The 166,652-nt window shown below is 70.9% G+C and carries 129 protein-coding genes, 1 tRNA gene and 2 pseudogenes; 73 read left to right on the top strand and 59 right to left on the bottom strand.

Annotated elements, in window-relative coordinates:
• Positions 1–271 precede the first annotated feature (271 nt).
• Positions 272–1,354 carry a Gfo/Idh/MocA family protein gene (locus ACWEFB_RS22545; protein ID WP_452288277.1) on the top strand — a complete coding sequence of 361 codons (1,083 nt, stop codon included), beginning with the start codon at positions 272–274 and terminating at the stop codon, positions 1,352–1,354.
• Complete coding sequence (locus tag ACWEFB_RS22540; protein WP_452288275.1) at positions 1,351–1,851, top strand: hypothetical protein; 501 nt, start codon at positions 1,351–1,353, stop codon at positions 1,849–1,851. Before ACWEFB_RS22545 ends, ACWEFB_RS22540 begins: the two co-directional genes overlap by 4 nt.
• Positions 1,852–1,955: 104 nt before the next feature.
• Here ACWEFB_RS22540 and ACWEFB_RS22535 read toward each other — a convergent pair whose 3' ends face one another.
• A complete protein-coding gene (locus ACWEFB_RS22535; protein WP_452288273.1) occupies positions 1,956–2,642 on the bottom strand; it encodes a TMEM175 family protein in 687 nt (228 codons plus the stop codon).
• Between the two features lie 188 nt (positions 2,643–2,830).
• Between ACWEFB_RS22535 and ACWEFB_RS22530 the strand changes: the two genes are divergently transcribed.
• Positions 2,831–3,412 (top strand): type 1 glutamine amidotransferase domain-containing protein, encoded by a 582-nt coding sequence (locus ACWEFB_RS22530; RefSeq protein WP_452288271.1) that lies wholly within the window; start codon positions 2,831–2,833, stop codon positions 3,410–3,412.
• A 102-nt stretch (positions 3,413–3,514) separates the two neighbouring features.
• Complete coding sequence (locus ACWEFB_RS22525; RefSeq protein WP_452288269.1) at positions 3,515–5,065, top strand: glycosyltransferase family 39 protein; 1,551 nt, start codon at positions 3,515–3,517, stop codon at positions 5,063–5,065.
• Between the two features lie 15 nt (positions 5,066–5,080).
• Here ACWEFB_RS22525 and ACWEFB_RS22520 read toward each other — a convergent pair whose 3' ends face one another.
• The 3 genes from ACWEFB_RS22520 to ACWEFB_RS22510 all read right to left on the bottom strand — a co-directional run bounded on the left by ACWEFB_RS22520 (position 5,081) and on the right by ACWEFB_RS22510 (position 7,997).
• Entirely contained in the window at positions 5,081–5,776 is a 696-nt protein-coding gene (locus ACWEFB_RS22520; RefSeq protein ID WP_452288267.1) for a DUF305 domain-containing protein, read from the bottom strand.
• Positions 5,777–5,906: 130 nt separating this feature from the next.
• Entirely contained in the window at positions 5,907–7,166 is a 1,260-nt protein-coding gene (locus tag ACWEFB_RS22515; RefSeq protein ID WP_452288265.1) for a copper amine oxidase, read from the bottom strand.
• An 18-nt stretch (positions 7,167–7,184) separates the two neighbouring features.
• The gene (locus tag ACWEFB_RS22510; RefSeq protein ID WP_452288263.1) at positions 7,185–7,997 is read right to left on the bottom strand and encodes a hypothetical protein; all 813 of its coding nucleotides are present in this window, start codon (positions 7,995–7,997) and stop codon (positions 7,185–7,187) included.
• Positions 7,998–8,311: 314 nt separating this feature from the next.
• On the opposite strand from ACWEFB_RS22510, the gene ACWEFB_RS22505 reads away from it, so the two are divergent.
• The 4 genes from ACWEFB_RS22505 (at position 8,312) to ACWEFB_RS22490 (ending at position 11,787) form a co-directional block, all read left to right on the top strand.
• Positions 8,312–9,802: an APC family permease gene (locus ACWEFB_RS22505; RefSeq protein WP_452288261.1), complete on the top strand. Its 1,491-nt coding sequence runs from the start codon at positions 8,312–8,314 to the stop codon at positions 9,800–9,802.
• Between the two features lie 9 nt (positions 9,803–9,811).
• Positions 9,812–10,579 carry an IclR family transcriptional regulator gene (locus tag ACWEFB_RS22500; protein WP_452288259.1) on the top strand — a complete coding sequence of 256 codons (768 nt, stop codon included), beginning with the start codon at positions 9,812–9,814 and terminating at the stop codon, positions 10,577–10,579.
• Between the two features lie 73 nt (positions 10,580–10,652).
• On the top strand, positions 10,653–11,408 hold the full coding sequence (locus tag ACWEFB_RS22495) for a DUF72 domain-containing protein (protein ID WP_452288256.1): 756 nt from the start codon (positions 10,653–10,655) through the stop codon (positions 11,406–11,408).
• 73 nt (positions 11,409–11,481) lie between these two features.
• On the top strand, positions 11,482–11,787 hold the full coding sequence (locus ACWEFB_RS22490; RefSeq protein ID WP_452288254.1) for a hypothetical protein: 306 nt from the start codon (positions 11,482–11,484) through the stop codon (positions 11,785–11,787).
• Positions 11,788–11,801: 14 nt separating this feature from the next.
• On the opposite strand, the gene ACWEFB_RS22485 is transcribed toward ACWEFB_RS22490, so the two are convergent.
• A complete protein-coding gene (locus tag ACWEFB_RS22485; RefSeq protein WP_452288252.1) occupies positions 11,802–12,455 on the bottom strand; it encodes a DUF1345 domain-containing protein in 654 nt (217 codons plus the stop codon).
• A gap of 345 nt (positions 12,456–12,800) precedes the next feature.
• Between ACWEFB_RS22485 and ACWEFB_RS22480 the strand changes: the two genes are divergently transcribed.
• Positions 12,801–13,139: a hypothetical protein gene (locus ACWEFB_RS22480; RefSeq protein WP_452288250.1), complete on the top strand. Its 339-nt coding sequence runs from the start codon at positions 12,801–12,803 to the stop codon at positions 13,137–13,139.
• Positions 13,140–13,215: 76 nt separating this feature from the next.
• Here the strand turns inward: ACWEFB_RS22480 and ACWEFB_RS22475 are convergent, their stop codons facing one another.
• Together ACWEFB_RS22475 and ACWEFB_RS22470 are read right to left on the bottom strand one after the other, a co-directional pair.
• Positions 13,216–14,439 (bottom strand): hypothetical protein, encoded by a 1,224-nt coding sequence (locus ACWEFB_RS22475; protein WP_452288248.1) that lies wholly within the window; start codon positions 14,437–14,439, stop codon positions 13,216–13,218.
• 198 nt (positions 14,440–14,637) lie between these two features.
• On the bottom strand, positions 14,638–15,291 hold the full coding sequence (locus ACWEFB_RS22470; protein WP_452288246.1) for a TetR/AcrR family transcriptional regulator: 654 nt from the start codon (positions 15,289–15,291) through the stop codon (positions 14,638–14,640).
• 125 nt (positions 15,292–15,416) lie between these two features.
• Between ACWEFB_RS22470 and ACWEFB_RS22465 the strand changes: the two genes are divergently transcribed.
• Positions 15,417–16,934, top strand: coding sequence for an MFS transporter (locus ACWEFB_RS22465; RefSeq protein ID WP_452288244.1), 1,518 nt, complete (start codon positions 15,417–15,419; stop codon positions 16,932–16,934).
• 50 nt (positions 16,935–16,984) lie between these two features.
• On the opposite strand, the gene ACWEFB_RS22460 is transcribed toward ACWEFB_RS22465, so the two are convergent.
• From ACWEFB_RS22460 to ACWEFB_RS22450, 3 genes are read right to left on the bottom strand one after another with little or no spacing between them, the layout of a single operon-like run.
• Positions 16,985–17,599 carry a response regulator transcription factor gene (locus tag ACWEFB_RS22460; RefSeq protein WP_326557667.1) on the bottom strand — a complete coding sequence of 205 codons (615 nt, stop codon included), beginning with the start codon at positions 17,597–17,599 and terminating at the stop codon, positions 16,985–16,987.
• Positions 17,599–18,741, bottom strand: coding sequence for a sensor histidine kinase (locus ACWEFB_RS22455; RefSeq protein ID WP_452288241.1), 1,143 nt, complete (start codon positions 18,739–18,741; stop codon positions 17,599–17,601). The genes ACWEFB_RS22460 and ACWEFB_RS22455 overlap by 1 nt, the downstream gene beginning before the upstream one ends.
• Positions 18,742–18,753: 12 nt before the next feature.
• Positions 18,754–19,173, bottom strand: a complete 420-nt coding sequence (locus ACWEFB_RS22450) for a DUF6069 family protein (RefSeq protein ID WP_452288239.1) — start codon at positions 19,171–19,173, stop codon at positions 18,754–18,756.
• 235 nt (positions 19,174–19,408) lie between these two features.
• Here ACWEFB_RS22450 and ACWEFB_RS22445 point away from each other — a divergent pair, with 235 nt between their 5' ends.
• Together ACWEFB_RS22445 and ACWEFB_RS22440 are read left to right on the top strand one after the other, a co-directional pair.
• A complete protein-coding gene (locus tag ACWEFB_RS22445) occupies positions 19,409–20,314 on the top strand; it encodes a bile acid:sodium symporter family protein (RefSeq protein ID WP_452288237.1) in 906 nt (301 codons plus the stop codon).
• A gap of 196 nt (positions 20,315–20,510) precedes the next feature.
• Positions 20,511–21,779, top strand: coding sequence for a glycosyltransferase 87 family protein (locus ACWEFB_RS22440; protein ID WP_452288235.1), 1,269 nt, complete (start codon positions 20,511–20,513; stop codon positions 21,777–21,779).
• 45 nt (positions 21,780–21,824) lie between these two features.
• On the opposite strand, the gene ACWEFB_RS22435 is transcribed toward ACWEFB_RS22440, so the two are convergent.
• The 3 genes from ACWEFB_RS22435 to ACWEFB_RS22425 form a co-directional block, all read right to left on the bottom strand.
• Positions 21,825–25,799: a CARDB domain-containing protein gene (locus ACWEFB_RS22435; RefSeq protein WP_452288233.1), complete on the bottom strand. Its 3,975-nt coding sequence runs from the start codon at positions 25,797–25,799 to the stop codon at positions 21,825–21,827.
• Between the two features lie 347 nt (positions 25,800–26,146).
• Positions 26,147–29,191, bottom strand: coding sequence for a BTAD domain-containing putative transcriptional regulator (locus tag ACWEFB_RS22430; protein ID WP_452288231.1), 3,045 nt, complete (start codon positions 29,189–29,191; stop codon positions 26,147–26,149).
• Between the two features lie 69 nt (positions 29,192–29,260).
• Positions 29,261–29,908 (bottom strand): M15 family metallopeptidase, encoded by a 648-nt coding sequence (locus ACWEFB_RS22425; protein WP_452288229.1) that lies wholly within the window; start codon positions 29,906–29,908, stop codon positions 29,261–29,263.
• 254 nt (positions 29,909–30,162) lie between these two features.
• On the opposite strand from ACWEFB_RS22425, the gene ACWEFB_RS22420 reads away from it, so the two are divergent.
• The 3 genes from ACWEFB_RS22420 to ACWEFB_RS22410 are packed head-to-tail and all read left to right on the top strand — an operon-like array spanning position 30,163 to position 31,972.
• On the top strand, positions 30,163–30,903 hold the full coding sequence (locus ACWEFB_RS22420) for a 3-oxoacyl-ACP reductase family protein (RefSeq protein ID WP_452288227.1): 741 nt from the start codon (positions 30,163–30,165) through the stop codon (positions 30,901–30,903).
• A gap of 30 nt (positions 30,904–30,933) precedes the next feature.
• The gene (gene sugE / locus ACWEFB_RS22415; RefSeq protein ID WP_452288225.1) at positions 30,934–31,251 is read left to right on the top strand and encodes a quaternary ammonium compound efflux SMR transporter SugE; all 318 of its coding nucleotides are present in this window, start codon (positions 30,934–30,936) and stop codon (positions 31,249–31,251) included.
• Between the two features lie 43 nt (positions 31,252–31,294).
• Positions 31,295–31,972 carry a TetR/AcrR family transcriptional regulator gene (locus tag ACWEFB_RS22410; protein WP_452288223.1) on the top strand — a complete coding sequence of 226 codons (678 nt, stop codon included), beginning with the start codon at positions 31,295–31,297 and terminating at the stop codon, positions 31,970–31,972.
• A 10-nt stretch (positions 31,973–31,982) separates the two neighbouring features.
• Here the strand turns inward: ACWEFB_RS22410 and ACWEFB_RS22405 are convergent.
• Both ACWEFB_RS22405 and ACWEFB_RS22400 read right to left on the bottom strand, forming a co-directional pair.
• Positions 31,983–32,054, bottom strand: a tRNA-Cys gene (locus ACWEFB_RS22405).
• Positions 32,055–32,215: 161 nt separating this feature from the next.
• On the bottom strand, positions 32,216–32,623 hold the full coding sequence (locus ACWEFB_RS22400; RefSeq protein WP_452288221.1) for a BlaI/MecI/CopY family transcriptional regulator: 408 nt from the start codon (positions 32,621–32,623) through the stop codon (positions 32,216–32,218).
• 111 nt (positions 32,624–32,734) lie between these two features.
• On the opposite strand from ACWEFB_RS22400, the gene ACWEFB_RS22395 reads away from it, so the two are divergent.
• Positions 32,735–33,622, top strand: a complete 888-nt coding sequence (locus tag ACWEFB_RS22395) for a M56 family metallopeptidase (protein WP_452288219.1) — start codon at positions 32,735–32,737, stop codon at positions 33,620–33,622.
• A gap of 55 nt (positions 33,623–33,677) precedes the next feature.
• Here ACWEFB_RS22395 and ACWEFB_RS22390 read toward each other — a convergent pair whose 3' ends face one another.
• Positions 33,678–34,874 carry a glycoside hydrolase family 3 N-terminal domain-containing protein gene (locus ACWEFB_RS22390; RefSeq protein ID WP_452288218.1) on the bottom strand — a complete coding sequence of 399 codons (1,197 nt, stop codon included), beginning with the start codon at positions 34,872–34,874 and terminating at the stop codon, positions 33,678–33,680.
• Positions 34,875–35,073: 199 nt separating this feature from the next.
• Here ACWEFB_RS22390 and ACWEFB_RS22385 point away from each other — a divergent pair, with 199 nt between their 5' ends.
• Positions 35,074–35,679, top strand: a complete 606-nt coding sequence (locus tag ACWEFB_RS22385) for a hypothetical protein (RefSeq protein ID WP_452288216.1) — start codon at positions 35,074–35,076, stop codon at positions 35,677–35,679.
• Between the two features lie 100 nt (positions 35,680–35,779).
• On the opposite strand, the gene ACWEFB_RS22380 is transcribed toward ACWEFB_RS22385, so the two are convergent.
• A complete protein-coding gene (locus ACWEFB_RS22380) occupies positions 35,780–36,322 on the bottom strand; it encodes a serine acetyltransferase (RefSeq protein WP_452288214.1) in 543 nt (180 codons plus the stop codon).
• 132 nt (positions 36,323–36,454) lie between these two features.
• Positions 36,455–36,829 (bottom strand): hypothetical protein, encoded by a 375-nt coding sequence (locus tag ACWEFB_RS22375; RefSeq protein ID WP_452288212.1) that lies wholly within the window; start codon positions 36,827–36,829, stop codon positions 36,455–36,457.
• 164 nt (positions 36,830–36,993) lie between these two features.
• Here ACWEFB_RS22375 and ACWEFB_RS22370 point away from each other — a divergent pair, with 164 nt between their 5' ends.
• Positions 36,994–37,932, top strand: a complete 939-nt coding sequence (locus tag ACWEFB_RS22370) for a hypothetical protein (protein WP_452288210.1) — start codon at positions 36,994–36,996, stop codon at positions 37,930–37,932.
• 159 nt (positions 37,933–38,091) lie between these two features.
• On the top strand, positions 38,092–39,534 hold the full coding sequence (locus ACWEFB_RS22365; RefSeq protein WP_452288208.1) for a neutral zinc metallopeptidase: 1,443 nt from the start codon (positions 38,092–38,094) through the stop codon (positions 39,532–39,534).
• 64 nt (positions 39,535–39,598) lie between these two features.
• On the opposite strand, the gene ACWEFB_RS22360 is transcribed toward ACWEFB_RS22365, so the two are convergent.
• The 6 genes from ACWEFB_RS22360 to ACWEFB_RS22335 all read right to left on the bottom strand — a co-directional run bounded on the left by ACWEFB_RS22360 (position 39,599) and on the right by ACWEFB_RS22335 (position 48,410).
• Complete coding sequence (locus tag ACWEFB_RS22360) at positions 39,599–40,327, bottom strand: anti-sigma factor family protein (protein ID WP_452288206.1); 729 nt, start codon at positions 40,325–40,327, stop codon at positions 39,599–39,601.
• Positions 40,324–40,875, bottom strand: coding sequence for a sigma-70 family RNA polymerase sigma factor (locus ACWEFB_RS22355; protein WP_452288204.1), 552 nt, complete (start codon positions 40,873–40,875; stop codon positions 40,324–40,326). Before ACWEFB_RS22355 ends, ACWEFB_RS22360 begins: the two co-directional genes overlap by 4 nt.
• A 127-nt stretch (positions 40,876–41,002) precedes the next feature.
• A complete protein-coding gene (locus ACWEFB_RS22350) occupies positions 41,003–41,548 on the bottom strand; it encodes a hypothetical protein (RefSeq protein WP_452288202.1) in 546 nt (181 codons plus the stop codon).
• A 40-nt stretch (positions 41,549–41,588) separates the two neighbouring features.
• Positions 41,589–42,959, bottom strand: a complete 1,371-nt coding sequence (locus tag ACWEFB_RS22345; protein ID WP_452288200.1) for a hypothetical protein — start codon at positions 42,957–42,959, stop codon at positions 41,589–41,591.
• A 128-nt stretch (positions 42,960–43,087) separates the two neighbouring features.
• Positions 43,088–43,639, bottom strand: a complete 552-nt coding sequence (locus ACWEFB_RS22340; RefSeq protein WP_452288198.1) for a type VII secretion system-associated protein — start codon at positions 43,637–43,639, stop codon at positions 43,088–43,090.
• A 55-nt stretch (positions 43,640–43,694) separates the two neighbouring features.
• Positions 43,695–48,410, bottom strand: coding sequence for a DUF6531 domain-containing protein (locus tag ACWEFB_RS22335; RefSeq protein WP_452288196.1), 4,716 nt, complete (start codon positions 48,408–48,410; stop codon positions 43,695–43,697).
• Positions 48,411–48,631: 221 nt separating this feature from the next.
• Here ACWEFB_RS22335 and ACWEFB_RS22330 point away from each other — a divergent pair, with 221 nt between their 5' ends.
• Together ACWEFB_RS22330 and ACWEFB_RS22325 are read left to right on the top strand one after the other, a co-directional pair.
• Complete coding sequence (locus ACWEFB_RS22330; protein ID WP_452288194.1) at positions 48,632–48,952, top strand: hypothetical protein; 321 nt, start codon at positions 48,632–48,634, stop codon at positions 48,950–48,952.
• A 4-nt stretch (positions 48,953–48,956) separates the two neighbouring features.
• Complete coding sequence (locus ACWEFB_RS22325; protein ID WP_452288192.1) at positions 48,957–49,571, top strand: hypothetical protein; 615 nt, start codon at positions 48,957–48,959, stop codon at positions 49,569–49,571.
• A gap of 59 nt (positions 49,572–49,630) precedes the next feature.
• On the opposite strand, the gene ACWEFB_RS22320 is transcribed toward ACWEFB_RS22325, so the two are convergent.
• Both ACWEFB_RS22320 and ACWEFB_RS22315 read right to left on the bottom strand, forming a co-directional pair.
• On the bottom strand, positions 49,631–54,040 hold the full coding sequence (locus ACWEFB_RS22320) for an FtsK/SpoIIIE domain-containing protein (RefSeq protein ID WP_452288190.1): 4,410 nt from the start codon (positions 54,038–54,040) through the stop codon (positions 49,631–49,633).
• Between the two features lie 99 nt (positions 54,041–54,139).
• On the bottom strand, positions 54,140–54,433 hold the full coding sequence (locus ACWEFB_RS22315; protein WP_170208458.1) for a WXG100 family type VII secretion target: 294 nt from the start codon (positions 54,431–54,433) through the stop codon (positions 54,140–54,142).
• Between the two features lie 255 nt (positions 54,434–54,688).
• On the opposite strand from ACWEFB_RS22315, the gene ACWEFB_RS22310 reads away from it, so the two are divergent.
• Together ACWEFB_RS22310 and ACWEFB_RS22305 are read left to right on the top strand one after the other, a co-directional pair.
• On the top strand, positions 54,689–55,387 hold the full coding sequence (locus tag ACWEFB_RS22310) for a hypothetical protein (protein ID WP_452288187.1): 699 nt from the start codon (positions 54,689–54,691) through the stop codon (positions 55,385–55,387).
• Between the two features lie 27 nt (positions 55,388–55,414).
• Positions 55,415–55,936 carry a DUF4333 domain-containing protein gene (locus tag ACWEFB_RS22305; protein ID WP_452288185.1) on the top strand — a complete coding sequence of 174 codons (522 nt, stop codon included), beginning with the start codon at positions 55,415–55,417 and terminating at the stop codon, positions 55,934–55,936.
• A gap of 88 nt (positions 55,937–56,024) precedes the next feature.
• Here ACWEFB_RS22305 and ACWEFB_RS22300 read toward each other — a convergent pair whose 3' ends face one another.
• Complete coding sequence (locus ACWEFB_RS22300; protein ID WP_452288183.1) at positions 56,025–57,053, bottom strand: DUF1996 domain-containing protein; 1,029 nt, start codon at positions 57,051–57,053, stop codon at positions 56,025–56,027.
• A 271-nt stretch (positions 57,054–57,324) separates the two neighbouring features.
• On the opposite strand from ACWEFB_RS22300, the gene ACWEFB_RS22295 reads away from it, so the two are divergent.
• The 4 genes and pseudogenes from ACWEFB_RS22295 (at position 57,325) to ACWEFB_RS22280 (ending at position 61,568) form a co-directional block, all read left to right on the top strand.
• Positions 57,325–58,404, top strand: a complete 1,080-nt coding sequence (locus ACWEFB_RS22295) for an alpha/beta hydrolase (protein WP_452288181.1) — start codon at positions 57,325–57,327, stop codon at positions 58,402–58,404.
• Between the two features lie 98 nt (positions 58,405–58,502).
• A pseudogene (locus ACWEFB_RS22290) lies at positions 58,503–60,053 on the top strand (FAD-dependent oxidoreductase); the annotation flags it as partial.
• Positions 60,027–60,515, top strand: coding sequence for a golvesin C-terminal-like domain-containing protein (locus ACWEFB_RS22285; protein ID WP_452288283.1), 489 nt, complete (start codon positions 60,027–60,029; stop codon positions 60,513–60,515). The pseudogene ACWEFB_RS22290 and the gene ACWEFB_RS22285, both read left to right, overlap by 27 nt.
• A 222-nt stretch (positions 60,516–60,737) precedes the next feature.
• Complete coding sequence (locus tag ACWEFB_RS22280) at positions 60,738–61,568, top strand: NmrA family NAD(P)-binding protein (protein WP_452288179.1); 831 nt, start codon at positions 60,738–60,740, stop codon at positions 61,566–61,568.
• A 41-nt stretch (positions 61,569–61,609) separates the two neighbouring features.
• On the opposite strand, the gene ACWEFB_RS22275 is transcribed toward ACWEFB_RS22280, so the two are convergent.
• Positions 61,610–62,254: a TetR/AcrR family transcriptional regulator gene (locus ACWEFB_RS22275; protein ID WP_326557688.1), complete on the bottom strand. Its 645-nt coding sequence runs from the start codon at positions 62,252–62,254 to the stop codon at positions 61,610–61,612.
• Between the two features lie 60 nt (positions 62,255–62,314).
• Positions 62,315–62,899: a TetR/AcrR family transcriptional regulator gene (locus tag ACWEFB_RS22270; protein ID WP_452288176.1), complete on the bottom strand. Its 585-nt coding sequence runs from the start codon at positions 62,897–62,899 to the stop codon at positions 62,315–62,317.
• A gap of 195 nt (positions 62,900–63,094) precedes the next feature.
• On the opposite strand from ACWEFB_RS22270, the gene ACWEFB_RS22265 reads away from it, so the two are divergent.
• A complete protein-coding gene (locus tag ACWEFB_RS22265; protein ID WP_452288174.1) occupies positions 63,095–64,744 on the top strand; it encodes an MDR family MFS transporter in 1,650 nt (549 codons plus the stop codon).
• Between the two features lie 84 nt (positions 64,745–64,828).
• Here ACWEFB_RS22265 and ACWEFB_RS22260 read toward each other — a convergent pair whose 3' ends face one another.
• Positions 64,829–65,548 (bottom strand): SDR family oxidoreductase, encoded by a 720-nt coding sequence (locus ACWEFB_RS22260; protein ID WP_452288172.1) that lies wholly within the window; start codon positions 65,546–65,548, stop codon positions 64,829–64,831.
• 165 nt (positions 65,549–65,713) lie between these two features.
• Here ACWEFB_RS22260 and ACWEFB_RS22255 point away from each other — a divergent pair, with 165 nt between their 5' ends.
• A complete protein-coding gene (locus ACWEFB_RS22255) occupies positions 65,714–66,700 on the top strand; it encodes a LysR family transcriptional regulator (RefSeq protein WP_452288170.1) in 987 nt (328 codons plus the stop codon).
• On the opposite strand, the gene ACWEFB_RS22250 is transcribed toward ACWEFB_RS22255, so the two are convergent.
• From ACWEFB_RS22250 to ACWEFB_RS22240, 3 genes are all read right to left on the bottom strand, one after another.
• Entirely contained in the window at positions 66,604–67,854 is a 1,251-nt protein-coding gene (locus ACWEFB_RS22250; RefSeq protein WP_452288168.1) for a DUF1501 domain-containing protein, read from the bottom strand. The genes ACWEFB_RS22255 and ACWEFB_RS22250 overlap by 97 nt on opposite strands.
• Before the next feature lie 13 nt (positions 67,855–67,867).
• Complete coding sequence (locus ACWEFB_RS22245) at positions 67,868–69,163, bottom strand: DUF1800 domain-containing protein (RefSeq protein WP_452288166.1); 1,296 nt, start codon at positions 69,161–69,163, stop codon at positions 67,868–67,870.
• Between the two features lie 97 nt (positions 69,164–69,260).
• The gene (locus ACWEFB_RS22240) at positions 69,261–70,340 is read right to left on the bottom strand and encodes a WD40/YVTN/BNR-like repeat-containing protein (protein WP_452288164.1); all 1,080 of its coding nucleotides are present in this window, start codon (positions 70,338–70,340) and stop codon (positions 69,261–69,263) included.
• A gap of 186 nt (positions 70,341–70,526) precedes the next feature.
• On the opposite strand from ACWEFB_RS22240, the gene ACWEFB_RS22235 reads away from it, so the two are divergent.
• Positions 70,527–71,885 (top strand): carbohydrate-binding domain-containing protein, encoded by a 1,359-nt coding sequence (locus tag ACWEFB_RS22235; RefSeq protein ID WP_452288162.1) that lies wholly within the window; start codon positions 70,527–70,529, stop codon positions 71,883–71,885.
• Positions 71,886–71,897: 12 nt separating this feature from the next.
• Here the strand turns inward: ACWEFB_RS22235 and ACWEFB_RS22230 are convergent, their stop codons facing one another.
• Positions 71,898–74,045 (bottom strand): MMPL family transporter, encoded by a 2,148-nt coding sequence (locus tag ACWEFB_RS22230; protein ID WP_452288160.1) that lies wholly within the window; start codon positions 74,043–74,045, stop codon positions 71,898–71,900.
• A gap of 144 nt (positions 74,046–74,189) precedes the next feature.
• Positions 74,190–76,163, bottom strand: a complete 1,974-nt coding sequence (locus ACWEFB_RS22225) for a BTAD domain-containing putative transcriptional regulator (RefSeq protein ID WP_452288158.1) — start codon at positions 76,161–76,163, stop codon at positions 74,190–74,192.
• A gap of 258 nt (positions 76,164–76,421) precedes the next feature.
• Here ACWEFB_RS22225 and ACWEFB_RS22220 point away from each other — a divergent pair, with 258 nt between their 5' ends.
• Positions 76,422–77,804 (top strand): FAD-binding oxidoreductase, encoded by a 1,383-nt coding sequence (locus ACWEFB_RS22220; protein WP_452288156.1) that lies wholly within the window; start codon positions 76,422–76,424, stop codon positions 77,802–77,804.
• A 77-nt stretch (positions 77,805–77,881) separates the two neighbouring features.
• On the opposite strand, the gene ACWEFB_RS22215 is transcribed toward ACWEFB_RS22220, so the two are convergent.
• The 4 genes from ACWEFB_RS22215 to ACWEFB_RS22200 form a co-directional block, all read right to left on the bottom strand.
• Positions 77,882–78,964 carry a Gfo/Idh/MocA family protein gene (locus ACWEFB_RS22215; RefSeq protein ID WP_452288154.1) on the bottom strand — a complete coding sequence of 361 codons (1,083 nt, stop codon included), beginning with the start codon at positions 78,962–78,964 and terminating at the stop codon, positions 77,882–77,884.
• A gap of 41 nt (positions 78,965–79,005) precedes the next feature.
• Positions 79,006–80,829 carry a gamma-glutamyltransferase gene (ggt, locus tag ACWEFB_RS22210; protein ID WP_452288152.1) on the bottom strand — a complete coding sequence of 608 codons (1,824 nt, stop codon included), beginning with the start codon at positions 80,827–80,829 and terminating at the stop codon, positions 79,006–79,008.
• 104 nt (positions 80,830–80,933) lie between these two features.
• On the bottom strand, positions 80,934–81,572 hold the full coding sequence (locus tag ACWEFB_RS22205) for a M23 family metallopeptidase (RefSeq protein ID WP_452288149.1): 639 nt from the start codon (positions 81,570–81,572) through the stop codon (positions 80,934–80,936).
• Between the two features lie 41 nt (positions 81,573–81,613).
• A complete protein-coding gene (locus tag ACWEFB_RS22200) occupies positions 81,614–82,639 on the bottom strand; it encodes a GlxA family transcriptional regulator (RefSeq protein WP_452288147.1) in 1,026 nt (341 codons plus the stop codon).
• 162 nt (positions 82,640–82,801) lie between these two features.
• Between ACWEFB_RS22200 and ACWEFB_RS22195 the strand changes: the two genes are divergently transcribed.
• The 6 genes from ACWEFB_RS22195 to ACWEFB_RS22170 all read left to right on the top strand — a co-directional run bounded on the left by ACWEFB_RS22195 (position 82,802) and on the right by ACWEFB_RS22170 (position 89,036).
• Complete coding sequence (locus ACWEFB_RS22195) at positions 82,802–83,440, top strand: HD domain-containing protein (RefSeq protein ID WP_452288145.1); 639 nt, start codon at positions 82,802–82,804, stop codon at positions 83,438–83,440.
• Between the two features lie 212 nt (positions 83,441–83,652).
• The gene (locus ACWEFB_RS22190) at positions 83,653–84,936 is read left to right on the top strand and encodes an ABC transporter substrate-binding protein (RefSeq protein ID WP_452288143.1); all 1,284 of its coding nucleotides are present in this window, start codon (positions 83,653–83,655) and stop codon (positions 84,934–84,936) included.
• A complete protein-coding gene (locus tag ACWEFB_RS22185) occupies positions 84,933–85,922 on the top strand; it encodes an ABC transporter permease subunit (protein ID WP_442792001.1) in 990 nt (329 codons plus the stop codon). Before ACWEFB_RS22190 ends, ACWEFB_RS22185 begins: the two co-directional genes overlap by 4 nt.
• Positions 85,922–86,761: a carbohydrate ABC transporter permease gene (locus tag ACWEFB_RS22180; RefSeq protein WP_363599454.1), complete on the top strand. Its 840-nt coding sequence runs from the start codon at positions 85,922–85,924 to the stop codon at positions 86,759–86,761. The genes ACWEFB_RS22185 and ACWEFB_RS22180 overlap by 1 nt, the downstream gene beginning before the upstream one ends.
• Positions 86,762–86,767: 6 nt before the next feature.
• Complete coding sequence (locus tag ACWEFB_RS22175) at positions 86,768–87,976, top strand: ABC transporter ATP-binding protein (protein WP_452288140.1); 1,209 nt, start codon at positions 86,768–86,770, stop codon at positions 87,974–87,976.
• Positions 87,977–88,151: 175 nt separating this feature from the next.
• Positions 88,152–89,036 (top strand): DMT family transporter, encoded by an 885-nt coding sequence (locus ACWEFB_RS22170; protein ID WP_452288138.1) that lies wholly within the window; start codon positions 88,152–88,154, stop codon positions 89,034–89,036.
• Positions 89,037–89,126: 90 nt separating this feature from the next.
• On the opposite strand, the gene ACWEFB_RS22165 is transcribed toward ACWEFB_RS22170, so the two are convergent.
• Complete coding sequence (locus ACWEFB_RS22165) at positions 89,127–89,588, bottom strand: Hsp20/alpha crystallin family protein (protein ID WP_452288136.1); 462 nt, start codon at positions 89,586–89,588, stop codon at positions 89,127–89,129.
• A gap of 441 nt (positions 89,589–90,029) precedes the next feature.
• On the opposite strand from ACWEFB_RS22165, the gene ACWEFB_RS22160 reads away from it, so the two are divergent.
• The 4 genes from ACWEFB_RS22160 to ACWEFB_RS22145 all read left to right on the top strand — a co-directional run bounded on the left by ACWEFB_RS22160 (position 90,030) and on the right by ACWEFB_RS22145 (position 97,152).
• Positions 90,030–91,580, top strand: a complete 1,551-nt coding sequence (locus ACWEFB_RS22160) for a glycosyltransferase family 39 protein (RefSeq protein ID WP_452288134.1) — start codon at positions 90,030–90,032, stop codon at positions 91,578–91,580.
• Between the two features lie 171 nt (positions 91,581–91,751).
• The gene (locus ACWEFB_RS22155; RefSeq protein WP_452288132.1) at positions 91,752–93,794 is read left to right on the top strand and encodes a glycosyltransferase family 2 protein; all 2,043 of its coding nucleotides are present in this window, start codon (positions 91,752–91,754) and stop codon (positions 93,792–93,794) included.
• A gap of 10 nt (positions 93,795–93,804) precedes the next feature.
• Positions 93,805–94,947, top strand: coding sequence for a glycoside hydrolase family 26 protein (locus tag ACWEFB_RS22150; RefSeq protein WP_452288130.1), 1,143 nt, complete (start codon positions 93,805–93,807; stop codon positions 94,945–94,947).
• A gap of 45 nt (positions 94,948–94,992) precedes the next feature.
• Entirely contained in the window at positions 94,993–97,152 is a 2,160-nt protein-coding gene (locus ACWEFB_RS22145) for a hypothetical protein (protein ID WP_452288128.1), read from the top strand.
• Here ACWEFB_RS22145 and ACWEFB_RS22140 read toward each other — a convergent pair.
• Positions 97,126–98,304 carry a cobalamin biosynthesis protein CobQ gene (locus tag ACWEFB_RS22140; RefSeq protein WP_452288126.1) on the bottom strand — a complete coding sequence of 393 codons (1,179 nt, stop codon included), beginning with the start codon at positions 98,302–98,304 and terminating at the stop codon, positions 97,126–97,128. The two genes, ACWEFB_RS22145 and ACWEFB_RS22140, sit on opposite strands and share 27 nt — an antisense overlap.
• A 258-nt stretch (positions 98,305–98,562) precedes the next feature.
• Here ACWEFB_RS22140 and ACWEFB_RS22135 point away from each other — a divergent pair, with 258 nt between their 5' ends.
• The 5 genes from ACWEFB_RS22135 to ACWEFB_RS22115 all read left to right on the top strand — a co-directional run bounded on the left by ACWEFB_RS22135 (position 98,563) and on the right by ACWEFB_RS22115 (position 103,813).
• Positions 98,563–99,702 (top strand): hypothetical protein, encoded by a 1,140-nt coding sequence (locus ACWEFB_RS22135; protein WP_452288124.1) that lies wholly within the window; start codon positions 98,563–98,565, stop codon positions 99,700–99,702.
• A gap of 17 nt (positions 99,703–99,719) precedes the next feature.
• Entirely contained in the window at positions 99,720–100,352 is a 633-nt protein-coding gene (locus tag ACWEFB_RS22130; RefSeq protein WP_452288122.1) for an alpha-ketoglutarate-dependent dioxygenase AlkB, read from the top strand.
• Between the two features lie 154 nt (positions 100,353–100,506).
• A complete protein-coding gene (locus ACWEFB_RS22125; RefSeq protein WP_452288120.1) occupies positions 100,507–102,648 on the top strand; it encodes a M14 family zinc carboxypeptidase in 2,142 nt (713 codons plus the stop codon).
• Positions 102,649–102,752: 104 nt separating this feature from the next.
• Positions 102,753–103,448, top strand: a complete 696-nt coding sequence (locus ACWEFB_RS22120; protein WP_452288118.1) for a fasciclin domain-containing protein — start codon at positions 102,753–102,755, stop codon at positions 103,446–103,448.
• Between the two features lie 59 nt (positions 103,449–103,507).
• The gene (locus ACWEFB_RS22115; RefSeq protein ID WP_326557717.1) at positions 103,508–103,813 is read left to right on the top strand and encodes a DUF6582 domain-containing protein; all 306 of its coding nucleotides are present in this window, start codon (positions 103,508–103,510) and stop codon (positions 103,811–103,813) included.
• Positions 103,814–103,901: 88 nt separating this feature from the next.
• Here ACWEFB_RS22115 and ACWEFB_RS22110 read toward each other — a convergent pair whose 3' ends face one another.
• Both ACWEFB_RS22110 and ACWEFB_RS22105 read right to left on the bottom strand, forming a co-directional pair.
• The gene (locus tag ACWEFB_RS22110; RefSeq protein WP_452288116.1) at positions 103,902–104,690 is read right to left on the bottom strand and encodes a CbtA family protein; all 789 of its coding nucleotides are present in this window, start codon (positions 104,688–104,690) and stop codon (positions 103,902–103,904) included.
• A 17-nt stretch (positions 104,691–104,707) separates the two neighbouring features.
• On the bottom strand, positions 104,708–104,935 hold the full coding sequence (locus tag ACWEFB_RS22105; protein WP_404515928.1) for a CbtB domain-containing protein: 228 nt from the start codon (positions 104,933–104,935) through the stop codon (positions 104,708–104,710).
• Between the two features lie 244 nt (positions 104,936–105,179).
• On the opposite strand from ACWEFB_RS22105, the gene ACWEFB_RS22100 reads away from it, so the two are divergent.
• A complete protein-coding gene (locus ACWEFB_RS22100) occupies positions 105,180–105,749 on the top strand; it encodes a histidine phosphatase family protein (protein ID WP_452288113.1) in 570 nt (189 codons plus the stop codon).
• A 9-nt stretch (positions 105,750–105,758) separates the two neighbouring features.
• On the opposite strand, the gene recQ is transcribed toward ACWEFB_RS22100, so the two are convergent.
• The 6 genes from recQ to ACWEFB_RS22070 all read right to left on the bottom strand — a co-directional run bounded on the left by recQ (position 105,759) and on the right by ACWEFB_RS22070 (position 116,830).
• The gene (recQ, locus tag ACWEFB_RS22095; protein ID WP_452288111.1) at positions 105,759–107,594 is read right to left on the bottom strand and encodes a DNA helicase RecQ; all 1,836 of its coding nucleotides are present in this window, start codon (positions 107,592–107,594) and stop codon (positions 105,759–105,761) included.
• 9 nt (positions 107,595–107,603) lie between these two features.
• On the bottom strand, positions 107,604–109,253 hold the full coding sequence (locus tag ACWEFB_RS22090; RefSeq protein WP_326557722.1) for a RecQ family ATP-dependent DNA helicase: 1,650 nt from the start codon (positions 109,251–109,253) through the stop codon (positions 107,604–107,606).
• A 171-nt stretch (positions 109,254–109,424) separates the two neighbouring features.
• Positions 109,425–110,975, bottom strand: coding sequence for an alpha/beta fold hydrolase (locus ACWEFB_RS22085; RefSeq protein ID WP_452288108.1), 1,551 nt, complete (start codon positions 110,973–110,975; stop codon positions 109,425–109,427).
• Between the two features lie 150 nt (positions 110,976–111,125).
• Positions 111,126–112,376, bottom strand: a complete 1,251-nt coding sequence (locus ACWEFB_RS22080) for a hypothetical protein (RefSeq protein WP_452288106.1) — start codon at positions 112,374–112,376, stop codon at positions 111,126–111,128.
• 17 nt (positions 112,377–112,393) lie between these two features.
• Complete coding sequence (locus tag ACWEFB_RS22075) at positions 112,394–113,920, bottom strand: alkaline phosphatase D family protein (RefSeq protein ID WP_452288104.1); 1,527 nt, start codon at positions 113,918–113,920, stop codon at positions 112,394–112,396.
• Between the two features lie 123 nt (positions 113,921–114,043).
• Positions 114,044–116,830 carry an ATP-binding protein gene (locus ACWEFB_RS22070; RefSeq protein ID WP_452288102.1) on the bottom strand — a complete coding sequence of 929 codons (2,787 nt, stop codon included), beginning with the start codon at positions 116,828–116,830 and terminating at the stop codon, positions 114,044–114,046.
• Positions 116,831–117,109: 279 nt separating this feature from the next.
• On the opposite strand from ACWEFB_RS22070, the gene ACWEFB_RS22065 reads away from it, so the two are divergent.
• From ACWEFB_RS22065 to ACWEFB_RS22055, 3 genes are all read left to right on the top strand, one after another.
• Positions 117,110–117,964 carry an alpha/beta hydrolase gene (locus tag ACWEFB_RS22065; RefSeq protein ID WP_452288100.1) on the top strand — a complete coding sequence of 285 codons (855 nt, stop codon included), beginning with the start codon at positions 117,110–117,112 and terminating at the stop codon, positions 117,962–117,964.
• 80 nt (positions 117,965–118,044) lie between these two features.
• The gene (locus ACWEFB_RS22060) at positions 118,045–118,596 is read left to right on the top strand and encodes a hypothetical protein (RefSeq protein WP_452288098.1); all 552 of its coding nucleotides are present in this window, start codon (positions 118,045–118,047) and stop codon (positions 118,594–118,596) included.
• Positions 118,597–118,667: 71 nt separating this feature from the next.
• Complete coding sequence (locus ACWEFB_RS22055) at positions 118,668–119,837, top strand: winged helix DNA-binding domain-containing protein (RefSeq protein ID WP_452288096.1); 1,170 nt, start codon at positions 118,668–118,670, stop codon at positions 119,835–119,837.
• A 38-nt stretch (positions 119,838–119,875) separates the two neighbouring features.
• On the opposite strand, the gene ACWEFB_RS22050 is transcribed toward ACWEFB_RS22055, so the two are convergent.
• Entirely contained in the window at positions 119,876–121,021 is a 1,146-nt protein-coding gene (locus ACWEFB_RS22050) for an FAD-dependent oxidoreductase (RefSeq protein WP_452288094.1), read from the bottom strand.
• A gap of 108 nt (positions 121,022–121,129) precedes the next feature.
• Here ACWEFB_RS22050 and ACWEFB_RS22045 point away from each other — a divergent pair, with 108 nt between their 5' ends.
• Positions 121,130–121,798, top strand: a complete 669-nt coding sequence (locus ACWEFB_RS22045) for a TetR/AcrR family transcriptional regulator (RefSeq protein ID WP_452288092.1) — start codon at positions 121,130–121,132, stop codon at positions 121,796–121,798.
• Positions 121,799–121,963: 165 nt separating this feature from the next.
• Here ACWEFB_RS22045 and ACWEFB_RS22040 read toward each other — a convergent pair.
• Positions 121,964–122,668: pseudogene (locus tag ACWEFB_RS22040) on the bottom strand (LLM class F420-dependent oxidoreductase); the annotation flags it as partial.
• Positions 122,669–122,880: 212 nt separating this feature from the next.
• Here ACWEFB_RS22040 and ACWEFB_RS22035 point away from each other — a divergent pair.
• A complete protein-coding gene (locus tag ACWEFB_RS22035; RefSeq protein WP_452288090.1) occupies positions 122,881–123,978 on the top strand; it encodes a hypothetical protein in 1,098 nt (365 codons plus the stop codon).
• 22 nt (positions 123,979–124,000) lie between these two features.
• Here ACWEFB_RS22035 and ACWEFB_RS22030 read toward each other — a convergent pair whose 3' ends face one another.
• Entirely contained in the window at positions 124,001–125,329 is a 1,329-nt protein-coding gene (locus ACWEFB_RS22030; RefSeq protein ID WP_452288088.1) for a hemolysin family protein, read from the bottom strand.
• A 202-nt stretch (positions 125,330–125,531) separates the two neighbouring features.
• Between ACWEFB_RS22030 and ACWEFB_RS22025 the strand changes: the two genes are divergently transcribed.
• Positions 125,532–125,801: a GlsB/YeaQ/YmgE family stress response membrane protein gene (locus tag ACWEFB_RS22025; protein WP_326557734.1), complete on the top strand. Its 270-nt coding sequence runs from the start codon at positions 125,532–125,534 to the stop codon at positions 125,799–125,801.
• 96 nt (positions 125,802–125,897) lie between these two features.
• Here ACWEFB_RS22025 and ACWEFB_RS22020 read toward each other — a convergent pair whose 3' ends face one another.
• Positions 125,898–127,313, bottom strand: a complete 1,416-nt coding sequence (locus ACWEFB_RS22020; RefSeq protein ID WP_452288085.1) for an FAD-dependent oxidoreductase — start codon at positions 127,311–127,313, stop codon at positions 125,898–125,900.
• Positions 127,314–127,470: 157 nt separating this feature from the next.
• Here ACWEFB_RS22020 and ACWEFB_RS22015 point away from each other — a divergent pair, with 157 nt between their 5' ends.
• From ACWEFB_RS22015 to ACWEFB_RS21995, 5 genes are all read left to right on the top strand, one after another.
• Positions 127,471–127,878 (top strand): cell division protein SepF, encoded by a 408-nt coding sequence (locus ACWEFB_RS22015; protein WP_452288083.1) that lies wholly within the window; start codon positions 127,471–127,473, stop codon positions 127,876–127,878.
• Positions 127,879–127,888: 10 nt separating this feature from the next.
• A complete protein-coding gene (locus ACWEFB_RS22010) occupies positions 127,889–128,245 on the top strand; it encodes a nuclear transport factor 2 family protein (protein ID WP_452288081.1) in 357 nt (118 codons plus the stop codon).
• A gap of 388 nt (positions 128,246–128,633) precedes the next feature.
• The gene (locus ACWEFB_RS22005; protein ID WP_326557738.1) at positions 128,634–129,938 is read left to right on the top strand and encodes a D-alanyl-D-alanine carboxypeptidase family protein; all 1,305 of its coding nucleotides are present in this window, start codon (positions 128,634–128,636) and stop codon (positions 129,936–129,938) included.
• A gap of 79 nt (positions 129,939–130,017) precedes the next feature.
• Positions 130,018–131,292: a cytochrome P450 gene (locus ACWEFB_RS22000; protein WP_452288079.1), complete on the top strand. Its 1,275-nt coding sequence runs from the start codon at positions 130,018–130,020 to the stop codon at positions 131,290–131,292.
• A gap of 63 nt (positions 131,293–131,355) precedes the next feature.
• Entirely contained in the window at positions 131,356–131,841 is a 486-nt protein-coding gene (locus ACWEFB_RS21995; protein ID WP_452288077.1) for an N-acetyltransferase family protein, read from the top strand.
• Between the two features lie 11 nt (positions 131,842–131,852).
• On the opposite strand, the gene ACWEFB_RS21990 is transcribed toward ACWEFB_RS21995, so the two are convergent.
• Positions 131,853–132,566: an HAD family hydrolase gene (locus tag ACWEFB_RS21990; protein ID WP_452288075.1), complete on the bottom strand. Its 714-nt coding sequence runs from the start codon at positions 132,564–132,566 to the stop codon at positions 131,853–131,855.
• A gap of 178 nt (positions 132,567–132,744) precedes the next feature.
• On the opposite strand from ACWEFB_RS21990, the gene ACWEFB_RS21985 reads away from it, so the two are divergent.
• A complete protein-coding gene (locus tag ACWEFB_RS21985; RefSeq protein ID WP_452288073.1) occupies positions 132,745–133,662 on the top strand; it encodes a pentapeptide repeat-containing protein in 918 nt (305 codons plus the stop codon).
• Positions 133,663–133,723: 61 nt separating this feature from the next.
• On the opposite strand, the gene fmdA is transcribed toward ACWEFB_RS21985, so the two are convergent.
• Together fmdA and ACWEFB_RS21975 are read right to left on the bottom strand one after the other, a co-directional pair.
• Positions 133,724–134,980 carry a formamidase gene (fmdA, locus tag ACWEFB_RS21980; protein WP_452288071.1) on the bottom strand — a complete coding sequence of 419 codons (1,257 nt, stop codon included), beginning with the start codon at positions 134,978–134,980 and terminating at the stop codon, positions 133,724–133,726.
• 73 nt (positions 134,981–135,053) lie between these two features.
• Positions 135,054–135,353, bottom strand: a complete 300-nt coding sequence (locus ACWEFB_RS21975; RefSeq protein WP_452288069.1) for a zinc ribbon domain-containing protein — start codon at positions 135,351–135,353, stop codon at positions 135,054–135,056.
• Positions 135,354–135,723: 370 nt separating this feature from the next.
• Between ACWEFB_RS21975 and ACWEFB_RS21970 the strand changes: the two genes are divergently transcribed.
• The gene (locus ACWEFB_RS21970) at positions 135,724–141,693 is read left to right on the top strand and encodes a ThuA domain-containing protein (protein ID WP_452288067.1); all 5,970 of its coding nucleotides are present in this window, start codon (positions 135,724–135,726) and stop codon (positions 141,691–141,693) included.
• Between the two features lie 276 nt (positions 141,694–141,969).
• A complete protein-coding gene (locus ACWEFB_RS21965; RefSeq protein WP_452288065.1) occupies positions 141,970–142,875 on the top strand; it encodes a class I SAM-dependent methyltransferase in 906 nt (301 codons plus the stop codon).
• A gap of 157 nt (positions 142,876–143,032) precedes the next feature.
• Here the strand turns inward: ACWEFB_RS21965 and ACWEFB_RS21960 are convergent, their stop codons facing one another.
• Complete coding sequence (locus ACWEFB_RS21960) at positions 143,033–145,804, bottom strand: alpha-amylase family glycosyl hydrolase (protein WP_452288063.1); 2,772 nt, start codon at positions 145,802–145,804, stop codon at positions 143,033–143,035.
• Positions 145,805–146,078: 274 nt separating this feature from the next.
• Here ACWEFB_RS21960 and ACWEFB_RS21955 point away from each other — a divergent pair, with 274 nt between their 5' ends.
• The 7 genes from ACWEFB_RS21955 to ACWEFB_RS21925 all read left to right on the top strand — a co-directional run bounded on the left by ACWEFB_RS21955 (position 146,079) and on the right by ACWEFB_RS21925 (position 154,946).
• Complete coding sequence (locus ACWEFB_RS21955) at positions 146,079–146,372, top strand: hypothetical protein (protein WP_452288061.1); 294 nt, start codon at positions 146,079–146,081, stop codon at positions 146,370–146,372.
• A gap of 113 nt (positions 146,373–146,485) precedes the next feature.
• Entirely contained in the window at positions 146,486–149,728 is a 3,243-nt protein-coding gene (gene fdh / locus ACWEFB_RS21950) for a formate dehydrogenase (protein WP_452288281.1), read from the top strand.
• A gap of 4 nt (positions 149,729–149,732) precedes the next feature.
• Entirely contained in the window at positions 149,733–150,722 is a 990-nt protein-coding gene (locus ACWEFB_RS21945) for a 4Fe-4S dicluster domain-containing protein (RefSeq protein WP_452288059.1), read from the top strand.
• Positions 150,723–150,753: 31 nt separating this feature from the next.
• Entirely contained in the window at positions 150,754–151,809 is a 1,056-nt protein-coding gene (gene nrfD, locus ACWEFB_RS21940; RefSeq protein ID WP_452288057.1) for an NrfD/PsrC family molybdoenzyme membrane anchor subunit, read from the top strand.
• Positions 151,806–151,979: a hypothetical protein gene (locus ACWEFB_RS21935; protein WP_452288055.1), complete on the top strand. Its 174-nt coding sequence runs from the start codon at positions 151,806–151,808 to the stop codon at positions 151,977–151,979. The genes nrfD and ACWEFB_RS21935 overlap by 4 nt, the downstream gene beginning before the upstream one ends.
• A gap of 261 nt (positions 151,980–152,240) precedes the next feature.
• Positions 152,241–153,764 (top strand): M28 family peptidase, encoded by a 1,524-nt coding sequence (locus ACWEFB_RS21930; RefSeq protein WP_452288053.1) that lies wholly within the window; start codon positions 152,241–152,243, stop codon positions 153,762–153,764.
• 222 nt (positions 153,765–153,986) lie between these two features.
• Positions 153,987–154,946 carry a DUF559 domain-containing protein gene (locus tag ACWEFB_RS21925; protein ID WP_452288051.1) on the top strand — a complete coding sequence of 320 codons (960 nt, stop codon included), beginning with the start codon at positions 153,987–153,989 and terminating at the stop codon, positions 154,944–154,946.
• Between the two features lie 141 nt (positions 154,947–155,087).
• Here the strand turns inward: ACWEFB_RS21925 and ACWEFB_RS21920 are convergent, their stop codons facing one another.
• Complete coding sequence (locus ACWEFB_RS21920) at positions 155,088–156,029, bottom strand: NmrA/HSCARG family protein (RefSeq protein WP_452288049.1); 942 nt, start codon at positions 156,027–156,029, stop codon at positions 155,088–155,090.
• 334 nt (positions 156,030–156,363) lie between these two features.
• Between ACWEFB_RS21920 and ACWEFB_RS21915 the strand changes: the two genes are divergently transcribed.
• The 3 genes from ACWEFB_RS21915 (at position 156,364) to ACWEFB_RS21905 (ending at position 161,653) form a co-directional block, all read left to right on the top strand.
• Positions 156,364–160,086 carry a M12 family metallo-peptidase gene (locus tag ACWEFB_RS21915; RefSeq protein ID WP_452288047.1) on the top strand — a complete coding sequence of 1,241 codons (3,723 nt, stop codon included), beginning with the start codon at positions 156,364–156,366 and terminating at the stop codon, positions 160,084–160,086.
• A 242-nt stretch (positions 160,087–160,328) separates the two neighbouring features.
• The gene (locus ACWEFB_RS21910; protein ID WP_452288045.1) at positions 160,329–161,123 is read left to right on the top strand and encodes a hypothetical protein; all 795 of its coding nucleotides are present in this window, start codon (positions 160,329–160,331) and stop codon (positions 161,121–161,123) included.
• Complete coding sequence (locus tag ACWEFB_RS21905; protein WP_452288043.1) at positions 161,120–161,653, top strand: rhodanese-like domain-containing protein; 534 nt, start codon at positions 161,120–161,122, stop codon at positions 161,651–161,653. Before ACWEFB_RS21910 ends, ACWEFB_RS21905 begins: the two co-directional genes overlap by 4 nt.
• A 222-nt stretch (positions 161,654–161,875) precedes the next feature.
• On the opposite strand, the gene ACWEFB_RS21900 is transcribed toward ACWEFB_RS21905, so the two are convergent.
• The gene (locus ACWEFB_RS21900) at positions 161,876–162,937 is read right to left on the bottom strand and encodes a winged helix DNA-binding domain-containing protein (protein WP_452288041.1); all 1,062 of its coding nucleotides are present in this window, start codon (positions 162,935–162,937) and stop codon (positions 161,876–161,878) included.
• Positions 162,938–163,252: 315 nt separating this feature from the next.
• On the opposite strand from ACWEFB_RS21900, the gene ACWEFB_RS21895 reads away from it, so the two are divergent.
• Positions 163,253–164,746: a condensation domain-containing protein gene (locus ACWEFB_RS21895; protein ID WP_452288039.1), complete on the top strand. Its 1,494-nt coding sequence runs from the start codon at positions 163,253–163,255 to the stop codon at positions 164,744–164,746.
• A gap of 70 nt (positions 164,747–164,816) precedes the next feature.
• Positions 164,817–166,652: condensation domain-containing protein (locus ACWEFB_RS21890; RefSeq protein ID WP_452288279.1), on the top strand; the 1,836-nt coding region annotated here is incomplete at its 3' end.

Genomic DNA, 166,652 nt, shown 5'->3' with positions numbered 1-166,652 from the left:
TGGACCGCGCCGCAGCGTTGCAGGGCGTCGTCGACCATGTCGAACGGCACAAGCTGGGTCAGCTCACCCAGATGGCCCGGCGCGAACCGGCCCGCTGCGACGGTCCTGGTATGGGTTATGGCAATCTGATCAGGCAGCGGAGCTCCCGGTGTCAAGGGCGTCTTAGAGTGACCACCCTCTATACCGGGGCTCCGCTGTTTTCATGCCTATGACACGCCTTGACGATCGCCCGTACCGCCTAACTGAACGGCGTTGGATCTAGGGTGGCCGGATGACGGGCCGGATGTCGTTCGTGTTGGTCGGTTTCGGTTACCGGGCGGAGGCGTTCTGGCGGCTGTCCACCGCACTGCCCGACGTGACCTGTGTCGGCGCGGTGGTCCGTACGCCCAGGACACTGCCGGTGCCGGCCTTCGGCTCGCTCGCCGACTGCCTGGAGTCGGTCCGGCCGGACTTCGTGGTGACCGCCCTGCCACGGTCCGCGAACCCGGGGATCCTGGTCGAGGCGGTCGCCCGTGGGGTGCCGGTGCTGACCGAGACGCCGCCCGCCCCGGACCTGCCGGGTCTGCGTGCCCTGTGGGACGCCGTCGGCGGGTCCGGGCTGGTGCAGGTCGCCGAGCAGTACCTGCTGATGCCCGCGCACGCGGCGCGGCTGGCGGCGGTCCGTTCCGGGATCATCGGTACGCCCACCCAGGTGCAGGTGTCCTCGACCCAGCAGTACCACGCGGTCTCCCTGATCCGGGGTCTGCTCGACGCCGGTCACGCACCGGCGACGGTGCGTGCCTCCCGGACCACCGCACCGTTGCTCGATCCGCAGAACCGGGCCGGCTGGACCGACGACGCGGTACCGAAGCCCGCCACCACCACCATCGCCACCGTGGACTTCGGCGGTGGGCGTTCCGGTCTGTACGACTTCACCGACAACCAGACGCGCAACCAGTTGCGGTTCCGGCGCATCCTGGTTCGCGGGACCCATGGCGAGCTGCGTGACGACGAGGTTGTGCACCTGCCGGCGCCGCGTACGATCGTCCGCTCGCCCCTGGTGCGGCGGCAGACCGGGCACGATCTGGACCTCGACGGCTTCGACACCGGGACGATCACGCTCGGCTCCGAGGTGCTGTACCGCAACCCGTATCCGGGGCACCGGTGGAACGACGACGAGATCGCCACCGCCACGATGCTCCGGGCGATGGCCGCCTGGGTACGCGGCGAGGGACCACCGCCGTACCCGCTGGCCGAGGGGGCGCAGGATCACCTGATCGCACTCGCGATCGAGCAGGCCGCCGACACCGACCGTACGGTCACCACGACCACGCAGGCGTGGACCTCGTCGATCAGCGGCATCATTCCCGGATGACCGCCCCGACCTTCGTTTTTGTCCACGGTGCCGCCAGCAACTCGTTCACCTGGGCGCCCATGCAGCGGGAGCTGGCCCTGCACGGGCATCGTTCGTTGGTCTACATCTCGGCGTGGTGCTGTGTCGACGACACCCCGGCCGGCTACCAGACTTCGGCGGAGGACGCGTCGACCGCGTTGTCCGGCGTCGGTGGCCTGATCGCCGCGAATCCGGCGGAACTCGGTGCGTTGCGTTTCAACTGGCGTACCGCCGATCCCGAGCTGCTCGCGACGCTCCGGGAGGCGACGCTGGCCGACGGCACCGACCACGAGTTTTACGGGTATCTGAACACCCTGGAGCCGGACGAGGGTCTGGACGCCGGTGAGGAGCGGGTCGACGCCGGGACCTGGGGCCGGATTCCGCGTACGTACGTACGTGCGGCTCACCGCCGACCGGTCGGTGCCGATCGCGCTCCAGGACCGGTTCATCGCCGAGGCGGACGCGCTGACTCCCGGTAACCGGTTCGATGTCCGGTCGCTCGACGTCAGCCACGCCGCCGTGCTGGTCCGCCCGAGGGAGGCCGCGGCCCTGCTCTCCTCCCTGGTTCAGGGCTGACCGGCCGCTAGTCGTCCGGTGAGGGCGGCCGGTTGACGAGCCGGCGGGCGAACGGTGGCGCGTAGTACAGGCCCGCGCTGGTGACGCCGTAGAACACGGGCAGCAGCAGGAAGATCCCCAGGCCGGCGATTGGCGCGACCAGATAGCCGAGGAGGCCGGCGATGACGTACAGGATGATCCCGATCAGGGCCCGGAGCCGTTCGGCGGGGTACAGCCGATCATGTACGCCGTCCTCGAGCAGTTCACGGTGTCGGGTCAGGTAATGGAAGAACACCAGCCAACTCGCGCAGACCAGCGCGCCGACCAGGGCGTAGAAGGCGACGGCCACGCGTTGGTCCTGCTGGTTGTGCTCCTGAAGCGCGTGTGACACGACGGCGGTCGGGAACGGCAGCAGTGCCGTGGTGAACAGGACGAACAGGTTCGCCCAGTGCAGACCCCGATCGGCGGTCCGGATGCGGTTGAACGTCGCCTTGTGGTTCAGCCAGACAACCGCCACGTACACGTACGACGCGAAGTACGCCCCGTATGCCGGCCACTGCGCCAGTAGTCCGGATAGCAGGTGACCGGACTCGACCTGCGGTACCCGCAGGTCGAGGACGAGCAGCGTGATGATGATCGCGAGGACCCCGTCGCTGAAACCCTCGGCGCGCGTGGTGTCCGACCGGACACCGGCGTCGTCGACTGGTCTGCTCACCGGGTGCTGGTACCCGCGGGAGCATCCCGCAACCTGTACGGCGCACGGCATCCCGTCGCCGGCTGATCCGCGCCGGATTGTCCCCCGCCGGCAGCTTCGACGGGGCGGTTTGCCCGTCCCGGCACCGGGAAAGCAAGAGGAGACACCATGCGCCGTCGATCGGGCGGCGCCGCAAAGGAGGCCGCACCATGGCCAAGGGCCATCAGCCGTTGCAGGGCAAACGAGTCGCTTTCCTCGCCGCCGACGGGATGGAGGAGGTCGAGTACACCCAGCCCCGTGCCGCCGCCGAACAGGCAGGCGCGGAGGTCCACCTGATCTCCCTCGCCTCCGGTGAGGTCCAGTCCATGAACCAGGACATCGTCCCGGCGAACCGGTACCCCGTGGACCGTACGGTCGACCAGGTCGATCCGGCCGACTACGACGCTCTGGTGCTGCCCGGCGGAACGGTCAACCCGGACCGGCTGCGGATGAACCCCGCGGCGATGGACTTCGTCCGGGCGTTCTTTCAGCAGGACAAGCCGATCGCCGCGATCTGTCACGGCCCGTGGTCGCTGGTCGAGACCGGGATCGTCAACGGCCGGACGGTGACCTCGTACCCGAGCCTGCGTACCGATATCCACAACGCGGGCGGCAACTGGGTCGACCAACAGGTCCAGGTCGACAACGGGCTGATCACCAGCCGTAGTCCCAAGGACCTTCCGGCGTTCTGCGACAGGATGGTGGAAGAGTTCGCCGAGGGAAGACACACCCACCCGCTGGCGACCGCCTGACCCCGTAGGTGTCCGGACCGGGCCCGCCGGCCCGGTCCGGTTCCGTTTGCAGGTTTACGCAGCCTGGTTCCGACGTCTCGCAGCCGTCGATACGCTGCCGGAATGACCAGCGTTTCCGGGTCCGCCACGTCCCGCACCGTGCCGACGGCCGACGGGACGGCATCCGGGTCCCCGCCGAACGTCGCCTGGCCCGCGCTGGCTGCCGTGGCCGGTACGGCCGGCGCGCTGATGCTCGCGTTCAGCGGGCGGTACGGCTACCACCGCGACGAGCTGTACTTCCTCGTCGCCGGGCGGCATCCCGCATGGGGGTACGACGACCAGCCGCCGCTGGTTCCACTGCTCGCCCGGCTGATGGACACCGTTTCCGGCGGTTCACTGGTCGTCCTGCGACTGCCGAGCACGATCGCCGTCGCGCTGGGCGTGCTGCTGGTCGGTCTGCTCGCCCGTGAGTTCGGCGGCGGACGGGCGGCGCAACTGCTGGCGGCCGTCGGCTGGGCCGCCGTACCGGTGGTGATGATCTCCGGTCACCTGCTCAACACCACACCGTTGGACCTGCTCGGCTGGACCACCGTCGGTTGGCTGGTGACCCGCTGGGTACGCACCCGCGACGACCGGCTGCTGCTGGCCCTGGGGCCGGTAGTCGGCCTCGGGTTGCAGGTCAAGAGCCTGCCACTGATCCTCGTCGCGGCCCTGCTCGGCGGGGTGCTGGTCAGCGGGCCGAGGGCGGTGCTTCGCCACCCGGCACTGTGGATCGCGGCGGTGGTGGCACTGGCGCTCTGGGCGCCGAATCTCTGGTGGCAGGCGACCCACGGTTGGCCCCAGCTCACCATGACCGGGGTGATCCGCGAGGACGCGGACTTCGGTGGCCGGGCCGGGCTCGTACCCGCCCAGTTGCTGATGCTGGGTCCGCTGCTGACCCCGATCTGGGTCGCCGGACTGTGGCGGCTGCTGCGCTCCACCGACGCGCGGCCGTACCGTTTCCTCGGTTGGACGTACCTGCTGGTCCTGGTGGTGGTGCTGGCGACGGGCGGGCGGGAGTACTACCCGATCGGGGCGTACCCCGCGCTGGTCGCGGCCGGTGCGGTGGCCACGGTCGGCTGGTTGCGTCGCGGGGTACGCCCACGGCTGCGCCGTACGGGGGTGGTGGTCCTGCTGGCCGTGCACGCGGTGACGACCGTCGGGCTGGCGTTGCCGGTCTACCCGATCCGGTGGCTGCCGGACACTCCACAGGCGGAGGTCAACTACGACGCGGGGGAGACGGTCGGCTGGCCGGAACTCGCCGCCACGGTGGCCGGGGTCCACCGGGAACTGCCGCCGGAGGAGCGGGCCGACGCGGTCGTGCTGACCCGTAACTACGGCGAGGCGGGTGCGCTCGACCGGTACGGGCGCCCGCTCGGACTGCCCACCCCGTACAGCGGGCACGTGAACTACTGGCGCTGGGGTCCACCGCCGGACAGCGCCCAGGGTCCGGTGATCATCGTCGGCCGGTGGAACGCCGAGGAACTGGACTCCTACTGCGGTACGGTCACCCTCGCCGCCCGCCACGACAACGGGTACGGCCTGGAGAACGAGGAGCAGGGCGTACCGGTATGGGTCTGTCGTGATCTGACGATGCCCTGGTCGCAGCTCTGGCCCCGACTCCGCCGCTTCTGACCCAGCCGGACAAGCTCAGGCGTCGATCAGCCGGCGCATGGCCTCGTTCTCCGCACCCTGCTCGTTGACGACGTGTTTGGCCAAGTAGCGCACGTACGCGTTCCGTCCCGCCGAGACCGCACCCTTCGCCATCGCGATCGCGCCGAGATGATGCTCGATCATCCGGGTCAGGTACAGGCGGTCGGCGGCCGGTCCCTGCGCGGCGGCCAGTTCGGCGAGCTGCGCCTCGGTGAGCATGCCGTGCCCCTCGCCGGCGTGCACCCTCGCCGTCGCCGGATCGGCCGGGTCGACCCGCGGCTGATCCCAGCTCTCCAACCAGGCGTTCATCTCGTCGACCTCGCGCTGCTGGTCGCGGGCGATGAACTCGGCGATCGCGACCACCCTCGGCGACACCCCGGACTTGGTCAGGAGGTCCCGGCTCATCCGTACGGCCTGCGCGTGGTGCGGGATCATCATCCGGGCGAAGAGGAGATCCACCCCGTTGGGCGGGCTCGCCGAAGCCCCGCTCCCGGCACCCGCCGAGGAACCTCCGGCCAGCGCCGGGTCGGGCGAAGCCGGCGCGGGCCCGGACGGGGACACCGCCGGGTCGGGCAGCGCCACCGCCGCCGGGGACGGCGCGACCCGGTCCGGATCCGTGCCCCGACCACAACCACCGACCACCATGACCAGACCGGCCAGGGCGAGGGCCAGCATCCCGGTTGCCTTGCGCATGCTTCCTCCACGGTCCGCTCGGTTCGAAGCTTGTCCCGACGGGTTCCCGACCACCCGGCGGGGCGGCCGGTGGTCCCGCCCGCACGGTCGGCGCGAGCGGGACCACCGGGTCACTCGGTTCCGGGTACGGTCACGGCCGGCCGTTGACGTCCAGGCGGGACGCCGGGCCGATCGGGTTCGTCGCGGTGTAGTCACGGGGCAGCAGGTCGAAGCCCTGCCAGTGCACCGGCATCGGGCTCTGGTCCTCGTCGCGGGGCACGTGGTGGTAGCCGACCCGGACCCACATCACCGGGTCGGTCAGCGACTCGCCGTCGGAGTAGTCGAGGATGCCCCGCCCCGGGCACTCCGGGTCGAGGTTGAACGTGGCGAACTTCTCGCACGGCTTGTACTGGGTGAACGTGACGTCCGGTTGGGTTTCCGGGTGCGCCTCGTACGCGTCGCTGGCACCCAGTTCCAGCTCGTACGACCGGTTGTGGCCGTCGGAGTTCTTGCTGGTCGGGCTGACCACCCGCCACCAGCGGCGCAACGCGGTGTTGAGCGGTGCCTCGGTGGCGACGGCGGTTTTCGTGGTGTGGTAGATCGCGGCGCGGGTGCCGTTCTCACCGGTCGGGGCGGTGTCGTACTGCTCGACCTTCTCCTGCCCCCGTCCGCCGATGTTGAAGTCGACCTTCCAGAAGGCGCTGTGGTAGTGGTTGGTGGCGAAGTCCGTCTGCCCCGCACCGAGCGGCCAACCGTCGTCGACGGTGGTGTAGTCGCGGGGTGCCAGGTCACCGGTCGCGCCGAGCCGGACCGCGATCGCCCCGTCGTCCTGCAACCGGTACTCGGTGATGTACTCGTACCAGCCGACCTTCGCGATGGTCCGCAGAACCACGTCCTGGCCCTGTTTGGCGATCGGCTGCTCGGGCGTTTCGCCCTGCAACCGGTACGCCAGCCCGGTGTCCTCGACCTTCACGCACATCACCTTGGTCTCGGACTGGCCGTCCTCGGTCCAGACGCCTCGACGCGACCCGCCCTTGCAGTCCACCGCGGACATCTGCTGCAGGTAGCGCCCGCCGAACCCGTACGAGGTGATGTCGTTCCACTCGTTCGCGCCGGAGTCGTACGGGACGTTGAGCTGGGCGATGGTGACCTGGTTGAGTACCGTGATCGGGTTGGCGTCCCGCTTGCCCTGGTAGGCGACCCGTTCCAGGACCAGTCCGGTACGGTCGTCCATCCGCCAGCAGAGCTGCCACAGCGAACCGTTCGGCAGCTCCTGCTTGACCATCGCGTCGGCGTCGCAGTACGTCCAGCGTTCGTCGGCGGCCGTCGCCGGTGCCGCCGCGGCGAGTGCGCCGAGCAGGGTGACCGTGGTCGCGGCGCCGAGCAGCGCCGTCAGTTTCCTGTTTCGCATCTGGGGAGAGCCCTCCACTTACTTCAGGCGGGCGACGACGCGCCCGGAGAGGTCGACGACGATGTCGGAGATGTCGATGAACACGCCACCGGGCACCTGCGGTACGAGTTGCACGCAGCGGTGCTTCCCGCACTGCTGCGCACCCTGGTCCGCCGGTGCGGCGACGTAGCTGGGCGTACTGAGCAGGACCTGCTTCACGTCGGTGATGTCGGTGCCGGTGGCCTTGCGGAACCGGGACTTGAAGTCGGCGCTCAGGTCGCTGGCCAGGAAGATGCGGAATGCCTCGGTGCTCTCCCGAACGCTTGTCGGAGGTTGGATCCCCGGTGCGGCGAAGCTGTTCTCCAGCTTGCCCGTCTTCAGGTTGACCACCTGCTTGACCAGGGAGTTGTCGGAGTAGTTGTAGAAGTAGAAGGCGGCCCGTCGGGCACCGTCGGAGCGTTCGTCGACCAGTTCGGTGGAGAGGTACTCCGGACCGGCCGCACCGGTCACACCGGTGCCGGCGGCCAACGCACCGGCGGCCACCTCGCGGGCGGCGGCGCGTTCGTTCGGGGTGAGGGGATCGCGACCGGTGCCCTGCGCCGGTGCCGGTCCGGGGGTCGGGTCGTCGATGGTGACCGGTCCGCTGTCCGTCTCGACCCGGGTCTGCCCGGCCACCGGCCCGGCGGTTGCCGGTGGGGGAGTCGGTGCGGTCGCGGCGGCGCTGAGGGAGACCGCGACGGTGGCTACCACCGCGGTCGTGACGGCAATGCCCAGGCCCCATCTGAGCCGTTGCGCTCGGTTCCGCCAGGGCGATCCGGGCGTCGCCGGATCCGTGGGTTCGACACGCTGCATAGACACTCCTGCGGGAAGCGTGGTTTCGATCTGCTGCGCCGGGGTCGGGCTCCGCGTCGAGCCCGGCCTCCGTGACCAGGCGATCGCCGACCCGGTACGTCGTTCACCCTGCGGGGATCAAGCCGGGTACGGGTTGCGCGTCCATCAATTCGCGGCAATATGCCGGGACGCGGTGAACGCGAACGGGGCCGGATCGTTTCTCATTCGGTTCGCTCAGGCCGGTACAGCCCGGTAACAACGGAGAAACGAGGCGTATCTATTTTCAAGATCTCTGTAGGGGCGGCCGAGCCCACCGGGACGTGAACGGGGATACGGTGAGCGCTCTCGACGACGCCATTGCCGGCGCGCTGGCCCGCCCGGCCCGTCCGGTCGGCCCGCCGCCGTCGGGGACCGGGCTGGACCGGCGCCGCCTGTCGGCGCTGCCGGTGGCAGCCCAGGCCGTGGCGAACGTCGCCCCGTCACCGGGGATGATGGCGGCCAGCGGGATGGTTGCCTGGCTCGGTGTGGCGGTTGTGCCGGTGTACCTGCTGGCCACGCTCGCCATGGTGCTGGTCGGATCCTGTGTCGCCCAGTTCGCCCGGCGGATGGCGGCGGCCGGCTCGCTCTACACCTTCGTCGCCAAGGGACTGTCACCCCGTACGGCGTTCCTGACCGGTTGCGCGTTGCTGTTGGCGTACCTGTCGCTGGTTGGTATGTGCCTGCTGGGGTCCTCCCGGCGGCTGGCGACGCTGCTCGCCGACGCGGGCCTGATCTCCGTCGCCGAGCAGGAGCGGACGGTGCTGCTGGTGACCGTGCTGCTCGGCACGATCCTGGCCACCTGCGTGGTACGCGGCATCCAGATCTCCGCGATGGTCACGCTGACGCTGGAGGCGGCCTCGGTCTGCGTGGTGCTCACCGCGCTCGCGGTCACCGCCTACCGGGGGGTGGGGATCGCCGACACCCTGGCCGCACCGGACCTGACCGCCAGCGCGGTCACCGGTGCACTGATGATCGCGATCACCGGGTTGGTCGGTTTCGAGAGCGGCTGTGCGTTGAGCGTCGAGGCCCGGCGGCCGTACGCGGTCGTTCCCCGGGTGGTGCTCTGGACCCCGGCCGTCTGCGGTGCGCTCATGGTGGCCGCCGCCGGGCTGCACATCTACGGTTTCAGTCGGCACCGGGGCGGGTCCGCCGTGGACGGTTCCGCGCTGGCCGGACGGGCCGTCGCCGAGGCCACCCCGCTGCTGCCGGTTCTGCTTCAACTGGGGCTCGTCTCGTCGCTGTTCGCCTGCGCGATGGCGTCGGCGAACGCCGCCGTCCGGGTGCTCTTCTCGATGGGCCGCGAGCAGGTCACCCCGCCGGTGTTCGGGCGTACCCACCCGCGCTACCGGACGCCGTACGTCGCGGCCGTGACGGTGATCCCGGCTGCCGTACTCACGCCGGGCGTGCTCTGGCTGAGCGGTCTGCCGATCCGGTCGATCTCGAACGCCCTGTCCGTCCTCGCCACCCAGGGTTTCCTGCTCACGTACGTGCTGGTCTGCCTGGCCATGCCGGTGTTCCTGCGCCGGATCGGCGAGCACACCCGGTGGGCCAGCGTCGCCGGACTGCTCGCTGCGGTGCTGCTCGGAGCCGTCTTCACCGGGTTCTGGGTGGAGACCGTACGCGACGGCAGAGCCGTGCTGGTTGCCGTCTTCGCCGGTCTGCTCGCGCTCGGCCTGCTCTGGTTCGGCCGAGTACGCAGGCGGGTGCCGGACGTCGCCGTCGGTTTCTTCGACGAGGCCACCGTCGAGGACATCCTGCCCGGCGCCTCGCCGGTCGGCCGGCGCTAGGCCGGCCGGATGACCAAGCCGCCCCGCCACGCACCGGCCGAGTTGGCGGGACGCCAGCCGGCCGCCGTGGTCTCCGCGCTGACCGTGCTGGAGGAGGTCGCGCGGGCGGGTCCCGGGGTGACCGCGAAGGAGATCTCGACCGCGCTGGGTCTGCCGCCGGCCACCACGTACCGGCTGGTGAACCTGCTGGTCGCGGAGGAGTACCTGGTCCGGCTGGCCGACCTGCGCGGGTTCGCGCTCGGCCGGAAGGTGATCGAGCTGGCCGGGGCCGCCGCCCGGGAGGCGCTGCCGCCGGGTGTGCCGGAGGTGGTGACCGCCCTGCGCACCCGCGTACGCCTCGCCGTGCACCTGGTCCGCTACCGGGACGGCCGGCTGCGGCTGGTCGACCCGGACCCGGACCATCCGCCGTCGCCGGAGGCGCTGCTGGCCCGGCACCTGCACGCCTCGGCCGTGGGCAAGCTGCTGCTCGCCGAGCGGCGGGATCTGTTGCCGGTGTCGCTGGTCCGGCTCACCCCGGCCACCATCACCCGTCCGGACCTGCTCGACCTGGAACTGGCCGGGGTACGCAGCGAGCAGACGGCCCGCCAGCTCGGCGAGTTGCGCCGGGACCGGGGTTGTCTGGCGTTCCCGGTCCGTGGCCGGGCCGGTCACCTGCTTGCCGGTCTGGCCGTGAGCACCAGCCCGGACCGGGTCGGCCGGTTGGACCGGGCGGTCCTGCGGCTGGTCGGCCGGTGTGTCGACGAGTTGGCCGACCTGCTGGCGCCCGACCCGACCTGACCCGCCCGCTTTCCGGCCGGCGCGCCCGCGCTCGCCGTCCGCGGGGGCGTCACGGGGTGCATGATGGGCGGAGATGATTCTCGTCGGCACGTCCGGGTGGCAGTACCGTGACTGGCGCGACCGGTTCTACCCGGCCGGGCTGCCGCAGCGGCGCTGGCTGGAGCACTACGCGGAACGGTTCGCCACGGTCGAGGTGAACAACGCGTTCTACCGGTTGCCCGAGCGGGACACCTTCGCCCAGTGGCGCGGACGCACCCCCGACGACTTCTGCGTCGCGGTGAAGATGAGCCGCTACCTGACCCACATCAAGCGTCTCCGGGAGCCGGAAGAGCCGGTGACCCGGTTCTTCGACCGGGCCACCGCGCTCGGGGACCGGCTCGGCCCGGTGCTGCTCCAACTGCCGCCGAACCTGCGGGTCGACGTGACCGCCCTGGACCGCACCCTGGCCCGGTTCCCCGAGGGCGTACGGGTGGCGGTGGAGCCGCGACATCCGTCGTGGTGGACCGCGGAGACCCGGCGGGTTCTGGAGGTACGAGGTGCCGCGCTGTGCTGGGCCGACCGGCGCAGCCGACCGGTCACCCCGCTGTGGCGTACGGCGGACTTCGGTTATCTGCGGCTGCACGAGGGCAGGGCCAGGCCGTGGCCGCGCTACGGGCGGGTCGCCCTCGGTTCCTGGCTGGACCGGATCGAGGGCACCTACGGGGACCCGGACCCGGTGTACGTCTACTTCAACAACGATCCGGGCGGGGCGGCCATCGTCGACGCGAGCGCCCTGGCCATGATCGCGCGTCGGCGGAACCTGCTGGTCACCCGTACGCCGGGCGCCTGAAACGGTGCGCGGGCGGGGGATTGGCCACGGGGCTGACGGGAAACCGGAGGTCACCGGCGACGCGGAGGTGGTGGTGACGATGGCCCGTACGGCGAAGACCAGCGGACCGACCGGACGGCTCAGCAGGGCACGGAACAGCACAAAACGCCGACGGATAGCGTTCGCCCAGCGCGCCGAGGAGCTTGCCGCCCAGGTGGGGGTCATGCTGGGACGCAAGGCCACGAAGGCGGGCCGCAAACGCCCGTTGAAGACCGAGCGGGGCGGCATGAGCACGACCCGCAGCGTGGGGGCGGACACCCGGGGAATCAAGGGCGCCAAGATCAGACGGCGGCAGGGTCGGAAGATCGGACTCGGTCGCAAGCGGGTCCGGCCGAGCTGAGACGCGAACCATGGTTACGGATGGGCGAGGCCGGCGACCAGGTTGATGGCGGCGCCGATGATCACCGCTCCGAACAGGTAGGCCAGTAGCGCGTGCCGCAGCGCGGTGCTGCGCATCTCGGTGGTCGTGAGGTCGGTGTCCGACACCTGGAAGGTCAGGCCGATGGTGAACGCCACGTACGCGAAGTCGGCGTACCGGGGCGGCGGCGTCTGGTGGAACTCGATCCCACCGTCGGGTCCGGTGTAGTAGATCCGGGCGTACCGGGCGGTGAAGACGGTGTGCACGACGCTCCAGGACAGCACGATGCTCACCACGGCCGCGCCGACCCGGATGGGCTTGGCGAGGTCGGGCGGGTTCCCCTCGGCCAGCACGAAGCCGATCGCGACCAGGCTCACCAGACACGCGCCCAGTAGGAGCAGGTCACGCACCGTCCGGTTGGGATCCTGCCGCACCGCGAGATGCGCGGTCTGCTCCGAGTCCATCGGCCAGATGATCACCCAGACCCAGATCAGGTAGGCGAGAGCGGCAGCGTCCCACCCGGCCAGCGGGCCGAGGATCGGCGAGTAGAGGACGCTCACCGGCACCCCGACGCAGATGCCGATGATCCCGACCGCGGCCAGTTCCACCCCGGAGTGCACCCGCTGGGCCGACGCCGGAAGTCTGCTCAACTGAAGCGTCCGTACATCCACACCACCTCTTCCGGCCGTCCACGTCCACGCTCGGCCAGCCCCGCACGCTGCTCCTCAGGCCCTAACGAGGCAGGCCCGACTTTGTCAACGCGCGGCAGCCGTCGACGCGGGCGCAGGCGTTGGGCGGTCAGTCGAGAATTTCCATCTTTCGATTTAGATATTGCAGTGCATTGTTCGACAACTTACGATCACAGCGTCGCCATCGATCCACTACCGCCGATGCGGCTACCCGGCCGAGGCAGCCGTGGGTCGGTACGCGGGGCGCCGGGCCACTCGGGCAACCGCGCGGGCGATCCCATCCGCTCCCACCCGCGAAGGACCACCGTGAGAATCGTCAAGCTGTTCGCCGCGGCGGCCGTCACCGCCGCCGCCGTCCTCGTACCGGCCGCCGCCGCGCAGGCCGCGCCCTGTCAGGGGATCTACTCGATCGCGAACTACGCCGGCAAGGTCGAGGTCACCGGCGGCTTCGCCTGCGACAACGGCTGGCAGCCCGCGTACCTGGTGCTGCTGCGCAGCCAGAACGGCGGAGCACCGCAGTACGTCGCGAGCGGCATGGGCGTGGCCACCTACGTCTGCCGTACGTCCGACATCTGGACGTACCAGCTCGGTGGTCAGGTGGTCGGCAGCGGGGGTTACACGCTGACCGACGTCCACTGCGGCTGAACCCGACCGGGCCGTGCCCGTACCGCAATGGGTACGGGACGCGGCCCTCGTCTCCCGACTGTGGCCGATCCGCCGTTCAGCGCCGGGTGTGGTCGCCGTCGAGCGCCTGCTGCTCCGGCTGCGTGTTCTCGTCGCCGGCCGGCTCGACGTGCTCAGGGACGGTCCGGTTGGCGCCGGGCGGGACCGCCACCATCCGGTACTCACCGGTCTCGGCGCTGATCGCGGCGGCAGCCATCACCGCGGCGGCGGCCCGGTCGGCCACCCGCTTCGCCTCGCGCTGCACTCTGGCCCGTACCTCCATGGCGTGCCGCTCGGCGGAGTCGGCGGCCTGCCGGGCGTCGTCCAGACGGGTGAGTTCGGCGGTCATGTCCTGGCGGACCTCGCCGAGACGTTGCTGTAGCTGGATGACGTCGCGTTCCGTGCTGGCCCGCTCCTGACGCGACTGCGCGAGCCGCTGCTGCGCGGTTTCCTGCGCGGCCTGGAGCTGGGCCAGCGCCTGCTGCCGGGCCTCGATCTCCTTCTGGGCGACGGAGAGTTGCTGTTCGAGGGCGGCGGCCTGCTCGTCGGCCCGACGGTGCAGGTCGGCGGAGTACTGCTGCGCCTCCGCCTGGAGCGCCGCGTTCTTCTGCTCGGCCAGCGAACGCCACCGCGTCAGTTCGGCCTCGGCCGCCGCCTGCCGCTCGGTGACCTCCCGCTCCACGTGCGCCTTCCACTGGCCCAGCTCGTGCTGGGTCTGGGTGCGCGCCGCCTCGACCTCCTGCTGGAGCTGGGCGCGGGCCGCCTCGATCATCGACTCGGCCTCGGACCGGGCCTGCTCGACCTGCTGCCGGCTCTGCTCGTTGATCCGGTCCGCTTCCTGTATCGCCTGTTCCTGCGCGGCCTCGCCCTCGGCGATCAGCTTGTCCGCGTGCTCGCGGGCCTCGGTGAGGACCCGTTCCGCTTCGGCCTGATAGTCGGCCGCCTGCTGTGCGGCGGTGTTGACGATCGCCTCGGCCTGCATCTCGGACAGCGCCAGGATCTGCTCGACCATCGGTCCGAGCTGCCGGAACGACGCCCGGTCGGTCTGCGGTGGCCGCTGGTGCAGTTCGGCGATCTCCGCCTGGAGCTGCTGGATCTGCACGGTCAGACCGCGGACCTGGCCGTACGCGGACTCGCGTTCGGACGTCAGCTTCGACATGTCGCTGGTCGTCTGCGACACGTACTGGTCCACCTGCCGCTTGTCGTAACCGCGCAGCGCGGACTCGAAGCCCGGCCGCGAGGTGCCCTCGCGTAGGTCGAACAGCTCCGCGCTCTGGGACATGCGCCATCCTCCATACGATCGGAGCCCGGCCCGGGCGTACGACACGCCGCCGGGACACGGCTCAACCGCCGGACTATACCGCCCGCCCGAGTCAACGCAAGGCCACCGTTGTGACAGCGGGGGTCACCGTCCATCCCGGTCGCCGGGGCGCTGTTCCTCCGGCTGCCGGTCGGGCCGGACCCGCTGCGAGGGCGTTGTTCAGACGGTCGCCGGGAGTGGTTCGCCGACCGCCGTCGAGCGGGCCGGCAGGGTTCCGTAGAGCAGGCGCAGGGTGGCGTCGGTCAGCGAATCCAACAGGTCGTCGTCGGTCTGCTCGTCGGGGTTGGTGAAGGCGTGCGCGAACATCGTCAGCCTCAGCTTCACCACCATCAGGGCCAGCAGGGTGGGGTCGCCCACGACGGTGACACCGGCCCGGATGTCCCGCTCGACGCGCCGGGTGATCGCCGTGCACCCGTTGGCGGTGACGCGTTCCCGGATCTCGACGATCTCCGGGCCCGGGAACGGGTTGACGAACGCCTCGCACAACCAGCGACCGTCGATCCGCCACCTTTTGAGGGAGCGCACCAGCCCGCGTCGCAGCGCCTCCCGGTCGAAGCCGTCCGACTCGACCCACTCGGCCAGCTCCTGCTCGCTCTCGCCGAGCACCGTCTCGCAGAGCGCGGCGAGCAGGGCCTGCTTGGACTCGAAGTAGAAGTAGAAGCCCGAGCGGGCGATCCCGGCCGCCGCCGCGAGCTCGTCGATCGTCACCTGCGCGAGCGGCTTGCGCCGCAGCACCGTACGCGCGGCGTGGATCAGGGCGCGCTCACGTTGATCACCCTTGGTCGGCCCGCGACGGCTCCCGGAAGCTGGCATGCGGCCACTATACCCGCCGTCGTCGGTGATCGACGTCACGACGAGATTTATCGACACCGTGTTGAAAAATGGGCGCTCGCGGTTCTACGTTCGGTGCTTCAACCAGGCGAAAAGAGAGCCCGAACATGCTGACCACCTCCGACGGGCCGCGCGTTCCCCGTCTCGTGCTACCCGTCGTCGCGTACGGCGTGCTGCTGGTCGCCGCCCTGCAGTCCCTCGTCGTACCGGTCCTCGGGTCCATCGCCGGGTCGTTGCACTCCAGCGCCAACGCCACCAGTTGGGTGGTGACCGCCAACCTGCTGGCCGCCGCCGTGCTGACGCCGATCCTGGGGCGCCTCGGCGACCTGCGCGGTCGCCGGCCGGTCATGCTCGGGGTGCTGATCGTGGTGCTCCTCGGCGGAGTGCTCGCCGCCACCACCGACAACCTGCCGCTGCTGCTGCTCGCCCGCGTCCTGCAGGGCTCGTCCTTCGCGCTCTTCCCGCTGGGCATCGGCGTGCTGCGCGACGAGTTGCCACGGGAACGGCTCACCGGCGCGATGGCGATGGTCAGCGGCACACTCGCCATCGGTGCCGGGATCGGGCTCGTCGCCACCGGGCTGCTCACCCGCGACGGGGCCGACTACCACCGGGTCTTCTGGCTCGGCACCGCACTCAGCGCGCTCGGACTCGCCGCCGCCTGGTACGTCGTACCGCGACGGGAGCCCACGGCGGTCGGCCGTACCGACTGGGCGGGCGCGGGCATCCTCGGCCTCGCCCTGGTCCTCCTGCTCATGCCCCTCGCACAGGCCAACAACTGGGGCTGGGGTTCGAACCGCGTGATCGGTTCGTTCGTCGGGGCCGTCGTCGCATTCACCGTCTTCGTGCTGGTCGAACGTCGTCTCACCCACCCGCTGGTGAGCATCCGGATGCTCACCCACCGGCCACTGATCGTCGCGAACGTCGCCGGCCTGTTCCTCGGCGTGTCCCTGTTCGTCGTCTTCCTCACCGTGGCCTCGTTCGTCCAGGCACCGCCCGCCCTCGCCGGCTACGGATTCAGCTCGACCGTGCTCGCCGCGAGCGTCGTCTACCTGCTGCCCGGTGCCGCCGCGGGTGTGGTCACCGCCCCGCTGGGCGGGCGACTCGTCTCCCGGTACGGCGCCCGCTCCACCCTGGTCATAGCACTGCTGCTCGCGGCGCTCGGATACCTCTCCCTCGCCGTGCTGCACACCACGACCTGGCAGGTGATCGTCGGCTCCTTCGCCGTGAACACCGCCGTCACCTTCGGCTACGCCGCCCTGCCGGCCCTGCTGGTCGAGCACGTCGGGCCGGCCGAGACCGGGATCGCCAACAGCGTGAACTCGATCGCCCGCTCGATCGGCAGCTCACTGGCCAGCGCCCTGGTGGTGACCATGTTGACCCGCAACCTGATCGAGGGGTCGCCGGTACCGCTGCCGCACGAGTCGCAGTACGTCGTCATCTTCGCCATCGCGGCGGCCGGTGCCACCGCCGGTGCCGTCCTCGTCGCCCTCGGGCTGTCCCGCAGCCCGCGTGGTGTGCTCACCACCGCACAGGCCGAAGCCGAGGAGGTGCTCGGCGCGGCGGGGCTGGACATTCCCTCCGAGTTGCGTCCCGCGGGCTCGTCCGTGGCCGACTCCCGCCGCTGACGCCCGTACCGGCCGGGTTGGTGCGCCGTCGCCGCCCGGCCGGGGTGCGGTCACAGCCAACCTCGGTCGCGGGCCAGGCTCAGCGCCTCACCCCGGTTGCGGGCGTTGGTCTTGCCGATCGCCGACGACAGGTAGTTGCGTACGGTGCTCGCCGACAGGTGCAACCCGGCTGCGATGTCGGCGATCGTCGCGCCGCCCGAGGACGCGTTGAGCACCTGCCGTTCCCGGTCCGACAGCGGGTTCGGGCTGGCGCCGAGCGCCTGCGCGGCCAGCCGTGGGTTGACCGCGATCTCACCGGCGAGGACCCGGCGGATGGCGGCGGCGAGTTCCTCGACCGGGTCGTCCTTCACCAGGAAGCCCTTCGCCCCGGACTCCAGTGCGCGTTTGAGGTAGCCGGGGCGGCCGAAGGTGGTGACGACGATGACAACGCAGCCGGGCAGCGCCCCGATCACCTCGCCGATCACGTCGAGGCCGCTGCGCCCCGGCAGTTCGATGTCGAGCAGCACCACATCCGGACGCTCCCGGAGCACCGTGGCCACCACCTCGTCGCCGCGCGCGACGGTCGCCACCACGCTCATGTCCTCCTCGAGGTTGAGCAGGCTCGCGAGCGCAGAGCGCATCATGCCCTGGTCCTCGGCGATCAGGATCCGCGTCGGGTCCGACATCAGCCCTGCCCGGACAGCACGGGTACGGGCACGGACGCCGCCAGCCGGAAACCGGTCGCGCCGGTGGTCACGGTCAGCTCGCCACCGAGGTCCTCCACCCGTTCCCGCAGGCCGCGCAGGCCGCTGCCGGCTCCCGCCGTACCGCCGTGTCCATCGTCGACGAGTTCCACGCTGGCGACCCTGCCATCCACTCGCACCTCGATCCGGCAACTGCCGGCCCCGGCGTGCCGCAGCACGTTTGTCGTCCCCTCCCGTACCACCCAGCCGAGCAGCGAGTCGACCCGCGGGTCCAGCTCGACCGCCGGCGACGTCACGTCGACCCGGACGTTCGCGGCGGCCAGCGCGGTCCGTGCGTTCGTCAACTCCTCGACCAGGCGTACGGTCCGGTACCCGCTCACCGCCTCGCGTACCTCGGTCAGGGCCTGCCGGCCGATCGTCTCGATGTCACGGGCGTGCTCGACGGCCGAGTCCGGGTCCCGGCCGAGCAGCCGCCTGACCGCCTCCGCCTTCACCACCACCAGCGACAGCGTGTGCCCGAGCAGGTCGTGCAGGTCGCGGGAGAACCGCAGTCGCTCCTCGGCGACGGCGGCCCGGGCGAGCTGTTCGCGGGTCCGGGTGAGTTCGCCGACCACACCGACGAGGTACTGCACCAGGAAGGTCGCCGCACCGGCGAAGAACGTCGCGAACCCGAGCGACAGGGCGAGCTCCACCGACCCGCTCTCCAGACCGGGGACCAGCGCCCCGCTGATGGTGAGCGACGCGATCAGGCTCAACGCCCACCGCTGCCGTACGGCGACGGCGGCGGCGATTGCGAGCAGCGGGAAGATGAACTCCCGATCCGTACGCCAGCCCACGAGGTATCCGGTGCACAACACCGTGAGGAGTACGAGGGCCACCTCGGCGCCGCGTCGGGTACGCGTACCGGGTCGGAACGGGAGCCGGACCGTCACCGCGTATGCCGCGCCGAGCACCACCAGGTAGGTCGCCCGCAGCGCCTGTCCCTCCACCAGCGCGTCGATGAGCGGCGCCACCAGGAGTACGGGCGCCCAGATCAGGGCGAACCAGGGGCCGGGATGGCGGGTGACCCACGCCAGGACCGGCTCGGTCTCGACACAGTCGGTCGTGCGGTCGTCAGTTCTCATCGCCACATCCATTCAACGAGCCGACGCCGGCGCGAGCCCGACGATCAGCGTCACACCGACCAGCACGTGCATGCCGAGCAGCGCGGCGAGTACGCCGCCGGAGGCCCCGGAGGTGACCGGTCCGAGCAGTGACAACACCAGCACCGCCCAGGCGGTGATCAGCCAGGCTCGGCGACCGCCGCGAAAGCGGCCTTCGAGGAACGCCAGCAGTGCCCACCCGGCGCCACCCACCAGCAGCGGGACGGCCACCACCGACGCGGGGGTGACCGTCTGTTGCTCCGTACCCGACCCGAGGGTGAGGTCGAGCCCGGCCAGTGGAACGCTGACCACCCAGACGGCGAGGGCGACCGCCGCCGCCACCAGGAGCGTGACCGTACGGCGCAGGCGGGGCCGACGTACGGTCGGCGGTTCGAGGTTGGTCGTCTCCGGCATCACAGCATCTCCCTTTCGCGATTTCGACAACGCAGACGCTACGGAGACGGGACAGTGCGGCGGCAGGCTGAGACGTCCCGTGATCCGTAGGACGAATGTCCTGCGTGCCGGTTGCCGGTGACCGTTCGCGGCGCGTACCGGTGGCGGTTTTCCGCACGTCGCGAGATGCGTGCCGGGCGGCGGCGGTGTGAGGATCCGGGGATATCTCGCAGGCCGCATCGGAAGGCGGGTCGTCATGGGTTCCGGGTTGTCGCTCGTGCTCTTCCCCGTCGCGCTGGGCATCGTCATGCTCGGGCTCGGGCTCACCCTGACCGTCGAGGACTTCCGCCGGGTGGTGCGGTACCCCCGGGTGGTGGTGATCTCCCTGGTCTGCCAGATGCTGATCCTGCCGGCGATCTGTCTGGGCCTGGTGGTCGCCTTCGACCTGGCCCCCGAACTGGCCGTGGGCATGATGTTGCTGGCCGCCTCACCGGGCGGCAGCACGGCCAGCCTCTACAGCCACCTCTTCCGGGGCAACGTCGCGCTCAACGTGTCGCTGACCGCGATCAACTCGGTGCTGGCGCTGTTCACCCTGCCGCTGATCGTCAACCTGTCGGTGGCCGGTTTTGTCGGCTCGGACAGCTCGATCGGCCTCCAGTTCGACAAGGTCGTCCAGGTCTTCGCCATGGTCCTGATCCCGATCGCGATCGGGATGGCCGTCCGGGCCCGGTTCACCGACTTCGCCCTGTGGATGGAACGCACGGTCAAGATCCTGTCCGTCGTGGTCCTGGTCGTGATGATCACCGGTGCGCTCACCGGCATCAAGGACGACATCGCCGCGACCATCGGCGAGGTCATCGTCATCGTCCTGGTTTTCAACCTGGTCAGCCTGGCGATCGGGTACGCCGCACCGCGTACGCTGCGCGTCGCGCACCGGGAGTCGGTCGCCTCCTCGTTCGAGATCGGGCTGCACAACGCCACCCTGGCCATCACCATCGGGATGAGTCCGGCGCTGCTCGACAACACCCGGATGGCGATGCCGTCGGTGATCTACGGAACCGTCATGTTCTTCACCGCCGCCGCCTTCGGTCTGGTCGCCGCCCGCCGGGTGCCGGCCGGAACCGAGCACACCGACCGGGCGGCCGACCCGACAACCGTGTGAACCCGGAGCGACCCGTCACCACCACTGCTTGACGGCCACCTGCGCACCACCACCGTTGTCGCCGAGGAAATGACTTCGGAAACAATTGTCTGTCTACAATGCACCCGCCGACTGCGGGTCCACGGAAACGCCTGGCCCCGTGCCGACGACCGAAACACGAGGGTGGGTAATGGGCCTGGGCGTACGGCGCTGGTCAATGGCTGCTGTGCTCGCGGTATGGATCTTCACCAGGACCGCATTCGTGCTGGTCTACACGAAGGTCGTCAAGGCTCCCGATTTCGGCGGCGTCTTCGCCGACGTGGAGCTGTACCACCGCTGGAGCGACGCGCTGCTCGACTGGCAGGTCCCCGTCGGCGACCCGATGTGGCAGTATCCGCCGGGCGCCGCCGTGGTCTTCGTAACCCTGCGCCACCTCGGGGGCGACTCCGTCGGCGGGTACGAGGCCACGTTCTTCGTCGCGGCACTCCTGGCCGACCTGCTGATCCTGCTCGCCCTGCTCCGGCTGGGCAGGGGGAACGGGCTGCTGCTCGGTGCCGCCGCCTGGGCCGTGGTCGTACCGTGTCTGAATCTCCTGACCTATGCCCGGTACGACATCTTCGTCACGGCCTCGGCCGTGGTCGCGCTCGCCGCCACCGTCCGTCGCCCGGTCGTCGCGGGCGGGGTCATGGCTATCGGGGGACTGGTCAAGGTCTGGCCCGTCCTGCTGCTGATCAGCGCCAGACCGTTGCGCGGACTCCGCCCGGTGCTGACCGGCTTTGTCGCCACGCTCGCCGTGCTGGGTGGTGCCCTGACGCTCGCCTTCGCCGGTGGCTGGTCCGGGTTCACGAACAACCAGTCCGACCGGGGTTTGCAGATCGAGTCGATCGGTGCGTCCCCGCTGGTGCTGGCCCGGCTCTGGGACGGAACCATCACCGTCGTCTACGTCTACGGGGCGATGGAGTTCCAGCACCCGTACGTGCGCGCGGCAACGGTCGTGCTGCCCGTGCTGACCGTTGCCGGCCTGGGTCTGCTCGCCCTCTGGTGGCTGGTACGGGGTCGCCGGCTCGCCTGGACCGCCACGCTCGGGTTCGACGTGGCGCTGCTGGCGGTCCTCGTGTCGGTGCTGACCAGCCGCGTCTTCTCGCCCCAGTACATGCTCTGGCTGGTCGGGGTGGCGGCGGTCTGCCTGACCCGTCGGGACACGACACAACGGGTCGCCGCCGTCCTGATCCTGGTCGCCACCGGGGTGACCAGCGTGCTCTTTCCGTGGTTCTACGAACACGTCTCGGCGGACCCGTACTGGCAGGGCACGGCCCTTCTGCTCGTCCGCAACGCGCTGGTGGTGGTCGCCCTCGGCGTCGGGTTCGCCGCGTTGTCGCGGGCTGCCGGGAAGGCTGCCACCGACAGCGGTAGAACCACGAACACCGGCACCGGCGTGGATGACGCCGGTGCCGGTGTGCCGTCGGTGAGCGTGCTCCCGAGCTGATCTCACCCTCGGGAGCACGCCACCTTTGCCGGGATAGCCGGAGGGCTAACCGCCGTTGATCACGAAGCTCGATCCCGGTTCCCGGACGATGTTGCCGTCGGCCGAGTTGGTGATGGTGACGTTCGTGAGTGTGGCGTCACCTCGGGCGCCGCCCATGGCCAGGATCCCGGCACCGTTGTTGGACTTGTCGATCCGTACGTTGCTGATCACGACGCCGGGCATGTTGCCGCCGCCGTTCTTGAACTGGATGCCGTCATAGGTCGAGTCGTGGATCTCGGTGTCACGGATGGTGACGCCGGTGATGTCCAGAGTCGCCGGGAACAGCGTGATCGCACCGAACTCCTGATCCTCGTTCCAGAAGGCGCCACCGGTGCGGTAGAGCCCGTTGTTGGCGATCAGGGTGGTCCCGGAGAAGGGCAGGGGACTGTGGTCGGTCGCCAGCATGATGCCCGGGTAGTTCATGGTGTCGTAGATCAGGTTGTTCTCGATCGAGTTGTCGTAGCCGCCGTAGATCGCGATGCCGTTCGCCCGCCAGGGCAACTGGATGGTGTTGTTGACGAAGTGGTTGTTGTGCGTGTTGTCGGCGACCCGGTCCCGCACGGCCGTGTTGGCCCAGACCGCCAGGGCGTCGTCACCGTTGGTACGGAACGAGGAGTTGAACACCCTCGAGTTGCTCGTGCCGTTGGTGAAGTTGATGCCGTCGGCGTAGGTGTTGCGGACGCGCATGCCGCTGAATTCGAGGCCGTCGCCGGGTCCCCACAGGGCGGGGATGTTGTCGTAGTCGCGACCGACCCAGGCACCCACGTTGGCGTGCTCGATCCACACGTTGGTGATCTTGGTGTTGTCGCCGAACCGCCCGTTCAGGCCCACGCCACCCTCGTCGTTGCCGTCCCCGCCACGGATCCGGCCGGAGCCGAAGATGGCGATGTCGGAGATCTGGGTGTTGTTGTCGATGTCGAAGCCGAAGTTGCCCTCGTGCGGGTGGTTGATGCCGCCCACCACGTCCTGCGGCTCGGTCAGCGTGTAGAACTGCGAGTGCCACATCCCCGCGCCACGGATCGTGACGTTGCTGATGCCCACCTGGTTCCACTGACCCCGGTTCAGCGGGTCGTCGGTGAGGATCTTCTGCTCCTGCCGCCACTGTCCGGCCGGGATCCACACGCAGCCGATGACACCGTTCTGGTCGTCGGTGACCGCCCGCTGGATCGCGGTCGTGTCGTCGAGCCCGTCGTTGGCCACCGCGCCGTACGCCGTGATCGAGGTGCAACCGGCCGGTTGGCTCAACGGTGCCGCGACCTGCTCCAGGTCGATCAGGTCGATGATGTAGAACGAGGCGGTGTCGGTCGCATCGCGCTGCAACTTGAACCTGGTGCCGGCCGGGTAGGACTGCGACAGCAGCGCGTGCGACTCGTCGAACAACCGCCGGGCGTCGCCCTGGGGGGTGTTCGTCAGTCCCTCGGGCTGGTCGGTGTTCCCGTAGAGCCAGCTGTGGCGTGACGAGAGCGTCAGCTTCTGGACGAAGGTGTCGTTGGCGTACAGGCTGATGCTGGCCTCGATGCCGCCGCCACCCGGTGCGTCCGGGATGGAGTTGCGGACCACTATCGAGTTGGACGCGTTGGTCGAGGTGAACTCGACGAACTGCCCGGTGCTGTTCAGGCGTACCGACTTGCGGCCCGAGGACTCGGTGGCGAAGTTGGTGTGCCCGAAGGTGCGCAGCGGGTCCGTTTCCAGCAGGGCACCCTGGTAACGGCCGGCCTCGGCCTCGTACGACACCCACGGGACCGCCGCGCCACGGCCGACCACGATCGACTGCGTGAACACGTTGTTGGACTCGTTGGTCTCGGCGACCACACCGGTCGCGTCGGCGGTCGCGGTGATGGTGGCGCCACCGCTGGTGGCGGTCCAGCTACCGGTGATGGCGACGTTGGCCGTCGTACCGGCCGCGATCGACGGGGTGTTGGTGTTGAGCGTGGTGCCACCGACGGCCAGCCGGGTGACCGTGGTCGCGCCGGTCGCGGTCGTACCGCGGTTGTTCACCGCGACGGTGAAGGTGACCGCCGCACCGACCGCCGGGTTCGGCGGGTTGGAGCTGATGCTCAGCACCTGCAGGTCCGGACCGGGGGCCTGGCTCACCACCAGTTGCGAGGGTGCGGTGAAGCTGTTGTTGCCGTTGTTCTGCTCGATGATGGTGTTGGTCGGGTCGACCACCGAGGTCACGCCGTAGCTGCCCAGCGGCCGGTTACCGGCGTTGAACGAGACCGTGGTCGAGGCACCCGCGTTGAGGGCACCCACCGGCGCGCTGCCGACGACCGCGCCACCCAGGCTGAAGTTGACCGTGGTCGCACCGGCCGCCGCCGAGCCGATGTTCTGGACCGTGGCGGTGAGGGTGACCGGGGTGGCCTCGGTCGGCGCCGAGGGTGTCCAGGTCGTGTTGCTGACGATCAGGTCGGCGTTGGGTGCCGGCGTACCGCACACCTCGAACTCGGCCACCTGGCCGGACGGGGCGCCGGTGTTGGAGTTGAACCGTAGTTGCACGTCAGCGGTGGTCGCGCCGACCGGGACGCTCACCACGTTGTTGCCCTGGACGAACTGGTAGTTCGCCGCCGACACCAGGTTGGTGTAGGCGGTCGCGGCCTGGTCGCGGCCGAGGATCTGGAAGTTCTGGGTACGGGTGCCCCAGGCCGGATCCGGGTTCAGCTTCACGTTCACCGAGGTGATGACGTGGTTCGCACCGAGGACCGCGGTCAGGCTCTGCGGGTAGCCCGCCGCGCCCTCCCAGTAGCTGGTCAGCGATCCGTCGTTCGCCTTCTCCGGGGTGAAGCTGAAGGTGGAGCCGGTCGCGGTCATGGTCTTGCCGAGCGCGACGTTGGTGCAGCCGGGAGGCTGGGTGCCGGTCCGGGTGACGGTGTTGCTGTTGCCGGACAGGTTGCCCGCCCCGTCGCGCGCCCGCACGTAGTAGGAGACCGTCGCCGTGGTCGGCTGGGTGTCCTGGTACGTCAGCACGGTGCCCAACGTCGCGATCAGGCTCCCGCCCCGGTAGACGTTGTACCCGGCCAGGCCGCTGCCGCCGGAGTCGGTGGAGGCGCCCCAGTTGAGGGTGATGACGGTGCCCGAGGTGCTGTGCGACAGCGTGCCGGGCACGCTCGGGGCGGTGGTGTCACCGCTGCCGGGGCGGGTCACGGTGTTGCTGTTGCCCGACAGGTTGCCGGCGACGTCCCGGGCCCGCACGTAGTACGACACGGTGGCCGTGGTCGGCTGGGTGTCGCTGAACGTGGTCACGTTGCCGACGGACTGCAGGTACGCGCCGTTGCGGTAGACGTCGTACCCGGCCATCCCGCTGCCGCCGGCGTTGTCGGTCGACGCGCCCCAGTTGAGGGTGATCGTCGTACCGGACTGGGTGTGGGACAGGGTGCCCGGAACGCTCGGCGCGGTCGTGTCGGCGGCGGTGTCCGGGCCGTAGACCTCGAGCTCGGAGAGCTGCCCGGCCGGCCAACCGCTGTTGGCGGTGATGTTGATCCGCAGGTAGCGGGTGGTGGCCTGGCCGAAGTTGATGGTGACCGAGTTGGCGTTCACCGCCGGGTTGAAGGTGTACGTCTGCGACCCGACCAGGTCGCTGAAGGACGACCCGTTGGTGCTGCCCTGCACGCTCAACGCCTGCGTACGGGTGCCCCAACCGGAGGTCGGCAGCTTCAGTACGACCCGGTTGACGGCGACCGACGAGCCGAGGTCGACCTGTATCCACTCCGGGAAGGAGTTGTTGGCGCTCTCCCAGTAGCTGCCCTGGTTGCCGTCGACCGCGCGGGCCGAGTCGTAGACGTCGGCGTGGCCGCTCTCCTGGGTGGGGCGGCCCTGGGCGAGGTTGACGACGGCGTTCGGGGCGATGACCGCGTTCGCGGCGGTCTGGCCGAGGGAGGGGTCGGGTTGGGCGGCCGCGTTCGCGACGGCCGTCCACCCCACGGTGGCGATCATGGCGGCGGCGACCGTGGTCGCCACCAACCTGACCGGATTGGTTCGTCTCATCTGCTGTCCTTGTCGCGTGGAGGGACGTTTGCGCGTGTGGTGGATCCCCATGGGCGTGGGGTCGGGCGTGGATCGACAGGTGACCGGTCGAGCCCGTGGGCTACGGGCGGGCCGGTCGGTAGGGGTGGGGGGAAGCGAGAGCGACGGCACCACCGGGCCTCTCCGGGACGGGGGAGAAACACCGCAGGGAGCGGCCCCACTGGAAATTGCAGATGCAAGCGGCAAAACAAGCAGGTCTTTGTCGTAATCTTGCAGCGCTTTGGCCGAATGTTACCGACGTGCTACGGGCACGTCAACACTGGAATCGATGCCGTGCATCGATTCCCGGAAATGCGGGTGGGTGGCCCTCAGTGGAGTGTCGGACCGGCCGAAGCCGGTGCTGGCGCCGCGCTCAGCTCGACGTACTCGCGGGAGTTGCGGTCGTGGAAGACCCGGTGGGCGTTCGCGTACGCCCGGTCCGCCGCGTCGAGGTCACCCCGTGCGCGGTACACCAGGGAGAGGACGTACTCCGTACGCGCCCGCCAGAGCGGGGCCTGAACGGTGTCCCACAGCGACATCGCCGAGTCGAGCAGATCCTCCGCCAGGTCGAGCCGCCCCTCGGCGAGGTGGAGCTGCCCGAGTACCCGGAGCGCGACGCCCTGCCCCCAACGGTCCCGGGCGTCGCGGGCCACCGACAGCACCCACTCCAACCGGGGCAGCGCCTCGTCGACCAGACCCATCCGCAACTGGGTGGTGGCATGGGCGCGTACGGCGTACGAGTGCATCAGGTCGTTGCCGAGTTCGGCGAAGATCTCGGCGGCCTCGGCACACACCCGCAGCGCCTCGTGGTACTCGCCCCGGGCGCGGTGGTAGAGCCCGAGACTGCGCAGCGTGTACGCGACCCCCCGCTGGCTGCCGGTACGCCGGTACGCCGACATGGACAGTTCCAGGTCGGCGAGCGCCGCCGGAAAGTTGCCCTGCTCCAGCAGGACCGAACCGCGTACCCGGTGCACGTAGCCGAGGCCGACGGCGTCGTCCAGGGTACGCAGCAGCTCCGCCGACTGGTTGAGGAAGTGCAGCGCCTCGGCCAGGTGACCGGGCTCCCGGCAGGCCAGACCAAGCCCGGCCAGCGCCGAGGCCTGCCCCCGTACGTTCCCCAGGGCCCGGAACCTGCTCAGCGCCTCACCGAAGTGCTGCCGGGACTCGCTGTAGCGGTCCTCGGCGTAGCGCAGGTGGGCCAGCTCCGTCAGCATGTCCGCCTCGCCGTGCAGGTTGCCGGCCAGCACGCTCGCCTCCAACGCGGCGTTCACGATCCGGGACCGGAACTCGAAGCGGTTCGCGCCCTCCAACTCCAGTGCCATCCGCGCCGACACGAAGTCACAGGCCAGCTCGTCCAGGCCGATCGCCGCCGCCCGTTCGAGCCCGATCGCCAGCACCGACTCCTCGCGCTGCAACCAGCCCGCCGCGTCGCCGAGCACCCGCCTCGCCAGCTCGTCCGGCACCGGGAAGCGCGGCCCGGACGGCTTGTGCCAGACCACCTCGGCCGGCGGGAAGGTGGTGGTGATGTGGTCGATGACGGCCCGCCAACCGGTGACCGCCCGGACCACCGCGTCCCGCAGCGCCTCGGCCGGTTCGTCGGCCTCCGCCCGCTCGCGCGCGTAGAGGCGGACCAGGTCGTGCAGTCGGTAACGCAGCGCGCCCGTCGGGTCGACCCCGGTGAACTCCACCAGGTGCGCGTCCACCAGCAGCTCCAGCAGCCGCTCCGCGGCCGGCTCGGACGTGTCCAGCAGCCGGCCGAGCATCCAGGCGTCGAACTCGGGGATGCCGAAGAAACCGAGCCGACGCAGTGCCACGGCGGCCTGCTCGTCCAGGGCCCGGTAGCTCAGGGTGATGCTGGACCGTACGGCGAGGTCACCGGCGGCGAGTTCGTCGAGGCGCTGACGCTCGTCGGCCAGACGAACGGCGAGTACGCCGAGCGGCAGGTGCCGGCGGGTGGCCAGCCGGGCACCCGCGATCCGGATCGCCAGCGGCAGGTTCTCGCAGCCGGCCAGGATGCCCCGGGCCGAGGCGACGTCCCCGGCGGCCCGCTCCGCGCCGATGATCCGGCAGAGCAACGCCCACGCCTCGTCGTCGGTGAGCACCCCGATCTCGGTCAGCCTCGCCCCGGCCAGCCCGGCCAGCCGGTCCCGCGAGGTGATCAGCGCCGCGCACTGCGGTCCGGCCGGCAGCAGGGGCCGGACCTGCCGTTCGTTCGCGGCGTCGTCGAACAGCACCAGAACCCGTCGCCCGGCGACCAGGCTGCGGTACAACTCGGTCCGCTCGCGGGAGGAATCGGGGATGTGCGCCAGGCCGACGCCGAGCGAGCGGAGGAATCCGGCGAGCACCTCGTCCTGTGTCGCCGGGGAGTCGGTCATCCCGCGCAGGTCGGCGTAGAGCAGACCGTCCGGGAACGACTCCCGCACCTGCTGGGCCACCCGGGCGGCCAGCGCCGACTTGCCACTGCCACCCTGGCCGGCCAGCACGTGCGTACCCGGTGTGCTGGCCCGTAACGCTGCGACCAGCGCGTCGCGTTCCGCCTCGCGTCCGGTGAAGTCCGACGGGGCGAGCGGGACCTGCACCGGTACCACCAGGGGCGGCCCCGGATCCGGCTCGGACCGGCCGCCGTGCAGCACCTCGCCGTCACCGCGCAGGATCGCGTTGTGCAGCTCCCGCAGGTGCGGGCCCGGCTCCACGCCCAACTCCTCGACCAGCGCCGACCGGCCCTCCCGATAACAGGCCAGTGCGTCGGTCTGCCGCCCCAGCCGGTACAGGGTCACCATGAGCTGCCCGCGCAGCCGTTCGTTGGTCGGATGACGGTTCACCAGCCCGGTCAGCTCGGCGAGGTGGTCGAGGCGACCCTGGTTCAGCTCGGCCGCGACCCGCTCGCCCTGCGCCACCAGGAGCAGTTCGTCGAGCCGTCGGGCCTCGGCGGCCAGTGGCGACTTCCCCAGACCCGACAGGGCCGGTCCGCGACTCAGCGCGATCGCCTCGCGCAGCAGGTCCGCCGCGCCGCCGTGGTCACCCAGTCCGGCCTGCTCCCTCGCCTCGTCGACGAGTCCGGCGAGGACGTCGGCGTCCACCGTCGCGTCGTCGAGTCGCGCCAGGTAGCCGGGCGGGTGGGTGCCGATGACGTCCGGGTGGCCGTGCCGGGCGAACGCCTTGCGCAGGGTGGAGACGTACGTCTGGATCAGCGCTCGGGCGCTCTCCGGCGGCCCGTCCGGCCAGATCACGTCGACCAGGCGGCTGGCCGGTACGACCCGTCCCCGCTCCAGGACCAGGGCCGCGAACAGTGCCCGTGGTTTGCTCCCACCCAGCGGGATCGGCCCGTCCGAGGACTGGGCCGTGACCGGACCGAGAAGTCGGACCTGTAGCAAATCGACCTCCAGCCGCCACCCGGGTTCCTGGTTGGATGCTAGTGGTGTTGCTTTGGCCGTTCTGTCGGGTCAGGAACTGATCGGGCCGTAGGGGGCATGGCTGGATTCGCTCGTGTACGCCCAGTAACGGTCGCCGTACGACCAGTGCCACCATTCGCTCGGATAGTTCACCAGGCCGGCGCCCCGCATGGCATCGCAGAGCAGCTTCCGGTTGGCCCGTGCCTCGGCACCGATGTCGGCCGAGTCGGTGTGGCACGCGGTGGTGTCGGTGTCGTTCACCGCCGTACCCATCCAGAGTTCCTCGCCGTCGACACTGCACAGGGTCAGGTCCACCGCCGCCCCGGCCACGTGCGGCGCCACCGACGGCGGGGAGATGTACCGGCTGGCGTGGCGACGCAGCGCCGACTCCTCGGCCTCCGGCGTACGCTCGCGCAACCGCTGGACGTGTGCCTCGAAGTACTGCTCCTGCAGCGCCAACGGCCGGTACCCCTCGATGACCAGGAGCCGGATCCCGGACGGGAGCAGGGTCTGCGCGGTGACCAGACGGTCGACCACGCCCACCCGCAGCCGGGCGTACGCGCCGTCGGAGTCGGCGAGCCGGTGGTCGAGCCGCAACGCCTCAACGTCGCGCAGGTCGACCAACGGCTCACCGCACTCGCGTACCAGCGTCGCCGTCACGGCCGGGTCGGACAGCAGCACCATGCCCACGTTCAGCACCCATCTTCACCAACGATGCTCCGTCCCGCCCAGCTCAGGCGGCGACCCCCCGATGCGCCCAGGGTGCCGGACGCCGCTTCAATTTCTCTTCAAGTGCGGAGGGTCGGTCCGCCGAACCGGTCGGCGGCACGGGTGGAGCCCGCCGCTCGTGACCGTCGGAACGCGGCCCGGTACCCAAGGTCCACAGAAGCAGGTATGGTTCTCTATATTGTGCCGATCGACACAGAAGTGCTGACGCGGAGATGGAGAGCGGTGTGGCCGGACTTGGTGGCAAGGTCGCCCTGGTGACCGGGGGCAGTCGGGGTATTGGTGCGGCCGTCGTGGAGCGACTCGCCCGCGACGGTGCCGATGTGGCGTTCACCTACGTCAACGCGGATGACAGGGCCAAGGCTCTGGTGGCCGACGTCGAGACACTGGGACGCAGCGCGGTGGCCATACCGGCCGACAGCGCGAGCGCCCGGGGAGTGGTCGACGCGGTCGCGCGTACGGTCGCCGAGTTGGGCCGGCTCGACATCCTCGTCAACAACGCCGGGGTGTTCCCGTACGGCCCGATCGAGGACGTCAGTCTCGCGGAGCTGGACCGGACCCTCGGCATCCACGTACGCGGTGTCTTCCTGGCCACCCAGGCGGCGGTCAGGCACATGGGTACGGGCGGTCGCGTGATCAGCATCGGCAGTTGCTTCGCCGAGCGGGTCCCGTACGCCGGTGTGACCCTCTACGCCATGAGCAAGAGCGCACTCGTCGGCCTGACCAAGGGCCTTGCCCGCGATCTCGGCGAGCGCGGGATCACGGTCAACGTGGTGCATCCGGGTTCCACCGACACCGACATGAACCCGGCGGACGGCGAGGGCGCCGACCACGAACGGACGTTCATCGCACTCGGACACTACGCGGAGCCGACCGACATCGCCGCCACCGTCAGCCACCTGGCCGGTGACGGCGGGCGCTACATCACCGGTGCATCCATCTCGGTCGACGGCGGCTTCGCCGCCTGACCGCCGTTCGAGACGAAGAAGGTTCCCGTCATGGCATGGCTCGTCCTTGTTGCCGCCGGCCTGCTGGAAATCGTCTGGGCGATCGCGCTCCGGCAGTCCGAGGGCTTCACCCGGTTGTGGCCGTCCACCCTGGCGATCTCCACCGCACTGCTCAGCTTCGTCCTGCTGGCCTGGGCGTTGAGGTCCCTGCCGGTCGGCACCGCGTACGCGGTCTGGGTCGGGATCGGGGCGGTGGGGGTCGCGATCGCCGGCATCGTCGCGTTGAACGAGAGTGCCGCACCCGCGCGGCTCGCCTTCCTCGGGCTCATCGTGGTCGGCATCGCCGGGCTGAAGGCGGTGGAGGGGTGAGGCGACGAACGACGGTCGTTCGGCGGAATATCCTCCTGAGGGAATGGAGGAGCGGATGCCGGGACGGGGACGACCACGTACGTTCGATCGAACGGTCGCGCTCGGGCGCGCAATGGAGGTGTTCTGGCAACACGGCTACGAGGGTGCCTCGATGACCGAACTCACCGCCGCGATGGGCATCGCCTCGCCGAGCCTCTATGCCGCCTTCGGTAGCAAGGAAGCGCTGTTCCGCGAGGCCGTCGCGCACTACAACGCGACCGAGGGCGCGGCACCGCAGGCTGCACTCGAGGAAGGTGACACCGCGCGGGCGGGCATCGAGGCGATGCTGCGACACAACGCTCGGTCGCACGTTGATCCGTCGCGCCCGTTGGGCTGCATGGTCGTACTGGCTGCCACCACAGGTCCGGCCGGAAACGACGAAGTCCGCCGGTTTCTCGCCGAGTGCCGCAACAACGACATCACCGGGCTCCGCGTACGGATCGAACGGGGCGTGGCCGACGGCGACGTGCCACCGACGGTCGACACCGGAATGGTCGCCCGCTTCTTCGGTGCCGTACAGCAGGGGATGTCGATCCAGGCCCGCGACGGCGCGAGCCGCGAAGCGCTCGACGAGATCGTCACCTGTGCGATGACCGCGTGGGACCAACTGGTGCCCCCTCCCGCCGCTCGACGGCCCGCCGGCAGAAGCGGGAACTCCGCCGGGCCACCGGGTCAGCGGTAGACGCTCGCGGTGGGACCGGCCGGATTCGAACCGGCGTCCTTCCGATGTGCAGTCGGACGCGACGACCTCTGCGCTACGGTCCACCGCCGACGATTGTAGGAGTCGGCCCCGGCGGATCACGACCCTGGGACCGTCCACGTTCAGCACCAGCGCCTGCGTGCGACGGTTCCGGTAGCGTCTGCCCGGGTTGCGGCGGCCAGGACCGGAGCCGGTTGGTCGCCGGGCGTCCTCAACCGGCCAATCTCACGAGTCGGTGTCCTCGGCGAGCAGAGCGCGCAGGATCCGTTCGTCGCGGTCGTCGAGTGCGCTGACGAACCGTCGCAGTACCGAGGTGCGATCGGGCTCGGCGGTCAGTAGTCGGCGCATCCGCTCGGCTACCAGGCCGGCGGCGTCGCGTACGGCACCGTAGCGGTAGGCCCGACCGTCCCGCTCCCGGCTGACGGCACCCTTGTCGAACAGCCGGCTGAGCGTGGTCACCACCGTGCTGTAGGACAGCGGGCCACCCGGATCGAGCCGATCACGGACCTCACCGGGGGTCAACGGGGCGCCGGCCTCGACGAGGATGGTGACCACCTGGGCTTCGAGCTGGCCGGAGCGCCGACGTCCGTTCTCGGACGGTTCGGCCGCGGGAGAGGGCGGTGTCGTACTCATCGCGGTCGACTCTATCGGCTCGCTCCCACCGCCTCCGTCGGGTCCTCCCGGCCTCGTGGCACACTCGACCGGTCCGGACGGAGGGGCATGTTCGATCATCTCGTTTGGTCGGTGGTTGTGGTTCCGCCACTGATCGTGGTGGCGATCCGGCTGCTGGCCGATCGGCTGCCACCGTCGATCGCGGCGGTCATCGTGGCCTGGTCGACCGTTGCCGTCGGCGCGGCCAGCATGATCAACCTCGGCGTGTTCGCACTGGTGGCGATCGCCGAGGTGCCGGCCGTCGGCCGGACGTTCGGCTGGTCGTCCCCGGTGGTCGCGGCCGACACCGCGTACGTGGCCTGGGCGCCGTGGCTGAGCGCCGCACTGTTGGTGATCGGCGTGGTATCGGTCGCCCGGCGCTGGCGCCGGCAGCGTCGAGCACTCGACCTCGGTCAGGTCGGGCTGCCCGCCGGTGGCCCGCTCGTGGTCCTGTCCGACGAGTCGCCCCAGGCGTTCGCCGTCCCGGGCCACCCCGGTCACGTCGTGGTCACCACCGGCATGCGCCGGCTGCTCACCGACCGGCAGTTCGACGCGTTGCTCGCCCACGAGCACGCGCACCTGGCCGCGGGTCACCACCGGCTCCTCCGGCTGGCCGAACTCGCCGCCGCCACCCACCCGGCGCTGTGGTGGGTGCCCCGCCACGTCGACTACCTCGTGGAACGGGCCGCCGACGAGCAGGCCGCGGTCGAGGTTGGCAGTCGCCGTACGGTCGCCCACGCCATCGGCGTGGCCGCCCTGGCCGCCACCGGGAGGCAGGACCTCCCGCACGGCCTGCACGCCGCAGCGCCCGGCGGGGTTGTCCCGCGCCGCGTGGCGGAGTTGTTGCACCCCCATCCGCCCGTCCGCTCGCGCGCGTTGCGGGCACTGCCGGTGTCACTGGCGGTGGCCTCGCTGCTCTGGACCGGCGAGGCGGTCTGGGATTTCTTCGAGCTGCTCAGCGCGGCCCGACTCGGCCGGTAGGTCGCCACGTCCGGGAGGGGCGCCGCAACAGGGGGCCGCCGGTCGGGCGCAGCCGTCAGCCCTTCGGGCGCAGGGCGTTGACGCGCTCCACCGACTGGTCGATCCGCGCCTCGGTGAGGCGCCCGGTGCGTACCAGGTTGACGACGTTGTCGAGCGTCTCGTCGACGATCTTCGTGTCGTACACCTGCTGGTTTCCGAAGACGAGCAGGTCGAGGCCGGCTTCGAGCGCCAGCGCGACGGACTCGTCCCGGCCGAACTTGCTCGTGATCGCGACGGCCTGCATGTCGTCGCTGACCACGGGACCCTGCCAGCCGAGCTGCCCGCGGAGCAGGTCGGTGACGACCGCCGGGGACAGGGATGCGGGGCGGCTCGGGTCGAGTTGCTTGATGAGCAGGTGCGCGACCAGCACGGAGTCGACGGTTCCGCTGTCGATCAGCCGCTGGAAGGGTACGAGTTCGCTCCTGCTCCAGGTCTTGCTGACGTCGACGACGGCGAAGTCGGTGTTCCCGGTCGCGCTGCCGAAGCCCGGGAAGTGCTTGATGCTCGTCCTGACCCCGGCCGCCCGGTGGACCTGGATCTCCTCGGTGGCGTTCCTGACCACCACGTCCGGGTTGGCGGAGAAACTGCGGGCGAGTTTGCCGATCGCGGGATTGTTCGGGTTCAGGTCCAGGTCGACCACGGGCGCGTAGTTGAGGTTGACCCCGATCGAGGTGAGGTCGTGCACCAGGCCCTGCGCCCAGGTCCGGGTGGTGGACGGGGAGTTGGCGGCGCCGATCTCGGCTTCCGACTTCGTGGCGGGGAAGCCGTTGCCCGGGTTGAGCCGGGCCACCTTGCCGCCCTCCTGGTCGATCGAGACGATCAGTCGCCCCGGAGAGGCTTGCCGGAGGCTCTTGACGAGGGCGGTGACCTGGCCCGGTGAGGTGATGTTGCGGGCGGCGTCGGTCTCCAGGTCGCGGTCGAACAGGATGACCCCACCGAGGCCGTTCCTGATCGCCTTCACGATCCAGTCGTTGGTGCCGACCGTCTCGCCGCGGAAGCCGACCACGAGCAGACTCGCGATCTTCCGGCGGAGCGCGGCCTCGTCGAACGTCGCCGACGTGGCCGGCCGACCGGTGGAGGCCCGGGGTGAGGCAGCCACCTGACGCGTCGGCGTTTTCGCCGTGGACGACCCGCAGCCGGCCAGACCCGCCGCCACCGCGGCTGAGCCGATGCCCGTGAGCAGCAGCCTGCGGGTCACGTGAGCATCGTTCACGTTGTCCACGCTACGGCGGGTGGCCGGCTCCCGAGGGAATATCGCACCTCTTCGACCCACGACCTGCGGCCGGGGGTGGTTGTGCGGGGTTGATTGTCCGCGAACCGCCCCCGAAGCCGGACAACGATCCGCCGACTAGACATCTGGTCAGCGGGGTGCCACAGGGCTCCCCACCAGCCAGATCACGAGGTGATCAGTAATGCGAACCATCATCTACCCGGGTTCGGTCCGGCAGTCGTCCACCCGGACGCCGCAGGGCACACCCCGGTCGCGTACACCGCGTCGGGCGGCGGTCATGGCGGCCCTGCTCGGCCTGACGGCGGCACTGATCGGGATGACCGCGTCGCCGGCCAGCGCCTCGATCATCACCGTCCAGGACGGCTTCGAGGGGACCCAGGCGGCCAACTGGAGCTTCACCCACGTCGGCGACGGGACGGGCGGCGTCAGCCTCTCGCAGCCGCACAACGGGATCCGCTCCGGATTCGTCTCGATGCGCGGTGCGGGGTTCTCCTCGGTCAGCCGCCGGGTCTCGCTGCCGCCGACGACCAGTTGCACGGCCGGGATCCACGTCAATCCGGCCCTGGCCGCCCAACAGGTCAACTTCGAGATCATCAACCCGGTCAACTTCACGTACGTGGCGATCAGGACGGTGGTGCTCAGCGGCGACGCCCCGTACACGTTCGTATCGACCGAGTGGAAACACGGCCCGACCGACGTACTCGTCCGGGTCTCGCTGATCGGCAACGCCAGCGGTACGACGTTGGCCGCGTGGGTCGACGACCTCGGCATCCTCTGCCAGACCTAGGTCGGCCCCGATCGGCGTGGCGGTGGTGGTCCCCGGTGGACGACCGCCGTCACGCCGATCGGCGGGCCCGGAACGGAGCACCTACCGGCGCTCGCCGCCCTCAGGAGGCGTTGGCGCCTTCCGGCGCTGGTTGGGTACGGCTCGCGGGGCGGATCGTGGCGCGGGGGCCGAGGGCCGTTCCGCCCGCAGGCACGTCGTCCAGTACGACGGCGTTGGCGCCCACCCGAGCACCGGTGCCGAGACGTACCGGGCCGAGGATGCGGGCGCCCACCCCCACCATGACGCCGTCCTCGAGGATCGGCTCGCCGGTGTTGTCGCGCTGGCCGATCGCGACATCGTGGAAGAGGGTGATGTCGGCGCCCAGGACCGCCCGCCGGTGGATGGCGACACCTCGTCCGGCGTGGTGCAGGCGTAACCCCGGCCCGCAGGTCGTCTGCGCGGGTAGGTCGCACCCGACCGCGAGCCGGAGCAGGAGCAGGTTGGCGACCTTGTGCGGCAGTGCGAGGAGGAGCCTGGTGGCGCCGCTGCGCCGGCTCGCCCACTGCCCGTAGCGGAAGACGAGCAGAACCGCGCGGGTGAGCCAGTCCCGGTTGCGCGCGAAGTCCCGCCTCAGGGCCTCACGCAGGGCGAACTCTGCCGACACAGGGTGCTCCAGAGGGGCGTCGGGGCAGGGGTGAAGAGTCCATGCAAGGTCGATAATTATGCCGGCACGGTGAAGCGGCACACCAGCAAAGGTGACGAACTGGTGTGCGATCGGGCTTGCCGGCGGCTGTGCCTAGAGGAGCAGCAGCGCGACGACTGCGGTGTATGCCAGGAACGTCCCCGCGAGAACCAGGAGCATGAAAATCGCCTTCACGGCGGTCGACTGCGAACCGCGCGCGATGCCGAAGTTCGCCACCAGACCGGCCGCCGCGATCACCCCGCCGAGCAGTCCGCCCGCGATCACGAGGACAAACGGGAGCAGCGCCAGGATCCGCAGCCCGAGCGGGATTCCGGGCCCGGTGCGGTACCTGACACCCGCGATCTCGATCGTGGGGTACGGATCCAGCAGGCTGGCCCGCAACCTGGCCGCCACGGTCTGCCCGTCGGCGGTCGGAAGGGTGTAGTGACCCCGGCGGGTACCCACCGTCGGTTGCCCTCCGACGGTCATCGAGGCACCCCGTTCCGTGCCGGCCGCGACCACCCCCGGCGGTGCTCCACCGCATGCTCCGCCCGCTGGCCCGGAGACCGACTGAACCGATTTCGCGCCGGCCCCGTGTGGATGCCGAACGGCTTCCGGATGTGCTGGAGCCGGGTAGACACTGGAGAACTCAGATGTTGCGCAAGCGTTTCGTGCCACTCGCAGTCCTGCTGGCCGCCGGTGTGGCGATGCTGTCGGCGTGCGACTCCAACGAGAGCGCCCCGGCAGCGCAGCCTCCCGCCGTACCGGCCACCACCCAGGCCACCGGTCAGGGTGACGGCACCGGGGCGTCGGACCTGTCGCTGCTCTCGGGCACCGCCAAGTCGAACAACTCCCCGGCCGGCACCGGCGACTGGGCGGTCCCCAATGGGGGCACCGCCACCGGTGCGGCCATTCCCGCCGCGCAGAAGTGGGTGCAGCTCACCGCAGGCAGGGCAGGTGACCTCGATCCGGTCGTGGTCAACGGTGCGGGCCTGACCCTCTACCGGTTCGACAAGGACACCGCCAAGCCGTCCAAGTCGAACTGCAACGACGCCTGCGCGGTGACCTGGCCACCGGTCACGGTCGCACCGGGCGGCAAGATCTTCATCGCCGGCATCAAGAAGTCCGCGGTCGGCACGGTCAAGCGCGCCGACGGTACCCGCCAGGTCACCATCGGGGGATGGCCGGTCTACCGCTTCGCCAAGGACACCAAGCCCGGTGACACCCTCGGCAACGGCGTCGGCGGCACCTGGTTCGGCGTGACGCCTACCGGGACGAAGGCCGGCGTACCGGCCGGCGGCGACACCGCCCCGGACGCCAACCCGGGCAACCCGCAGGCCGCGCCCGCCACCAGCGCCGTCCTCTTCGACGACGCCAACTTCAGCGACAACGGCGCCTCCCAGGGCGTCGGCGGCACCGGCTGCCAGAACCTCAGCCGGCCGGGCGTGACCTCCTCGTTGGCGGCCCCCGGATCGCTGAAGATCTGGTCCGAGGCCAACTGCAAGGGCCGTTCGACGGTCATCGACGGGGACGTCACCGACCTGTCCACGATCGGCTTCGACAACGCCGTGGCCTCGGTTTTCCTAGGCTGATCCAGCACCGCCCCGGGTGTGCCGGACTGGCTCCACACCAGCCCGGCACACCCGTCTTCGTACGTGCCCGGACCCGTGGGCCCGGCCTCGGTCGGAGCCGGCCGGCGCAACCGGGACGCGTACCCCCGCAGACGACGGATTCGGAGATGGTGCATGAACATGACGAGGTCCACCCGTCCACTCAGGCGGGTGCCGGTGCTGCTGGCGGCGACCCTGCTGGCAGCCTGTACGCAGTCCGTCGCCGGCACCGGTGGCGTCGAACGCTGGAGCGCGACCAAGGTCGCCGGACTCGACATCACCACCGGCGACAGCGGCCCCCGGCCGGACGTGACCGGCTCGCGGCTGACCGCCGAAGGCGGCGACGGCGGACGGATCGACCGGCTGGCGCTCGACGCCGTCGACGACGTGCAGAAATACTGGACCGAGGCGCTGCCGGCGAACTTCGGCAGGCGGTTCGAGCCGGTCACCCGGCTCATCTCCTACGACTCCGGTGGTGCCGGGGTCGAGGTGTGCGGGACCGGCACGGCGGGACTGGTCAACGCCTTCTACTGCGCGGCCGACGACACCGTCGCCTGGGACCGGGGTCAGCTCCTGCCGACCCTGGACGACTCGTTCGGTCCGATGTCGGTGGTGGCGGTGCTGGCACACGAGCTGGGTCACGCCGTACAGTTCCGGCTCGGCGCCACCGGCGGCATCGGTCCGCAGACCGCCTCGATCGTCAAGGAACAGCAGGCCGACTGCTACGCGGGCAGCTTCTTCCGGTGGGTGGCGGAGGGGAACGCCCCGCACTTCCAGCTCTCCACCGGACCCGGTCTGAACCAGATCATGTCCACCCTGTTTTTCATCCGCGACTCCGCAGGCACCGGATTCGACGCGCAGGGTGCGCACGGCAACGCGTTCGACCGGGTGTCCGCCTTCCAGTTCGGCTTCGGCGACGGGCCCCGGCGGTGCGCGCAGATTGACGACGCCGAGGTACGCCGGCGGATCACCCAGCAGGCAACCGCCGACCAGGTACGGGACGACGGTGCCGGTGACCTGCCGGTGGACGATCCGGATGGGCTGCGGGCACTGCTGACCACCCTGCGCAACGCGTACGCGCAGACCGGGGCCGAGCCGCCGACGGTGGGTGCGGTGGTGAACGGGTGTCCGGATGCCGCCCCGACCGCACCCGCGGCCTACTGCCCCGCAACGGACACCATCGGGCTCGACCTCGACGCCCTGGTCCGCATCGGATCCACGCCCCAACAGGGTCGCAGGGGAGGGGGCATCGGTGACTTCGCCGCCTTCGCCGAGGTCGCCTCGCGGTACGCGCTGTCCCTCCAACGGGCGGCCGGCTACCCGTTGCGCGGGCTCGCCGCCGGGCAGCGTACGGCGTGCCTCACCGGCGTCTGGGCCGGCAGCATCGTGGCGGGCCGGGGTGCGGCGTTGCAGCTCTCTCCCGGCGACCTGGACGAGGCGGTGGCCGAGATGCTGACCGCCGACAGCCTGATCGCCGCGGACGTCGACGGTGCCAGTGTTCCGTCCGGGTTCGCCCGGGTCGAGGCGTTCCGGGACGCCTTCTCCGCTCCCGGAGTTGCCACCTGCGCCGCCAAGTACCGGTAGGTCCCCGTGACGACGATGCCCACGCCGGCCGGCGTGGGCATCGTCGTCGTGCGGGGTACGGATATCAGAGCTGCAGGCTGGTGAACTTCTTTCCACTGGTGTTCTCCACCTCGACGCTGGCCACCTGGGTCAGGTCGATCAACGCGGTGCCGTCGAGCGTCGTTCCCTCGTCCTCGCCCTTCTGCGACACCACCCAACTGCCGGCCAGGATCTTCGTGCCGTCCTTCCCGACGATCACCAGCCGGCAGAGTTCACCGGCCGGGATGCCGGAGACCGCGGCGTTGAGCCGTACCCAGCCGGGCAGGGGGGAGACCGCAACGGTGATCCTGGCCCCGGTGGTGGCGTCGGTGGCGGTGGCGAACCTGGTTCCGGGCGCGGCGGTGGAGACCGTCGGAGCCGGGGGAGCCTGGCCCTCGAGTGACGGCTGGTCGTTGGTCACCCGGCCGACCACCACACCGGCCGAGATCGCGGCGGCCACGACCACCACGGCGGCCGAGCTCACCCACGCGCTGCGCCGGTTGCGCCGGCCCGAGGATTCCGTACGGATCTGGCGCAGGGTTCGTTGCAGCAACAGGTCGCCGCCTTCGGGCGGTCCGTCCAGCAACATCGCATCGGGTACGGCCCCGAGCGCCTTCTCCCACTCGCGCAGCGACTCGACCTCGGCGCGGCACTCCGCGCAGCCCGCGAGGTGCTCCTCGACCTCCCGGACCTGTTCCGGCTCGAGGGACTCCGTCAGGTAGCCGCCGATGTCCACATGGTCATCGGCTGGGTGCAAGCTGTCCGGAGTTTTCATGAGGCAGACCGTTCCATCCCGGCAGGGCGCTCCGAGTGAATTTCGCGTAAAGCCCGGAGTGCATAAAAGGAGCGTGACTTGACCGTCCCCGGCGGGATACCCAATGCCTTGGCGGCTTCGGCAACTGTACTCCCGAGTAGGTAAACCCGTTCGAGTACCTCTCGGTGCTCCGGGGAGAGCTGATTGAGCGCGTCGACGACCACCATCGAATTGACCACATGGTCGGCGTGGTCCCGTTCCACCGCGACGTCCACCGGTGTCTCCGGGACCTCAGTCGGCCGGGCGTTGCGCGCCCGGATGGTGTCGGTCACGATGTTGCGGACCACCGTCAGCAGCCAGCCGCGTACTGATCCCTTGCCGTTGACCAGGCTGTCCGGGTGCCGCCAGGCGCGTACCAGAGCCTCCTGGACCACGTCCTCGGCCGCGGCCCGGTCCCTGGTGAGCTGCGTCGCGTAGGCCAGCATGGCCCGCCCGTGTTCCTGGAACAGGGATCGGACCAATGCCTCGTCGGCCACCTCCTGGCGACGATGAGTCCTTAACCCCGCCATTTTCCCCCACCCTCCGAGGCCCCCACCTGGCCCGTTTCTGCCAATGCCGGACCAAACAATGAAGCAGCGGTCTCCGCGAAGTTCGTACGCGGACGACTTGTGTGCCGGTGATCACGCCGTGCCCTCCTCAACTCCCGATCGGTGCTCCCTGCGGAGCCGCCTTGCCGCCGTCGGGTGACACCACGAACCAGACGCCCTGGGCGCCCTGGCCGAGGATCTGTCCGGGAACCTTGTCGTCGGCGAAGCGGTAGACCGGAAAGCCGCCGACGGTGACCTGCTGGGTGCCGTCCTGACGGTTCACCGCACCGAGCACCGCCGAGTCGAGGTTCTGGAAGGTGATCTTCTCGCTGACCAGCACCGGAGGCCACCGGGTCGAGCACTCGTCGACGCAGGTGGACTCCGACGGTGAGCTGTTGTCCTGGTCGAACCGGTAGAGGGTGAAGCCCTGGCCGTCGAGCACCACCGGACCCAGTTCCGGGTTCTGTCCGAGCTGCACCGACCTGGGCCAGTAGCCGCCCTCCGGGCTGCGCCGACCGAGATCGTTCTGCGGGGTGCCGGTCTCCGGCTGCGGTGCCCCGACCGGGCTGGTCACCGTGGTCGTGCACCCGGTGGCGAGCAGCGCCACGACCAGCGCCAGCGGGCCGAGCAGTGTGCGTGGGCCGAGAGGCTTCATCACCAACACCTTCCTTACCGGTTAACGAGGAGGACCGGGATCAGCCCCGGCTGCCGTACGTGAGCGCGCCGCGGCTGCGCGGTGTCCGGGGCGGGTCGAGCCGCAGGCCGAGTACGCCGACGTCGAGCGAACCGTCGGCGCCGGCCTCGAACCGCCAGGCGGCGTTCGGTACGTCCCCGACGACCAGCACGGCGGCGGTGTCGTCCGACAGCGTGGCCATCGCACCGAGCCGCTCCACCGCGACCGAGCCGATCGGCGCGGTGACCACCACCAACTGCCCGTGCAGCGCAGGTGGCGGCACCGGTCCGGAGCCGTCCGGCCGAGATCCGACCCGACCCGCCGCGAGCAGGTCGGTGATCCCGTCCGGGTCCGGTGCGATCCGCAGACGTCCCGCCGGCAGCCGGGTGCCGGGCTCCGGGCCGAGGACGGTGATGAGCACCGACGCGGCGGCGGGATCGGAACCGATCTCGTCCAGAAAGGCGCCGAGTACGGCCATCGAGATCGCCGGGTCGCCGGTGAGCGCGACCACGCCCGGTGCGCGTCCCAGGTTCACCACGGTCAGCTCGCCACCGATCGTGCCGACGGTGGCGAGCAGCGGTAGCCCGGTCGGGCCGCCGGGCGCGGAGCCGTCGTCGAGTTGCCAGTTGGGTGCCTCCCACACCGAGCCCTGCTCGCGTGGCTGCCACGGTGACGGCGCCTCGGGTACCGCCGGGGCCAGCCGCAGCGACACCCGGTCCGGACCGACCACGGCCGCGTACACCCGGGGTTGGGGCGGGCGGGTGGCGAGCTGGCGCAGGGCTCGGTCCAGCACGGCACGGTAACCGGTCGCGACCGGCGCAGGCGCTGCCGGCCGGTTACCCCGGCGGCGCAGCGCCGGCACCGCGGCGACCAGGGCACCGGCGAGCGCCAACACGCCCAGGGCGGTCAGGATCGCCGACGTGGGGGAGAGGCCGAGGATCCGGAGCTGGTCGGTGTCGCCGGGACCGGTCGCCAGCGGTGCCGGAGGCAAAGTGTCCGGCAGGTCGGCGGCCGGCTGGCCCGTACCCGGAGGTGGGCCGATCCGGATCTCACCGGAACTCGCGTTCTCCGGCAGGACCAGGACCCAGCCCGCGCGCAACTCGGCCGGGTCGGTCAGGGTCAGCCCGTCGGGCTGGGAGCGGCCCTGGTTCAGCTCGAGGATCTCCGGCCAACGCCGGCTGTCGCCGAGCAGCCGGTCCGCGACGCCGGGCAGGGTCAGGTCGCTGACCGTACCCGACTCGCCGGGCACCACCCAGTAGGGCACCACCGGTTCGGCGGCCCGCGCGGGGGTCAACGGGAACAGCAGGATCAGCACGATGGCGATCAGGCAGGCCAACCAGCCCGGCAGGGTGGTGGAACCGCTGCTACCGGCGATCGGGACCAGCCTGGGCATGACTACCTCACTCACAGAGTTGTCGCTGCTCCGGCGGGCCGGTGGACCGCCGGGATGAAACGAACACGTACGCCCGGCCGGAGCGGTTCACCGCCACGGCTGCCAACCCCGGCGGGTACGGCCGGATCTCAGTCCAGGTCCCGGCCCGGTAGCCGCAGTTCCAGTTCACTGTCGGGGTTGAGCAGCAGGTAGCGCCCGCCCAGCGCCTCGGCCAGGTCCCGAACCGGCAGGCGTTCCCAGTGCCGCCAGGTGACCGGTTCCGGCAGGTAGCGCTCCGAGGTGAAGGCGTGCACCACCCGCTGGTCCAGCCCCGCGTCCAGCCCGGCCACCCCGTCCGTCCCGGACAGGTGCGGTACGAACACGGTCGCCTCCAGCAGGGCCGCTCGGACCTCGTTGTCGTCGGCGTGACCGGTGACCGCCCGCTGCAACGCGCCCTCCAACTCGTTCGCCGGTGGCGGAAAACCCAGGGCGGCCGGGGTGGGCCGGTAGTTCGGGTTGGGCCGCAACTCGTCCACCACCTCGCCCCGCTCGTCCACCCGGTACGCGCCGACCACCGCCCAGCCGGGGACCTCCGGTGCGTCCTCGAATCCGGGATCGACGACGTAGATCCAGCTCTCCGGGTTCTGCCTCGCTCGTTCCCGCAACTGCGGGGTGACCGTCGGGTCCTGCACCTCGGTCATCGTTGCCTCCATGTGGTGTCCGTCCGTGTGGGTGGGTGGTTGATCGCGAGCCCGGCTACCCCCGCCTCTGCGGGGCTCCCGGGCCCTCGACGCCGCTCATCTTCAGCCCGTACTTGGAACTGCTCGGTGTATCGATCTTGATCTGTTTGATCTTCTCGCCCGGGTTGGCCGGGTCGGGGACCTCGAAGGCGTCCACGTTGTAGTAGCCGTCCACCTTGGTCGCCTGGACGATCCGGTCCGGTGAGATGTGGTCCAGGGCGGCGTACTCGTCCTGGTAGTTCAGGTGGCTCATGCCCGGGATCCGCTGCGACGGCAGGTGGATGTACGGATCCTTCGACGGGTCGATCGCGTAGATCCACCCCTCCCGCCGGGAGAAGGCCTTGCCGCCCGCGTCGACCTTCGTGCCGTCGGAGCGGACGAACTGCATCGCCACCTGGAGGTCCCCGGTGGTGGAGACGAAGCCGCTGCCCTTGCCGTTGTGCATGTGCTGCTTGATGTTGTAGTGCGGCACCGTCCCGGCCTGCTCCGCCCGCGACTTCAGACCCTGCGCGAACACGACCTCCGGCGGCTCGCTGGAGCCGTGGTAGACATAGCCCGGCCTCGGCTGGCCCATGCCCTGCACCGAGTCCGTGATCGCCGGGTGGTTCGCCGGGCCCTGCACGGGTGCGTCGACCGGTTCCGGCGAGCCCGGCCGGGAGCCCGAACTGCCGACCCCGTCCAGGTGCGCCGCGTCGCTGCCGCCGCCCGGTGTGACCGGGGCGTTGCTCGCCGCCCCGGCCGTGCACGACGGTTTCGGGGCCAGACCCAACGGATCGGCCGCGCTGTACGGGTTCGCCACGTAACCGGCCGGATCGGGGGCGGGGGCCAGGCCGAGCGGGTCCTGGCTCACGTACCGGGCGGTGGCGGGGTCGTAGTAGCGGTAGACGTTGTAGTGCAGGCCCGTCTCGTGGTCGAGATACTGGCCCGGGAAGCGCAACGGCATCACCGGGTCCGGGTCGGCGTCACCACCGGCCGGGCCGCCCCAGAGTGTCCCGTCGCCCTGCCAGGCCAGCTCGCCGTCCGTGCCGACCAGGTCGGTGGGGGTACCGACCAGGTCGGTGACGATCGCGTAGAACCGCGCGTCGACCCGGTCCTGGCCGGTGCGTACGGACTGGCCCACCGGGTGCTGCCCGTCCGGGTGGTGGTCCCAGGTGGTGACCCGGACCCGTCCCCGCGGGTCGGTGTGGACCTGCTCCACCAGCAGCGCCCCGTCCCAGACGAAGTCGACCTGCTCCACCAGCAGGCGCGGGTCGATCGGAAATCGCAGACTCGCCGGGTCCTGCGCCTCGGCCGCCGAGTAGCGCCGCTTCCCGATCCGCCGCCCGAGCGGGTCGTAGAGGTAACGCCAGCGGTCACCGGTCGGGGTCAGCACCCCGACCAGTCGATCCTGGCCCTCCCACAGGAAATGCCAGCTCTGCTCGCCGGCCACCGGGTCGACCACGGTACGGGTGATCATCCGTCCCTGCCGGTCGTAGCGGTACCGGACCGTCCCCGCCTCGGCGACGAGACTGCCGTGGTAACGAAGCTCGCCCGAGTGGTGCGCCCCGGCCAGGGAGACGGAGGTGAGCTGACCGGCGGCGTCGTACCGGTAGTCCTCGTCGCGGTCCGGCCCGTGAACACCGCGTACCCGACCCACCGGGTCGAGCGCGAACTCGGTCCGCCCGGTGCGGTTGTCGTCGATCCCGGTGAGCTGGCCGTCGGCCCGGTAGACGAAGCGCCGCTGCCGTCGGCCGGGCACCACCTGCGCGGCCAGTCGCCGGTCGTCGCCGTACGACTGCTCCAGGACCACCCGGCCGTCGACCGTACGCCGCAGTTCCCGGCCCGACCCGTCCTGCCGGAAGCCGACCCGGTGCCCCGCCGTGACCAGCGAGGCCACGTTGCCGAACGGGTCGTACGACCAGACGCTGTCCGCCCCGGACGGGGTGAGGCGGTGCCGGCTGCGGTCGGCGTCGTCGTAACGGAAGGAGAGGGTACGGCCGTTGGTCGTCGACGCGGTCACCCGACCCAGGTCGTCGCGCTGGATCACCATGATCGCGTCCTCGTTCACCGCCCGGACCAGGCGACCGACCGGATCGTAGGTGTAGGCGGTGGTCCCCGACAGGCAACGCCGCTCGACCACGTTCCCGAGCGGGTCGTGCTCGTACTCGGTGACCTCACCGAGGCCGTTGGTCGACCGGACGAGCTGACCGGCGGCGTCGTACCCGAACCGCAGGACCCGGCCGTTGAAGTCGGTCTCCTCGATCGTCCGCCCGCACCGGTCGTAGGTGTAGGACCAGGTCAGGCCGAGCGGGTTGGTGACCCGGGTCAGTCGGAGTTCGGTGTCGTACTCGTACCCGGTACGGGCACCGGTCGCGTCCACCGTCGCCAGGACCAGGCCGAACGGTCCGTACTCGGTGCGCGTGACGTGGCCGTCGCCGTCGAGACGTTCGACCGGGTTGCCCTCGTTGTCGTAGCGAACCTGTTCGGTGCCGCCGTGGCGACCCGGACGGGAGACCTGCCGGCCCGCGACGGCGGCGTCCGGCCGTACCCGGTCCTCGGAACGGAGGCTGTCGTAGTCGAACACCCCGGCGACCCCGAGCTGTTCGGTCGCCGGATCCGGTGCCTCGTCGTAGCGCCGGGTGAAGGCCCGCGCACCCGCCCGTACGTCGATCGTCATCGCGCCGCCGTCGACCGCGGTACGCACCGTGCTGCCGTCGGGGCGGACCACGGCGGTGAGACGGCCGGCGGTGTCGTAGTCGTACCGGGTGGTCCGCCCCAGCGGGTCGGTACGGCTGAGCAGCTGGTTGTAGCGGCCCCAGACGAATCGGGTGGTGTTACCGAGCGGATCGGTACGGCTCGACAGGTGACCCGCCCCGTCGAGCTGGTACGTGGTGCTGGCCCCGAGCGAGTCGGTGTAGACCGTCACCCGCCGTACGGGGTCGTAGGCGAGGCTGGCGCTGAGGTAACCCGAGTCGCCCTCGGTGCGTACGCACCGCCCCTCCTCGTCGTACGTGTAGTGGTAACCGACACCGTTGCGGTCCCGCCAGTCGGTGACCCGGCCGTTGTCGTCGTAGCCGAACCGCATCGGCTGGCCGGACGCGTTGACCACCTCGATCAGCCGCTGCCGCTCGTCGTAGCCGTAGCCGCCGACCAGGGCGGCGGGTCGACCGTCGGCGTCGACCAGGTGCATCGCGGTGATCCGGCCCGCCTCGGTGGTCAGCGCGATCCGCTGCCCGGACGGATGCGTGATCGTGGTCGGCGTGCCGTCGTCGTCCCGTACGACCTCCAGCCGGGTGCCGTCACCGGCCGTGACCGCCGAGATCAGCCCGACCGGCCCGGAGAGCGCGAAGTGGGTGGTCCGGTCCAGGACCGGGTCGGTGAGCCGGGCGGTGCCGTCGTCGCCGACGGTCAACGGCCACCGCGGCCCCTCCACCGGCAGGACCGGCTCGCCGGCCGGGGCCGGCGGGTAGACCAGGATCATCCCGTCCGGGGCGAAGTAGCAGACACCCTCTCCGTCGAACTCGAGCCGCTGGTCGAGGGTGGACGCCCAGGACGGCCCGAACCAGCCACCGGCCCGGTACGACGAGACATGGGTCCGCCCGACCGCCAGTGCCAGCGGGGCGGGCAACTCCAGGTCGGTCTGGGCGAGCACCATCTCGCCGGTGGCGACGTCGACGGGGTCGGTGACGCACTCGCGGATGTCGACCGAGACCGAGGTGTCCTTCGGCACCGGCGGCCGGTTCGCGCCCACCCCGGCCCCGGCCTTACCGGGCAGTGCGCCGCCGATCTGCCGGCCGCCGCCGTCCAAACCCCTGGTCCCGGCCTTGATCCCGTCGGAGACCGTGCCGGGCAGCAGCTTGCCGCCCTTGGCGGCGAACTTCATCACCCGCCCGACCAGCCGGCCACCGGGCACCAGGCCGAGCGCGATCCCGCCCGCCGCCATCGCGATCTCACCCGCGTTACCGCCGGCCAGCGCGCTGGCGAAGTCGATCGCGCCGGAGAGGAAGCCGATCGCCGAACCGAGCGGGGGGAAGATGAACGACGCGATCGCGGAGAGGACGTCCAGGACGGTCGTGATCCACTCGATCACGGTGCTGCGCAGGAAGTCCACGAACGCCTGGAACGCCTCCGCGATCTTCTCCCACAGCGACCGCTGCGGCGCGTCCTTGGCCAACTGCCGGATCACCTGCGCCGCCGTACGGGCCGCCTGGTCGCGCAGCGCGGTGGCCTGCCCCAGCAGCGCCTTTGCCTGGTCCAACGCCTGGTCGGCCTGGGCCTGGCGGTTACGCGCGGCGTTCACGTCGTCGGTGGCGGTGTCCTTCGCGGCGGCCTCGGCGTCCGGGTTCGCACCCAGCGCGATCATCACCGCCTGCGCCGCCGCGAGCGCGACCTCGGACGAGCCCTGGTCCTGGCTCGCCTGCCGGGCCTCCTCCAGCGCCCGCAGCGACATCGCCTGCGCCTCCTGCAACGACGGCAGATACCGCAGGTACGCGTCGGCCGCCTGACCGTACGAGTGCGCCATGGTGTCCAGGCGGCCCGGCAGCTTGCCGATCAGGTCCCGGAACGCCTCCATCGCCTTGCCCTGGCCGATGTCGACCTGGCCGCCGGAGGCCAACAGGTCGTGCGCCTCCTGGGTGGTCCTGGCCAGTTCCTGGTAGGCGCGGGTGATCTCCTCGAAGGACTCGGGATCACCGGGCACCGGATCGGAGTCGAGTTGCAGCACCGACCACTCGGCCGTCCCTGGACGCGTCATGACCGAACTCCCCCATCACGCCGTTACTGGTTTCCGTCGTCCGGGCGGTCCGCCGGGACGCTGGTCCCGGGGCTCATCCACCGGGACGCGACTCGAACACGTAGCGCAGCCCGGACCGGTTCAGTCCGGAAAATCTCGCTTCCGCCGCAGGCCCTGCTGAACCGGTACGCCCGGCGGTCCGTGTATCGCGCAGAGTTGCTGCGACACCCGGAGGAATCCGCATGAGCGTGATCGACGTTCCCGGTGCCGAACTGGAGCGGGTGCATGACCTGCTCCAGCGCACCAAAGACCTGATGGACAGCTCACCGATCAGAGCCATGGGCCAACTGGTCGACACGCTCGGCCAGCACGACCTCGAGTCGGCCGCGCACGAGTTCGAGAAGCGGTGGGGTGACGGCCGGCACGTGCTGGCCAAGGACCTGGAGGGGGTACGCGACGCCGCCAAGGCGGTCGCGGACGCCTTCCGGGAGACCGACGAACAGACAGCCGCCGCGCTCACCGAGCCGCCGGCCGACGGCGCAGCGCCGCAGGCGAAGGAGTAGTGCAGTGACCGACCCGACATCCACGGCCGCCCCGGCCCCGACCGGTTTCCGGCTGCGTACGCCAGACGACTGGGTCGACTTCTCCCTCGCCGACGAGGCCAGCGAGAACCGGATCGCGCTCGACGTGTGGACCCGGGCCCGGGAGGCCGGGCTCACCGAGAGCCAGGCCGGCGAGTTCACCGAGTCCGTACGCCGGTCGGTGCGGCAGGCCCGGCGCTCCGGTGCCGTACATGCCGCCGGCACGTTCCAGGTCTACGAGGACGGCCCGCTCACCGCGACCGTACTGGTGTCGGTGGTCACCCCACCGGCGACCGGTGACGTGCTGGGTGCCCTGACCGCCGTGCAGCATCCGACGCAGGCGGACGGCACCTGGCGGCGGGTGAGCACGGCACAGATCGACGGCATCGGTACGGTCGGGCGGGTGCACGGCATCCAGCACGTCACCCTGGACGAGGCGACCGTACGGTCCGCCGTCATGCACACCGTCGTACCGCTGCCGGGCTCCACGGACGTGCTCGTGGTGACCGGCACCAGCCCGAACGTCGCCGAGGCCGACGAGCTGTTCGAACTCTTCGACACGATCACCGGCACCCTGCGCCTCACCGCCCAGTGGTCGTAGCAGCACGGGTACGGATCAGGGGGACACCGTTGCGGTGTCCCCCTGATCGTTCGTGTGGTTCAGGAGCGGGCGGCGGACTCGCGTACCGAGGTCCGGACCGCGTCGAGGTCGGCGCGGGGGACCTGCACCGTACGGACCACACCGTCACCGAAGTGCGCCAGCGCCCGGCCCGGCCGCCCACCGCCGAGCTGACCACGGGACAGCTTGGCGCCCAGCAACTCGCCGTCACCGAGCCCCTGCGGACTGAGCAGGGCGCCCTGCCGGTTGCGGCGGGCGTCGACGTGCCAGCCGCCGAAGCCACCGGAGAGCCCGTCGATGGTGCCCGCCATGATCAGCGCCCGGCCGGTCTCCGTACCCGTCCGGGCGATCTCGCCCAGGTCGCTGCCGGCGTCGCACTTGAGCAGCAGTTCGGCGTCGTCCAGTACGACCACCGCCGGACCCTCGTGCCCGCCGAGCGCGGCCGCCAGCCGGGCCGAGGTGAACTCGTCCCCGGCGACCAGGTCCAGTACACCCGGCAACCCGGCCAGGTCCCGCAGCGGTGACCGGCGTGGCGCCGCGACGACCACCGGCGTACCCCGCTCCAGCAGTGACGAGACCATCGTCATCAGCACCGTGCTCCGCCCCGAGCGGGGCGGTCCGGCCACCACGAAGCTGGAGATGGTGGCCAGGTCCGGCCCCACCCCGGCGAGGCGGTCACCGCCGACACCGAGCATCGCCCAGAGCGGCCCGGCCGGGCGGACCAGGGTCCGCGCCCGGTCGAGGGTGACCTCGTCGGGCAGCACGTCGATCCGGAACGGACGAGCCGACTCGGGCAGGTCCCGGTCGCGCGACCCGGCCGTCTCGCCGATCTCGGCCAGCATCCGGGCCTGGCCCTGCCCCGAACCGTCGACCGCCACCGGTTCCCCGCCGGGGCGCCGGACCGGGGCCAGGAGGGCGATCTGCGCCTCCGCACCGTCGACCGCCCGCAACGCCCGCCCGGCCCCGATCTCGTCGGGGAGCTGGCGGTAGTTGATGCCGACCATGCCGTAGTCGCTGCGCTCGCTAAGCCGGAGCACCAGCTTGTCCTCCGTGGTCGCCGAGACCCGGGTGGAGAACATGCTCCGGTCACCGGCCAGGACCAGGTGGATACCCACGCCCGCCCCCTCGCGCAGCAGCGTGAGCAGCGCCGCCATCAGGGTGCCGTTGTCGAAGTCGGCGAACGTCTTGTCGAAGACCTCCCACCGGTCCAGCAGCACCAGGATGTGCGGCGGACGCTCCGACCCGCTCGTCCCGGACCGGAACTCCACCAGGCTCGCCGAACCGGTCGAGGCGAGCAACTGCTGGCGGCGACCCATCTCGGCGGTCAGCCGGGAGAGCAGGCGGCCGAGCCGCTCGGCCTCCGTACGCTGCACCACCGCACCGCAGTGCGGCAACTCGTTCAGGGCGAGCAGCGCCCCGTTGCCGCAGTCGATCCCGTACAGGTGGACGTCGGCGGACGAGTGGGCGCGGGCGAGTGCGCCGGCGAGCGTACGCAGGGTCTGTGACCGTCCACTGCGCGACGAGCCGATGACGTGCAGGTGCCCCAGGGTGGCCAGGTCCACCTCCAGCGGCACCTGGTCCTGCTGGGCGGGCAGGTCGACCAGCCCGTACGCCACCGGCGGCAGGTGGTAACCGTTGGCGCGCGGCGCCGGCAGGTCGTCCACGGTCAGCGTCGTGGGCAGCGCCGGCAGCCAGGGGCTGTGCTGGGGCGCGATGGCGAGCCGCTCGCTGGCTCCGCGTACCGCCTGGACCAGGACCGCGAGGTCGGTCAGTTCGGCCGACGGTGCCGTACCGCCGGGCCGGGTCGGCGCCGGCCGGCCCAGGTCGGTCCAGTCCAGTGGCACCAGCCACGGTGCCGGCCGCTCGGTGGCGACGCTGCCGGGGCGGAACCCGCCGACCCGGCCCGCCTGGAACGGCACCAGCGAGGACTGGGCCAGCCGGACGTACGCCCGACCCGGTGTTGACTTGGAGATCGAGGCCGCGTCCGGCGCGTTGAGTACGTCCTGGCTCTCGCTGCTGTCGGTGACCCGCAGGGCGATCCGCAGGTTGGTGTTCGCCCTGATCTCCGGCGAGACCACGCCACCCGGACGCTGGGTGGCCAGCACCAGGTGGATGCCGAGGGACCGGCCCCGCTGCGCGATGTTGACCAGCCCGGTGACGAAGTCCGGCAGGTCCCGGACCATCGAGGCGAACTCGTCGATGACGATCAGCAGTCGGGGCATCGGGATCCGGGTCGGCTCGCGGCGCAGCAGGTCCACGTAGTCGTCGATGTCCTTCGCGCCGGCCTCGGCGAGGATGTGCTCCCGGCGACGCAACTCGGCCGAAAGCGAGGTCAGGGCGCGGCTCACCAGGTGGGTGTCCAGGTCGGTCACCATGCCGACGGTGTGTGGCAGCAGGACGCAGTCCTTGAACGCGCTGCCGCCCTTGTAGTCGACCAGCACGAACGTCATCGCGTCCGGCCGGTTGGCGACCGCGAGCGAGGCGACCAGGGTCTGCAACAGCTCGGACTTGCCCGAACCGGTGGTGCCGGCGATGAGCGCGTGCGGGCCGTCGCGTTTCAGGTCGAGGGCGAACGGGCCGTCCAGCGACATGCCGAGCACCGCCTCGGTCGTACGCCCACCGGTGGCCCAGCGCGCCGCGACCGCGTCCGGCTCCGGCGGTTCCATCGCCAGTACGTCCAGCAGCCGGCTGGCGTCCGGCAGCGCACCACCGTCGTCGGTCCCGCCGGTGTCCCGCAGCGGCGCCAGCGCCCGAGCCATGCCGCGCAGCCACGGCCCCGCCACCAGGTCGGCATGCACACCGGGAACCGGGTCGGCCAGCGTACGGGTGACCAGCAGGGTGCCGTCGGGTTGCTGGGCGACGACCGCCTGGCACTCCTCGGGCAGCAGCTTCTCCTCCGCGTCGAGGCAGATCGCGAAGACCCCGACCGCCGGACCCTCGCGCAGGATCTGGGTCACGCCCGGCAGCGAGCGGAGCTTGCGAGCGCCGTCGAGCACGACCAGGACGTCCCGGAACGCGCCGTCCGACCTCGACTCGGCCGCGCGGGCGGAGATCAGCGCCACCAGTTCCGCCACCCGGCGGGCCAGGGTCTGGGTGTCGGCGCCGACGGTGACCAGGGTGTCCTGACCGTCGCGCGGAGACAGGTGCGGCAACCAGCGCGTCCACGCCCACCCGTCGTGGTCGCCGGCGCCGGAGAGCAGGTAGAGCTGCAGGTCCTCGGGGCTGTGTAGGGCCGCGGCCTGGGCCAGCATCCACCGGGCCGTGGTCCGGGCCAACTCACCGCCCGCGACACCGACAACCCCGTGCCGGCGTACGGCGACCGTCGCCGGTACGTCCAGCGCGCTCCACCGGACCTCGCGCCGGTGCTCGTCCTGGGCCGGATCGGTGAGCACCACCTCGGACGGCAGGTCGGCTGTACCGGCCCGCAACTCCAGGAAGTCCGGATCGGACCGCCGCCGTTCCCACAGCCGCCGCTGAGGACCGAGGCAGATCAGCAGCACGGCGGCCGGGTCGGGGGAGCCGTACCGGCGGGCCAGCCGTTCGGCGGCCAGCGCCTCCTGGGCCTCGGCGGCGACCCGGCTCTTCTTCGCCTCGTACTCGGCGACCCGGCCTCGGTAGGAGGCGCGGCCCTGGCGGCGGCTGCTGACCTGGTTGGCGATCAGCGCGATCGGGGACAGCAGGGCGAAGAGCAGGGTGGCCGGGTTGTGCGTGATGAAGTACGCCGCACCCGAGACCACCAGCGGCGCGAGGATCGCGATCAGCGCGAGCGGTCGCCGCTCCGGTGGGACCGGCGGGCCGGGCAGGGTGAACCGGGTGGTCTTCGCGGCGGGCAGCAGCCGGGGCGGCCGGTTGTAGTCGAACCCGGTCCGGTCCTCGGAGAGCTGCAGCGCCGCGTCGGCCCGTTCCGGCGTACGCAGCTCCAACAGGGACGAGCCGACGGCAAGTTGTGCGCCGGGGGTCCAGACCCGCTCGGTGTCGACCTCGGTCCGGTCGAGCAGGAGGCCACCGCCCACGGGAAGGAGGTGGCAGTGGCCGTCGGGGGTGATCCGTACCCGGGCCATCACGGCGGCCAGGGCGGGGTCGGAGAGGCGTACCCGGCAGGTGCTGGCCGCACCGATGGCGTGTTCGCCCATGTCGAGCGGGTAGACCCCGCCGGCATCGCTGCCGCCGACCACCCGTACCTCGACCAGACCCCGTGGTGGCGCGGTCGTCTCCTCGGCGGGCCGGCCCAGTCCCAGCACCGAACCCTGCCGCAGCGGCGCCTCGGACAGGGGCAGCCGGGGGTCCAGTGGCGCACCGGCGACGAAGATCGGGGGCGGGTCGGCGCCCGGCTCCGGCCGCCGGGCGGCCAACGCCTCGGCGAGTTCGTGGACGGTGGTCTCCGGTACGACGTCCACCTGGTAGTCGGTGGCCACCGAAAGCGGATCCACAACGGTGAGCAAGAGGCGCACGGCAAACTCCAGATCGGTTGTTCCGGTCGGTTGTTCCGGGGTGGGAAATGGTCAAGGCCGCGCGGTGACACAGCACCGCGCGGCCTTGTTCTCCCCGATTCAGCCGAGGCTGTTCCCGGTCTGGGTGTCGGTGTCCTCGAATGCCGTACCGACCTGCTGGAGGTACTGGCTGATGCCCTCCATGCCCTGCAGCGTCTGGTCCACACTCGACTTGTACTCGTCGAAGTACGGGCCGAACTTCGCCTGCGCGGCCGGGGTGTTGTAACCGCCCTGGATCAGGGTGTCGATCTTGCTCTTGGCCTGGTTCATCCCGTCGAGCAGCGTCTGCATGTTCTGCTGCAGCCAGCTCGCCGACTCCTGCATGTCCTCGGTCTGGATGTGGTAGGTGGCCATGACGATTCCCGCTCTCTGTCGATGTGAGAAGTGCTGGCGACCGGGGGCTCGGTAGGTCCCGAGTTGAGGTCCCGTCGCTGTTGCCACCACCCACACGCATCCCCGCCGGAATCGGTTCAGCGGAATTTTCCGCCGACCCGGATCCGGTGATTTCCGCGTACCGGTGAACCACTTCGCGACCCACTCCGTGTGGATGCCGAACCGGGTCGCCGATCGGGCGGACCCGGACCCGACGAGCCACGAGGTGGACCAGTCATGAAGCTGCACCGCAGGATCGCGTACGCCACGATCGCCCTCTCCGGCCTGGCGGCCCTGGCCGCGTGCGGCGACTCCGGCGCCGCCACGACCGCCGCCCCGGCCGGCGCGGTGTCGACGCCGACGCCGGCCGCCGAGCCGACCACCGAGGCGACGCCCGAGGTGATCGCGGACACGCCCACCGCCGCCCCGACCGCCAAACCGGTGGTGGCGAAGACCCAGCGGCGGGTGCAGATCTACAGCGGCCCGTCCGACGTGCCGCTCTCGCCGGCCCCGGACACCGGCAAGGGCAGCAACATCGTCCAGCTTAACAGCACCGCCTCGGCCCAGATCGGCGCCTACGTCGCCGACGGCCGAGGCAGGACGCTCTACCGCTTCGACAAGGACACGGCCAAGCCGTCGAAGTCCAACTGCAACGGTGACTGCGCCAAAACCTGGCCCCCGCTGCTGATCAAGTCGCCCGGCGCGATCTACCCCAGCGGGGTCGACCCGCAGCTCGTCGGCTACGTCGAGCGCGCCGACGGCACCTGCCAGGTCACCATCAACGGCTGGCCGGTGTACTACTTCGCCAAGGACGCCAAGCCCGACGACATCCTGGGCCAGAGCGTCGGCGGCACCTGGTTCGCGATCAGCCCGGCCGGTGGCAGGACGAAGGCCGCCCCGCAGGCCGTCTCGGCACCCACCACGGCCGGCTACTGAGCGGGCCCCGGAACTCGGGAGGCGATGATGACCAGCCCGTACGGACCCTTCGGCAGCAACGACCCGCAGCCCTGGGGTCGGCCGAGCGCGGGTACGGCCGTTCCTGCCCCGCAGTGGGGTTCGGTGCCACCGCCGCAGTGGGGACCGGCACCAGCACCGCAGTGGGGACCCGCCTCGGAGTCCCAGCCGACCCAGGCGCCGGGACAGCCCGATCGGCGGAGACTGCGACCGGGTGGGCCGGGCAGGCTCGCGCTCGTGATCGGTGGACCGGTGGTGGCGCTGGCCGCCCTGGTGGCCGTACTCGGGCTGACCTGGCCCGGTTTCCTGAACGAGAAGGTGTTCGACGACGGGGCGTTGCAGGTCGGGGTGACCGGTGTGCTCCGGGACAGCTACCAGCTCGACGTCACCGGCGTCGACTGCCCGCCCGAGCAGCCGGTACGGGTCGACGAGCGATTCCCGTGCTCGGTGGTGGTGGATGGTGAGCAGCGAACCGTCACCGTTGTTGTCACCTCCGGTGACGGCCGGTTCGAGGTCGGCCGCCCGCAGTGACCGGGCCACGGGTGGCGCCGATCACGACCCGCTGCCGTCGACTGCTCGACCCGTTCGACGGTCCGGTGGCCGCGTGGTCACCGGACCGTCACCGGCCCGACCCGGCGTGGTCGGTGCACATCTCGCCGTCGTTGAGGCAGCGCACCACCTGTGCCATCACCGGTTCGGGCATCAGGTTGACGAAGAAGGCGTGATCGGTGAGGGGGCTGTTGTGCTGTCCGTCGAACGCGTCGATCTGGTAGCGGGTGCCCGGGGGCAGGTCGTAGGTGGCGACCAGGCGCAGTCGCGGCACCGCGAACGTGGCCACCGGGCAGCCGCCGCCCACGGTCGGGAAGGTCAGGTGCTGCCGGTGGTCGGCGCTGTCCACCTGCCGCCCGTCCCAGCAACTGGGGAAGTCGAACACCCGCACCACCCGCTGGCCGGGGTCGCAGACCGGATACCGGGTGGTACGCCGGTCCGGGGTGTTCGAACAGGTCCAGGTCGCCTGCGCCCGTGCCCCACCGTTGGTGATCGCCACGGCGTCGCCCATGGTGGCCCGCAGCAGCGACGGCATCGGGATGACCGGGGTACGCGGATTGCCGTGGAAGGTGAGCGTCAGCGAGACCGGAAGCTGGATCTCACCGGCGTGCTCGGTGACCGGCGAACCGGTCTTGTCCGGCTGCCCGCCGGTGTGCTCCGCGTGTACGGCCGACAGCGTACGGAGCACCGGCCAGTAGTAGGTTGACTCGTCGCCATTGGCGCAGGTCGTCCCGCCGCCGGCGAGGCTGTCGACGGTGGAGCTGACATCGGTGGAGCGATTTCCGACGTAGTCGTGGACGTGGTGCACCGGACCGGGCATGCCCGGCACCACCACCACGTTCGCGGTGTTCCGATGCCCGATCTCGTTCCGGCCGCAGTCCCAGGTGTAGGTGCCGGTGGCGGCCCCCGGGACCGGAGCCGGATCGGCGCCGCCGCCACGGACCGTATCGATGTCGACGTAGTCGGGTCCGAGCAGCGCGGCGGCCGACGGTGCCGGCGACCCGGCGTCCGCCACCCGTACGCCGAAGACCACCCCGATCACGACCAGGGCCAGCGCCAGGGCGAGGGCGCCCCGGCGAGCTGCGACAGCTTTCGTCATGCCCCCTACCCTAGGTAGCCGCGAATACCGCCCCCATTCCGCCCGTACCCCAGCATCGCCCCTTCCGGGCTGCGGAAACAGGTCTCCCGGCGGACCGTCGGAGATCCGACTCTCGGTGAGATTGTGATGCTTTTCAACCGCCGACGGGCCGGGCGGACGGGTCGGCGGTGGTCCGGACATGATCCCGACCACAGCTACGCGCCAGTAGGTGAACTACCTAACTACCGTTTCCGGTACGGATCAGCTCGGCTCCGGTGACGGCAGGTGAATCTTGGACTCCACCTCGAACAGCGCCTGGGACTACTCGGCGGCGCACCTCGGCGGCGACGCCCTGCCCTGGGTCGTGATCGTGCTCGGGGTGCTGGTTCTGCTGCTGCTCGTCCCGGTGCTCGTCGTGTACGCGTGGCCGCTGCGCAACGGGCGGCTGCGGCATGCGCTGGTCGAGTCGCTGGACCACGACGCCGCCGTCGCCCGAGCCACGGAGATCGTCACTGCCGACCGGGACGACCCGGACGTGGCACCGGAGGCCGGGAGCATGCTGCTCACCCACGGCACGCGCACCGCGAAGGCGGTGCTGATGCTGCACGGCTACACCGTCTCACCGGCCCAGTACGCGAACCTGGCCCGGTTCTACTTCGACCACGGTTACAACGTCTACGTGCCCCGTGCCCCCGGACACGGCCTGGTCGACCGGCGGGCGGAGGGACACCTGCGCGCGATCGAGCTGGTCGGGTACGCGAACGAGTCGATCAACATCACGGCCGGACTGGGGGAGGAGGTCGGCGTCGTCGGCATCTCCGGCGGCGCGGTGCTCGGCACCTGGTTGGCCCAGTACCGCTCCGACGCGGTCCGCCGGCTGCTCGTACTCGCCCCGTTCTACCGGGTGAACCCGGCGAAGGCGCCCGGTTACCTGATCAAGCCGCTGACCGTACTGTTCGGGTTCCGCATCCTGCCGGACCGCCAGGTCACCGCGACCGGGTTCTGGATCTCCGCCCTGTCCCAGTACCTGCGGATCACGATCAACCTGAAGGCCCTGCCGGGCCGCAGTGACCTGCGCACCGTGGCCGTGGCGTTCTCCGAGAACGACGAGTCGATCGACCAGCGGGCGGCCGTCGAGCTGCCGCGCAGGCTGGCCGACGCGAACGACCTGCCGCTGCGCGTACACCGGTTGGCCCGGGAGCTGGGGCTGGGGCACGACATCGTCCGGCCGGAGCGGGTCAACGAACTGGCCGACGAGTTGGACCAGCTCTATCTCGACCTCTACGAGGGCCGTGCCGGCCTGGCCGACGTCCCGGAGCAGGGACGGGGTGCCGACGATCCCGAGCGGACACGGGTCACCCGTACCGGATAGACGACCTTGACAACGTCGGACGGCGGCGTGAGAGTCGTGGGTGATTCGAGGGATGCGGCGGCGCGCTCCCGAGTCCACTACCGGAGGAGTCGCGCGCCATGCCCTACCCGATCAACCGCCGTACGCTGCTGCGGATCGGCGGCGCCACCGTTGTCGTCGCCGGTGTCCCGGCGCTGTCGACCGCCGCACTCGCCGCCGCCGTCGTCCCGGCCGACCTGGTGGTCTACGGCGCCACCTCCGCCGGCATCGTCGCCGCCGTGCAGGCGCGCCGGATGGGCCGTACCGCCGTGGTCCTCGAACCCGGCACCCACCTCGGCGGCCTGACCACCGGCGGCCTCGGCATGACCGACAGCGGCACCCAGTCCGCGATCAAGGGAATCGCCGGGGAGTTCTACCGCCGGGTGCACGCCAAGTACGCCGGCACCCCGGTCACCCCGACCTCGCCGGCCCGGTTCACCTTCGAGCCGCACGTCGCCCGTGCCGTCTTCGACGACCTGCTCGCCGAGTCGGGCGTGCCGATCTACTACGGCACCCGGCTGTCCACCGTCACCATGGCCGGCAACCGGATCACCGAGATCGTCGCCGACAACGGCCAGGTGTTCCGGGGACCGATGTTCGTCGACGCCAGCTACGAGGGAGACCTGATGCACCGGGCCGGGGTGACCTGGACGGTGGGCCGGGAGAGCAACAGCACGTACGGCGAGACCATCAACGGGGTGCAACTGCGCACCGGGCACCAGTTCAACTTCCCGGTCGACCCGTACGTCGTGCCGGGCAACCCGGCCTCCGGGCTGCTGCCCGGCATCTCGGCCACACCGGTGGCGCCCAACGGCACCGGCGACGGCCTGATCCAGGCGTACAACTACCGGATGTGCCTGACCCAGGCGGCCAACCGGATCCCGTTCCCGCGCCCGGCCGGTTACGACGCCGCCGACTACGAACTCCTGCTGCGCTACGTCCAGGCAGGCTGGACCGGCCCGTTCTTCACCACCCACGGGGTGGGCAACGGCAAGACCGACTCGAACAACAACGGGGCGTTCTCGACCGACTTCATCGGCGCGAACTACGCGTAACCGACCGCGAGCTACGCCGTACGGGACAGCATCGCGGCCGAGCACCGGGCGTACCAGCAGGGACTGATGTGGTTCCTGGCCAACGATCCCCGGCTGCCGGCGTCGATCAGGTCGGCGACCGCGTCGTGGGGACTGGCCGCCGACGAGTTCACCGGCACCGGCGGGTGGCCGCCGCAGCTCTACGTCCGGGAGGCCCGGCGGATGGTCTCGGCGTACGTGATGACCGAGCGGAACTGTCGGGGCCAGGAGACGGTCACCGACCCGGTGGGTCTGGCCAGCTACACGATGGACTCGCACAACTGCCAGCGGGTGGTGGTCGGTGGCCGGGTGCGCAACGAGGGGGACGTACAGATCGGGGTGTCGGCGCCGTACTCGATCAGCTACCGGTCGATCGTGCCGACCCGGGGCCAGTGCGCCAACCTCACCGTGCCGGTCTGCCTGGCCGCGAGCCACATCGCGTACGGGTCGATCCGGATGGAGCCGGTGTTCATGATCCTCGGCCAGTCGGCCGCCACCGCCGCGATGTTGGCGGTCGACAGCGGCGCGGCCGTGCAGGACGTGGACTACCCGACGCTGCGGACCCGGCTGCTCGCCGACGGTCAGCTCCTGGTCTGGCCGCCGCCGGTCGCCGGTGAGGTGATCCTCGACAGCCGGGCCGCCACCGGCGTGACCCGGGCCGGCACCTGGCTGGGGAGCACCTCCATCGGCGGCTACCACGGCCCCGACTACGAGCATGACAACAACACCGGCAAGGGCGTCAACCGGATGCGGTTCACCCCGAACCTGCCGACCGCCGGCACGTACACCGTCTATCTACGGTGGACCGCGCACGAGAACCGGGCCGCCAACGTACCGGTGGACATCGTCCACAGTGGTGGCATTGCCACCCGTACCGTCGACCAGCGAACTTCGGGCGGCCAGTGGGTCTCCCTGGGCAGCTTCCCCTTCACCGCCGGCTCCGCCGGCAGCGTCCTGATCAGAACCGAGAACACCACCGGCTACGTCGTAGCCGACGCCACCCGCTTCCTCGCCCCCTGACACCCTCCCTCACCCCGTACCCCACCCCCGTACGCGTTGATCTTGCAGTTGTGGCTCCTGGTATGCCGGGTTCGAGGTGCTTTGTGAGCGACCACAACTGCAAGATCGGCGCGGAGGGGGAGGGGAGGGGGAGGGGGGACGGGGTTCGGGTGTGAGATCGAGCGACTTGACATCAAGTCGAGTTGAGGTTTTAGCGTCGTCGGCAACGAAGGGAGTTCGACTGTGACGACGCTGGTTACGGGTGCCACCGGGAATACTGGCCGGCATGTTGTGGCTGAGCTGGTCCGCCGAGGAGACCGCGTTCGGGCACTGACGCGGAATCCGGCTGTGGCCGCGGAAAGGCTTCCGGCCGGGGTGGAGTTGGTGGCCGGCACGCACACGGCACCGGAGAGGTTGGACGCCGCCCTCGATGGCGTCAGCCGGTTGCACATCACGGTGACGGCGGGGCTGGCCGAGGCCGGGCCCGAGTTGGTGCGGCGGGCGGTTGATGCAGGTGTGCGGCGCATCACCGTGGTGTGGGGCGGTTGGGTGGGACCGGTCGAGCAGGCTGTGGCGGATTCGGGTGTGGAGTGGACACGTCTGGAACCGCAGGAGTTCATGTCCAACACGTTGACGTGGATCGACTCGGTTCGGGCCGAGGGGATCGTGCGCGAGCCGTACGACTTTCCCAGCGCGCTCGTTCACGAGGCCGATATAGGGGCGGTGGCGGCCGTCGCGCTGCTCGACGACGGCCATGCGGGGCGCGCCTACAACCTCACCGGGCCCGATTCGCTGACCCCGCGTGACAGGATCGCGATCCTGTCCCGGGCGATCGGCCGTGACATCGTTTTCGTCCCGATCACGCACCAACAGGCCGTCGACAGGCTGATGGCCACCGGCGTGTCACGGGAGGACGCCGAATATGTCGTCGGTTGGTACGCCGCTCCCGGCGATGCCTCCACGACCGTCGTCGACACCGTCGAGCAGGTGACCGGTCGCCCGGCGCGGACGTTCGCACAGTGGGTGGCCGAGCACGCAGAACGCTTCCACGCCCCCCAGGTCATGCCTGGTTAGGCCCGATGCCAGGACCGACGCTTGTCTTCCTGGCATCGGGCTCAGGCGGGGTGGTGGTCGGCGTTCTGCATGATCTGGAGGGCTACTTCGAGGGTGGCTTGGCGGCGTTCCTCGTCGGTGCCGCGGTCGCGCAGGATCTGCCAGCCGGCGTGGATCGAGAAGATGGCCATCACCCGGCACAACTGCTGGGTGAGCGGTTCGTCCGGCTCGGCGAGCAGCTCGAAGACCCGGATCATCTGCTCGCGCAGCAGTGTGCCGGCCCGCAGGGTGTTGACCAGGGTCTTGTTCTGCTCGAAGAAGAGCAGTACGTCCTCGTGCCGGTGCACGTCGTGCAGCCCGGCCGCGTACCGCCGAACAAACTCCGGTCGCATCAGCTCGGGATCGGGCTGCTGCCGGGCCCATGCGATCAGCTCCTCGACGGCGGCGATCCGCTTCTCGACCAGGCTGCTGACGATGTCTTCCTTGGTGGGGAAGTGGTAGTAGAGGGCTGCCTTGGTCACCCCGAGCTGTTCGGCGATCTCCCGTAGGGAGGTCTTGTCGTAGCCCTTCTCGATGAACAACCCGAGCGCGATCCGTTGGATGTGGGCGCGTACCTGCCCGGCGTCGCCGGGACTCGGTGAGTCCGCGCCGGTCCGGATCCGGTTGCGGCCGCCCGCCGTACGGGTGACGGTCTTGTTCTGGTCCATGTGCCCGCGCTCCAACGTCACTGTCCGCCGCTCGGTCTCGAATGTGGTGGGCGGGCCGGGTCAGCCGTCCCTGGCGTACGTCAGCGCCACCCGTACGACCTCCGCGAGCGGCCGGTCCGGGCGGTCGATCCAGTGCTGGATGGCGGCCCGGACCGCGTTGAGGAACGCGGCGGCGAGCACCCGCGCCCGCAGAGCCGTGTCGGTCCCCTCGGGCAGTCGCCGGAGAATCTCCGTGGTCAGGTCGCGTTCGGCGGCACCGTAGACCGCGACGAGTTGGGCCGCGAGGCTCGGGTGGCCCCGGATCAGCCGACGCTGGGCCAACCACAGCGGGTCCAGGTCGTCCCCCTCCGCGATCAGTTGCTCGGCTGCCCGCTCCAGCGCGGTCCAGGGGCGTTCGGCCGCCGGCCGGGCCCGGACCAGTTCGGTCAGGCGACGGCTGCGGACCAGGTCGGCGTGGAAGAGCGCCTCCTCCTTGCTGGAGAAGTAGTTCGAGAACGTACGCCGGGAGACGTCCGCGGCGTCCGCGATCGCCTCGACGGTGAGCCGGTCGAGGCCCTCTTCGGCGGCGAGCCGGATGGCGGCCTCGTGCAGGGCCCGGCGCGTTGCGGCCTTTTTCCGTTCCCGCCGTCCCGGCGTCGTGTCCACTCCGAAAGGCTACGCTGTCGTGACTCTTTTCTCAATGGGAAAACTTGCACAACAGGCAAATATCCATGAAGCTGGGACAAGGCAGCGCGTCGGCACCCGGACACGGATGTGACGAGATGGCGCGCCGGGGTGGCACCGGAGCCTCGGTCAAACCCCGGATCCGAGACACTTCCATGACTGCTGGAGGCCCGCGCGATGAGCGCACCCACTACCACCACGGCGACCGCCACCGGCACCGCCGGCGCGGAGCCGATGACCCATCGGCAGACCCTCGAAGCACTCAGCGGCCTGCTGCTGGTGCTCTTCGTCGCGATGCTCAGCGGTACGGTCGTGTCGACCGCGTTGCCGCAGATCATCGGTGCCCTCGACGGCTCGCAGAGCCAGTACACCTGGGTGGTGACGGCCACCCTGCTCACCGCGACCGCCACCACCCCGATCTGGGGCAAGCTCGCCGACCTGTTCAACAAGAAGTCGCTGGTCCAGGTCGCCATCGTCATCTTCGTCCTGGGTTCGATCGTGAGCGGTTTCGCGCAGAGCGCCGGCCAGCTCATCGCCGCCCGTGCTTTTCAGGGCATCGGCGTCGGTGGCCTGCAGGCCCTGGTCCAGGTCGTGATCGCGGCGATGATCCCGCCCCGCGAGCGGGGTCGCTACAACGGCTACCTCGGCGGCGTCATGGCCGTCGCCACCGTCGGCGGGCCACTGCTCGGCGGCCTCATCGTCGACACGTCCTGGCTGGGCTGGCGCTGGTGCTTCTTCGTCGGCGTACCGGTCGCGATCATCGCCCTGGTGGTCCTCCAGGCCACCCTGCGGTTGACGACCGTACGGCGTGAGAACGTGAAGATCGACTACCTGGGCGCCGGGCTCATCGCGGCCGGGGTCAGCCTGCTGCTGATCTGGATCTCGTTCGTCGACGGGTCCTTCGCCTGGATCTCCTGGCAGACCGCGGCCATGGTGGGCGGATCGCTGGTCCTGTTCGCGCTCACCGTGTTCGTCGAGTCCCGTGCCGCCGAACCGGTCGTGCCGCTGGACATCGTGCGGCGGCGTACGACCGCCCTGTCCATCGTCGCCAGTCTGGCGGTCGGGATGGCCATGTTCGGCGGGGCGGTCTTCCTCGGCCAGTACTTCCAGATCGGCCGGGGCTACAGCCCGACCGAGGCCGGCCTGCTCACCATCCCGATGATGGCCGGAGTCCTCGGCTCCTCGATCGTGGCCGGCCGCCTCATCACCAAGACCGGCCGGATCAAGCCCTACATCGTCGGCGGTGCGATCGTCCTGGTGGCCGGCTTCGTCATGCTCGGCACGATCGACCACCAGACGTCGCTGTTCTTCGTGGCCGCGGCGATGCTGCTGGTCGGCATCGGTGTCGGCATGACCATGCAGAACCTGGTCCTGGCGGTGCAGAACACCGTCCCGCTGCGCGACATCGGGGCGGCCAGCTCCACGGTGGCGTTCTTCCGGTCGCTCGGCGGCACCATCGGCGTCTCGGTCCTCGGCGCGGTCCTCGCCCGTCGGGTCACCGACCAGATCACCCACGACCTGGCCGCTGCGGGCGTACCGGCCTCGGCGTCCGGCAGCGCCGGTGGCAGCCTCAACCTCAACGGGTTGCCCGACGCCGTGGCGCACATCGTGCGCAACGCGTACGGCGACGCGACCGGGCACATCTTCCTCATCTCGGCCGCGATCGCGGTGGTCGGTGTCATCGCCGCCGCCCTGCTCAAGCCGATCACCCTGCGTACCAGCCTGGACCTGCCGGAGGCCGTCGCCACCGGTGCGTCCGTGGTGGACGCGGCGCCCGGATCGGCAGGCGTCACCGGGACGGGGGAGACCGACCGGCGTACGAGCTGAGCCGAGCACGTCACGCCCGGTGCCGTACCGCGGCACCGGGCGTCGTCGTGTGCGGGCGGAGACGGAGGCCCCGGATCGGTACGCTCAGGCGAGCAGGGTCCCGCCGTCGACGGTCACGATCGTTCCGGTGGTGTAGGTCGCCCGGAGCAGGAACAGGAACGCCTCGGCGACCTCCTCGGGTTCACCCACCCGGCCCAGGGGCAGCGTCTCGCCGAGTTGGCGGTACATCTGCTCGCGGTCGGCGTCCGGCATCGAGTCCCACAGTGGCGAGCGGATCACGCCGGGGGCGACCGCGTTGACGCGTACCGGGGCCAGCTCGACGGCCAGGGCGCGGACCAGCGCGTCCACGGCGCCGCAGATGCTGGCCGCGACCGACCAACCCGGCCCGGGCCGGTCCTTCGCGGAGCCGGTGGTGAGGGCGACGGATCCACCCGGCCGCAGGTACGGCACCGCCGCGCTGACCGCCGACAGGGCGGAGAAGTACCGCAGCTCGAAGAACCGGCGGGCGGTGTCGAGGTGGAGCGCGTCGAGTGACATCAGGGAGAGCGGCTCGCCGGCGGTGTAGACCAGGTGGTCGAACGGCCCCGTCCGGTCGAACAGCGAACCGACGTCGGCCGGGTCGGTGAGGTCGACGGTGTAGCCGGCGGCGCCGGCCGGCAGGCTCGCCAGGGCCCGGTCCACGCTGCCCTGGCTGCTGGAGGCGACCACGACCTGGGCGCCGTCGCGAGCCGCCAGGGCCGCGGTGGCCAGGCCGAGCCCGGAGGTTCCGCCGAGTACGACCACCCGCTGGTCGGTGAGAGCCATGATCTTGCTTCCTTTCGATCATCCGTGCCGTGGTGCTGACGGTGTCTACCCTGCGTCGGGCCGGTGAGTCCCGTCCAAGACCTGTTCCTGCGTCTGTGATGCTCGACGGGTATCAGTGGCATTCATACCCCACGGGTATCATGGATCACCAGAAAGGGGGATGGGATGGACATCGATCTTCGTAAGCTGCGCTACTTCGTCGCGGTCGCCGAGCTGCTCCACTTCGGCCGCGCCGCCCAGCGGCTGCACATCGCCCAACCCGTCCTCTCCCGGCAGATCCGGGCACTGGAGCAGGAACTACGCGTCCAGTTGTTCGTCCGGGACCGGCGGTCGACCGTACTGACCGAGGCCGGGCGGCAGTTGCTGGCGGACGCCGTACCGCTGCTCGCCTCGGCGGAGGCGCTGCACCGCCGGGTACGCCGGGCGGCCCACGACCGGCCGGCGTTCACCATTGGCTTCATGCCCGGCATCACCGTCACCGCCGAGGCCCGCGCCATCGCCGCCCGGCACCCCGACCTGACGGTGGACGTCGTACGCACCTCCTGGCACGACCAGGTCGAGGCGGTGCACGACGGGCGGGTCGACGTCAGCTACGTCCGGCTTCCCGTCAACCAACGCGGCCTTCGGCTGCGCCCACTGTTCGGTGAGCCCCGGGTCGCGGTCCTGCCGACCAACCACCGGCTGGCCGGCAAGGAGTCGGTCGTGCTCGCCGAACTCGCCGCGGAACGGCTGGTCCAGGACCCGGACGCGGTGCCGGAGTGGCGGGACCTGCCGAACCGACCGGCCGAACAGGACACCAGGGCCCGGCCCGACCTCTCCTCGGTCGAGGAGAAGCTCGAACACGTGGCGACGTACGGCGGGGTGGTGATCCTGCCCTACTCGACCGCGACGTTCTACACCCGCGGCGACGTCACGCACACTCTCGTCGACGACCTCCCGGACACCCAGGTCTGTCTGGCCTGGAGCGACGGCAACCGGTCACCGCTGGTGGCGGAGTTCGTCGAGCTGGCAACCGCGCACCACCGCAGCGCCGACTCCGGGTCGGTCACGGAACCTCAGGCCGAGGCGAACGGTTCGTCGAGCCGGCCGGACCAGCCACCGAGCACCGAGCCCGGGTCACCGCCCAGCACCCGTTCCAACAGCGTGGCGTAGACATCGCGGAAGTCGACGGTGAATTTGAGGTCGCCGTCGTCCAGGTCGGTCAGGCGCGGCTGCTCGCCGTAGAGACCGCCGCGTACCCCGGCGCCGAGCAGGAAGATGTTCGAGGCGGTGCCGTGGTCGGTGCCGTCGGAGGCGTTGGCGCGTACCCGCCGGCCGAACTCGGAGTAGACCGCGACCGCCACCTTCCGGCCCGCCTCGGTGCGGCCCATCCGTTCGGCGAAACCGGTGAGGGCCCGGTCGACCTGCCCCAGCAGCACCGCCTGCAACTGCTTCTCGTCGGCGTGGCTGTCGAACCCGCCGAGCGAGACCGAGAAGACCCGGGTGGAGACGCCCGCCTCCACGCACCGGGCCACCAGGTCGAGCTGGGCTTCGAGCGACGTACGCGCGCCTCCGGTGGCGGTCGCCGCCGGCCGGTCGGCGTCGTCACCGGCGTCGGCCTCCTCGGCCGCGTCGCGTACCTCGGTGATCATCGCATTGACCGAGCGCAGGTCCGCGAAACAGGCGGCCGCGCGGGCCTGCGCCGGGGACTCGCCGGGACTGCCGGCGCCGAACGCGGCCAACGTCCGGTCCGGCAGGCCGCCGCGTCCACCACGCCCGGCCACCGGTACGGACGCACCCGCGCTCCGCTCGCCCGCCAGCAGTGGCGGCACCGCCGACTCGAACGACACCGCGAGACGGGGGTCACCGCCGGCACCGTCGAGCCACCGCCCGATCCACCCGGTCACGCCGGGCCGGTCCGGGGTTGCGGTCTGCCAGATGTCCATCGAGCGGAAGTGGCTGCGGTCCGGTTTCGGGTAACCGACGCCGCGTACGACCGCCAGCCGCCCCTGCCCGAACAGCCCGTGCAGCCCGGCCAGGGCCGGGTTCAGCGCGAAGTGGTCGTCGAGCCGCTTGACCTCCTCCGCCGAGTAGGCGATTTCGGGGCGGGCGTCGTGGTACGCCGGATCCGCGTACGGGATGACGGTGTTGAGCCCGTCGTTGCCGCCGTAGAGCGTGACCAGGACGAGGGTGCGGCTGTCCGGATCCCGCTCTCCGGCGGTTTCGAACAGGTCGGAGAGCGCGTACGTGCTCGCGCCCGCGGCCAGCGCACCCGCGCCCACCACGCCGCTGGCGATCAGGAACCTGCGCCGGGTAAGGATGTCCACGTGTCGCCTCCGGTCAGCTGACGGTGTATTCGGGGCTCACCAGTGCGGCCGCGACGAGCCGTACCGGATCGGTGGCCATCGGGGTCAGGGCGGCTCGGGTCCGGTCGGTCCAGGCGTCCACCACGAGCAGCCGGGCCAGCGCGTCGAGCCGACCCGCCTCCGGTGCCGCGGTGATCCGCTGGACCGCCACCGGGCCGGCCGCCCCGGCGAACAGGTCGGCGAGCCGCATCCGGGCCTGGAGGGACGAGGTGGTGAGCCAGGCGGCGCCGGCCGGCCAGCCGCCGACGCTGGGTGGGCGCAGCGGCACCTGGTCCATCCCGGACAGCCCGGACTGCACCTGTCTGCGCTGTTGCTCGGACAGGGCCGAGGGCCGGATGTGGAGCTGGCGCATCGCGCCCACCGCCCACTCCACCGGCTGTTTGACCAGGTGTCCACGGGTCTGGGCGAAGGCGGGGTCGGTGAACATCGCACGCAGCATCGCGGTGACGTCGGTGGGTACGGTACCGCCGGTGGCGGGTGTGCCGCCGGTGAACCGGAACCAGAGCCGGCCGGAGACGAACTCGGCGGCCCGGGGTTGCCCGGCGAGCAACCGGGCGTACGAGTCGGCGTCGAAGGTGTCGGTCCGGCCGAGGATGGTCTTGGGTCCGGTGTCGTGTCGCTTCGGCTCGAACCGGGCGGTGTCCGACCCCCGGGCGACGGTCCACCCGGTCAGCGCCTTCGCGCCGGCCTTCACGTCGTCCTCGGTGTAGTGGCCGATGCCGAGAGTGAACAGCTCCATCAGCTCGCGGGCCAGGTTCTCGTTCGGCGCCCTGCGGGTGTTCTTCTCCCCGTCGAGCCAGAGGATCATCGCGGGGTCGCGCACCATCGCGGCCACCAGGGGACCGAACTCGCCCCGGCCGTACTGCCGGAAGGTGTCCAGTTGACCCAGCATGAGTTGTGCCGACTTCACCTTCTGCACGCTGGTGGCCCAGTGTCCGTGCCAGAAGAAGATCAGCTTCTCGGTGAGCTGGTGGTCGGCCCCGACCATCCGGTCCAGCCACCACCGCTGCACCTGCTGGACCTGCTCGGTGCGCTCCTTGTTGGCCTGCTGCCGCTGCTCCCGGCCCGCACCCTTGGCGAGCGCGGCGTACGGGTCGGGCCCGAGTCGTGGCGCCGGGGTGGCCGCCGCGCCCGCGTCGGTGCCGGACGGGGCGAGCAGCCGGTCGAGGGTGCTCTCGAACCCGGCGCGTACGGCTGCTTCGACCTCTTCGGCGGTGGGGCCGAACGTCGCGCGGCGCAGCAGGTGGGCTATCGCGTCCGAGGAGGCCATACCGGGACCCTAGGCCGACAACGTACGAATCCGGTAAATGTCCGGTACGAGGCAGGTCCGGCGGGTGGGTGTACCCGCCGGACCTGCCGGATCGGGCTCAGTGCCAGCGGAGCGAGGCGATCCGGCCCTGTACGCCGGAGGCCCAGCAGGCCCCGCCGGTCGTGCAGTCGACCGAGTCGAAGCTGCCGGTGTCGAACCGTTGCCACCGGGTCCCGCCGTCGAGGCTGAGGTCGCTGCCGGTCGGGCCGACCGCGAGCGCCAGCCACCCGGCACGGTGCACCCAGGCCGATCCCGACCGGTACTCGCCCGGCTGGTTCCGTGCCACCGTCCAGTCGCGACCGCCGTCGCGGCTGGTCGCTGCGCCGTCGGGGGCGCTCGCCGGGGTGTTGTAGTCGCCGCCGAGCGCGATGCCGTGCCGTGAGTCGCGGAACGCCAGGGAGTAGATGCCGGCGGACGGCCCACTCGGCACCGGGGTGGAGGTCACCCGCCAGGTCCGGCCCCGGTCGTCGGTGCGGAAGACCCGTGCGGTGGCCCCACCCCCGGTGGCGAACCACGCCTGGTCGTCACCCCGACCGGAGCTTCGGCCAGGGCTTTGGTGGGCGGCGGTGACCAGGCAGGTGCCGCTGGCGGCGAACGCGAACTCGCCCTCCAACGCCGGTGGCATACCGGTGGTGGGCAGCGGGCGCCAGGTCCGGCCACCGTCCGAGGTGGAGAGGATGCGGAACCGGCCGTCGACCGGGTCGGACAGGGCCAGCCCGTGGTGGCGGTCGAAGAACGCCAGACAGTCGTAGAAGGCCCGTTCGTCGGTGTTGCGGAAGGTCTCGGTCCAGGTCCGACCGCCGTTGTCGGTCCGGTAGACCCGCGACTGCTCACCCGGACCGATCGACAGCGCCACCGCGTGGTCGGCGTCGAACGCCTCGATGTCGCGCAGTTCGAGACTCGCGTCGGCCGGTCCGACCTGCTGCCAGTGGCGACCTCCGTCGACGGTACGCAGGACGGTGCCGGCGGTGCCGCTGGCCCAGGCGACCCGTTCGCTGACCGCGGCGAGCCCGCGCAGTCGTACGGTGGCCCCGGTGTCGTGCAGCCGCCATTCCGGCTCCGGCCGCGTGGTGAAGCCGGCGGTGGTGGTCAGCACGACAGCGCCGGCGAGCAGAGTGGAGATCATTCGTAGCCGCATGGGTCAGCAACGTACCTGACATCGCTCGACATGGATATCCTGCCGGACCCGGTCGGTGGTCACGTGTGCGAAACGTGGCGTACAGCCGAGGTTTCTGTGGTGTGTGTCAGGGATTTGCATAGATCGTACCGATCTTGTTTATCGTCCATGTGTCCGAATGGTCGGCATAACGTGCATGGAGGATTGATGCGCATCAGGGGAGCCGGATCCGTGGTCGCGGCGCTGGTCGCGGGTACGGTGGTGGCCGGCGGAATCGCCTTTGCCACCGGGGCGAGCGCGGCGGAGAGTTCGCAGTTCAGCGTGGTGAACGGAGCCATCCGTACGGCGACCGGCACCCCGGTGCCGGCATCGGGCACGCACGCGTCGCTGTGGGGCAACAACAGCTACGCCACCACCGCGATCACCGGGTCGGGTCGGGTGCTGGTCGGTGCGATCGGGGACAACTGCCAGGGCTGGCCGACCATCCGGGTGACGGTGGACGGCACCGCCGTCGGCACCAGCACGATCGTCAGCGCCACCAGCTACGGCACCTATCCGATCGGCACGGCCGTCGGCGCCGGACAGCACAACGTGAAGATCGAGTTGGTCAACGACTTCCAGTCGACGACCTGCGACCGCAACGTCCACCTCGCGTACGCGCGGATGGAGACGCCCGGCTCCACCGTCGATACCAGGTTCAGCTTCGCCGTCATGCCCGACACCCAGCAGGAGGTGCTGAACGCCTCCGACACCCGGTTCCGCCAGCGCACCGACTGGCTGGTCAGCAACCGGTCCGCGCTGGACCTGCGGTTCGTGACCCACTCCGGCGACGTGGTCAACTGGGACACCCCCGACCACTCGCAGTACACGATCGCCCGCAACGCCATGCGGTCGCTGGAGACCGCGGGCATTCCGTACTCGCTGGCGCTCGGCAACCACGACACCCAGGCGACCGGGGTCGGCGGCTCGGCCCGGGACCCCGCCCGCACCCGTGAGCTGGTCCGGGACACCACCGTTTTCAACCAGTACTTCACCGCCGCCCAGTACGGCGCCGTGCAGGGGCAGTTCGAGGCCGGCAAGGTGGACAACTCGTTCTCCACGTACGAGGCCGGTGGCCTGCAGTGGCTGGTGCTGACCCTGGAGCTGTGGCCGCGTACGGCGGCGGTCACCTGGGCGAAGAGCGTCGTCGCGGCGCACCCCCGGCACAACGTCATCGTGGTCACCCACGACTACATCGACGGCAACGGCAACATCGAGCAGAGCGCCGGGTACGGGGCCACCAGCCCGCAGTACCTGTTCGACAACCTGATCAAGCAGTACGCGAACATCAGGTTCGTCTTCTCCGGCCACGTCGGGATCGCGGGCAACCGGGTGGACACCGGGGTCAACGGGAACAAGATCTACACGTTCCTGCAGACGTTCCACTCCAACACCACCAACCCGGTCCGGCTGGTGGAGATCGACACGGCGGCCAACTCGGTGCGTACCTGGGTCTACGGACCCTTCAACAACCAGTCGTTCACCGAGTACGACCGGTCGTTCACCGGCCTCGCCCTGGTCCGCTGAACCCCGCGACGATCAGGCCGAATGGCGACCGTGGGGCTCGATCGGGGCCCTGCGGTCGCTGTCGTCGGCCACGTCCGCGTGTCCGGGCCACCAGGCCACGTGCCCGAGCAGCGCGGTGATGGCCGGGGTGAGGAACAGCGACATCACGAACGCGACGATCACGATGCCGGCGGAGATGGCGAAGCCCATCTGGGTGAGCGTGCTGTTGCCGGCCAGCATGAGCGAGGCGAACGTACCGGCGAGGATGAGGCCGGCGGCGGCGACCGTGGGTCCGGCGTGCCGGATCGCCATCGAGGCGGCGTCGCGCGGACTGCGCCCCTCGCGCGCCTCCTCCCGGAGCCGGGCGATCATGAGGATGTTGTAGTCGGTCCCGAGGGCGACCACGAACAGATACATGATCACCGGCAGGATGAAGATCAGACCGGGCTCACCGAGGCCGTGCTGGAAGATCAGCACGGTGGCGCCCAGGGTCGCGGCGAAGCCGAGGCCCACCGAGAGCATCAGGTACCAGGGCGCTACCACGCTGCGCAGCAGCAACCCCAGGATGACCATGATGAGTACGGCCGCGACCGGGAACACCACCGCGTAGTCACGGTTGACGGCCGCCTGGATGTCGACGAAGACCGCGGTGATGCCACCGACGAACGCGGTCGTCCCGTCCGGTGCCGCCGAGTGCGCGGTGCTGCGCAGCGGCCCCTTGACGGTGTGCAGCGCGGCCGAGGACTGCGGGGTGTTCGCCAGGGTCACCTGGAAGTCCGCGACCCGGCCGTCCGGTGACAGGGTCGGCTGCCCGACCTGCCCGACGCCGGGCACCTTGGCCAGCGCGTCCCGGTACGCGCCGAGCCGGTCGGTCGGCAACGGACCACCGGTGTCCGAACGCAGGAACACGTTGGAGGGTTCGGTCGCGCCCGCCGGCAGGCCCCTGAGCAGTTCCTTGCTCCAGACGTTCGACTCCGACTCGGTCGAGGTCGATCCGCTGCTCAGGTCGAAGTTCGGATGGAAACCGAGGGCGAAGACGGCGAGCACGATCAGTCCGGCGCCCGAGACCGCCGCGTACACCGCCGGCCGGCGGGCCAGGGAACGGCCGATCGCGGCGAACCGGGCGCCACGCGGTTCGCGCCGCCACGCGTTCGAGGGCCAGAACACCTTCGTCCCGAGCAGCGAGACCACCGCCGGGATGAGGGTGAGCCCGGCGACCAGGGTGGTGGCGACCGCGATGGCCAGGGCCGGCCCCAGGGACCTGAACAGGCCGAGCGTCGACAGGGTGAGGGCCAGGAAGGCGACGATGACCGCACCCGCCGCCGAGGCGATCGCCTCGCCGGCTCGGGCGACCGCGCTGACCATCGCCGTCTTCGGATCCTCGCCCAGGCGCAGCCGTTCCCGGAAACGGAACATCAGAAACAGGATGTAGTCGGTGCCGACGCCGAACAGCACCACGATCAGCATCGCGCTCACCGAGCTGTCGGTCTTCAGGTCGAACGCCTGGTTGGCCCAGGCGATCAGTCCGGTCGCGATCTGCGACACCAGGCCGATCACGATCACCGGCAGCAGGGCGATGATCGGACTCCGGAAGATGATCAACAGCAGGATGATGATCAGGCCGATGGTGGCGATCCCGATGATCGCGTTCGCCCGGTCCCCGGAATCTTGGGCATCCAGGTTCTGCGCGGCCGTACCGGTGATGCCGGACTTGAGGTCGGTGTTCGCGACCTGGTCCTGCAATGCGGCCCGGAGCGCCTTCACCGCGTCGGGCTGGGCCTGGTCGGCCGGACCGCGCTGCGGCGTCATCTCGACCGCGATGATCTGGATCAACCGGTTGGGCGAGGGTGGCGTCGGCGTGAGCGCGATGACGTCGGGGAAGTGGCGATCGGTCAGAGCCTGCCCGATCGCGACGACCTTCGCCGCGTCGGCGTCGGTCAGCGGTGCGCCGTCCCGGCGCTCGAACACGATGATCGCCGACGGCGTGGCCGCCCGGGGGAAGGCCTGCTGCTGCACCTCCGCCGCCCGGATCGACTCGTAGTGCGACGGCAGGAACGACGCCTCGTCGGTGGTCGCGGTGAGCGTCGGCGCGAAGCCGATCACCCCTACCGCGGCAGCCACCCAGGCCACGATCACCCAGACGGGGTGGCGGACCACGAACCGCCCGACAGCAGCGAACACCCGCGGCACCTCTTCGTGATCGACGGCCTCCGTTCCGTGATCAACCTAAACGCTCACCCCCGCCCGGGTACGGGAAATGGCCCGGCTCCACCCCTTCGGTGGCCGCACCGGTGTCAGCCCGCCCCGACACCGCCGACGTGTCGCTCAGCGGATGGCGGGCACGCGTCCGGCCGCCCAGCGGTCCGCCGGTGCGATCGAGGGAAGATCCGCGTACGCGGAAAGCGTTCGAGCCGCATTCACCGCCGTGGTCCGGTGGAAGCGGGCCAGCCGTGCCAGCGCCTCCTCGCGTTGGGCCGACCCGCACACCAGCAACGCCTTGCGGCGGGCGAACCACCTGACCACGCTCTGGTAGCGGTAACGCTGGTACGGCCCGGTCTCGACCAGGTGGACGTCGGCGAGCGACTCCATGACCCGTTCGGCCTCGTACGGCGGGAGGTCGAGCAGGCTCGCGACGGCGGCGAGGTCGAGGTCCGGCCCGTCCGGCAGCGCGGCGAGGCAGAACGCCGTCGCCTGTCGGGGGTCGAGCTGCCCGTACGCGCGCTCGAACGGCACCTCGACCGCTATGCAGTCCTCGTGCAGCGCCACGGGCTGGCGGATCTCGACCCGCAGTCGATCCTCGATCGCCGCCACGCTCCACTCGGGTCGGGCGGCCAGCCGGGCGGCGGCGAGCCGTACGGCCAGCGGAAGGTGCGAGCAGATCTCGGCGTAACGGCGGGCCGGCTCGGGTTCGGCGCGTACCCGGTCGGCACCGGCGACCCGTTCCATCAGGGCCAACGACTCGTCCGGCCGGAACGCGTCGACCGTCGACCACCGCGCGGCGGGCACCCCCGCCATCCGGCGGTCGGCGGTGACGATGACCGCGCTGCCCGGACTCGCCGGCAGCAGGTGCCGCAGTTGCTCGGCGTCCCGCGCGTGGTCGAGCACCACCAGCACCCGTCGGCCGTCGAGGACCGTACGCCACAGCGCCGCCCGCTCGGCCAACGAATCGGGCTGGCTGTCCGGGCCGATCCCGTACGCCCGCAGGAACGCGCCCAGCGCCTGCCGCGCCTCGACCGGTTCCCCGTCGGGGCCGCGCAGGTCGAGGTAGAGCTGCCCGTCCGGGAACCGGTCCCGGACCGCGTGCGCGGCGTGGACGGCGAGCGTGCTCGTGCCCACCCCGGCCAAGCCGACGAGGCCGACGACCGGGGCGCGGTCGACAGCCGACAGTGCGGTGGTGACGGTGCGCATGATCTCGACGCGTCCGGTGAAGTCGGCGAGGTCGGCCGGTAGCTGCGCCGGGACCGCCGGGACCGGTGGCCGGGCGGGCACTGGCGCGGCCGACGCCGGGGGGCGCCGGTCGGCCGGTACGAGCAGCGTCGGGTCACCGGTCAGGATGCGCTGGTGCAGGTCCTGCAACGCCCGTCCGGGGTCCAGTCCGAGTTCGTCGCCGAGCAGCCGCCGGACCTCCCGGTAGCTGGCCAGGGCGTCGGCCTTGCGGCCGGACCGGTAGAGCGCGAGGATCAGCAGCTGTCGCAGGCGTTCGCAGAGGGGTTCGTCGGCCACCAGGGCGGACAGCTCGGTTACCGCCTCGGAGTGTCGGCCCAGGTCGAGATCGATCGCCAGCCGGTCCTCGATCGCGGCCCGCCGCAGGCTTTCCAGCCGGATGCCCTGACTCTGCGCGTAGGGGCCGGGCACACCGGCGAGGGCCGAACCCTGCCACAGCGCTTCCGCCGAGCGCAGCGATGCCGCCGCACCCGCCAGGTCGCCGTCGGCGCGGTCGGCTGCCGCCCCGGCGACCAACTCCCGGAACCGGCGGTAGTCGAGGTCCTCCGGGCCGACCCGCAGCGTGTAACCGCCACCGACGGACTCGATCACGTCCGCCGGGTCCGAGGCCCCGGTCGCCAGGACCCGGCGCAGCCGGTACAGGTAGGTGCGTACGGTGCCGCTGGCTGCCCGGGGCGGGTCGACGTCCCACAGCGCGTCGATGAGTTCGGTGATCGTGGCCTGGCTGCCCTCCCGCAGCAGGAGCGCGGCGAGCACCGCCCGCTGCTGTGGCGAGCCGAGATCCAGCTCGACGTCGCCGCGCCAGGCCCGGACCGGGCCCAGCACCGAGAACCGTGGCTGGTGCGTCATCGCCATCCCATCACCGGTCGAGTACGTGGCGCGGTCGAGCCTATCCGGTCCGGCAACGGCCGATGATCATCGTTGATCGCCGGTCGCCCCGGTTCCGGTGCCGTCGACAGAACGTCGACCGGACGTCGACACCCGCTGAACTGCAATGGGTGGGCAGCCCGGCGTCGGTCGGGCCGGCAACGACCGTTCAGAAGGGCCGTACCTCCCGTGACTTCGACAACTTCCCCTGTCAACCATCCGACCCCTGCTGCCGGACCGCAGCCCGTGCCGCTGGACGCGAACGCGGTCGACCGGTTGCGCGCCCGCGTCGCCGGACCGGTGCTCCTGCCCGGCGACGACAACCTCGCCGACGAGTTGGCCACGTACAACCTGACCGTGGTGCACCGGCCGGCGGTGGTCGTCGGCGCGACCGGACCCGAGGACGTACGGGCGGCGGTCCGGTTCGCGACCGACCACGGCCTTCCGGTGGCGGTCCTCGCCGCCGGTCACGGCAGTTCCGTACCCTCCGACGGCTCGGTCCTGATCACCGTCCGGCGGATGCGGGCGCTCACCGTCGACGCCACCGCCCGTACCGCGCGGGTGGAGGCGGGCGTCCGCTGGGCCGAGGTGATCGAGCAGGCCGGCAGGTTCGGGCTGGCCCCGCTGAACGGCTCCTCACCGACGGTGTCGGTGATCGGCTACACCCTGGGCGGCGGCCTCGGCCCGATGGGCCGCGCCCACGGCTACGCCGCCGACCACGTACGCAGCCTCGACGTGGTCACCGCCGACGGTGAACTCCGGCACGTCACCGCCGAGACCGAACCCGACCTGTTCTGGGCGCTGCGCGGCGCGAAGGGCAACTTCGGTGTGGTGACCGCGATCGAGTTCGACCTGTTCCCGGTCGCCTGCCTCTACGGCGGTGGCCTGTTCTTCCCCGGCGAGCAGGCCGCCGAGGTGCTGCACCGGTACGCGGACTGGACCGCGGACCTGCCCGAGGAGATGACCTCCTCGATCGGCCTGCTGCACCTGCCGCCGCTGCCGTTCGTGCCCGAGCCGCTGCGGGACCGGCTCGTCGTCCACGTCCGGATCGCCTACCTCGGCACCGCCGCCGACGGGGAGCTGCTGGTCGCCCCGCTACGCGAGCTCGGTCCCCGGATCATCGACACCGTGGCCGAGATGCCGTACACCGAGATCGCGTCCGTACACGCGGACCCGGTGGACCCGCTGCCGCTGTACGAGAGCGGGACGCTGCTGCGGGAACTGACCCCGGAGACGATCGACACCATCCTCGCCTTCGCCGGCCCGGAGGCCGCTTCACCGCTGGTCCTGGCCGAGTTGCGGCACCTCGGGGGTGCGCTCGCCCGCCCGCCCGCGCAGCCGAACGCGGTCGGCAACCGGGACGCCGCGTACTCGTTCTTCGCCGTCGCGGCCGGCGGCCCGCCGCAGGCGCAGGCCCTGGTCGACTACCAGCGCGACTTCGTCGAACACCTGACGCCGTGGACCACCGGCCGGCGCTACCTGAACTTCATGTTCGCCCACGACACCACCCCGGACCAGGTACGGCACGCGTTCGACCCGGAGACCTACCGCCGGCTCGGCGAGCTGAAGAACCGGTACGACCCGGCCAACACCTTCCGGATCAACCACAACATCCCGCCGGCCGGCTGAGCCCCGACACACCGACGACAAATCCGCGGCCCCGGTCCCGACCCGTTCGGGAGCGGGGCCGCCGCGGTCCGGGACGGCTACCGGGCCCACGCCTCCTCGGCGGTGACCACCGGGCGGCCGGTGCGTACGGACTCCTCGATGGCGAGGCTGAGCAGGTGGTCCTGGCAGGCTTCGGCGAGCGGGTACGGCGCCGCCGCCTCATCCCGCGCCCACGCACCGGTACGGGCCACGATGTCGGCCACCGCGAGATCGTCGTCGGAGAGTCCGCTGCCCACGAACGGGTTCCGGTAGACCACGCGCCCGTCGAAGCTGATGTGCTTCAGGTCGCGTCCCTCCAGGTTGAGGTCGACCCCGGTCTGGCGGCGTACCAGCGGAGACTCCACCGGAGTGGTCGGGTCGACCAACCGGACGACCTGGTCGTCGACGATCTCGCCGAGCGAGCCACGAATCGTCAGCCGCCGGGCCCGCAGCGGGTTCCACCACTGGTTGTCGGTGAAGTCGTACAGCCCCATCCGGCCACCGAAGTCGATGGTCGCCAGGGTGGTGGACAACTGCCGGGGAGTGTCGTCACCGCTCCAACCGTCCGGGGACAGGGGGTCGGCCAGCGGCGCGACGAAGGCCCGCGCGCTGACCTCGGCCGGGTCGTACCCGACGCCGAGCAGGCCGCGGATGAGCGAAACCGCGTGATAGAGGTGGGTCGACGAGATCTGTACGGAGGTCGGCACGCCGATCACCCCGGCCCGGACCAGTTCGAGCCGGGCGGCGTGTCCCGGCATCAGCAGGTACTGCTCGGCGACCTGGACCAGCCCGCTCGCGCCCACGTCCGACCAGAGCGAGCGCAGCCCGTCCAGGTCCGGCGCCGGCGGGGTCTCGGCGAGTACGGGCACACCGGCGGTGACCAGCTCACGGGTCGCCTCCGGGGTCACCGCCCAGGGCACCGACACGATGACGAAGTCCGGCCGCCCGTGTGCGAGCAGGTCGGCGGTGGAGCGGAACGTCGGCACGCCCCACTCCGCCGTCACCTCGTCGCCCCGTTGCCCGGTACGGGTGACCACACCGGTGACCCGCAACCGGTCGGGCAGCAGCCGGGCCAGCCGCAGGAAGAACAGCGACCGCCAGCCACTACCGACCAAACCGAACCGGGTCTGCGTCACTGCCATTCGGACTCCCCACTCGGCGGGCTGATCTTGGCAGTCACACCCTAGCGGCCGGGCTGGACGACCGCCGCGGCCCCGCCGCCGCGCCGTACCGGTTCCGCCGACGCCACGAAGCCGTGTCGGCCGGTGAACTCGACCGCGGTGGCGGCGCCCAGTTCGGCCGTGCTCGTGAACGGCGGATGCCCGTACGCGGTGAGCGCCGCCCCGTACCCGGTGATGAAGGCCGGCTCCGCCTGCGGTGCCGCACTGTTGCGCTGGGAGGCGCGTGGCGCGGCCATCGCCTCGGGCAGGGACAAACCCAGGTCGATCCGGTTGACCAGCATCTGCAGCACGGTGGTGATGATCGTGGCGCCACCGGGGGTGCCGAGGGCGAGGAACGGGCGGCCGTCGTCGAGCACGATCGTCGGCGACATCGAGCTGCGCGGGCGCTTGCCCGGCGCGGGCAGGTTCGGGTCCGGGGCGGCGCCCGGCGTCTGGGCGAACGTGAAGTCGGTCAGCTCGTTGTTGAGCAGGAAACCGCGTCCGGGCACCACCATCGCGTTCCCGCCGGTCTGCTCGATCGTCAGGGTGTACTCGACCACGTTGCCCCAACGGTCGGCCACGGTCAGGTTCGTGGTGCTCTGGCCGGGGTGACCCTCGGCACCGGTGGTGGCGGTCGCGCAGCCGTCGTACCGGCCGTCGGGGTCACCGGGCAGGACCGGCTTCTGGGCGGCCCGGGTGGGGTCGATCCGGCAGGCCCGCTCGGCCGCGTACCGATCGCTGAGCAGTTCCCGCAGCACCCGCTGCGACGTGTCGTCGCCGACGTACCGGTTGCGGTCGGCGTACGTGAGCGCGCTCGCCTCCAGGTAGTGGTGCAGCGCCTCGGGCACCGTCATCGTGGACAGGTCGAACCGTTCCAGGATGTTGAGCGCCTCACCGACGGCGACACCACCACTGGACGGCGTCGACATGCCGTACACGTCATACCCCCGGTAGTCGGACCGGGTCGGTGCGGGGAACCGGACGTCGTACCGGGCCAGGTCGGCCCGGGTCATGCCGCCCGGTCGGATCGGGAACTGCCACGGCGCGGTCGGGTTGCCGGCCACCGGCGGACGCTGCACGGTCGCCACCAGGTCCGCGCCGATCGGGCCCTCGTAGAACACGTCGACACCGCGCCGGGAGATCTGCCGGTAGGTGTCGGCCAGGTCGCGGTTGCGCTGCGTCGAACCGACCGCCGGTGGCTGCCCGCCCGGCAGGTAGAGCTTGCGGGTCGCGTCGAACTGGGCAAACGCCGCCGCGTTGTCGGCCACCTGCTGGCGGAACGTCGCGTCGACGGTGAACCCGCGTTCGGCAACCTCGGCGGCGGGGGCGAGCGCCGTGGACAGCGACCGGGTGCCCCACTTGCGCAGCGCCTCGTGCCAGGTCAGGAGCGTCCCGGGTACGCCGACCGAAAGCCCGCTCACCCGGGCTTCCTGGAAGTTGTAGGGCGCACCGGTGGCCGGGTCGACGAACGAGTTCTCCCGCATCGAGGCGGGAGCCGACTCCCGCCCGTCGATGGTGTGCACCCGCTTGGTACGCGCGTCGTAGTAGAGGAGGAACCCGCCACCGCCGATGCCGGCCGAGAACGGTTCGGTGACGCCGAGCGTGGCGGCGGCGGCCACGGCCGCGTCGACCGCGTTTCCGCCGCGTCGCAGGACGTCGATGCCAACCGCGGTCGCGGTCGGGTCGACGGTGGACACCGCGCCGCCGTACCCCTGCGCGGTCGGCGTCTTCGTCGGTTCCCCGGTGGTGCCCGGTGCGGCACCCGCCGGCACCGGGGCGGCCTGCCAGGCGACCACGGTGACGGCGGCGACCGCCACCCGGACCAGTGTCGTCACCGTGCGCGTCATTGACCCTCCACGAATCGGCCTGCGTCTCTTCGACAGGGTAGTGACGGTCGACCGGTTACCGCATCCTCTGCGGCGGCACGACCTGTTGTCGACGGTGGCCCGCGTCAGCCGCAGTTGTTGCTCGTACGCCTGACCGTGTACTCGGCGTCGTCGCTGGTGATGCCGGACGGCGATCCGTCGAAGTGGGTCTCCACCTTCTCCCAGCCCCGGCGCTGCTCGTAGTGCAGGTGCGGTGCGCCGGAGTTGCCGGTGCTGCCGACCCGCCCGATCTGCTCGCCCTGCGCCACCCGCTGGCCGACCTCGACCGACGGCGGTTCGAGCAGGTGGAGGTACTGCGTCTCCCACTTGCCACCGTGGTCGATCTTCACCCAGTAACCGCCGCCCCGGCCGCGCGGACCGTCCGGGTTGTCGGGCGTACGCCCACCCAGCGACCCGTTGATCCCGGCCTCGGTGACCGTGCCCGCGTACGAGGCGAGCACCGGTTGTCCCCATGCCTCGCCCTCGGTCGGGAACAGGTCGACGTCGTAGTCGTCGTGTCCGGGATAGGTGCCGAGCTGCCAGGTCTCGCCGCAGGCGACGGGGAGTTGGAAGAGCGGGCGCGGCCCCGCCGGCCGCAGCATCGGCACGACGACCAGGGCGATGATGAGGATGGCCGCGACGGCGCCGAGGGCGAGAACCACGCGGGTGGCGCGGCCGGGGATGCGGCGTCTGGTCGGGTCGCCGGTCGTCACCGCTCCGAGCATGGCAGACGCGGACAAGGCACGGGCGCGGGCACGGGTGGCGGTCAGGAGTCCGGCGACAGGGGATCCGTCTGCCGGATGGGGGGAGTCCCGTCGGGTGCCCGGACGGTGGTGGCGAAGCGGCGCCGGTACGTCGCCGGTGGTACACCGAGGTGCTGGACGAACGCCCGGCGCAGGCTCTCGTCGCTGCCGAACCCGGAGCGGTGGGCGGCCGAGGTGACGGTGTGCCCGGCGTCGAGCAGGGTCTGGGCCGCTTCGAGGCGGACGCGTTCGATGTGCCGGGCCGGGGTGGTGCCGAGTTCCTGCCGGAACAGCCGGGTCAGATGGCGGACGCTGACTCCCGCTGCGGCCGCGAGGTCGGGTACGGAGTAGTCGCCCGCCGGGTCGGCGGCCACCGTGTCGAGCAGTTCCCGCAGCGGCCGGTGCTTCGGCCTGGGGATCCGGGAGGGGGCGGAGAACTGGGACTGGCCGCCCGGACGTTGCAGGAACACCACGAGTGATCGGGCGATGTCCCTGGTCAACGCGGCGCCGTGGTCGGCCTCGACCAGGGCCAGGGCGAGGTCCACCCCGGCGGTGACACCGGCCGAGGTGGCCACCGGCCCGTCGGTGACGTGGATCGAGTCCGGTTCGACGGTGATCCCCGGGTAGCGCCGGGCGAGTGCCCCGGCGTGCCGCCAGTGGGTGGTGGCGCGGCGGCCGTCGAGCATTCCGGTGGCGGCGAGGAGGAACGCCCCGGTGCAGACCGAGACGACCCGTGGGGCGCTCCGGGTCAACCGGGTGGCCGCCGCCACGAGTCCGGGGTCGAGCCCCGCCCCGGCCAGCGCGTCGGCGCCGGGCAGGAGCGCGGTGTCGAGCCCGGTCGCGGCGGACGCCGGGCCGTCGACGCCGACCCGGAGCCCGGTCGAGGAGCGTACGGGGCGGCCGTCGGGGGAGTAGGTCGTCACCTCGTACCGGGCGCCGTACCGGTTGGCCTCGGTGAAGACCTCGGCCGGTCCGGCGACGTCCAGCAGGGTGACGCCGGGGAAGACGAGCATGCCGATCCGATGCAGTGGGGTGGAGTCGTCCGTCATCGTGCTGGCACCTTCCGTGATGTCCTAATCCGTGGACAGTATGACCGGAAGGACATGGCGGCCGGTCAGGGCCGGCGACGAGAGTGGGCCACGCCCCGATCCGGGTAGCCCGCGACCGGGCGGTTTGACCCACCTGTCTTGATCTTCCTGAAGGAGAAACCGATGCCCGAGCACATCGCCGGAGTCGAGATCCCGGACACCCGCCTCGTCGCCGAGGCGACCGAACTGGTCCGCGAGGCGGCCCCACCGCTGCTGTTCCACCACTCCCGCCGGGTCTACCTCTTCGGCATGCTCCAGGGCCGACGTCGCGGGCTGGAACCGGACCCCGAACTGCTCTACGTCGGCGCGATGTTCCACGACCTCGGCCTCACCGACCGGTACCGCCGGACGGACCAGCGTTTCGAGATCGACGGCGCCGACGAGGCACGGCGTTTCCTGCTCGCGCACGACCTCGACTCGGACTCCGTACGCCGGGTCTGGACCGGGATCGCCCTGCACACCACCCCGGGCATCCCCGAGTTCATGGAACCGGAGGTGGCCCTGGTGACCGCCGGGGTGGAGACGGACGTGCTGGGCATCGGCTACGACGACCTCGACCCGGCGACGATCGCGGCGGTGACCGAGGCCCATCCCCGTCCGGACTTCAAGCGGCAGATCCTGGCGGCCTTCACGAACGGCTTCCGGGACCGCCCGGACACCACGTTCGGCACCGTCAACGCCGACGTGCTGGCGCACTTCGTACCGGGCTTCACCCGTACCGACTTCGTCCGGGTGATCGAGGGGAACGCCTGGCCCGAGTGACGGGTGGATGACCAGCATGTTTCGGGGCGTTGCGCCGGGGGCAGTGAGATCGCGCGACAGCCCATAACCGGTCCCGTCAGCGACAACGGCCGGGGGCGGCGTCGTTTCGCCGTGCGCCGGGGCACGGATGGTGTCCCGGCCGTCCTGGAAGGAGCGCGCGATGGGCGTTCACAGTGCTACGACGACCACTCGGGCCGGTACGGGGTGCTGGCATGAGTGACCCCGAGCGGGCCCGACCCGGACGTTTCCGGCTCGGTGCGGCCGCCCTCGGGCTGGCCCTGCTGGCCCCGTTGGCCGCCTGCGGCTCCGACACCGGCGAAAACGGCGGCGTCCCCACCGTCAACCTCTACTACCCGCCGGAGCAGAACCTGCAGAAGGTGGTCGACGACTGCAACGCCCAGGCCGGCGGGCGGTACCGGATCGCGTACCGGATCCTGCCCAGGGCGGCCGACGACCAGCGGGTGCAACTGGTCCGCCGGTTGGCCGCCGAGGACACCGGGATGGACGTACTCGGGCTGGACGTGACCTGGACCCAGGAGTTCGCCAGCGCCGGCTGGCTGCGGGAGTGGACCGGCGAACAGCGGGCCGAGGCCGAGCGGGGCACCCTGGCCAAGCCGCTGGAGACCGCCCGGTACGAGGACAAGCTCTTCGCCGCGCCGAAGAACACCAACGTGCAACTGCTGTGGTACCGGTCCGACCTGGTCGACCAGCCTCCCCGTACCTGGGACGAGATGATCGAGGCGGCCCAGCAGCTCAAGTCGCGGGGCGGGCCGTACCGGGTGATCACCATGGGCGCCCAGTACGAGGGCCTCGTGGTCCTCTACAACACCCTGGTCGCCAGCGCCGGGGGGCAGATCCTCAACGAGGAGGGGACCAAGGCCGTCTTCGACGACGGTGCGGTACGGGCACTGGAGGTCCTGCGTCGGTTCGCCACCGCGGGCATCACCACCCCGTCCTTCTCGAACACGATCGAGGACCAGGCCCGGCTGGAGTTCCAGTCTGGCGGCGGCGCCTTCCAGATCAACTGGCCGTTCGTCTACCCGGCCATGCAGGAGGCCGACCCGGAACTGGCCAAGAAGGTCAGGTGGGCGCGCATTCCCGGCGTGGACCCGCAGACCCCGAGCCGGGTGACCATCGGCGGAGTGAACCTCGCGGTCAGCCGGTACTCGCGCCACCCGGCCGAGTCCTTCGAAGCGGCGAGCTGCCTGCGCAGCCCCGACCACCAGAAGTTCTCCGCGATCAACGACGGCGTACCGCCCACGATCGAGAGTGTCTACGCCGACCCGGAGATGGCGCAGGCGTACCCGATGCGCGACACGATCCTGGAGGAGCTGAGGGACGCGGCGACCCGACCGCGCAGCCCCGCCTACCAGAACATCTCCACGGTCCTGTCGGCGACGCTCTCCCCACCGAGCGGTATCCGGCCCGAACAGACCGCCGACCGGTTGCGGGACGCGGCACAGGACGCGCTGGAGTCCAAGGGGGTACTGCCGTGAGTCGACCCGATACCGACACCACACCGGACCGGGCCGCCTCCGGGAAGGCCGAACAGGCCGGTCCGCCGGCCCGGATCCCGCGACAGCGCGGCGGGCGGGCGCCACTGAGCGAGGGCAAGCGGGCAGAACGCCGACTGGCCTGGCTGCTCTGCGCCCCGGCGGCGTTCGTGATGCTCGCGGTCACCGCGTACCCGATTCTTTATTCGGTCTGGTTGTCGCTGCAACGCTTCGACCTCAAGTTCCCGGACCAGCGGGAGTTCGTCGGGCTCGCCAACTACGCCACCGTGCTGAGCAACGAGTACTGGTGGACGGCCTTCGGCGTGACGATGCTGATCACCGTCGTGACGGTCGCGGTCGAGCTGGTGCTCGGCATGGGACTGGCCATCGTCATGCACCGGACCATCGTCGGGCGCGGGCTGGTCCGCACCGCGGCCCTGATCCCGTACGGGATCGTCACCGTCGTCGCGGCCTTCTCCTGGCGGTACGCCTGGACGCCCGGCACGGGTTACCTCGCCACCCTGTTCGGTGAGGGTGCGCCGTTGACCGAGCGGGCGAGCGCGCTCGGGATCATCATGGTCGCCGAGATCTGGAAGACGACCCCGTTCATGGCGCTGTTGCTGATGGCGGGGCTGGCCCTGGTGCCCGAGGACCTGCTCAAGGCGGCGTCGATGGACGGGGCCACCGGCTGGCAGCGGTTCACCAAGGTGATGCTGCCGGTGATGAAACCGGCGATCCTGGTCGCCCTGCTGTTCCGGACCCTGGACGCGTTCCGCGTCTTCGACAACATCTTCGTGCTGACCGCCGGATCGAACGAGACCTCGTCCGTGTCGATGCTCGCCTACAACAACCTGATCAGAGGGCTGAACCTCGGCATCGGTTCGACCATGTCGGTGCTCATCTTCCTGACCGTGGCGATCATCGCGTTCGTCTTCGTGAAGCTGTTCGGCACCGCTGCCCCGGGCAGCACCGACGAGGGGAGGCGCTGATGGCGGCCGCCGACACGACCGTCGCGGCGAAGTGGCGGTGGGGACTGCTGGACCTGGTCGTGGTGGTCTTCGCGCTGGTCCCGGTGCTCTGGATCGCCTCGCTGTCGTTCAAGACCACCGGCACGCTCACCGACGGCAATTTCATTCCCCGCGAATGGACGCTGGACAACTACCGGACCATCTTCGCCACCGACCAGTTCGTCCGGGCACTGGCGAACTCGATCGGGATCGCGTTGATCGCGACGGCGATAGCCGTGGTGCTCGGCACGATGGCCGCGTACGCGGTCGCCCGGCTCGACTTTCCCGGCAAGAAGCTGCTCGTCGGGGTCTCCCTGCTGATCGCGATGTTCCCACAGGTGTCGCTGGTCTCGCCGCTGTTCGAGATCGAGCGGTCGCTGGGACTCTTCGACACCTGGCCGGGCCTGATCCTGCCGTACATCACGTTCGCGCTGCCGCTGGCCATCTACACGCTCTCGGCGTTCTTCAAGCAGATCCCGTGGGACCTGGAAAAGGCGGCCAAGATGGACGGCGCGACCCAGGGACAGGCGTTCCGTCGGGTGATCGCGCCACTGGCCGCGCCGGGGGTGTTCACCACCGCGATTCTGGTCTTCATCTTCTGCTGGAACGACTTCCTGTTCGCGATCTCGCTCACCTCCACCGAGCGGTCCCGTACGGTGCCGGTCGCGCTGTCGTTCTTCACCGGTGAGTCGCAGTTCGAGGACCCGACCGGGGCGATCTGCGCGGCCGCGGTCGTGATCACCATTCCGATCATTCTGTTCGTGCTGTTCTTCCAGCGTCGCATCGTGTCCGGTCTGACCTCCGGCGCAGTCAAGGGGTGAATTGCAGTGGCTGACATCGTGCTGGACAAGGTGAGCAAGAAGTTCCCGGACGGGACCGTGGCGGTCCACGACGTCGACCTGGAGATCGCCGACGGCGAGTTCGTGATCCTGGTCGGCCCGTCGGGCTGCGGCAAGTCGACCACCCTGAACATGATCGCCGGGCTGGAGGACATCAGCGGCGGTGAACTGCGGATCGGCGGCCAGCGGGTGAACGACAAGGCGCCCCGGGACCGGGACATCGCCATGGTCTTCCAGTCGTACGCCCTCTACCCGAACATGACGGTCCGGGAGAACATGGCGTTCCCGCTCCGGCTGGCGAAGCTGGACAAGGCGACGATCGAGCGGAAGGTCGACGACGCCGCCCGGGTGTTGGAACTGACCGCACTGCTGGACCGCAAACCGGCGAACCTCTCCGGCGGCCAGCGCCAGCGGGTTGCCATGGGCCGGGCCATCGTCCGCAACCCGAAGGCGTTCCTGATGGACGAGCCGCTGTCCAACCTGGACGCGAAACTGCGGGTCCAGATGCGTACGGTGGTGTCCCGGTTGCAGAAGCAGCTCGGTACGACAACCGTCTACGTCACCCACGACCAGACCGAGGCGATGACGCTCGGTGACCGGGTGGTGATCATGCGGGCCGGAGCCGTGCAGCAGGTCGGCCCGCCCCAGGAGCTGTACGACAACCCGGTGAACTTGTTCGTCGCCGGGTTCATCGGCTCGCCGTCGATGAACTTCCTGCACGCCGAGGTGGCCGACGGTCGGCTGCGTACGGCCGTCGGCGAACTGCCGCTGGGTGACCGGCTCCGGCGGGAGCTGGAGGCCGCCGACGCACCACGGAACCTGATCCTCGGCATCCGCCCGGAACACTTCGAGGACGCGGTCCTGGTCGACGACGACACCCGGGAGCGCGGGGTGGAGTTCGAGGCGCCGGTCGACATCGTCGAGTCGATGGGCTCGGACAAGTACGTCTACCTCAGCGTCGAGGGGGAGCGGGCCACCGCCGCCGAGTTGGAGGAACTCGCCGCCGACGCGGGTGCCGAGGGACTGGGCGGCTCCGGTGCGGACCTGGTGACCCGGCTGTCGGCGGAGTCGACGGTGGCCGAGGGCGAGAGCCGGCGGATCTGGTTCAACCTGGAGAAGATCCATCTGTTCGACCCGACCAACGGCCGCAACCTCACCCTGCATGAGGGCCGGGCGGCGGGCGCGCTCGCCTCCTGACCGGCGCCACGGGACCACGAGGGGTTCGGCCCGGTCCGTACGGGCCGAACCCCTCGTGATCTCCCCGATCGTCCGACCCGTGCCACGGAACTCGGCACCCGAGGCGTCGGCGATCACGTAGCGTCACTTGTGTGCGTACGGGATCAGGGGTGCCTCGGCGCGAGCGGGACGATCCGTGACCCCCCTCGCGATCCTGCTGGCCCTCTGCGCCGCCGCCTGCTTCGCCCTGGGAGCCGCTCTACAGCAACGTGCGGCCCGGCGGGAACCGCCGCACCACACCTTCGACCCCCGGCTGTTCATGCGGCTGCTGCGCCGGCCGAGTTGGCTGCTGGGCAAGCTGCCCGACATCACCGGCACCGTGCTCCAGGCGGTCGCGCTCCGGTACGGTCCGCTGACCCTGGTCCAACCGTTGCTGATCAGCGGCATGTTCCTGGCCATCCCGCTGGAGGCGGCGCTGGACCGCAGACGCCCGCACCCCCGCGACGTCGTCGCCGTCACCTCGTGCGTGGTCGGGCTCGGGGCCTTCCTCATCGTCGCGCGCCCCCGGCCGGGTGTGCCCGAGCCGTCGGTGATGGCCTGGCTCGGTGTGGGAATCGCCAGCGGCCTGGTCGTGGTGATCTGTCTCGCGCTCGCCCACCGCGCCACGAGTGCGCTGCGCGGCACCCTGCTCGGGGTCGCCACCGGGATCTTCTACTCCGGGGTGGCGGTCCTGCTCAAGGCGTTCACCGGACGGGTCTTCGCCGACCCGTTCTCGGCGCTCACCGACTGGCACCTCTACGCCCTGATCCTGGTCGGTCTGGGTGGCGTGATGCTGAACCAGAACGCGTTCCAGAACGGTCCGCTCGCCGCACCGCTGACCGCGATCACCCTGGTCGACCCGGTGGCCAGCGTGGTGATCGGCGTGACCGCGTTCCACGAGACGCTCTCGATCAGCGGGCTGCGGCTGCTCATCGAGGTGCCCGCCGTACTCGCCATGATCTTCGGGATCTGGTTGGCCAGCACCCGGCCCGGTGGTCGGGGCGGTGGCGGGGAGAAAGCCGGTCCGAATCCCGACGCCTGAGCACCCCGGACGGGGGGTCTCGCGGGCGAACCGCCCGCGAGACCCACGGGTGTCGTGCCGTCGCGGCACACCACCCTCCGTCCGCTCGGGTCAGGACCTGTCGAGGGCAACCGTTCCGCTGGCGGAGCCGTCCAGCGCCGGGCCGCCGGTCGTGCCGATCGGAATCCGGCGTGGCTTGGCCTGCTCGGCGACCGGGATCGTCAGGGTCAGTACGCCGTCCTGCCAGGTCGCGCTGATCCGGTCGAGGTCGAGGCCGTCGCCCATGGTCAGCCGCCGCTCGAACGTGCCGGTGGCGCGCTCGCGCCGTACCCACTGCACGTCGGCGTCGGTACGGGCGCTGCGCTCGGCCCGGATGGTCAGGACCCGGCCGTCGACGTTCACGTCGACCGAGCCCGGGTCGATGCCGGCGAGGTCGCAGTGCAGCACGAAGTGGTCACCGGATCGGTACAGGTCCATCGGCATCGCCATGGTCGCGGCACCGCCCCCGGCGGCGCCGAACACCTGACCGGCCAGACGGTCGAAGTCGCGGAAAGGATCGAAAGTCAGCACCACGCCAACCACCTCCTCGAGACTGCCCACCGGCGGATCCGGTGGGTCTGTGGCGCTCGGATTCCGAGGTCGCCCCTGCCTCGCCGCGGTGGTCGGTCACCGCACGGGCCAGGTGCGACAGTTAATTTTTTAGCACTCTCCCCACATGAGTGCCAACCCGTTCGGGCAGAAAATTTTTTGTCCCCGTCGTGCTGCTGCTCCGGCGCCGGTCCGGTCACCCGTTCGTGCGAAAGCGCACCGGCAGCGGGTCGTACGACCCCGGTTCCCCGGCATTCGCGGCGTTTCCGCGTACCCGCCTCACTACCATCCAGGTGACAGCCAGTGCCCGACCCGGCTCGCCGGGTGCGCCTGGTACGACAACCTCGGAACCCTGTCCCGGCACCGCTTTGCCGGCGGCCTCGCCGTGGCCTTGACCGCCCGATCCGTAGGGAAGCGTGAGGCACGATGAAGGATGCGGAAACCGTAGTCATGCCCCGGCTCGCGGCGGAGGTCGGAGCCGAGGATCCGTGGGGCGAGGACGGGGACGGGCGGGGACGCCGCGACGGGAGGACGGATCGCGGCGAGCGCGGCCGGTCCGGCGTCCACCGGGTCGGCTGGCGGGTCGCCCCATGGCTGGTGCCGGGGCTGCTGATGGGCGGGTTGAGCGCCCGGGGTGTCGCCGCGCCCGGACTCTGGATGGACGAACTCGCCACCTGGGGCATGGCCACCTCGACGTGGCGGGAGAACCTGTCCCCGCAGCGGTGGGCCGATGTCACCGGCACCCCGTACCACCTGTTCATGCGGGTGTGGGTGGAGTACTTCGGTGCCTCCGACCTGTCCCTGCGAGCCCCCTCGATGCTGGCCATGACCGTCGCCGCGGCACTCGTCGGGGTGCTGGGCGCGCGGCTGTTCACCCCGAGGGTCGGACTGTTCGCCGGGCTCATCTTCGCCCTGTTGCCGACCTCGACCAGGTACGCGCAGGAGGCCCGGCCGTACGCGTTCGCGCTGCTCGCCGCCGTACTCGCCACCCTGTCCCTGGTGCTGGCCATCCACCGGCCGAAGCACTGGAGGTTCGCGGCGTACGCGGTCGCGGTCGTGCTGCTGGGGCTGTCCCACGTCGTCGCGCTGGTGCTGATCGCCGGGCACGGGTGGGCGGTGCTCGCCTTCGGCCGGAAGGTGGCGTACCGGTGGGCGGTGGCGGCGTCCGCCGGGGTGCTGCCGGTGGCCGGACTGCTCTGGTTCGGCTCCCGGTACGCGGCCCGGATCAGCCGGTTCCCCGATGCCGGCGGGCAGTTGCTCGCCGCCACCCCGAGGGAGCTGTTCGGCGCCACCGCGATCGGTCTGGTGCTGCTCGGGTTGGCGCTGTTCAGCCTCCCGCTGCGGTACTCCGCGGCCATCTACACCGCGTGGGCGGTGGTCCCGCTGCTCGTCCTGCTGCTGGTCGCGCAGGTGACACCGGTGGGGCTGCCGCAGAGCCTGATCTTCACCCTCCCGGCCTGGGCCACGCTCGGCGCGGCCGCCCTCGGCCGGGCACCCGTCCATCTGGGAATGGTGGCGCTGGTCGCGATCGGGTTGATCGGTCTGCCGGTCCAGGCGGCGTTCCGCGCACCCGACGGTCACCGGCAGGCCACCCGCCAACTCGCCGCGATCGTCGATTCCGGGATGCGTCCCGGTGACGGTGTTGTCTACCGCTCGGCCGGTGGCGACAGGAGTTGGGACGGTAGGGGCGTGCTCGCGCGTTACCTGTCGGAAGACCGGCAGCCGGTGGACCTGCTGGCCACCGGCTCGGTACGTGTCGACGGGCAGCTACCGACCAGCGAGTGCGCCGACGTCGCGCGGTGTCTCGGTGACACCCGCCGACTGTGGGTGGTCCGGCTCGGCACGCTGACCGACCCGATCCACGACCTCGGCGACCGCAAGGAGTACGTGCTGCGTGCGCGGTACGAGGTGGCGCAGGTGTGGCGGGTCACGGGGTTCACCCTGGCCCTGCTGGTCGACGAGCGGACAGCGCTCTGAGGGTCGGCACACGTCCGGGGCCTCAGGGCCGGGACGAAATTTCGGGGTGAATTGGGCCTGACGCCAGGCTTTCGGGTGACTAGTAGGGATCGCCCGGTTTGTCGGCGCCACCCGCTTAGGATCTGGTCTAGCAGGGTTTGTGCGAGCAGAGTTCAGGTTCTTGGGGGAATTGTGAGCGTCGCCGGCCAGACACGCCCGTCCCAACCCGCCACTCCACCTACGTCCGAGCGTCCCGGCACCAACCAGCCCGGGTCGGCCCGCCGACGTCCCGGCCGCCGGCAGCGCAACATCAGCGCCCGGGTCGCGTACGCGGGCTGCGGGACCACCGCCGGCCCGCTCGTCCCACCAGGGGCGGAGGAGTCGCCGGTCGAGTTCCGCCACGTCGCCTCGCCCGCGTCGAGGCTGGTCCTGACCGTCCTGGTGTTCGTCAACGCCGGCGCCGGACTGCTCTTCGTCGGCTGGCTGATGCTGCCCGGACACGTACCCGGAGCGGGCGGGTCCGGGCTGGGGGCCTGGCAGACGATGCTGGCCCGGATCGGCTTCTGCGTGGTCGTCGCCGTCGAGCTGATCCGCATCGCGCAGAACGTGTCGGTCTGGGTCTTCGCGTACAACGCCAAGGACCCGGTCCCGGTCGACCCGCCGATCGGCCTGCGGGTCGCCCTGCTCACCACCATCGTGCCGAGCAAGGAACCGATCGAGGTCGCCGAGCGGACCCTGCGCCGGATGAGACAGATCGTCTACTGCGGACCGGTCGACGTCTGGATTCTCGACGAGGGAGACGACCCGGCCGTGAAGGAAATGGCCGCGCGGCTCGGCGTACGTCACTTCAGCCGCAAGGGGCGGCCGGAGTACAACCAGCCCAGCGGCGAGTTCCGGGCCCGGACGAAGTCGGGCAACCACAACGCCTGGCGGGCGGAGCACGAGCACCGCTACGACGTGGTCGCGAACGTCGACCCCGACCACGTACCGCTGCCCGGTTTCCTCGAGCGCACGCTCGGCTACTTCCGCGACCCGGACGTCGCGTTCGTGGTGACGCCGCAGGTCTACGGCAACATGCACCAGAACTGGGTCGCCCACGGGGCCTCGGTCCAGCAGTACCTCTACAACGGGCTGATCGCGCGCGGCGGGAACGGACTGGACGCGCCGCTGCTCACCGGCACCGGACACCTCTACCGGCCCTCGGCCTGGCGGACCATCGGCGGCTACCAGGACTCGATCATCGAGGACCACCTGACCAGCATCCGGATCCACGCCGCGGCCAACCCGACGACCGGGAACCGGTGGAAGGGCGTCTACACCCCCGACGTGGTGGCGATCGGGGAGGGCCCCACCTCCTGGGCGGACTACATGAACCAGCAGAAACGGTGGGCGGCCGGCATCTGGGAGATCCTGGTCCGCCCCGACCTGCGGGCCCCGCGCGACCTCGGCTCCCGGCGGCGTTGGCAGTACCGCCTGCTCCAGTTCTACTACCCGAGCGTGGCGGTCAGCCTGCTGCTGGGCAACCTGGCCACCGCGCTCTACATGCTCACCGGCGTGAGCACGGTCCAACTAGACACCCGGGTCTGGGCGGTGCTCTGGGGCTCGACCATCGTCACCTGGTTCATGCTCTGGCTCTGGCTGCGCCGCTACAACATCGCCCGACACGAACGCGAGGAAATCGGCGTCGTGGGCATGGCACTGGCCCTGTTCGTGGGACCGATCTACGTGGCGGCGGGACTCGCCGCCGTGCTGCGCCGCCGGCTCGCCTTCGTGGTCACCGCCAAGGGCAAGCTGCGTACCACCGAGTCGCTCGGCACGTTCCGGCTGCACTTCCTCTGGGCCGGTTTCGCCGCCGCCATGCTCGTGCTGAGTTTCGTCCTGGACCACAGCTACCCGCTGCTGCGGGTCTGGCCGGCGCTCACCCTGGTGGCGAGCCTGGCCCCGCCCGCGATCGCGATCGTGACCGGACTGGTGGCGCGCGCCGAGCAGCGCGACGAACCGACCGGCGCCCCTACTCAGGGCACGGCGGGGCACGGCGACACGGCCCGGTGGGCCGTCTACTACGTCGACGGGCACGGCCGCAACGAGTGGTCACCCCCGGCCGCGGTACGCATCGACGCCGGCGTGCACGGTCGGCTCGATCCGGGCGGGTACGCCCGACTGGACACCGGCGGTCACACACGGTTGGACGCGGGCGGTCACACCCGACCGGCGCACACGCCACGGAACGGTTGAGGAGCGGGCGATGCTGAGGCTGACGCTACCGCGCGTACTGGTCGCGCTGGTTGCCGTACTCCTGTTGACGTACGCGTTCGCGGTCGCGCCGCGAACCGCGGACCGGTGGGGTGGGGGAGTCGGCGCGGACGTGGCGGCGACGACGCGACCGAGCGTCTCCCCGCCGACGCCTCCGAAGGAGCCGGAGCTGTTCCCACCGGCGGGCAAGACGTTCATCGGCGTCATGACGCACGAGGGACCGTACAACTTCAAGGCGGTGGACGCGTTCACCAAGGCCGCGAAGCGCCAGCCGCAGGTGATGCTCTTCAGCGCGGACTGGGCCTCCGGCAGGTTCGACCGGTCGCTGTTCGACCGGATCAGCGACCGCGGCATGATGCCGATGCTGGCCTGGGAGCCGTGGGACTACCGGATCGACGAGAAGGCCCGCAAGCAGGGCCTGCGGTTGCGGGAGATCGACGAGATCCGGTCCGACCAGCCGACGTACCGGTTGGCCCGGATAGCCTCCGGTGACCTCGACGACTATGTGCTCTCCTGGGCGGAGGGGATCAAGTCCCTCGGTTACCCGGTCGCCCTCCGGTTCGGACACGAGATGAACGGCGACTGGTACCCGTGGTCGGAGGCGACCAACGGCAACCGGGCGGGCGACTACGTCAAGGCCTGGCGGCACGTGCACGACCTGTTCCGTACGGCCGGGGCCACCAACGTGACCTGGGTGTGGAGTCCGAACGTCCAGTGGGACGAGTCGACGCCCCCGCTGAAGTCGCTCTACCCCGGCGACGCCTACGTGGACTGGCTGGGACTCTCGGGCTACTACGGCACCGGCTACTTCTCCGACTACCGGAACTTCGACGAGATCTTCGGAGACACCATCGAGGAGTTGCGTACCTTCAGCGAGCGGCCACTGGTCATCACCGAGACGGCGGCCGCCGACGACAACGGTCGCAAGGTCGAATGGATCAAGGAGACGTTCCGGCTGCTGCCGAAGCACAGGGACATCATCGGGGTCATCTGGTTCGAGGTGGACAAGGAACTGGACTGGCGAATCGTCAGTTCGCGGGCGTCGGCCACCGCGTTCGCCCAGGCCGTCGCCGCCCCACGGTACGACCTGCGCTGGTCACCCGAGATGGTCCCGCGCGGCGAGGTCGACGACTGACTCCCCACGCACACTCCCCCGTACGGGGTGGGTCAAGATGGCGCCATGACCATCCCGATCGACCATCCGCGGGTTCACGGGTACGACCGGACCATCGTCATCGTCCGAGGCGACGTGCTCCCGTCCGAGCTCCTTCCGGCCAGGCTGCCCCGGGAGGCCGACCGGCACACGGTCATCGTGGCGGCCGACCCACCGGTGGAACTGGCCGCTCTGATCGAGTTGCTCGCCCGGCACCTTCCGGTCCGCTGCGAGTCGATCCGACTCGTGCTCTCCGACGCGGGTCAGCCGGGGGTCGCCCAGGTCATCGCGGACCAGCTACGGATCGAGGTGCTCGCCCCGACCGGTCCGGTGATGCTGCTCCGGACCGGCATGCTGTTTGTCGTCGACGGGACCTGGTGGTGCTTCCGGCCCGGCGAACCGGCCCAGCGGGAGGGCGCCCGGCATCCGGCGCCCGACTGGCAGCGGCTGCTGCCGCCGACCCCGCGACCCGTCCCGGCCGGACTGCGGGTCACCGCCATCCCCGCCGGACTGTGGGTGCACCAGGCGGAGCCGTCCACACCGGACCTGACGGCCACGGTCCTGTCCGTGTTCGTGGACCCCGAGCAGCCGACCGTGGTGATCGGCCGTCCCGGTACGCCCGCACTCCCGCCCGAACCGGTCTACGACCTGCTGGAGTCGTTGCCCCGGCAGCTGCGTCGCCGGCTGATCCTGGTGCCGTACGGCGCGGAGAGCGTGACCGCCGACACGGTCGGGGAGTGGTTGGCGGCGCGTACCGGGGGCACCGTCGAGGTGCTGAGCGGGGTGGCCGACACCGACTCCGACGGCGCCACGGTCCGTACCACGGTCGACGCGAGCGGAGAGCGCGGCTGGCGGCCGTTCGCCCAGCGGCTGGTGTACCGGGCCGGGGCGACGCCGCAGGTGACGGAGTGGCGCCGACCGCTCCCGGACGTGCCGGGCACCGGGGGGATCCAGCGGATCGACGAACGCTGGGCGGTCGAGGTGGTCCGCAGTGGCCTCTGGCTGCGCTCGGTCGCACCGGATCCGGAACAGGACCTGGTCCGGCGCCTGCCGGTCGACGCCAACCACCCGTTGCTGGTGCTCGGTGCCGCCGTGGTGGCGGCGCCGACGGAGGCGTGGTCGGCGATCGACACGGTGGTGCGGGCCCTGCCGGCGACCGTCACCGGTGCGCTGCGACTGGTGGTGACCAGTCCGCCGGACACCGCCGCGCCGGCCTGGACCGCGCTGACCGCCCGCTTCGGGCCGCTGCTGGCGGTGGTCGGACCGGGGCACCTGGTCGAACTGCCCGCACCGGGAACGACTCCGGACGCGGATCCCGAGGCCCCCCCGACGGCCGATGATTCCTCGCCGGACGGGGTGCCGGTGGTGGAGGCGCCGGTGGTGGCTCGGGAGTCGCGTGGGCCGGGCCTGGCGGGCGGGCAGCTGCCCGCGCAGGACGGTGGCCTGCGGGCGGGGCGACTGGTGGTGGCGGACAGCGCGGATCCGTTGCCGGTGCCCGGCCGGCACAGCGATCCGTCGGAGCGGCAGGTGCTGCGCGAGCTGCTCGGCGACCGCTATCCGGGGTACGCCGAGATCGTGACGCGTTCGCCGAGGGGTCCCGGGGACGGCCGGGACGGGGACGCCGTACTGGCCGACCTGGTCACGGTGGTCGCGTTCGTCGACGGTGACGAACTGTTCGACACCGAGGGCCAGGACCATGCGGTACGCCGGGAGGTGGCCTCCTGCCTGCACAGTGGGCTGCTGCGGCTGCCCGTACAGCCGGGACCGGTCTTCGCGTCCTGGGCGGTGGCGGGGGAGCCCGTCGAGGGCGGGGTGCTCGGTGCCGCTGACGTACTGGCGGCGGAGGTGTCCCCGTACCGGTGGGAGTCGGGTGCCCCGGCGCTGGCGGTCTGGTCGACGGCCGGGCGGCAGACGGCCGGCGTGACCCGGGCCGGGCGTGAGTGCGTACTCTTTCCGGCCGGCACCCGGTTCCGGGTGGTCGGTCTCGACCACCTCGACCGCCCGGAGCCCGCGTTCGTGCTGCTGCGGGAGCTGGGATCCGGTGAACCGGCCGACGGACCGGACACGGCGGAGGCCGAGGCGGCCGACCGGCGGGCCCGCGAGGGGCTCCGGCGCGCGGTCGAGGCGGTACGCCGAACCGTCACCGCCGCCGGTCGGCCCTCAGCTCTGGTCGCGGATGGCGAGTGAGTCGACGATCGAGCTGCACGCCATCAGCCAGGCCCGGCGGGTGGGGATGGCGAGTGCGTCGAACTCGATCCGCCCGCCGGACCGGATGAGCCGGTCGTACGGGATGACCACCACGTCCCGGACCACCTTGCGGTACCGCTCCACGATCTCGTCGAGGAGTTCGGTGTCCGGTTTCGGGTCGGCGCAGGAGACGACGGCGACGGCGTTCTCGGCCAGGTCGGCCCGGCCGGTCCGGATCAAATGGTCGAGCATCCACAGTCCGCTGTCGGCGACGTCGCGTTGTACGGTGGTCGGCACGACCAGGCAGTCCGCGACGGCGGTCGCCGACTGCCAGTTCGCCGACCGGATGTTGTTCCCGGTGTCGACCACGATCAGCCGGTAGAACCGGCACAGCGCGGTCCAGAGCTTGGTGAACGCCTCGTCGTCGATGATCTCCATGCTCCCGGCGGCGTCATCGGAGGCCAGGACGTCGAACCGCGCGCTCTGCGGTCGCAGGTACGCCGACAGCCGCCCGACGCTCGCCGTGGTGGCGAGGAACTCGTCGATGTTGTGCAGGAGGTTGATCACGGTCTGTTCGTGGGTGGCGGACTCGGCCCGCATGCCGAGGGTGCCCCGGGTCTCGTTGTTGTCCCAGGCCAGGGTGTAACCGCCCCGGTGGAAGCCGAGGGTCGCCGCGGCGAGCAGTGCGGTCGGCGTCTTCGCCGCCCCGCCCTTCGGGTTGGCCACCACGACCGACATGGTCCGGCTGAACGGGCGGAGCAACCGGCGGCGGGCGGCCCGGTGCACCAACTCGTCCCTGGTCGCGATCAGGTTCAGGGTCCCGCCGCTGAACCGGTTCGCCCGCCCGCGCCAGCCCCACTCCGCCCTGGGCTGCCCCGGCTGGCTCGCCGGGATCCCCTCCAGCGGGGCGGGTGCGGTGGCGGGACCGTCCGGCGCGGTGGGTGGTTGCCGGGGCGCCTGCCAGGCGAGGCCGGCCGGTGCCGGTCCGGTGGGAAAGGGTACTGCCGCCGACTCCGTCGGGCCACCGGCGGCGGGTGCCGGCTCCGGGGTGCGCGACTTGTGCGGCGTGGACGCGGGCTCCGGGACGCGCGACTGGTGCGCTGCGGACGCGGGCTCCGGAGTGACGGGCTGGTGCGCTGCGGACGCGGTCATGACGGATCTCCCTGTCGATCAGCCGACGCTCGGTGCTGCCGCCGACCGGGGCAGTCGAATGGCGGGACTGTACGTGAGTCGGGCCGCGGATCCCATGGTGGAAAAACCGGTCCGGCGGGCCGCGCCGGTTGCACCGCAGGTGGCCGGGGGAGCGCGGCGGGACTTGGGAAATGTCACCTGAACCAGAGCGGCCTCCGCTCCGTAGTCGCTTCGTACGTTCGCCCGGTGCGGGCACTCGGCGGGGTGGGGAGGACGGTCGTGGCGGCAGGTGCGGAAGCGGACGCGCGGGTTCGGTCACGGCTCGACGGGTTGCACGGGTTGCTGCTCCGCCTGGCCGGTCGACTGCCCGACGGACTGGTCGCGCAGGCCCGGCAGTGGTTGGCCGAGGGGAGGTCGGTCGAGGTGGCGCAGGCGGTGGTCTTCGGCACGATCGCCGGCCGGGTCGCCGTCACCGAGGCGGACGTCAGCCTGCTCACCGGTGTGCTCGCCGACGCCGGTGAGGAGACCGAGGCGGTGGACGACATACCGCGCGGGACTCCGGCGCCGCTCCTGCACTACCGGTTGGCACCGTACGACCCGACGGTGTCGGCGGAGCCCGGTGAGCGGGTGCCGTACCCGCCGAAGCCGACCGGGCGGTACGATCGGTCCGGCAGGCGCGATCCGGTCGACCTCGCGCTCACCGGGGCGGTACCCGACCGGATCCCCGGCGTACGGGCGCTTTGGCGGGTCTGGTCGTTTCCGGACCGGGCCACCCGGTGGCCGCCGCCCCGCCGGATGTACCTGGTGCAGGTCGTCGGCGACGGTGGCGCCGACCTGCCCGGCGTGGCCGCCGCGGCGCAGGCCGTGCTCCTCGCCGCGGGGGAGCGCGACCCACGGGTCGAGGTGTTCGCCGACCCGGGCGGGTTGCCCGAGTACCAGCGCACCGCCCTGGGTCGGGCCGCACTGCTCTGGGCCGCCGCGCCGCCACGGCCGATCCGGTTCGCCCGCGACGGGCACACCACCACCGGTGCGGGGCCCGGCGGCGACGGGGAGCGGCTCGACGCCGACGAACGGAACCGGGTGCTGGGCTACCTCGACTCGGGTACGCCGTTGCTGCTCACCCCGGACCGCGCCGAGGACCCGCTGGACCGGGCCCGGGGTCCGGTGGTGCCGACGAACGTCCGTACGGACGGGTCGTGGATCTGGACCGACGCGGTCTCCTACCACCTCCGCGAGCACGCCCTGACCCCCGAGGAGGACCTGCTCGCACACGTTCGCCGCAACAATCACGTGATGCCCGAGGTGGACCCGGTCGAGCTGCACCGGGCACGGGCCGTACTCGACGCGCTCGCCTCGGGGGAGTCGGCGGTCGCCGGGGGGTGCATACCGGGTACCCCGTTCGTACGCCTGTTCGATTGAGGCGTACGCTGACCGTCATGGCGCACGGCGTTTACCAGCCATCGATGCTGGACACGGCACCCACGGCGAGCCTCGGCCGGCTGGCCGGGGCGGTCCGGCGGCACGAGCTGACCCGTGGTGCCTGGGTCGATCACCTGCCCGGCTGGGTGCAGGGCTCCGACCTGGTGCTCGCCACGTTGCTGGACGACGTCGACTGGCGGGCCGAGCGCCGCCGGATGTACGACGGGCAGGTCGACGTCCCTCGCCTGCTGCGCTGGTACGCCGGCCACGAGACGCTGCCGCACCCGCTGCTGACCGAGGCCCGTCGCCGGCTCACCGCGCACTACGCCCCGAAGCTGGGGGAGCCGTTCGTCACCGCCGGGATGTGCCTGTACCGCACCGGCCGGGACAGCGTGGCCTGGCACGGCGACACCCAGGGGCGGTCATCGCACCAGGACACCATGGTCGCGATCGTCTCCTTCGGCACGCCCCGCCCGCTGCTGCTGCGGCCGAAGGGCGGCGGGGCCAGCCTGCGTTTCCCGCTCGGGCACGGCGACCTCGTGGTGATGGGCGGCTCCTGCCAGCGCACCTGGGAACACGCGATCCCGAAGACCGCCCGCCCGGTCGGGCCGAGGGTCAGCGTGCAGTTCCGCCCCGAGGGTGTCGCCTGATCCTCAGTGGATGACGGCGCATTCGCGCCCACGCGGATCCGGAGCGATCGAACCTCAAGAATTGCTCAAGATCTTGCGTCATCAACTGAAGTCGATCATGATGGCCAGCACTGCTGTCCCTGATCAACTGCGCCTTCAACACCCTGGAGGTTCCATGCGATACAGACGACCAACGGTAGCCGTCCTGTCCGGTCTACTCGTTGCCACCCTCGGTACCTTCACCGCCCCGGCGGCCGCGCTGGGTAGTCCGAACTCGACCCGGCTCACCGCCCTCGCCGCCGAGGAACCAAACCAGGTACAGGGCCTCGCCGTCGCGCAGGCCGACGGTTTCGCGACGCTGACCTGGACCCCGGTTGCCGGCGCCACCGACTACCAGATCGAACGCACCCTGGTGGACGGCGGCGACACCGCCACCGGTCCGGCCACCGTGGTCGGGGTCTGGCGCCCCAACCGCCAGATCAACAACGAGAAGCCCACGTTCGCCGACGCCGGATTCAACCCCGGCGACCGGTTCCAGTGGCGGGTACGGGCCCGGTTCGGCACCGAGGTCCAGCCGTACTCGCTGCCGGTCTCCGGCACCACCACGGCACCCTGGGGCGACCCGGCCGTGACCGGCGAGAACCTGCGTACGCAGTGGGAGACCACCAAGGCCGCGCAGTACACCAGCGACGTCAACGAGTACGCGTACACCGCGGCCGTCGACGAGCTGAGCGAGCGGGTCCGGGTGGTGGAGATCGGGCGTACCGTGCTCGGTCGGCCGATCAACATGTTCGTCATCGGCTACCCCACCCCGCCGGCCACCGCGGCGGCCGTCGCGGCGACCTCGCCCCTGTCGATCAACTGCAACGTGCACGGCGGTGAGCCGGGCGACCGCGAGGCGTGCCTGATCATGGCTCGCAAGCTCGCTTTCAGCAAGGATTCCCGCACGCTCGACCTGCTGTCGCACACCACCGTGCTGATCGTCCCCACGATCAACGGTGACGGCCGGGCGGCCAACACCCGGGGCAACTCCACCGGGCAGGACCTCAACCGGGACTACTCGCTGATCCGCCAGCCGGAGACCTTCGCGTTCGTCCAGATGCTGCGCGAGTACCGGCCGGTGGCCGGCTACGACGGCCACGAGTTCGGCAACTCCAGCGCCGGTGACCTGCCGATGCTGCCGCCACGGCACCAGAACGTGGCGACCTCGATCTTCAACGAGTCGCAGCACATGATCGAGGGCCACATGTACGAGCAGGGCGCCAAGGACGGCTGGTGGCCGTGCCCGTACGGGTGCGCCAACGGTGGCAACGTGGGCCTGGGCGAGGAGACCATCCTGCGCAACACCCTGGGCCTGAAGAACGTGGTGAACTCCCTGCTCGAGCTGCGCAGCTCCGGTGGCGCCACCCGCCCCGACGAGGGCAACACCGCCAACAACCGGCGGCGCAAGTCGTACTCGGCGATGTGGACGTTCAACCAGTTCCTCGACTACCACCGGGCGAACCTGCCGGCGATCAAGCAGGCCCGGACCGAGGCGATCAAGTTCCAGACCTCGAACAGCAGCCGGATCGTGTTCCGGGGATCGCACCTGATCCCGGCCCACCCGGCACCGCACCCGGGGGAGAGCCCGCCGGTGGCCGACGCGCCCGGTCCGGACCAGATCCTGGACACCGCACCGTGCGCGTACAAGCTCACCGAGGAGCAGTACAACGGGGCCCGCACGGACGGTCCCGGCGGCGTCGGCACCACCGTCGCCCAGCGCATCCGGGCGCACGGCTGGAAGGTCGTCAAGAGCGGTGACGCGTACTTCGTGCCGCTGAACCAGCCGGAGCGGGGCCTGATCCCGTTGCTGCTCGACGCCCAGGGCGCCGAGGAGTTCGTCGGCGGCGAGCGGGTCTACCCGACCGGCTCCGGCCGGTACAACGGTCCGCTGGTCGTCTCCGGCTTCACCTGTCTGGCCGACGGCACCGTGAACGGCCCGGTCACGGTCCGCCCCGGCGCGACCCTCGTCGCCACCGGGACCACCATCAACGGGCCGGTCAGCGCCGCCGGTGCGGCCGGTGTCTTCCTGACCGACAGCACCGTACGCGGTCCGGTTTCGATCTCGGGCACCACCGGTGCGGTCAACGTGGTCAACGTCAACGTCTCCGGCCCGGTCAGCCTCGCGGCCAACGGCACCGGCGTCGATGTGCCACTGCTGGCCGGCAACTCGGTCAACGGTCCGTTGAGCTGTGCCGGCAACAGCCCGGCGCCGATCAACCTGAACCTCGCCAACACGGTGCAGGGTCCGAAGTCGGGCCAGTGCGCGGGGCTGTGACCCGGCTCCACCGAGCACACTGACACACCGGTGAACCCGTGCCGGCGGGTCGGGTCCCACGCCCGGCCCGCCGGCACGACCGTACCGAGAGGCAGGAGATCATCGTGTCCGAGCCAACCGTTCCGCTCCGCACCCACGGCCGCCCGGCCCGGCGTACGGGCGGTGCCCGCCCGGTCACCGCGCTTCGGTCCGCCGGGCTGAGCCTCCTGCTGGTCCTTACCCTCGCGGCCTGCACGAGCGCCGACGACCGGGACACGGCGACAAGCGGCGACAGTACGGCGGTCGCGGTGACCGGGCCGCTGTGCGACGTGCTGCCCGCCGGCACCGATCCGGGCAACCCGGCCTCGCTGGTCGGCGAACCGGTCGACGTGGCGTTGCAGTGGATCCCCGTGCTGACCACGTTCGAGTCCGCGCTGCGGGCGTCGGGCCTGGCCCCCGAACTGCGGGGCCGGGCCGGCCTGACCATTCTCGCCCCGACCGACGACGCGTTCCTGGCCAAGTTCAACGAGGACACGCTCGACGCCCTGTTCATCGAGCGCAAGGACGACCTGCGTGCACTGATCGAGGCCCACCTCGTCGACGGATCGCACTCGCTGTCCGACCTGGTCGACGCCGGTACGGTGACCACCCTGGACGGGACGAAGGTCGAGGTCACCGCGTCCGGGACGATGGCCCGCGTCGCCGGCCAGGCGGACACCCTGTGCACCGACTACCGGGCCGGCAACGCCCGGATCCACATCATCAACAAGGTCCTCGGCAAACTCCCGACCGACGCCGACGGCCGGGGACACCGGGGCTGACCAGCGCTGGGATCGGCTCCGGCGGGTGTAGTTCGGCTCCCCGTGGGTAGGGGGAGGGCATGAAAACCACCTGGAAGCCGCACGAGGAGCACGGCACGCTGTCCAGCAAGACGAAGCGGGAGCTGCCGGATTCGGTCTTCGCCTTTCCCGACAAGCGCAAGGAGCCGCTGGTCGACGCCGGCCACGTACGCAACGCGGTGGCCCGGTTCGACCAGGTCCAGGGCGTCACCGACGCCGAGCGGGAGCAGGCCTTCGCCAACATCCGCGCCGCCGCGAAGCACTACGGCGTCGACATGGCCGAAACCAACTGGCGCGAACTCGGCAAGCTGCCGCACACCCCGAACCCGGCCCACAGCCGAGGCTGACTTTCCGGGACGCGGCGATCCGGCTCCGGTCCCCGCTCGACGGGTTTTCATGCCCGCCGAGCGGAGTCGACCGTGTCCGTTTCCGGCGTCAGACCGTGACCGTCTCGCCGACGCCGCGTCGGGCGGCGCTGGCGCGTACCCGGCGTTCGGTCAGGGCGCCGAAGAGCAGGCCGAGGGTGGCCCAGGTGACGAACTGGGTGCCGAGCGAGGCCAGCCGGAACTCCCACAGCACCAGGGCCGGGAAGCCGTCGGGGACCTCGTTGATCGACGGGAGTGCGAGCTGTACGACGGTGATGAACACCGCGTACGCGCCGACCGCCAGCAGGGTGGCGTTCCATGCCCCGTACTGCGGGTGCAGCCAACGACCGAGGTAGAGGGCGAGCAGCCCGGCGGCGACCGCGATCACGATCATGAGGAAGTACAGGACGGTCCGTTGGCCGAGGGTGTCCGGGTTACCGGTGGCCGGCGGGTTCGCCGGGTACTTCAGGAACGGCACCAGGGCCACCGTGACGAAGCCGGCGAGTCCGACCAGTGCGGCGGTGGCACGGGGTGGGAACCGTCCGATCCGGCCGTACGCGACCGCGAAGGCGAGCGCGAACAGGCCGCCGAGCGCCACCCCGTACACCAGGGCGGCGGTGGCCAGCCCAATGGTGCTCTGCACGGTGCGGCTGACCAGCTCGGGTTCGGCGGCGTCGGTGTGTGCGGCATCGGCCGCACCGTGTGACGCGGCGTGGGCGGCGGCACCGGCGGCGGACTCGAAGTCGATGGCCTGCCCGACCGGTCCCTCACCGAACAGGGTGGCGAACAGGTACGCGGCGACACCGGCGGCGAGGCCGACCAGCATCCCACGGATCAGTAGTGAGCGAGCGGAGAGCACGTGGGTGTCCGGCCGGCTCAGTGGCAGGGGAAACCGAGCAGGTGGCGTCCGTCGTGGACGAACTCGTGCACCGTTTCGCCGGAGATCAGCGAGGTCACGCCCTGTTCGGCGCCGACGAAGTAGAGCAGCACGACCGCCAGCACCGCGCCGAAGATCGCCCAGGGGAGGATCTGGCGCAGCGGGATCGGTGCCGGCACCGGCACGGTCACGGCGGTCGGGGTCGGCAGTGCGGATACGTTTGCCATGGCAAACCTCCTCGGGATCACGCGTCCCATAGTGGTATCCGTGACGGTGGAGGGTCTGACTTCCGGACTGCCGCACGGCGGAGAACGGTTACAGTGGCGCGACCGTGCCGGGATCTCACCGGCTTCCTCCCACCATCACGCTGTGGACCGGACGCTACGGGCGGCGGCGCCGGGGTGTCAACCTGCGCGGGCATCGTGTGCGCCACGTCCGACACCATCCATGGCGAGGAGATCGACACCGGCGATGACGACCCGACTGATCCTGATCGCGCACGCACCGACGGCGGCGGTCCGCCGGGCCGCCTTCCCGGTCGACGAACCGTTGGACCCGCACGGGTTGGCCGATGCCACGGCCGCCGCCGGCTCACTGCCCCGCTTCGACGCCGTGCTCTGCGCCCCGGCCCGTCGGTGCGTCGAGACCGCGGTCGCGCTGGGCCTGGTTCCGACGGTCGACGAGGGGCTGCGTGACGGCGATCTGGGCCGCTGGGCCGGGAGCACGCTCGACCGGGTCGCGGCCGACGAGCCGGAGGCGGTGGCTGCCTGGCTGACCGACCCGGCCGCCGCGCCGCACGGTGGGGAGAGCCTCGCCGATTTGCTCGCCCGGACCGGCGACTGGCTGCGTGACCTGGACGGCTCCACCCGTACGGTGGTCGCGGTCACCCATCCGATGGTGATCCGGGCGCTGGTGGTCAACGCGATCGCGGCGACACCCACCTCGTTCTGGCGGATCGACATCTCCCCGCTCACCCGTACCGTGTTGCGCGGGGGCGCGAACCGGTGGAGCCTGCGCGGTCTGTCCGAGCCGCTGGACTGACCTGCGCCGCTATTCGGCGAGGGTGTCCAGGATCTGCTGGCCGTACTTCGCCAGCTTGTTCTCTCCGACGCCGCTGACCCGGCCGAGGTCGGCCAGGGTGGCCGGCACGTCGGTCGCGATCTGGCGCAGGGTCGCGTCGTGGAAGATGACGTACGCCGGCACGCCCTGCTCCTTGGCGGTCGCGCCCCGCCAGGCCCGGAGCCGCTCGAACAGCGGGGCGGCGGCCGGCGACAGCTCGGCGGCCGGGGCTCCGGCACCGCGAGGCTTGGCGCCGCGGGAGGTGGCGGTCCGCTCCGGTTCGCGTCGCATCATCACCGTACGTCGCCGACCGAGCACCTCCGCGCTGGCCTCGGTGAGCACCAGGGTGCCGTACTCGCCCTCGACCGCGAGCAGTCCCTGGGCCAGCAGGGCTCGGACCACCCCGCGCCATTCGGCCTCGCGCAGCTCTGCGCCGATCCCGAACACGGTCAGCTCGTCGTGGCCGTGCTGGGCGACCTTCTCCGTCTTGCGGCCGAGCAGGATGTCGATCGACTGGCCGGCACCGAACTTCTGGTTCCGCTCGCGGTGCAGCCGGAGCACGGTGGAGAGGAGCTTCTGGGCCGGGATGGTGGCGTCCCACGACTGGGGCGGGGTGAGGCAGGTGTCGCAGTTGCCGCACGGCTCGCTCTGCTGACCGAAGTAGGCGAGGATCCGGACCCGCCGGCACTCCACCGTCTCGCAGAGGGCCAGCATGGCGTCGAGGTGCCCGGCGAGCATCCGGCGGTGCGCGGCGTCCCCCTCGGAGCCGTCGATCATCTTGCGTTGCTGGACCACGTCCTGCAGCCCGTACGCGAGCCAGGCGGTCGACGGCAACCCGTCCCGGCCGGCCCGGCCGGTCTCCTGGTAGTAGCCCTCGACGGACTTGGGCAGGTCGAGGTGGGCGACGAAGCGTACGTCGGGTTTGTCGATGCCCATGCCGAACGCGATCGTGGCGACCATCACCAGGCCGTCCTCGCGCAGGAAGCGCTTCTGGTTCGCGGCTCGGGTCGAGGAGTCCAACCCGGCGTGGTACGGCAGCGCGGCGATGCCGTTGCCGACCAGGAACTCGGCGGTCTTGTCCACCGAGGCCCGGGACAGGCAGTAGACGATCCCGGCGTCACCGGGGTGTTCGGTGCGCAGCAGGTCGAGGAGCTGCTTGCGCGGTTCCTGCTTGGCCACGATCCGGTACTGGATGTTCGGCCGGTCGAAGCTCGCCACGAAGTGCCGGGCGTTCTCCAGGTTCAGCCGGGTGGCGATCTCGGCGTGGGTGGCCGGGGTCGCGGTCGCGGTCAGCGCGATCCGGGGTACGGTCGGCCACCGCTCGTGCAGCATCGACAACGCCAGGTAGTCGGGCCGGAAGTCGTGACCCCACTGGGCCACGCAGTGCGCCTCGTCGATGGCGAACAGGGCGATTTTGCCCCGGTCCAGCAGCCCGATCGTGCCGCCGGAGCCGAGCGCCTCCGGGGCCAGGTACAGCAGGTCCAACTCGTTGGCCAGGAAGGCCGCCTCCACCTGCCGCCGGGCGGCGTAGTCCTGGCTGGAGTTGATGAACCCGGCCCGTACCCCGAGGTTGGTCAGGGCGTCGACCTGGTCCTGCATCAGCGCGATGAGCGGCGAGACGACCACCGCGACACCCTCGCGGACCAGCGCCGGGATCTGGTAGCAGAGAGACTTCCCGCCGCCGGTCGGCATCAGTACGAGCGCGTCCCCGCCGTCGACCACCTGGTCGATGATCTCCTGCTGGTTGCCCCGGAAGGCGTCGTAGCCGAAGACCCGCCGGAGCACCTGCAACGAATCCGTGGTCCGCACCTGCGTCGGGGAAGCCATCCGGGGAGTCTACGAGTCACCGCCGACAACGGCGGTGAGCAACCCCTGTTCGCTGACCACGGGTACGGAAAGCGTCTTGTATCCGACATTCTGGAACAGGACCGTCATCCGGTCGTCCTCGTAGCTCATCACCATCCCCGGCCCCCACTCGGTGTGCTCCACCGTGCTGTGCACCGGGAACGGCCCGCTCGCCCCGTCGGCGGCGGTGCTGGTGCCGGCGTGGCAGCTGTCGCAGTGCCCGCAGGTCGTGGTGAGCTGCTCACCGAAGTACGCCAGCAGGGCCTGGCTTCGGCAGCCGGTGGTCTCGGCGAACGCCCGCATCATGTCCGTACGGCTGTTCTGTACCGCCTGCTGCCGCTCGGCCTCGGCCACCGCCGCCCGGCCCGCCTCCGCCGGCTCCGGGGCGTACCGGGGGCTGCTGACCCGCTGACTGGTTCCCGTCGTACGGGCCGCGCCGACCCTTTCCAGCAGGGCGAGAAGCTGGCCGAGCTTGCGTGCCCCCATCCCGGTCCGCTCCCGCAGCGCGGTCCGGGTGGCCGGCCCCTCGTGCAGGGCGGCGGCGAGTTCGGTCAGCTCCGCGGCGTCCGGGGTGCCGCCGGTGAAGAAACGCTGCAATCCGATGTCCTCGGCCCGCCACAGCAGCAGCGCGTGGGCGGGCTCCCCGTCCCGTCCGGCCCGCCCGATCTCCTGCAGGTAGCTGTCCGGCGAGTCGGGCAGGGCCACGTGCGCCACCCAGCGGATGTTGGGTTTGTCGATGCCCATCCCGAACGCCGACGTCGCCACCATGATCGGGACCTGGTCGGCGAGGAACCGCTCGTGCAGCTCCGTACGGGCGCCGGCCGGCATCCCGCCGTGGTAGAACTCGGCCGCGTGACCGGCGTCGGTCAGCCGGGTCGCGAGCTCCTCGGCGGCGCGTCGGGTCGGCACGTAGACGATGCCGGGCCACTGACCACCGTCGAGCAGGCCGATCAGGCGCCGCCACCGGTAGTCCTCGGTCGGGCAGTGCGCCACCTCCAGGAAGAGGTTCGGCCGGTCCAGTCCGGCGACCACCGTACGCGGATCGACCAGCCCGAGCCGGGCGACGATGTCCTCGCGTACGGGTGGTGACGCGGTGGCGGTCAACGCGACCACCGGCGGTCGGCCCAGTCCCCGGATCAGGTGACCGAGCGCCAGGTAGTCGGGGCGGAAGTCGTTTCCCCAGGCCGAGATGCAGTGCGCCTCGTCCACCGCGACCAGGGCCGGGCGCAGCGCGCGTACCTTGGCCAGCACCTCCGGGTTGCTGAGCTGCTCGGGGGTGATGAACAGGAACCGGGCCCGGCCGTCCTCGATCTCGTGCAGTGCCTCGGCCTGCTGGTTCGGCGTCTCGGCCGAGCTGACCCGGACCGCGCGCAGCCGGGGGTTGTCCCGCTCGTTTAGGGTGCGGATCTGGTCCTGTTGCAGGGCGAGTAGCGGTGAGATCACCACCGTCGGGCCGGGCAGCAGTGCCGCCGGCACCTGGTAGATCGCCGACTTCCCGGCTCCGGTGGAGAGTACGACGAGGGCGTCGCGTCCTTTCATCACCGCCCGCATCGCGGCGAGTTGGCCGGGGCGCAGCGAGCGCCAGCCGAAATGGTGCCGCGCGGCGCGGCGCAGGCGGGTCGAGTGCAGTGGCAGCTTCATCGGAGGCCGGAGGTACCCATGCGCGCCGAACGTGAAACGCAGATTGGCTCGGGGGACCGGCCCGGCGGCCGGGCGGGGTGGTCCCCGCCCGGCCGCCGGTCTACTCGAACAGGTCGTCGTCCCGTTACGCGAACGCGTCGCCCTTCCTGATCGAGCGGACGGGCCGTCCCGTTACGCGAACGGGTCGTCGTCCGCCGCGCAGACGACGCCGGGTGCCGGCAGCGCGCCGGTGAACAGGTACTCCCGTTTCACCCGTTCACCGCAGGTGCTGGGGACGAACATCCCGGTGTGGCCCGCACCCTCGATGGTGAACAGGCGACCCCGGGCCAGTTCCGCGGTGGCGTCGCGGGCGCCGTGCCACGGGGTCGACGGGTCGTACCGATTGTTGACCACCAGGATCGGCGCGGCGGTCCACCGGTCCCACGGACCCAGGTACCGGTCCGTGTTGCGGGCCGGCCACTTGGCACACGGCATGTAGTCGAAAACCCCGACCGGACCGAAGTACGGCACCCGCCGTTCCTCGCTCGCCCCGAGCCGGCTGTAGATCGCGGTGTTGCCGGGCACGATGCTGTCCGCACAGTTGGTGGCGTAGAACGCCTCGGTGTTGTTGGCCAGGTACTCCTCACCCGGTGTCGGCCGGGCGGCGCGGGCGCCCAGCGTGGCGGTCTCCGGTGCGTTGTAGAGCCGCTCGAGTTGCACGGCGAGGTCCGCCCACCACAGCGGACGCGGCAGGTTGTCGTTGACGGTGCTGATGATGCTGGTGTACGACCAGCTCTCGCCGTCCACCACGACCGGCCGTTGACGGGCCCGCGCGGTCAGCTCGGCGAACTTCGCCCGAGGGTCACCGCCGGCCGCGAACGCACACTTCGCCGCCCCCGCGGCGGCGCAGCGGCGCAGGAACTGGTCGAACGTCTCCGCGATGCCCCGGGGTACGTCCTGGCGGGTGTCGATCGGCTTGGTGAGCCCGTCGATACCGTGCCCGGTGGCGTTGCCGATGAAGTCCAGCGCCCCGTCGAGGACGAGCGCCCGTACCCGGTCGGGGAACAGGTTGGCGTAGGTCGCCCCGACGTAGGTGCCGTACGACAGCCCGAAGTAGTTCAGGTGGCTGTCGCCGACCGCACGGCGGAGCAGGTCGAGATCCCGCGCCGTGTCCGCACTGGACAGGTGGTCGAGCAGGTCGCCGTTGCGGTCGCGGCAGCGGCGGCCGAGATCCTCCGCGGCGGCGTAGAAGGACTTCTCCTCGTTCGCCCCGACCGGGAAGGCCGGGATGGTGGAAAAGAACTCCTGCTGCTCCGCCTCGGTGCCGAAGCACCGTACGGCGGTGCTGCGGCCCACCCCTCGGGTGTCCCACGACACCAGGTCGAACCGGGCCCGCAACTCGGGCGAGAACAGCCACTCCCACCGGCCCCGGGCCCGCAGCCGCTCCACCCCGGAGGCGCCGGGGCCACCGAAGTTCACGAACAGCGTGCCGATCCGGTTCGCCGGATCCGTTGCCGGATCCTTGATCAGGGAGAGGCTGATCTGCCGCCCTCGCGGCTGGTCGTAGTCCAGCGGCGCGGCCACGGTCGCGCACTGGTAACCGTCGTCGCAGTCCGACCAGGTGACCGGTGGTGCCGTCGGCGTACCCGGCCGTTGCGCGGCTGCCGGTGCGGCTCCGACCAGCGCCGGTGCGACCGCGATCAGCACCGTGGCGACCAGCAGCCGCGTTCTTCTTCTTCTCATCCACAACCATCCTCGACGGAGGGGTCGATCTTCTGACACGGGTCACACGCGCGACCGGGGGTCAAGGTTGCGGGGCGTCGACCGACACCTGCACGGCCACCGTCCCGGACCGGTGCGTGACCGATCCGGGACGGTGCCCCACGCATGGTCCTACCAGTTCGAGTTGGTCACGCCGGTACCCAACAGGACCTGGTCGAACTGGTTGCCGTCGTTGTCGTCGGTGTAGCAGACCGCCACCTCACCCCAGGCCGAACTGGTGATGGCCGTCTGCTCCTGGCGGCCGACGGTGGACTGGCTGAGCACCTGCGCGGCGAGCCGGCCGGTGTCCGTACCGTCCGGGTTGAGGCCCCGGACCCGGACGTCGGTGTCGGTCGCCTGGACCGTCCACCCGACCACCACGTTGGCCTGGTCGTCGATGCCGACCGTCGGCGCGGCGGCACCGGTCCCGGCCGAGGTCTCGACCTCGCTGTGCCGGGCGACACCCGTCGTGGTGAACGAACGGGTCCACACCCCACGGGTGCCGGTGTGGTCGGACTCCCAGGCGACGGTGAAGTCACCGTTGAAGTTCGCCGCCACGGCGGGTCGCACCTGCTGACCACCGCTGTTCGCGTTCGCGGTCCGGCGGGACAGCGTGACCGCCCCGTTCGCCCTGGCCAGACGGGTGAGCCCGACGTTGTAGGAGCCGTTGGCGTCACCGTCCTCGTCCCACACCACGGTCGCCTCGCCGGACGCCGACACCGCCACGTCCGGCCGGTGGTGCTGACCGGTGGTCTGGCTCGCCGTCACCTCGTACGCCTTGGTGGTGATGTTGGTGTAGCCGGCGGCCCTGACCGTCGCCGGGCTGGTGCCCTGGACGTCCTCCCAGACCACGGTGAACGCCACTGCGGCGTTGTTGTTGGCCACGCCGTCCGGGTCGACCGCGACCCTCGGCCAGGTCTGCTGCCCGGCGGTGCTGGCGTTGGCCCGGCCCGAGGCGAGGACCGTCCCGGTCGGGGACACCACCCGGTACGGCACGTTGTAGACCCCGTTGCCGTCCGGGTCGTCGGACCAGACCACGACCGCGTTGCCCTTGTCGTCCAGGCCCACGTCCGGGTTCACGTGCCGCCAGGCGGCGCCACTGGTGCCACCGGCGGAGAGCTTGACCTCGTACACGGCGGCGCCGTTGTTGAACACCCGCAGGTAGATTTCCGAGTGCAGGTTGTCGCCCGGGTTGGTGTCGTCCCGGTCGTCCTCCCAGACGACCGCGACCCGCCCGTTGCGGTTGGCCGCGACGGCCGGGGTGTCCTGGTCGCCGGTGGCGACGCTGTTGGCGGTGGACCAGGTCGCCGCGGCGGCGGCCACGTCCGACGGGATCGGTGCCGCGAGGAGGGACGCGACGAGCAGTGAGGTGATGGCTGACATTGGGTGGTCTTCTCCTCTTACGCGGGACGCAGGCCGGGCTGGCCGTCGACGACGACGAACGAGCCGACGGTGGACACCGGGGCGCCGTGCTCGGTGACCGTGGCCACCGCGCGGAAGTCGGCCCGGACCTGGGTGGGACTGATGGTCGTACGGACGTAACCGCGCCGGTCGGAGGAGAACTTCAGGTGCGGGTTGTTCGACACGTTCGGGATGGTGGTGCTGGCGCTCCCGTTGCCACCGGAGGTGATCGAGGTGCAGACCAGTTCGGTGCCGATGGTGGCCGACGACGGGCTGGTGTAGTCGGCCTTGAGGTCGTTGGCCCAGGCCCGGTGCACGTCGCCGGTGAGCACCAGCGGGTTGCGTACGCCCCGCTGAGTCCAGCCCTGCTGGATCCGGGAGCGGGAGGCGCGGTAACCGTCCCAGGCGTCCATGTTGGCCGCCCCGGCGGCGTCGAGCTGGCGGGCGAAGAAGACCTGCTGGCCCAGGATGTCCCAGGTGCCGTAGTGCTGGGCCAGCCCGTCGAGCAGCCAGGTCTCCTGGGCGGCACCGGTGAGGCTGCGCGAGGCCAGGTCGGCGTCGGTGGAAACCTTCCACCCGTCACCGCTGGCCTGGTCGTCGCGGAACTGGCGGGTGTCCAGCATGTGGAAGGTCGCCAGTTGCCCCCACCGGACCCGGCGGAACAGCGGGATGGCGTTCCCGCTCGGCGCGGAACTGGGCCGCAGCGGCATGTTCTCGTAGTACGCCCGGTAGGCGGCGGTACGCCGGGCGGTCCACTGGGCCGTGGTCAGCGCCGGGGTGTTGTTGGCCCGGACCATGTTGGCGTAGTTGTTCTCCACCTCGTGGTCGTCCGGCACCACCAGCCACGGCGCCGCCGCATGCGCCGCCTGCAGGTCCGGGTCGGACTTGTACTGGGCGTACCGGCGGCGGTAGTCGGCCAGGCTGACGATCTCGCTGCCCAGGTGCTCGCGTACCGCGCCGGCGGTCGCGCCGCCCTCGTAGATGTAGTCGCCCAGGTGCAGGATCAGTCCGGGATTGTCCTCGGCGATCCGCCGGTACGCCGTGTAGTAGCCCGACTCGTAGTGCGCGCAGGACGCGAAGGCCATCACCAGTTCCCGGCCGAAGGTACCGACCGCCGGTGCGGTACGCGTACGTCCGACCGGGGAGATGTGCCCCTGGGCCCGGAACCGGTAGTAGTAGTCGGCGTCGGGGGCGAGACCTCCCGCCACCACGTGCACCGAGTGCGCGTCGGCGTAACGGGCGGCGACCGAGCCGGACGCGACCAGCGAGGTGAACCGGTCGTTGGCCGACACCTGCCACTCGACGGTCACGTCGGCGTCGGCCATGCCGCCCTGCCCGTCGGCGTTGAGCGGCGTCGGGGCCAGGCGGGTCCAGAGCACGACACTGTCGGGCGCCGGTTCGCCGGAGGCGACCCCCAGCTTGAACGGAAACGGTACGGCGGCCTGGGCGATGCGCCAGGGGGCGACCACCGTTCCCGCGGTGGCCAGTCCACCCAGGACGATGGTGCGACGGCTGAGCCTCTTCATGGTCGATAACCCTGGAGGGCGTCCGTGAACGCCACGGTCCGAGGCGGAGAAACCCACATGACGCCGAGGTGGTCGCATCGAGGCTAACGGATGTACGGGTCACCCGGTGGTGACTGCCGGTGCTCAGCTCGGGGTGTCGCTCGGCGTGTCGTCGCGTTCACCCGGTGCGAACATCGCCCGCCCCAGTTCGCCACGCGAGCTGATCCCCATCTTCGGGTAGATCCGGTACAGGTGGGTGCTGACGGTGCGTCGGGACAGGAACAGGCGCTCGGCGATCTCGGGGTTGCTCAACCCCGTCGCGGCCAGCTCCGCGATCTGCAACTCCTGTGGCGTGAGCAGGCTCTGCCAGTCGACCGGGCGGCGGCTCGCCTCGCCGGCGGCCCGCAGCTCCCGCCGGGCCCTGTCCGCCCACGGCACCACACCCAACGCGTCGAACACGGCGCACGCCTCGCGCAACAGCGGCCGCGACTCGGCCACGCGCCGCCGTCGCCGCAGCCACCCGCCGTAGGCCAACTGGAGCCGGGCCCGTTCGAACGGCCACCCGGACAGGTCGGTGCCCAGACGGGCGCGGAAAACCTCGTCCGTGCCGGCGTCACCGTCCGCGTCGGCGCCGGCCGAGAGGACCGCTTCCGCGTACGCCACGGTGACCCGCAGGATCGGGGACCGGGTCGCGGCGACGATCGGTTGCAGCGTACGCAGGATCGCGGCGACCTGGTCGTGGTGCCCGCTGCGCGTACCGGCGTCGGCGAGGTGGCCGAACGCCGAGAACCGCAGGTACTGGTGGTACGCGCCGTCCGCCGGGTCGAAGATCCGGTACAGATGCCGGTACGCGTCCGCGTCCCGCCCCGCGGCGAGTGCCTCGACACCCCGGGTGAGCTGGACCATGCCGAGGATCGGGCTCGCGCCGCCCGGCAGCAACAGCCGCTCCACCTCGTCGGCCAACTCCCGGGCGGTCTCGCCGTTGCCCCGCAGGGCCTCCACGTGGGCCCGGTTGAGGTCGGCGGTCATCGCCCACCGGGGTTGGCCGGTCTCCAGCGACAACGCCCGACCCTCCGTGGCGGCGGTCAGGCCGAGCCGGATGTCGGCCAGTTGGGCGGCGGTCCAGGCCTGGTTCACCAGCGTCACCGCCAGCAGACCGAGCCGGCCCTGGCTCCGGAGCCCGGCGACCGACGAGGCGAGGAAGGTGGTCGCCAGCCCGAGCGCCCCGACCGCGTTCGCGGCGTTGCCGAGCAGGAACAAATCACCCGGATCGCTGTCCATCCGGCGCATCAGCACGGACAGTCGGTCGAGTGCCTCGGCCCCGCGTTCGATCGGTGCGATCCCGGCGAGCACGTTGACCAGCCGTGGATCCAGCGCCGGCACGTCCAGCCGTTCCGCGGCGGCGAGGAGCATTCCACGGGTCTGCTCGTCCGGGTTCGACCACCAACTCCGTACGCTCAGCGTGACCAGGCTGTGCAGTGCGAGTTCGGTGTCCCCGTTGCGTCGCATCAGGTCCACGATGTCGACGAACGCCGGCAGCGGCGCGGCCCCGGACCAGCCCCCGCCGAGGAACGCCTCCCGCAGCCAGGACAGCCGGGCCTGGTCGGTGGGCTGGAGGTACTGCTCCTCGACATCCCGGACCAGCCGTACGACGCTCGGGTGGTCGCCGAGGTCGACCGCGTACCCGGCCGCCCGCAGCAGCCGGTCGGACCGCTCGCGGGCGTCCTCGCTGAGCTGCGCGGCGCGTTCCATCGTGGTCAGCGCGGAGGCGACCGCGCCCCGACGGGCGGCCCGGTCGGCGGCGGCGGTGAGGTCCCGCGCCACCTGCTCGTCGGCCCCGATCGTGGCCGCGGCCCGGTGCCGGACCCGGCGGTCGTCCTGCCCGGCGAGCTGCCCGGCGAGCGCGGCGTGCACCTGCCGTCGCCGGGCGACCCCGGCCGCCTGGCGTACCGCGGAGCGGACCAGCGGGTGCCGGAACCGGATCCGGAACCCGTCGTCCACCTCGACCAGGCCGGCGGTGACCGCCGCCTGGACGTCGGCAACCGTGACCGGCGTGGTCTCCAGCCCGGCGGTCGCGCCCAGGATCTCGTCCAGGCCGTCCCCGTCGTCGAGCGCGGCGACCAGCAGCAGCGTCCTGGTCGCCGGGGGCAGCTCGCCGACGAGTGCGGTGAAGGTCCGTTCCACCCGGGCGGTCAGCGGCAGCGAGGCCGGCAGCAGGGCGTCCGGGCCGAACCGGGCCGCGACCACGGCCAGCTCGACCAGACCGAGCGGGTTTCCGCCCGCCTCGGACAGGACCCTCGCCCGCAGCGCGGGTGACAACCCGGGTGCCCGGTACGCGAGCAGTGCCACCGCCGGCTCCTCGGCCAGCGGCTCGACGCGCAGTTCCGGCAGACCGGCCGAGGCGAGCCGGCGTTCGCACTCGGCGCCGTCACGCATCGCCATGACCAGCACGACCGGGTCGGACGTCAGCCGCCGCGCGACGAAGGTGAGCACGTCCCAGCTCGGCCGGTCCAGCCACTGCGCGTCCTCCACCGCCAGCAGGACGGGCTGACCGGCGGCGGTGGTGGTGGTGAGCAGGTCGAGCACGGCCAGGGCGACCCGGAACGGTTGACCGACCGGCGCGTCGACCATCCCGACCGCAGCCAGCACGGTGTCGCGGGCGGCCGGCTCCCGTTCACCGTCCAGGACCGTACGGAGCAGGCGGTGCAGCCCGGCGAACGGAACCTCGATCTCCGCCTGCACCCCGGTTGTGGTGAGTATCCGCATCCCCCGCCGGGCTGCCTGCGACGTGGTCGCCGCCAGCAGCGAGGACTTGCCGACGCCGGCCTCGCCGCGCAGCACCAGGGCACCGCCGGTGGCCGGAGCCCGGTCGAGCTCACCGGTCAGACGGGCCTGCTCCGACTCCCGCCCGAAGAGGACCTCGTCCACCACCCGTACCCCCCGGTCCGACCGTCCCGTACTCCGGCGCGACGGCGGGTGCCGGGCCGTCACCGTCGACCACCGGACGGGATCGCGGTGGAGCCTAGGTGCGCCGGAGCGTTCGGCCGATGCTGCGCCCGGCCAATGGTGTGCCCGGTCACCCGCGCGCCCGCGACGGTCCTTCCACCTGCACAGCGGCAAGAAGAGAACCTACGTCACCTGACGTATAGCCGCCGGTCGGGGAGCGCGGGTACGTTCGGCGCGTCCGTGCAGGTGAACCTGGGAGAGAACATGACTGAATCCGTACACCCGCTACCAGTGGGCACCGAGCAGCAGATTGCCGCGGCCAACGCGAGCGGCCGTACGCCGGTCGTGTTCATCCACGGCCTCTGGCTCCTGCCGAGCAGCTGGGACCGGTGGGCGGAGGTGTTCGAGGCCGCCGGCTACGCGCCGCTGACCCCGGGCTGGCCGGACGACCCGGAGACGGTCGAGGAGGCGAACGCGCACCCGGAGGTCTTCGCCGACAAGACCATCACCCAGGTGGCCGACCACTACGCCGACGTCATCGGCAAGCTGGACCGGAAGCCCGCGGTGATCGGGCACTCCTTCGGGGGGCTGCTCACCCAGATTCTCGCCGGGCGGGGCCTGTCGGCGGCGTCGGTGGCGATCGACGCCGCGCCGTTCCGGGGCGTGCTGCCGCTGCCGATCTCGGCGCTGCGGTCGGCCGCACCGGTGCTCGGCAACCCGGCCAACTGGCACCGTGCCGTGCCACTCACGTACGACCAGTTCCGGTTCGCGTTCGCCAACGCGGTGACCGAGGACGAGGCGCGGCAGCTCTACGACACGTACGCCGTGCCGGCGCCGGGTGCACCGCTGTTCCAGGCGGCGGCGGCGAACCTGAACCCGTGGACCGAGGCGAAGGTGGACAGCACGAACCCGGAGCGGGGGCCGCTGCTGGTCGTCTCCGGCGAGCGGGACCACACGGTGCCACGCGCGATCTCCGAGGCGACGTACGACAAGCAGAAGCGCAACGAGGGCGTGACCGAGTTCGTGGAAACCCCCAACCGCGGACACGCGCTCACCATCGACAGCGGCTGGCGCGAGGTCGCCGACACCGCTCTGGCCTTCGTCAAGCGGTTCGTCTAGCGGTTCACCGGTGCGGCCGGCGACGCCCACGGGCACCCCCCGGCCGCACCGCCGCAGGCGAGCGAGGAGCGGGACCTCTGTTGGACGACATCTTCCACGAGTGCGAGCTCCGGCCTGTACGGCTGGTCCTGCCGGAGCGGACCGGCTGGTCCCTCTGGGGCGGGAACGCGCCCGACGGCCGCGACTACCTGCTGCCGGTCGGGCGGCGGTACGGGCTGTTCGACACACCGGAGGCGCTGTGCCGGTACGTCGGAGGGGACCGGTCCTCGCACGTGCTCGCCCGTACACCGGGCTGGACGCGCCTGGTCGGGGCCATCTCCAGCGGTACGCCCGAGATGTCCGACCCGGACGACTTCCGGCTCGACCGGCTGTTCGCCTGGCGTACGGGAAACGGGCTCGGCGGTCTGCTCGACTGCCTCAATCTCGTGTGGGACCTGGGCGCGCAGTTCGACGATCCGCTGCTGATCGGGTTCAGCCGACCCGGTGGTCCGCTGCGCCGCATGTATGACGCGCTGTGGCTCGACTGCGACGACGTCGCCGAGCCGGACCAGGTGCAGCGGGCGTCGCGGCAGGCGGTCCTGCGCGTGGCGGAGCTGGCCGTCTGGAATCCGGCCCACGTCGACCACTCCTGACCGGTCCGGGTCCCGGTGGCCCGGCGCGACCTTCGATAGGCTCCGCCGGAGCCGCGTCGAAGGGATGTCCGATGACCGGGCGGGCAGGTGTACCGCGAGTGGAGTGGCCGCAGGTGTGTGCCCGGCGCCTGGAGCGGCACGCACTCGGACCCGTGTCGGTCGATGCGAGCCCGGCCGACGTCGCCGGGGCGATCTGCGGCGCACACGCCCAGGTTTTTTCCGCGGCCGAACTCTCCCTGGGCCTGCGGCTGCAAGGCGCGACCCGGACCGACGTACGCGACGCGTTGTGGACCGAACGCAGCCTGGTCAAGACGTACGGGCCGCGCGGGACCGTACACCTGTTGCCGACCCGGGACCTGCCGATGTGGACCGGCGCACTGTCGGCGATCCCGTCGACGAACCAGTTCCCGGACGATGTGCGGTTGACGGCCGGGCAGACCGAGGAGGTCGTGGGGGCGATCGGCGAGGCGCTGGAGGACGCCGAGTTGACCGTCGAGGAGCTGGGTGAGGCGGTGCTGGCGGCCACCGGGACGTGGGCGGGTGACCTCGTCGTACCGGCGTTCCAGGAGAAGTGGCCGCGCTGGCGGCAGGCGATCACGGTGGCGGCGCACCGGGGCGCGCTCTGCTTCGGACCGAACCGTGGCCGGCGGGTCACGTACACCAATCCGCACCGGTGGTGTCCCGGCTTCCGGCCCAACCGGGGCAAGCCGGCCCTCACGAAGGTCGTACGGCACTACCTGCACGGGTACGGGCCGGCGACGTCGAAGCAGTTCGCCCAGTGGATCGGGGGACCGCCCGGCTGGGCGGCGGAACTGTTCGACTCGCTCTCCGGCGAGCTGCACGAGGTCGAGTTCGACGGCTCCCCGGCCTGGTTGGCGGCCGACGACACGGCGCTGCCGGAGACCGGGCCCGCCGGCGTACGGCTGCTCCCGTACTTCGACGCGTACACGGTCGGCAGCCATCCCCGCAAGCGGCTCTTCCCGGGCCGGGCGGCGGAGCGGGCGCTGAGCCGCACCGGTCAGGCGGGTACTTTCCCGGTGCTGCTGGTCGACGGCACGGTTGCCGGGGTCTGGCACCTGCGTCGGTCCGGGCGCAAGCTCGACGTCACGGCGGAGTCCCTGCACCGGCTCGGCAGGGGCAGACAGGCCGAACTCGAGGACGAGGTGGGGCGGATCGGCCGGATCCTCGAGGGCACGGCCAGGTTGACGATGGGCACCGTGACCGTGGGCGGCCACGCGTAGGGCGTCACGGGTGCCTGGTGGAGCGCGGCGGGCTCCGGTCAGCGGTCGGCCAGCCCGGCGAGTCGCCCGACCACCCGGCCCCGGGCGGTCGGGTGGCTGGACAGCAGCCGGAGCGCCGCGTTGCGCAGCGGGCGCAGTGCGGGCGGGGTGGTGCCGATCCGGGTGAGTCGTTCGGCGAACCCGACCATCTCCCGCGCCACCGACCGGCGGCTCGTGGCGTACGCGTCGAGCACGGTTTCGGGGGCGCCGGAGAGGACGTCGGTCAGGGCGTCGGCGAGCGCCACGCCGTCGCGCAGGCCGAGGTTCATGCCCTGTCCGCCGGCGGGGCTGAACACGTGCCCGGAGTCCCCGGCGAGCAGCACCGGACCGGCCCGGAACGACTCCGCCACCCGATGGTGCACCCGGAAGCGCGAGCCCCAGAACAGTTCGGTCACCGTGCTGCGTCGTGCGGTCGGGCCGCGTGTGTCGAGCAGTGACTGCGCGTACGCCACGTCGGGGTGTTCCGGCGGGTCGTCGACCTCGGCCACGATCCGGATGCTGCCGTTCGGCAGCGGCGCCCAGACCAGCAGTCCGGTGCGGGAGAGGAAGAGCACCAGTTCGTCGCGGGGGAGTGCGGTGTCGACCCGGATGTCGGCGAGGACGAATGACTGTGCGCTGTCCGTACCGGGGAAGTCGATGCCGGCGAGTCGCCGGACGGTGCTGTGCACGCCGTCCGCGCCGACCACGTAGCGGGCGCGGACGGTCTCCCCACCGGCGAAGCTGACCCGGCTGCCGGGTCCGTCGGCAGCCAGGCCCACCACCGGGTACGGCCGGAGCACCCGACCGCCGAGCGCGGTGAGCCGGTCGAGGAGCACCTGCTCGGTCACCGACTGCGGCACCAGCAGCACGTACGGGAACGGGGTCGGCAGGCCGTCGAAGCGCATGGTCAGCAGGGTCCGGTCGTGATCGCGGAGGGTGACCCGGGTGGCGGGGACGCCCTGCTCCACCAGTGGTCCGGCGGCGCCGAGGGTGGCCAGGACCTCGAGCGTCCGGGCGTGTACCCCGTTGGCGCGGGAGGTGTTGTGGCCCTCGGCCACCCGGTCGACCACGGTGACGTCGACGCCGCGCCGAGCGAGGGCCACGGCGGTGACCAACCCGGTCGGACCGGCACCGACAACGAGTACGTCACAGTTGCTGGGCAGCATCGTTACCTCCGGCAGAGCCAATGCCAACACTTGTTTGCCAACGCCTGTTGACAACGGTAGGTGTGTGTTGACGTCGATGTCAACGGCCGTTGGCCTACACTCGTTGACATGTCTCCGCGTGATCGAGGTGCGGCCTCGGCCGCCGCAGCCCCCGGCGCCGGGTCCGGGCCGGCGGCGGCCGATCCGGCGGCACCGCCGCCGCGCCGGTCCGACGCCACCCGCGCGGCGATCCTGCGGGCGGCCCGCGAACGGTTCGCCGCCGACGGCTACGACCGAGCCACCATCCGGGCGATCGCCACGGATGCGGCGATCGATCCGTCGATGGTGATGCGTTACTACGGCAGCAAGGAACGGCTGTTCGCCGCCGCCGCCGAGTTCGACCTGCGGCTGCCGGACTTCGGCGACCTACCGGCGGACAGGATCGGGTCCGCGCTCGTCGCGCACTTCCTCGACCGGTGGGAGGAGGACGAGACGATGACCGCCCTGCTCCGGGCGGGGGCGACCAACCCTGCGGCGGCAGAGCGGATGCGGCAGATCTTCGCCGACCAGGTCGCCCCGGCGATCGGTGCCTTTGCCGTACGCGTCGGGGTTCCCTCGCCCGGCGGGGATGCGGCGCTGTCAGCCGAGCAGCGGGCCGGCCTGATCACCAGCCAGGTGCTCGGCCTGGCGCTGACCCGCTATGTTCTCCGGCTGCCGCCGGTGGTCGGGATGGACCGTGCGGTGCTGGTCGACTGGCTCGGCCCCACCATCCAGCGCTACCTGCTCGGGCGCCCGTAGCCCGACGGTCGGAAACTTCGCCACGACGGGTACGACGTCGGTGCCGAGTCGTTCGAGCACGTCCAGGCGTGGTAGCTGCGGCACCGCGCCGATCGCCACGTCGAACCCGAGTTCGTTGAGCCGGCCGAGTTCGTCGATCAGTTCGCCGGTTTTCTCGCCGTTGTCCCCGATGTCCATGAACTGGTAGACGGTCTTGGTGATCTCGTCGTAGTCGCGGCCCTCGTTCTCGCAGTGCTGGCGGAGCACGTCGAGCTTGCGGGGCAGTTCGGGGGTGTTGAACAGGTTGCACGCCTGCGCGTACTTCGCCACCAGTCGCAGGGTCTTCTTCTCCCCGCTCCCGCCGACCATGATCGGCGGGTGGGGCCGGGCCAGCGACTGCGGCGAGTTCAGCAGGCGGGTGGCCTCGATGTGCCGGCCGGAGTAGGGACCGTCGTCGTCCGACCACATACCGAGCACGAACTGGAGGGTCTCCTCCAGCATCTCGAAGCGCTCGGCGAGCGGCGGGAATCCGAAACCCAGCCCGCGCGACTCCTCCTCGTTCCAGCCGGCCCCGAGGCCGAGCACCGCACGCCCGCCGGACAGTACGTCCAACGTCGTCACGATCTTCGCGAGCAGCCCGGCTGGCCGGTGGTGTACGCCGCTGACCAGGGTCAGGAGTTTGACGCGCTCGGTGTGGGCGGCCAGGAACCCGAGCGTCGTGTACGCCTCCAGCATCTCGGCCTCGGCCGGCCCGACGGTCGGGATCTGGAAGAAGTGGTCCATCAGGGCGAGATACTCGAAGCCCGCCTGGTCCGCCGTACGGGCGACCGCCGCCAGGTCGCTACCGAGACCGGCCGGCCCGTTCGGCCAGGTGAAGGTGGCGATCTGCATACCAAGCAACATGGAGTACCACTCTTTCCCCTTTATCCGCTGATTGTTCCTATAGAACACCCGCTGATGGCTCTCCGTGGTCAGGCGGCGCCTCACCGTCGCGGCGTGTCGTCGACGGCGGGACGGCAGAGGCCCGGAAATGTCCCAGCCGCGTGCGATGCTGGCCCCGCCCCGATCGGAGCACTCCCACCGCAACCAGTACGAGGACGCGCATGCCCACCGCCGACGAACTCATCAGCACAACGACGGTGACCCACCTCGCACGCGTACTCGCCGACGTGGCGCCGCGGCGCCGTTGGGACGGTGTCGCCGCAAGTGGCGCGGCGCTGGTCGGTCTGACCCTCAGCGAACGGGCGCTGGCCATCCGCGACTCCCTGCTGGCCGACCTGCCCGACTCCTACCGGTCCTCGGCAGCGATCCTGCGCGACGCCCTGGCCGACCCGTCCTTCACCGGCTGGATGATCTGGCCGGTCACCGAGGCCGTCGCGGTACGCGCACTCGCCTCACCCGAGGCCGGCGACTTCGAGTCCGGGCTCGGCCTGCTCGCCGAGCTGACCGGCCGGCTCACCGGCGAGTTCGCGCTGCGTACGTTCCTCAACGCCGACCTCGACCGGACCCTGGCGACCGTCATCGGGTGGACCACCCATCCGGACGAACACGTACGCCGGCTGGCCAGCGAGGGCACTCGGCCCCGGCTGCCGTGGGCCAAGCGGGTCCCGGAGCTGACCCGGCGCCCCGGCGCCACCGTCGCGATCCTCGACGCCCTCTACCGCGACGAGGTCGAGTACGTCCGCCGGTCGGTGGCGAACCACCTCAACGACCTCAGCCGGCTCGACCCGGATCTGGCCGTCACCACCGCGACGCGCTGGCTGGAGCGACCCGAGCCGTCCACCCCACGCCTGGTCCGGCACGCGATGCGCACCCTGGTCAAGGCCGCCGACCCCGGCGCCCTGGCGCTGCTGGGCTTCCCGCCCCCGGTCGGGGTCGTGGTCACCGGCCCGCACCTGGACAGGACGGCCGTACCCCTCGGGGGTGAGGTCGGCTTCGAGATCGTGGTCGGCAACAACGGCGACCAGGACGCCAATCTCGTCGTCGACTACGTCGTGCACTTCCGCAAGGCGAACGGGAGCCTGGCGCCGAAGGTCTTCAAGCTGGCCAACCGGGTCCTCGCACCCGGACAGCAGCTCACGCTGAGCCGCCGGCACTCCTTCAAACCGATCACCACCCGCCGGTACCACCCCGGCCAGCACGCGATCGAGGTCCAGGTCAACGGCGTACGGTCCGGGATGGTCGACTTCGACCTCGGCTGATCCGACGCCTGCCCGGCACCGGCTACCGGTTGCTGGGCACCTGGCCCGACGCCTGCCGGGCCTCGTCGTCGCCACCGGCCGACTCACCCGACCGGGGACGCAACCGGACCTTCGTGATCGCGTGTCCGGTCACCTCGACCACCGCCGCGGTGAACGCCGGCACCTCGATGGTCTCGCCGGGCGCGGTCGGGATGTGACCGAGGCGGGCCAGTACCAAACCGGCGATGGTGGTGTAGTCGCCGTCGTCGGCCTCGTCCAGGTCGAGTCCGAGATCGGGCAGGTCGTGGATGGGGAAGGTGCCGGAGAGCAGCAGGGTGCCGCCCGGCTCCCGGATCACCGCCTGGACGTCCCGGTCGGTTTCGTCGTAGATCTCCCCGACGATCTCCTCGATCAGGTCCTCCATCGTCACGATGCCGTCGATCGAGCCGCGCTCGTCCACCACCAGGGCGAACTGCTGCCGTTGCTGGCGCATCTGCCGGATCGCGTCGGTCACGCCCAGGGTCTCCGGCATGAACAGCGCCTCGGACGCGTGGTCGACCACCACGCCGGTGCCGTCGAGCAGGTCCCGCAGGTGCACCACCCCGACGACATTGTCCAGACCGGCCCGGGTGACCACGGGTGCCCGGGACTGACCCGACTTCGCGAGCACCCGCAGCCCCTCGGCGGTCGGCATGTCCGCCGGCAGGGTGGTCACCTCGCCCCGGGGCACCAGGATCTCCCGCAGGATCCGGTCGGCCACCTCGAAGGCACCGCTGATGATCGTCCGGTGCTCGGCGGTCAGGCTCGGCTGCGCGGCGACCATGTCCCGCAGTTCCTCGGCGGTGACCTCCTCCCGGCCCCCGTCGGGGTCGGCGCCGGTCAGCCGTACGACCGTGTTCGTGGCCCGGCTGAGCAGCCACACCGCCGGTCGGGAGAACGTGGAGAGCATGTCCAGCGGGCGGGCCACGACCAGCGCCCAGCCCTCGGTGCGTTGCATCGCGATCCGCTTCGGGGCCAACTCGCCGAAGACCAGGGTGAGGAAGGTCAGCACGATGGTCACCAGGACGATCGAGACCGGCTCGGCGGCCGACCCGAGAAAGCCCAGCGGCTCGACCAGTGGCGCGGAGAGCGAGACCGCGGCGGCGGCCGAGGCGAGGAAACCGGCCAGGGTGATGCCGATCTGGATGGTGGCCAGGAACCGGTTCGGATCCCGGGCCAACCGGGCCAGCACCCGCCCCGTACGCGACCCGCGCTCCAACCGTTGGAGCTGGCTCTCCCGCAACGACACCAGGGCCATCTCGCTACCCGAGAAGACCGCGTTGACCAGCACCAATACTGCTACCAGCGCCACCTGAAACCCGTAGCCACCCACGCCGCGACGCCTTCCTCACCTGACTGGTCGAAGCACAAAACTAACCGGCCGCACCGTCATGCCCAATCCAGCCGTGAACCACGCCCATCGTACGCATCGACGTGGCTCTACTCCGTGCTCGACAGCCCGTTCACACTGGGATTGAGCTGGCCCGCCGCGCGGTTGGAGCAGGCGCGGCAGACATCGAAGGGAAGGAACCGACATGGAGATCAGTGGCATCTTCACCGCCCTCGTCATCGGCCTCGTCATCGGCGCCCTCGGGCGTCTCGTCGTACCCGGAAGGCAGAGCATCCCGATCTGGCTCACCCTGGTCATCGGCATCCTCGCCGCCCTGCTCGGCACGATCATCGCCGGCGCGATCGACGTCGCCGACACCGACGGTGTCGACTGGATCGAAATCGCCCTGCAGGTCGGCCTCGCCGCCGTGGGCGTCGCGCTGGCCGCGGGTGCGTACGGCCGACGTACGCCGTGATCGGTAACGACGGACAGCGCGCTCCCGGAATGCCCAGCACCGGTTCCGGGAGCGTCGCCGCCGCCGACCGGTCGCCCCTTCGCCTCTACCGGCCGTTCATTCGGGGAGGGAACCGTTCGTCCGGGGGAGGAAGCGGAGCCGGACCGCGCGCCACAGGGTGCTCGGCCGGGCAAGCGCGGTCGGGTGGTCGAGCATCGTGGTCACCCGGGCCAGCCGGTCGTTGATCACGCCGTCGGTCATCGACGCGCGGAACAGCAGGTCGGTGAACCACCTGATCAGCCGGTACCCGCACGGGTACGGCCCGTCGACGTGCGGCAGGTCGAGGTCGGCGAAGGTGGAGATCTGCCAGGCGGCGTCGACGATCACCCGTACCCGGTCGAAGTAGGCCCGCGCCGGCTCGTGCAGTGCCGGATCCGACCGCAGGTACGCCGACAGGCAGGAGGCGTGCAGCGCAGCCGAGGTCATGCCCTGACCGTAGATCGGATTGAACGACGCGATCGAGTCCCCGGCGGCGACCAGTCCGGCCGGGAGCCGGTCCAGCTCGTGGAAGTCCCGCCGGCGGCTGTCGGCCTGGTGGTACGTCGCCACGTCGCCGATCCGCTGGCCGTGCTCGGCGATGTCCCGGAACGCCTTCGGGAAGTGCTCCCGGCAGCGGTTGGTGAAATCCTCGACGTCGCGGCTGGGTCGGTCGTTGTCGTAGCCGGCGACCAGCATGATCCACTGGTCGTTCTCGACCGAGTTGATGCCGCCGATCCGGGCGACCCGGCCGTCGCCCGGAGTCGTCTGCGCGACCGCCACCCAGGCGTCGCTCACCTGCTCGTCGCGCTTGTAGAGCGTGGTCGCGTAGTTCAGTTTGATCGGCATCCGGCGCATCGGGGGGCGCGGCCACCCGGAGTTGTCGAGCCAGTCGCCGAGCCGGCTGGAGCGCCCCATCGCGTCCACCACCAGATCCGTGGTGACCGTCACCGGCTCGGTCCCGCCGTCGGGAACGTACCGGGCGGCGGCGACCCGGTTGCCGTCGAAGACCAGCCCGTCGGCGCGACCGGGCACCATGGTGATGTTTCCGATGGCCAGGGTCCGCTTCCGGACCAGCGCCTCGAGGAACGGCCGGGTGGTGATCAGCCCCGGGACCTGCGGCCGGGACATCGGCGCCGTACGCAGTACCCCGTTGAGGAAGACCTTGCCCGTACCCCCGGTCGGCAGCGGCGCGCCTGCCTGGAACGCCTCCTTCGCGAAGCCGGGGAACCACCGCTCCAGTTGCGCCTGTCCCGCCGGCAGCAGCGCGTGCACCTGACTGCCCTGCGGTACGCCGGGACGCGGCCCCACGTCCACCTCGGACGGATCCCGCTCGATGATCAGGACTTCCTCGGCGTGGTCGCTGAGCACCCGTGCGGCCATCAACCCGGCGATGCTCCCACCCAACACCACCGCCCGCCGCATGATCACTCTGGTGTCGGTGGGCCGTTCCGACGTTGTTACCTGGGCGAAAAGCCGTGCGGCTGAGGGCGGCACTCGGCACTCCTTCTCCGAAGCGGAATCCGCCACCCGGAGGTCGGTTGCCACTGGCCCGCGCCCCGCCTTCGGTCACAGTGGGTCACCGACTGACCGCGCAGCGGGAACTTGACGGAGACTATCACTGGCTGAACGTCCAGGCGACGTACTGGCGTCTATGTCGCGCGTCGCGTCGACCCTGCCTACTGCCGGCTCAGGAAGCGGCGCTCGCCGCGGCAGCCTGCTGGTTCCACATGGTGATGACCACGCCGAGGGGCCTGTCCGTCGGCGGCGCTTGACGGGCCGACCCGGCCCGCGAGACTGGTACGGTGATCAAGACGCGGCGTCTCGAGAGCTACGTCGACGTGTTCTACGTCGGGCACTACGTCTGCGAGGCAACACTGTGGTGATGGACCTGACCAGCATGGTGGGTCCGGTTGCCATGCCGTTTGTCGACTTCGCGGCCGGCCTCGTCGTGGCCCGGGGCGGCGCCATGGACCTCGTCGCGCTCGGGATGTTCGTGCTGGTTCCGCCCGGGAAGTCTGGCCCCAGGACCGCCGGGCACCCGGTCGGCGTGCCGGCCTGAGGACCGGGGCATGGACGCGCGTACGCACGCGGACCGGTGGCTCGTCGCCTGGAACGCGCACGACCTGGATGCGATCATGGCGTGCTACGCCGAGGACGTGGACTTCGCGGCACCGACAGTGGTCGGCCGGTGGGGCAGGTCGGACGGCCGGCTGGCGGGTCGGGCCGAGCTGCGCGAGCACTTCGCCCGCGGCCTCGCGCTGGCGCCGGGGCTGCGGTTCGACGAGGAGGCGCTGCTGACCTCGCCGGGCGGCTACGCCCTGCTCTACCGGCGGGAGAACGGCAACCGCGTGCTCGACGTCGTCGAACTGGACGATCGGGGCGACGCCGCCCGCGTCCGTGCCTTCTACGCGGCCGAGCAGCCGTAGCCGCTATGCGGCCGGGCGGCCATATTGCGCTGCGGGCGGTCCTAGCGGGCCGGCGCAGGCAGCCGTAGCGCTGAGTGACCGGGCAAGCCGTCACCGGCGCAAACTTCATTCCTGACGCCACCACCGTGACTTTCGACGGTGTACCGGCTACCGACGTGGACTGGACCCTGACCTACCGAAAGCTATCTCGACGAAAGCACGTACCGGTACTCGATCTCCTGTCCGGACGGAGGACGCCTGTGGCGTAGTTTGGATGAATATGGACAGTTCCCGCGTATCGGCCGCACCTGGACTGCTCCGGTTGGCGGGGTCACAGCGCACGCAGGGGCTCGCGTGACCGGGCGAACCATCCCAAGTTACCCTCGTTGCCCATGAGGGGTTGGTGCTCATGAAGGGTCGGCGTCTGGCCGCAGCGGTCACCGGTGCCGTGCTCGCCGTATCGGCCACGGGGGTCACACCGCAGGAGGCCGCCAGCGCTGCGACGGCGCCGCCGGCCATCGCGACCTCGGCCGCCGCACCGGTGCCCTGCCCGGTGCCGTCGCCACCGGTGCCCCGCCCGGCCTCACCACCCCGCCCGTCGCCACCTCCCGGCGACCCCGAGCACCGCGCAATCGGTGGCCCGGAGCTCGCGACGCCGGGACTGGTCGTCCCGGCCGGTGCGCCGAAGCCGCCGGCCGTGACCGCGACCTCGTGGGTGGTCGCCGACCTGGACACCGGTGCCGTCCTCGGTGGCTGCGGCCCCCACGAGTACAGCACCCCGGCGAGTGTGCAGAAGCTCCTGCTGGCCGCGACCGCGCTGCCGAAGCTCGATCCGAAGCAGGTGATCACGGTGACCCGCGAGGATCTCGACATCGAACCGGGCAGTTCCGCGGTGGGCCTGCTGGTGGGCGGACGCTACCCGGTGGAGACGCTCTGGCTGGGGCTGCTGCTCAACTCCGGCAACGACGCGGCCAACGTCCTTGCCCGCCTGGCCGGTGGAGACACCGGGGTCGAGGGCACCGTGGAGGCGATGAACGAGGAGGCGCACCGGCTCGGCGCGTTGCAGACCCATGCCGTCACGCCGTCCGGTCTCGACGGACCGGGGCAGTTCACCAGCGCGTACGACCTGGCGCTGATCGCCCGAGTCTGCTTCGCCAACGAGGCCTTCCGCCGGTACGCGATGACCGAGCGTACGCAGATCCCGGCGCAGGGGGCGCAGAAGGGCTTCCAGATCCAGAACGAGAACCAGCTGATCTTTCGTTACCGGGGCGCGCTCGGTGGCAAGACCGGATACACCACCCTGGCCCGGCACAGTTACGTCGGTGCGGCCGAGCGCAACGGCCGACGGTTGGTGGTGACGCTGCTCGGCGGGGAGGCCCGGCCGTTGCGCGGTTGGCAGCAGGGTGCGGCGCTGCTCGACTGGGGTTTCTCGGTGGCGGGGGACGCGTCGGTCGGCCGCCTGGTCGACCCGGGTGAGGCGACCGCCCCCTCCCCGTCACCGGGGTCCGGGGGAGCGCCGGGTGAGCGCTCGTCCGCGCGTGCGACCGCCCGCGGCGAGACCTGGTTCGCGGGCCTCTCCCCGCCGGTGGCCATCGGCGTGGCAGCCGTCCTCACCGTCGCGCTGGTGCTGACGATCGTGGTTCTGCTGGTGTCGGCCCGCCGCCGCCCGCGCCGCCCGGTCGGGCGGCGCCGTCGGCCGGGACTGCTCGGATAGCGATCGGTCCGTCACCGGGCGGTCACACGGCCGGCGGCCCACCGGCCATGATGGACGGACCGCAACCGCAGGAGGATCCGTGGAAGCTGTTCCGACCGACGAAACCGATCACGTACGGCCCCGGGCGACGATCGACCTCGACCATCACTCGTCCGACTACCAGCGCCGCTGGCGCGAGATCTCCGACGACAACGTCACCCGGTGCCCGGTCGCGTACACGCCCGCGCACGGCGGGACCTGGGTGGTGTCCGGCTACGAACACCTGGTCGAGGCGCTGCGCGACTACTCGACATTCTCGTCCTTCTACGACCACAGCGATCCCGACAGCCCGATGCGCGGTACGAGCAACCCGCCGACGCCGTACCTGAACGTGCCCCAGGAGCTGGACCCGCCGGAGTTCTTCACCTACCGGCGGTTGCTGAATCCGCCGCTGTCCCCGGAACGGTCCCGGCGCAGGGAACCGTTCATCCGCCAGGTGACCGCCGCCTGTCTGGACCGGGTGACCCCGACCGGGAGCGCCGACCTGGTGGACGCGCTGACCAATCCGGTGCCGGCGATCGTCACCATGAGCATTCTCGGCATCCCACTGGCCGACTTCGAGCGCTACGCGCAGCCGATCCACCGGATCGTGTACAGCCCGCCGGGAAGTTCCGAGGCGGCGCAGGCCATGGTGGGCCTGGCCGAGATGACGGGGCTCATCGCGCAGTTGGTCGGTCAGCGCCGGGTCGAGCCCGCGGACGACCTGATCAGCGTGCTCGCCACCGCGACCGACGACAACGGCGCGCTGCTCCCGCTGGATCGTGTCATTTCCGCGTCCGGACTGGTCATCGCCGGGGGAGTGGACACCACGACCGCGCTGGTCTCGCACGCGCTGCACTGGCTCTACCGCAACCCGGCCGAGCGGGCCCGCCTGGTGGCCGACCCGGCCCTGATCCCGGCCGCGGTCGAGGAGTTCCTGCGGGTGCTGGCCCCGGTGCAGTTCATGTCGCGTACCGCGACCCGGGACGTCGTGCTCGGCGGGCAGCACATCGCGGCCGGCGAGCGGGTCATGCTGGCCTTCGCGGCGGCGAACCGCGACCCGGCGGCCTTCGACGACCCGACCGAGGTACGCCTCGACCGGACCCCGAACCGGCACGTGGCGTTCGGTTCCGGCATCCACCGCTGCGTCGGCGCTCATCTGGCGAAGGTCCAGGCCGTGGTGATGCTGGAGGAGGTGTTGCGCCGGATTCCCGACTACGTGGTGGACGAGGAGCGGCTGCGGCCGTACCCCTCGATCAGGGCGATCAACGGCTACATCAACCTGCCCGCGACCTTCACCCCGTCGCCGGCGGTGGGTGCCACGTTCCCCGAGTGACCCACCGTCGCCGGGCGGACAATTCGGTTGTCCCAGTCGACTCGGGGCCGTACCGTGCCGGCCGTGCTGATCAGGGAGTTCGTCGGGGTCGACTGGTCGATGGTGTGGCCGATCGTACGGGAGGTCGTACGGGAGCAGGAGACGTTCCCGTACGACCCGGGGCTGACCGCCGAGCAGGCGTACGGCATGTGGGTCGAGACACCGCCGGGGCTCACGGTCGTCGCGGTCGACGGTGACCGGGTGCTCGGTACGGCGAAGATGGGGACCAACCGCCCCGGACCGGGCGCACACGTGTCGACCGCGAGTTTCATGGTCGCCGCGGATGCCCGGGGCCGGGGCGTCGGCACGGCCCTGTGCCGGTACGCGTTGGCCTGGGCCCGGCAGCGTGGCTACGCCGGCATGCAGTTCAACGCCGTGGTGGAGTCGAACACCACCGCCGTCGAGCTGTACCGGCGGCACGGTTTCGAGGTGATCGGGACGGTCCCCCGCGCGTTCGCCCACCCGACCCTGGGACGCGTCGGCCTGCACCTGATGTACCAGGAGTTCTGACCGGTTCCGCCCTACGCCGAGCCGAGGTGGAGCAGTGCCGCCGGCAGATCGAAGATCGAGTCGAGCCGCCGGTCGGCGGGTACGGGGGTCCGGCGGTCCGGGTCGATGAGAAACGATCGGATGCCGGCCCGTTCCGGCCCTTCGAAGTCCGCCCGGTACGAGTCGCCGACGAATACCGCCTCGTCGGGCCGGATGCCGAGTTCGCTCAGCGTCGACTCGTAGATCGCCGGGTGCGGCTTGCGCCAGCCGACCTCGACGGAGAGGACAACCGCGGTCATCAGGGACCGTACGCCCAGGGCGTCGAGATGGTCGGGCACGAGCCGGAGATCGTGGGTGTTCGACACGACCGCGAGCCGATGGTCCCGGCCGAGTACGGCGAGCAGCTCGGCCAGCCCGTCGAGATACCGGACCCCCGTGTTCCACTCCGTGATGTACGCGGCCAGGAAGCTCCGCGTCTCCTCGGTCGTCGGCTCCCGCCCCAGGGCCGACCGGAGGTAGGCCGTGCCCACGTCGGTGACCGAGAACTCGTGGTCGTCAACGTCACTGAGCAGGTCGAACTCGGCCCAGGTGGCCGACCATCCGGCTAGGAACCCGTCGTAGTCCACCCGCGCGCCGAAGTCGAGCAACCGGTCGTACGTTTCTCGGTGGTCGAGTGCCGTACGGCTGTCGGCGTAGGCGACCAGGGTGCCGAAGAAGTCCAGCAGGATGTGCGTCGGCCGGGGCATCGGTGGATGATGCCAGACCGCGCCGAGGCTCCGGGTACCCGCCCTCGACCCGACCCGACCCGACCCTTCACCTGCGCCGACCCGGTCGGACGGACGATAGGCTCTACCCGCCGGCCAGCCACGACCGGTATGCGACGGATGTCCGAAGACAACTTGAATGCGACGGGAGATCCGAACCTTGACCGCGGGACACGAGGACGCCCGGGACGCGTCGGGCGGGGCACGCCCCGAGCTACGAGCCGACTGCACCCGATGTTTCGGGTTGTGCTGTGTCGCACCGGCCTTCGCCGCCTCGGCGGACTTCGCCATCGACAAGGCTGCCGGGCAGGCATGCCCGAACCTGCACCAGGACTTCCGCTGCGGCATCCACCAGGACCTGCGACAGCAGGGCTTCGTCGGCTGCACCGTCTTCGACTGCTTCGGGGCCGGTCAGCGGGTCGCCCAGGTCACCTTCGGTGGGCGGGACTGGCGGCAGGCGCCGGAGACCGCGAAGCAGATGTTCGACGTGTTCGCCGTGATGCGGCAGCTCCACGAGCTGCTCTGGTATCTCACCGAGGCGCTGAACCTGGCACCGGCCCGTCCGATCCACCGGGACCTCCGTACGCTGCTCGACCGGACCGAAGCGCTCACCCGGTACGCCCCCGAGGCGGTCCTCGAACTGGACGTGGCGGCACACCGGCAGGACGTCGACGTGCTGCTGAAACGGACCAGCGAGTTGGTCCGGGCGCCGGTTCGGGGACGCCGGACCGACCGGCGGGGCGCCGACCTGATCGGGGCCAGGCTGCGCGGCGCCGACCTGCGGGGCGCGAACCTGCGTGGCGCGTACCTGATCGGGGCGGACCTCGGCCGGGCCGACCTCGGACTGGCCGATCTCATCGGTGCCGACCTGCGGGGCGCCGACCTGCGCGGTGCCGATCTCGGCGACAGCATCTTCCTCACCCAGTTCCAGGTCAACGCGGCCAGGGGCGACGAGGACACCCGGTTGCCGGCCGCGCTCGCCCGACCGCCGCACTGGACAACCCCGGCCCCGCCGCCGGGACGGGCGTTGCTGCCGATATCCCAGCGGCGCGGTGGAGCCAGGCCCCGACGGCGGTGAATGTCCGGTATCCGACCGCAGATGACTCCGAAAGGATGGGACGCCGCCGGTTGGCGTACGTCTACTGGAAGCTCGCCCTCGGCGCGCCCTTGCCCGGCTTGATCCTGACCGGACCGCCGGCCGACGGGCGTACGTCGAAGTCGAAGATGGCGGTCGGAAGGTAGACGGTGGCGCAGGAGTTCGGGATGTCCACCACGCCGGAGAACCGTCCCTCGATCGGCGCGGCACCGAGAATCAGGTACGCCTGCTCCGGGGTGTAGCCGAACTTCGTCAGGTAGTCGATGGCGTGCAGGCAGGCCCGCTGGTACGCCAACTGCGAGTCAAGGTAGCGCTGCTCCCCGTCCAGGGTGACCGAGGTGCCGGAGAAGGCCAGCCACTGGCTGTACTGGGGGCTGACGTTGCCGGGCATGAAGATCGCGTTCTCGGCGACGCCGTACGTCTCCATCCCGCCCTTGATCAGGTCGACGTGCAGGTCGAGGATCCCGCCCATCTCGATCGCCCCGCAGAAGGTGATCTCACCGTCGCCCTGGGAGAAGTGCAGGTCGCCCACGGACAGGTTCGCGCCCGGAACGAAGACCGGGTAGAACGCCCGGCTTCCCTTGGTGAGGTTCTTGATGTCCTGGTTGCCACCGTTCTCCCGGGGCGGTGCCGTACGCGCTGCCTCGGCCGCCACCCGGTCGAAGTCGGCGCCGGTCAGCGTGCCGAGGATCGCGTCCTGCGGCTCGGGTGGCAGGGCGAGCGGCGGCACCCGGTCAGGGTCGGTCGCCCGCAGTGCCCCTTCCCGCGCGTTCCACCTGGCCAGCAGGTCGGCGGAGGGGGCGGTGCCCATCATGCCGGGGTGGGTGATGCCGACGAAGGACACTCCCGGGATGTGCCGGGAGGTCGCCTGCTGCCCGCTGAAGTCCCAGATCGCCTTGTACGCGTCCGGGAACTGGTCGGTGAGGAAGCCGCCGCCGTTCTGCTTCGCGAAGACACCGGTGTAGCCCCAGCCCTGACCGGCGAGCGGACCGGAGTCCTCCTGCGGCAGCGGGGCGACGTCCAGGATGTCGACGATGAGCAGGTCACCCGGTTCGGCGCCGTGCACCGCGAACGGTCCGCTGAGCGCGTGCACGGTGGTCAGCGGCGCGTCCCGGATGTCCTCGGCCGAGTCGTCGTTGTGGATCGCGCCGTCGAACCACTCCCTGCAGTACACCCGGAACGTCTGGCCCGGCCGTACGGTCGCCACCGGCGGAATGTCGGGGTGCCACCTGTTGTGACCGACCTTCTCCTGGTCGGTGAACCTCTTCGTCGAGTCCAGCGGAAAGATGACCTCGGGCATCGTGTTTTCCCTTCACCCCGGAGCAAGCCGTAACTGTGTGTAGCGACCTGACCCGTGCCGTCGCGCCCGGTGTTCAGGGTCGGGGCAGGCGGAGGTGGGCCGGGTTGGTCGACCCGCGCCCACCGGGGCCCCGAACGGCCGCCGGACGGTGTCCGGGAATCCGGGACACCACCTCGGGCGCCTCCGCGCTCCGTCCGGCCCGGTCAACGGCCGTGACCAGTGGCCGGGCGATGGCGTTGACCAGTGGCGCGGTGAAGATCCTGGTGGACTCGCCGCGGCAGACGGCACAGTGGACGCTCGCCGTGGCGGTACCGATCGGGAACCGCACCTCGAACTCGCCGTCACGCGGGCAGCGATATCCGTACGTGGCCAAGCGGGTCTCCTCTCCGGGCGCCGGAGTCCGTCCGGCCCTCAGCATCGGCCGGCCCCGTGTGGGTGCGCAGGACAACGGCGCAAGTCGTGAACCCTGATGCTCCAGTGGCCCCTGTTACCCGCGCCCCGGAGCCGGGCTCTCGAACCAAGCAGGGCCTAGTCGAAAATTTTCTGGGTTCCGATGGATTCTTGCAACCATCGGCGCTAATCTATCGCTCAACACACCGCCGAAACATGACCGCAACACCCGCGCAGCGGGGGTGGTCGCGGTCCTCGCCTAACACCCGATGCGGGCACCGCCATGGCACCACGGTCCAGCCGAGCCGATGGCGCCTGTCCCGGTGCCGCCACCGGGAAAGGAGACCCCCCGAATGTTCCGGTCCCCCCACCGCTCCCCGCGCCCGTCGACGCAACGAAGACTCGTCCGACTGCTCACCGGGCTCGTCGCCGCCGCGACGGCTACGGTCACCGCGCTCAGCGCGGCGGCCCCGCCCGCCACCGCGACGCCGCCCGGACCAGCCGCCGCGAACGCCGAGAGCACCCAGAACGGAACGGGTGCCCGGAACAACGGGAACACCCGCGACACCGCAGCCGGGCAGGCCCAGGTCGCCGCGGCGGCGTACTCGGTGCTGGTGTTCTCGAAGACGGCCGGGTTCCGCCACGAGTCGATCCCGGCCGGGATCACCGCCATCCAACAACTCGGTGCGGCGAACGACTTCACCGTCGACGCGACCGAGGACGCGACCGCGTTCACCGACGCCAACCTGGCCCGCTACCGGGCGGTCATCTGGCTCTCCACCACCGGTGACGTGCTCGACCCGACCCAACAGGCCGCGTTCGAGCGGTTCATCCGGGCCGGCGGCGGTTACGTCGGCGTCCACGCCGCGGCCGACACCGAGTACGACTGGTCCTGGTACGGCAACCTGGTCGGCGCGTACTTCACCAGCCACCCGGCCAACCAGCAGGCCACGGTGAAGGTCGAGGATCCGGCGCACCCGTCCACGGCTACCCTGCCGTCGCGGTGGAGCCGGTTCGACGAGTGGTACAACTTCCGCACCAACCCGCGCGGCTCGGCCCACGTGCTGACCAGCCTCGACGAGACCACCTACACCCCCGGTACGGGTGCGATGGGTGCCGACCACCCGACCGCCTGGTGCAAGAACTACGACGGGGGCCGGTCCTGGTACACCGGCGGCGGCCACACCAACGAGTCGTACGCGGATCCGCAGTTCCGGTCCCACCTGCTGGGCGGCATCCAGACGGCGGCCGGGGTGGTCGGCGCCGACTGTGGTGCGACGCAGACCAGCGGTTTCGAGAAGGTGACCCTGGACAGCAACACCAGCAACCCGATGGAACTGGACATCGCGCCGGACGGCCGGGTCTTCTACCTGGAACGTGACGGCCGGTTGCGGATCATCAAGCCGGACACCCAGACCACCGTCACCGCAGCCACCCTGAACGTCTTCACCGGCAACGAGGACGGGCTGCTCGGTCTCACCCTCGACCCGAACTTCGCCACGAACCGGTGGGTCTACCTGTACTACTCGCCCAACGGTGGGGCGGCGCGCAACCTCCTGTCCCGGTTCACCATGAACGGCGACACCCTCGACCTGGCCAGCGAGCGGGTCGTCCTCCAGGTCGACACCCAGCGCAACACCTGCTGCCACTCCGGCGGCACGATGACCTTCGACAGTGCCGGCAACCTCTACCTCGCCACCGGCGACAACACCAACCCGTTCGAGTCCGGCGGCTTCACACCGATCGACGAGCGGGCCGGCCGGCAGGACTTCGACGCCCAGCGCAGCTCCGGCAACACCAACGACCTGCGCGGCAAGGTGATCCGGATCCGCCCGGAGGCGAACGGCACCTACACCGTGCCGGCCGGCAACCTCTTCGCGCCGGGCACCGCGCAGACCCGTCCCGAGATCTACGCGATGGGCTTCCGCAACCCGTTCCGGATCGGCGTCGACCCGAGGACGAACGTGCTCTACGTGGCCGACTACGGCCCCGACGGGCAGGCCAACGCCGACCGGGGTCCCGGCAACACGGTGGAGTGGAACATCGTCGGGCAGGCCGGCAACTACGGCTGGCCGTACTGCGTGGGCAGGAACGCCGCCTACCGGGACTACACCTTCCCGAACGGGCCGAGCGGGCCGGCGTTCAACTGTGCCGCGCCGGTCAACAACTCGCCGAACAACACCGGGCTGACCACCCTGCCGCCGGTGGTTCCGGCCACGGTCGACTACGACTACGACGCCAACCCGCTCTTCCCCGAACTCGGCGGCGGTGGCGCCCCGATGGCCGGGCCGGTCTACCGGTACGACCCGGCCCTCGCCTCCAGCCGCAAGTGGCCGGCGTACTACGACGGCAAGGCGATCTTCGGCGAGTGGAACCAGAACAAGCTGTACACGATGCAGGTCACCGCCGACGGGAAGTCGCTGGTGGACATCAACCAGCTGCTGACCGGGATGTCGACGATCCGGCCGATGGACTTCGACTTCGGCCCGGACGGCGCGCTCTACCTGATCGAGTGGGGCAGCGGTTTCGGCGGCAACAACGACGACTCCGGCATCTACCGGATCGACTACCGGTCCGTCGACCCGGCACCCATCGCCGCCGCGACCGCGCAACCGGTCAACGGGCGGGCGCCGCTCACCGTGGCGTTCAGCAGCGCCGGGTCGCGGGACCCGGAGGGACAACCGATCACGTACGCGTGGCGCTTCGGTGACGGGGGCACCTCGACCCAGGCGAACCCGACCTACACGTACACCACCAACGGCAACTTCACCGCCCAGTTGACGGTGACCGATCCCGGTGGCCGCAGCGCGGTGGCGAACGTGCCGATCACGGTCGGCAACACCGCACCCGTGGTGACCCTGACCCTGCCGCCGAACGGCGGGTTCTTCGACTGGGGCGCCCAGGTGAACTACGCGGTGACCGTCACCGACCCGGACGGCGGCACCGTCGACTGCTCCCGGGTGACGTTGCAGTACCTGCTCGGGCACGACGAGCACGCGCACCCGTTGCAGCAGAAGACCGGCTGCTCGGGCAGCGTACAGACCTCGCTGGACAGCGGGCACGGCGGTGACGCGAACATCTTCGCCGTACTGGAGGCGACCTACACCGACCTGGGCGGACCCGGCGGGGCCGCGCCGCTGACCGGCCGTTCGCTGGTCCAGTTGCAGCCCAAGCGGAAGCAGGCCGAGTACTTCACCGGCACCGGTCGGATCGCCGGTGCACCCACCGGCGGTACGCCGGGCGTGCAGCGGGAGACCACCACCGACCCGCAGGGCGGCTTCCAGAACATCGCCTTCGTCGAGAACGGCGACTGGTGGTCGTTCACCCCGACGAACCTCACCGGGATCCAGTCGCTGCGGCTGCGGGCGTCCTCCGGTGGCACCGGCGGCACGGTCGAGGTGCGTACCGGTTCGGCCACCGGCACACTGCTCGGCTCGGTGGTCGTACCGGGGACCGGCGGGTGGCAGAACTTCACCGACCTGACCGTACCGCTGGCAGCCAGCGCCACGACCGGGCCGCTGTTCTTCGTGGCGAAGGCGGCGTCGGGCACCCCGGCGGGAACCTCCCTGCTCAACGTCAACTGGGTGGACTTCGTCGGGGCGGGCGTGGGTGGCAACACCCCGCCGCAGGTGACCGCGGCGGCGACACCCACCTCCGGCGCCGCACCGCTGCCGGTGACCTTCACCGGCAGTGCCACCGACGCCGAGGGCGACACCCCGTTCACGTACGCCTGGGACTTCGGCGACGGCGGCACGGCGACCACCGCCAACACCACCCACACGTACGCCAGCGCCGGCACCTTCACCGCGACGCTGACCGTGACCGACGCGCGTGGTGCCCGGAGCACCGCCACCGTCGTGATCACCGTGACCGGCGGCCCGGCACCCACCGGCTCGTCGAACGTGCACCTGTTCTACTACCCCTGGTACGGCAGCCCGACCGGCCCCAACGGCGGCTGGCGGCACTGGCAGCAGGGTGGGCGCACCCCGCCGAACGACGTCGGGGCGGACTTCTACCCGACCCTGGGCTCGTACGACTCGGGTGACCCGGCGGTGCTCGCACAGCACATGGCGTGGGTGAAGCAGTCCGGTGCGAACACGCTCGTCTACTCCTGGTGGGGCCAGGGCTCGTACGAGGACAACCTGGTCACCACCGTGATGAACGCGGCGGCCCAGCAGGGGATCAAGATCGCCTGGCACCTGGAGCCGTACAGCGGTCGCACCGCCGCCTCGACCGTCGCCGACATCAACTACATCAACACCCGGTACGGCAGCCACCCGGCCTTCTACCGGGCACCGGACCAGGGCAACCGGCCGGCGTTCTACGTCTTCGAGAGCCTGCTCATCCCGGACTGGTCGGCGCTGAGCCAGGTCAACGCGAACAACATCATCCTGGCCCAGACCACCGACACCTCGAAGATCGCCGGCTTCTCCGGCATGTACACCTACGACGCGATCGCCGCGACGACCGCACCCGGCTGGGCCAACGCCAGCGCGTACGCGAAGGCGAACAACCTGATCTGGGCACCGTCGATCGGCCCCGGCTACATCGACGACCGGGCCGTGCCCGGCAACACCACCCCCACCCTGGCCCGCAACAACGGCGCCACCTACGACCAGGTGTGGAACAACGCCCTGGGTACGGCAACCGGTGGCCTGCCCACCTGGGTGTCGATCACCTCGTTCAACGAGTGGCACGAGGGCTCGACCATCGAGCCGGCCCGGAGCACGCCCCCGTCCGGGTTCCCCTACCAGACCTACTCCGGCGCGTACGGGCGCACCGGGGCGTCGGCGGAGACGGCGTACCTCGACCGGACCGCGTACTGGGCGGCCGAGTTCGAACGGCGGCGCGGCGGCACCGGCGGTGGACTGGTCGCGCAGCCGACCAGCGTCACCTTCGGCCCGCAGAACGTCAACACCAGCAGCGCCGCCCAGGCCGTCACCGTACGCAACACCGGTACCGCCGCGGTGACGCTGACCGGTGTGGTCACCGGTGGTGACTTCAGCCAGACCAACACCTGCGGATCGTCCCTGGCCGCGGGGGCCACCTGCACCGTCAGCGTCACGTTCCGCCCGACCGCCGCCGGGGCCCGCACCGGCTCGCTGACGGTCACCCCGGCGACCGGGACGGCACTGACCGTGCCGCTGTCCGGCACCGGGGTCAACCCGAGCAGCAACCTGGCCGCCGGCCGCCCGGTCACCGCCACCAGCGCCAACCAGGGGTACGCGCCGGGCAACACGGTCGACGGCAACGCGTCGAGCTACTGGGAGAGCGCCAACAACGCGTTCCCGCAGTCGCTGACGGTCGACCTCGGTGCGGCGGTGACGGTCAACCGGGCGGTGCTCAAGCTGCCCCCGGGCTGGGGAACCCGTAACCAGACGTTGTCCGTACTCGGCTCCACGGACGGCACGTCGTACTCGACCGTGCTCGGCTCGGCCAGCTACACCTTCAACCCGGCCAGCGCGAACACGGTCACCCTCAACCTGCCGGCCGGAGCGCGCCGCTACCTGCGGCTGACCTTCACCGGCAACACCGGTTGGCCGGCGGCCCAACTGTCGGAGTTCGAGGTGTACGCCGGCGGCGGCACCGGGGGACCGGTGCTGTCGGTCTCGCCGGGCACCCTGTCGTTCGGCAGCCGTACGGTCGGGTCGCCCAGCCCGGCCAGTGCGGTGACGGTCTCCAACTCCGGTACGGCGGCGGCGACCATCACCGGCGTCACCGCCACCGGGGACTTCGCCCAGTCCAACACCTGCGGTTCGTCTCTCGCGGCGGGGGCGTCCTGCACGGTCAACGTGACGTTCACCCCCACCGCCACCGGAGCCCGTACGGGCACCCTGTCGGTGGCCTCGAACGCGCCGGGGAGCCCGCTCACCGTGGGGCTGTCCGGCACCGGCACCGCCACCAACGCCAACCTGGCGGCGGGTCGGCCGGTCACCGCGACCAGCACCAGCCAGAACTACGTGGCCGGCAACACGGTCGACGGCAATCCGGCGAGTTACTGGGAGAGCGCCAACAACGCGTTCCCGCAGTCGCTGACAGTCGACCTGGGCTCGGCGGTGACGGTGTCCCGGCTGGTGCTCAAGCTGCCACCGGCGACGGACTGGGGGACCCGTACCCAGACCCTGTCGGTGCTCGGCTCCACCAACGGGTCGACGTACTCGACCGTCGTGGGCTCGGCCGGCTACACCTTCAACCCGGCCTCCGGTAACACTGCGACGATCACCTTCCAGGGCACGTCACAGCGCTACCTGCGGCTGACCTTCACCGCCAACACGGGTTGGCCCGCCGGCCAGCTCTCCGAGTTCGAGGCGTACGCCTCCTGACGTACCACCACCGGTAACCGCTGCGGCGGTCTACTGCCCCTCCAGGGGTAGTAGACCGCCACAGTTCGGTGTGAGCCGGTAGCCCAGGAACGGCCGCCTCGATGACGGATGTCGAACTCGCGCGAAAGTCTCACCTTCTCTCCATAACCCGCGTGCCGACCAGACCACATGTCGAATAGAGAGCAACCGCTCTCACAAAGCGTGGGTCTTACAGGTACCGACAATTCCGTATTCTTGGGGTGCATCGGATCGTCGAAGTCATCCAAAATGTGCGCCATGACGTTCACCCCGGAGGATCTCGACCACATCGCGGCCCACCTGGCGGCCACGGGCGAGATCGACGCCCGCTACTCGTACATGGGAGAAGGCGCTGCGACCTGGGACCGGTTCGCGACCTGGCAGGAGGGAGACGCCGTCCCCAACATCCTGCACTCCACGCTGGGCATGCTGCATGACGCGCACGACGACCTGGTGACCTCGCTGCCCGGCCCGGTGCGGGTTGTGGATCTGGGCCCCGGCAATGGCATCCCGGTCCGCGGCATGCTGGAGCGGCTACAGGCAGCCGGGCGCCTCGAACGGTACGTCGGCGTTGACATCAGTGCCGAGATGCTCGCGATCGCCGAAGCCAACCTACGGACCTGGCTCGGCCCTGCCGCGCCCCTTGAGTTCCGTCGCCGCGACTTCACCGCCGAACCGCTTGCCGATTTGCGGGGTCCGGCCACATTGGTGCTCCTGGCCGGCGGCACGTTGCTGAACTTCGCCGATCCGGTGGCGGTTCTGCGGCACGCGCAGGAGGTGGCTGATGTTATCGCCTACGCGCTCCGAGTAGACACGGTTGCCAATCGTGCGTTCTTCCAGTTCGGCGAGACCGAGACGGGTGACATCCCCGAGAGATACCACGCGATGCTCGACCGCCTTGGGGTGCGGCGCGACTGCTACGAGCCGGAGGTCGGCTTCGACGGCACAGCACGACAACGGTATCTGGGTATCCGTCTAACCGGCCCGGTGATGGTCGCCGGCCGGATCACGCTGCCAGCCGGCCGCCGTGTGCGCCTTTGGCGCTACCACCACCGCTCCGCAGATGAGATCACGGCGATGCTGGAGGCGGCCGGCTACGCGCCGCTGACCGTCCGCCGCAGCCCGGACAACGAGTTCCTGCTGGTCGCCGGCCGGGTCGCCTGAGCGCCGACCGGCGGCTGTTCATCCTCCACCACGAGGCCGTCCGCGTCGATATGCGTGATGCTGTCACCGGCGTGGAGCGTGGTTCGGGTCGGATTCAACCCGGCGAACCGCCGGGGCTGACCAGTTGGTCAGCCCCGGCGGCGGCGGAACGGAACGCTCAGCGCCCGGCGGGTGGACTGGAGTAGACGGTCGGGTCGCCCTGGACGATCCACACCTGGGGGCGGTCGATCGGCACGAACGAGCGGTCGCCTCCCGGTTCGCGGGTCGACGGCACGCTGTCCCCGTTGGGCAGGTGCATGATGAAGTTGACCGCGCTGGTGTCCGCGACCAGCGGGATGTCGTACTCGGCCCAGCCGTTCTCGATCCGGGTCGGCGGCAGCGGACGGTCCCAGCCGATCGTGGCCAGGGTCGCCGGGTCGACTGCATCACCCCACAGGTGCAGCCCCCACTGGCCGTAGTCTCCGGCCGGTCGCAGGTAGTGCAGGGTGGCGGTGGGGATCGGCGGTCCGGCCGCGCGTACCCGCCGGGTGGCGCTGGTGACCCGCGTCCCGTTCGGCTCGGTGAGGATCGCCCGGTACTCGACCACCGTGTCGGCGGCCAGGTTCAGCGGCGTCAGGTCGTCGAAGACGGTGTAGACCGGTGCGGACGCGTCGGTGCCGATCCGCTGCCACGCGCCGCCGGCAACCCGGCGTTCGACCGCCACCACGTGCGTCGCCCGGTCCGGGTCCGCGGTCGTACGCACCTCGACCCGTCCCCGTACGCCACTGCCCTCGGCCGGTGCGGCGATGGTGAGCGCGGGCGGCGGAACCACGGCGGACCGTACGCCGGTCTGGGCGGTGTGCCGGTTGTTGTCGAGCACCACCGCCCGGTACTGCACCGGCGTGCCCGGAGCCAGCCCGGACACGTCGTGGAACACCCGGTACGGCACGGTGTCGTCGGTGCCGATCGACTCCCACCGGCCGTTCTTGCCAACCCGGGCCTGGAAGGTGACCTCGTTGAACGAGGAGCCGGACACGTCGGCGGCGACCCGAATCCGTCCCGGCGTCTCGGGGGTGGGAACCGGTGCGGCGAGCGAGATCGCCGGTGCCGCCTTGGACCGGGGGAGTTGTCCGGTCGACTGGTAGACCAGGGTGCTCAGCGGCGGCACGGTCAGCGTCAGTTTCCGGTCGCCGCCGGTGCGTACACGGTGGGTGCCGTCGCCGTACACGGAGGTGAAGGTGTGTCCGGCGAGGTAGGTCGGGATGGCCGCGGTCTGCGGCTGCTCGCTGTTGTTGGTCGCGACCACGTATTCGCGCTGCTCGGTCCGGTCGAGCCGGGAGTAGGCGTAGATGCCCGGACCGTCGGTGGCGTAGCGGTGCTGGTGGGTGCCGTCGCGCAGGGCAGGGTGGCTGCGGGTGAGCGCGGCGAGCCGGCTGATCGACCGGTAGAGCGGGTGTCCGGGTACGAAGTTGTCCTGCCCGTGGGTGGCGTCGGTGCCGATCAGGTCGTCGTCGAGGTACGCCGGCACCTGGCTGGCGAACATCGTCTGCCGGGCGGCCTGGTCCCCGCCGGGGCCGGTGAAGCCCTGCTCGTCGCCGTAGTAGACGACCGGGTTGCCCCGGGACAGGTACATCAGCTCGTGCGCCAGCCGGTCGCGGGCCAGCAGCTCGGTGTCGTCGGCACCCGGGTTGTCGGCGGCGACGAAGCTGCCGATCCGGCCCATGTCGTGATTACCGAGGAAGGTCGGCATCTGGTAGACGTTCGAATCTTGGTCGGTGTACCAGTCGTCGTCGGTGAAGAACGTGGCGAGCTGGCTGGTCGGTTGGCCGCGTGAGGCGAAGTTGCGGGCCGCCTCCTGGAACGGGAAGTCGAGCACCGCCTGCATCCGGTCGCGGGTGGTGAACTGCGAGGTGAACGCGCGGGTGGTGTCGAACACCTCGCCGAACATGAAGAACTCGGACTTTCCCTGGCGGTGTGCGTACCGCAGGACCTCGGGGCCGAAGCGCTGCCAGAACTCGTCGTTGACGTGCTTCATCGTGTCGATCCGGAAGCCGTCGATGCCGAAGTCGCCGATCCACCGCTGGTAGATGTCGATCATCCCGTCGACCACCCGGGGGTTCTCGGTGAACAGGTCGTCCAGGCCGAAGAAGTCGCCGTAGTACGAGTCCTCACCGGTGAACGTCGTGTCACCCCGGTTGTGGTAGAGCGTGACGTCGTTGAGCCAGGCCGGCACCTTCAGGTCCCGCTCGGCCGGATCCAACACCGGCGTGTACGGGAACGACCTCTCCGGGCTCAACGCCGGGAAGCTCGGCTTGCCCGCGCTGTCCCGGTCGTCGAACGGTACCCCGGCAGCGGTCCGGTACGGCACCGCGTCCTTACCGGTGTACGCCATCCGGGCGCCCTGCTCATAGCCGATGACGTCGGCGGTGTGGTTGGTGATGATGTCGAAGTAGACCTTCATCCCCCGGTCGTGTGCGGCGTCCACCAGGGCCCGCAGGTCCGCGTTGCTGCCCAGGTGCGGGTCGATCTGGGTGAAGTCGGTGATCCAGTAGCCGTGGTAACCGGCCGACGGCCCGTCCTCGAGCTGGACGGCCTTGTTCTTGAAGCTGGGGGTCAGCCAGATCGCACTGGTGCCGAGCCCTCGGATGTAGTCGATCCGGTTCAGCAGTCCCTTGAGGTCGCCGCCGTTGTAGAAGCCGGTCCGGGTCGGGTCGAAACCCGACACGAGGGGGTCGTCGCCGAGGCCGCCCCGGTCGTTGCCCGGATCACCGTTGGCGAACCGGTCGGCCATCACGAAGTAGAACGACTCGTCGGTGACCGGTGCGCGCAGCGAGTGCAGGGCCTGCGGACCGTGCCCGGAGCCCTTCCCACCGGCGCTGGCCGGGACGGCGGGCAAGGCCATCGCCAGCATCACCGACAGCAGCGCGGCGGTACGGGAACGGATCGACATGTTCGACTCCTCCTGGGCGGCGGTCGCGGGTGGTGGTCGCGGTGGTGGTGAACGCCCAGTACAGGTTGCCGTACGTCATCGATGGACGCCAGACGATGCCGCGCACCACCGATCGGCGGCCCGGCGTCGCCCCCGGCGTCCCGCCGCCCGCGCTCCGGCGTGTGATGGCCACCCGACCGGGCTGAGTCGTTCCGCCCACCGGGTGGGCGGCTTTTCGCGTTTCCGGACCGCCGGTGGGGCGAAATGCGAAACTTGTCGGCAAGTGGAGGTTCGCATGGTCAGCAAGCAACAGGTACTGGAATTGGTTGACCTCGGCCACGGCTACTCCGAGATCGGCCGGCTGCTCGGCATCCCGGCCGGTCAGGCGTACCTCGTCGCGACCGGCATCCCGGCCGACGGGGGAGACACCGTGACCGGGCGGCAGCGGCAACGGCCCGGCATGCTGCCGTCGCACTCGCAACGTCTGGTGAACCCGAGGGAGATGAACCCGAGCTACTCCGAACGGGTGCACGAGTGGATCCGGACCCGCGCGATGCGGGACCGGGGCCCGGACAGCGGCTCCCGCTGACCGTTGACGGGCCGGTTCGGGGGTCCCTCCGGGAGGGCCAGTTGGGCGGCGCCGCCTCCGGGCCGGGCCGCGACCGTACGCGTGAAGGAGGGCCGGAACCCGTGCGACAACCCATCTCGATCGGAAAGTGGCCGGTCTGGCGCCAGTTGACCGGCCCGGACGGCTTCGGCCGCGCCGAGGCGGCCAAGTCCGGACAGAGCGCGACCCTCCAGGCCCGGACCGCCAACGCCGACCGCGTGGTGAAGTCGATCTGCCCGTACTGCGCGGTGGGGTGCGCGCAGAACGTGTACGTCCGCGACGAGCGGGTGGTGCAGATCGAGGGCGACCCGGACTCCCCGGTCAGCCGGGGCCGACTCTGCCCCAAGGGCGCCGCCACCCTGCAACTCACCACCGGCTCCGGCCGCCTGGACAAGGTCCTCTACCGGCCACCGTACGGGCGTGACTGGCAGGAACTGGACCTGGACACCGCCATGGACATGATCGCCGACCGAGTGATCCGGACCCGGCGGGAGAACTGGCAGTGGGAGATCGACGGGCAGCGGTTGGCCCGCACCATGGGCATCGCCAGCCTCGGCGGCGCGACCCTGGACAACGAGGAGAACTACCTGATCAAGAAGCTGTTCACCGGGCTCGGCGTGGTGCAGGTCGAGAACCAGGCCCGGGTCTGCCACAGCTCCACCGTGATCGGGCTCGGCACCTCGTTCGGCCGGGGCGGGGCGACGACCTTCATGCAGGACCTGCAGCACGCGGACTGCATAGTGATCGAGGGGTCGAACTTCGCCGAGGCGCACCCGGTCGGCTTCCAGTGGGTGATGGAGGCCAAGGCGCGCGGCGCCACGGTGATCCACGTCGACCCGAGGTTCACCCGTACCAGCGCGCTGGCCGACCTGCACGTGCCGCTGCGGGCCGGCACGGATGTCGCCTTCCTCGGCGGGATCGTCAACTACGTGCTCACGCAGGAGAAGGACTTCCGGGAGTACGTGCTGGCGTACACGAACGCGTCGACCATCATCAACGACAAGTTCCGTGACACCGAGGACCTCGACGGGCTGTTCTCCGGCTTCGACCCCGAGGTGCACCAGTACGCCAGCGAGACCTGGCAGTACGAGGGCACCCAGGAGGCCACCGCCTCCGGCGACCGCGACGAGGCGTACGAGCGGCGGCTGGCGACCCGGCACCACTCGCACGGCACCGGGCAGGGGGAGAAGCACGGCTCCGGCACCGCCGCGCTCGACGGCGACCCCCGGCAGGACCCCACCCTGAGCGACCCGCTCTGCGTCTACCAGATCCTCAAACGGCACTTCTCCCGCTACACCCCGGAGATGGTCGAGCGGATCTGCGGCATTCCGCAGGACGTGTTCGCCCGGGTCTGCGGGCACCTGGTCGAGGCCTCGGGTCCGGAGCGGACCAGCGCGTTCGTCTACGCGGTGGGGTGGACCCAGCACACCGACGGGTCGCAGTTCATCCGTACCGCGAGCATCCTGCAACTGCTGCTCGGCAATATCGGCCGCCCCGGCGGCGGCATCCAGGCACTGCGCGGCCACGCCAGCATCCAGGGCTCGACCGACATCCCCACCCTGTTCAACCTGCTGCCCGGCTACCTCCCGATGCCGCACGCCCACCGGCACGCGAGCCTCGACGACTTCATCGACGCCGACGCCGCCCGCAAGGGCTTCTGGGCGAACATGCGGGCCTACACGGTCAGCCTGCTCAAGGCGTACTGGGGTCCGTCGGCACAGCCGGAGAACGACTTCCGGTTCGACTACCTGCCCCGGATCAACGGCAGCCACTCGGCCTACGACACCACCCTCGAACAGATCGAGGGCAACTGCAAGGGGTACTTCCTGCTCGGCGAGAACCCGGCGGTGGGCTCCGCGAACGCCCGGATGCAGCGACTCGGCATGGCCAACCTGGACTGGCTCGTGGTCCGGGACTTCAGCCTGATCGAGAGCGCCACCTGGTGGAAGGACGGACCCGAGATCGAGTCCGGTGAGCTGTCCACCGAGCAGATCGGCACCGAGGTCTTCTTCATGCCGGCCGCCACCCACACCGAGAAGTCCGGCAGCTTCACCAACACCAACCGGATGTTGCAGTGGCACCACCAGGCGGTCGAACCGGCCGGGGACCAGCGCAGCGAACTCTGGTTCATGTACCACCTCGGCCGCCTCATCCGGGCCAAGCTGGCCGGGTCGACCGACCCGATGGACCAACCGATCCTCGACCTGACCTGGGACTACCCGACCGAGGGGCGGACCGACGAGCCGATGGCCGAGGCGGTCCTCGCCGAGATCAACGGCTGGAACGCCGAGGGCAGGCCGCTGTCGGGGTACACCGAGATGCGCGACGACGGCTCCACCACCAGCGGCTGCTGGATCTACTGCGGCGTGTACGCCGACGGGATCAACCAGGCCGCCCGGCGCCGGCCCGGCGAGGAACAGAACTGGGTGGGCGCCGAGTGGACCTGGTCCTGGCCGGCGAACCGACGCATGCTCTACAACCGGGCCTCCGCACGCCCCGACGGGCAGCCCTGGAGCGAACGCAAGCGGATGGTCTGGTGGGACGAGGAAGCCGGCCGGTGGACCGGGTACGACGTACCGGACTTCGAACCGACCAAGCGCCCGGACTACCAGCCGCCCGAAGGCGCCAGCGGGGTGGCGGCCCTGCGCGGCACGGACGCGTTCATCATGCAGGCCGACGGTCTCGGCTGGCTGTACGTGCCCAGCGGCGTCCTCGACGGGCCGCTGCCCGCCCACTACGAGCCGCAGGACTCACCGGTGCAGAACCCGCTCTACGGTCAGCAGCGCAATCCCGCCCGGCTGCTGCGACCGCACGCGGAGAACCGGTACCACCCGAGCGGATCCGAACCCGGTGCCGAGATCTTCCCGTACGTGGTGACCACGTACCGGCTGACCGAACACTTCACCGCCGGGGCGATGAGCCGCAACGTGCCGTACCTGGCGGAGTTGCAGCCGGAGTTCTTCTGCGAGGTGTCACCCGAGCTGGCGACCGAGCGGGGGCTGGAACACACTGGGTGGGCCACCATCGTCACCGCCCGCAACGTGATCGAGGCGCGGGTCCTGGTGACCGCGCGGATGGCGCCGCTGCGGGTCGACGGGCGGGTGATCCACCAGATCGGACTGCCGTTCCACTGGGGACCGAACGGTCTGAGTCGGGGTGACGCGGCGAACGAACTCTCCGCGATCTCGTTGGACCCGAACTCGCACATCCAGGAGGTCAAGGCGTTCAGCGCGGACATCCGACCGGGCCGGCGTCCACGGGGACCGGCCCGTCCCGCGATGGTCCGGGACTACCAGCGGCGGGCCGGCGTCACCGGGCGTACCGGAACGGGGGTGTAGGGCGATGAGCTTCGACCTGCGTGAGGCGGCCACCGGCACGGCCGACCCGGCGACCGTCGGCGGCTACGGTGCACACCCGGAACGGGTCGGCTTCTTCACCGACACCAGCGTCTGCATCGGCTGCAAGGCCTGCGAGGTGGCCTGCAAGGAGTGGAACACCCTCGCCGAGGACGGCCTGAACTTCACCGGCATGTCGTACGACAACAGCATCGGGCTCGGCGCCGACACCTGGCGGCACGTCGCGTTCATCGAACAGCCCCGCCAGCTGGGCCGGCAGGAGACGTACCTGGCCCCGACCGAGCTGCCCGGCGAGCTGAAGCAGGTGGCGGCCGGACGCACCCCGGTCTCGCTCGGACTGCCGGCGTCGGCCCCACCGGACGGGGTGGTCGGCACCGTACGGGAGATGGACTTCCGCTGGCTGATGTCCTCGGACGTGTGCAAGCACTGCACCCACGCCGCCTGCCTGGACGTCTGCCCCACCGGCTCGCTTTTCCGTACCGAGTTCGGCACGGTCGTGGTGCAGGAGGACATCTGCAACGGCTGCGGCTACTGCGTGCCCGCCTGCCCGTACGGCGTGATCGACAAACGGCCGACGGACGGCCGGGTGGCGAAGTGCACCATGTGTTACGACCGGCTCTCGGTCGGCCAGGAGCCGGCGTGCGCCAAGAGCTGCCCGACCGACTCGATCCAGTTCGGTGAGCTCGACGAGCTGCGGGAGCGCGCCGCCGCACGGGTGCTCGCCCTACAGGCGGACGGGGTGACCAGTGCCCGGCTCTACGGCGCCGACCCGAACGACGGCGTCGGCGGTGCGGGCGCGTTCTTCCTGCTGCTCGACGAACCCGAGGTCTACGGCCTGCCGCCGGATCCGGTGGTGACCACCCGCGACCTGCCCGCCATGTGGCGGCGGGTCGGACTGGCGGCAGCGGGCCTCCTGGTCGGCCTGATCGCGGTCACCCTCTCCGGCGCCAGCGCCCCGACGGGAGCACGACGATGAACCGTACAAGCCTCCGGGTGGGAGCACGACGATGAACCGTCCCGACGTTCCGGCGGGAGCCGCGACGATGACCGACGTACGACTCGACCGCGCGCCGGACCTGCCCGCCGAGCGGGACGCGGTGGTCGGGTCGGCCGGACGCCCCGGACGGCGCCAGCGCGGCGAGCGGCTGATGGTGCCGAAGGCGGACTTCCGCTCGTACTACGGGCGACCGGTGCTCAACGCACCGACCTGGGAGGCGCCCGACATCGCCGGTTACCTGTTCCTCGGCGGGCTGGCCGGCGCCTCCTCCACCCTCGCCGCGGCAGCCGAACTCACCGGCCGGCCGGCACTCGCCCGAGGGCTGAAGGCCGGCGCCGCCACCGCCATCGCCGGATCGCTCTACACCCTGGTCCACGACCTCGGCCGCCCGGAACGGTTCATCAACATGCTCCGGGTGGTCAAGGTGACCTCGCCGATGAGCATCGGGTCGTGGCTGCTCGCCGGCTACGCACCGATGGCGATCACCGCCGCCGCCAGCGCGGTCACCGGTCGGCTGCCCGTACCCGGTCGGCTGGCCACCATCGGCGCGGCCCTGCTCGGGCCGGCGGTCGCCGCGTACACCGGGGCCCTGATCTCGAACACGGCGGTGCCGGCCTGGCACGAGGGCCACCGGGAGATGCCGCTGCTCTTCGTCGGCTCGGCCGCCGCGTCGGCCGGCGGACTCGGCCTGCTGGTCGGATCCGGCGCCGAGTCCGCACCGGCCCGCCGGGCGGCGATGCTCGGCGCCGTCGCCGAGCTGACCATGACCCGCCGGCTGGAGCAACGGCTCGGCCCGCTCGCCGAACCACTGCAACAGGACCTCGGAGGGGCGCTGATCCGAGCCGGCAAGGTCCTCAGCGCCACCGCCGCCCTGACCCTGGCGCTCGCCGGACGCAACCGGAAGGCCGGCGTCGCGGCCGGAGTGGCGCTGCTCGCCGGCTCCCTCTGCACCCGGTTCGGTATCTTCCACGCCGGCCTCGCCTCGGCCCGGGACCCGAAGTACACCGTGGGACCGCAGCGCGAACGGCTCGCCGCCCGCGACCGGGCCGCGAAGGAGTCGACATGAGTACGCTGCGCAAGCATCTTCCGCTGGCCGGGATCGTGGTCACCACCTGCGTCGCGGCCTACCTCGCCGCCCGGCGCGACCCCACCGGACCGGGTACGTCCCGGCGCGCCCTGGACGCACTGCGCCCGGCCACCGGCATCGCCGCCGCCCTGCGCAACCGCGCATCCTGAGCGGTCGGTCGGACCACCCAGCCGCATCCTGAGCGGTCGGTCGGACCACCCCACCGCCTCTTGAGCGGTCGGTCCAACAACCCGGCCGTTTCCTGAGCGGTCAGTCGACCCCGGCCACCTCCCGGGTGCGGCGGTGACACCCGGTAACCGCCTGTGCGAATCCGTCGAACCCGCGGTTCCATCGATCGTGCCCGAACCGTGGGCCGATCCGCTGCGTCACGATCTTGAATCGGTGTGTGTTCGGACGCTACATTCATCGAAGTGATCACTACCGTCGATGTGATCGCTGTCGTCGTCCGTACCTACGTCGCCGGGCCGCCCCGGCCGCACCGGAGGTCTTCTGTGGACATCAGCGCCGACCCGTCCCCCTCGCCCGACAACTCCCCGTCGGGCTCGGCCTTGTCCCGACGCCGCGCCCTGGCCATCGGCCTCGGGGGCGCCGCCGGTCTCGCCATAGCGTCACCCGCCTGGGCCGTGACCGACCATCGGCCGGGAGCGCACCGCCCGCCCACGCTCAACCCGGGCGACCGCCTCGTTGCGGGACGGGTCTCGGCTCGGCGGGCCATCGACCACCTGCGGGTCCTCTCCGAGCGGATCGGCCCGCGCATCGGCGGCACCCCATCGGAACGCGCCGCCGCGAACTACCTGGAAGACGTGCTGGACGACCTCGGCTACCGGACCACGCTCCAGCCGTTCCCGGTCGCGGACAAGTTCCTGGCCCAGCTCAGCTCCCGCCCGGGGCTGCCCGACGACCTGAACTGGCAGGTCGGCGCGTCACCGCACGCCGCCCTGAACACCCGGGTCAGCGGTCGGGTGGTCGACGTGGCGGCCGGCGCACCGGCCAACTACCCCGAGGACGTCACCGGCAAGGTGGTACTCGTCGACTACGTGGCGGCACAGCGCGAGACGCTCGTCGCGACCGCCGTGGCGCGGGGGGCGGCGGCCGTGGTGTTCCTCCCGGCCGACCTGGTGGAGCCGCGACGGGCCTCGGCCTTCGCACCGACCCTGCCCGGCTCGGCCACCACGCCGGTGCCGATCCCGGTCGTCGGTGTGGCTCAGGCACAGAAGCACCGGCTCCGGGAACGCCTCGCCGCCCGCCCGTTCACGCTCACCGTCGCCACCACCGCACACCGTGGCCTCACCTCCCACAACGTGCTCGCCGAGCGGGCACCGCGACGGCACGCGAGCACCAGCCCGGTGGTGATGGTGAGCGCCCACTACGACACCGTGATCGGTGCGCCGGGCGCCAACGACGACGGCTCGGGCACCGTACTCTGCCTCGAACTGGCCCGGGTGCTGCGCTCCCTACCGACCGACGCGACCATCCGCTTCGGACTGTGGGGCTCGGAGGAGCAGGGACTGATTGGCTCGCGGTACTACGTGGCCCAGTTGCCCCAGGCCGAACGCGACCGGATCGTGGCGGTCTACCAGAACGACATGGTGGCGACGAGCTGGGATCCGGCGACCCGCTACTGGCTGCTTTCCTTCGACGGACTGGCGAACCGGGCAACCACCGAGGTCGCGGCCGTCGCCACCCGACTCGGCTACGAGCCGCGCATCTCCCCGGTGACCCTGCGCGGCTCCAGTGACCACCAGTCGTTCCAGGAGGTCGGCATCGCCAGCGCCAACTTCTCCTGGCGTGGAGAGGAGTCCCCGGCACTGCTCGAACCGCCTTACCACAGCCCCGAGGACACCATCGCCAAGAACGTCAGCGCCGAACGCCTCCAGGTCTCCCTGGAACTGATCGGCTGCGCCGCCTACGCCACCGCCCGCAACCCCACCTAAACCCCGCGCACCACCCCGGCTCCCTTCGACTTCGTCGAAGCGCCGCGATCGTCGGCTGCACAACCCTGCTGCCAGCGGAGTTTTACAGGGGTGAGCAGCCGACGATCGTGAAACTCGTAGCACATTAGTGGACTCGACGCGCTGTTTCCACAGGTGGTTGGTTATCCACAGCTTGACGTCCGGCGAGTTGACCCATGGCCGGCGCGTCGCCACGGTTGTAGCGTGAATCGCGATCTTCAGTCGCTGGTCAACCGCGGCGATGGGTTGGTGACGTGGACGGCGGCCCGCCGGGTGGTGTCGCGTCAGGTGCTGGAGTGGGCGGTGAAGTCCGGTCGCCTACAGCGGGTACTTCCCAGGGTCTACATCGATGCGAACCTGGTCGGCCGTGATTCTGACGAGGGTGTCAGCGACAAAGCGGATCTGCTCTACCGGCTCGATCCAGACCTGCGACGACGAGCAGTGCTGCGTTACGTGGGCGGGCGAGGCGCGCTGAGTCACGCCACCGCTCTGGATCTTTGGGGAGTGCGTCGACAGCCAGGCCGTGAGCCGGTCCACCTGACCGTGCCGGAAGGCGTCGGGATGCGCGGCCGATCAGGGTTGGTGGTGTACCGCCGAACGGGTTTTGTGATGGCGCCACCGCAGGTGCTGACACGCCGGAGCGTACCGGTGATCCGGATCGAGCGATCACTCGTGGAGGCATGGCCACTGTTGCCGCCGGTGGAGCGGCCCGAGTCCGTTGTGCGAGCGGTCAGCGACAGACTGACCACCCCGGAGCGGGTCCGGTCGGCATTGACGACGGTCCCGAAACTGACCGGTAGGGCCGAACTGCGGGTGTTGCTCGATCGGCTGGCTGCGGGGTGCCGGAGCGCGTTGGAGATCTGGGGACACGACCATGTCTTCACCGGTCCGGGAATGCCGCGGTTCCAACGCCAGGTCCGTATCCAGGTCGCGAGCCGGACGATGTACCTCGACGTGTACGCCGAACGGGAGCGGGTCGCCTTCGAACTCGACGGGGCGGCATCCCATGGCGATCCCCGTCAACGGGAGATCGACCTGCGACGCGACGCCCTGTTCGCCACGGTCGGCATCATGGTCGTCTGGTTCAGCCACCGACGCCTGGTCTACGACACCGCGCAGGTACGCCGCGAAATCGTCGCCATCCTGGCCACGCGCCGTCCCTGACGACCTCCGCCCGCTCGTGGGGAGCGCGAGTGGGCACCCGAGTACGAGCGCGACACGGCCGGATCGGGTTGCCGATCCGGCCGTGTCGACTCCAGAGGCCGAAGATGCGTAAGAAACTCACCGGTGTCGCGCTTCGATTGGTTACCCGGCGGTCAGCTCGTTGCGGTGGGCGGTCAGGAACTGTTCCAGCGTCTGCACCGACGGGTTGACCGTACGGGTGAACCCGAGGTCGCGCCGCCCGAGGAAGGCCTCCGGGAACTCGGCGTAGTACTGGAACATGTTGCCGTACTCGACGGCGGCGGGGAAGCCGAGGGCGCGGTACGCGTCGTGCGTGAGCGGCCGGTAGACGACCTCCTCGCCGAGGACCCTGCTGTACGTCGCGGCGATCTCGGCCCCGGTCAGGAACTCACCTGCGATGCCCACCGTACGGTCCACCAGGTCGGTGCCCCTCTTGAGGATCCCGAGTACGGACTTGCCGATGTCCTCGGCGGTGATCCCGGCGATCCGGCTGTCCAGCATCGGCAGTCCGAGGACGAGTTGCCCGCTCTCGTCGCGTTGCGGACCGACCCCGGCCAGCAGGTTGTCCCAGTAGAACGTGGTACGCAGGTAGGTGGTCGGCACTCCGGCGGTGGCGAAGAAGCTGTCTGCCTCCGCCTTGGCGTCGAAGTGCGGCACCTTGAAACGACCGTCGAGGGTCGGCATCCGGTCGTCGGTCAGCGGGATCGACTCACGGGTGTCCTCGAGGGTGGACCAGACCACGTGCCGCAGGTCGGCGAACTTCGCCGCCTCGGCCAGGTTCCTCGCCTCGGTCAGTTCCCGCTCGGCCGACATGTGCGCCCAGAAGAAGGTGACGGCGAAGGCACCGTACGCCCCGTCGAACGCCTTTTCCAGGCTGGCCCGGTCGTAGAGGTCGGCCTCGACCACCTCCGCGCCGAGGTCGGCCAGTACGCGGGCCTGTTCCGAATCCGGGTTCCGGGTGATCGCGCGGACCGCGAACTCACCGTCGGCGAGGATCGCGCGAGCCGCCGCGCCGCCCTGTGCGCCGGTCGCGCCCACCACTGCGATTACCTTCTTCTCGGTCATCTCCGGCTCCCAAGTCAATCGATGTTCGGCGATGCTTGCTTACAGCCGGCACAACGTGGGCATCGACGCTCTTCGTCCCGATCGGAGAGTGGCGTTCGTCATACCCCCCATGGGTATCAGAAGCGTCGCCGGGTAGGGTGCGGACGAGCTAGATGGTCCACAAGGGATGACCGCGGGACAGCGACACGGGGCCGTGACGTAGTTGGATCTATCCATGGCCCGGTTCCGACGCCTATCGTCTGATCATCCGCTCGGGTGATCACCGGGGCGGACCTGGGTGTGAAGACGGCGCCGATCTCCATCGGGCCGGCGCCCGAGTCCCAAGGAGACAGAGTTGACGATCCCCTCGTTGCCGCCGATCCGTGACCGGGCCGCGCCCCGGCCACGGCTGACCGCACTGGTGGTGGCCGCCCTGGCCGCCGCGCTGCTGCCGGTACTGGTCACCACCACCCCCGCTGCCGCCGCCCCGGCACAGCCCGGGACGCCGTGGACGAAGATCGGCGGCAACCTCGCCGCCGCCCGTTCCAGCAAGCCGATCGACATCCAGGCGAAGCGCCTCGCCGGCTTCAGCCTGGATCGGGCACTGCTCGAATCCGACCTGGACCGGGCGCCCCGGGAACGCGCCGCCCGCACGGCCAGGGTGCAGCCGCTGGTCGTCTCGCTGCCCACCCCGGAGGGAACCCTCCAGCGCTTCGAACTGGTCGACTCCCCGGTGATGGAGGCCGGGCTCGCGGCACAACACCCCGAGATCCGGACGTACGCCGGTCGCGGCCTGGACGACACCACCGCGACCGTACGCGCGGACCTCACCCCGCTGGGCTTCCACGCCTCGGTCCGCTCCGAGCGGGGCGTCTGGTTCGTCGACCCGTACTACCACCTCGACCAGAGCGTCTACGCCAGCTACTACGGCCACGACCTCGTCAACCCGGACGAGCTGCCCGCCGAACTGGAGGACGAGGAGCCGGCGGTCGCGGTGACCGAGCAGGCCGAGCCCGCCGTGGCGGGGCCGGCGGTCACCCTGCGCACCTACCGGCTGGCCCTGGTCACCGACCCGTCGTACGCCACCTTCTTCGGCGCGGAGAACGTCACCGCGGCAAAGGTGACGCTGGTCAACCGGGTCACCCAGGTCTACGAGGACGAGACCGCGATCCGGCTCGTCCTGGTCAACGACACCGACAAGACCAACCTCAACACCGCCGCGCTGGCCACGGAGCCCAACGGTCCCTGCGGCGCGGCCGCCTGTTTCACCCCGGCCCAGGTCGCCACCTGCGGCAGCGGAACGCTGAGCCGCAACCAGATCGTCCTCGGCCAGCTCGTCGGCGCCGGCAACTACGACGTCGGCCACATCGGTCTCGGCGTCAACGGCGGCGGCGTGGCCGGCCTCGGTGTGGTCGGCGGCGCGACCAAGGCGCGCGGCTGCACGGGCCTGCCGACCCCGGTCGGTGACTTCTACGCGGTGGACTACGTGGCGCACGAGATCGGTCACCAGTTCGCCGGCAACCACACCTTCAACGGCACCCAGTACAACTGCTCGGGTGGCAACCGCAGTCCCGCGAACTCGTACGAGCCGGGCAGCGGTTCGTCGATCATGGCGTACGCCGGCATCTGCCAGCAGGACAACCTCCAGCCGCACAGTGACCCGTACTGGTCGCAGCGCAGCTACACCGAGATCACCACGTTCGTCGGCTCGGCCCGTCCGGCGATCAACGAGGTGCAGACCGCCGCGCTGCGCGGCTTCGACACCGACGGCGACTCGTTCACCATCAGCTACGCGGGCCGGGAGTCGGCGCCGATCGTACGGGGTGCCAACTACACCACCGCCGGGATCAAGGCCGCGATCGAGGCGATCCCGGACTGGCCGGCAGGTGCGACGGTGACCGTCGCGGCGTTCGGCGGCACCGGCACCCTGGACGACACCGGTTTCCAGGTCACCTTCAACGCCGGCCCGCTCGCCGCAGTCAACGTCGAGTCGCTCACCATCACCGCGGCCACCGGCGCGTCCGGCTCGGTCGGGGAGACGGTCAAGGGCGGTGCGGTGGACAACGGCGGGTGGCTGGTCGAGCAGACCACCAACCGGGCACCGGTGGTCACCGTGCCGACCTCGTACACCATTCCCGCCCGTACGCCGTTCACCCTGACCGGTGGCGCGACCGACGCGGACGGCGACACCGTCACGTACATGTGGGAGCAGAACGACCGGGGCGGCCTCAGCGGTGGCAGCACCGCCGGCACCGCGCTGGTCAACAACACCAAGACCAACGGCCCGCTGTTCCGGCAGTTCGGCACCGCGGCCGTGGTCAGCCCCACCGACACCCTGGAGTACTACTCGCCGGGCCTGAACGCGGTGGACACGAACCCCACCCGCGACTTCCCCGACCTGGCGCAGATCGCGGCGAACAACACCAACGCCAAGACCGGCACCTGCCCGGCGGCACCGCCCGCACCGCCGACCGGTGGGGCGACCAACGTGCCGGCCGCCACGATCGACTGCTACTCGGAGTTCCTGCCGACCGGCGATTGGGTCGGTTTCGACAACAACCGGACCATGCACTTCCGGCTTACCGCCCGGGACGGGCACCCGGGCGCAGGCGGCATCGGCAGCGCGGACACCGCGCTGGTCGTCGCACCGACCACCGGGCCGTTCCTGGTCACCTCGCAGGGCGTCGCGGGCACCGTCGTCGGGGGCTCGGCGCAGGCCGTCACCTGGGACGTGGCCGGCACCGACGTGGCGCCGATCGGCGTGACCGAGGTGAAGATCTCGCTCTCCACCGATGACGGGGCGACCTTCCCGTACGTGCTGGCGGAGCGGACGGCCAACGACGGCTCCGCGACGGTGGCCGTGCCGAACGTCGCCACCACGACCGCGCGGATCAGGGTCGAGGCGGTCGGCAACGTTTTCTTCGACCTGAACGACGACAGGTTCACCATCACGGCCGGGCCGGCGGTCTCCAACGACGCACCGGCCGGCGGCGCGACCGTGCAGTACAGCGACGGCCTGTCGCCGGAGGTGCACGTCCGGGCCACCGACCCGGACAGCGACGGCGGCGCGCTGACGGCGACGGCGACCGGCCTGCCCGCCGGGCTGTCCCTGGCGCCCGGTACGCCGTCCGAGCCGGGAACCCGTCCGGGTACCTGGCAGTGGACCGTGGCCGGGAGCACCACCGGCGCACCGGGCGACTATCCGGTCACCGTCACCGTGACGGACGAGACCGGCGGAGTCGGCACCACCACGTTCACCATCCGGGTGGTCCGGGAGAACGCCGAGGTGACGTACACCGGCGACACGCTGGCGTACGGGCGCAATGGTGGCGGAAGCACCGTGTCGCTGCGGGCGACCGTCCGGGACGGTGCGGTGGCGGGCGCCCCGGCCGACTCCCGACCGGGTGACGTCCGTACGGCGACGGTGACGTTCGCGGCCGGCGGCCGGACGCTCTGCACCGGAGTGCTCGGGCTGGTCGACCCGGCGAACACCACCGTGGCCTCGGCGAGTTGCGAGGCCACCCTGCCGGTCGGAAACCACCAGGTCGCGGCTACGGTCGGCGGCAACTACACGGGTACGGCCACGGCCCGGGTCGAGATCACCCGGGCGGAGAACCGGGCGGTGATCGGGGCGGGCACGCTCACCCCGACCCGGTCGGCCGGGGCGTACGCGCTCGACCGGGGCTCGCGGGCGGACTTCACGCTGCTCGTGGCCCAGGCCCGAACAGGTGGGGGAGCCACCGGGCTGGCCACGGTGACGTTCCAGTCCGGCGGCCGGCGCTACGAGGTACGGAGCACCGACATCAGGTCGTTCGGCGCGCGTACCGGTGCCGGTGCGGACGTACTGGAGTGGCGGAGCCGGGCCAGCCTGTTCGACGTCACCGATCCCCGGCGGGCGGTCGCCGTCGGCACCGGACTCACCCTCCGGTTGACCGCGACCGATCGTGGGCTGCTCAGCTCGAAGGACGGATTGGGCATCACCCTCACCGACGGTGAGCGGCTGCTGCTCTCCTCCGACTGGAACGGTGCGCGGACCGGGGAGATCAACGTGTCCGGCGGGACGATCCTGATCCTGTAACGCACCTGCGTACGCGGAAGACAAGGGTGGCTGACCTCGGTCGGCCACCCTTGTCCGTGCCTGGCCGCTCGTCGGTGGACGGTTGGTTGCGGGTGGACAGCCTCGATCCGGTTAACAGTCGGTAACGGCACTACAACGGTCGGATGGCTGCCGGGTATCCGGCCGAGGTTTCTCATGTTCGCTGGATACATTCCCGCGATGTCCGATCCATCGACCTCGGCACCCGTCGTCCGGGTGGACCGATGATGAGGCTCATCGTGCCCACCGGCCGTACGCTGCGGCTGTTACTGGTGATCGTGGCGGTGCTGCACGCGCTGAGTCTCACCGTCAACGTCCTGCACCGAGGGCCGGAGCCGACGTTCGCCCACTTCGACTGGGTGTACGCCTTCCTCGACGTCGACCAGGAGCACAACCTGCCGACCTGGTTCTCGTCGTCGTTGTTGCTGCTCAGCGCGCTGGTGCTGGCCGAGATCGGGATCACCGCCGGCCGGGTGGGGGACCGGTTCGCCCGGCACTGGAAGCTGCTGGCGCTGGTCTTCGTCTTCCTGGCGCTCGACGAGGCCACCCAGATCCACGAGGCGGCCAACGTCCTGCGGGACGCGTTCGACCTCACCGGGGTGCTCTACCTGTCCTGGATCCTGGTGGCGGCGCCGCTGGTCGTCCTCTTCGCCCTGACCTACCTGCGGTTCCTCGGGCACCTGCCCGGGCCGGTACGGCTGCTCGTCCTCGGCGGCGGCGCGCTCTACGTGGGCGGCGCGATCGGCATGGAGGTGGTCGGCAGCCTGCTCTGGGACAACGGGCCCGGTTACGACTCGATGGCGTACGCGTACAGCACCGCTGTGGAAGAACTCCTGGAGATGCTGGGCACCGTCAGCTTCATGTACGGCGTCGCCACGTACCTGCACCGGTACCCACCGTCCGGCGACACCACCCCGGCGCGGGAGGCGCGGACGCCACGAACTGGCGGGATCTTGGCGGGGAGTGGCCGGCACACCACTGGTCCGGGCTTTCCGGGGCAGCCACGATCGGTCCCATGACGAACCTGCTTCCCCGGACGAGTCCACTTCCCGCGACGGATCCGCACCACGGGACGGACCCGAGTCCCGAGACCTCGAACGTGCTTCGTACCCCGCCCGGACCGCCGGCCGACGCGGTCGCCCACTTTGCCGCCCGGCTGGCGTTCGAGACCGATGTCAGTGACGTCCACGCCGACCTGGAGGCCGACGTGTCCCGGCTGGTGGTGGTCGACTCGCGCGACGAGACGGCGTGGCGGCAGGGGCACCTGCCCGGTGCCGTCCACCTGCCCCGGGCCGAGATCGCGCGCCGGGCGGCGGACGTGATCCCGGCCGGCACGGCTGTGGTCACCTACTGCTGGGGGCCGGGGTGCAACGGCGCGACCCGGGCGGCGCTGGAGTTCGCCCGGCTCGGCTACCCGGTCAAGGAGATGCTCGGCGGCTACGAGTACTGGGTCCGGGAGGGCTTCGCGGTGCAGACCGCGACCGGTCCGGTACGCCGCCCGGTCGACGACCTGACCGCACCCGTGCTCGGCGACGCCTGCGGCTGCTGAACGCCGGAAATTCTGGCGCCGACTCCCGTTCGGTGCGTGCGTCACCAGCCGACGATGGGTAGGGCGAGATCGGCGCCGTCCTGCGCCCTACCTCCGTTCCGGCGCTCACGCCGCCGGCCTCGTGGAGGCAAAGGGGACCCTGCGTCCTCGGGATGCCGCATCAACTGCCCCGTTCCGGTGGGGCCAACGGGAGCGTGAGTCCCGGGGGTCGCGCCGTGCCCGTCAGGGCAGGGTGGCGTGCACCCGGGGGATGGCCTCGGCAACCGGAAGCGGAAATTCGCGAAACGGTGTCGCGGTGATCGTCCGGTTCGCGCCCCGGCCGGTGTGCGCCCAGGTGCCGAGCACCTGACCGTCGCTGACCACGGTCGGTCGGAACATCCCGTTGTTGCCCGGCACGATGTGCCCGGCGAACTCCGCCGGCAGCACCGCCCCACGGTCCAGGTAGCCGAGGATGAACTCGTCGAAGCCGGGCAGGAGGAAGACCCCTCGGGCCAGCTTCCGGTCGGTGTCGAGCCGCTCCGGGGTGCGCGGATCCATCAGGTATTCGACGCCGTCGACCTCGATCCGGACGAGGGCGGGTCGGGCCAGCGCGAGCCCGACCCGTACGTCGGCGGCGACCAGGTTCGTCCACCTGGTGAAGTCCTTGACCGTGGCCGGGCCGTGGCTGCGGAAGTAACGCAGGGCCAGCTCGCCGAGCGCCTCCTCGCGAACGAGTCGGCGCGGTCGGGTTATCCACTCGTCCACCAGCACGATCAGTTGCTCGCGGTCGTGCATGGGGCCGAAGCAGAGGACACCGGTCTGCGCCAGGTACCAGATCAGGTGGTAGCCGCGTTGGCCGGTTGTCACCAGCCCAGCGGCGTTCCAGATCCCGAGCAGGTCGTCACGACGCAGCCGCCGGCCGCCGGCCAGCGCGTCCACCGCGAGGTCCCGGGCCCGGACCAGGGTGGCCGGGTCGAGCCCGAGCTGGGCCTGCCGCCCGACCGCGCGGGCCACCATCCGGGGTGTGGTGAGCCCCAGGATCCAGGGCAGGTCGTCGGCCGCCACCAGGTGCAGGGTGCCGCGCATCGGCCAGGACCGGACGATCTCGCCGCGATCGAGCGCGGCCTCGACCATCTGCCGGGTGCCACCCGCCGTACGCAGGACAACCGAGGTGACCGCGCCGGGGAAGTCCTGCGCCTGGGCGGCGGTCAGCCAGGCGACCGCCTCGGTCGCGCTCGTCAGCCCCGGGCCGGCGAGATGCTGTGCCGCCAACCGGAGCAGGCCGATCTCCTGACGTGTTGTCATGATCGCCCACGCCCGGCGGTCGGCCACGGGCCCGGCAGCGCGACGTTCGTCCACGGCCCCGACGACCGTGGGTGGGGCAGGTTCATCCCCCGAGGATGCCAGACCCGTCGGACAGTTTCGGGGTGACACGGGGGCCGGCCCGCTACTCGCCCGGTCCCGTCGTCCGGCTCGCGGGATCGGCCAATCGGTCACAGGAAAACGCTTTCTTGAGGGATGTTCGAAGGCCGCCCCAATCAACGGATACTTGTCGGATCGAGCTGTCCCGATTGGTGGCGGCCGCCGCGAGCACTGTCGACAATGGAGCGGAGAGGCGCCATGGCGGTACGCCCGGACGCGGTTCAGCCTCCCCCGGTGACCCCGGCCCGACCCGTCACCAGGGCCACACCGGTCCCGCCCGCCCCCTCGGTCGCGGGGGCGAGGACCGAGTGGACGCGTACCGGCTTCGTCGGTGCCGAGGAGACGCCCGCACCACTGACCTGGGGGCAGCGGGCGCTCTGGATCGCCATCGAGCGGCACGGTCCGGGATACGTGATGATCAGCCTGCGGCGCACCCTGTCGGTGCCCCGTCGAGCACCGGCCGACCCGGTCGACGTGCTGCGGTCGGTCGGCGCGTGGATCGGCCGGCACGGCTCGCTGCGTACCCGGCTGCGGCTGGTCGACGGGGAGCGGTGCCAGGTCGTGGCGGACCGGGGCGAGCTGCCCGTGCTGCTGGTGCACGCCGACGCCGGATCGCAGCAGGGAACCGGACCGGACGCGGGGGACCACGACGGGGCCGCGCTCGCCCGTACGGTGGCCGAGCGGTTGGCCGACCACCAGTTCGACCACGCGCTGGAGTGGCCGCAACGGGTGGCGCTGGTCCTGGTCAACGGGCAGGTCCGGCAGGTGGCGGTGGTCTTCAGCCACACCACGGTCGACTTCCAGGCGGCCGAGATCGCGCTGCGGGACCTGCGGCTACTGCTGCTGCGCGGGGCCATCGCCACCCCGGCCGGGCTGCAGTCGGCCGACATCGCCCGCCGGGAGCAGGACGTCGACCAGCGCCGCCGGGCCGAACGCGCGGTCGCGCACTGGGTGGAGAGCTTCGGTCGCCTGCCCGTGGACACCCTGCCCCGTCTCGGACCACCGCTCACACCCCGATGGGTACGGGCGGTGCTGACCTCCCCGGCCGCGGACACCGCGATCCGGCTGGTCGCCGACCGGCACCGGGTCACCAGCTCCACCGTCCTGCTGGCGGCCACCGCGGTCGTCTGCGCCGCCTGGTCCGGCAACGAAGTCGTCGGCATCCACACGATGGCCAACAACCGGGCCATGGACGGCTACCGGGACGCGATCGCGAAGCTCAACCAGCTCGGGCTGGTCGTGGTGGACCTCGCCGACCGGCCCGACTTCACGGACCTCCTGCCCCGGGTGTGGCGGGCCGCGCTCGACGCCTACCGGCACGCGTACTACGACCCGACCCGGATGCGGGAGGCGTTCCGGGCCGCCGGATACCCGTACGCGGTGGGGGTGAGTCCGCACCTCTACCTGAACGACATCCGGCTCTCCACCGACGTCGACCTGTTCGGCCGGGCCACCGGCGAAGCCGAGGTACGGGCGGCAATGGCCCACTCGTCGTTCGACCGGACCCACGGACTCGACACCTTCACCTGGCGTACCCGGATCGAGGTCGTCGACCGTCCCGGCGCGGTGGGTCTGGCCCTCACCGCGGACACCGCGCACCTGCCCCCGGACGCGATCGAGCGCTTCCTGCGCGACCTGGAACGGCTGCTGGTCGACGCGGCGTTCGGGAACGTGCCGTGGCCGTGGCGGTAACCACCGGCCGTGACAGCGGCCAGTTGTCAACCGAACCGACGTGTGTGTCGATGGGGAGTGTGGTGTGACCATGACCGAGGTGCCGCTGTCGCCGGCCCAGGAACGACTCTGGTTCCTCGACCGGTTCGATCCGGGACAGCCGAACAACATCGCCTTCGCCCGGCGCCTGCGCGGACCGGTCGACTCCGACCTGCTCGCCCGGGCGTTCACCGTGGTCACCGCCCGGCACCAGGCGCTGCGGGCGACGTTCCTCGACCGTGCCGGTGTGCCGGTCCAGGTGATCGCCGACCCGTACCCGTTCGACCTCGAACGGCTGGACCTGACCGGGGAGCCGGAGTCGCTGCGCGAGGAGCGGGCCCGCGAGATCGGCCTACAACTCTTCGACACCCGGTTCGACCTGGCCCGTGGACCGCTGATCCGGGCGACCCTGCTGACCCTGGCCCCCGAGGACCGGGTGCTCGTCGTGGTCGTCCACCACGTGATCTTCGACGGCAGCTCGCAGTCGATCCTGCTCGACGAACTCGGTACGGCCTACGGCGCCCTGGTCGACGGTGGCGTACCGGACCTGCCGGCGCTGGCGGTCGGTTGGGCGGACTACGTACGTGAGCAGGCGGACCAGCCGGCGGGGAAGGTGGAGCAGGATCTCGCGTACTGGCGGGAACGGCTCGCCGACGTACCCACCCTCAACCTGCCGACCGACCTGCCCCGGCCCCTGTTCAAGACCCCGCGTACGGCCCGGGTACGGCACAACCTCGACGGTGAACTCACGAACAGCCTGCAACGGCTGGCCCGGGTCCAGCGGTGCACGTTGTTCATGGTGTTGCTCGCCGGCTACCAGGTCCTGCTGGGGCGGCACGCCGGTCAGGACGACGTCTGTGTCGGTACGGCCAGCGCCGGGCGTTCCCGCGCCGAGCTGGAACCGCTCGTCGGGTACTTCGTGCACACCCTGGTCCTGCGGGGTGACCTCTCCGGTGACCCCACCGTACGCGAGCTGCTCCGGCGAACTCGGAGCACCGCCCTGGAGGCGTACGCCCACCAGGAGGTCCTGTTCGAGCGGTTGGTCAGCGAACTGGACGTGACCCGTGACGTGAGTCGTACGCCGTTGTTCGAGACCATGTTCGTCCTGCACACCCAGGGCCAGTCGAAGGTCTCCATCCTGCCCAACGTGTCCGGCGGCCCGTTCACCGTCGGCGTCGTGCAGACCCTGTTCGACCTGGTGGTGGACGCCTGGGTCACGCCGACCGGGTTGGCGATGACGGCGCGTTACGACACGGGACTGTTCACCGAGGAGACCGTCGCCGCGATGTTGCGTCGGTTCGAGGTGTTGTTGCGGGCGTGTACGGAGGATGTGGATCGGCGGGTGTCGGAGCTGCCGATGGATGACGCGGTCGGGTTGCGGTCGGTTCTGGCGCGGGGTCAGGGTCCGCGTCGTCCGTACTCGGGGACGGTGTTGTCGTTGTTCGGGACGCGGGTCGCGGCTGCTCCGGATGCGCTGGCGGTGGGTTCCCTGACGTATCGGGGGTTGGACGAGCGGGCGAATCGGATCGCCCGTTATCTGCGGCGGTCGGGGGTGGCGCCGGGTTCGGTGGTGGGGGTGTGTCTGGACCGGACGCCCGACCTGGTGGCGACGTTGCTGGGGGTGTGGCGGTGTGGTGCGGCGTACCTGCCGTTGGATCCGGGGTTGCCGCCGGCCAGGATGTCGTGGCTGCTCACCAATTCCCGCGCCGGCTTCGTGGTGACACAACGGAACGTCGCCATGGATGAGGCCGATCCGGCACGGACGTTGTGGTTGGACCGGGATGCGGTGGAGGTCGAGGCGGAGTCGGCCGAGTCGTTCGGGGGGTCGGTTGATCCGGGTGCGTTGGCGTATTTGTTGTATACGTCGGGGTCGACGGGGTGGCCGAAG

The sequence above is a fragment of the Micromonospora sp. NPDC004704 genome, assembly GCF_053601675.1.
The sequence above is the reverse complement of the archived record's forward strand: the minus strand, read 5'-3'. Positions and strand labels throughout refer to the sequence as shown.

Excerpts from the sequence above, each read along its gene's own strand:
- ACWEFB_RS22545 (WP_452288277.1), top strand. The coding sequence starts at position 272 with ATGACGGGCCGGATGTCGTTCGTGTTGGTCGGTTTCGGTTACCGGGCG.
- ACWEFB_RS22540 (WP_452288275.1), top strand. The coding sequence starts at position 1,351 with ATGACCGCCCCGACCTTCGTTTTTGTCCACGGTGCCGCCAGCAACTCG.
- ACWEFB_RS22530 (WP_452288271.1), top strand. The coding sequence starts at position 2,831 with ATGGCCAAGGGCCATCAGCCGTTGCAGGGCAAACGAGTCGCTTTCCTC.
- ACWEFB_RS22525 (WP_452288269.1), top strand. The coding sequence starts at position 3,515 with ATGACCAGCGTTTCCGGGTCCGCCACGTCCCGCACCGTGCCGACGGCC.
- ACWEFB_RS22520 (WP_452288267.1), bottom strand. The coding sequence starts at position 5,776 with ATGCGCAAGGCAACCGGGATGCTGGCCCTCGCCCTGGCCGGTCTGGTC.
- ACWEFB_RS22515 (WP_452288265.1), bottom strand. The coding sequence starts at position 7,166 with ATGCGAAACAGGAAACTGACGGCGCTGCTCGGCGCCGCGACCACGGTC.
- ACWEFB_RS22510 (WP_452288263.1), bottom strand. The coding sequence starts at position 7,997 with ATGCAGCGTGTCGAACCCACGGATCCGGCGACGCCCGGATCGCCCTGG.
- ACWEFB_RS22500 (WP_452288259.1), top strand. The coding sequence starts at position 9,812 with ATGACCAAGCCGCCCCGCCACGCACCGGCCGAGTTGGCGGGACGCCAG.
- ACWEFB_RS22495 (WP_452288256.1), top strand. The coding sequence starts at position 10,653 with ATGATTCTCGTCGGCACGTCCGGGTGGCAGTACCGTGACTGGCGCGAC.
- ACWEFB_RS22475 (WP_452288248.1), bottom strand. The coding sequence starts at position 14,439 with ATGTCCCAGAGCGCGGAGCTGTTCGACCTACGCGAGGGCACCTCGCGG.
- ACWEFB_RS22470 (WP_452288246.1), bottom strand. The coding sequence starts at position 15,291 with ATGCCAGCTTCCGGGAGCCGTCGCGGGCCGACCAAGGGTGATCAACGT.
- ACWEFB_RS22465 (WP_452288244.1), top strand. The coding sequence starts at position 15,417 with ATGCTGACCACCTCCGACGGGCCGCGCGTTCCCCGTCTCGTGCTACCC.
- ACWEFB_RS22460 (WP_326557667.1), bottom strand. The coding sequence starts at position 17,599 with ATGTCGGACCCGACGCGGATCCTGATCGCCGAGGACCAGGGCATGATG.
- ACWEFB_RS22455 (WP_452288241.1), bottom strand. The coding sequence starts at position 18,741 with ATGAGAACTGACGACCGCACGACCGACTGTGTCGAGACCGAGCCGGTC.
- ACWEFB_RS22450 (WP_452288239.1), bottom strand. The coding sequence starts at position 19,173 with ATGCCGGAGACGACCAACCTCGAACCGCCGACCGTACGTCGGCCCCGC.
- ACWEFB_RS22445 (WP_452288237.1), top strand. The coding sequence starts at position 19,409 with ATGGGTTCCGGGTTGTCGCTCGTGCTCTTCCCCGTCGCGCTGGGCATC.
- ACWEFB_RS22440 (WP_452288235.1), top strand. The coding sequence starts at position 20,511 with ATGGCTGCTGTGCTCGCGGTATGGATCTTCACCAGGACCGCATTCGTG.
- ACWEFB_RS22435 (WP_452288233.1), bottom strand. The coding sequence starts at position 25,799 with ATGAGACGAACCAATCCGGTCAGGTTGGTGGCGACCACGGTCGCCGCC.
- sugE (WP_452288225.1), top strand. The coding sequence starts at position 30,934 with ATGGCATGGCTCGTCCTTGTTGCCGCCGGCCTGCTGGAAATCGTCTGG.
- ACWEFB_RS22410 (WP_452288223.1), top strand. The coding sequence starts at position 31,295 with ATGGAGGAGCGGATGCCGGGACGGGGACGACCACGTACGTTCGATCGA.
- ACWEFB_RS22400 (WP_452288221.1), bottom strand. The coding sequence starts at position 32,623 with ATGAGTACGACACCGCCCTCTCCCGCGGCCGAACCGTCCGAGAACGGA.
- ACWEFB_RS22385 (WP_452288216.1), top strand. The coding sequence starts at position 35,074 with ATGCGAACCATCATCTACCCGGGTTCGGTCCGGCAGTCGTCCACCCGG.
- ACWEFB_RS22375 (WP_452288212.1), bottom strand. The coding sequence starts at position 36,829 with ATGACCGTCGGAGGGCAACCGACGGTGGGTACCCGCCGGGGTCACTAC.
- ACWEFB_RS22370 (WP_452288210.1), top strand. The coding sequence starts at position 36,994 with ATGTTGCGCAAGCGTTTCGTGCCACTCGCAGTCCTGCTGGCCGCCGGT.
- ACWEFB_RS22365 (WP_452288208.1), top strand. The coding sequence starts at position 38,092 with ATGACGAGGTCCACCCGTCCACTCAGGCGGGTGCCGGTGCTGCTGGCG.
- ACWEFB_RS22360 (WP_452288206.1), bottom strand. The coding sequence starts at position 40,327 with ATGAAAACTCCGGACAGCTTGCACCCAGCCGATGACCATGTGGACATC.
- ACWEFB_RS22355 (WP_452288204.1), bottom strand. The coding sequence starts at position 40,875 with ATGGCGGGGTTAAGGACTCATCGTCGCCAGGAGGTGGCCGACGAGGCA.
- ACWEFB_RS22350 (WP_452288202.1), bottom strand. The coding sequence starts at position 41,548 with ATGAAGCCTCTCGGCCCACGCACACTGCTCGGCCCGCTGGCGCTGGTC.
- ACWEFB_RS22345 (WP_452288200.1), bottom strand. The coding sequence starts at position 42,959 with ATGCCCAGGCTGGTCCCGATCGCCGGTAGCAGCGGTTCCACCACCCTG.
- ACWEFB_RS22340 (WP_452288198.1), bottom strand. The coding sequence starts at position 43,639 with ATGACCGAGGTGCAGGACCCGACGGTCACCCCGCAGTTGCGGGAACGA.
- ACWEFB_RS22335 (WP_452288196.1), bottom strand. The coding sequence starts at position 48,410 with ATGACGCGTCCAGGGACGGCCGAGTGGTCGGTGCTGCAACTCGACTCC.
- ACWEFB_RS22330 (WP_452288194.1), top strand. The coding sequence starts at position 48,632 with ATGAGCGTGATCGACGTTCCCGGTGCCGAACTGGAGCGGGTGCATGAC.
- ACWEFB_RS22315 (WP_170208458.1), bottom strand. The coding sequence starts at position 54,433 with ATGGCCACCTACCACATCCAGACCGAGGACATGCAGGAGTCGGCGAGC.
- ACWEFB_RS22310 (WP_452288187.1), top strand. The coding sequence starts at position 54,689 with ATGAAGCTGCACCGCAGGATCGCGTACGCCACGATCGCCCTCTCCGGC.
- ACWEFB_RS22305 (WP_452288185.1), top strand. The coding sequence starts at position 55,415 with ATGACCAGCCCGTACGGACCCTTCGGCAGCAACGACCCGCAGCCCTGG.
- ACWEFB_RS22300 (WP_452288183.1), bottom strand. The coding sequence starts at position 57,053 with ATGACGAAAGCTGTCGCAGCTCGCCGGGGCGCCCTCGCCCTGGCGCTG.
- ACWEFB_RS22275 (WP_326557688.1), bottom strand. The coding sequence starts at position 62,254 with ATGGACCAGAACAAGACCGTCACCCGTACGGCGGGCGGCCGCAACCGG.
- ACWEFB_RS22265 (WP_452288174.1), top strand. The coding sequence starts at position 63,095 with ATGAGCGCACCCACTACCACCACGGCGACCGCCACCGGCACCGCCGGC.
- ACWEFB_RS22260 (WP_452288172.1), bottom strand. The coding sequence starts at position 65,548 with ATGGCTCTCACCGACCAGCGGGTGGTCGTACTCGGCGGAACCTCCGGG.
- ACWEFB_RS22255 (WP_452288170.1), top strand. The coding sequence starts at position 65,714 with ATGGACATCGATCTTCGTAAGCTGCGCTACTTCGTCGCGGTCGCCGAG.
- ACWEFB_RS22245 (WP_452288166.1), bottom strand. The coding sequence starts at position 69,163 with ATGGCCTCCTCGGACGCGATAGCCCACCTGCTGCGCCGCGCGACGTTC.
- ACWEFB_RS22240 (WP_452288164.1), bottom strand. The coding sequence starts at position 70,340 with ATGCGGCTACGAATGATCTCCACTCTGCTCGCCGGCGCTGTCGTGCTG.
- ACWEFB_RS22235 (WP_452288162.1), top strand. The coding sequence starts at position 70,527 with ATGCGCATCAGGGGAGCCGGATCCGTGGTCGCGGCGCTGGTCGCGGGT.
- ACWEFB_RS22225 (WP_452288158.1), bottom strand. The coding sequence starts at position 76,163 with ATGGCGATGACGCACCAGCCACGGTTCTCGGTGCTGGGCCCGGTCCGG.
- ACWEFB_RS22215 (WP_452288154.1), bottom strand. The coding sequence starts at position 78,964 with ATGGCAGTGACGCAGACCCGGTTCGGTTTGGTCGGTAGTGGCTGGCGG.
- ggt (WP_452288152.1), bottom strand. The coding sequence starts at position 80,829 with ATGACGCGCACGGTGACGACACTGGTCCGGGTGGCGGTCGCCGCCGTC.
- ACWEFB_RS22205 (WP_452288149.1), bottom strand. The coding sequence starts at position 81,572 with ATGCTCGGAGCGGTGACGACCGGCGACCCGACCAGACGCCGCATCCCC.
- ACWEFB_RS22200 (WP_452288147.1), bottom strand. The coding sequence starts at position 82,639 with ATGACGGACGACTCCACCCCACTGCATCGGATCGGCATGCTCGTCTTC.
- ACWEFB_RS22195 (WP_452288145.1), top strand. The coding sequence starts at position 82,802 with ATGCCCGAGCACATCGCCGGAGTCGAGATCCCGGACACCCGCCTCGTC.
- ACWEFB_RS22190 (WP_452288143.1), top strand. The coding sequence starts at position 83,653 with ATGAGTGACCCCGAGCGGGCCCGACCCGGACGTTTCCGGCTCGGTGCG.
- ACWEFB_RS22180 (WP_363599454.1), top strand. The coding sequence starts at position 85,922 with ATGGCGGCCGCCGACACGACCGTCGCGGCGAAGTGGCGGTGGGGACTG.
- ACWEFB_RS22160 (WP_452288134.1), top strand. The coding sequence starts at position 90,030 with ATGAAGGATGCGGAAACCGTAGTCATGCCCCGGCTCGCGGCGGAGGTC.
- ACWEFB_RS22150 (WP_452288130.1), top strand. The coding sequence starts at position 93,805 with ATGCTGAGGCTGACGCTACCGCGCGTACTGGTCGCGCTGGTTGCCGTA.
- ACWEFB_RS22145 (WP_452288128.1), top strand. The coding sequence starts at position 94,993 with ATGACCATCCCGATCGACCATCCGCGGGTTCACGGGTACGACCGGACC.
- ACWEFB_RS22140 (WP_452288126.1), bottom strand. The coding sequence starts at position 98,304 with ATGACCGCGTCCGCAGCGCACCAGCCCGTCACTCCGGAGCCCGCGTCC.
- ACWEFB_RS22130 (WP_452288122.1), top strand. The coding sequence starts at position 99,720 with ATGGCGCACGGCGTTTACCAGCCATCGATGCTGGACACGGCACCCACG.
- ACWEFB_RS22125 (WP_452288120.1), top strand. The coding sequence starts at position 100,507 with ATGCGATACAGACGACCAACGGTAGCCGTCCTGTCCGGTCTACTCGTT.
- ACWEFB_RS22115 (WP_326557717.1), top strand. The coding sequence starts at position 103,508 with ATGAAAACCACCTGGAAGCCGCACGAGGAGCACGGCACGCTGTCCAGC.
- ACWEFB_RS22105 (WP_404515928.1), bottom strand. The coding sequence starts at position 104,935 with ATGGCAAACGTATCCGCACTGCCGACCCCGACCGCCGTGACCGTGCCG.
- ACWEFB_RS22100 (WP_452288113.1), top strand. The coding sequence starts at position 105,180 with ATGACGACCCGACTGATCCTGATCGCGCACGCACCGACGGCGGCGGTC.
- recQ (WP_452288111.1), bottom strand. The coding sequence starts at position 107,594 with ATGGCTTCCCCGACGCAGGTGCGGACCACGGATTCGTTGCAGGTGCTC.
- ACWEFB_RS22090 (WP_326557722.1), bottom strand. The coding sequence starts at position 109,253 with ATGAAGCTGCCACTGCACTCGACCCGCCTGCGCCGCGCCGCGCGGCAC.
- ACWEFB_RS22085 (WP_452288108.1), bottom strand. The coding sequence starts at position 110,975 with ATGAGAAGAAGAAGAACGCGGCTGCTGGTCGCCACGGTGCTGATCGCG.
- ACWEFB_RS22080 (WP_452288106.1), bottom strand. The coding sequence starts at position 112,376 with ATGTCAGCCATCACCTCACTGCTCGTCGCGTCCCTCCTCGCGGCACCG.
- ACWEFB_RS22075 (WP_452288104.1), bottom strand. The coding sequence starts at position 113,920 with ATGAAGAGGCTCAGCCGTCGCACCATCGTCCTGGGTGGACTGGCCACC.
- ACWEFB_RS22065 (WP_452288100.1), top strand. The coding sequence starts at position 117,110 with ATGACTGAATCCGTACACCCGCTACCAGTGGGCACCGAGCAGCAGATT.
- ACWEFB_RS22055 (WP_452288096.1), top strand. The coding sequence starts at position 118,668 with ATGACCGGGCGGGCAGGTGTACCGCGAGTGGAGTGGCCGCAGGTGTGT.
- ACWEFB_RS22050 (WP_452288094.1), bottom strand. The coding sequence starts at position 121,021 with ATGCTGCCCAGCAACTGTGACGTACTCGTTGTCGGTGCCGGTCCGACC.
- ACWEFB_RS22045 (WP_452288092.1), top strand. The coding sequence starts at position 121,130 with ATGTCTCCGCGTGATCGAGGTGCGGCCTCGGCCGCCGCAGCCCCCGGC.
- ACWEFB_RS22035 (WP_452288090.1), top strand. The coding sequence starts at position 122,881 with ATGCCCACCGCCGACGAACTCATCAGCACAACGACGGTGACCCACCTC.
- ACWEFB_RS22025 (WP_326557734.1), top strand. The coding sequence starts at position 125,532 with ATGGAGATCAGTGGCATCTTCACCGCCCTCGTCATCGGCCTCGTCATC.
- ACWEFB_RS22015 (WP_452288083.1), top strand. The coding sequence starts at position 127,471 with ATGTCGCGCGTCGCGTCGACCCTGCCTACTGCCGGCTCAGGAAGCGGC.
- ACWEFB_RS22010 (WP_452288081.1), top strand. The coding sequence starts at position 127,889 with ATGGACGCGCGTACGCACGCGGACCGGTGGCTCGTCGCCTGGAACGCG.
- ACWEFB_RS22005 (WP_326557738.1), top strand. The coding sequence starts at position 128,634 with ATGAAGGGTCGGCGTCTGGCCGCAGCGGTCACCGGTGCCGTGCTCGCC.
- ACWEFB_RS21990 (WP_452288075.1), bottom strand. The coding sequence starts at position 132,566 with ATGCCCCGGCCGACGCACATCCTGCTGGACTTCTTCGGCACCCTGGTC.
- fmdA (WP_452288071.1), bottom strand. The coding sequence starts at position 134,980 with ATGCCCGAGGTCATCTTTCCGCTGGACTCGACGAAGAGGTTCACCGAC.
- ACWEFB_RS21970 (WP_452288067.1), top strand. The coding sequence starts at position 135,724 with ATGTTCCGGTCCCCCCACCGCTCCCCGCGCCCGTCGACGCAACGAAGA.
- ACWEFB_RS21965 (WP_452288065.1), top strand. The coding sequence starts at position 141,970 with ATGACGTTCACCCCGGAGGATCTCGACCACATCGCGGCCCACCTGGCG.
- ACWEFB_RS21960 (WP_452288063.1), bottom strand. The coding sequence starts at position 145,804 with ATGTCGATCCGTTCCCGTACCGCCGCGCTGCTGTCGGTGATGCTGGCG.
- ACWEFB_RS21955 (WP_452288061.1), top strand. The coding sequence starts at position 146,079 with ATGGTCAGCAAGCAACAGGTACTGGAATTGGTTGACCTCGGCCACGGC.
- ACWEFB_RS21945 (WP_452288059.1), top strand. The coding sequence starts at position 149,733 with ATGAGCTTCGACCTGCGTGAGGCGGCCACCGGCACGGCCGACCCGGCG.
- nrfD (WP_452288057.1), top strand. The coding sequence starts at position 150,754 with ATGAACCGTCCCGACGTTCCGGCGGGAGCCGCGACGATGACCGACGTA.
- ACWEFB_RS21935 (WP_452288055.1), top strand. The coding sequence starts at position 151,806 with ATGAGTACGCTGCGCAAGCATCTTCCGCTGGCCGGGATCGTGGTCACC.
- ACWEFB_RS21920 (WP_452288049.1), bottom strand. The coding sequence starts at position 156,029 with ATGACCGAGAAGAAGGTAATCGCAGTGGTGGGCGCGACCGGCGCACAG.
- ACWEFB_RS21910 (WP_452288045.1), top strand. The coding sequence starts at position 160,329 with ATGATGAGGCTCATCGTGCCCACCGGCCGTACGCTGCGGCTGTTACTG.
- ACWEFB_RS21905 (WP_452288043.1), top strand. The coding sequence starts at position 161,120 with ATGACGAACCTGCTTCCCCGGACGAGTCCACTTCCCGCGACGGATCCG.
- ACWEFB_RS21900 (WP_452288041.1), bottom strand. The coding sequence starts at position 162,937 with ATGACAACACGTCAGGAGATCGGCCTGCTCCGGTTGGCGGCACAGCAT.
- ACWEFB_RS21895 (WP_452288039.1), top strand. The coding sequence starts at position 163,253 with ATGGCGGTACGCCCGGACGCGGTTCAGCCTCCCCCGGTGACCCCGGCC.